Here is a 165,902-nt window from a genome sequence, read left to right as displayed (position 1 = left end):
TCCCCACCCCCGAGGACTTCGCCAACGTCCCCGGACTCGGCGTCCAGGGCATCGTCGACGGCCACGCCGTCCTCGTCGGCCGCGAACAACTCCTCACCCAGTGGGAGATCCACCTCCCCGCGGAACTCGCCCGACTCAAGGCAGCCGCCGAGGCCGCCGGCCGGACCGCCATCACCGTCGCCTGGGACGGCGAGGCACGAGCCGTCCTGGAGGTCGCCGACAAGATCAAGGACACCAGCGCCGAGGCCATCGAGCGGCTGCGGGGCCTGGGGCTGACCCCGATCCTGCTGACCGGTGACAACCGGGCGGTGGCCGAGTCGGTCGCGGCCGAGGTCGGGATCGAGAAGGTGTACGCGGAGGTCATGCCGGAGGACAAGGTCGACGTCGTCAAGAAGCTCCAGGCCGAGGGGCGTTCGGTCGCCATGGTCGGGGACGGGGTCAACGACGCCGCCGCCCTCGCCCAGGCCGATCTGGGCCTCGCGATGGGGACGGGTACGGACGCCGCGATCGAGGCGGGCGACCTGACGCTGGTCCGCGGTGACCTGCGGTCCGCCGCCGACGCCATCCGGCTGTCGCGCCGGACGCTCGGCACCATCCGCACCAACCTGTTCTGGGCCTTCGCCTACAACGTGGCCGCGCTGCCGCTCGCGGCGGCCGGGCTGCTCAACCCGATGATCGCGGGCGCCGCGATGGCGTTCTCCTCGGTCTTCGTGGTCGGCAACTCGCTGCGGCTGCGGGGGTTCAAGGCGGCGGCCGGGAGGAGCTGACGGCCTCGGCGCACGTCGGCGGGACGGCACCCCTCAGGGCGCCGTCCCGCCGACGTGCGCCGCACCCCTCAGGGCCCGTCCGGCCGAGCGCGACCGGACGGGCCCTCGTCGTCGGGCGGCGGACCCGGCAGCGACACCCGGACGGTGAGCCCTCCCCCGGGGTTGGGGGTCAGCGCCAGGTCCGCGTGGTGGGCGCGGACGATGCTGGCGACGATCGCCAGCCCGAGGCCGTGACCGCGCCGCCCCGGGTCCGGCCCGACCACCCGCCCGCCGCCCCGCAGGAACGGTTCGGTGAGCCGGTCGACCGTCCCGGCCACCAGCGGTCCGGCGTTGGCGACGGTCAGGAGGGCGTGGCCGGGACGCGCCGGGTCGGGGCCGGTGGTCAGGGTGAGCGTTCCGTCCGTGGGCAGGTTGTGCCGTACGGCGTTGTGGAGCAGGTTCACGACGAGCTGACGCAGCAGGACGTCGTTGCCGGTGGCCGGGGCCGGGCGGATGTCGGTGGTCACGGTGACGCCCCGCGCCCCCGCCTCCTCGCGGACGGCGTCGACGGCTCCCCGGGCGGTGTCGGCGAGGTCGAGGCGCCGGGTGGCGGGCGGGGTGTGGTCGAGCGCGGAGAGTTCCAGCAGGGCGTCGGTGATCTCGATGCCGCGCCGGTTGGTCTCGCTGAGCCGGGAGACGAGCTGCCGGTAGTCCTGGCCGTCGGGGTCGGCCGCGGCCACGTCGAGCATGGTGCGGCTGACGGCGAGCGGGGTGCGCAGCTCGTGCGAGGCGTTGGCGGCGAAACGCTGCTGGGCCTCGAAGGACCTCTGGAGGCGGGCGAGCATGTCGTCGAAGGTGTCGGAGAGTTCGGTGAACTCGTCGCGCGGGCCGGTGAGTCCGATGCGGTGGTCCAGGGAGCCGTCGGCGGCCCGCCCGGCCGCTCGGGTGATCTCCTGGAGGGGGCGCAGGACGCGGCCCGCGATGATCCACCCGCCGCCGAGCCCGAGCAGCGCCAGGAGCAGCAGGGTGACGCCGGCGGCCACGAACAGGGCCTGAAGGATGTCCGGCCGGGCGGCCAGGGCCGCGGCCTGCGGGTTCACCGCGGTCAGCGGGTAGTTGGGCAGGAAGCGCATGGCCAGGTAGACCACGATCAGGCTGAGTGCCCCCGAGCCGAGGACGAACAGCGCGTAGGTCAGGGTGAGTTTCATCCGGGCGGTCAGCCGCCGCGGCCGCGCGGTCCGCGACGCGCCCCGCTCCGTCTCCCCGGATTCCTGGCCGGGTGCCGTGCGGCGGTTCACCCGGCGGACCCGGTCGGCCCGTCGATGCGGTAGCCGACGCCCGGCACGGTCTGGATGGCGGAGGGTTCGCCGAGCCGTTTGCGGAGGGTGGAGATGGTGATGCGGACGGCGTTGGTGAACGGGTCGGCGTTCTCGTCCCAGGCCCGCTCCAGCAGCGTCTCCGCGCTGACGACGCCGCCGCGCGCGGCCATCAGGACCTCCAGGACGGCGAACTGCTTCCGGGTGAGCGCCACGTACCGGCCGTCGCGGAAGACCTCGCGCCGGAACGGGTCCAGCCGGATTCCGGCGCACTCGATGACCGGGGGCGTACTGTCCTTGGGCCGGCGGGCCAGTGAGCGCAGCCGTACGACCAGCTCCTTCAGGTCGAAGGGCTTCGTCAGGTAGTCGTCGGCACCGATCTCGAAACCGGTGACCTTCTGGTCGAGGAGCCCCGCCGCGGTCAGCATGAGCACCCGGCAGCCCAGCCGCCGTTCCACGATGGCCCGGCACACGTCGTCGCCGTGCGTCCCCGGGACGTCGCGGTCGAGTACGACGACGTCGTACTCGTTCACTTCCAGGCGCTCCAGGGCGGCGTCGCCGTCCCCGGCGATGTCGGAGGCGATGGCTTCGAGCCTCAGACCCGCCTGCACCGCCTCGGCGAGATACAGCTCGTCCTCGACAATCAGCACCCGCATACGGCCTCTCCTGCTCTGCTTCGCACCCGGACCTCCCACATGAACCATGCCGGGCCCATCGAAAACGTAGCGCTCCGGACCTATCGAAAACGTATGGGGAAATCGAGACGGCCCCACAACACGGTCCGCTCTTCACTCGGTGCATCGGCCCGCGGCACCCGCCGCCCGCCCCGACCGAGATTTCCGGAGGCCACCATGCACGACGACCCGGCAGCGAGCCCTTCCGCCCCGGCGGCGCGCCGCTTCCCCGTCCGGACGGCGGCAGGGGTGTGCGCGGTCGGGGTGCTGGCGCTCGCGGCGGCATGCGGCACCGCGGCCCGGAGCGAACCGGCCGCCCGCGCCGCCGCGGCGGCGGACCGGGGGCCGAGCGGCCCGGCGACGGCAGGGGCCTCACCGCGGAGCACCGACGGCGGCGACACCCCCCGGGAACGTGACCTCACCCCCTTCGACACCCGGTCCCCGGCCATCGACCGGCTGGACGAGAACCTGCTGGAGGCCGTACGGAAGGCGGCCCGGGACGCCCGCGAGGACGGCATCGAATTCCGGGTCACCTCGGGATGGCGCAGCAGGGAGCACCAGCAGCGCCTGCTGGACGAGGCCATCCAGAGGTACGGGAGCGAGAAGAAGGCGCGGCAGTTCGTGAACACCCCGGAGAAGTCGACCCACGTGTCCGGGAAGGCCGTCGACATCGGCCCCACCGACGCCGACGACTGGCTCATCCGCAACGGCGCCGACTACGGCCTGTGCCAGGTCTACAACAACGAGATGTGGCATTTCGAGCTGCTGACCAGCCCTGGCGGCCGCTGCCCGACGCCGCGGACCGACGCCGCCGGCTGACCGGTGCGGCGTCGCTCCCTGCCCCCGGGCTTCCGATCATCCGCGCTTCCGCGCCTCCTAGCTTCCGAAGGACATGTCATGGCCGATCTGCGCGAGGACCCCTATCCGGATGTGTACATCGGAGGCGGATTCTCCGACCCCGCCGGCCTCTCCGGTGCCACCGACCTCTCCGGCCTCTCTGGTCCCACCGACCTCTCCGATCTCTCCGGGCCGATGGCCGACCCCGTGCACGCACCGGACCTGCACGCCCCGGACCGGCCGGGGCCGGACCGGCCGGAGCGGCTCCCGCGCCGGTACGGCCCGGTGTTCCGTACGGGCCGGACCACGAGCGCCGTCGCGGCGGGGGCGGCGCTCCTGATGGTCGGCCACCCGCTCGTGCCCAACCGGCCGGGCAACCTCGGCAGCCTGCTCGAAACCCTGCTGCCCTGGACCGGCCTGGTCGTCCCGGCGCTGCTCCTGACCGCTCTCTTCCGCAGGTCGGTAACGGCCGTCGTCGCCGCGCTTCTGCTCGGGGCCGTGTGGGTCGGCGTGTTCGGACCCCTGCTCCTCGGCGGGGGGAGCGGGGGAAAACCGGACCTGACCGTGGTCACGCACAACGTCGGCGCCATCAATCCCGACCCCACCGCGACCGCCCGTGCGCTGCTGGCCGCCGACCCCGACCTGGTCGCCCTGGAGGAGATCACCGACGACGCGCTGCCCGCGTACCGCGAGGTACTGGACCGCCGGCTCCCGCACTCCGTACGCATCGGCACCGTCGCCCTGTGGAGCCGCTACCCCCTCGCCGAATCCCGCCGTATCACCATCGACCCCGGTTGGAGCCGCTCCCTGCGCGCCCGGGTCGAGGCGCCGAACGGCCCGCTCGCCGTCTACGTGGTCCACCTGCCCTCGGTACGCGTCGGCGCCGCCGGCTTCACGATCGGGCGGCGCGACGCGGCCCTCACCGCCCTCGACCGCACGCTCGACGACGAGCGGCAGAGGAAGGTCCTCCTGCTGGGCGACCTCAACGGCGCCACCACCGACCGCCGCCTCGCCCCGTTGATGTCCCGGCTGACCTCGGTCGAGGACGAGGCGGGCAGCGGTTTCGGCTTCAGCTGGCCCGCGGCCTTCCCGATCGCCCGGGTCGACCACATCCTCGTCCGGGACGTCACCCCCACCGACGCCTGGACCCTCCCCGCCACCGGCAGCGACCACCGTCCCGTCGCCGCCGCGCTCAGGACGTAGCGCGGGGCGAGCCCTTAGGGTCGGTGCCATGACCGACAGCTCCCGTGCGAACGGTGCCCCCGGCGCGGGGCGCGACGACTCCCTCCGTGAGCGCTGGCGGACGGCGCTCGTCGGTGCGCGGGGCGGCGCCCCCGGCCCCGACCCGGCCCCGTACGCCGACAACCTGCTGGCCCGCTGGGCCGAGCCACAGCGGAAGTACCACACCACCGCACACCTGGTCGCCGTGCTCGGCCACATCGACACACTCGTCCCGTACGCGGCCGACGTGGACGCGGTGCGCCTCGCCGCCTGGTTCCACGACGCGGTCTACCGGCCCGACCGGTCCGAGAACGAGGAGCGCAGCGCCGCGCTGGCCGAGCGCGCCCTCCCCGAGGCCGGAGTGCCGGACGGGGTCACGGCCGAGGTCGCCCGTCTCGTCCGGCTGACCGTCACCCACGACCCGGCGGACGGCGACGCGAACGGGGAGGTGCTCTGCGACTCGGACCTGGCGGTGCTCGCGGCGGGCCCGGAGGAGTACGCGGCGTACGCGGCCCGGGTGCGCGAGGAGTACGGCTTCGTGCCCGACGAGGCGTTCCGGGAGGGGCGGGCGGCGGTGCTCCGCCAACTGCTCGGGCTGCCAAGGCTGTTCCGTACGCCCTACGGGGCGGAGCACTGGGAGCCCCGGGCGCGGCGGAACCTGCTGACCGAGCTGGAGCTGCTGAACGGCTGAGCCCCTTCGCCCGCCTGCCGGCAACGGGGCCGGGCGACCGGAAGGTGACAACTACGTAAATCCGACAAGCGCCGGGAATCTGACGGCGCCGGACACGGTTGTCTGCTGGCATGCCCGACTCTGCCGCTCGACGCTCCCGCATGCCCCTGGCCGTCTACATCCTGGGACTCTCGGTCTTCGCCCTGGGGACCAGTGAGTTCATGCTCTCCGGTCTGCTGCCGCCCATCGCCGACGACATGAACGTGTCCATCCCGCGCGCCGGACTCCTCATATCCGCCTTCGCGATCGGCATGGTGATCGGTGCCCCGCTGCTCGCCGTCGCCACGCTCCGGCTGCCCCGCCGGACCACCCTGATCACCCTGATCACCGTCTTCGGGCTCGGCCAGGTGGCGGGCGCGCTGGCCCCGACGTACGAGGTGCTGTTCGCGTCCCGGGTGGTGAGCGCGTTCGCCTGCGCCGGGTTCTGGGCGGTGGGCGCGGCGGTCGCCATCGCGATGGTGCCGGTGAACGCGCGGGCCCGCGCGATGGCCGTGATGATCGGCGGTCTGTCGATCGCCAATGTGCTCGGTGTGCCGCTGGGCGCGTTCCTCGGGGAGAACCTCGGCTGGCGGTCGGCGTTCTGGGCGGTCGGCGCGGCCTCCGCGGTGGCACTGGTCGGGGTGGCGACGCTGATCCCGCGCATCCCGCTGCCGGAGCAGAAGCCCCGGCTGAAGCGGGAGATGGCCATCTACCGGGACCGGCAGGTGTGGCTGGCGATCGTGATCACGGCGCTCGCCGCAGGCGGTGTCTTCTGCGCGTTCAGCTATCTGGCCCCGCTGCTGACGGACGTCGCCGGGCTGGACTCGGGCTGGGTGCCGACCGTGCTCGCGCTCTTCGGGGTCGGCGCGCTGATCGGTACGACGATCGGCGGCCGGGTCGCGGACGCGCATCTCTTCGGGGTGCTGATGAGCGGGATCGCCGCCTCGACGGTCTTCCTGGTCGCGCTGGCGCTGTTCGCGTCGAGCCCGGTCGCGGCGGTCGTGCTCGCGTTCCTGCTGGGAGTCTCGGCGTTCTACACGGCCCCGGCGCTGAACGCCCGGATGTTCAACGTCGCGGGCGCCGCCCCGACGCTGGCGGGGGCGACGACGACCGCCGCCTTCAACCTGGGCAACACGGGCGGCCCCTGGCTGGGCGGTGCGGTGATCGACGCCGACTTCGGCTTCACGTCGACGGCGTGGGCGGGGGGCGCGATGACGGTGGTGGCGCTGGTGGCCGTGGTGATCGCGCTGCGGCTCCAGGGCGGCGGCCGCTCGCGCCGGGTGACGGGGGCTCCGGCCGCGGCGTCGGAGCCGGTGGAGGCGGCCGCGGAGGTACGCCCCTGATCCCGCACCCCTCGCACGCGCGCCGGTGCACGCCGCGTACATCACGTGCGCCGCGCACCGCGTACGCCGGTCCCCGGATTCCGCCGTCAGGCGCCGGGGGCCGGTCGTCGTTTGGGGCGGCGCAGCCCCGCCTCCGTGATCCGGCGGACCAGCTCCTTCGAGCCGATCTGCCGGGCCCCGGCCCGTACCGCGTCCTCGTAATGGGACTCCGGTACGTCGTAGTGGTCCCGGTCGAAGGCCCGGGGCGGGCAGCCGATGGACGCCGCGAAGGCGTGCAGCTCCTCGAAGGACACGTCGCTGACCAGATGCGACCAGAACCGGCCGTGCCCCGGCCACTGCGGCGGGTCGATGTACAGGGTCACCGGCGCGGTATCCCGGCCAGCGAACCGACCGGCGCCACCGCCACCGCGGCCTTGGCGCACACCCAGTGCGGGTCCGGTCCCAGCTCGGGTTCGACGTCGAGGGCGTGCGGGTCGCCCGCGTCGCAGACCGGGCAGAGCGGCCAGCGTCCGTACCGTTCGAGCAGGGCGTCCTGCACGTCCTGGGCGACCAGCCCGACCACGAACTCGACGCCCTCCGGCCACTGCTCGACCCACCAGCGGCGGTGCGTCACCGCGTCCTCGACCAGCGAGACGATCCCGGCCTCGGCGACGCCCCCGGCGGCGAGATCGGCCATGACCAGCGCACGGGCCGTGTGCAGGGCCTGTTCCAAGGGATTCATCTCCATGGCCCCATTGTCTCCCGGCCGTGCGGCCCGGCCCGCCGGGCACGAACCCGCGCGCGGCCGGGAACGCCCGGCACCCGCCCCTCAGGACCGCCGGACGGCCGGGAACGGTCCGCCCGAACGGCCGGAAGCAGACAGACCGGCGACCGGCCGAAGGAAGAGGGACCAAGGGAGGGGTTGACGGCCAACCGGGTTGAAAATATCTTTCAAATGTGACCCATGACCTGAAGGAAAGTTTCAGCGCCGAGTCCCCGCCCGCCCCGGCGGCCCTCGCGGCCAAGGTACGTACGCTCGCGCCGTCCATGACCCGTTCGATGCAGCGCGTCGCCGAGGCCGTAGCCGGGGATCCGGCCGGCTGCGCCGCCCTCACGGTCACCGGTCTCGCCGAGCTCACCGGCACCAGCGAGGCCACCGTGGTCCGCACCGCCCGTCTCCTCGGCTACCCCGGCTACCGCGACCTGCGCCTGGCCCTCGCCGGGCTCGCCGCGCACCAGCAGTCCGGCCGGGCCCCCTCCGTCACCGCCGACATAGCGGTCGACGACCCGATCGCGGACGTGGTCGCCAAGCTGGCCTACGACGAACAGCAGACCCTCGCCGACACGGCCGCCGGGCTCGACACGGTGCAGCTCGGCGCCGCCGTGGCCGCCGCCGCCACCGCCCGCCGCATCGACATCTACGGGGTCGGCGCCTCCTCGCTCGTCGGCCAGGACCTGGCGCAGAAGCTCGCCCGGATCGGCCTCATCGCGCACGCGCACACGGACCCGCACCTCGCGGTGACCAACGCCGTCCAGCTGCGCTCGGGCGACGTGGCGATAGCGATCACGCACTCCGGCTCCACGGGCGACGTGATCGAGCCGCTGCGGGTCGCCTTCGACCGGGGTGCGACGACCGTCGCGATCACCGGCCGCCCCGACGGCCCGGTCACGCAGTACGCCGACCACGTACTGACCACGTCCACCGCCCGGGAGAGCGAACTGCGCCCTGCGGCCATGTCGAGCCGCACGAGCCAGCTCCTCGTGGTCGACTGCCTGTTCATAGGTGTCGCGCAGCGCACCTACGAAACGGCCGCACCGGCCCTCGCCGCCTCCTACGAAGCACTCGCCCACCGCCACACCCCGCGCCCCCGCTGACCGGGCCCGCCCCGACGGACCGGGGCACCCGCAGAGCCGTACGGACCAGAACCGCACCCCGCGCTTCCGCCCCACGCACTCCCGAACCGCACGCAACCGAACCGCTCGCACCCGATCGAGACGAAGACCGAGAAAGCTGAGCCGCCCCCCATGACCTCCACCACTTCCCCCGACGCCGCCGGCGGATACGGCGAGCTGCGCGCCGAGCTGGCGACGCTCACCACCGAGGCGTTCCGGCCGGAGCTCGCCGAGATCGACCGCCTCGGCACGCTCGACATCGCCCGCATCATGAACGGCGAGGACCAGTCCGTACCGACCGCCGTCGCCGCCCGGCTCCCCGAGATAGCCGCCGCCATCGACGGCACCGCGGCGCGCATGGCCCGCGGCGGCCGGCTGATCTACGCGGGCGCGGGTACCGCCGGCCGGCTCGGCGTGCTCGACGCCAGCGAATGCCCGCCCACCTTCAACACCGACCCGTCCGAGGTCATCGGGCTGATCGCGGGCGGCCCCGGCGCCATGGTCAAGGCCGTCGAGGGCGCCGAGGACAGCAAGGAGCTGGCCGCCGCCGACCTCGACGCGCTGCACCTCACCGCCGACGACACCGTGGTCGGCATCTCCGCCTCCGGCCGCACGCCGTATGCGATCGGCGCCGTCGAGCACGCCCGCGCCAGGGGCGCCCTGACGATCGGTCTGTCCTGCAACGCGGACTCCGCGCTGGGCGCCGCGGCGGAGCACGGCATCGAGGTCGTCGTGGGCCCGGAGCTGCTCACCGGCTCCACCCGGCTCAAGGCGGGCACGGCCCAGAAGCTCGTCCTCAACATGATCTCGACGATCACGATGATCCGGCTCGGCAAGACGTACGGGAACCTGATGGTCGACGTCCGCGCCTCCAACGAGAAGCTGCGCGCCCGCTCCCGCCGGATCGTCTCGCTCGCCACCGGGGCCTCCGACGCCGAGATCGAGGCCGCCCTGGCCGCGACCGACGGCGAGGTGAAGAACGCCATCCTCACCATCCTCGGTCAGGTCGACGGGGAGACCGCCGCCACGCTGCTGGCCGCGTCCGACGGCCACCTCCGCGCCGCCCTCGCCGCCACGACCGACACCGACTGACCCGACCGCCCCACCCGCACCACTTCCCCCCTCGTGTCACCCGCCCCCCTCCGCATCACCCGCACTGCCCGCACCACCCGCACCCCCCACAGCAAGGCCCCCGCACCATGGCACCAGAAGACAAGAACCGCGCCACCGCCGCCGCGATCCTCCCGCTCGTCGGCGGCGCCGCGAACGTCGACTCCGTCGCCCACTGCATGACCCGGCTCCGGCTGGGTCTGCACGACCGCTCGCTCGTCGACGACGAAGCCCTGAAGGCGGTCCCCGCCGTCATGGGCGTGGTCGAGGACGACACGTACCAGATCGTCCTCGGCCCGGGGACCGTCGCCCGAGTCACCCCGGAGTTCGAACGGCTCATCGAGGAGGCTCGGGCGACGGAGCCCGGCGCACACCCCACTCCGGAAGGCGCCCCCGGAGCCACCGCCGGAACCACCGACCCCGCGTCGGCCCCCTCCGGACCCGACGCCTCCGCGGCCGGGCTGGCCGCGCAGGGAGCCGCGATGAAGGCGGCGCGGAAGGCGAAGAACGCCACCCCGTTCAAGCTGTTCCTGCGCCGGATCGCCAACATCTTCGTCCCGCTGATCCCCGCGCTCATCGGCTGCGGCATCATCGCCGGCCTCAACGGACTGCTGGTGAACCTGGGCCGGCTGCCCTCCGTCACCCCCGCGCTGGCCGCGATGGCCTCCGGCTTCATGGCGCTGATCGCCGTGTTCGTCGGCTTCAACACGGCGAAGGAGTTCGGCGGAACGCCGATCCTGGGCGGCGCGGTCGCCGCGATCATCGTCTTCCCCGGCGTCGCGAACATCGAGGCGTTCGGCCAGAAGCTCTCCCCGGGACAGGGCGGTGTGCTGGGCGCGCTCGGCGCGGCGGTGCTCGCGGTGTACGTGGAGAAGTGGTGCCGCCGCTGGGTCCCGGAGGCGCTGGACGTCCTGGTCACCCCGACCCTGACGGTCCTGGTCTCCGGCCTGGTGACGATCTTCGGCCTGATGTACCTGGCCGGTGAGGTCTCCACCGCCATCGGCACCTTCGCCGACTGGCTGCTCTCCCACGGCGGCGCGGGCGCGGGGTTCGTCCTCGGCGGCCTCTTCCTGCCCCTGGTGATGCTGGGCCTGCACCAGGCGCTGATCCCGATCCACACCACCCTCATCGAGCAGCAGGGCTACACCGTGCTGCTCCCGATCCTCGCGATGGCGGGCGCCGGCCAGGTCGGCGCGGCCGTCGCGGTCTACTTCCGCCTTCCCCGCAACGGGTCGATCCGCCGCACCATCAAGTCCGCACTGCCGGCCGGTCTGCTCGGCGTCGGTGAACCGCTGATCTACGGCGTCAGCCTCCCGCTCGGCCGTCCGTTCGTCACGGCATGCGTGGGCGGCGCGTTCGGCGGCGGCTTCGTCGGTCTGTTCAACCAGCTCGGCGACAAGGTCGGTTCCACGGCCATCGGCCCGTCCGGCTGGGCGCTCTTCCCGCTCCTCGACGGCAACCACGGCCTGGGCACCACCGCCGCGATCTACGCGGGCGGCCTGCTGGCCGGCTACCTCACCGGCTTCCTCGCGACGTACTTCTTCGGCTTCGGCAAGGACCTGCTGGCGGAGTTCGACGTCGCACAGGAACCGGCCCCCGCCCCGTCCCCGTCCCCGAACCCGGCCACGGGGACGAGCACAGACCCCCGGGGCAACGGCCCCGACTCCCCGACGAAGGAACCCGCCGGAGTCTGACCCACCACCGACCCCACGAAGCACCGGCCCCATTAGCCACCGGGCCACCGGGCCCCACGACTACGGGCGGCCGGGCGGGTGGGCGGCCGGGCGGGCGGGGAGCGTCGACGGGAACGGCGTAACGGCGCTGGTCCGTCTCGTCACCGCTCCCGTTCCCGTCGACGCCCCACGCCCGCGTGGTCAACGCGGCAAACCCGGCACCCTCACGGCAGCCTCCCCTCCCGGTTGACCTCCCGGACCCTGGCCCGCAGGACCTCCCGCAACGGCGCCGGGCGCACCGAATCCGGCGGGCACTCCCACTCCGGCCCGCCGCCGGGCGCCCGCAACTGCACGTACGGACCGATCGTCCCCATCACGCGCCCCACCCGGCCGTCCCGGATGTCCACCGCGAACGACCCCGGCTCGGGCGCCCCCGGCTCGCGGTCCTCACTCCGCATGACCGGCCGACCTCTGCGCCTCCAGCACCGTGCTCAGCCGCAGCGCCGTATCGAGGTTGCACCGCCCCAGGTCCACCAGCGGCGCCGACGAGTCGTCCGCCGCACACGACACCGGGTCGATCCGCAGCGACGGCAGAGTGATCCCGACGTTCGAGAACCCCTCCTTCAACCGCGTCACCGCGTCCTCCGCAGCCCGCACTCTGCCCTCCGCCGCCCCGCGCCGTTCCTTGATCGTCATGAGCCATTCCTTTCCACGCTGAGTAACGAAAATGCACACCCAGCGTGTCCAACGCGCCGCACGCCCGGAAGAGGCGCAGAACCCGCAACCGCACATCTGTCACAGGGAGTTGTCATGCTGCGCCCAAGCGATTCACTCCTCCGGAGTGCGGCGCACCAACGAACGCGGACGCACCGCCCAACACTCCCCGTAGCCCCCGAACCTCCACAGAGCCCCCACCACCACCCTCTTCCCACACCACTCCCGCCCTCTCATTGAGCGGCGTCACCATCGCCTGCCCGGAGAACGGGGAACAAAGACCGAAATCCCTCGATTGAGTGGAGGTTTCAGGCCATACATGTGGTTTGGACGATGAATACCCTCTCCGGACGCAATCATGCGGCGGTGATCTCAACATTCCGGACGGCCCACCGTCCCCGTCCCCGCCCCGCGTCGCTGCGCACGGCCGGACTCGGCGCACTCGCCGTACTGACCCTGCTCCCGGCGATCCCGGCGGCGGCCGCCGCCCCCGCACAGGCCCCGGCCGCCCACTCCGCCGCCCGCCTCCTGCCCCGTGCCGTCACCCCCGCCGAGGCCAGGACCTCCGCGCACCTCGCGTCGCTGCGGAACAACCCGGCGCGGCTGAAGACCTTCTTCAAGGCCCTGCCCAAGGGCGGCGACCTGCACAACCACCTCTCGGGTGCGGTCACCACCGAATACCTGATCAAGCTCGCGGCCGAGGACGGGCTCTGCATCGACGCGACGATGACGGCCGTGGCGCCGCCGTGCGGTCCGGGCACCCGCCCCGCGGCCGACGCGCAGCGCGACGCCGCGTTCCGCCGGCAGATCGTCCGGGCCTGGTCGATGCAGGACTTCCCGCCCAACGAGCTCGGGCACGACCACTTCTTCGACACGTTCGGCAAGTTCTCCATGGCCACCTGGTACACCAGGGGGAAGATGCTCGCCAACGTGGCCAACACCGTGGCCGAGCAGAACCAGTTCTACCTGGAAACCCTGGTCACCCCCGCTTCGGACAGCAGCAAGGCGCTCGCCGACAAGGTCGGTTACGACTCCGACCTCGCCGCCCTGCACCGCAAGCTGCTGGCCGGCGGACAGCTCGACCGGGTGGTGGACGAGGCGGTCAAGGAGGCCGACGACACCGACGTGCAGTTCCGGGCGACCGCGCACTGCGACACCGCGCGCCCCGACCCGGGCTGCCGGCTCCCGGTCCGCTGGATCTCCCAGGTGTCCCGGGGCAGCTCCCCGGTCCGGGTGTTCACGCAGATGGCGGTCGGCATGCGGCTGGCCGAGCGCGACCCGAGGTTCGTCGCGGTCAACCTCGTACAGCCCGAGGACGGCGCCACCGCGCTGGCCGACTACAGCCTCCAGATGCGGATGCTGAAGTACCTGCGCGGCCAGTACCCGGGCTCCCACCTCACCCTGCACGCCGGTGAGCTGGCACCCGGCCTGGTCAAGCCCAAGGACCTGACCTTCCACATCCGCGAGGCCGTACTCGTCGCGGGCACCGAGCGCGTCGGACACGGCGTCGACCTGGTCCACGAGGACGACTGGCGGCAGCTGGCCCGGACGATGGCCCGGCGCGACGTGGCCGTGGAGGTGCCGTTCTCCAGCAACAAGCAGATCCTCGGCATCGCCGGCGACGACCACCCGTTCAACGCGTACCGCCGCTACGGCGTCCCGATCGTGCTGGCCACCGACGACCCGGGCGTCTCCCGGATCGACATCAGCCACGAGTTCCAGTACGCCTCCAGCACCTACGACCTCGGCTACGTCGAGCTGAAGGACCTGGCCCGCGCCTCGCTGGAGTACGCCTTCCGCGAGGGCCGCAGCCTGTGGGCCCGGAACACCGCCCCGTCCGCCTACCGCCCGGTCGCCGCCTGTCTGGCCGACCGGCTGGGCAGCGACCGCCCGAGCCCGCGCTGCGCCCGCTACCTCGCCGCCAACCCGAAGGCGGCGACCGAGTGGCGCCAGGAGGCGGCCTTCGCCGTCTTCGAGCGCAACAACGCCTGACCGGCGGCCGCTCGTTCCCTCCGGGCCCGGGACTTTCCGTTCCGGGCCCGGTCACGTCGCATCCACCCGGTGCGCCGTTACGGAGTCGGCGCCCCCGGCGCCTCCTCCGCCCCCTCCGCCTCACCTGGTGGCGCCGCCCAGAGGTGGCCGAGCGTGCCGAGCACCAGACGGCAGACCTCGTCCGGCTCCGCACCGGCCAGCGGCTCGCGCGCGACCACCGTCCGCATCAGACCGATGCCCAGCAGCCAGGCCATCGCGAGATCCGCCCGCAGCACCGCGTCGGGGGCATCGGAGAGCCCGGCCAGCGCCTTCTGGTACTCCTCCCCCAGCTCCCGCAGCGTCCCGGCCGACTCACCACCGCGCCCCGTCGAACGCAGATAGACCTCCAGGGAGCGGTCCTCCGTCCCCTCCGCGCTGCGGGTCAGCATCGATCGCAGAGCGGCCTCGAACAGTTCCTCCGGCGGCGTCGCCCGCACCTGTTCCAGACCGCCCTGCGCCATGACCTCCGTGAGCAAACCTCGTTTCGAGCCGAAATAGCGGAACAACAATGCCTGGTTGGCCCCGGCCCGTGCCGCGATGCTCCGGACCGTCGCCCCCTCGTAGCCCCGCTCCGCGAACAGGTCACGGGCCGCCTCCAACAGCCGCCGACGAGTGGCCGCCGCGTCCCTGCGGCGCTCTTCGGGCGGCGGAACGGAACCGGGTTCCATGGCGCTCTCCTCTCGAACGGCCCGTCAGGATAACGGCCGTAAAGCATCGTTGACCGCCGGAGACAGAGGCTCCTACCGTTGTAAGCAGCTGCTTACATCCGGGAGGACGCAGTGACCACCGCTGACATCTCACCCCTCGCCTATCCCTTCAACACCCCCGACGGGCTCCAGCTCGCCGACGCCTACGAACGCGTACGCGAACAGCCCGGCCTGTTAAGGGTCCAGATGCCCTACGGCGAGCCGGCCTGGCTCGTCACCCGCTACGCCGACGCCCGACTGGTCCTGGGCGACCAGCGCTTCAGCCGGGCCGCTGCCGCCTCGCACGACGAGCCCCGGCAGTCCGAAGGAAAACGGGACGGCGGCATCCTCGGCATGGACCCGCCCGACCACACCCGGCTGCGCTCCCTCGTCGCCAAGGCGTTCACCGTCCGCCAGGTCGAGAAGCTGCGCCCCCAGGTCCGCGAGCTGACCGGGGAACTCCTGGACGCGATGGAGGCGACCGGGGCCCCCGCCGACCTGGTCGATCTCTTCGCCCTGCCGCTACCGGTCGCCGTGATCTGCCGCATGCTGGGCGTGCCCACCGAGGACCGGCCACTCTTCCGCAAGTGGAGCGACGACGCACTGTCGACCAGCTCCCTGACGGCCGAGGAGTTCGAGGCGAGCCGCGAGGAACTGCGGGCCTACATGGCCGGGTTGATCGAGCAGCACCGCCAAGCCCCGCAGGACGACCTGATGACGGCGCTCATCGAGGCCCGCGACGGCGGCGACCGGCTCTCCGAACTCGAACTCGTCGATCTGTGCGTGGGCATCCTGGTCGCCGGGCACGAGACCACCGCGTCCCAGATCCCCAACTTCGTCCTCACCCTCCTGGACCACCCCGACCAGCTCGCCCGCCTCAGGGCCGAGCCCTCGCTCGTCCCGAACGCGGTGGAGGAACTGCTCCGCTTCGTCCCCCTGGGCAGCGGAGCCGGGCAGGCCCGGTACGCCACCGAGGACATCGAGGTCGGCGGCACGCTCGTCCGCGCGGGCAGCCCGGTCCTGGTCGCCGTCGGCGCCGCCAACCGCGACGCCCTCCGGTTCTCCGCCCCGGGCGTCCTCGACATCGCCCGCGAGGGCAACCAGCACCTCGGGTTCGGCCACGGAGTCCACCACTGCCTGGGCGCCCCACTGGCCCGGCTGGAGCTCCAGGAGGCGCTGTCCGCCCTCATCACCCGCTTCCCCGGACTGCGCCTGGCGGCCGACGTCACCTGGAAGTCCGAGATGCTGGTGCGCGGCCCACGCGTCATGCCGGTGGAATGGTGACCGCCATGACCTGGAACGTACGCGTCGACCCCCAGCTCTGCCAGGGCTCCGGCATGTGCGCCGGCACGGTCCCCGAGGTGTTCGAACTCGACGGCGAGCGCGCCCGCGCACGGACCGACGAGATCGAGCCGGACGAACGGGTGCTGGACGCCTCCGACATCTGCCCCGCCCTGGCCATCACGGTGCACGACGGAACCACCGTCATCGGCCCCCACCGCGACTAGGGCGTGTTTTGAAAGTAGCGTCGTCTGCCCGGAGGGCAGGCCCGGGGGTGTCCGGTGCGTGCGATCGCAAGGCGGAGGGTCGCCCCGATACTGGACGTATCGGGGTGATCCCGACAACGCGGCGAGCGTGCGTGCCGGGCGCCTCCGGGCAGACGGGACTTTCGAAACACGCCCTAGAACACCCCACCCGCACCAGGCCGGATCGGGGATCAGGGTCCGCCACGCGAGCCGCGAGCCCGCCCCGGTCCGTCCCGACCCGGTCCGAACCATCCCGCCCAGGCCCCTCCCGATCCGATCCGATCCGATCGGGGCAGCCCGCCTTGGCCGACCCGGTGTGCCGGAGCCCACCCCCCTCCGGCACACCGGGCCCGTCAGTCCCGCCCGATCAGCTCGGGGTCCACCCGTCTTCCGACCAGCGGCAGAGCGCCGATCGCGGCGACCACCACAACGCCGGCGGCCGAGAACAGCAACAGCGGGACCCCCGCCCCGTCCCAGAACACCGCACCGCCCCCGGTGATCAGGTAACCGGACTCGGTGAGCTTCCCCGCCACCAATGCGAGCAGCAGCCCCACCGCCAACGGCGAAACCACCTGGACGCACTGCACCACACGCAGCGTCCGGGGCCGCGCCCCAAGCAGGGACAACGCCGTGACCTGCGCTCTTCGTTCCACGGCCCGATCGGTCACCGACACCAGGTAGGCCGCGACACCGATCACCAGCCCCAGCACCATCCCTGCCCCCAACAGCGCCTTGACGACAGCGATCTGTTGCATCCCCTCGACGTTCGTCCCCACCAGGTCGACGGCGGCGGTCGGCGCGAGGGCACCGATCCCGTCCAGCACACCCCGCACGACCGCTGGATCCGGCCCGCTCGTCAGGAGGAGTGTGGCGTTGCCCGGCCGGGCCTTCTTCGGCACCATCGAAGGCGGGACCAGGATGTCCGAGTCCACCGCTGACAAGTCATGTGCGCGGAAGCGGACCTCCCTCTGCGGGACCGTCACCTCCACGGTCGTGCGGCGGGATCCCTGCCAGAACCGGAAGGGGAACACCTCACCGATCCGCTCCGGGCCGGAGGGCACCCGCTCGTCGGTGAGCCGCATGACCTTCCCGTCCACGCACCCGGTGGTGGCGGTCACCATTCTGGCCAGCTGCGCGCACGTCGCCACCGTGGCTGAGATCTCCGGGGGCGGCTCGTCCAGGTTCCCGTCAAACCAGGACCGCTGCTCGGTGACGCTCCCCTTCACCCCCGGCAGCAGCGTCAGCGCCGTCACGTCGGCCGCGCCGATGCCGTCGAGTGGGATGCGGTAGTCCTGCTGGACGGTGTTCGGGCGGGACACCTGGTCCAACTCGACCAGCACACCCTGCGCCAGGGACGCGGCGAAAACCAGCAGCACCAGGCCCGACGCGACCCTGAGCGCGCTGCCCGGCTCGACCTCGTTCCGCCGCATGGCCAGCCCGAGCGGCAGGGACGACGTGGCCCCCGCCACCCGCCGCGACAGTCGGTGACTGAGCACCGGCAGGGTGAGCACCAGGCCGATGCCGACCATCACCACCGCGGTGGGCATCAGCAGCGAGGACAGCGCGGTGTCGCGCGGTGGCCGGTCCAGCACGCCGAGCACGCAGTAGCCGACGACGATCCCCATGCCCGCAACCAGCAGCAACACGCCCCAGGCACGGGGCGTTCCGGCCACCCCGCTCCGCCGCACGGCCAGGGGGTTCGCCGCCGCCTTCGCGGCCCCGGCCCTCGCCGCGAACCAGGCCAGCACCGGAGCCCCGACCAGGCACACGGCCACCGTGGTCACCGTGAGATCACCGTCGCCCACGTACCACTTCAGGCCGGGCAGCCCGATACGGGCGGTGATCTGGTTGACCAGCCAGTACTCGGCAAGCCCGAGAACCGCGCCGAACAGTGCGGCGACGACCGTTTCTGCGGCGTTGACCCGCCCAACGCCCTTGACGCTCAGCCCGAGCAGTCTCAGCGCCGCGAGCCGGCGGAGTCGGGTGGCCGCGGAGAGCCTGGCGCACACCGAGAGGAAGACGGCCAGAGGCAGGAGCACCACGCCCGCCAGCGTGAACCGGAGGATGTCGAGTGTGGACGGCTCCACGGCCGGGCTGGGCGCCCACCGCACCCCGAACCCCGCCACCGGCGAGCCGCCGTGGAGCTGATCGGGGCGCATGCCGATGTACGCGTAGAGCTCATCGGGGTGGGCCAGTCCGGCAGGGCCGATCAGGCCACGCTCCCGGCCCGGCAGCAGCTTTCCCACCCCGGGCTCCGCACCCAGGAGATCATGGAGCCGGGGCGACACGAACACCTCGCCCGGATTCGGCAGCCCGGGAATCCCCGGCGGCGGGTCGGGCACCTTCTCGCCCCGGGCGACGAACACCCGGCCCAATGGCCGTGAACCATAGGCATCGGCAGTGGCCAGCAGACGGGTGGCACCGGCCGCTGAGGAGTGCGGGCCTCGCGGCTCCCGCGCCGCGACCCGGCCGTCCCGTGCGTCGAGAACGGCGGGAATGGTGAGGACCGCGGCAAGACAGCACACGCCGATCGAGCCACCCACCACCATCAGCAGGAACCGAACCCGATTTTCGCGCTCGGACCCGAGCAACAGCCTGAACCCCAGCAGGATTTCCCTCACACCGGCATCTGCGCGCCGAGCACACCGTCCGTCATCACGTACCGGCTGTCGGCCCGGCCCGCCACCGCCGGATCATGGGTGACAAGCACCACCGCCGTCCCCTGCGACCGGGCGAGTGTCAGAAACTCGTCCAGCACCGCCGCCGCGTTGACACTGTCCAGCGACCCGGTCGGCTCATCGGCGAAGACGACGGCCGGGCGATGGACCAATGCTCTCGCCACTGCCACCCGTTGGCTCTGTCCACCGGACACCTCTGAGGGCCTGCGCTGCCTCAGGTCGCCCAGCCCCAGCCTCCCGAGCACCTCACCGGCCGCCGCATGCGCCCGCACCTTGCGCTGCCCCGCGAGACGCAGGGGAAGCGCGGTGTTCTCCTCGATGGTCAGCTCCGGCAACAATTCGCCGTACTGGAAGACGAACCCGAAGCGGTCCCGCCGGAGCGCGCTCAGTTCCGCGTCCCCGAACTCGCCCAGCGACCGTCCCTCGAAACGCACGACTCCCCGACCGACCGGCAGAACCCCCGCGAGGCAGTACAACAAGGACGACTTCCCCGAGCCACTCTGCCCGGTGACGGCCACGACCTCCCCCCGTCCGACAGAGAGCCAAGCATCCCTGACCGCGACCGTGCTCCCGTACGAGAGCTCAACACCCCTGGCCGACAGGACCTCGACCTCACTTACCTGGCCCACGGGAACCTCCTCGAAGAGCGGCCCGGGCGCTACCGCCCGGGCCGGGCGGTAGCTACTTGTTCTTGTAGTGCATGGTGCGCGAGCAGTTGTCCGGGCGCAGGGATCCACGGTCACGACAAGCGCGGATGTGGGCCGTACTGGTGTACCGAGCCGCCCCGTCGTAGACCGTCTTGTGGAGGTGGACCGTCTTCTTCTGCTGCCCGTTGAAGCGGTTCCAGCTGTACCCCTCGACTCGCACCTGGACGTACACGTTGTTGCCGTCACCCGGAGACACATCCGCGAGGTCGCCCTGCCATTCGAACCCTCCGTGATTCCGCCCCGCAGGATTGAACCGGTACTGCCCCTTGGAAAGCTTCACTCCCCCGCTCTCCAGGTCAGGGACCCGCTGCCATCCGGCAGCCATGGCGACCCCGGCCCCACCGAAGAACAATCCGGCGGCGAGCACCGCGCTTGCCGCCGCTTTCGACTTCCTCATCCCACGCCTCCCATCGACCGACCCACCACCAGGCGGACGCGGGTGATTACACACTGTAGCCAGCCACCACCTGCAGAGCCATTACGCTCAGTAACGTTCACCGCATCGAGTGATTCGCGAGACACGAGAGCGCGGGCACAGAACCGCGAGCCGCCTCGGCGCCCACCGAACTCCCTTGACCCCAAGCGCGGTTGAGCTTCTACGGTCGGTCCCACTGGCCACATCGACCAGGTCACACCGACCCGAGCAACGGTGGAGGAAGCAGTCATGGACTACTCGCACAACGACGCCGATCTGATCAAGCAGCCGATCGGCTACTGGAGTTGGGCCGCCTACAACGCCGTCGTCTCCCGGACCCGGGCCGCGCTCGAAGGGATCGGCACCAGCCAGCCGCAGTGGTGGGTTCTCGCACAGGTCGCACAGGCCGCACGGACCGCACAGGCCGGGCACGCCGAGGGCGGCAGGGATCGGGGCGAGGTGTCCCGGCTCCTGCGGAACTACCTCGACACCGGCCCGGAGGCCATGGAGGCGGAGATCGACCGGACCATTTCCCAGGGCTGGATCACCGAGGACGCCGAAGGGCGCCTCGTCATCACGGCCGAGGGCCGGGCGTTCCACGAGAAGGCCGCCGCCCTCCAGGCGGAGCTGTGGGCGGAGCGGCACGCCGGTATCTCCGACGAGGAGTACCTGACCACGCTCAAGGTGCTCCAGCGGTTCATCCACAACACGGGCGGGACCGCCTGGCACCACTGAGGCGGGTGGCGGGCGGGGCAGTGGGATGTGTCCGAAAGTGGCTCCCACCTGGGGGTGGTTTGGCCGGGCATCTCCCGCTGGACGGCTTCGGCACGTGCTCCCCTGGGCGCGCATCGTTATCAACCGTCCCAAAGGGGAACGCCACCCATGCCCGAGCCGTCCCGCGAGCAGATCGTCTCCGCGCTCCACGAAAGGCCCGCCATCGCGCTGGCGCCCGGTACCCGGCTGGACGCCGAGCGGCCCGGCTCGCTTCCGGTGTCGCCCAGCGCCGTATGGGATCTGCCGGGCGGCACCGCCTGGGTGTACCGGGGCGAGGGGAACCCCGGTCTCGTACGGCCCGTGATCCTGGCCGACGGTTTCGGGACGGGCCCCAGCGAGCTGGAGTCCTCCTGGCAGATCCTGGAGTTCGGCGACTTTCCCCTCATCAGCGAGCTGCGCCGCCGTGGCCGTGACGTCATCCTGCTCGGCCACCACGACCGCGGGGCGTCGATTCTGGACAACTCACGCACCGCACGCGCCGCGATCACCCGTGCCCTGATGGAACGGCAGGGCGGCACCCCGCTGGTCGTCGGCGGGTTCAGCACGGGCGGGCTGGTCACCCGTCACGCGCTGGCCCGGATGGAGTTCGAGGGCCTCGACCACGGTACGGAGCTGTACTTCTCGTACGACAGCCCGCACCGGGGCGCCTGGATCCCGGTCGCGCTCCAGGCGTTCGCGCACTACGTCAGGGATCTCGACGGCCGGTTCTCCGACCAGATCAACAGCCCGGCCACCCGGGAACTGCTGTGGCGGCACATCGGTACGTGGAACGGCACCCCGGACCGGGACGGGGCGCGCGCCGCGTTCCTCGCCGAGATGGCGGCCGTCGGTGAGTGGCCGCGCCGTCCCCGGCTGATCGGGGTCGCCAACGGCACGGCCGACGGGGTCGGCACCGACGTACGGGCGGGTGAACTGGCCCTGGAGGGCACGGGCGGATCGGTCGTCGGCACCCGTCTCCACACCCAGGCGCCCGGCCCCGACGAATCCGTGGCGAAGCTCCGGGTGGTGGCCCCGAAGACCCACGAGGTACGGACCACGGGGCTCCCCTCGATCGACGGCGCCCCCGGCGGCTCGCTGGAGGGCTTCGGCATCCTCGCCGACGGGCTCAACGCCCTGCACCCCGATCTCGGTCTCACGACCGCCGTGCGCATCCGGTCGCACTGCTTCGTGCCGTCCGTCAGCGCGGTGGACATCGGCGAGCTGGACACGGACGACGAGTTGTACAAGGACATCTCCGCGCTTCCGGCCGGGACCGGCGGGCTGGACGCCTACCGGCTCGCCTCCCGGAACGAACCGCACGCGCTCGTCACCGGAGAGCTCTGCACCTGGCTCCTCAGCCACCTTCCGTAGCGAAAGCCACCTTCCGCAGCGAGGCCCCCTCCCGCAGCGAAGCCGCCCTCCGTATCGAAGAAAGCCGGCTTCCACGGGGAAAGCCGGCTTCCCGACGGAGCGCGGAACGGCGTTGGCCCCCGGGACCAGAAGGTCCCGGGGGCCAACGCCCGCAGAGCTCGGAAGCCGTGCGGAAGGAACTACCGATCCGTCAGGATCAGAAGTCCATGTCACCGCCCGGCATGCCGCCCGGAGCGGCCGCGGCGGCCTTCTCCGGCTTGTCGGCGATGACGGCCTCGGTGGTGAGGAACAGCGCGGCGATGGACGCGGCGTTCTGCAGGGCGGAGCGCGTGACCTTCGCCGGGTCGAGGATGCCCTCGGCGATCATGTCGACGTACTCGCCGGTGGCGGCGTTCAGACCGTGGCCGACGGCCAGGTTGCGCACCTTCTCGACGACGACGCCGCCCTCAAGACCACCGTTGACGGCGATCTGCTTGAGCGGGGCCTCCAGGGCGAGCTTCACGGCGTTGGCGCCGGTCGCCTCGTCACCCGAGAGCTCCAGCTTCTCGAAGACGGCCGAGGCCTGGAGCAGAGCCACGCCACCACCGGCGACGATGCCCTCCTCGACGGCGGCCTTGGCGTTGCGCACCGCGTCCTCGATGCGGTGCTTGCGCTCCTTCAGCTCGACCTCGGTCGCGGCACCGGCCTTGATGACGGCCACGCCGCCGGCCAGCTTCGCGAGGCGCTCCTGGAGCTTCTCGCGGTCGTAGTCCGAGTCGGAGTTCTCGATCTCGGCGCGGATCTGGTTGACGCGGCCCTGGACCTGGTCGCTGTCACCGGCACCGTCGACGATCGTCGTCTCGTCCTTGGTGATGACGACCTTGCGGGCGCGGCCGAGCAGGTCGAGACCGGCGTTCTCCAGCTTGAGGCCGACCTCCTCGGAGATGACCTGGCCACCGGTGAGGATGGCGATGTCGCCGAGCATGGCCTTGCGGCGGTCGCCGAAGCCCGGGGCCTTGACGGCGACGGACTTGAAGGTGCCACGGATCTTGTTGACGACCAGGGTCGACAGGGCCTCGCCCTCGACGTCCTCGGCGATGATCAGCAGCGGCTTGCCGGACTGCATGACCTTCTCCAGCAGCGGAAGGAGGTCCTTCACGTTGCTGATCTTCGAGTTGACGATCAGGATGTACGGGTCGTCGAGCGACGCCTCCATACGCTCCATGTCGGTGGCGAAGTACGCCGAGATGTAGCCCTTGTCGAAGCGCATACCCTCGGTGAGCTCCAGCTCCAGACCGAAGGTCTGGGACTCCTCGACGGTGATGACGCCTTCCTTGCCGACCTTGTCCATGGCCTCGGCGATGAGCTCGCCGATCTGGGTGTCGGCGGCGGAGATGGAGGCCGTCGAAGCGATCTGCTCCTTGGTCTCCACGTCCTTGGCCTGCTCCAGGAGGGCGGCGGAGACGGCCTCGACGGCCTTCTCGATGCCCCGCTTGAGCGCCATCGGGTTGGCACCCGCAGCGACGTTGCGCAGACCCTCGCGGACGAGCGCCTGGGCGAGAACGGTGGCGGTGGTCGTACCGTCGCCGGCGACGTCGTCCGTCTTCTTGGCGACCTCCTTGACCAGCTCCGCACCGATCTTCTCGTACGGGTCCTCCAGCTCGATCTCCTTGGCGATGGAGACACCATCGTTGGTGATCGTGGGGGCGCCCCACTTCTTCTCAAGGACGACGTTGCGACCCTTGGGGCCAAGGGTGACCTTGACGGCGTCGGCGAGCTGGTTCATGCCGCGCTCGAGACCGCGCCGGGCCTCCTCGTCGAACGCGATGATCTTGGCCATGTGAAGTGGTCCTCCCGGACAGGGGTGGATTTCTCCGGACCGGATGGCGCCCGCGACGGACGGCCTGCGCACCCGGTGGTTCCTTGCCCCACCGGGCTGCGGGCCTCACCGGCCCGGTCCAAGTTCTGTCACTCTCACCTGGAGAGTGCTAACGCCAATGATTAGCACTCGACCCCCGAGAGTGCAAGCGTCCCCCTCGGGATGTGGACAGTGCGCCGGGCGCGTGGCGGACGGTGCGCCGGGCGCGTCGGGGGGGGCGGGCGGGGCGCGAGGTCCGCGCGCCGGGCGCGTCCGGGACGCACTGAGGGCCCGTACCTCATGGGTACGGGCCCTCAGTGCGTGAGTGGCGTCGTTGGCCGACCGCTCGAACTCAGCCGACGGCGAGCTTGACCATGTCTGCCTGCGGCCCCTTCTGGCCCTGCGAGATCTCGAACTCGACTCGCTGACCCTCTTCAAGGGTGCGGTATCCGTCCATCTGGATCGCGCTGTAGTGGACGAAAACATCCGCACCACCGTCGACCGCGATGAAGCCGTACCCCTTCTCCGCGTTGAACCACTTGACGGTGCCCTGAGCCATGCCTAACTCCCCTATTACTGGCCCTTGCGCAGGTCCGCACTTCGCGGACCCGGGTCAGAACTCCCCCTCCGACAGGTAGAGGGCGTGTGCGCCGGAACGCGTCGACCGCGGCTGAATGTATCTGTCCAACTGCCCTCTGCAACAGGTCAATCGGACGAGAATTCTGGGCAGCGCTGAACACCCGGATATGCGCGATTCAGAGGATTCCCGGGCAACTCGGGCCGGGCAAAGGTGACTTATGCCGCAAGCGGAACACACACTTTGGCTGCATCTTGTCGGGGCCGGGCGCATTCTCATACGCGGTTGGCGCGAGCAGCTGGGGGGACTTCCCCTACTCTACCGCGCTCAACCATGCAGAATTGCCCCCTCCGTTTGAATCCGGAGAGGGCAATTCGACAACGCGGGCGACAGTCCCGGCCGATCGGCGCGGCATCAAGAACACCAGGACATCGCGACATCAGGCATCAGGGCGTCAGGACATCGGAACGGCGTCAGGACATCGTGATGTCAGGGAGTCGGGCCTCAGCAGCCGCCGGCCACCGCCGGGATGATCGAAATGCCGGCGCCGTCCGGCGTCGCGGTGTTCAGGCCGTCCTCGAAGCGGACGTCGTCGTCGTTGACGTACACGTTCACGAAGCGGCGCAGCTTGCCCTGGTCGTCCAGGACGCGGGCGGCGATGCCCGGGTGGTTCTGCTCCAGGGACGCGATGACCTGGGAGAGGGTCGAGCCCTCGGCCGGAACCTCGGCCTGGCCGCCGGTGTAGGTGCGGAGGATGGTGGGGATACGGACCTTGACGCTCATGGGTGTGTCCTTCCTGGAGGCTCGGTTGATCAGCTGGTGGCGAGGCCGGCGGCGCGGAACGCCTCCAGGCTGGGGCGGATCGTCGCGGTCGCCTGAGAGGTCTCGGCCACCGCGTCGAGGGTCTTGAGTCCGTCGCCCGTGTTGAGGACGACCGTGGTCAGCGCGGGATCGATCAGACCGGCCTCGATGAGCTTCTTCGTCACGCCGACCGTCACCCCGCCCGCCGTCTCCGCGAAGATCCCCTCGGTGCGGGCCAGCAGCTTGATCGCGTCGACGACCTGCTCGTCGTTCACGTCCTCGACCGCGCCGCCGGTGCGGCGGGCGATGTCCAGGACGTACGGGCCGTCGGCCGGGTTGCCGATCGCGAGCGACTTGGCGATCGTGTTCGGCTTCTGCGGCCGGACGACGTCGTGACCGCCCTTGTACGCCACCGAGACCGGCGAGCACCCCTCGGCCTGGGCGCCGAAGAGCTTGTACGGCTTGTCCTCGACCAGACCGAGCTTGATCAGCTCCTGGAGCCCCTTGTCGATCTTGGTGAACTGGGAGCCGGAGGCGATCGGGATGACCAGCTGGTCCGGGAGCCGCCAGCCGAGCTGCTCGCAGATCTCGTACGCCAGGGTCTTGGAGCCCTCGCCGTAGTACGGGCGCAGGTTGACGTTGACGAAGCCCCAGCCCTCGCCGAGCGGGTCGCCGATCAGCTCGGAGCAGAAGCGGTTGACGTCGTCGTACGTGCCCTCGATGCCGACCAGCTCACCGCCGTACACCGCGGCCATGACGACCTTGCCCTGCTCCAGGTCGTGCGGGATGAAGACGCAGGAGCGGAAGCCGGCGCGGGCGGCGGCGGCGCCCACCGCACCGGCGAGGTTGCCGGTGGAGGAGCAGGACAGGGTGGTGAAGCCGAAGGCGCGGGCGGCCTCGATGGCCTGGGCGACGACGCGGTCCTTGAAGGAGTGCGTGGGGTTGCCGGAGTCGTCCTTGACGAACAGCTTGCCGGGCTCGACGCCCAGCTCACGGGCGAGGTTGTCGGCCTGGACGAGCTTGGTCCAGCCGGGGTTCAGGTTGGGCTTCTCGGCGACGTCCGCGGGGACCGGCAGCAGCGGGGCGTAGCGCCAGATGTTCGCCGGTCCGGCCTCGATGCGCTTCCTCAGCTCCTCGGGGGAACCGGTCGGCAGTTCGTACGCGACTTCGAGCGGGCCGAAACAGGAGGCACAGGCGAAAATGGGGCCGAGCTCGAAACGCTCGCCGCACTCGCGACAGGAAAGGCCGGAAGCGGGTCCGAGATCGACGGACGCGGCGGATTCGGTGGTGTCGACGGAAGCGTCGGTGCTTACTGCAGCGGTCTGCGCAGCCATGATGGCGAGGCCCTTTCTCCTCATCTTCCCCGCGGCGCGTTTCGCCACGAGACGGAATTGGCACCTTCCTCACCGGACCGCACGGTCGGTGGGGGGGTTGCCGGGACTTCAACGGGCCGTTCCCTCAGTCCCTCTGGATGAGCGCTGTGGCACCGGATCTTCGATCCGGGCATTTTTCGGCGGACGGACCCCGGCATGCGATGGTCGTCCGCGTTGTTCAAGACTGTAACCGAAGCCGCGGGCTGTTGAGATAGTCGTCCGACCCGCGAGATGGATCACACAACAGGGAGTACCGACCGTGCTGGAAGAGGTCGAGCACTGGCTGACCAGGCGTTCCTGGTCGGCCGCCGACCGCCCGCTGGACCGCCTCCTGGCCGCTCGGGCCGCGGCCGGGGAGGCGGGGCGCGGGAGTGTCAGCGTCGTGCTGCCCGCGCTGAACGAGGAGGCGACGGTCGGCGAGATCGTCGCGACGATCCGGCGTGAGCTGATGGAGAAGGTCCGGCTGGTCGACGAGCTGGTGGTGATCGATTCCGGTTCCACGGACGCCACCGCCCGGGTGGCCCGGGAGGCCGGTGCGCGGGTGGTGCACCGCGACGCGATACTCCCCCGGATACCGGCCGTGCCCGGCAAGGGCGAGGTGCTGTGGCGGTCGCTCCTGGTGACCGGCGGGGACATCGTGTGCTTCGTCGACGCCGACCTGAAGGACTTCTCGGCCGACTTCGTCTCCGGCATCGTCGGCCCCTTGCTGACCGATCCGGACGTCCAGTTCGTCAAGGCGATGTACGACCGCCCGCTCGGCGACACCACGGGGCAGGGCGGCCGGGTGACCGAGCTGGTCGCGCGCCCGCTGCTCAATCTGCACTGGCCCCGGCTGGCCGGATTCGTACAGCCGTTGGGGGGCGAGTACGCCGTGCGCCGCTCGCTGCTGGAACGGCTGCCGTTCCCGGTCGGCTACGGGGTGGAGCTCGGGCTGCTGGTCGACGCGCTGCACACGGTCGGGCTGGACGCGCTGGCCCAGGTCGACGTCGGGGTGCGCAAGCACCGGCACCAGGACGGACAGGCGCTCGGCCGGATGGCCGCTGCCATCTACCGCACGGCCCAGCTCCGGCTCTCCCGCGGGCACTTGGTGCGTCCGGCGCTCACCCAGTTCGAGCGCGGGGCGAACGGCTTCGTGCCCCGCACCCATGCGGTGGACACCGAGGAGCGGCCTCCGATGTGCGGGATCGAGGAGTACCTGGCCCGCCGGGCGGCCTGATTTCGCACGTTTGGGCGGTTCGCGATCGGGCTAGATTCCGCAACATGGTCTCCGCGCGCGATTCCCGTCCCACCGCCCGGCCCGACGACGCCCCGGCCGACGGTCCCCCGACCGGTGCCCGGGTGCTCGTCGCGTCCAACCGCGGCCCGGTCTCGTACACCCGGGAGCACGACGGCTCGCTCGCCGCGAGACGGGGCGGCGGCGGGCTGGTGTCCGGGCTGAGCGCCGTCGACGACAAGCTGTGGGTGTGCGCGGCGCTGGGCGACGGGGACCGGGAGGCGGTCCGGCGCGGGGTCGGCGAGCCGGGTGTCCGGATGCTCGACATCGACGCGGTCACCTACGCCGACGCGTACAACGGCATCGCCAACTCGGTGCTCTGGTTCATCCACCACCTGCTGTACCAGACCCCGACGGAGCCGGTCTTCGACCGGGAGTTCCGGCACCAGTGGGCATCGTTCGAGCGGTACAACCGGGCCTTCGCCGAGGCGCTCGCCGAGGAGGCCGGGCAGGGCGCCGACGTGCTGGTGCAGGACTACCACCTGGCGCTGGTGCCGGGCATGCTCCGCGCACTCCGCCCCGATCTGCGCATCGGCCACTTCTCGCACACGCCGTGGGCGCCGGTCGACTACTTCCGGCTGCTCCCCGACGACATCGCCGAGCAGTTGCTGCGCGGCATCCTGGGCGCGGACCGGGCGGCGTTCCTGACCCGGCGCTGGGCGGACGCGTTCACCGACTGCTGCAACCGGATCCTGGGCGGCACCGGGGAGACCCGGATCGGTGTGCACGGGCTCGGCGCGGACGGGGACTTCCTGCGCCGCCGGGCCCACGAGGCGGACGTGGACGAGCGGCTGGCCGCGTTGCGCGAGCAGGTCGGCCCGGACCGGAGGACGATCGTGCGGGTGGACCGGACCGAGCTGTCCAAGAACATCGTGCGCGGCCTGCTCGCGTACCGGGAACTCCTGGCCGAGCGGCCCCAGTGGCGCGAACGCGTCGTCCACATCGCCTTCGCCTACCCCTCCCGGCAGGACCTGCTGGTGTACCAGGACTACACGGCCGAGGTGCGCCGGGTCGCCGACGACATCAACATGAAGTTCGGCACGGCCGGCTGGACGCCGGTGGTGCTGCACGTCGAGGACGACTTCGCCCGCTCGCTGGCCGCGTACCGGCTGGCGGACGTGGCGCTCGTGAACCCGATCCGCGACGGCATGAACCTGGTCGCCAAGGAGATCCCGGTCGTCTCCGACCACGGCTGCGCGCTGGTCCTGTCCCGGGAGGCGGGGGCGTACGAGGAGCTGGGCGGCGACGCGGTCGTGGTGAATCCGTACGACGTGTCGGCGACGGCGACGGCGCTGCACGAGGCGCTGACGATGGCCGAGGACGAGCGGGCGGCGCGCACCGAGCGCCTGGCCGCTGCGGCGGTCGCGCTGCCGCCGCAGCAGTGGTTCCTCGACCAGTTGGACGCGCTGCGGCGGGATTAGGGGGTGTCTGATAAATGAGTGCGGGTGAAGGAGCGGGGTCCGGTGCGTGCGATCGCAAGGCGCCGGGGCGTCCGCGGATGGGGTCTCCCCTGCTCGAACGGAGTTGAGAGCTCGGGGAAGGAGCCACGTGGGCGGTTCGGCAACGCCGCGAGCAGTGGGGTGTCCCCTGCTCGAGCGAAGCCGAGAGCTTGGGGATGTGCCGGACCCCGCGACGCCGCAGGCATGTGTCAGACACCCCTAGGGCGTCTCCCGGGGGTTGTTGGTCGTTCCGATGGTTTCGGCCAGTCGGGCGAGGAAGGCGACGACGCCCGCGGGGCCGTCCAGGCGCAGGTCGGCGCGGTCGGAGAGTTCGGTGACCTCCGCGCTGCCGCTGCAGATCAGAAGTCCGGGTACGGCGTCGGGGCCGTCGGCGCGGAGCTTCTCCACCGCGGCGTAGGCGGCGAGGTCGCCGAGGTCGTCGCCCGCGAAGAGCACGGAGCGGGCGCCGGTCTCCCGGAGGTATTCGGTGAGGGCCACGCCCTTGTCCACGCCGGGCGGGCGCAGTTCCAGGACCAGACGGCCGGGCTCGACGACCAGTCCGTGCCGGGCGGCCAGCTCGCCCAGGGGCCCGCGCAGGGCTTCGAACGCGCTCTGCGGGTCGGTGGCGCGGCGGGTGTGGACGGCGATGGCCCGGCCCTTCTCCTCGGTCCAGGTGCCGTGCCAGGAGCCGGAGCGGTCCAGGACGCCGGGGAGTTCGGCGCGGACGGCGGCGATGCCGGGGTGCGGGGCGGGGGCGTGGACGGTGCCGGTGACGGCGTCCCAGCGCTCGGCGCCGTAATGGCCGAGGACGACGAGGTGGTCGAGGCCGGGGACCCCGGCGAAGCCGCCGTGCCGCACCGCGACGCCGGCCGGGCGGCCGGTGATCACGGCGACGGAGCCCACCTTCGGGGCGAGCGCGGCGAGGGCCGGTACGGCGCCGGGGTGAGCGCGGGCCTGCTCCGGGTCCGGGACGATGTCGGCGAGGGTGCCGTCGAAGTCGAGCGCGATCACGGCACGGTCGGGGCGGGCGAGGATCGCGGCGAGGGCCTCTCGGCCGGCCCCGGTGGTCGGGACCGGGAGCCCGGCGGGCGTCCCGTCCGGGGCGGGGGTGGGTGCTTCCGGGTTGCTGCCCATGGGGCGAGCCTATAGCCGGGGAACGGGGTGGGGGCGGCGGTCGGCCAAGGACCTTCCCGGGCGGGGGCCGATGCCTGGCGGGGGCCGGGGCGTGTTCCTGGGCGCGCCCGTTCCTCTATGTGAAGACCGTGCCCGGTGCTCAGCGGCGGGCGCGGCGGGCGTCGCGGATCCGGCGGAGGCGGTTGACGGTGACCGGGTCCTCCGCCAGGGCGCGGCGGTCGTCGAGGAGGGCGTTGAGCAGTTGGTAGTAGCGGGTGGGCGAGATGCCGAGCTGCTCGCGGATCGCCCGCTCCTTCGCCCCGGGGCCGGACCACGACTGCCGTTCGACGGCCAGCACGGCGCGGTCGCGCTCGGAGAGGGCGTCGGGGGTGTCGGGCCCGGGGTCGGAGGTGGTCATATCAGCCAACCTATCCCCCGTCCGGCGGGCCGCCACCGGTGCCGGTCCCCGCTGCTTCCCGCGCTCCGCCGCGGCCGCGTCCCGGGCGACCAGGCCCAGTGTCTTCTCCGGGCTGCCGCCCGGCTCGACGGCCCGGCCCATGTTCTCCTTGAGCGAGGCGCTGGTCCGGGCCCAGGAGGTCTTGCCGTACGGGTAGAACTGCGAGTCCGGCAGCGCGGCCAGGAACTTCCGCAGCGACGCGTACTTCGGGTCGGCCTCCATGGCCGCCGAGGCACTGTCGGTGACCGGGAGCATGTCGTACTCGTCGGCGAAGGCGATGACGTTCTTGTCGGTGAACAGGTAGTCGAAGAACTTGCCCAGCTGCACGCGGTGGCCGTTCTGCTTGAAGCCCATGATCCAGTCGGCCACGCCCAGCGAGCTCCGCCCGGGGCCGTCCCGTCCGGGCATCGGCACCATGCCGACCGACACACCCTTGCGCGCGGCCTCCTGCATCAGCGTCGGGTGGCCGTTCAGCATGCCGACCCGGCCCTCGGTGAAGGCGGCGAACGCCTTGCGCCGGTCGAGTTTCCCGGGGGCCTGCGGGCCGACGAGCCCGGGGTCGACGAGGTTGGTCTTCAGCCATTCGAACGTCGTCACGTTCTCGGTGGAGTCGAGGTCGTACGAGCCGCTGTCGTCGGTGTAGCCGCCGTCCCCGCCGAGCAGCCACATCATGGTCTCGGCCTGGGCCTCCTCCTGCCCGAGCGGCAGGGCGAAGGGGTACGTCACGCCGCGCTGCTTGAGCGCCGCCGCGTCGGCGCGGATGTCGTCCCAGGTCCGGGGGGCGGCGAGGCCCGCCTGGGCGAAGAGCTTCTTGTTGTAGAAGAGCAGCCGGGTGCTGGCGACGAACGGCAGTCCGTACTGGGTGCGGGTGACGCTGCCCGCGTCGGCGAGCGGCGGAAGGAAGTTGGCCTGGGTACGTATGGACAGCATCTGGTCGGCCCGGTAGAGCTTGCCGGCCGCGGCGTAGTCGGCGTAGGAGGCGACCTGGGCGATGTCGGGGGCCTGCCCCTTCTTCACCATCTCGGCGACCTCGCGGTCGATGTCGTCCCAGGAGCGGATGCTGACGTCGACCTTGATGCCGGGGTGGGTGGACTCGAAGCCCTCGACGACCTTGTCCCAGTACTTCTGGGAGCTGTTGGCCGGGCCGGTCCCGTAGTCGGCCGCGACGAGTCTGAGGGTGACGTCTTCCGAGTCCCCGTCACCGCCCCCGCAGCCGGCCAGCGCCGCCGTCATGCCCAGTGCGGTGACGACCGCCGTCAGTACCCGATAGCGCAGTTGCACAGCCCCGACCGTCCTCGTCCATCGCGTTGTCGGCACCGGCCGTGCCGGTGCCGGGGTCCTTGGATGAGGAGCGATCCTGCACCAGGCGATCATGAAGGTCTACACCTTCGGCGGTCTCGCTTTCGCAACGCGACCGGTACGTCACCAGGTGCCGCCGCCGGAAGGGGGCGCCCGCCTTGACCGTGATTTTGTATGCATCCGCAACAAAACGGGTTAGTGGACTAGACCTTTTTCGATCCTCGGGCGAAACTGTTTCCCGTGAAACACGTCATCGCCCTCGATGTGGGCGGCACCGGAATGAAGGCCGCACTGGTCGGGGCCGACGGCGCGCTGCTGCACGAAGCGCGACGGGCGACCGGCCGCGAGCGCGGCGCCGACGCGGTCGTGGAGTCGATTCTCGGCTTCGCCGCCGACCTTCGGGCGTACGGCGAGGAGCACTTCGGCGAGAGCGCCGTGGCGGCCGGGGTGGCCGTTCCCGGCATCGTCGACGCCGCGAACGGGATCGCGGTCTACGCCGCCAACCTGGGCTGGCGCGACGTCCCCCTGCGCAGCCTGCTCGGCGAGCGGCTCGGCGGCGTTCCCGTGGCGCTCGGCCACGACGTACGCACCGGAGGGCTGGCCGAGGGCCGGATCGGCGCGGGCCGGGATGCCGACCGCTTCCTCTTCGTCCCGCTGGGCACCGGCATCGCCGGGGCCATCGGCATCGCCGGCACGATCGAGGCGGGCGCGCACGGATACGCGGGCGAGATCGGGCACATCGTGGTCCGCCCGGACGGCCCCGACTGCGGCTGCGGCCAGCGCGGCTGCCTGGAGACCCTGGCCTCGGCCGCCGCCGTGAGCCGCGCCTGGGCCGCCGCCTCCGGCGACCCCGAGGCGGACGCGGCGGACTGCGCCAAGGCCGTCGAGTCCGGCGACCCGGCGGCAGTGGAGGTCTGGCGGAACGCGGTGGACGCGCTCGCCGCCGGGCTGGTCACCGCGCTGACCCTGCTCGACCCGCGCACGCTCATCATCGGTGGCGGTCTCGCCGAGGCCGGGGAAACCTTGTTCACACCACTCCGTGCGGCCGTCGAGGAACGGGTCACGTTCCAGAAGCTGCCCCACATCGTCCCGGCAGCCCTCGGGGACACCGCCGGATGCCTGGGCGCGGGGCTGCTCGCCTGGGATCTTCTCTCCACGGAGGTATCCGCCTGATGGCCGGACGCGCAGACAGCACGGTTCTCGCAGGTGCCCGGGTGGTCCTTCCCACCGGGACCGTCGAGAACGGCCGGGTGATCGTCGAACGCACCCGGATCGCGGGCAGCGCGGCGCAGGACGCCCGGACCCTCGACCTGAGCGGCCACTGGCTGGTGCCCGGCTTCGTCGACATGCACAACCACGGCGGTGGCGGCGCGTCCTTCACCTCCGGCACCGTGGACGAGGTCCTCACCGGCATCCGCACCCACCGGGAGCACGGCACCACCACCCTGGTCGCCTCCACGGTCACCGGCGAGATGGACTTCCTCGCCCACCGGGCCGGTGTCCTCTCCGAGCTGGTGGAACAGGGCGACCTGGCCGGCATCCACTTCGAGGGACCGTTCATCTCGCCCTGCCGCAAGGGCGCGCACAGCGAGAACCTGCTGCGCCACCCGGACCCGGCCGAGGTCCGCAAGCTGATGGACGCGGCGCGCGGCACGGCGAAGATGTTCACCCTCGCCACCGAACTGCCGGGCGGCATCGACTCGGTGCGGCTGCTCGCCGAGCACGGCGTGATCGCCGCGATCGGCCACACCGACGCCACGTACGAGCAGACCGTCGAGGCGATCGACGCGGGCGCCACCGTCGCCACCCACCTCTACAACGCGATGCCGCCGCTCGCCCACCGCGAGCCCGGCCCGATCGCGGCGCTGCTGGAGGACGAGCGGATCACCGTCGAGCTGATCAACGACGGTACGCATCTGCACCCCGCCGCCCTGGAGCTGGCCTACCACCACGCGGGTGCCCACCGCGTCGCGCTGATCACCGACGCGATGGACGCGGCCGGCTTCGGCGACGGCCACTACCAGCTCGGCCCGCTCGCGGTCGAGGTCAAGGACGGCGTCGCCCGGCTGGTCGAGGGCAACTCGATCGCGGGCTCCACGCTCACCCTGGACACCGCGTTCCACCGGGCCGTCACCATCGACCGGATCCCGGTCGGGGACGTCGTGCAGTCCATCTCCGCCAACCCGGCCCGGCTGCTCGGCGTGTACGACCGGGTCGGCTCGCTGGAGCCGGGCAAGGACGCCGACCTGGTGGTGCTGGACGAGGACTTCGTCCTCCGGGGCGTCATGCGCAAGGGCGAGTGGATCAAAGAGCCCGAAATCGCCTGATACCGCGCATTGTTGACGGCGCGTCGAATACGTAACAAAGAGGCGGCGGTTGGTCCGGAGGTCTGGGCCGATCGCCGCCTCTTTGACATGATCGCCTGGAAAACAGCCGGTGAATCGGTCGACGAAGGCGCGCTCCACCCCGGTTCCGCGCTTCGGAGCAGGGTGGGAGGAAGGCGGTCGCGGTGATCCTGACGGTCACACTGAACACGGCGCTCGATCTGACGTACAGCGTGCCCGCGCTCGTCCCGCACACCAGCCACCGCGTCCGCGAGACGTCCGAGCGGCCCGGCGGCAAAGGGCTCAACGTGGCCCGGGTCCTCTCCGCGCTCGGCCACGACACCGTGGTCACCGGCTTCGCCGGCGGCCCCACCGGCGCCCTCCTGCGCGAGCTGCTCGCCACCGCGACCCCCTCGGCCGCCGGCCCGGTCACCGACGCCCTGGTCGACAGCGCTCCGGTCACCGACGCCCCGGTCGACAGCACCCCGGTCACCGACGCCCTGATCACCGTCGCCGGGAACACCCGCCGCACCATCGCCGTGGCCGACCGGGCCACCGGCGACACCACCCAGCTCAACGAACCCGGCCCGCAGATAGCCGCCGACGAATGGGCCGCCCTGCTGAGCCGGTACGAGGAACTGCTCCCCGGGGCCGACGCCGTCGCGCTCTGCGGCAGCCTGCCGCCGGGCATCCACGTCAGCGCGTACGCCGAACTCGTCCGGGCCGCCCGCGCCGCGAAGGTCCCCGTCCTCCTCGACACCAGCGGCGAACCGCTGCGCCGCGGCATCGCCGCCCGTCCCGACCTGATCAAGCCGAACACCGAGGAGCTGGCCCAGCTCACCGGCGCACAGGAACCGGCCCGCGCCACCCGCGACGCCCGGCGGCGCGGCGCGCACGGCGTCATCGCCTCGCTCGGCCCGGACGGGCTGCTCGCGCTCGTCCCCGAGGGCAGTTGGCGGGCCCGGCCGCCCGCCCCCGTCCGGGGCAATCCGACCGGCGCGGGCGACTCCGCGGTGGCCGGGCTGCTGTCCGGGCTCGTCGAGGGGCTGAGCTGGCCGGACCGGCTGCGGCGGGCGGTGGCACTGTCGACGGCGACCGTGCTCTCCCCCACGGCCGGTGACTTCGACCGCGCGGCGTACGAGGAACTGCTGCCGCGCGTCGTCGTCGAGGAACACGCACCGGCGGCCTGAGGGGCCGCGCCGTACCGGACCCCGCCCGCTCGCGGTCCGGAGGAAGCAACAAGAGGTCCGCAATGCCGCTCGTCAGCACCGGTGAACTCGTCTCCGCCGCCCAGGCCCGGGGACGCGGAATCGCCGCCTTCAACGTCATCACCCTGGAGCACGCGGAGGCCATCGCCGCCGGGGCGGAGCGCGCCGGGGCGCCCGCGATCCTCCAGATATCCGAGAACGCCGTGAAGTTCCACGGCGGACGGCTCTCCGGCATCGCCGCCGCGGCCGCCGCCGTCGCCCGCACGTCGAGCGCCCCGCTCGCCCTCCACCTCGACCACGTCGAGTCCGTGGAGCTGCTCCACCAGGCGCACACGGAGGGCTTCGGCTCCGTCATGTTCGACGCGTCCCGGCTGCCGTACGAGGAGAACGTGCGGGCCACGGCCGAGGCGGTGGCCTGGGGCCACGAACGCGGCATCTGGATCGAGGCCGAGCTGGGCAAGGTCGGCGGCAAGGAGGGCGAGGCCCCCCTCGACGCCCACGCCCCCGGCGTCCGCACGGACCCGGACGAGGCCGCCGCGTACGTCCGCGCGACCGGGGTGGACGCGCTGGCCGTGGCGGTCGGCTCCTCGCACGCCATGACCGAGCGCACCGCCGCCCTGGACCACGAGCTGATCGGGCGGCTGCGCGCGGCCGTCCCGGTGCCGCTGGTGCTGCACGGCTCCAGCGGCGTCCCGGACGCGGAGATCCGCCGGGCGGTCACCTCGTCCGGCATGGTCAAGATCAACGTGGGCACCGCCCTGAACACCGCGTTCACCGGAGCGGTCCGCGCGTACCTGGCCGAGCACACCACCGGCGTCGACCCGCGCAAGTACCTCGCCCCGGGCCGCGAGGCGATGACCGGCACGGTGGCCGGGTTCCTGGCCCTGATGGGCTGATCGCTGCGCGGTACGCGAGAACGGTCCGGCCCCGCGCCCGAGGGCGTGGAGAACCGGACCGTTCTGCGTGCGGATCGGATCAGCGCTTCACATGACCGGCCTTGAGCGACAGCTGGTCGAGGTTGGCGTCGCACTGGTCGCCGTCGTTGCAGGAGATCATCAGCGTGTTCGGGCCCTTCTTGAGCTCGACCCAGGCGAACGTGGTCGTCCAGCCCTTCTCCAGGTCTCCCTCGGACGCCTTGGCGTAGTTGTTCATGTTGATGCCGCGCGGGGCCTCGGAGTTGACCGTCAGGGACGTCTTGGCGTCCTTGCCCGGCACCCCGTACGTCACGAAGAGCGTGTACGGGCCGTCCTCCGGGATGTCGACCGCCCAGGTCGCGGACCGGCCTACCTCGTTGAGGTTGATGTACTGACCGTTGGCGCTCTTGGCGCCCTTGGTGCTGTTGTCCAGCGTCGCCGAACCGCCGAGCTTCAGCGAGGCCGCGTCCTGCTTGGGCAGCTCGACCGGGGCATCTGAGCTGGCGGACTCCTCGGGCTTCGGGGACTCCTCGACCTGGCCGCCGGGGGCGGCGGAGGAGGTCGCCTCGCTCTTCTTGTCGTCCTTCTTGTTCTTCTCCGAGATCAGTGCGGCGCCGATCCCGATGAGGACGACCAGAACCACCGCGACCGCGCCGATCAGCAGGCCCTTGGTGTTCGGCCCGCCCCTGCCCGGGGTCTCGGGGCCGCCGGGACGGCCCTGGCCGCCCTGCGGCGGGGCTCCGGGGTACGTCTCGGGGGCCGCGTACTGGGCGTTCGGCTGGCCGTACGGCTGCTGCTGGCCGTACTGGCGCTCGCCGACGGCACGCACCTGGTTGTACGACGTCCGGGGCACTCCGCGCTGCGGTGCCACCGGCGGGTAGCCGTAGCCGCCCTGCCGGGGCGGCTGGGCGCCCGATGCCTGTCCGTCCTCGTACAGGTAGCCGAACGGATCGTCGTCCTCGGGCGTGTTTGCGCCGTTGTTCCCGGCCGTCATCCCTGGGTCACTCCTCACCATCTCGCCAGCCGTCGCCGAATAGTGCCAGCCGTGGCCGACCGGCCGAGCCTACCCCGAACGGCTCAGGCCAAGAATCGCCGTCCAGCGCGGCCGCGTCCCGGCCGGGGCGGCGGCGCGGCCCCGGAGCGGCCGCCCCGTTAACCTCAGCCGGCTCTGCGGTGAACCTTTGAGCGGGACCGCTTCTCCACGTACATCCGCTGGTCGGCGGAGCGCAGGACTTCCTCGGCGGTCATCCCGCAGGCGGCCCAGCCTATGCCGAAGCTCGCCCCGACCCGGACCGCCCGGCCGTCCACCCGGATGGGCGGGATGATGGCGTTCCGCAGCCGGACGGCGAGGTCCGCGGCGTCCGCCTCGCCCAGCCCGTCGGCGAGGACCACGAACTCGTCACCGCCGAGCCGGGCCACGGTGTCGCCGTCGCGGACGCCGGTGGTGAGCCGGCGGGCGACCTCGATCAGCACGGCGTCGCCGGTGTGGTGGCCGAAGCGGTCGTTGATCGACTTGAAGCCGTCGAGGTCGCAGAAGAGGACCGCCAGCCCCTTCGCCCCGTCGTCGTGCCCGGTGTCGGGCGCCACGACGTGCACATGGTGGTCGTACGGGCCGCCGGGGGCCTGGTCCACCTCGTAGCCGCGCCCCGCCCGGTCGTCGGGGTCGCGGTGGGCCGCGTCCGGCGACTCCAGCGCCCCGGCGGCGCCCGGGCGCTCGCAGAGCCGGGCGCCCAGCCGGGAACGCAGCTCGGCGCTGTTGGGCAGACCGGTGAGGGCGTCGTGCGAGGCGCGGTGCGCGAGATGCAGCTCGTGGCGCTTGCGCTCCTCTATGTCCTCGACGTGGGTGAGCAGGAAGCGGGGGCCGTCCGTCGTGTCGGCGACCACGGAGTTGCGCAGCGAGACCCAGAGATACGTTCCGTCCCGCCGTCCGAGCCGCAGCTCGGCCCTGCCCCCCTCGGCGGAGGTCCGCAGCAGGGTGCCGATGTCCTCGGGGTGGACCAGGTCGGCGAAGGAGTAGCGGCGCAGCGCCGAGGCGGGGCGGCCGAGCAGCCGGCACAGCGCGTCGTTGGTGCGCAGCAGCCGACCGTGCTGGTCGCCGCCCATCTCCGCGATGGCCATGCCGCTGGGCGCGTACTCGAAGGCCTGGCGGAAGGACTCCTCGCTGGCCCGCAGCGCCTGCTGTTCCCGTTCGAGGCGGACCAGGGCCCGCTGCATGTTTGCTCTGAGCCGGGCGTTGCCGATCGCAATGGCGGCCTGCGAGGCGTACATCTGGAGTGCTTCGCGGCCCCAGGCACCGGGGCGGCGGCCGTTGCGCGGCCGGTCCACGGATATGACGCCCAGCAGATCGGGGTCGCCGCCGGTCGTGTACATCGGGGCGTAGAGGCGGTCCTGGGGGTGCCACTCGTCCTCGAAGCGGGGGTCGGGCCCGTCGGTGTGCCACTGGGGAACGTCGTCGTCGAGGAGGACCCAGCCGTCGGTGTGCGGTATGAAGCGGAGCCCGTCCCACGCCTGCCCCATCATCAGCCGGCGCTCCCAGGAGGCACGTGAGCCGACCCGGCCGGTGATCAGGGCCTCCGCCGCGCTGTTCCCGGCGAAGGCGGCGACGACGAGGTCACCGTCGGCGCGGACCAGATTCACACAGGCCAGCTCGTAGCCGAGACCGGTGACGATTCCGTCGGCCACGGTCTGCAGCGTGTCGGCCAGGCTCCGCGCCGTGTTGAGATCGGCCACGGCCTGGTGCAGCTGCCGCATCGTCGCAAGGCGGACGTACGGCTCCGACTCGGCCTCCATCGTTCGCACTCCCCGAGACCTCGACAGCACTCCAGGTTTCATATCGACGTACTAACCGCAGTGTCATCGCAACTGAATCACAGTGAGCTGTGCCATCGGTACACAGGGTCAACGAAAAACGCACTCTGTGACTCAAGTCACAAGAGATGGTAAAGAATCGGGGGTGGTGGGTGAATTCGCCCCGTTCTTTTGCCGAACGCAAATCCGGACGTTGCAACGACGGCACGGGGGCGTCCGCGGCGGGCGGGGCGACCGTCCGGGATGCACGGGGACGGCTGGTCCTAGGACCAGGCTGGTCCCATGGCCCGATGCGGAGGCTCTCGCTCCGCGGCTAGCGTGCCGGTGTGTCCCAGACGATGACCTCCACCCCGCGTCCCCGGCCCGTCCCCCATGCTGAGGGGGTGAGCAACGATGAGTTCCGTGCCGCCCTCGCCCGGCTGGCCGCCGGCGTCGTGCTGGTCACCGCCCAGGAGCCGCCGCTGGACGAGGACGGACGCGGCGAGGACGCCGGGATGACGGCGACCGCCTTCATGTCGGTCTCACTGGACCCGCCGCTGGTGATGGTCAGCCTGCGCAACGGTTCCCGGATGGACGACCTGCTGGACGAGCAGCCGCTGTGGGCGGTGTCCGTGCTCGCCGAGGACCAGCGGCACATCGCCGGGCGGTTCTCGATGAAGGGCCGGATCAGCGACCGGCTGCTGTTCGAGGAGCTCGACTGCGCCCGGGGGCCGATCACCTCGGCGCCCCTGATCGACGGTGCGCTGGCCACGCTGGAGTGCCGGACCGAACAGCGGGTGGTGGCCGGTGATCACACGCTGGTGATCGGCCGGGTGCTGGGCGCGAAGCTGCCCTCCGGGGGCGGCGGGGCGCCGCTGATGTACTTCCGGGGGCAGTACCGGCACCTGAAGTAGGGGGTCGCCCCGGTCACGCGGCGGCGGACCGCCCCGGTCATGGAGGAGAGGGGCGTCCCGTCACCAGTCGCGGCCGGAGCGGCCGCGCTTGGTCTCGCCGCGCTGCTTCTTCTCGCGGAGCCGGCGTTCGTTGATCCCCCGGGGGATACGGGTCTTGCGGCGCGGGCGGGGCGGCGGGGCCGTCGCCTCGGCGAGCAGGGAGGCCAGCCGGACGAGCGCCGTCTCGCGGTTGCGCCACTGGGAGCGGTGCTCGGAGGCCCGTACCGCGATCACCCCGCCCACCAGTCGGCCCTCCAGCCGCTGGAGCGCCCGCTCCTTCCACACCTCGGGGAGCGCTTCGGTCGCCGCGAGGTCAAAGCGGAGCTCGACCTGGGAGTCGCTGGTGTTGACGTGCTGGCCGCCGGGCCCGGAGGACCTGGAGAAACGCCACATGAGCTCGGCCTCCGGCAGGGAGACCGAACCGCGGATGACATAGGGCCCGGACATGACACCCATGGTCCCCGCTCCACGGCGGGTTCGTCACCTTCTTTTCCCCAGGAGGTGGCACGTCCGGCCGGGGATTTCGGTAAAGAAAGCAAAGGGATCAGGAACCTCCTGGTCCCTTGCCCGCGTTATGGCCTGTGACGGTAGCTTCGTGACGGCACGAAGCCCGCGAGTGATGATGAAAGGGACTCCCCATGGCTGTAAGCCTGTCCAAGGGCGGCAACGTCTCCCTCACCAAGGAGGCCCCCGGCCTGACGGCCGTCACGGTCGGCCTCGGCTGGGACGTCCGCACCACCACCGGTACCGACTTCGACCTCGACGCCTCGGCCATCGCGGTCGACGCCTCCGGGAAGGTCGTCTCCGACGGCCACTTCGTCTTCTTCAACAACAAGTCGACGCCGGACCAGACCATCGTCCACACCGGTGACAACGTCACCGGCCAGGGCGAGGGCGACGACGAGCAGATCAACGTCAACCTGGCGGGCCTGCCGGCCGAGGTCGACAAGATCGTGTTCCCGGTCTCGATCTACGACGCCGAGAACCGCAGCCAGAACTTCGGCCAGGTGCGCAACGCGTTCATCCGCATCATCAACCAGGCCGGCGGCGTCGAGATCGCCCGCTACGACCTGAGCGAGGACGCCGCCACCGAGACCGCCATGGTCTTCGGCGAGCTGTACCGCAACGGTGCGGAGTGGAAGTTCCGCGCCGTCGGTCAGGGCTACGCCTCCGGCCTGCGCGGCATCGCGCAGGACTTCGGCGTCAACATCTGAGCCCACCTGCCTGAGCTCCGGCGTACGACGCCCTGACCCGGGCGTGTCTGCTCCGCACGAGCCCCCGGCCGCTGCCCGCGGCCGGGGGCTCGTGCGTGTCCGCGCCTGCCCGCAGGTGTCCGTACTCGACCGCAGGTGTCTGTGCTCGACCGGGGCCGGCCGGAGCCGCCGCTATTCCTGGCCGAGTATGGCCAACTCCCGCCGATTAACGAACACTTGTGTATTCCATTCGGACAAGAAGTAGTCAAATAAATGTGAGGTATTTGTTGGCACACGGTCAATGCCGCTCATTCGGTGGCACGCTCTCGGCTCGTAACCCCCCACGGAACGAGCATCGGAGAGCGCATGACCCTCCACAAGCACACCCGTCGCGCCGCAGCCCTGGCCGCCGTGGCCGCGATGGTCGTCGTCGGCGTACAGACCGGCGCGGCAACGGCCGCCCCCACCACCTCCGGTGACGGCCCCTCGGTCACCCGCAGCGCCGTCCCGTTCAGCGCGAACACGGCCGCGAAGCGGACCGCCGCCATCATGTCCGCGCAGAGCGACGCCGCCTCGACCGCCGACTCGCTCGGGCTCGGCGGCAAGGAGAAGCTGGTCGCCCGCGATGTGATCAAGGACGCGGACGGCACCGTCCACACCCGTTACGAGCGCACCTACGACGGTCTGCCGGTGCTCGGCGGCGACCTCGTCACCCACACCGCCGCCAACGGCAAGCTCAAGGGCGTCACCAAGGCGACCAAAGCCCGGATATCGGTGGCCTCCACCACCCCGAAGATCAAGACCGCGGCGGCCGCCCGCACGGTGATCTGGGCCAACTCCGGCAAGCCGGTCCTCGCCCTGGAGACCGTGAAGACCGGGGTGCAGAAGGACGGCACGCCGAGCCGGGTGCACACCATCACCGACGCCACCACCGGCAAGGTCCTCCGCAGCTACGAGGCGGTCGAGACCGGGGTCGGCCACAGCCAGTACAGCGGTGACGTGGAGCTGTCGACCACGCAGAACGGCTCCAGCTACGAGCTGACCGACAACGACCGCGGCGGCCACAAGACGTACGACCTGAACCAGGGCGAGAGCGGCACCGGCTCCCTGGTCACCAACACCACCGACACCTGGGGCGACGGCACCGGCGACGACCGCCGGACCGCCGCCGCCGACGCCGCCTACGGCGCCGCGCAGACCTGGGACTTCTACAAGTCGGCGTTCGGCCGCGACGGCATCGCCGGTGACGGCAAGGCCGCCTACTCCCGGGTCCACTACGGCGACTCCTACGTCAACGCCTTCTGGGACGACAGCTGCTTCTGCATGACGTACGGCGACGGCGCCGACAACAAGAGCGCGCTGACCGCCCTCGACGTCGCGGGCCACGAGATGAGCCACGGCCTGACCTCGTCCACCGCCAACCTGGACTACTACGGCGAGTCCGGCGGCCTCAACGAGGCGACCAGCGACATCCTCGGCACCTCCGTGGAGTTCGCCGCCGACAACAGCACCGACGTCGGCGACTACCTCATCGGCGAGAAGATCGACATCAACGGCGACGGCACCCCGCTGCGCTACATGGACGAGCCGAGCAAGGACGGCGGCTCGGCCGACTACTGGGACAGCAACGTCGGCGACCTCGACGTGCACTACTCCTCCGGCGTCGCCAACCACTTCTTCTACCTGCTGTCCGAGGGCAGCGGCGCGAAGACCATCAACGGCGTCGACTACGACTCGCCGACCGCCGACGGCTCCACGGTCACCGGCATCGGCCGGGACAAGGCCGTCCAGATCTGGTACAAGGCGCTCTCCGAGTACATGACCTCCTCCACCGACTACGCGGGCGCCCGTGAGGCGACCAAGGAGGCGGCGACCGACCTGTACGGGGCGGACAGCGAGGAGCTGGCGGCCGTGGAAGCGGCCTGGGACGGCGTCAACGTGAAGTAGTACCGCGCACCGGCCAGCGGTGACGGGAGCCGGTCAGCCCTGCGGGGCGGGCCGGCTCCTGCCGTACAGCCAGGTCTTCCACAGCGCGCTCAGGTCGCGGCCGGTCGCCCTCTCCACGTAGGCGGTGAAGTCGGCGGTCGACGCGTTGCCGTGCCGGTGGGCGCCGGTCCAGCCCTTGAGCAGGGCGAAGAACCGGGTGTCGTCGCCCACCGCCCTGCGGATCTCGTGGACGACCATCGCCCCGCGCCCGTACACCGGGGGCTCAAGGATGTCCGCGGCGGTCGGCGGATCGGCGGGCGGGAAGGCCCAGTTGACGTCCTTCCGGAACGCGGCGTCGAAGCTGTCCCCGACCGGGACGCCCTCCTTGTCGGCCGCCCACAGCCATTCCGCGTAGGTGGCGAACCCCTCGTTGAGCCAGGTGTCCCGCCAGCTCGCGGGGGTGACGGAGTCGCCGAACCACTGGTGGGCCATCTCGTGGACCAGCAGCCGGGGGCTTGGCGGCCCCGGGAAGAAGGGCCGGTTCTGGGTCTCCAGCGCGTAACCGGCGTCCCCGGTGCGGCCGACGATCGCACCGGTGGAGGCGAACGGGTACGGGCCGAAACGGCGCGCCGCCCACGCCACGATCTCCGGTACCCGGGCGAGGACCGGCGCGCTGTCCGCCGCCACTGTCCGGTCCGCCGCGGTGAACACCTCGATGCCGCCCGCCTCCTTCGACTTCTTCGTGTCCTTCGTCTCGAAGTGGCCGACGGCGGCGGTCGCCAGATAGCTCGCCATCGGCTCGCCGACGTGCCAGCGGTAGGTGGTCCGGCCCGCCGAGGTGACGGAGGGCGCCGGTTCTCCGTTGGAGACCGCCGTCAGCCCCTTCGGGACGGTGACCGCGATGTCGTACGACGCCTTGTCGCTCGGGTGGTCGTTGCCGGGGAACCAGGTCATCGACCCGGCCGGTTCGCCGAGCGCGACCGCCCCGTCCGCCGTCCACAGCCAGCCCTCCCGGGAGCCGTCCGGGTCGGTGAGGGGGCGCGGCGAGCCCGCGTAGCGGATCACCGTGCGGAAGGTGTGCCCCGCGCTCAGCCGGACCCCGGCGTCCGGTCGCAGCGTCAGCTTCTGCCCCGCCCGGCTGACGGCGGCGGGTCGGCCGTCGACCGTCGCGGACTCCACGGTGAGCCCGAGGAGGTCGAGGTGGAAGGCGCTGAGGTCCCGGGTGGCGCGGGCCGTGAGGGTGGCCGTGCCGCGCAGCCGGTGGGCGGCCGGGTCGACGTCGAGCGCGAGGTCGTAGTGGGTGACGTCGTAGCCGCCGTTGCCGAGCCTCGGGAAGAACGGATCGCCCACCCCGGCGGCACCCGGCCGGCCCTCGACACCCCCGGAGCAGCCGGTGCTCGTCACCAGCACCAGCAGGGCGAGGGTGACGGGCACAGTGCGGCGTACCGGTGTTCGGTGGTTCACCCCCGCGATCCTAGGGGCTGGTTACGGCTTTTCAGTGGTAATGCCCGGTGACCGGCCCGGCGGTTCAGAGGACGGCGATCCCGAGCGGGCGGGCGCCGGCGGCGATCTCGAACGGGCGCTCGCGGCCCGTGAGGTCGACAACGGTGATGGCGTCGCGGTAGCCGTCACGGGTGAAGCCGCCGGTGACGTACGCCGTGCGACTGTCGTCGGTGACCGTGACGTCCTCGTGCGGTCCGGGCAGCGGTACGACGCGTTCGGTGCCGTCGGGGGCGCGGACGGTCAGCGAGGGGCCCCGGTCGCCGGAGACGATCGGGCCGGTGCCGACGACGAGCAGGGTGCCGTCCGGGGCGAGCGTCGCGCCGTGCTGGTGGGTGTCGGCGGTCATCCGCTGGATGGCGGAGCGCCCGGTGCGCGGGTCGAGGACGACCAGCCGTTCACCCTCGAAGGGCAGCAGCAGCCTGCCGTCCGAGGGGCGCACGACGGCGTAGTGCGGCTTCAGCCAGGAGCCGAGGCCGCCCTCGGTCCCGTACGGGGCGACCTCGAAGCGCCGGGTCCGGCGGGTCTCCGGGTCGACCGCGGTGACGTCGAAGGAGTCGTGGCCGGTGGCGTACACCTCGGTGCCGTCGGGCGCGACGTCCACGTCGAAGGGGCGGCGGCCGACCGGGACCGTGCCGGTGACCTCGCGGGCGGCGGTGTCGATGATCTCCAGTACGCCCGTGCGGCCGGGCACGTTGACGCCGACGTAGACCCGCGACCCGTCGGGGGAGAGCGCGATGCCCATGCCGCCGCCCCGGTACTCGCCGGTGGTGACGGGCCCGGTCCGCGTCCGGTACGGGATCCGGGCGAGGCGGGTGCGCTTCTCGGTGTCGACGACCGCGACGCCCTCGGCCGTCGCCACCCAGGCCAGCCCGTCCTCGCCGACGACCAGCCCGTACGGGGCGGTGCCGACCTCGACGGAGCCGAGGGTGTGGCGGCGGTGCGCCGGGGCCGGGTCGACGAAGGTCACGGTGGTGGAGCCGAAGTCCGCGACGAGCAGGGTGCCGTGCGGGGTGGCCTCCCGCGCCGGAAGCCCCGGGGCGCTCCCCGGCGCACTTTCCGGCGCACTCTCCGGCGTACGGGACGTCTCCGGCGTACCGCCCGCGCAGCCCGCCAGGGCCGCCGCCGCGAGGAGCGCGACCAGGGCGTGGCGCGCCTTCACCGGGCGCCCCGCAGCAGGGCGGCGATCTCCGCGAAGCCGCGGCGCTCCGCGTGCTCCAGGGCGCTCGTCCCCTCGGCGTCCGGCAGACCGGCATCGGCACCGGCGGCCAGCAGCAGCTCGACGATCTCCTGGTGGGCCCGGCCGCCGTCGCCGAGGATCACCGCTTCCAGCAGGGCCGTCCAGCCGAGCCGGTTGACGTGGTCGACGTCGATGTCGGTGAGCCGCAGCAGCTCCCGCACGTACGCGGCGTGGCCCCGCTCGCTCGCCGGGATGAGCGCGATGCCGCCGAACCGGTTGCGGAGCGTCAGGTCGGGACCGGCCGGCAAAAGGACGTGCAGCATCCGGACGCTGCCGGTCACCCCGGTCGCCAGCCAGGGGCTCTCCTCGCGCGTGTCCTGCGCGTCGGGGTCCGCACCCGCCGCGACCAGCAGCCGGGCCGCCTCGACATGGTCGCCGTGGACCGCGAGGAGCAGCGGGGTGCGCAGCTCCTCGTCGCGGCAGTCGACGCGGGCGCCGCCCTCGATCGCGGCCCGCACCCGGTCGGGGTGACCGGTGCGCGCGGCGTCGAGCAGTTCCTGATCGAGGGCGTTCATCTCCGTGTCTCTCCTGTCGGTCCTGTCGGTCCTGTCGGTCCCGTTGGACCTGTCGCTCCGTCTGTCCGGCGGTTACTTGCCCAGCGCGGCGACGCCGGCCTGGGCGAACTTCTCGTCGAGGTCGCCGGAGGGGGCTCCGGCGACGCCGATGGCGGCGATCGGGGCGCCCTTGGCGGTGACCGGTGCACCGCCGGCGAGGAAGAGGGTGCCGGGGATGTCCTTGAGGGTGGGGGCGTTGGCCAGGCGCTTGGCGAGCTCGGAGGTGGGGGCGTTCCAGGAGACGGCGGTGTAGGCCTTCTTCACGGCCGACTCGTAGGCCTGGGGACCGGCACCGTCGCCGCGCAGGGTGAGGATCGTGTTCCCGTTGCGGTCGACGACGGCGACCGAGACCCGCTGGTTCTCCTTCTTCGCCGCGTCCAGCGTCGCCTGCGCGGCCTTCGTCGCCGCCTCCAGCGTCAGGTGCGTGCTCCGCTGGAGGTTGCCGTTCGCCGCGTCGGCGGTGACGGCGGCGGGGGCGGCGGCCGGGGCGGAGGCACTGGCGGAGGCGGCCCCGACCGTACCGGCGACGACGGCGGCGGCGACGACACCGGTCAGGACACGGGCGCGCAGCGACAGCTTCTTCATGGTGAACGACTCCTCGGATTCGGCCAGCGGGTCCGGCTCTGTCCTCCATGCTCCGGCCGCCCCCGGTCCCGTACGGTCGACGGACCGGCTCGACGCCGCGCCCGGGACGGTCGACGGCCCCATCGGCCGAACGGTTGATGCGGGGGCGCCGGACCGGGGTGACCATGGCGGTATCCGTGCAGATCACGACCGTACCCAGGTGGGTCGGCCGGAGCCCTGCCCCGGGGAGCGAGAGGTACGAGGTGAAGCACCGGTCCAGCCCATCGGCATCCGGCACCGGCGCGGGACGGGCCGCGGACGGCGTTCACTCCACGACCGGTACGGAAACGGCCGCCGGTGCGGGGCGGGGAACGTCTGCCGGTGCGGGGCGGGGAGCGGCTGCCGGGGCGGCACAGGGCTACGATCCGGGCGCCCGGTGGCTCACACTCCTCATGCACGCCGCGTTCTTCCTGCTGCTCGGCGCCTCGCTCACCCGCTTCCTGCTGCGCCACCCCGGCGAGGCCCGCACCCCGTGGATCATCGCGCTCTCCCTCGCGCTCGCCGTGCTGTACGTGCTCGGGCCGGTGCTCGGAACGCGTCCGACGCCGCGATCGCTGGTGTGGCTGGGTGTGCTGGTCGCCGTGTGGATGGTGGTGGTCGTCCTCGCGCCGAGCTTCGCGTGGTGCGCGGTGCCGCTCTTCTTCACCGGGCTGCGCATCCTGCCGCCGCGCGCCGCGCTCGCGCTCGTCGTGCTGCTCACCCTGTTCGTCGTCGCGGCGCAGCTGCGCCTGGCCCAGGGGTTCGACCCGAACCTGGTCCTGGCACCGCCCGCCGTGGCGGTGATCGCGACGGCCGTCTTCGTCCACATGCGGCGCCAGGCCGAGTACCAGCGCGAGCTCTCCGAACGGCAGCGGGAACTCATCGACGACCTGCTGCGCACCCGCCGCGAGCTGGCCGCCACCGAGCGCCGCGAGGGCACCCTCGCGGAGCGGCAGCGGCTCTCGATGGAGATCCACGACACCCTGGCCCAGGGGCTGTCCAGCCAGCAGATGCTGCTCCAGGCCGCCGACCGCACCTGGGACGCCGACCCGGCGACCGCCCGCCGTCACGTCCGTACGGCCACCGGCATCGCGGAGCGCAATCTCGCCGAGGCCCGCCGCTTCGTCCACGACCTGGCCCCCACCGATCTCGCGGAGGGCGGCGGGCTGGAGGCGGCCCTGCACGCGCTGGCCGCCCGGGAGACGGCACAGGCGCAGGGGCGGCTCACCGTCCGCTGCCACGTGGAGGGCGAGCGGCACTCCCCGCTGCCCGACCGGACGCAGTCCGCCCTGCTCCGGATCGCGCAGGGGGCGCTCGCCAACGTGAAGGAGCACGCGCACGCCACGGAGGCCGCGCTGACCCTGACCCACCTCGACGACCGGGTCGTCCTCGACATCGCCGACAACGGGCGGGGCTTCACCCCCACCGGGGCCACCCGGACCCCCGGCAGCGTGCGCGGTCACGGGCTGCCCGCGATCCGGGCCCGGCTGGGCCAGCTCGGCGGCACGCTGACCGTCGAGTCGGTGCCGGGCGAGGGTACGGTGCTCTCCGCCGCCATTCCGCTCGCCCCCGTCACCCCGCCCACCGCCGCGAAGGATCCCCGATGACCGCGACGCCGCCCGTACGCATCCTGCTCTGCGACGACCACGTCGTCGTCCGCGCCGGACTGCTCGCCCTCCTCGGCAGCGAACCGGACATCGAGGTCGTCGGCGAGGCCGGCAGCGGCGAGGAGGCCGTCGCCCTGGCCGCCAAGCTCACCCCGGACGTCGTCCTGATGGACCTCCAGCTCGGCGCGGGCATCGACGGCGTCGAGGCCACCCGCCGGATCTCCTCCACCGGCGTCCACGTCCTGGTCCTCACCACGTACGACACCGACGCCGACATCACCCGGGCCATCGAGGCGGGCGCCACCGGCTATCTGCTGAAGGCCGAGCGCCCCGAGGAGCTCTTCGCCGCGATCCGCTCCGCCGCCCAGGGCCGTACGACGCTCTCCCCGCCGGTGGCGAGCCGGGTCATGGCCCGGATGCGCAAGCCGCTGCCCACCCTCACCGATCGCGAGCTGGACATCCTGGCCCAGCTCTCCCAGGGCCTGGGCAACCGCGAGATCGCCCGGGCCCTGTTCATCAGCGAAGCCACGGTCAAGACCCACCTGGGCCGGATCTACGACAAGCTCGGCGTCGACACCCGCGCGGGCGCCGTCGCCGTCGCCAAGGAGCAGCGCCTGCTGCCGTGATCCCCCGTGATCCTGGTCGTCAGCCCTGATCAGCCCCGGTCTGCTCCGGTCAGCCCTGGTCGAAGAGGTCGTCGGTCGTCTTCACCGTGAACGCCCGGTCGACCCAGAGATCGAGCGTGGGCAGGTCCCGGCACGCGCCGATGCGCTCCCGGTCGGCCTCGCTCACGGCCACGCCCCGACGGTCCAGCATCCGCAGCACGCTCAGGGAACGCTCCTTCGCGATGCCTTCCTCGCGCCCTTCGTCGCGGAAGCTCTCGGCGACGATCCCGCGGAAGTGGCTGAGGCTCGTGCTCATCAAATTCCTCCAGATCTCGCGGGCCTGGGTGTCTCCCAACCCCGCCTCGGTGAATTCGGCGAAGATCGCCGCGGCATCGGCGTCCGTGGCTCCGTCGCACTCTGCTGGAAGATCCGATGCCCTGCTTCATGGACGAGCCGAGCACGCGCAAAGAAATGCGTCCGCCATACGACAGAACCGGAATTCCCCGACCGGTCACCGGATCGAGCGCATCGACCGCCCCGGCGTTGACGGTGCTCCCGGCATGACACCATCGAGACGTGCTCGACATCGGCTACTCCCTCTCCCGGCGCTTCCCCGACCCGCCGCAGACCGACTACCGCCGCGCGGACGTCCACGCGCTGCGGCACGACCTGTTCTGCGGTGACGTCTACCTTGCGGACACCAAGGAGGACCGGGAGCTGTCCACAGCCTGGGGATGGGTGCCGGTGCTCGACTTCGCGTGGGCGCTGTGCGACATCGTCGAGCGGATCGACCAGGACCCGCGGGGCAGCCGCTCGCACCGGCGGCAGCACGCCGAGCTGGACTTCACCGAGTCGTCCGACCTGATGTTCTTCGAGCGCCGCTTCGGCTGGGTCGACATCGAGGCGGACTGGATGCCCGGCGACGAGCCCCCGCTCACCTTCGGTCACTCGCTGCTGCGCCGCGAGGCCCGCGACTTCCTGCACGACCTGATCGCCGACCTCTGCGACCTGCACGAAGGGCTCGCCGACAACCCCGTCATCTGGGACCTCCAGGCCCGCTTCCCCCGTATCTGATCCGAGCGCCTCTACGCCTCCACCCGCACCCCGATCTGCGCCGCGAACGCGGGGGCCAGCTCCATCAGCTGCACCGGGCTGATCACCGCGCCCGCCAGCCGGTCCACCCCGCGCGCGATGTCCAGCTCCGCGGCCGCCCGCAGATCCACCGCCTCCATCCGCGCGGAGCTGAAGTCGGCCCGTCTCAGCACACAGTCACGGAACTCCACCCGGACCAGCCGCGCGCCCCCGAAATCCGGCTCGGAGAGCACACAGCCCTCGAACACGACGTCCGTGAGCCGGGCCTCGCGCAGATTCAGGTAGTCGATCTTCCCGCCGCGCACCAGGACCCGCTCCAGCACCGCACCGTGCAGCTGCACCCCGCCCAGCCGGGCGTCCACCACCTCCACGTCGCGCAGCGAGGCCCCCGCGAGATCGGTGCCCACGCCCCGTACCCCGGTCAGCACCGAGTCGATGAACCGGGCCCTGGCCAGCCCCGTACGGTCCAGTGCGCAGCCGTCCAGGGCGCAGTCCATGAACCGGGCGCCCCGGCCCGACCCGTCCGAGAGGTCCGTCGCCGCGAACCGCACGCCGTCGTAGTCACCGTCCGGCTCCAGCCCCGCGCCGTCGTACGGAACGAGCGGCGGCAGCCGCACCTCCGGCCGCCGTGCCGCCGCGATGGTCCGCTTCGCCGTCTTCCCGCTGCTCCGTGCCATGCCCCCATCCTGGCGCACCCCACCGACAACGCCCCCAGAGCTATCGCCCGCCCAGCTCCGCCAGGGCCGCGTCCGTCATCCGGTACACCGTCCACCCGTCCTGCGGCCGTGCGCCCAGCGACTCGTAGAAGGCGATGGACGGGGCGTTCCAGTCCAGCACCGACCACTCCAGGCGCTGGTAGCCGCGCTCCACGCAGATCCGTGCCAGCTCGGTCAGCAGCGCCTTCCCGTGGCCGCCGCCGCGCCGCTCCGGGCGCACGTACAGGTCCTCCAGGTAGATGCCGTGCACCCCGCGCCAGGTGGAGAAGTTCAGGAACCACAGCGCGAAGCCGACCGGCTCGCCGTCCTCCGCCTCGGCGATGTGCGCGTACGCGGCGGGCCGGTCACCGAACAGCGCCTCGTGCAGCTGCTCCTCGGTGGCCCGCGCCTCGTGCGGGGCCTTCTCGTACTCGGCCAGCTCACGGATCATCGTGTGGATGGCGGGGACATCTGCGGGAACAGCGGTACGGATCATGGGGGCAGGGTAAGCGGACGACCGCCACCCGCTTCCTCCGCCCCCGTCCCCCGGGATGTCGGTCACGCCGCCGGTCCCGGGACCGTGCGTCAATCGGATATGACCCCGAGCAGCCCCGCACCGCCCACCCGGCGCCGCTCCACCGCCGGCCGGTGGCTCCGCAGCACCGGCTCCTGGATCCGCAGCGCGCCCGGCACCTACGTCTGGCTGGCCGCGCTCTTCGTCACCACGGTCCTCGTCCACTTCATGTCACCGGACTTCGAGGAGGACTTCCTGCGGCAGCGCTCCACCAACATCCACGAGCTGAGCCACGACCCGGTCCGCGTCCTGTTCACCAGCGCCCTCTGGATCGACGGCGGCCACTGGCTGCCGTACGCCTTCCTCTACACCGTCTTCCACGCGACCGCCGAACGCTGGCTCGGCACCCTGCGCTGGTTCGCCGTCGTCGTCCTCGCGCATGTGCTCGCCACGCTCGCCAGCGAGGGGGTGCTGGCCTGGGGGATCCGGCACGGGCAGGTGGTGCCGTCCGCCGCCGACACCCTGGACGTCGGGGTCAGCTACGCGCTCGCGGGGGTGGTCGCCGTCCTCACGTACCGCGTCCCGGCGCCCTGGCGGTACGTGTACGCCTTCGCCGTCCTCGTCTTCTACGGCGTCCCGCTCATCACCAGCCGGACCTTCACCGACCTCGGCCACTTCTGCGCCGCGCTCATCGGCCTCGCCTGCTACCCGCTCACCCGCTCCGGCAGGGGACGAAACCCCTCCGCGCGCAGTAACGTCCCGCCCGAGAGCCACGAGGGCTCCCTACCGGACAGAGCAGGGTCAACATGAGCACCGTCAGCACCGTAAACGGCGGCATATCGTTCTGGTACGCGGACCAGGGCGTCCCCCTCGGCCGGGAACCCCTGCCCGGCGACACCACCGCGGACGTCTGCATCGTCGGCGGCGGATACACCGGGCTGTGGACGGCCTACTACCTCAAGAAGGCCGTCCCCTTCCTCAACATCACCGTCCTCGAAGCCAAGTTCTGCGGCTACGGCGCCTCCGGGCGCAACGGCGGCTGGCTGTACAACGGCATCGCGGGCCGCGACCGCTACGCGAAGCTGCACGGCCACGAGGCCGCCGTCCGCCTCCAGCAGGCGATGAACGAGACGGTCGACGAGGTCGTACGGGTCGCCGCCGAGGAGGGCATCGACGCCGACATCCACCAGGGCGGGGTCCTGGAGGTCGCCTACACCCCGGCCCAGCTGGCCCGGCTCAAGGACTTCCACTCCGTGGAGATCGCCTTCGGCGAGACGGACCGGGTGCTGCGCGGGGCCCGGGAGACCTGCGAACGTGTCAACGTGGCCGGGGCGGTCGGCTCCACCTGGACCCCGCACGGTGCCCGGCTGCACCCGGTCAAGCTGGTCCAGGGGCTCGCCGCCACCGTCGAGGCGCTCGGCGTCACCGTCCACGAGTCGACCCCGGTCACCGAGATCACCCCCAAGCACGCCCGCACCCCGTACGGCACCGTCCGCGCCCCGTACATCCTGCGCTGCACCGAGGGGTTCACCGCGAACCTCAAGGGCCAGCGGCGCACCTGGCTGCCCATGAACTCCTCGATGATCGCCACCGAGCCGCTGCCCCGATCGGTCTGGGACACCATCGGTTGGGAGGGCCGCGAGACCCTCGGCGACATGGCGCACGCCTACATGTACGCCCAGCGCACCGCCGACGACCGGATCGCCCTCGGCGGCCGGGGCGTGCCCTACCGCTACGGCTCCGGCACCGACAACGACGGCCGCACCCAGCCCGCCACCATCGAGGCGCTCCGCGACATCCTCGTCCGCTTCTTCCCCGCCGCCGCGGGCGCCCGCATCGACCACGCCTGGTCGGGGGTGCTCGGCGTCCCGCGCGACTGGTGCGCCACCGTCACCCTGGACCGTTCCACCGGGCTCGGCTGGGCGGGCGGTTACGTCGGCTCCGGCGTCGCCACCACCAACCTCGCCGCCCGCACCCTGCGCGACCTGGTCCAGCAGGACTCCGGCCAGTCCGGCCCCACCGAGCTGACCGCCCTCCCCTGGGTCGGCCACAAGGTCCGCCGCTGGGAGCCGGAGCCCTTCCGGTGGATCGGCGTGCACGGCATGTACGCCGCCTACCGCGCCGCCGACCGCCGCGAACTGGCCTCGCCGAGGGCCGGTACGGACCCGGTCGCGAAGTTCGCGGACCGGCTGGCCGGCCGGCACTGACCGCACACGCGGAGGCACCCGCCACCTGGGTGGTGGCGGGTGCCCGCGGTCCGGCGGATCAGGAGAGGCAGTAACTCTTCTGGTGGCAGGGCTTCGGTTTCGGCTTGCAGTCCTTGCCGTGGCACGGCTTGGGCTTGCACTCCTTGCCCTCGCACGGCTTCTTCTGGACGTTGATGCGGGCCTGGTCCGTGTTGGACACCACGGTGCCGTTCCGTGCCGAGGCCACCGCGGTGTTGACCACCTCGCCGCGTACCGCGTCCGCCCGGGTGACGGTGTACGTACCGGTGCAGGTCGTGGAGGCGCCGGGGGCGAGCGTGGTCGCCTCGCAGGTCACCCCGGTCACCCGGTCGTCACTGACCGAGACACCGGTCAGTTCCTGGTTTCCGGTGTTGGTGACGGTGTAGGTGTACGTCACCTCGTCGCCCATCTTGTAGGTGCGCGAGGTGTCCACCTTCTTCGTCAGGTGCAGCGAGAGCACGGCCTCCTGCTCGGTGCGCACGGTGGCGTCGTCGGGCTCCGACTGCACCTCGGTGCGGCCGAACTGCCCGCTTGCGTCGGCCACGTTGACGATCTGCCCGCGTTCCGCGTCCGCCCGGGTGACGGTGTACGTACCGGTGCAGGTCGTGGAGGCGCCGGGGGCGAGCGTGGTCGCCTCGCAGGTCACGTCCGGCACGAGGTCGTCGGTGACCGCGATGTTGGTCAGCGGCACATTGCTGGTGTTGGTGACGGTGTACGTGTACGTCACGTGGTCGCCCGGCCGGTAGACCCGGCTGTCGTCGACCGACTTGGTGAGCCCCAGGGTCAGTTCGGAGGCGACCAGCACGGTGGCCTGGTCCGGCTCCGACTCCACGGCGGTGCCGTCGGAGCGGCCGTGCGCGGTGGCGGTGTTGGTGACCGACTCGGCGGCCGCGTCGGCGTCGGTGATCCGGTAGGTGCCGGTGCAGGTGGTGCTGTCACCGGGCTGTCCGGCCGGGGCGAGCGTGGTCGTCCCGCAGGTCACCCCGGTCACCCGGTCGTCGCTGACGGAGACGCCGGTCAGTTCCGTCGGGCCGGTGTTGGTGACGGTGTACGTGTAGGTCACCTCGTCGCCGACCTCGTACACCCGGGTGTCGTCGACCGACTTCTCCAGCCGGATGCCGGGGCCCCTCTGCACCGGCAGGGTGACCTCGTCCGGGGGTGACACGACGGGGGTGTCGTCGGCCCGGCCGTGCGCGGTCGCCCGGTTGGTGACCTCTCCGGCCGCGGCGTCCGCGGCGGTGACGGTGTACGTGCCGGTGCAGGTCATCGACGCGCCCACGGCGAGCGTGGTCCGCGGACAGCTGATCCCGGTGACCCGGTCGTCGGCCACGGTCACATCGGTCAGCGGCACCCCGCCGCTGTTGGTGACCACGTACTCGTACGGCACCTCCGTACCGGGGGTCAGCGGCAGTTCCAGCGGCGGGTCCTGGGAGACCTGCTTGACCAGGTTGAGCTGGGGCAGCGGCGCGGCCGAGTGGACACTGACGTTCCGGATGAGGTGGACGTCGGTGAAGGCACCGGTCGACGCGGCGAAGCCGAACTTGTAGGTGCTGGGCACCGGCTGGGGCGCCGGGGTGGAGAGCACCTGGCGGCTGCCGTTGCCGTCGTGGAAGTCGATCGCGACGGTGACGACCGGGTTCGGCGCCGGGGAGATCTCGACGGTCACCGTGCGGCGGGACGGCTCCAGCAGGGCCTCGGCCTCCTGCGGGGTGACGCCCGCCGGGAGCGTGGTCGTCGGGCCCTGGAGGCGGCCCGGCAGGGTGGAGGGCCAGGGGCCGGTGGTGGAGAAGTTGCTGGTCGTGGCGTCCAGGAAGCAGTAGCCCTCGGTGCCGTTGCCCGGCCCGCGCAGGGTCACCATGTTCTCGCCGGGCGCCGGGATGTAGAAGGCGGTGCCGGACGGGGAGCGGTTGGCGCAGCCGGTGCCCCGGCGTTCCCAGTCGCCGAAGTAGTTGCCGAGCACGTCGAGGCCGACCCCGAGGTAGCCGTGGTTGACGCCCGGCAGGAAGGGCTGGGACGGGTCGTTGTCGGGCAGCTTCTGCGCGTAGCCGAGGCTGCCGCCGAAGGCCCCGGGAGCGGTCAGCGAGGCGGCGCCGTCGATGAGGAAGAACGAGATGCCGTCGGCCGGGGGGTTGGTGGTGGCGCCGTACTGCCACTGGTCGAAGCTGGTGACCAGGCCCTGGTTGGCGGGGAGCGCGTGGTTGTAGAGCACCGCGGCGGACTGGTCCTGGGAGGCGTCGGTCAGCCGGAGGTAGCCGTGCGGGGCAGCGTTGTCCGGCGGTACGGGACCGGTGGCACCGGCCGGGCAGCCGGTGAGCGGGTGGGTACCGGGGCCGGGGGCCGGGGCCTCGGGGGCGCCGGTCAGGCAGGCGGGCCCGAATCCCTCGAACTCCGGGTCCGCGGTGGCCCCGGTGAAGGTCTCGTTCACCAGGGGTACGCCCGAGGGCTGGGCCGTGGCCGACTGCGCGGGCAGCCCCAGACCGGCCGCCACCATCCCGAGCACACCGAGCCCGCCCACGGCCCAGCGTCCCAGCCTGCTCTGCCCCCGACCACGGCCACGGCCTCTGGTCCGGGATCCGAAATGTCTCAGCCTCATGCCGGGCAAGGTAGGGATTCGCCCCGGCCGCCGAAGGTGGCTCGCCCCGCGGACGCCGCCGACCATTCCACCGGCGTACGCAACCGGGTGGCGGCCCTCGTCCGGTCGTGGTAGGCGCGAACAGCCTCCCGGATTGAACGCGCATTCAGTACCCGGCACATTGACAGGCCGGGCCCACGCTCTCGATACTGACCCTTCATTCAGTAAGGAGTCCGTGCCGTGCCCGCACCCGCCCCGTCCGGTCCCCCCGCCCCCACCACCCCGATCACCGGCGGGGAAGCCCTGGTCAGAGCGCTCGCCGCGCACGGCGTGACCCGGATCTTCGGCATCCCCGGCACGCACAACCTGGAGATCTACCGGCATCTGGCCACCCATCGGATCGAGCACATCAACCCCCGCCACGAACAGGGCGCGGGGTACGCGGCCGACGCGTACGCCCGGACCAGCGGGCGGCCCGGGGTGGCGCTCACCACCACCGGCCCGGCCCTGCTGAACATCGCGGCCGCCGTCGGCCAGGCGTACTCCGACAGCGTCCCGCTGCTCGTGGTCTCCCCCGGCATGCCGCTGCGCCACCCCCGGCAGTCCACCGGGCTGCTGCACGAGACCCGCAGCCAGACCGAGGCGCTGCGGGGCGTCGCCGCCGTCAGCCACCGGGTCTCCTCCGTCGAGGAGATCGGCGTGGCCGTGGCCCGCGCCTTCACCCTCTTCCGGACGCGACGCCCCCGGCCGGTGCACATCGAGGTCCCGCTGGACCTGCTCACCGCCGCCGAACCGGCCGGGCCGGTGCGCACCGCCCCGCCGGTGCCGCCCGTCGCGGCGGACCCCCGCGCGGTCACGGAGGCCGCCGGGGCGCTGTGGGCGGCCGACCGGCCCGGGATCGTGCTGGGCGGCGGGGCGCGCGGGGCCGCCGCCGAGTGCCTGCGCCTGGCCGAGCTGCTGGACGCCCCCGTGGTGACCTCGGCCAACGGCAAGGGCATCGTCCCCGAGAGCCATCCGCTCGCGCTCGGCGTCTCGCTGCACAGCCCGGCCGTCCAGCGCTGGCTCTCGGAGCGGGACGTGGTGCTCGCCGTCGGCACGGAGCTCGCCGAGTCCGACCTGTGGACGTCGCCGCCCGCGCTCGGCGGCACGCTGGTACGGGTCGACCTCGACCCGGCGCAGATGTACGCGGGGCTCCCCGCCGGCATCCCGCTGGTGGGCGACGCCCGCCCCACCCTGGACGCCCTCCTCGCCGCCCTGCCCGCGCTGCCCGCGCCTCCCGGAAGGACCGGGGCACACCGCACCGTCGCCGCCCTGCGCGCCGAACGGGACGCCGGAACAAGGGAGTTGGACGGCCACCTGCTGCCGTACCTGGCCGCGATGCGGTCCGTGCTCCCCGCCGACACGGTCCTGACCTCCGACAGCGCCCAGTGCTGCTACAACGGCGCGCTCCCGCACCTGCCGGTCGGCCCCGAGGGCCGCTACCTCCACCCGACGGGCTTCGGCACGCTCGGCTACGCGCTGCCCGCCGCGATCGGCGCGAAGGCGGCCGACCCGGACCGGCCGGTGGTCGCGCTCAGCGGCGACGGCGGCCTCCAGTTCTCCGTGCAGGAACTGGCCACCGCCGTACAGCTGGGCCTCCCGCTGCCCGTCGTGGTCTTCGACAATGGCGGCTACGGCGAGATCCGCGACGAGATGGCGGCCCGCGGCGACCACCCCACCGCCGTCGACCTCCCGCCCGTCGACCTGCCCGCGCTGGCCCGCGCCTACGGCGGCCACGGCATACGGGCCGACTCCCCCGAGGCGCTCGCCGAGGCGCTGCGCCACGCCCTGGACACCCAGGGCCCCACCCTCATCACCGTCCCCGAGGAGCCCTCCCGATGACCCCGTCCACCGCCAACGCCCCGCTGGTCTCCCTCACCTGGACCGACCAGGAGACCGGGCACCGGGGGCACCTGGTCATCGACCGCCTGGTGCGCGGCGTCTCCAGCGGCGGCCTGCGGATGCGGCCCGGCTGCACGCTGGAGGAGGTCGCCGGACTGGCCCGCGGCATGACGATGAAGGAGCTGCTGCACTACGACCCGGCCGCCCGCTACATCCCGCTGGGCGGCGCCAAGGGCGGCATCGACTGCGACCCGCGCGACCCCGCCGCGTACGGCGTCCTGGTCCGCTACCTGCGCGCGGTCCGCCCGTACGTCGAGCACTTCTGGACCACCGGCGAGGATCTCGGCCTCACCCAGGACCTGGTGGACCGGGCCGCCGCCGAGGCGGGTCTGGTCTCCTCCGTCCAGGCGGTCTACCCGCTCCTGGACGACGAGGAGGCGGCCCGGCGGCGCCTCGCCGACGCCTTCACCATCGAGGTGGACGGCATCGGGCTGGACGAGCTGGTGGGCGGCTGCGGGGTCGCCGAGTCGGTGCTCACGGCGCTGGACCGGACGGGCGTCCCGTACTCCGGCACCCGCGTCGCGGTGCAGGGGCTCGGGACCATGGGCGGCGCCACCGCCCGCTTCCTGGCCCGCGCCGGGCTGCGCGTCGTCGCCGTCGCCGACATCAAGGGCACCGTCGCCAACCCGGACGGCCTGGACGTCGAGGCACTGCTCGCCGCCCGCGACGGACACGGCACGGTGGACCGGGCCGCGCTCCGCCCCGGGGACCGCGAACTGCCCCCCGACGCCTGGCTGACCGCCGACGCCGACGTCCTGGTCCCGGCCGCCGTCAGCTACGCCGTCGACACCGCCAACCAGGCCGGGATCACCGCCCGCTGGATCGTGGAGGCGGCCAACATGCCGGTGCTGCCCGAGGCCGAGGCGCTGCTCGCCGCGCGCGGCATCACCGTCCTGCCGGACGTCGTCGTCAACTCCGGTACGAACGCCTGGTGGTGGTGGACGCTCTTCGGCGACATAGGCGCCGACGCCGACGAGGCGTTCGCGTACGTCCGCCGGTCGATGCGCACCCTGGTCGACCGGATGCTCACCCGCGCCGAGGCCGAGGGCACCACGCCCCGGGCCGCCGCCCACGCCCTGGCCGCCGACCGGTTGCCGGCCGTCACGGAACGCTTCGGCAGCTACCGCTGACCCCGGAACGACCCGACCCGACCTGACCCGACGCAGCCGCATTGAGTGTGCGGAAGGGCCCAGGTCAGCCGGGGCGCGGTCCCGGGATGCGGACTCCGGCGGCCCGGAGCCTGGCCTCGACGAGCGCGGCCAGCCGGGCCGCCCCCGGGGCCTCCTCGCCGTACCGGGCGACCATCTCGTACCGGGTCGCGGCCTCGGTACGGGCCTGGAGGCCGGTCACGATCTCCAACTGCTCGGGGTGGGCGAGGTAGTGGTCGGCCAGCGCGACGGCCACCTCCTCGACCCGGGGATCGTCTGGCGACCAGCCGACGGACTCGGCGGCCCGCTTGCTCAACTCGACGAACGCGGGATTCCCCAGGGCGCGTTCGACGCGGGCCAGATGCTCGTCGAACCCCTCGGGCACCAGCGCCCTCGCCAGCACCAGCCCCTCCCGGGCCGCCGCGGCCTCCTCCTCGCCGAAGCCAAGATCGGACATCCGCTCCAACAGCGCCACCGCCCGCTCGGGCAGCAGCGCCCGGTCGCCGTCGGCGAGCCGACTCAACGTGTCCCGCCGCGCGATCAACTCATTTATCTTCTCGGTCAGTTGGCGTTCCACATCCATGAGCGCGGCGGCGAACCGGTCGGCGTCGGCGTCGAGCAGCTCCCCCACCTCGGCCAGCGGCACCCCGGCGGCGGCCAGGGTCCGGGCCTGCACCAGCCGCAGCAACTCGGCGGACCCGTAACGCCGGTAGCCGGAGCCGTCGCGCTCGGGCTCCTTCACCAGGCCGAGCTTGTGGTAGTGCCGCACCGTCTTCACCGTGACGCCGACGAACTCCGCCGCCTGCCCGATCGTGACCCCGTTGTTCATCCGTCCAGCCTGCCTCGTACCCGGACCCGGCCACGCCGGGATCGGCGCGGCTCCGGTCCGCTTTCTACGCGACGCCCCCGCCGAAGGGAACTGCGCCACCCCTGCGTTCACGCCTCCGGGCGCCCGGCGGCACCGGTCCGCCCGGCGCCGAACACCGCGTCGACGAGCCGCTGCGTCGCCCGCTGGAAGGGCAGGGCCAGGGAGAGCGTCGCGTCGTCCACGTAGTTGAGCGTGCCGGTCAGGGTGGTGGTGCCGTCCGGGGTGGCGTACATCAGCGCCGCGTGTCCGGCGGCACCGCCGTTGTGGGTGATGACGGTGGAGCCGTCGCCGAGGTCCTGCACGAAGACCCCGAGTCCGTAACCCATCCCGGGGGCGGGCGTGGGGCGCGGCGCGCACATCTCGGCCAGCAGCTCCGCGGGCAGGAGCCTGCCGGTCACCAGCGCGTGGAGGAACGTCTCCAGGTCCCGGGAGGTCGAGATCATGTCGCCGCCGCTGGAGATCCAGGAGGGGTTGAGGCGGGTGACGTCGACCGTGTGCTCCACGCCGTCCTCCTCGTACCGGTAGTAGGCGTGGGCGTGCGGTTCGGCGATGTCCGGCTCGGTGCTGGGGGCCGTGGTGCCGGACAGGCCGAGCGGTTCCGTGATCAGCCGCCGCATCTCCTCGGCGACCGGGCGGCCGGTGACCTTCTCGATCAGCAGCCGGGCCAGCACGTAGTTGGTGTTGGAGTAGCTCCACCCCTCGCCCGGCTCGAACCGCGCCGGCTTCGACAGGGCGAGGCGCACCAGGTCCTGCGGCGGGTACGTGGTGAAGCGGTTGTCCACCCACTCCTTGCCGGCGGTGGTGGCGGGGATGCCAGGAACGACGGTGCCGTCCTCGTAGTACTCGCCGGTGAAGTTGAAGATCCCGCTGGTGTGCTGCAACAGCATCCGCACCGTGACCCTCGGGTCCACGTCGAACTCCGGCAGCCGCCCGGCGACCGGGTCGTCCAGCCCGATCCGGCCCTCCGCGACGAGCGCCAGCACCAGGGCGGCGGTGAACGTCTTGGTGTTGCTGCCGATCCGCACGTACCCGTCGACCGGCGGCTTCTCGTCCCCGCCCAACCGGCCCACTCCGGCACTGCCGACCCACTCGCCCCGCGCGTCACGCACCCGCAGCGTGATCCCGGTGATCCCGGACTCGACGATCCCGTCCAGGATCTCCTGAAGCTCCGGACGGCACCGATTCGACAGGCTGTTGGACATCGCGACCACTCCCTCGTACGTATCCGCCGCGTCCCTCGCGGCTTCCGGTACGAGAAGCGTCCGCCCTGACCTCGGGTCAACCTCAACAGTGATCCAGGTCACTCCCCCGTGCGGTCCGTTGTCGGACCCCGCTGTTACGTTGGCGCCGGAACCCCGCCCCGGCCCCGGAGAGAGCGCATGTACGACGAACGGCTCGCCGCCTTCTCCCGCGACCGACTGGACGGCCGCCCGGTCCCGGACGACCTGCGTGTGCTGCTGATCGCGCAGTGGGAGGGCCGCACCGGCCTCGCCCGCCTTCTCGGCCTCGAATTCTTCGAGCCGGGCGAGGTCCACCCACTCCTGGACACCAGCTACCTGACCCCGCAGGAACTCGCGGACCCGGAGCTGCGGGCCGTCAACGCCGCCGCCGCCGAGATGGCCGGACACGTGAAGCTCGTGGCGAAGGGCGGAAAGGGCTGGCTCGGCTACTGGCTCCATCCCGGCGAGCCCGCGGACCGTCCCTGGCGCCTCGTGGAGCTGGACACCGAGTTCAGCTTCTGGAGACCGGTCGGCCGCACCCTGGCCGAGGGTGCCGCCGCCGACCGGGCCGCCTACCAGGACGAGCCCGACGAGCGCATCGCCTTCGCGCGACTCGCGGCCGACCTCACCGCACTGGGTCTCCCCCTGAGCACCCGGGACTACGACGCCCTGGACGACACCGAGTACGTGGTCGACCCGGGACGCCTCATGGAGGAGCTGACCGAGGCCGCACGCGAGAAGCACGGCCTCGACTGAGCGGAGAAGGAACGCACCGGCCCCGGCCGGACAGGGAACAACTCAGCAGGGAGTTCGCTGCGGGTCAATACGGCTGCGTCCCGCCCCGGACGGCGGTTCGGCGGAACAACGCGGTCCACAGGAACGGCACGCCGAAGAGCGGTGACTCGGCCGACTCCTCGCGCATCCGGCGCAGTTCGAGCTCCTCCAGGCCGGAGAAGATCCGGCGCAGCGCCTCGGGCGAGTAGGCGAGGCCGCCGTGCAGTCGGCGTTCGCGGTAGAAGTCGGCGTCGGGGAGTTCCGATCCCATTCCCCCGTCACCGGCGGCGAAGCAGCTCAGGACGAAATGGCCGCCGGGGGCCAGGACGCGGTCGAGGAGGTGGAGGTAGCTGATGCGGCGGTGCGGGGGCAGGTGGTGGAAGCACCCCGAGTCGACGACCAGGTCGTACGGGCCGTCCAGCACGTCGGCGGGGAGGGTGAAGGCGTTGCCACAGAGGAAGCGGATGTCGGCCCCGGCCTCCCGGGCCCGGTCCTTCGCCCAGGCGACGGCCACCGGGGAGAGGTCGACCGCGTCCACCTCGAAGCCGTTCGAGGCGAGGTACAGGGCGTTGCGGCCCGGCCCGCACCCCAGGTCGAGGGCGCGGCCGGGAGCGAGCAGGCCCCGATCCACATGGGCGGCCAGATTCTCGTCCGGCTTCGGTACGAAGAACGGGACCGGGCCGGACCGGTCGGCGTAGAAGCGGTCCCAGAAGTCCTTGCCGTCACCGGTCGCCAGACGACCGGCCCCGGGGTCGGGGCAAGTTTCGGTCTCGGCTTCGGCTTCGGCTTCGGCTTCGGCTTCGGCTTCGGCTTCGAACACTCCGTCCAGGAGCGTGAGAACGTCCTCGACGGTGGGTACGGTCCGGTCCATCCGGCCCCCCTTTCGACCGAGGCCAATTCTAGGAACGACCGAGCCAAAAGTGCAGGTCACAAGGTGTTACACCGAGCCCCACCGGGCTGCCGCACGCCACGGAGGAGCCCGCGCGGGGCAGCGGCGGCCCAGGGCTCCGGGACGCGTCCCCCATCGGTCCGGAGCACCTCGCCAGGGCCGGGAAGGCCCCGTTCACGGCCGCGCCCGGACGACTGTTTCGACGAGTTTCCCGTACGACCGGGCCAGCCACCGTTGCCGTGCCAACGTCCCTGCGAACGGCCGGGGTTGGCCCACGGTCTGCCCGTTCCGTCCTTTCGTCCCGCCGGTTCCTGCGGCAGAGTCGCGTTCCGAGGCGGTGCAAGCGATCTCGTGCGAATGGATTCCTCCATGCGGTACACCCCGAAGTCCCGCCGGAACGACGGCGCCGGCCCCCATTCCAGCCCCGGCCCCGGCCGCGACCACGAACGCACCGGTCCGGAGGGCACCGTTCGCGCCCCCGCCACGCTCCCGGCCGCCCCGGTCTCCGCCCCGCCCGGCTCCCTGGACGCCCTGCAACGTACGTACGGAAACGCAGCCGTCGCCCGCATGATCGAGGGCGAGCGGAACCGGGCGGACGCCGACCAGGGACACGATGCCGTCCACGAGGCAGTGAGAACGGCCGGGCGTGGCGGCACCCGGCTGCCGGGCGGCATGCGGGCGACCATGGAGCGGGCCTTCGGTGCCGATCTCGGCCACCTCAGGGTCTCGGTCGACGCGCGGACCACCGCGGCCATCGACGCGAAGGCGTACACCGTCGGTGACAACATCGTCGTGCAGAACGCGAGCGTCCTGCGCGACGTGGGGACGATGGCCCACGAGATCCACCACACCACGCAGCGCGGCGCACCCGCCGGGCTCAGCGACCCGGGCGACCGGTGGGAGCGCGAGGCCGCCGAGGTCGGTGACCGCGTCGCTCGCGGCGGGAGCGCCCACCCCCACGCCACGACCGGCGGCGAGGACCGCGGGAACGGCGCCGGCCACCGGGACGCGGTCCAGCGCCGCGTCGGCTTCGAGTTCGAGTCGCAGTGGCGCATGCGCGACCACAACGACCTGACCCAGGCGGACGAAGAGAACTACCAGAACGAGATCGTGGAGCGCGAGGCCGTCCGGCACGCGCAGATCATGGTGACGCTCGCCGGAAAGTCGGCCGACGCGAAACGCCTTCTGGACGAGACCGAACAGAGCGCGTCCGAGGCGGATCTGATGCGCAGGTGGCTCACCCCGGCACCCCCGGACCGCCCCTACGAACGCCGGCTCACCGACGAGGGCGCGGCGCGGCTCCGACAACTGCGGCAGGAGGCCCCCGACACGTACGAGCGGCTCATGGCGGACGGCGAGACCGCGCTGCTCAGGAACAACGCGATCCGGGAGACCCCCATACCCGGCCGGGACGTCCCCAAGATGGGTGTGGTCGGCGGCGGCACGAAATACCAGCTCACCTCGGACGTCAGCCCCACGGGCGGCTCGGCCCTGGAATGGGTGACCGATCCGCTGGACAGCAAGGACGAGGTCGTCGAGGTGATGAACACGATCACCAAGGTCTCCAGGGCCCTGGACGCCAGGCAGGCGGAGACGTCCTTCCCGCTCGACGGCATCCGGGTGGCGGGCTTCGAAGCGCAGTCCGGGATCATGGTGTTCCCGCTGCGCGGCCCCCTCCTCTACGAACCGCAGACGACCGGCGGCTTCAAGCTCGATCAGCTGCCCCGGTTCCTGGAGTACCTGGAGGTGCCGGAGAAGCCGTCCAACCCCTTCAAGCTCCCGGCCCACCGGCAGCGCAAGCAGGCCGGCGAGGACCTGCACCGGACCGCCCTCACCAAGGTCACCAAGATCCGTCTGGCGGCCGAGGAGCTGGCCAAGGGACTCCCCAGGGAGAGCATCGGGGACGCCTCGACGGACGGCCTGGTCGGCCTGGTCTCCCTGATCGGCAGCTACCTCCATTACGGCGCCAAGCTGGAGGAGAACCCCAACTCGAAGTCGATCGCGGGCGGACTGATGTCCCGCACCTCCTTCGCCCACAACTTCGCGCTGCTGCCCGGCCCGCTCCAGGCGTACTTCCGCGAGGACCCGAGCAGGTTCGCCACGTTCGCCCTCAGGGCGGTCGGATTCCCCGAGGACGGGAGCGCCCAGCTGTACGCCAAGCCCGTCGCGCGCGGGGACGCCGGCGACCGCGAGACGAAGCAGATCACGCTGACCCGGGCCGAATGGCTGAAGGGCATCCCGGCCGGCAAGGACCTGCTGCGGAACTTCGAGCACCTGAACGACGAGGAGAAGGGGCAGGTCGGCGACCGCGAGGAGGAGTGGGACTACGTCCACCCGTCGCTCGGCAAGCTGGGCACGGTGGAGGACCAGGTGGGCAGGCCGGGCGAACAGGAACTCGCCCTGGTCGCCGAACTGCGCCGCATGAAACAGGACATCCCCACCGCCGCCATCAAGCCCTTCGCCCTCGCCGCCTTCGGCCTGGTCCAGCGCCTGAACGAGCGGAAGACCCTCAAGTACAAGAAGAAGTAGGCCCGCGACCTCACGGGCCCCTCCTCCCGCCCACCTCCTTCTTCGCCCCGGTTCCGGGCCTGTTCGCCGCCCGGGGTCAGCGGCACAGTGCCGTGTCGACGGCGGCCTCCACGTGCCGGGAGGCCGCGCCCGTCGGGGTGGTGGTCACCGCGACGTTGGCGGCGCGTCCGTCCTCCGTGACGCCTCCTCGTGTCCGGTACCCGAGGGCGGTTCCACCGTGGCCCCAGTAGACGCCGCCGCACGACAGCGGCGTACTGGTCAGGCCCAGTCCGTAGCGGACGCCGGGGCCGCGGTCCTCCGCGGGGACGGTGGTGCGCATCTCGGCGAGCTGGGCCGGGGGCAGGAGCTTGCCGCCGAGGAGGGCGGCGAAGAAGCGGTTGAGGTCGCTGTTGGTGGAGACCACCGCACCCGCGGCCCAGGCCATGGACATGTCCATGGTGGTGTAGTCGACCAGGGGCCCGTCGTCCGTTTCCCGTTCGTAGCCCTTGGGGTGGGGCTCGTGGACGGTCGTTTCTCCGGGGGTGGGGAAGTAGGTGTGGCGCAGCCCGATGCGGTCGATGACGCGTCGCCCGATCTCCTCGCCCACGGGGCGGCCGGTGACCTTCTGGACGATCAGGCCCGCGACCAGGTAGTTCGTGTTGCTGTACTCCCACTTCTCCCCCGGCGCGAAGTGCGCCTTCCGCGCGAGCGCACCGTCGAGGAGCTCTCGCGGCTCGAAGTACCGGTACCGGACGGCGGGGAAGTCCTCGAAGACGGGGGCCGCCATGTATTCGGGGATTCCGCTGGTGTGCTGGAGGAGTTGGCGGACCGTGATGTGGCGGCCGTCGATCCCGTCACCGCGCAGCAGGCCGGGCAGGTAGGTGTCGACGGGGGCGTCCAGGGCGACCTTCTTCTCGGCCACCAACTGCAGCACCACCACCGCCGTGAACGCCTTGGTGTTGCTGCCCGCCCGCACCTGCCCGTCCTTCGGCACCTTCGCCCCGGTCTTCAGATCACCGACACCCGCCGTATAGACGCGCGTCCGGCCCTCCCGGTCCGTGACGGTGGCCAGCGCGGCAGGCGCCCGGTCCTCGCGCACCAACGTGTCCAGGCTCTTCTGAACCGTGTCCGGCCTGGCGGCGGACGCCGCAGACGGGAACAGCGCACCGGCGGCCATGACCGCCCCGGTCAGCACCGACATCGCCAGCAAGACTCTGCGCCGACCACCCGGCTTGAGCGTGGGACGGGACCTCGGCGAGACACATGCATCCATGGGGCAACTCCTGTGGTGACGGTGAAGAGCGATCGAAGAGAGGGGCTGCGCGCCTCGGCGCGGCACGCCGGGGCGCCGGTCGCCGCCCCGCCCCCGCTCCTACGGCCGTGAACAGACGCGGGAGCAGGAGCGGAAGCGGCGGTCGTCCCGTTTGGTCCGGTGGAGGCGTCAGCGGCACAGGGCCGTTTCGACGGCGGTCTGCGCCTGCTGTGTGGTGGCTTCGTCGGCCGGAATGGAGGTCAGTGCGATGTTGACCGCACGGCCGTCCTCCCTGACGCCTCCCAAGGTGAAGTAACCCGGGATGGTTCCGCCATGACCCCAGTAGACGCCGCCGCACGACAACGGTGTGCTGGTCAGGCCCAGCCCGTAGCGGACGCCCTGACCGGCCCCCTCCGTGGGAACGGTGGTGCGCATCTCGGCGAGCTGGGCCTGAGGCAGGAGCTTGCCGCCGAGGAGGGCGGTGTAGAAGCGGTTGAGGTCGCTGTTGGTGGAGACCACCGCACCCGCGGCCCAGCCCCACGACGGGTCGAGCTCGGTGTACTCGCGCCAGGGTGACTCGGCCGCGTCCCGGTGGTAGCCCTTGGGGTGGGGCTCGCGAATGGTCATGTCTCCGGGGGCGGGGAAGTAGGTGTGGCGCAGCCCGATGCGGTCGACGATCCGCCGGCCGATCTCCTCGCCCAGCGGGCGGCCGGTGACCTTCTGGACGATCAGGCCCGCGACCAGGTAGTTCGTGTTGCTGTACTCCCACTTCTCCCCCGGCGCGAAGTGGGCCTTCCGCGCGAGGGCGGCGTCGAGGAGCTCTCGCGGCTCGTAGTACCTCTGCGGGTTCTCAAGGATCGCCCGCTGGTCCACGTAGTCGGGGATTCCGCTGGTGTGCTGGAGGAGTTGGCGGACCGTGATGTGGCGGCCATCGATCCCGTCACCGCGCAACAGACCGGGCAGGTACGTGTCGACGGGGGCGTTCAGGGCGACCTTCTTCTCGGCCACCAACTGCAGCACCACCACCGCCGTGAACGCCTTGGTGTTGCTGCCCGCCCGCACCTGCCCGTCCTTCGGCACCTTCGCCCCGGTCTTCAGGTCCCCGACACCCGCCGTGTAGACGCGCGTCCGACCCTCGCGGTCCGTGACGGTGGCCAGCGCGGCAGGCGCCCGGTCCTCGCGCACCAACGTGTCCAAGCTCCTCTGGACCGTGTCCGGCCTGGCGGCGGACGCCGCCGACGGGGACAGCGCACCGGCGGCCATGACCGCCCCGGTAAGCACCGTCACGGCCATCAGGACCTTGCGCCGACCACCCCGCGAGAGCCCGGGACGGAACTTCGGCGAGACCGGCGAGACCGGCGATACATGTGCGTACATGGAACTACTCCTGTCGGTAGGGGAACAGCGTCAGTGGGTCGGGAAGAGGTGGTCGTGGTGCGACGGGCCTGCCGGTGACTCGTCCTGGCGGCCCTGGTGGCGGCCCTGGTGGCTTCCCTTGGGGCGTCCCGGGCGGACGGGCCACCACGTGGCCCGGCCCAGGAGCGCGACGAGCGCGGGTACCAGCACGATCGAGACGACGAAGGCGGAGAGCATGATGCCGAGCGCCGTCGCGAAGCCGATCTGCTGCGTGCCGGGGTCGGAGTTGGCGCCGAGGCTCCCGAAGGACGCGGCGAGGACGACACCGGCCGTGGCGACGGCGGGAGCGGTGTGGCGCACGGCGCGGGCGACGGCGGCGCGGGCAGGCCCCGGCCGGTCCATCTCCTCGCGGATGCGGTCGCTGATCAGGATGTTGTAGTCGGTGCCGAGCGCGACGACGAAGAGGAACAGCACCAGCGGCAGGATGAAGCCGACCCCCGGCCGGTCGAGGAGGTGCTGGAAGAACAGGGCCGACGCGCCGAGGGTGGCGGCGAAGCCGAGGCCCACGGCGACCATGAGCACGGCCGGGGCGAGCAGGCTGCGCAGCAGGACGATCAGGATGAGCGCGATCAGCGCGGCGGCGACCGGGAACACGGTCCTCAGGTCGTGGCCGACTGCGGTGGAGATGTCCGCGAAGACCGCGGCGGTACCGCCCACATGGGCCTGCGCGCCGGGAGGTGTGTGGTCGGCGACGGTGGCGCGGATGGGACCGGACACGAGGTCGCGGGCCCGTTGGCTCCGGGTGTCGACGGTGAGGTGGACGTCGATACGGGCCGCGGTGCGGTCCTTGGTGAAGACGGTCTCGCCGACCCGGCCGACGCCGTCGACCCCGGCCAGGGCCTCGGGCAGCGCGGCGATTCCCCGGTCGGTCAGCGTGGTGCCGTCCTTCGCGGTGACGTAGACCGTGGCCGGATCGGACACACCGGCGGGCAGGGAGCGGGCGATCTCGGCGGCGGTGACGGCCGCCGGGGTGTCCTGGCCGCCGGATGGCTGGCCGAAGTCCATCCGCATGCCGACGAGTCCGGTGGCCAGCGCGCCGAGCAGGGCGACGGAGGCGACGATCAGCGTGAGCGGGCGGCGGGCGACCAGATCGCCGATGCTCGCGGCCTTGCCGGTGCGCGGCTCCCGCCCGAGCGAGCGGGACGGCCAGAACATCGCGCGTCCGGTGGCCGCGAGCAGCGCGGGCATCAGGGTGAGGCCGGCGAGGAGCATGACGAGTACCGAGACGGCGATGGCCGGGCCGAGCACCCGGAACTGCCCGAAGGTCGCGATGCCGAGCGTGGCGAAGGCGGCGACGATGGTGAGCGCCGCAGAGGTGATCGCCGTGCCGACCCGGGCGCTCACCTCCGCGGCGACGGCACGGGCCGACACGTCGGGGCGGGCCCGGAGCTGTTCCCGGAAGCGGAAGAGCAGGAACAGGAAGTAGTCGACGCCGATGCCGATCAGGACGACGCCGATCATGCGCGGGGTGGACGGGTCGAGGTCGATGCCGGCGAGCATCGAGGTGCCCACGACCACACCTCCCGCCGCGCCCGCGACGACGGCGACCGCGATCAGGGGGACGAAGGCGGCCAGCGCGCTGCGGAACACCAGGATGTGGATCAGGACGATCAGACCGAGCATGAGGGCGCCGACGACCGTCGCGGTGGTCTCCTCCGCCTCGGCCGTGTCGACGAGGTCGGCCAGGCCGCCGGTGAATCCGGTGCGCATCCCGGCATCGGAGAACTCGTCCTTCGTCCCGTCCCGGAAGGCCCGGTAGAGGTCGTGCAGGCCGGGGTCCGTGCTGTTGCCCGTGAGCTGCGCGGAGAGCAGCTCGAAGCCGCGGTCCGGCGCGACCATGGCGGGAGCGACCTTCGGGGTCTGGGAGTAGTCCTCGTACATGAACGAGGGCGTGTCGTCCTCCGGCTTGGGCATCTCGACGTGCCGGCGGCCCAGCTCCTCGGCGACCTCGCCGATGCGCCGCTGGTCGGCCCGGGTGAGGGGCTTGCCGTCCTGCCTGCCGACGAGCACGGTGACCGTGTTGGCGTCGGACTTCACCCCGAACTTCTCCTCGGCGACCTTCAGCGCGGCCGCCGAGTCGTACTGCGCGGGCAGGAAGTCCCCGTTCCCGGTCCGTGTGACCTTGAAGACCAGCGCCTGGGCGAGCAGGGTGAGGAAGATGCCCACCACCGCCCAGAGGGCGATGACCTTCCACGGGTTGCGGGTGGAGAACCCGGTCAGGGCGCGGATCACGGTGTTCTCCAACGGTGGGTGGGATGCGGCGTTTTCGGCACAGGAAAAGCTCATCACCGCGGAACGCGCGGATCGTCCGAGTACGGGACGAGAAGCGGCCTGGGAGCGTGGGCCGGGGATGGCCGCCGACCAGGACCCTGGTCCCAGGCCGAGGGTCGGCCCGGGGGCCCGGGAGGTGCCCGGATCCCGGTGCGAGACTGGATCGCGGGCGGCAGGCGTGCCGCACCGGTGGCGGCTGGTGAGTACGGCCCGGTCAGGAGAGAAGAGAACCGTGATGGTGACGAAGCGCCCCGACCCCGGCGCCCCGGGGATCCCGGCGGGCGGCGAGGCGCTGCCGTGGACGCGCGACGACGCCCTGGTCATGACCGGTGTGGCGGCCGTGGACCTGATCGGCTTCACCCTCAGCAGCCAGTCCGAGCAGGGCGACGTGCCGGTGGCCGGCTGTTTCCTCGTGGTGGTGGCCGCGCTGCCGCTGCTCGTCCGGCGCCGGACGCCGGTCCTGTCGTTCGCGGCCGTTCTGCTGCTGGGGCTGGTCCTGCACCTGAACGTGCCGATGAGCCAGCACTTCAACGCCGCGGTGGTCGTCGCGCTCTACACGGTCATCCGGTCCCGGCGCACGGCCGTGGCGGTCGCGGCGTCGCTGGCGGCCGTGACGATGTCACTGGTGGACACGGCGTCGTGGCCGCGGCCACCGGTCGTGGACATCGTGGGCACCGTCTCCGCCGCGGCGGTCGTGGCGATCGCCGCGACCGTGATGAACCACTGGCAGCGGGACATCGAGGCCAGACGCCGACTCCTCGCGGACCAGGCGGTGGCGGCCGAACGACGGCGTATCGCACGGGAGTTGCACGACATCGTGGCGCACCACATCACCACCATGCAGCTGATGTCCGGGGGCGCCCGGGCCAACCTCGCCCGTGACCCGGAGGTGGCCCGGGAGGCGCTGGTCACGCTGGAGGCGTCCGGCCGGGTGGCCCTGCGCGAGATGCGGCAGCTGCTCGACGTGCTCCGGGCCGGGGACGAATGGGAGAGCGAACCGACCGCCCCGCAGCCGGGCGTCGGCGACCTGGAGCGGCTCGTCGCCGAATCGTGCCGGGCCGGGCTCCCCGCCTCGCTCGACGTACGGGGCGAGGAGCGTGCGCTGCCGCCGAGCGTGGGCCTGAGCCTGTTCCGGATCGTCCAGGAAGCGCTCACCAACGCCCGCAAGTACGCCGGAGACGCGCGGGCCCACGTACGGCTGGCGTACGCGCCGGACGGGGTGACCGTGGAGGTCTCCGACGACGGACCGGGCACCGGCCCCGCAGGACCGGGCAACGGATCGGGGCCCGGCTACGGTCTGGTCGGGATGCGCGAACGGGCCGTGCTGCACGGCGGCACCCTGGAGGCCGGACCGCTGGACGGGGGCGGGTTCCGGGTGTCGGCCCGGCTGCCCCTGCGGGCCGACGCGGGAGCACTGCGGTGACCGGGACGACGACGCGCGAGCCGGCCATCAGGGTCCTGATCGCGGACGACCAGCCGCTGGTACGCCGCGGGCTGGCGCTGATCCTCGGCCCCGACCCGGCCTTCGACGTGGTGGGCGAGGCCGCGGACGGCGAGGAGGCGGTCGCCCTCGCACACCGGCTGCGGCCCGACATCGTCGTGATGGACATCCGCATGCCGGTGCTCGACGGCGTCGCCGCGACGGGCCGGCTCGCCCGGGAACTGCCCGGCTGCCGCGTCCTGGCGCTGAGCACCTTCGACCTGGACGAACACGTGGTGGCCGCCCTGCGCGCGGGCGCCTGCGGATTCCTGCCGAAGGACACCTCGCCCGAGGAACTGGTGGCCGCGATCCACGTGGTCCACACCGGCGAGGCGGCCGTCGCCCCCCGGCTCCTGACCCGGCTGATCGCCACCTACGTCACGGCCCCGCCGCGCCCCGCACCCCCCGTCACCGCCGACACCGGCGACCTCACCCCGCGCGAGGCCGAGGTGTGGCGCCTGATGGCCACCGGCCTCGACAACGCGGAGATCGCGCGGACCATGCGCGTCAGCACGTCGACCGTGAAGAACCACATCACCGCCGTCTTCGGGAAACTGGGCGTCCGCGACCGCGCCCAGGCCGTGATCGCCGCGTACGAGACCGGACTGATTCAGGCGGGCCGATCGGACTAGGGGGTACTGACCCTTGAGGTTGCGGGCTGTCAGCTCGTCGCGCCTTGTTCCGAGCGGGCCAGAGCGAGCCCTTCGAGGCGCTCAATACCCTGGTTGAGTTCGCCGAGCAGGGTCACGAAGTCGCGCGTTCGCTGCTCCGTCCACCCCGTCGCCCCGATCAGGCGCGCTACCCCTTCGAGGCCGATCGCCCGGTCGGCCCGGAGCCGTTCCAGCCCCAGGGCGGTGGGTCGGTACTTGCGCGCCATTCCACCGTCGGGGTCGGGGATGCGTTCCACCAGATCCTTGCGGAGCATCGCACTGACCTGGCGGTTGATGGTGGAGATGCCCACCTGGAACGTGTGGGCCAGCTGCTTGAGCGTAAGCGGCTCGCCGGCCTCCAGGCGCGTGAGCAGCACGTAGGCGGAGCGGTCCAGGCTCTGGCCGGAGCGTGGGCCGCGTGAGGCGACGAAGTGGCGGGACAGCAGCGTCAGCTCCCGCTCGAAGTCATTGAGCCGGTGCTCTCGTTCGTCCATGCCTCTGCCCCTCCTGTCAGCGCGTCCCCCCATCATCGCGCACGTCGCCGCCCCACCCTCCGAGGCCCCGACGCTCCGATGCCCCGACGCCCCAACGCCCCAATCTTGTGCATGATGCAATTGATGTGCATGATGAACTACCGTTGCACGATGCACATTTGGTCGAGGGCCGCTCTGCCCCCACACGCATGAGCACAGCTCTCGCCTCCCCCACGAGTAACGGAGTAACGCGTGAGCGCAGACCCTTCCGCAGGACCGTCCGCCATCACCTATCCGACCGAGCGATCGTGCCCGTTCAGCCCGCCCGCCGAGTTCGCCGGACTCCGCGCGGTTCCCGGGCTGCCGCGGGTCAAGGCGCTGGAGGGCGCCGAGCCCAGGCTGATCACCCGCTACGAGGACGCCAAGGAGGTCCTGTCGAGCCAGGGCATCTCCGCCAGGCTCGACAACCCGGCCTTCCCCCTCTTCAGCCCCGGCGACGTCCAGCAGCGCGACGACAAGTCGGAGAGCCTGATCCGCACCGACGACCCCGACCACCTGGTACAACGACGCCGACTGGCGCGGCACTTCACGGTCAAGCGGGTCAACGCCCTGCGCGCCGACATCCAGCGGATCGTCGATGACGCCGTCGACGATCTGCTGGCTTCCGACTCACCCGCCGACCTGATCGAGCTGGTGGCCCAGCCCATCCCGTCGCGGGTCATCTGCCTGCTGCTGGGCGTGCCGTACTCCGACCACGCCTTCTTCCGGAACGCCGCCTCCCGTGCGCTCGCCGGCAACGCGGACCCGAGCGAGGTGCGCGTCGCCCTGGGCGAGCTGGCAAAGTACCTGGACGCACTGGTGGGCGAGCGGCTCCGCACCGGCGACGGCGACGACGTGCTGGCGCAGTTGGCCCGTGACCTGGTGGTACCCGGCACCATCGCCCGGGCCGAACTCGTCACCATCGGGATGACGTTGCTCGTCGCGGGCTTCGAGACCACCGGCAACATGATCGGCCTGGGCACCGCACTGTTCCTGCGCCACCCCGACCAGCGCGACCTGTTCCTCGCCGGTGACGAGGCGGCACAGGCCGAGGCGATCGAAGAAATGCTGCGCTACCTCTCGGTCGCGCAGCACCCCCGGCAGTTCGCCGTCACGGAGGACATGACGGTCGGCGGCTGTCCCGTCCGCGCCGGGGAAGGGGTGCTGATCTCCCTGCCCTCGGCCAACCGGGACGCGGCGGCCTTCGACGACCCCGACGTGTTCGACGTGCGGCGCCCCGCCCGCGGGCACCTCGCGTTCAGCCACGGCACCCACCAGTGCCTCGGTCAGGCGCTGGCCCGCCTGGAGCTGCTGCTGACCTTCCGCACCCTGTTCGCACGGGTGCCCACGCTGCGTGCGGCCGACGCGGCCCGGCCGTACGACATCAAGCAGCACAGCCGTGTCCACGGCCTCAACTCGTTCCCCGTCGCCTGGTAGGAGACCCCACACATGAAGATCACCGTTGACGAAGGCAAGTGCGTCGGAGCGGGCCAGTGCGTCCTGATCGCCCCGGACGTGTTCGACCAGCGCGACGAGGACGGTGTCGCCGTCCTCCTTTCCGAGGAGACGCCGGAGCGGGAACGCCCCCGTGTCGAGGAGGCGGCCCGGGTGTGCCCCGCCGCGGCCATTCTGTGGGACGGTCGGTGAGCCGCAGCATCCTCGTCGTCGGAACGGGCGCAGCCGGCCTGACCGTGGCCGAGGAACTGCGTCGCCTGGGCTACGACGACGCCCTCACCCTCGTCGGCGGGGAGGACCACCCGCCGTACGACCGACCGCCGTTGTCCAAGCGCTTCCTCAAGGGCGAGGCGGGACCCGAGCAGCTGTGGCTGGCGGGCCCCGACGCACTGGAGCGGCTCGACGCCTCCGAGTACCGGGGGCGGCGGGCCGTCGCCGCCGACCTCGCGGCACGCGTCGTCACCCTGGACGACGGGACGGCCCTGCCGTACACGGACCTGGTCGTCGCCACCGGCGTCGCTCCCCGCACCCTGCCCGGGACCGCCGGACTCCCGGGCGCCGTGACCCTCAAGACCGTCGAGGACGCGGCAACCCTGGCCGGGCGGCTGCGCCCGGGACAGCGGCTGGTCGTGGTGGGCGGCGGGTTCCTCGGGACCGAGACGGCGTGGACGGCGCTGTCCCTGGGGTGCGAGGTCACCTTGGTCACCCCGGCCTCCACCGTTCTGCCGGGACTCGGCCCCCACGTGGGCGCCCTCGCAGGGGAACGGCTCACCGCAGCAGGTGCCACCGTCCTCACCGGGGCGACCGTCGAGAAGATCCACCAAGGCGGCCGACTCCCCCGGGACGAGGGCCTGGAAGTACTCCTGGACGACGGCACCCGCCTCACCGCCGGGACCGTGCTCACGGCGATCGGCTCGGCCCCGGACGTGGACTGGCTCACCCGTACGGAGCTCGACCTGTCCGACGGCGTCCGCTGCGACGCCGTCGGCCGGGCGGCCCCGGGCGTCCACGCATGCGGCGACGTCGCGGCCTGGTACCACCCGCGAAGCGGCCGGCACCTGCGCCTCGAACACCGGATGCACGCCGGGGACCAGGCCCGCGTCGTCGCCGCCGATCTGCTGGGCCAACGGCGCGACCTGGAATGGGTGCCCTACTTCTGGACGGACCAGGGGCCCCACAAGATCGCCGTACACGGGCTGATCGCGCCCGGGGCGGAGTACGAGCCGCACGAGGCCGACCCGGAGGACGATCGGTTCACCGGGGTCTACCGGACGCACGGACGCGTGTGCGCCGTCCTCGGCTGGAACGCCCCGCGCCAGGTCCTCCGCCTCCGCCGCGAGCTGCTCACCACCCCGGGACCGACCGAGGCCCTCCCCCCGACGGCCCCGAAACCCGCATGAGTGCCCGAAGCCCCTCCTGATGGGCAGGCCCCACGCCTGCTCGACCCCGTCCACCGGATCACTGATCGCCTACGACCCTTGACCGGGACATCGGACTACTCGTCCGGCACACCGCGAAGCGGCCCGGGGCGCGGGCTCCCTCAGGGGGCGTCGTCCCGGGCGGCATGGGCCTCGGTGAGTCTGTCGACCGCGGTGTCGAGCGCCTCGGGCGGGAGGGTGAAGGGAATTCGCAGGTAGCGGTCCAGGGCTCCGTCCGGGGAGAAGTGGAAGCCGGGTGTGAGGGCCAGGCCGTGCCTGGCGGCCAGGTCGGTCAGGCGTCGTGAATCGGTGTCGAGGAGTTCGAGCCACAGGGACAGTCCGCCTTGCGGTACCCGGAAGCGGCACCACGGCAGGGCCGACAGCCGCGCGGCGAGGTGGTCCCGCTGGTGGGCCAGTTGTACACGCCGGCGGTCGAGGACCGCCTGTCTGCGTTCCATCAGGCGGGCGGCGACGAGCCGGTCGACGGGCGAGGGGGCGAGGGCGGCGGCAAGCGGAAGCGCCGCCAGTCGGCGGACGACGTCCGGGTGTGCGCGGATCCAGCCCACACGCAGGCCCGGCCACAGGGACTTGCTCAGGGATCCCACGTACACGATGTGCCGGTCACCCGCGCGTGCCGCGAAGCGGGGCGGCGGGGCGGCTGCCGCTGCCCCGCGCAGGTCGAGATCGCGCATGGTCTCGTCGAAGACGACCAGGGTGTCGTGGGAGGACAGCCGCCGCCCGAGTTCGGCGCGGTCGCCCTCGTCCATCAGCAGGCCGGTGGGGTTGTGGAAGTCCGTGACCAGGTAGGTCAGGGACGGCCGGGCCGTCGCGAGGGTACGGTCCAGCGCGGGGAGGTCCCAGCCGGTGGGGGTGAGGGGCTGGGAGACCAGCTCGGCACCCGCGCCGCGGAAGAGGGCGAGCGCCCCCGGGTAGGTGGGCGAGTCCAGGACGACCCGGCTCCTGGACCGCAGGTATGCCGCGCTGAGCAGACTCAGCGCGGCATCGGCGCCGCTGGTCAGCAGAAGGTGTCCCGCGTCGGTCGTGAGCCCCTGGGCGTTGTAGAGGTCGGCGACGCCCGTGTGCAGCGCCGACGGCCGGCGGGCCCCGGCGGCGTCCCCGAGCAGCGCGGCGGGCAGCGTGTCGGTCGCTTCCCGCACGGCTTGGAGCAGTTCGTCGAAGGGTGCCGCGGGTTCCGCGACGGTCAGATCCAGCGGCGCCCCGTTCCTGCCCGCCTCACCCCGGTCGCTGGCCCACGGCGAAAGGCGGTCGTGCAGCCGGGGCGGCAGGGAGACGGTGCTGCCGGAGCCGGTCCGGGTGACGATCAGCCGCTCGGCGCGCAGGATCCGGTAGCTCGCCGCCACGGTGCCCCGCGCGAGGCCGAGCTCGTCGGCGAGGAGGCGCTCGGCAGGAAGCTGTGCGTCGAGCGGGAGCCGGCCGTCGTAGACGGCCTTCTCCACGGCATCGGCCAGCCTGCGCGCCAGCGTGCCCTCACCGTCGCGCCACTCGCCGAGCATCCGGGGGAACCGTGACGCGGGGATGCGCCGCACTACTCGATCCACATAGGCCACGTTACGCGGATTGGACCACGACAGCGGGGTCGGTGCCGCTTAGCGTCGAGACGTACCCCCGCTCCCGCACCGCCTGGAAGCCTCATGCCCCTGCACTACCGCCATGTCGACGTGTTCGCCGACAAGGCCTACACCGGCAACTCCCTCGCCGTCTTTCCCGACAGCTCAAGCCTGTCCACCGGGCAGATGCTCACAATCACGCAGGAGCTCCGCCACTTCGAGGCGATCTTCCTGAGCGGCACGGAAGGAAGTCATCGCGTCACCGCACGGGTCTTCGATCTCTTCGAGGAACTCGACTTCGCCGGACACCCGGTCCTGGGCGCGGCCGCGGTCCTGCACGAACGAGACGGCGCCCCCGGCCCCCGGCGCTGGACGTTCCACCTCTCCGGCAGGACCGTCGAGGTGTCCACCCGGCGCACCGCCGACGGCTACCGCGCGGACCTCGACCAGGGAGCACCGGAGTTCCTCGCGACCGTACCGACGCAGGACAGGGCGGGGATCGCGGCGGCACTGAACCTGCCCGTCCGGGCACTGGCCGATCTTCCCCTTGAGGTCGTCTCCACCGGCCTGCGCTACCTCGTCGTGCCGGTCGTGTCGGGGCTGCCGGAGGCGAGGATCGTCCCTGGCGACTTCGCCGAGTTGGTCGGGCGGTACGGCGCGCAGTTCGCCTACGTCCTCGACGTCCAGGCGCTGGAAGGCCGCCACTGGAACAACGACGGCGTTCTGGAAGACGTGGCGACCGGCAGCGCGGCCGGCTGTGTCGGCGCGTACCTGGCGCGGCACCGCGTCGTCCCCGCCGAGAAGGAGTTCGTCCTGCGGCAGGGGCGCTTCACCGGCCGCCCGAGCCGACTCTCCGTCCTGCCCCAAGGCCGTCCCGACGCGCTGCGCAACGTCCGGGTCGGCGGCGCTGTGAGCCTGGTGGCCCGCGGAACGCTGGACACGCTGCCCGAGTGAGGACCCCTCTCATGCCCGGTTTCCCCCACTACACGCCCGACCGGATCCGCGCGGTCGTGGGTCTCGCCGACCTCGTGGAACCCGTCGCCGACGCCTTCACCGCGTTCAGCACCATCGAAGACGCTCGGGCACCCGTCATGGTGCTGCCCGTGGCACAAGGCGGGGACTCCCACGTCAAGGCCACCTACCTGCCCGGGGGCCGTCACTTCCTTGTCAAGGTCGCCAACTGGTTCCCGGGCAACCGGGCGCGCGGCATGACCGAAGGCGGCGGGTTCGTCGCGCTCTTCGACGCGTCGACCGGCGCCGTCAGGGCCGTGCTGGAGGACGAGCACCACCTCTCCGACCTCCGCACGGCCGCCGCCGGAGCCGTCTGCGCCCGCGCGCTGTCCCGCCCGGACGCAACCCGCGCGATCGTCCTGGGCACCGGCAGACAGGCCGAACTCCAGGCCCGCGCCCTCACCCTCGTACGCCCGGTCCGCCGGCTCCGGGTCTGGGGCCGCGACCACCGCCGGGCGCTCGCCCTCGCCGACCGCCTCGGCCAGGATCTGCCCCACGTCGACGTGACCGCGACCGCCGATCCGGAGCGGGCCGTGCGCCACTCCGACATCGTCGTCACCGCGACCGCCAGCCCCACCCCCGTCCTGTTCGGCTCCTGGCTCCGGCCCGGTCAGCACATCACCGCCCTCGGCGCCGACGACCCGACCAAGCGTGAACTCGACGGAGCCTGTCTGAACCGCGCCACCCGGGTCATCGTCGACAGCAGGGACCTCGCTCTCCGCCACGGGGACATCCACGCGGCCCTCGCCCGCGGAGAGATCACGCGGGACCGCGTGGACGGCGAGATCGGCGAGGTCCTGGCCGGCCGGGCCCCCGGACGACGTACACCGGACGACATCACGGTCGCCAAGCTCATCGGCATCGGCCCCCAGGACCTCGCCGCCGCGGAGACGGTCCTCACCCTGCTGGAAAGGACCGGCGGATGATCTCCCCGCGGCGCCCCGTTCGCGCACGCGTCGCGACCCGCGCGGACATCGACGCGGTCGCGCACATACTGACCACCGCCTTCTTCCACGACCGGCACCGCAGCAAGGGACTCGGTACGGCCCTGCTGACCAGGATTCCCGCCCGTGTCGACGTCCTCGGCCGCCCCGTGCCGGGCCCGCTCAGCGTGAGTGTGTCCTCCTCCTTCTTCCACGCAGTCACCCGGACACTCGACCGGCAGGGGGCCGCGTGAGGCCCCGCCCCGGTGTGGACATCCCGGACCACCGCGGCCGGACAGGGCTCGACCGTGCCGGGCGCGATCTCGTGGCGGCGGGGTGGCGGAGGAAGGGGAGGGCATCGAGGTCCTCGAACTGCCCCGAGCTCCGTCAGCCCTGGCCACGGTGCAGATCGAAGCGGTCCAGGTCCATCACCTTCGTCCAGGCGGAGGCGAAGTCCTCCACGAACTTGTCCTCCCCGTCCTCGCTGGCGTAGATCTCGGCGAGTGCGCGCAGTTCGGCGTTGGAACCGAAGACGAGATCGGTGCGGCTGCCCGTCCAGCGCAGCTGGCCGCTCGTGGTGACACGCCCTTCGAAGAGGTTCTCGTCGTGAGCCGCTGGCTCCCAACTGATGTTCTCGTCGAGGATGTTGACGTAGTAGTCGTTGGTGAGGCGGCCGGGAGTCCTGGTGAGGACACCGAGTGCGGTGTTCTGGTAGGTGGCACCGAGCACGCGCAGGCCTCCGAGGAGAGCGGTCATCTCCTGAGGACTCAGGCCGAGCAGGTCGGCCTGGTCGACGAGACGGTACTCGGAGGGAAGGCTGTCGCCCTTGCCGAGATAGTTGCGGAACCCGTCGGCAACCGGCTCCAGAGGGGCGAAGCCGTCCACATCGGTGTGCTCCTGCGCGGCATCCACCCGCCCGGGAGTGAAGGCGACATCGAGCCGGTGGCCGGCGTCGGCAGCGGCCCTCTCGACGGCTGCGGTGCCGGCGAGGACGATGAGGTCGGCCATCGAAACGCCCCGGCCTTCGGGGCGTGACGCGTTGAACGCCGCACGGACATCCTCCAGCCGGCTGAGAATGGTGCTCAGCCGGTAGGGCTCATTGACATCCCAGCCGCTCTGGGGTTCGAGGCGGATACGGGCGCCGTTGGCGCCTCCGCGCTTGTCGCTGCGGCGGAACGTGGAGGCCGATGCCCAGGCGACCCACACCAGATCAGCGATGGTGAGACCAGCGTCGAGAACCCTGGACTTCAACAGGTCCACATCTGCCCGGTCGAGAGGAGCGTGGGTCGGTTCCGGCAGCGGGTCCTGCCAGATCAGCTGCTCGGCCGGAACCTCGGGCCCGAGGTAGCGGGTGACCGGACCCATGTCGCGGTGCGTCAGCTTGTACCACGCGCGGGCGAAGGCGTCGGCGAAGGCGTCGGGATCCCCGAGGAAGCGGCGACAGATCCGAGCGTAGTCGGGGTCGACCCGCAACGCGATGTCGGTGGTCAGCATGGCCGGGGTACGACGTTTCGCCGGGTCGTGCGGATCGGGCACGCTGCCTTCACCTGCGCCGTTCTTGGGCCGCCACTGGTACGCGCCTCCGGGGCTCTTCGTCAGCTCCCATTCGTAGCCGAGGAGGATCTCGAAGTACCGGTTGTCCCAGGTGGTGGGGGTGTCGGTCCAGATCACCTCAAGACCGCTGGTGATGGTGTCGTTGCCCTTGCCGGTCCCGAACGAGTTCTTCCATCCCAGCCCACGCTGTTCGAGCGGCGCGGCCTCGGGCTCGGGGCCCAGCCTGTCGGAACCGGCGGCGCCGTGGGTCTTGCCGAAGGTGTGGCCACCGGCGCACAGCGCGACGGTTTCCTCGTCGTTCATCGCCATGCGGTCGAAGGTCTCACGGATGTCGGTGGCGGACGCCATAGGATCCGGATTGCCCTTGGGGCCCTCGGGATTGACGTAGATCAGGCCCATCGTGTCCGCCGCGAGCGGGACTCGCAGTTCGCCCTCGTCCGTGTGCCGCGCGTCGGTCAGCCACACCGTCTCGGGTCCCCAGTACACCGCCTCGTCGGGTCCCCAGACCTCCTCGCGCCCGCCCCCGAAGCCAAAGGTCTTGAAGCCCATGGACTCCAGGGCGACGTTGCCGGCGAGAACCATCAGGTCGGCCCAGGACAGCGCCCGCCCGTACTTCTTCTTCACCGGCCACAGCAGTCGGCGGGCCTTGTCGAGGTTGACGTTGTCCGGCCAACTGTTGACGGGGGCGAAACGCTGGAGGCCCGCGCCGTTGCCGCCCCGGCCGTCACACACGCGGTAGGTGCCGGACAAGTGCCACGCCATGCGGATGATGAACGGACCGTAATGGCCGAAATCGGCCGGCCACCAGTCCTGGGACGTCGTCAGGACCTCTGTGATGTCCCGCTTCACAGCAGGCAGGTCCAGCGCACTGAACGCGTCGGCGTAGTCGAAGTCGTCACCGTTGGGGTTGCAGCCGGTACCCGCGTGCCGCCGCAGGACGTCCAGGTTGAGGCGGTTCGGCCACCACTGGCGGATACCGTCGCCCTTCATCGGATCGGCGGCAGCGCCCTGAACAGGGCAGCCTTCGGCGGCCGGGTTCGTGTTCGCGGGCAGAGCGTTGGTCTCGGGGGTCGGGTGCTCTTCCGGCATGGCCGAGCCTTTCTACGTCACAAGGGATGGCGCCCGCATACGGAACGCATACGGCACGGACGACCGCGCCCGTGCGGGAATGGTCGGGTGGGTGGTGGCCCCGGGGCCACCACCCACCCGACTTCGAACAGTCCGCACCGCGGCCGTCGCCGGCAGCGGGCACGGAGGTCACCGGTTGAGGAACTCCAGCAGGTCCTTGTTGAAGCGTTCCTTGTCACCCGGCACCAGGGCGATGCCGTGCGAGCCGCCCTCGTAGACCTTCAGCTCGGCGTCCGCGATGAGCTCGGCGGACTTACGGCCGGTGGCGTCGATCGGCACCACCTGGTCGTCGTCGCCGTGCACGATCAGGGTGGGGACGTCGAACTTCTTGAGGTCCTCGTGGAAGTCGGTGGCGGCGAAGGCGTCCACGCAATCGACACCGCCTTCGATGGTCTGCGCCATGGCCATGTACCAGAAGGCGTCCTTGTTGCCCTGGGTGACCTTGTTGCCCTCGCGGTTGGCACCGAAGAAGCCGACCGCCGTGTCCTTCCAGAACTGCGAGCGCTCCTTGAGGATGCCGGCCTTGATGTCGTCGAAGACTTCCTGCGGGACACCCTCCGGGTTGTCGGGGCCCTTCAGCATCAACGGCGGGACGGCGGAGAGCAGGACGGCGGAGCGGATCCTGCCGGTGCCGTGGCGGCCGATGTAGCGGGCGAGTTCGCCGCCGCCCATCGAATGCGCCACGAGTGTCACGTCCTGCAGGTCGAGGCTGCTGAGCAGGTCGTTCAGGTCGTCGGCGAAGGTGTCGAAGTCGTAGCCTCCGTACACCGGCGTCGAACGGCCGTGACCGCGGCGGTCGTGCGCGATACCTCGGTAGCCGGCGTCGGCGACGGCCTTCAGTTGGTCCTGCCACGCGTCACCGTTGAGCGGCCAGCCGTGGATGAAGACCACGGGTCGGCCACGACCCCAGTCCTTGTAGAAGATCTCGGTTCCGTCTCGCGTCGTACAGATCGGCATTGCGGGTCCGTCCTTCCCTGCGGCAGGGGACATCGCTGTCCTCCCGAGGATCACCCGGTCACGCGTCGGCCGCCACTCGAAATGTCACGCAGTGTGACGTCTTGGAGGTCGGGCGGGCCTGGCGGGCCCGCCCGACGGGGGGACGGTGAAGGCGGGACGGGTGGGTGTGGTGTGGGTCAGGTGTGTCGGCGTCGGCGTCGGCGTGCGGGGCCGATCAGCAGAGCGGAGCCCGCGGTCGCGCAGGCGAGTGCGGTCAGGGCGAGCGGGCCGCTGTTCGCGGTGCCGGTGTGGCTGAGTTCGCCGCCCCCGCCATGGCCGCCGCCATGGCCGCCGCCGTGGCCCCCGCCGTGGTCGCCGCCCGGAGGCTTCGTGTGGCCGGGGCCGGGCCAGGTGTGTGTCGGGTGGGGTGAGGGTGAGCTGCCGTGTGAGGTGTTGGTGAGGGTGCAGGTGACGTCGTCACCGGCGGTGAGCGTCACCTTCCCGTCGGCAGCGTCGACGTCCTGTCCTTCGGTGTCCGTGCAGGTCCAGCCGGCCGCCTGGTATCCCGCGGGGCCGTTCGACTCGCCGAGGGCGTACGTTCCGGGCGGCACCGGAACGTGGGTGACGTCGGTGCTGCCACTCGTTCCGGAGAGGTTCTTCGGGCCGTCCGCGGTCAGGGTCCAGTCTCCGGGCTCCGCCGACGCGCCGTGCTTGTTGACGACATGCTTGACCAGGGTCAGCCAGGTGTCGTCCTTGTGTTCGCAGGTCACGGTGTTGCGCACGGTGAAGGTGTTCTCCGCCCGGGTCAGCCGTGCCTCGTAGGGGAGCACCTCGTCGGCGGGATCACCGTTGGCCGAGGTGATCCTGCGGCTGTCCAGGGTGCAGGTGTCGGGGACGGTCGTGGTCTCGGCGATCGTGGCGGCGTCACCGAGGAGGTAGCCGCCGCGCGGTACTCCCCACTCCTGGGGCGTGGCGGCCGCGGAGCCGGGTCCGGTCAGGGTGAGGTTGGCGTCGAAGCCGGGCGGCCGGTTGGCGTGCGGGTAGGTCTTTCCGTCGATGCGCCATTCCTTCTCGACGGTGATCTCGGCTTCCGCTTCCTCCCGCGGCCGGTTGTACACGGTGCAACTGATGGCGGAGAGGCGGGGGACATCCACGCCGAACGCCGGGTTCTGCGCCGTTCCGGAGTTGGTGACCGGCACCGGGGTGTCGGTGTCGAGATCGGTGCAGACGGCGTTGAGCCCGCCCTGCGTCACCAGGTCGTAGCCCGGTTGCTGGGCCTCGGCCACGGTGATGTCGGCGGATTCGGTACCGGCCGGATAGGTGGGTTCGAACGCGACGGCACCGGTGTTGTCCGCGGAGGTCTCCTGTGTGTCGGGCAGCCCGCCGATGCCGGGGGTGGTGGTCGTCGCGTTGAACGTCCAGCCCTCGCCCGCGGGAGTGGCCCCGGTGACGTCCTCGCCGGTGTTGTCCGCGGGCACGATCTGCTTGACCACGGAGAGCGTCCCGGCGCAGTTGCTGAGCGCGAGATCGGTCAGGGCCGCTCCGGCCCCCGCGAAGTCGGCGGTCTGGTAGTAGTCGGCGGTACGCGTGTTGGTGCCGTCGAACGCCTCCGTACCGGAGATGGCTCGGAGGTTCAGGCCGGACACCCCCTCGACGCCCCGGCCGACGCCCACGGCGATGACGCGCGAACCCTTCGCCTTGACCGCGTTGGCCGAGAAGATCCCGCCTTCGACATCGGCGAAGTGGGTGTGCGAACCGTCGCCCATGCGGGGGTTGTTCCAGTACGTCGGGTTCCCGTCGGTGAGGACGACGACCGCGTCGTAGTGCGGTTCGGCCTTGGCGACCGCGTACAGCCCCTGGTCCCAGTTGGTGCCTGAGCCCAGGGTCCAGTCCGCGTAGAGGGCCTTGAAGGCGTCCGCGCCGGTCTGCGTCGACAGCGGCATCAGCCCGGGGTGGTTGCTGGTCCCGGTGCTGGGCGAGCCGCGGTCGAAGGAGAACAGCGCGGCCCGGGAGGGGGTGCCGGCCAGCGCGTCGACGAATCCGTTCGCCGCCGCCTTCAGCGCGGGCAGCGAACTTCCCACGGACGCCGAGAGGTCCAGGACCAGTGCGACGTTCAGGCCGCAGCTCTCCGGCAGGTCGGGGTTGTTCCGGGACTGCTGCCAGATGCCGCCGGAAGCGACGTACGGGCTGGCCGCGTAGTCGGTGCTGAACATGAAGTCGCGGGTCGAGGAGTACGTCCGCCCGCTCTCCAGCGCCGGTGTCAGGAACCGGTACGGGGACCGCACCGACCCCGACCCGCTCCCGGCACCGGTCCGCAGAGCGGTATTGGTGTACCACCCGGGCGGCACACCGTCCTCGGGCTGGCCGACGTAGTAGCGGGCGCCCTCGTTGGCTCCGCCCGGGCCGGTGTCCGGCACGACGAAGCTGCAGTCCCCGTCACCGTCCGAGGTGCACCGCGCCCAGTCCGCGTCGAGGGGCGTCGTGGTGTCCTGCGAGGAGTACAGGGCGAGCCGCACCCCGGCCAACGGCCCGACCGTCGAGTCCGTGACCCGGTCGCCTCCCGTCCTCACCGTGACCACGGAGCTGTCGGGCGTCGGCGGCGGGACCGTCATCGGAGCCGCTCCCAGCAAGGACACGAGCGCGACCGCACCTGCCAGCGCACGGCCCACGCTTCGGACCCGGCCCCGACGCCATCCCGGTGCAGCCGGCACGCTGCTCGGCATACGCATGGATTCCCCTTCGAGCGAAATACGGAGAACCCAGACAAGCAGTTACTACAACCAAATTTTTACCATTAGTGCACATAGGGGCGTGTCCGCCAGTGCGGTTCCCCCCACATGGAGGGAGTGACGGACTAGACGGTCAGGTTGGGTCGACATCCGGTTCGTCGCGGACGTGTCCGACCTCACGGCCCCCGGAGCGGCGGCGGCCGGTGAGACGGAGGAGCCGCAGCATGGCAGGTGTGCTGGTGTCGGAGCCCGGCAGCGGCCGGACGCGATCCGTTCGCTGTCGCCCGCGCAGTGCCGGCGACAGCGAACGGAGTGCACGTCGACGAACCGGGCTTCTGTTCATCGGGGAACCTGTCGAAGTGCCGGTGGCGGTCCGTGGAGATCCTCACCCGGCCCGGTTCAAGGCCGTGCGCCGACCGTTGCCCGACGGCGCGAAGACCGCGGTGGACAACGCTCAGCAGTGGGACTGGACCGCGACTGCTCCCGGGGTCTCGCCCAGGCTTCCCTACCCGGTCGCCGGAAGGTGGGGCGCCGCTACCGTGGTTGCCCGAGAAGTGAAGGGCTCCCGGCCTCGCGGGCCTCCAACCGTCCTGCCCTCACTACTTACCGCGTGCCGCTCCCTGCGGGAGCGGGTGCAGGGCGTCGTGCAGCGCGCCGACAGTCTCCGCGATCGCGTTCTTGTACGAACGCGTTTCCCGGAGGCCGTTGAGCATCATGAAGTCATGAGGGACTTCGGGGTAGTGAGTGCTGGTGACCGGGACGCCGGCGGTCCGGAGTTTGGCGACGTAGGCATTGGCCGCGTCGAGCAGCACGTCGGAGTCGGTGATGACCAACGCCGGCGGCAGGCCACGCAGTTGCTCCGTGCTGGCACGCAGCGGGGAAGCGGTCGGCTGAGTGCGCGTGCGCTTGTCCGGGGCGTAGGAGTCCCAGAACCACTCCATGCCGGGGCGGGTGAGCCAGCAGGACTCCGCGAAGCGCTTGTAGGAAGCGGTGCCGAACTCGGCGTCGGTCACGGGGTACAGCAGCGTCTGCTGGACGAAGCGCGGCCCGCCTCGCTGCTTGGCCAGCATGGTGACCGCGGCGGTCATGTCGCCGCCGACCGAGTCACCGGCGATGGCGAGCCGGGAGGAATCGACGTTGATCTCGCGGCCGTTCTTGGCGACCCAGTTGGCAGCGGTGTACGCCTGCTCGATGGGGACCGGGTACTTCGCCTCGGGCGAGGGGGTGTAGTTGACGAAGACCACAGTGGCGCGGGCGCCGTTCGCTATCTCGCGGACCAGCCTGTCGTGGGTCTTCGCGTTGCCGAGGACCCAGCCGCCGCCGTGGATGAACACGATCCCCGGGAGCGGGCCGGTGACCCCGGCGGGCCGGACGATCCTGATGGACACAGGTCCGGTCGGGCCTCCGGGCACAGTCCGTTCGCTGATCTCGGCGGCTGGCGCGGGCACGGGTCCGGCCTGAAGGTCGTCGAGGACCTTGCGGGCCGCCTGCGGCGTGAGTGTGTTGATCGGGGGGCCGCCCTTGGCGGCCAGGTCGTTCAGGAACTCCTGCGCCTTCGGCTCGAGCTTGACGGGAGGAACTCCACAGGGTGTGTTCTTCACGGTGGCCGCGACGCCTTCGGCGGCGGTCGCGGGGAGGGGTGCTTCGCTTCGTGCTCCGGTGGTACCGCAGGCACTGAGGGCCCCGGCAACGGTGACCAGCACTGCGGTGGCGCACAGGTGTTTGCGCCGACCGTGAGTACGTGAAATTGCGTTCATTACCTCTCGTTTCGCCAGAAGGTTCCCCCTGGGCTGAGCCTGCCCGGGGCCCAGTCGACGAGCACCCCGGAATACGCCGGTGGAGTTGGTCCCCGTGGAGGAAACGGACGCCGCCCACTGCGCAGGTCGTCCGCGGGGTTCGGGATCGCGAGCGCGGGCGCGCAAATGGGCACGACACCGAGAACGGGATCCCTCGCGGGGCCGGCCGCGCGAAGCACTCGCCGGGGTGGACAAATCGGGAGCAACGACCCGGGGGCGACCCCCACGGCCGCCCCCGGGTCGCGGTTCGAAGCGGATACGCCCGTGGAGGTCCCGCTACGGAAAACAGAAAGACCCAGATCAGAGGGTTTCTGTCCTGGGTCTTCGCAGAGCCCCCTGTCGGATTCGAACCGACGACCTACGCATTACAAGTTGTCCGATCTTGTTCTGGGGGCGTCCACGGGCATTCGCAGCAAGCCTTGCGCGCCTGGTCAGAGGCTTTGCCGGACTGTCCTGGACAGGGGGGAACCACCCCGGAATCACCGCCGACTGAGACTGCAACTGAGACTGGGGTGCCTGCTGCACCCTTTCGGAAGAGAGGTTCACATGGCCGAGCCACCCGTTTCGCCCCCCGGATACGCTGGCTATCACCAGCCGACGATCCGGGAGTGTGCGCCGAGGATGGGACCCAAGACACAGAGGGTCTACGAGACGATCCGCTCGTGGATCGAGTCCGGGCGCTACGGCCCCGGCGACAAACTGCCCTCGGAGCGGGCGCTGAGCGCCGAGCTGGAGATCGGCCGCACCGCGCTTCGTCAGGTGCTCGCCCGTCTATCGAACGAGCACTTCATCAAGGCTCACGACCGCAGCTCGTACCGCGTCCTCGGCGGCGAGAGTGCCCCGACGCCAGCAGAGATGGACCCGTGGAGGATCCATGGGTCCCGTCACGTCTACGAGAACCGATGGGTGAACCTGGATCTGGTTGACGTTGAGCCGCCGGGTGTCGACCGCTTTGAGCATCACGTCGTCCGCCTTTTCCGCGTAGCCGTGACTGCAGTGGTCGACGACCGGGACCGCGTGCTCATGCTCTGGCGCTACCGCTTCGTGCCGGAGCAGTGGGGGTGGGAGCTGCCCGGCGGAATTGTGGATGCGGGAGAGGACGCCGCCACCACTGCTGCTCGCGAGACCGAGGAGGAGACGGGTTGGCGTCCTGGTCCTGTCGAGCACGTCGTCACCTACCAACCGATGATCGGCATGGTCGATTCGCCGCACGAGATCTTCGTGGCCCGGGGCGCCGAGAAAGTCGGCGAGCCGACCGACGCTGAGGAGGCAGGCGAGATCGCCTGGATCTCTCTCGACGACATCCCACGGCTCATGTCCGAAGGCAAGCTCATGGGCTCGGGCACGCTCGTGGCCCTGCTCCACATCCTGGCGTCCCGAGCTAGAGGCGACCGGTAAGAAGGTCAACGCGCCGGCGATGCCGCACGGAGCCCGTGCGGCCCGCCAGCAACCTGGCCTTCTGGAGATGAGACCGCGCGTCGTCCACCTCTCCCCGGGCCAGGTGCGCCTGGGTGAGGTCGCAGTGCAGCCCGGACTGCGCACGCACGAAGGATCCATCGGCGCTGTCGAGCGACGCGTACAGCTCCTCCATCGCTGAGGCGTCGCCGAGCTTGGCCAGGACGTTCCCTCTCCATCTCGCCAAGTGGCTGGCGTTGAGGAAGATGCTCAGCATGTCAGCGTCGCGCATCTCGCCGTCATCGGGGAGAAGGGTGGTAGCGCGTTCAAGCGCCGACCGTGCCGCCGACTCCATCTCAGGCCCAGCAGCAGCACACAGCTCGGCTTCGGCGGCCGCGAGCCACGCCCGCAGCCGGGGGGACTGGCGCTCGGACTGCGCGCGCTGCGCGTCTCGCACCAGTTCGACTGCGAGCCGAGGGCGGCCAGCATCCGCGAGGACATATGCCTGCTCGCCCATGGCATGTGCCAGATAGAGCGGGGATTCCGCGTCCTGGGCAGCCTTCTTGGCAAGCTCGTACCTTCGCCATGCCCTATCCACGGCGCCAGCATCCAGGGCCTGCCACGCGGCGAGGGTAGATGCCCCCGCGAGAGCGGTCGCAATGGGCCGTCTCGTTCCTGGCAGCACGGCAAACGTCAACGCCTCCTCCATCGCCGCCAGGTGGCCGTTCATTTGGTCGACCAGGCCAGTCGCGCCCATCTGCCGGTCCATAGTCCGGAGTAGCTCGGTCTGGGCCAGGAACGACGGGACCATGGACTCGCTCAGGCTGCCCGCTGCATCGATCCGGCTCAGCAGGTCCGCGTATCCATCCACCTGTGGCTCGGGCGCATCGGTATCGCCCCGCAGCTCGGCGTCCGTGGCGCCGAGGAGCGGCCGGAGGATCCCGGCGTATCGGTCCGTGATGGTGCGTCGGCCATTCTCCCACTCCGACACGTAGGTCTTGAGGCTGGCCGCCGAGGCGATGTCGAGCAGTCGTTGGTCCGCGAACCGCTGCATCTCGTGAACCAGTCGATCCTGCGACCAACCTCTCGCAGCCCTGACTGCCCTTAGCCCCTTAGTCACGCCGCCTCCCATAAAGGCCCAGGTGAGAGCTGGTTAACACCGTTGAGGTTAACCCCAGTTGGCTACCGACACACCCCGTTCCGGCCTTTCCCTGGAGATGCACACCGACACGCAATCCGGAGTAGGGGTTGCATCTGGTGCGCACCAGATGGCACTCTGTTGGTGCGCACCAGATGGGCCACAAAAGCCCGGACGGCGTGTGTTCACGGCACAACCCAGGAGCCCCGCGTTGGTCGGGGGGAGGCGACCCGGCGCCTTGTCATTCACCGGAGGGTTCGAGACCGAAAGGTCACGTCTCCATACACCTTCGCCGGGGGGTTCACGCCCCCCGTAAGGAGACATCTGCTTCACCGCTTCACCGCCCCGATGGTCGTAGGCCGGGTTCGACTCCCGGTCGGGGCACTCCACCTCTGCCGCATCTCGGCAGGGCTGCCACCTGCTGTTTCTCCTACATCAGGGAGTCACCATGACCGCCGCCGACCGCACCTCGATCAACCTCGACTCTGCGCTCTCCTACGCCGCCGCCGACCTGGCCCGCACCGACACCAAGGCCGCGAGCCTTCTGACCCTGGACGGCCTCCTGGTCGCCGCCCTCAGCCTCGGCGCGACCGACCTCCACGGCCTGGCCCTGGTCCTGGCCGTCGCCGGGGTCGTCGCCCTGGTCGCCGGGGTGGTCCTCGCGATCCTGGTGATCAAGCCGCGACTTCAGGGCACGGGCACCGCCGACCGGGCGTCGTACGTCTACTTCGCCGGCGCGGACCCGGCCGCGATCGCGGAGGCCATGGCCTCCGACCGGCGCCCCGCCCGCCTCCAGGCCCTGAGCCGGATCGCGCTCCGCAAGATGCGGATGCTCGGCCTCGCGTGCACCACGTCGCTCGTCGCCACGGTCGCCATCGCCGCCGCCCTCCTGACCCGCTGACCCACCCTCATCCGGCGGGCGCCGGTTGGTGCCCGCCCCCACCACCTGGGAGTCGTCATGACCGAGATCACCACCGCCTGGCCCGAGAGCGTCATCGCCCGCTACCTCACCGTCGGCGGCGCCACCGTCGACATCACCCACGACACCCTCTACCTCTACGACACCGAGCCGAACGTATCGACGGCCCAGTGCGGAGGCTGCAAGGCGTACAGCAACGAGGAGTGGGGCCCCCACGCTTACCGCTACGACAACGGCAGCAGCGGGGCCGACAGCGACGCCCGCCAGTGGGCGCAGGCGCACGCCGAGACCTGCCGGGCCATGCCGAAGCCCACCGTCTGACCCGCACACCGCCCCGGACTCGGCGTGAGGCTGCCGGATCGGATCCGGCCCGGGGCACGAGTCGCCCGCAGCAGCGAGCGGCCAGGCGAGAGGAACCGCTGTGCAGAGTTACGAGAACCTCCGCGACGAGATTGCCGCCGAGCGGGCGGCCGAGGAAAGGGCGGCCCAGGCCGCGTGGGAGGCCGCGCACGGGCCCATCGACCACCAGGAGCTCGTCTACGGCTGTCACGGCAGCCACGGCAACCGCCACTAGCCCGCAGCACCCGCCCCGAAACGGCGAGCGGCCCCCAGGGTGCCACCTGGGGACCGCGACGGGCCGTCTGACTGTCTAAGGAGAGAACAACCCATGGAAACCATCGCTCCCCCGCCGGCGGCCGTTACGGCCGCCCTGCCCGACACCGGGCCGAGCCCGGCCGACCTGGACGCGATCGAGCTGGAACTCCCGCTGATCCTGGCCGAGGTCGAGCTGCTGGACGTACAGATCATGGTCATGGACCGGGCCCCGTCCGAGCTGGACGAGCGCCGTATCCGCCGCGCCCGCCGCAAGGTCATGGCGGCCCGCCGGGACCTGACCAACCGCACCGACCTGCTGGGCGGTGCGGCATGAACCTGATCCTCTTCTGGTTGCTGTCGCTGGTGTGCATCGGGGTGGAGGTGCTGGGGCTGGTCATCGGCCGCCAGGACGTCCACTACGCCGGGGCCCTCGCGACGGCCGGTGTCGTCGCCGTGCACCTCATCCTGACCCGGGCGGAGGGCCGCCATGAGTGACCTCCCCAGCCTTGACGCCCCGGTCCGGGAGCTGCTGGCCGCCGTGGTCGCCGCGCTCGACCTGCCGCTCCCGTCCGTCGACCCGGCGGCCGAGCGGGCCCACCACCACCTTCTCGAAGTGCGGGCCCTGGAAGTGCGCGTCGTGCTCGACGTGCTGACCCGCGTGAAGCCCTACCCGGGCGTCGTCGAGAACAGCACGTCGGACATCCTGCGCCGGGTCGAGCGCACCCCGGTCGACTACGCCCCGTTCGTGTTTCACGAGGAGGGGGCGTCATGACGTCGTGGAAGACCACCGCCCCGGCCGTCGCGATGACGGCGGTGTCGATGATGCTGACGCTGGCCGTGGTGATGCTGTGGCTGGGCCCGGTGATGCCGTGGCCGGTCGCACTGGTCGTCGGTCTCGGGATCGACGGCGGGTGGCTGGCCACCCTCGCCTACGACCGCCGCCTTGCCGCCCAGGGCGACCACTCCACCCCGGTGACCGTGATCGGCTGGCTTTTCGGGCTGGTCGCCACCGGCGTCCTGGTCGCGCACGCCCTGACCGCCGACACCTCCACCGGCGCGTGGCTGGCCGTGGCCTGGCTCCCCATCGCAGCCAAGGCGTTGTGGCTGGTTCACGGGTTGTGGGAGCGGACCGCGCTCACCACTGGGGCCCTGACTCAGATCCGGGGCATCCAGCAGGAGGCCCGTGACGACGCGGCCGTGGCCCGTGCCCGGCTGCGGGCCCAGGCGGGCACCGAGGAGACACGGCTGACGGCCGTGACCGAGGCCGGGGCACGCGTCGCACGCGTCCAGGCCGAGACCGCCCGGACCCTGTCCGACGCCTGGTCGACCCTGGAAACGGCACGCGGCGGCGAGGGCACCAGCCGGGCCCTGACCTGCGTGACTGCCCCCGTCACACCCGACGTCACACCCGGCACGACCCCCCGGTGGGAACTCCCCGTCTGGGGCCCCTCCGAACCGGTCCAGGGCCGGGCCCTGGAGTCCGGGCCCGCGCTCACCGACGACGCCCTGGACGCGCTCGTCGACGAGATCCGCCTCTCCGCCGACCCCGCCCTGTCCTACCGCGAGGTCGCGCTCCGCTTCCGCGCCGCCGGGCACTCCGCCTCGGAGACCCGGCTCCGCGCCTCCTGGAAACGCGTCGCCTGATGGCCGCGCTGCCCACCTACCGGTGGCGCCTGGCCCCCGAGGGCTACGCGACCCGCCGGCAGCTCCGCTCGATGGGACTGCGGCCCGGCGGACAGGACGTCGCCGCCCAGCTCGAACGCCCCCGCCGACGACGGCCGCCCCTGGTCGCCTACCTCTACCGCGTCGACCACGCCGTGCCGGTCCGGCCCATGACCCCGGCACGCCGGGCGGCCCTCGCCAAGGCCATGACCGCCCGCCGCACCTGCCCCACCTGCCACCGCGACGCCGGGTACTGCATCCCCCGCTCGCTCGGCATGTGCGTGACCTGCGCCTACCCCGAAGAACAGCGCACCACCTGACACCCGACCCACCTGAAAAGGACGCCACATCATGCGGATCCGCATCGGCAACATGACCATCGACACCACCGACAACGACGACACCGGAAACGCGGGCCAGAACGCCGCGCAGATCGAGGGCGGCGTCATCACCGGCGGCCACTTCGGCGGCGAGAACCACGGCATCGTCGGCGGCACCTTCCACGGCACCATCACCGGCCTCGACGACGACCGGTAGACGGCCCCACCCCTCAGCCCCGCACCGCCACACCACACCACACCGAGGAGAACCCATGTTCGGCAGGAAGACCGACCGGGAATGCGCCGCGATCGCCGTCGCCGCCGCGATCGTCGCCCCCGGCGAGCAGACGAAGGACCAGCTCAAGCGGACCCTCACCCGCGACGAGATGGAGCGGGCCAGGGACTACATCGCGTCCGGCAAGCCCATCGGCCGCCGCTGACCCCACCCCGCACACCGCCCCGGACCCGGCGTGAGGCTGCCGGATCGAATCCGGCCCGGGGCACTCCCCCCACCACCAGCACTGCCGACGCCAGTCGGCGGATCACCCCTGCCCTCTGACCGGAGGAGATCCCCGTGACCACCCACCTCCCCGAGCCCGTCCGGGTCGTCCGTCTCCCGGACGGCACCCACGTCTACGCCGACCACCTGCCCGCACCGCAGGCGCCCCCGCCGCAGGTCGTGCAGCACATCCACCAGGCCCCGCCCGACCGCACCGTCCAGCGCGTCGCGCTCGGCTCCGGCGTCGGCGCCGGAGCCGTCGCGGCCGGCGTCTACTTCGGGCCGCTGCTGGTCGGCGCCCTGACCGCCATCGCCGCCAACCTCGCGATCCTCGCCGTCCTCGCCGTGGTCCTGACCTGGGGCGTCGTCACCGTCGTCCGCTCCGTCGGCGGCCCCGACGGACAGGCCGCCGCCAAGTCCCTCTCCAGGAAGAGCCGCTGACGGCCCCCTGTCCGCCCGGTCTTGTACCGGGCGGGCGGAGGACCGGACAGCCCGGCCCACCCCGCGAGGAGGACACCGTGGAGAGCTACACCCGAGCCGAGAAGCGCGAGCGTGCCCGCCTGTTCCGCAAGGGCTTCCGGCAGGCCCTCGCCGACTGCGTCGACCCGAAGGTCGAGAAGGCGATCGACCGGATCGACCAGCGGGCCGCCGAGCGCGGCGCCCAGGAACTGCGGGCGCTGCACAAGGTGCAGGCCGACGCCCGCCAGACCCTCGCCAACGCCAAGGCCACCGAACGCACCGCCGCCCGCACCGACCGGGCCACCGCCCGTGAGGCCCGTAAGCAGGCCGAGGACGCCGTGCGCCGCGCCGAGCGGGCCGTGGCCCGTGCGGAGCGCTGAGCACATGTCCTGCGTGTCGGGGCGGTCGTACCCGGCCAAGGACACCGGCCGCCCCGACACCAACCCCTCGGCCCATCGAGCAGAAGGAAGTACCAGCATGACGGACACCGCCGCTCCTCACCTGCGCCCGGTCCCCGACCTCGACGACGAGAACGAGGCCGCGCCGCCGGTCCTGGTCGACAACCCCGCGCTGCCCGACCCGAAGGTCAAGACGGAGAAGCGCAAGCCGGTCCTGGCCGGGTGGCTCACCAACAGGCGGGACTTCGCGGCCACCACCAAGCACGCCGGGGCGAATCTGGGCTACAGCGCCCTGTTTCACGGCCTGCGGCTGCCGGTGTATGCCGGACGCCTCTCGCTGATGTCCCCGCGGGGCGCGTGCCGGTTCATCGCCTCCACCAACCGGTGGGTGTGGGACCGGGAAGCCGCCCCGCTGCGAGCAGCCGCCGTGCGTGCCGAGGACGCCGAGGAGTACATGCGGCTGGCCCGGCTGAGGTCCGGCAGGATCCGGCTGCGCGGCCTGGTCGTTCTGGTCGCAGCCGTCTTCGGCCTCGGCTTCGCGCTCTGGCTCTACGTCATGGCGCCCATATTCCTCTACGCGTTCGCTGCCGGCGGGGTGCTGCTGCTGGGCATGGCCGGGCAGCAGCCCGACGCACCGGTCGTCGGCCCCGCCGTGCTGAAGACCGAGGTGCAGAAGCTGACCGGCAGCATTGTGCTGCGTGGTCTCGACTCGATCGGGAACGCGAAGATCTCCGCCGGGATCAAGAAGGGCGGGGACATGAACGGGTTGCGGTTCGTCTCGGAGATCGTGCGTGACGGGCCCGGTTACCGCGCCGACCTGGACCTTCCGTACGGGGTGACGCCCGAGGACATCATGGAGTCCCGCAAGCCCCTGGCATCGGGGCTGCGGCGCAAGGTCGGCTGCGTGTGGCCCTCCCCCGACCCGACCGAGCACGAGGGCCGCCTGGTGCTGTGGGTCGGGGACAAGCCGATGAACGAGACCACCAAACCGGCCTGGCCGCTGCTCAAGTCGGGGACGGTGGACCTGTTCAAGCCGGTCGTGTTCGGCAACGACCAGCGGATGCGGGACGTGTCCGTCACGCTCATGTTCGCCGCCGTCGTCGTCGGCTCGATCCCCCGCATGGGCAAGACGTTCCTCATGCGGCTCTTCCTCCTCATCGCCGCCCTCGACCCCCGTTCCGAGCTGCACGCGTTCGACTTCAAGGGCACCGGCGACTTCGGCGCCCTGGAACCGGTCTGCCACCGCTACCGGGCCGGTGAGGAGGACGACGACATCGAGTACGTCCTGGACGCGCTGCGGGAGCTGAAGGAAGAACTGCGGCGGCGGGCCAAGGTCATCAAGTCCCTGCCGCGCTCCCGCTGCCCGGAGTCGAAGGTCACCCCCGAACTGGCCAGCGACAAGAGCCTGAAGCTCCACCCGATCGTGGTCGGGTTCGACGAGTGCCAGGTGCCCTTCGAGCACGAGGAGCACGGCAAGGAGATCGAGGCGATCTGCACCGACCTCGTGAAGCGGGGCCCGGCGCTGGGCATCGTGACCCTGTTCGGCACCCAGCGCCCCGACGCGAAGTCTCTGCCCACCGGCATCAGCGCCAACGCCGTCCTGCGGTTCTGCCTGAAGGTCATGGCCCAGCCCGCCAACGACATGGTGCTGGGCACGTCGATGTACAAGGCCGGATACCGGGCCACGATGTTCTCCCGCTCCGACCGGGGCATCTGCTGGATGGCCGGTGAGGGCGACGACCCCCGCATCGTCGCCTCCGCGTTCGTCGATGCCGTCGCCGCCGAGCAGATCGCCGCACGGGCCCGCACCGCACGCGAGGAGTACGGCAACGTCACCGGCCACGCCATCGGCAAGGGCCCGGACAAGACCGGCCACACCGACGTCCTCGCCGACGTCCTCGCGGTCATCGCCCCGACCGAAAAGGCGGTGTGGTGCGAGCGCATCGCCGCCCGCCTGGCCGACGCCCACCCCGACACCTACACCGGGTGGAAGGGCGAGAACGTCACCACCGCACTCAAGCCCCACGGCATCAAGGCCGGACAGGTCTGGGGCCAGACCGACACCGGCGAGGGCAAGAACCGGCGCGGCATCGACCGGGCCGACATCACCGCTGCCATCACCCGCCGTGACCAGAACAAGGCCGCAGCCTGACCGCGCACCCCTGCTAGACCTAGCGGCCCCCACTGCTAGGTCTAGCACCCCCGCTAGCAACCAAAAGCCGCCCTGGCCTGCGCACTAGCGCCTAGCGGCCCACCTGCGAAAACCCCGGAAAACCGCCTCCTGAAGCGAAAGGACCCCTCCATGGGTCTCGCTAGCCTCCTACTCCTGCTCGCCATCGCCGGTTACGCAGCGTTGTGCATGGTCAAGCCGTTCGGCCCGTGCCGCAAGTGCCGGGGCACCGGCCAGACCGACACCCGTAAAGGCTCCGAGACATGCCGCCGCTGCCACGGAACCCGCCACCGGCTCCGCGTCGGCCGCCGCATCCACAACCACGCCGAACGCATCCACACCACCGGCACCCGCCCCGCACCCACACACGACCGAAACCCCGGCCCCGACCACTTCCACCACTGACCGAGAGGAACTCCGGTGACCACCGAACGCTTCGAAACCCTGCGCTACACCGCCGACGTGATCGCCATCAGCGACGGCCGCGTCCTGCTCATCGAACGCGGCTGGGCCCCCTACGAAGGACACTGGGCCCTGCCCGGCGGCCACGTCGACCCCGGCGAGACCAGCCGCGCCGCCGCCGCCCGCGAGCTGGCCGAGGAAACCGGCGTCCAGGTCGACGCCGCCGACCTCATCCAGGTCGGCGTCTGGGACCAGCCCGGCCGCGACCCCCGAGGCCGCTACATCACCGCCGCCTACCTGGCCACCATCCCCGCCGACACCCCGGCCGTCGCCGGGGACGACGCCCGCGCCGCCCGCTGGTGGCCGCTCGACGCGCTGCCGCCGCTCGCGTTCGACCACGCCGACATCCTCCGCACCGCCACCCACACCCGGTAGCTACGCCGACGGCGGCCCCCGTCTCGCCAAAGCCTGGGGCCGCCGTCGTCTACCAGCACTTCTCACAGAACTGGAGATACCCAGCATGACTCAACCTGTCCCGATCCGGCGAGAGGGCCACCGGCCGCGTCTCCTGGATCTGTTCTCCTGCGCCGGCGGCGCGGCCATGGGCTACCACCGGGCCGGGTTCGAGGTGACCGGCGTGGACATCGTCGAGCAGCCGAACTACCCGTTCGCCCACCACGTCGCCGACGCCGTTGAGTTCGCCGCCGAGCACGCGGCGGAGTACGACTTCATCCACGCCTCCCCGCCCTGCCAGACCCACAGCGCCCTCACCAAGGGCACCAACAAGGGGCGCGAGTACCCCGACTTCCTCGGCCCGATCCGAGACGTCCTCACCCGGTCCGGCCGGCCGTTCGTCATCGAGAACGTGGCCGGGGCCCCGCTCCGCCGCGACCTCGTCCTCTGCGGCGAGATGTTCGGTCTCGGTGTCATCCGCCACCGGGTCTTCGAGGTGCACGGCCTCACCCTCCCGCAGCCGGCGCACCTCCCGCACCGGGGCCGCGTCGCCGGAATGCGACACGGCCAGTGGTTCACCGGCCCGTACTACGCCGTCTACGGCGAGGGCGGTGGGAAGGGCACGGTCGCCCAGTGGCAGCAGGCCATGGGCATCACCTGGACCAGCGTGCGCCGCGAGATCGCCGAGGCCATCCGCCCGGCCTACACCCACTGGATCGGCACCCACGCCCGGCACAGCCTCCGCGCCAAGGCGGTGACCGCATGAACACCCACCATGGGACCGCCCTCGAACTGGCGGCGACGGGTGTGCCCGTGCTGCCGCTGCGGGCGGGCAAGCGCCCGGTCGGCAACTGCCCCGCCTGCACGGACAACGCGTGCGGCGGCCGGCCGAACATGAAAACCCCCGGCCCGTGCGCCTGCCCGCGCCCGTGCCACGGCTGGGCCGCCGCCACCACCGACCCCGCCGTACTCCGGTCCCCCGCATGGGCCGGGGTATGGCGGCAGGCCCACGCGGTCGCCTACCACCCCGGCGGGGCCGGGGTCACCGTCGTCGACCTCGACGACGCCGACGCCATCGCCTGGGCCCGCCGGGCGCTGCCCCCGACCCGGACCGTGCCCACCACCCGGGGGGAGCACTGGATCTACCTGGGCGCGATGCAGTCCTCGAACAAGGTCCGCCCCAGCGTCGACGTCAAGTCCGAGATGTCCTACGCCCGGTGGCTCGGGCCCGGCACCGGGACGATGACCCGTCTGCCGGACACCGTGCGCGCGCTGGTCGTGAAGAAGCCGCCGGCCGTCCGGCCTGTGCCCGTCGCGGTGCCGGGTCTGGGCGGGGGCGGGGAGTGCCGTCACCGCACACCCGCCTACCTGGAGCGCGGAATCGCCATGGCCGAGCAGCGCATCGCCGAGGCGAAGAGCGCGGTCCACGCGACCGTGTACCGGACGTTCCTCGCGGTGCTGTCCGCGCACGGCCGGTGCGGCTGCCTCACCGACACGCACATGCAGCGGCTGTTCGCCGCCGCGCAGGCCAAGGGCGAAGGGCCCCGGCACTGCGCGGACGCCTGGTCCAACGCCCGCACCGCGCTGGGGATGTGACCTGTGTCCGACGACGAGAAGACCCCGGCCCGTGAGGTCATCACCGATTACGCGCAGGCGCACTTCCGGTACTTCCGCACGACCGAGGGCACCGTCTATGCCCAGCGGATCGGCCACCCTGTGGCCCGCCCGATCCGCTCCCAGGGCACCACGGGCAGCCACCGGCAGGAGCTTATGGTCGACCTCTTCAAGGACGGGGTCGGCGTCTTCAACGGCACGTCGATGAAGGAGGCGTTGGACTTGATCGAAGCGCTCGCGCTCAGCCAGGACGTGCAGCCCACCCACATCCGGGTCGCTCCCGGGTTCGACGGGGCGACCTGGCTCGACCTGGGCCGCGACGACGGGCAGTCCGTCCGCATCCACCCCACCGGCTGGGACATCCGCGTCCCCGACCCGCGCGAGGTGTGCTGGCGCCGCACCCAGCTCACCGGCGAACTCCCCATGCCCGCCCGCGACACGAACGCCAAGGGCATCGACCTCCTCCTGCGGCTGACGAACTTCACCGGCGCCGAATCCGAAAGCCTGGCGCTCGCCTGGCTCGTCGGCTGTCTGGCGCCGGGCATCCCGGTCCCCGCGCCGTTCCTCACCGGCCCCCAGGGCGCCGGGAAGTCGACGGCGGGCCGGATGCTCGTACGGATCATCGAGGGCATGACCGGGGACCTGCGCCGGGCCCCGAAGGACGAGGAGAGCCTGATCACGGCCGTCGCCGCCGGATGGGTCACCGCCCTGGACAACCTGAGCCACCTGGCCCCGGACCTGTCCGACCTGATGTGCTGCATCGTCACCGGCGCCGAGTCCATCAAAAGGGCCCTGTTCAGCGACGGCGACGTCTACCGCTCCCGCTACCGCCGCCCCCTGCTCCTGACCGGCATCGACGTCGGCGTCATCCGCCCCGACCTCGCCGAACGCCTCCTCCCGCTACGCCTGGAACGGCCCAAGGTGCGGAGGACCGAAGCCGAGCTGTGGGCGGAGTTCGAGGAGGCCCTGCCCGTCATCCTCGGCTCCCTCCTCGACCTCACGGTCGCGGTCCGCGCGGCCGAGGCGGAAACGCCCACGGACCTGCGGATGGCAGACTTCGCGCACCTGTGCGCGCAGCTCGACACCGCGCAGGGCTTCCGGACCCTGGCCGCGTACCGGGCCAGCCTGGACGACCTCAACGACGACGTCATCGAGGGCGACTTGATGGCACAGACCGTCCTCAAGCACGCCGCCACCCTCGACCCGGGCGCGGAGCAGCGCATGACGTCCTCGGAATGGCTGCACGCCCTCACCACCCTCTACAGCGGCGACGAACTCCGCGCACTGCCCAAAGGGTGGCCGACCACCGGCAAAGTCCTCTCCGACCGGCTCAAGCGCCTCCAGCCCACCCTTGCCGCGCGAGGGGTCCTCATCGACTGGGGCCGCACCCGAGAGGGCCGCTACGTCGAAATGACCCGCCAACCGGTCCCGCCGCCCCACGAGCAGCCCCCGCTGCTCTGACCGGCGCAGCCGACAAGCAAGAGGAGCACGCCCCCTGCCGTGTCGCCCGGGCGTGCTCCTCTTGCAGTTCGGCGGCTTGCCGCCCAAAGGACGCGCCGCTTCGCGGCTCCGCATTCACGCCTTTCAGGCACGTACCACAACAGAAACCACCCCTTCTTTTTTCTTAAGAAGGGAAGCTCTGCGTCACAGCGTCACCAGACGGCCCGAACCACCCCCTGACCAGCCGCAACAGGCGTGACGCAGAGGGCCAATCCTGCGTCACCTCTGCGTCACCTGCGTCACAGCCCGCGTCACCATGACGGACGCCTGCGTCACGGATGACGCACTCCGGCACCTCTGCGTCACACCAAAACCCCAGCTCAGAGGGCATACGTGACGCTCGTGACGCCGTGACGCAGAAAATCCCAGCTCGGACACACGCGCCCACCCCCGCGCCTCCGGAGGACCGCCAGCATGAGCATCACCGCACCCGCCGACCGCTTGCTCTACCGCCCGGAAGAAGCCGCCGAAGTGCTCAGCATCGGCCGCTCCACGCTCTACGAGCTGATGACCGCCGGGCTCCTGGAGTACGTAAAACTCGGCCGCTGTCGGCGCATCCGCCGCAGCGCGCTGGAGCAGTACGTCGACGGCCTGATCCCCGAGTCCCACTGACCCACCTGAACAACCGTGAGGCGCCGCCGGGCATCCGGCGGCGCCTCACGCGTGGAGGAAACTTGAGCCCCCGCAAGGCGAACATGGAGTCGTCCGTCTACCTCGGCTCGGACGGCTGGTGGCACGGCCGGGTGACCGTAGGCGTCAAGGCCGACGGAAGCCCCGACCGACGGCACCGCATGGCGAGAAGCGAGCCGGAAGTACGCCGCAAGATGAAAGAGTTGGAGAAGCTCCGAGACGAAGGGCGCGCGCCGAAAGCTGGTCGCAAGCCCACCGTCGCTCAGTGGATGACCACCTACCTGGACACCATTGCCAGCCTGAAACTGAAGCCCCGTTCGCTCGATGACTACTGGTCGAAGACACGGAACGACATCGTTCCCGGCGTCGGCCAGCACCGGCTCGACAAGCTCGCCCCGGAGCACTTGGAGCGGATGTACGCCGACATGCTGCGGGCCGGACACGCGCCGTCGCACGTTCTCAAGGTTCACCGCATCCTGTCGCGCGCTCTGAAAATCGCGCACCGGCGCCGCTTGATCACCGAGAACGTTGCCACGCTCGTTGACCCGCCGACTGCGGACGAGACCGAGGCGAATCCATTCACCCAGGAGGAAGCGAAGGCGTTCCTCGAAGCTGCTGCCAAGCGACCCACCTTCATGCGTTGGATCGTCGGTGTCGGCATGGGCTTCCGTCAGGGCGAGACGCTCGGATTGCGCTGGCCGTACGTGGACCTGGAGGCAGAGCTGTTTCGCCCGGAGTGGCAGCTCCAGCGCCTCACCTGGCGCCACGGATGCGATGACCCGCACGCTTGTGGAGCACGCCTTCATCGGTTCGATCCGTGTGGGCCGGACTGCTCCTCGCACGGGGGTTACAAGCGAGGCTGCCCGAAGCCGTGCCTGAAGGACTGCGCGAAGCACGCAAGCGCCTGCCCGGAACGCAAGGAGGGCGGTCTCGTCTTCACGCGCCCCAAGACCAAGAAGAGCCGGAACGCCGTACCGATCCCGCCCGTCTTCATTTCGTTCCTCAGCGACCACAAGGCCCAGCAGGATGAGCTGCGGGCTGCGGCCGGCGACCTGTGGCAGGAGCATAAGGTCGTGTTCTCGCGTCCGGACGGCCGCCCGCTGGACCCGCGCCAGGACTACGAGGAGTTCAAGGAACTGCTCGCCGAGGCCGGAATCGACGACCGTCGCCTGTACGACGGAAGCCGCCACACGGCCGGCACGATCCTGAACGAGCTGGGGGTCGACATGCCCACGATCATGGAGATCCTGCGGCACACCCAGATCAGTCAGACCCGCCGCTACGTGAAGGGCCGATCACACCTGTCGAAGGACGCGATGCGGCGTATGGGCGAGTTCTTCGTACCGCCGCCACAGGCCCCGGCCGAAGCCCCAACTGAGACTAGAACTGAGACTACGGACACCCGCGCGGCTCGTTCCCGCCGACGCCGTCGCGTCCGCTGACATGGAAAACCCCAGCTCGGAGACGATCCGGGCTGGGGTTCGCGCGGAGCCCCCTGTCGGATTCGAACCGACGACCTACGCATTACAAGTGCGTTGCTCTGGCCAGCTGAGCTAAGGAGGCATGCCGGAGCAGTCTAACCAACGTCACACCCCTCGCGGTCCGGAAATTTCGCGGACCTCGAACTACTGACAGATTCCACATGTCCAGGTAGCGTCGCTGAAGGTTCACTCAAGTGGACCAGACCACTCCCGTCACTCGGATCGTCCGGCACGTTCCTGCCGGTGGAGGAGAAGATCAGCATGGCCAGCGTTACGTTCGACAAGGCGTCCCGCATCTACCCCGGCTCCACGAAGCCGGCCGTGGACCAGCTGGAGATCGACATCGCGGACGGCGAGTTCCTCGTCCTCGTCGGTCCTTCCGGTTGCGGCAAGTCGACCTCCCTGCGCATGCTCGCGGGTCTCGAGGACGTCAACGGCGGCGCGATCCGCATCGGTGACCGCGACGTCACGCACCTGCCGCCGAAGGACCGGGACATCGCCATGGTGTTCCAGAACTACGCGCTGTACCCGCACATGACCGTCGCGGACAACATGGGCTTCGCACTCAAGATCGCCGGTGTCAACAAGACCGAGATCCGGGCGAAGGTCGAAGAGGCCGCCAAGATGCTGGACCTCACCGAGTACCTCGACCGCAAGCCGAAGGCGCTCTCCGGTGGTCAGCGCCAGCGTGTGGCGATGGGCCGTGCCATCGTGCGTGAGCCGCAGGTCTTCCTCATGGACGAGCCGCTGTCGAACCTCGACGCCAAGCTCCGCGTCTCCACCCGTACGCAGATCGCCTCGCTCCAGCGCCGTCTGGGCATCACGACCGTGTACGTCACCCACGACCAGGTCGAGGCCCTCACCATGGGCGACCGGGTCGCGGTCCTCAAGGACGGTCTGCTCCAGCAGGTCGACTCGCCGCGCAACATGTACGACAAGCCCGCCAACCTCTTCGTGGCCGGCTTCATCGGCTCCCCGGCGATGAACCTGATCGAGGTCCCGATCACCGACGGTGGCGTGAAGTTCGGCAACAGCGTCGTCCCGGTCTCCCGCGAGGCGCTCTCCGCCGCCGCCGACAAGGGCGACACGACCGTCACGGTCGGCATCCGCCCCGAGCACTTCGACATCGTCGAGCACGGCGGCGCCGCCGCGAAGGCCCTGTCCAAGGACAGCTCGGACGCCCCGGCCGGCCTCGCCGTCTCGGTCAACGTCGTCGAGGAGCTCGGCGCCGACGGCTTCGTCTACGGCTCCGCCCAGGTCGGCGGCGAGGACAAGGACCTGGTCGTCCGCGTCGGCGGCCGCGCCGTCCCGGAGAAGGGCACCAAGCTGCACGTCGTGCCGCGCCCGGACGAGCTGCACGTCTTCTCGACCTCCACGGGTGCCCGTCTCACCGACTGACGCCCGCGCATCACGCGCCCAACGGCCCTGAACAGCCGTGAACGGCCCTGAAACACCCGGCATATCGGGTGCTTCAGGGCCGTTCGTCAATGCGCAATTCGAAAAGTCCCCTCGAACCATCCCTCGCAAGAGTGACGGAATGTTGTCACGGCATTACCGGCCGCTACGCTCGCTGCGTGACCCACACTGCGCGCCGCATCGGCCGATCCCTTGCCTTCGTACTGCCCGTCGTGATGGTCCTCTCCGGGACTCTCGCTGTCACCAGCGTGCCGTGGGCAGCCCACAACTCCGAGCCGCAGGTCCTCGCCGCGGCGACGCACGACATCTCCGCTCGCCCCGCCACGCGCACCCCGCAGGACGCCCTGCGCGACCGGCTGCTCGTGGAGCTCCGGGAGAAGGACCCGGGCGTCGCCCTCACCGACCTCCAGCGCTCCGTCGAGGGCCGCCCCTCCCTCGCCCGGCACTGCATGTCGATCGCCCGGGCGCTGGGCCGCGCGGCCGTCGAGAAGTACGGCCCGACCCGCGCCCACCGCTTCTCCCGCCCCGTCTGCGACACGTCCTTCGCCTCGGGCGTCGCCCGGTTCAGCTGAACCGCCCGCGCCGGGCACCGCGTGCCGGGCACCGCATAGGGTGCCTGGCATGCATACGTATCCGACGCAGGCCGTGGTTCTGGCGGGAGGCCAGGGATCACGGCTGCGCCCGTACACCGATGACCGCCCCAAGCCGATGGTCGAGATCCCGGGCACCGGGACGCCGATCATCGGCCATCAGCTTTCCTGGCTGGCCGCCGAGGGCGTGACCGACGTCGTGGTGTCGTGCGGGCATCTGGCCGAGGTACTGCAGGAGTGGCTGGACTCGGCGGTGCTGCCGCTGCGCGTGACGACCGTCGTGGAGTCCGAGCCGCTGGGGCGCGGCGGCGGCCTGAAGTACGCGGCCGCCCGGCTCCCCGACCCCGAGCAGCCCTGGTACGCCACCAACGGCGACATCTGGACGCGCTTCTCCCTGCGCGAGATGGCCGCGTTCCACGCCGAACGCGATGCGACCGCCACCCTGGCCCTGGCCCGTCCCCGCATCCCCTGGGGCGCCGTCGAGACGGACGCGTTCGGGCACATCACCGACTTCATCGAGTCGCCGCCGTCCCCGTATCTGATCAATGCCGGGGTGTACGTCTTCTCCCCCGCCTTCACGGGGCTGCTGCCCGACCGGGGCGACCACGAGCGGACCACCTTCCCCCGGCTGGCCCGGGAACGCCGGCTGGCCGGCTACCCGCTGCCGCACGGCGCGTACTGGCGGGCCATCGACACCGCGAAGGACCTCACCGAGGCCGCCAAGGAGCTCGACGAGCGGTAGGAGTGGGAGCAGGACGGGCCCGCGCGACGGACGCCCGCAGCGGACGGAGGGGCGGTCACCGGTACGGAAACCGGTGACCGCCCCTCCGTCGCAGGAACTCCGTCGCAGGAACCCCCGTCAGGAACCTCCGTGGCAGGAACCTCCGGCGCCGGAACCTCCGTCGCTCAGCCGAGCAGGCCGCCGATCGGGTTCTGCCCGGCGCCGGACGAGGCGCCGTCGTCCGTACCGCCGCCGTTGTCGGAGCCGCCCGTGGAGCCGCCGCCCGTGCCGGTGGAGCCGGCGGACGTCGGGCCGGAGCTGCTGGCGGACGGGGGCTGCTGCGGGGTCGTCTGCTGCGGGGCCTGCTGCCCGGTGCCCTGGGTCTCGCTGGGCCGGCCGGCACCAGCCACCTGGCCCGCCGTCCCCTGCGTGGTGCCCGCGGTCGGGGTGGGCGGTGCGGTGGGCGCCACGGCGGCGCCGCTGCGGGACGGGGCGGGGCTGCGCTGCTCCGGGCTCTGCGACGTTCCGCCCGTACGGGACTCCTCCGGCAGCGGGACGCCGGGGAGCTGGTTGGTCGGGTCGCCGTTCGGGCCGGGCACCGTGACCACCCCGGAGGAGCGGACCGCGCCCCCGAGCACCGAACCCACCAGCAGCGTCAGGCCCACGACCAGCGCGGCGCAGAGCGCGCCCCGGCGGAGCACCCGGCGGCGCAGGTCCCAGATGGCCGAGCGCGGGCCGAGCCTGCGCCATGCCTCACCGGCGAGCCGCCCGTCGATCGAGTAGACCGGCGCCCCCGCGATGATCAGTGGGCTCCACGCGGCGAGGTAGATGATGTCCGGCGCGTCGTAGGCGGCGACGGTGCGCCAGCTCACCGTGAGCAGCAGGGCGGCCGACAGCAGCGCGCCGACCGCCGCGGCGACCCGCTGCCAGAGGCCGAGAACGGTGAGGACGCCGACGACGACCTGGAGGAAGGCGACGCTGAGCCCGGCGCCGACGGGGTGTGCGAGCGCGAAGTCGCGCAGCGGCTCGGCCTGCGCCCAGGGGTGCAGCGCGGTCAGCCACTTGACCATGGAGCCGCGCTCGCCGCCGTCGAAGAAGACGGGGTCGCAGAGCTTGCCCATGCCCGCGTAGATCGAGATGAAGCCGAGGAAGACCCGCAGGGGCAGCAGGACGACGCCGAGGTTCATCCGGCGGCCGGGGAAGTACGCGTTGCGCACCGAGTCGGCGCTCTCGCGCCCCTCGCGGGCCTCGGCCGTCTCCTCCGCGCCGTCCGCCCCGTCGTCGGGGAAGTCGTCGCCGTAGGCGTCGTAGCTGCCGGGCGGGAACGGGCCGTCGTCGGTGTCGTAGGCGCCGACCGCGCGGCGCATCGGCGGCAGCAGCGGCCCGCCGCCGTAGCCGCCCGGCTGGTGCGGGGCGGTGACGACGGGGGTGGGCTGGGTCTCTTCGAGGAGGTCGATGAGGCGGGTGCCGGCCGTGGCGGGCCCGCCGTCGCCGTCGGCGGGCGTCGCGTAGGGGTCGTACCCGGTGGCGGGGCGGCCCACGGCGGTGTTCCGCACGGCCTGGAGGAGTCCGCTGGCCCCGGCGTCGCCGGGCTCGGACCTGCCGCTCCACACGACGGGCGCGCGTCGGCCGCGGGCCGCTCCTGCACCGCTCATGGCGGGAATCCTGGGGGCGCCGGCCGGGGCCAGACCGCGCAGCCGCGGGCGCTGGCCGGGGGCGAGCCGCACCCGGAAGCTGGCGTGGTTGACGATGACCTGCGCAGGATCGCAGTCCACCTTGGCCATACTCAGGGCGGGTTGGTCGTCGAACCGAGGCGTTCTGGTGTCCACACTCATCTAACCGAGTGATGTGTGGTTAGGACACTGCCTTGACGGCCCCGATGTGTCCGAGGCCCGTCAATGGGGTCGGGTACGGGGGCGGACCTGCCGGGCCGCCCCCGTACCGCCGGGTCTCAGCCCCGGCGGCGGGCGACCTCGTACAGCACGATCCCGGCCGCGACACCGGCGTTCAGCGACTCGGCGCCGCCCGGCATCGAGATGCGGACCCGGTAGTCGCAGGTCTCGCCGACCAGGCGGCCCAGGCCCTTGCCCTCACTGCCGATGACGATGACGACCGGGCCGTCCAGGGCCTCCAGGTCCTCCACCGTGTGCTCGCCGTCGGCGGCGAGGCCGACGACGGTGAGACCGGCCTTCTGGTAGCCCTCCAGGGCGCGGGTCAGGTTGGTCACCCGGGCGACCGGCGTACGGGCCGCCGTGCCGGCCGAGGACTTCCAGGCGCCGGCCGTCATCCCGGCCGCGCGCCGCTCGGGGACGACCACGCCGTGGCCGCCGAAGGCGGAGACGGAGCGGACGATCGCGCCGAGGTTGCGCGGGTCGGTGACCCCGTCGAGGGCGACGATCAGGGGGTCGTCGCCCTCGTCGTACGCGGCGGCGGTGAGGTCCTCGGGGTGCGCGTACTCGTACGGCGGGACCTGGAGGACGAGGCCCTGGTGGTTCAGGCCCTTGGTCATCCGGTCCAGCTCGGCGCGCGGGGCCTCCATCAGGTTGATGTTGCCGCGGTCGCCGGCGAGCTGGAGGGCCTCGCGGACCCGCTCGTCGTTGTCGATGTACTGCTGGACGTACAGGGTGGTGGCCGGGACGCCGTCGCGCAGGGCCTCGTAGACCGGGTTGCGGCCGACGACCATCTCGGAGGAGCCCTTGACGCCGCCGCGGCGCGGGGCGGGGCGGCGGGTCGCGGCCTGCTTGGCCTGGGCGTTGGCGATGCGGTTCTTCACGTGCCCCTTGCGGGCGGAGGCGGGCGGCGTCGGGCCCTTGCCCTCCAGGCCACGGCGTCGCTGGCCACCGCTGCCGACCTGCGCGCCCTTCTTGTTGGACGTGCGGCGGTTCCTGCGCTGGCTGTTCCCGGCCATGACCTACCTGTTTCGTTTGCTGCTCAGAGATGCGCGTCGGACGTGCCTGTCGGACGCGCGCGTGTTGGACGTGTGTACGTAAATGAAGTGTGCCGCCCGGGAGGCCGGACGGCACACTCGGGGCCTACGAGCGTGGGCCGAGGGTCCAGCGGGGTCCGGACGGGCTGTCCTCGATGACGAGCCCGGACTGGCCCAGCTGGTCGCGGATGGCGTCGGCCGCGGGCCAGTCCTTGCGCTCCCGGGCCGCCTGCCGCTGGTCCAGGACCAGGCGGACGAGCGTGTCGACGATCCCGTGCAGGTCGTCGCCGCGGTCGTCGCCGCCGGCCCAGTGGTCGTCGAGCGGGTCGAGGCCGAGGACGCCGAGCATCGCCCGGACCTCCGCGAGCCGGGCGACCGCGCTCTCCTTGTCGTCGGCGGCCAGCGCGGAGTTGCCCTGCCGGACCGTGGTGTGGACGATCGCGAGCGCCTGCGGGACGCCCAGGTCGTCGTCCATCGCCTCGGCGAAGGCGGGCGGCACCTCGGTGGCGGGGGCGACCTGCTCGCCCGCCTTCTCGGTGACGCGCTGGACGAAGCCCTCGATCCGCGCGAACGCGGACTCGGCCTCGCGCAGGGCCTCCTCGCTGTACTCGATCATCGACCGGTAGTGCGGGGTACCGAGGTAGTAGCGGAGCACGATCGGGCGCCACGCCTTGACCATCTCGCTGACCAGGACCGAGTTGCCCAGCGACTTCGACATCTTCTCGCCGGACATGGTGACCCAGCCGTTGTGCACCCAGTACTTGGCGAACTCGTCGCCGTACGCCTTGGCCTGGGCGATCTCGTTCTCGTGGTGCGGGAAGATCAGGTCGATGCCGCCGCCGTGGATGTCGAAGGCGGTGCCGAGGTACTTGTGCGCCATGGCGGAGCACTCCAGGTGCCAGCCGGGGCGGCCGCGGCCCCACGGGGTCTCCCAGCTGGGCTCGCCCGGCTTGACCGCCTTCCACATGGCGAAGTCGCGCTGGTCGCGCTTGCCGGTCTCGCCGTCGCCGGAGGGCTGGCGCAGGTCGTCGAGATCCTGGTTGGAGAGCTCCAGGTAGCCGGGGAAGGAGCGCACGTCGAAGTAGACGTTGCCGTCCGCCTCGTAGGCGTGACCGCGCTCGATCAGGCCCCTCATCATCTCGATCATCTCGGGCACGTGGCCGGTCGCACGCGGTTCGTAGGTGGGCGGGAGGCAGCCGAGCGCGTCGTAGCCGGCGTTGAACGCCCGCTCGTTCTCGTAGCCGATGGCCCACCACGGGCGGCCCTGCTCGGCCGACTTCGCGATGATCTTGTCGTCGATGTCGGTGACGTTCCGGATGAACGTGACGTCGTAGCCGCGGTATTCGAACCAGCGGCGCATGATGTCGAAGTTCAGCCCGGACCGGATGTGCCCGATGTGCGGAGCGGCCTGGACGGTCGCGCCACAGAGGTAGATCGAGACACAGCCCGCGGTGAGCGGGACGAAGTCACGGATCTGCCGGGCGCTGGTGTCGTACAGGCGAAGAGTCACGCCTCCAGGGTAGTGGGCGCGCACCAGTGCCCCGCGACCTCTTGGCACATCGCGGGGCGGACTTCGTGGCGCGGCGGCGGTTCAGACCCGGCCGACGACCTTCCTCGGCGTGATCCGGACGACGACCCGCTCCCCGTCGTCGACGGAGGACGGGTTGAACTCGGCGTACTTCTTGCCGGTGTACTTCAGGGACAGCTCGTCGATCAGCTCCTGGCCGCCCTCGGTGGTCAGCTCGGCGGTGCCGCGGATCTCGGCGTAGGTGTACGGGGCGGCGAACGGCTGCACGACCACGGAGACCCGCGGGTCCCGGCGCAGGTTCCGCTCCTTGCGGCGGCCGGCCGTCGTCGAGATCAGCACGTCGTCGCCGTCCCGCTTGACCCAGACCGGGGAGAGCTGGGGGCTGCCGTCGGGCTGGATGGTGGCGACGGTGACGAAGACGGGGCTGTCGAGGAGTTCCTTGAGTCCTGCGGAGAGTGCGGCGGTCATGGCGTACGTCCTCCCTGAGACGATCGGTGCTTCCTGCTCTGGTACCGCAAACCCCGGCTCAACCGCTCCGATTCCCCTTTTCCCGGCCATTCACCGGAAGGGTGGACGCCAGCACGGCACCGGTCAGCGGTACGGCGGCGAGGACCGCCCAGCGGAGGGGGCCGGGCGCCTGGAGCAGCGCCCCGGTGGCGGCGCTGCCGAGGAGCACGGCGATCCCGGAGACGGACGAGAGCGCCCCGGTGGCCAGCCCGAGCCGCCGGTCGTCGACCAGGTCCGGTACGAGCCCGCGCGCGGCCGGGACCAGCACCATCTGGCCGAGGGTGAGCAGGACGACGAGGACGGCACCGGGCAGCAGCCCGCCGGGCCCGGCGGGGGCGAGCGGAACGGCGGCGAACCCGGCGGCCACGACGAGCAGCCCCGTGACGAGCGCGGTGCGCGGGGCGGTCCGGCGGGCGGCGAAGCGGGTGAGCGGCAGTTGGGCGCAGACGACCAGCAGCGAGGAGAGCGCGAACAGCCAGCCGAGCGCGGACTGCGTCCCGGTGGCCTCCTCCACCTCGGCGGGCAGCGCGAGATAGAGCTGGTTGTACGCGATCAGGTAGCCGCTGTACGCGAGGCAGAGCACCAGGAAGGGGCGGTTGCCGAACACCTCGCGCACGGAGTGCCGGGGGTGGGCCGTACGGGTGACGGGGGCGCGGCGGGGCATCAGCCGGGCGTGTCCGGCGAGGACCGCGACGAAGACCAGCGCGCCCGTGAGGCAGGTGGCCCGGAAGCCGTCGTCGAGGAGCAGGAGCAGGGAGCCGAGCAGCGGTCCGACGAAGGCCCCGGCCTGTCCGGCGGCGGAGAAGACGGCGAGGACCTGGGCGCGCGGGGTGCCGGTGGCCCGTTCGTGGCGGACGGCCTCGCGGGCGGTCTCGGACTCGACGGCGGGCGAGAACAGCGCGGCGGCGAAGCCGATCAGGACCACCGCGGCGATGACCGTCGCGGTCGATCCGGCGACGGCCAGCCAGCCGAATCCGGCGATCCGCAGGGCGCAGCCGGCGAGGACGACGGGCCGGGGCCCGTACCGGTCGGTGAGGGCGCCGCCGACGACGAAGAGGCCCTGCTGGCTGAAGGTGCGCAGGCCGAGGACGAGGCCGACGAGCCAGCCGGCCATGCCGAGACCGGTGCCGAGGTGTCCGGCGAGGTAGGGCAGTACGGCGTAGAAGCCGATGTTGAAGGCGAACTGGGTGGTGGTGAGGAGGCGGAGGTAGGGGGTGGTGGTCCGTACGGGGGTCCCGACCGCCTCCGTTCCGGGGGCCGTCATGGCGCCTTCGTCCGGCCGCGGACCGCCGTCGCGGTGAGGACGGTCAGGGCGCCGAGGACGGCCAGGGCGGCGGCCGGGGCCAGTACGGGCCAGGGGGCGCGTTCGGCGTACGGCAGGTTCTCCGCGAGCATCCGGCCCCACTCCGGCGCCGGGGGCTGCGCGCCCAGGCCGAGGAAGCCGAGCGAGGCCAGCGCCAGGGCGATGGCCGGTACGCGCAGCACGGCGTGGCGCAGGACCGGGGGCAGCACGGCGGGCAGCAGGTGGCGCCGGGCCACGTGCCAGGGGCCGGCGCCCGCCGCGCGGGCCGCCGCGATGTGCGGGGCCGCCTTCTCCTGGGTGTACAGGGCGGTGGTGTGGGCGGCGAGCGGGGCCCAGGCGACGGCCGCCACGGCGAGGGCGGCGCCCCACGGGCCGGGGCCCGCGATGCCCGCGACGACCAGGCCGGAGAGGATCGCGGGCAGGGCGTTGGCGCTCTCGGTGAGCGCGCCGGCCCGCACCGCGCCGAGGGCCAGCCCGGCCAGCAGGGTCGCGGCGGAGACGGCGAGCGCGGTGAGGACGGTGCGGGCGGCGCCGTGGCCGAGGCGGGCCAGCACGTCGCGGCCGAGCTGGTCGGTACCCAGGGGGTGGGCGGCGGACGGGGCGGCGAGCCGGGCGGCGGCGTCGACGTGCAGCGGGTCGCGCAGCAGCCCGGCGACGGTGACCGCGACGAGGAGCGCGGCGAGCAGGACGGCCCCGGCGGTGAGCAGCCGCCGGGCGGGCAGCACCGGGGGGACCAGCGCGGGGAGCGCCCCGTCGCGCAGGGCGGGGCCGAGCAGGGTGCGGGCGGCGAGCCGGGTGACGGCGCCGGCGAGGACGCCGAGGAGCAGCAGGACCAGTACGCAGGACTGGAGGACCGGCAGGTCCTGGGCGAGGGCCGCGGCCAGCGCCGTACCGCCGAGGCCGGGCACGGCGTACAGGGTCTCGACGGCGACGGCGCCGCCGGTGAGTCCGACGACGACCAGGCCGAGCTGGGGCAGCAGTCCGGGCAAAATGCGGCGCAGGGCGTGCCGGGCGACGCGGCGGCCGGGCAGTCCGCCCGCGGCGGCCGCCCGCGCCCACGGTTCGGCGAAGGCGGCGGGCAGCGCGTCGTCGAGCAGCCGGCCGAGCAGCGCGCCCGCCGGTACGCCCATGGCGAGCGCGGGCAGCACCGCCTGGGCGGGGCTCCCCCAGCCGAGCGCGGGCAGCCAGCCGAGCCGTACGGCGACGACGGCGGCCAGCACGGCGGCGAGCAGGAACTCCGGCAGCGCGGCGAGGACGGCGGCGAGCGCCCCGGCCCGCGCGGTGACGATCCGCCGCCGCGCCCCGCGCCGCAGGGTGCCCACGCAGAGGGCGGCGGCCAGCGCCAGGGCGACGGCGAGCGAGAGGCCCATCAGGGTGAGCGAGACGCCGAGCGCGGACCGGACGTCGGGGGCGACCGGCTGCCCGGAGACCCAGGAGGTGCCGAGGTCGCCGTGGAGCAGCCCGGCCAGCCAGCGGCCGAGGACGGTGAGCGGGCCGCCGTCGAGTCCGGTCTCGGCGCGGATCGCGTCGAGGGTCTCGGGGGTGGGCGGCCGGTCGGCGTACCGGGCGTGCAGGATCGTGAGCGCCGGGTCGGTCCGGGTCAGCCGGGGCAGCAGCCCGATGACGGCGACGACCGCGAGGAGGGTGCCCAGCCGCCCCGCCAGGTGCTTCACCCGGTCACCCGACGCGGGTGTCGGCGGTGATCAGGGTCCGTTCCATCGGGTCGAGCGAGACGCCGTGGACGCGGCTCTCGTCGTAGCCCTGGACGAAGCGTTCGTGGAGCAGCGGGACGAGGGCGTCGGTGCCGAGGACACCGGCCTCGGCGGCCATCTCGGCGCGGTGGCGGGCGGCGGTGTCGGCGAGGGCTCCGGCCTTGTCCACGGCGGCGTCGACGCGCTTGTCGCAGAGCTGGGAGATGTTGAAGCTGCCGTCGCAGGTGAAGTCGGAAGCGAGGTAGGAGACCGGGTCGGCGGTGTCCAGGAGGGTGTTGCGGGCCTGGATGAACGCGTCGAACTTCCCGCCCAGCGCGTCGGCCTCCAGCTGGGCGTAGTCCCGGACGACCTGCTTGACGGTGAAGCCGCGAGCGGTGAGCTGCTGCTGGACGACGGTGGCGACCTCGGGCAGTTCGGGCCGGTTGGTGTACGTGGCGAGGACGATCTCCCCCGTCTTCGCGACCTGTTCCTTGCTCGCGGCCTTCGCCCGGTGGGTGGGGGCGGTCCGGTCGGCGGCGGCCCAGGGGACGCCGGGGCCGAGGAGGCCCTTGGCGGTGTCGGCGCGGCCCTCGTAGACGCCCTTGACCAGGGCGGCGGAGTCGATCGCCTCGCGGGCGGCGGCGCGCATCGCCGGGTCGGCGAAGACCCCGCGCCGGGTGTTGAGGGAGAGGCCGTTGGTGCGGGCGGAGGGGAATTCGTGGACCAGCCCGTCGCCGAGGAGGGGCGCCTGGGAGAGCGGTACGTACTCGGCGACGTCGGCGGCCCCGGTGCGCAGGGCGTTGGCGCGGGCGGTGCCGTCGGCGACGAACTTCACGTCGACTCCGGGTGCCTTGGCCTTGCCGCCCCAGTAGCCGTCGTTGCGGCCGAGGGTGGCGCTGACGGCGCCGTTGACCTTGGTGAGGGTGAAGGGGCCGGTGGCGTGCCCGGCGGGGTCCACCTTGCCGCCGGTGTACGCGGCGCCGGAGAGGATCGTGAGGGAGGGGTTGGCCAGGCGCTGGGGCAGCAGCGGGTCGGGGGCCGCGGTGGTGATCCGTACGGTTTTCGTGTCCGGGGTGGCGACGGTGAGGCGGGTGTCGCTGAGGACGCGCGGCTTGGGGGACGCCTTCTCGGCGGCGCGCAGCGAGCGGGCGACGGCGGCCGCGTCCAGCTTCGTGCCGTCCTGGAAGCGGGCCTCGCGCAGGGTGAAGGTCCAGGTGCGGTCGTTCTCGCGCTTCCAGGAGGTGGCGAGGGCGGGCTTGGGCGCGCCGTCGGCGTCCAGTGCGGTGAGGCCCTCGATCACGGCGAGCCGGCTGAGGGTGACCGCGTCGTCGCCGTAGGGGGACATGGCCTGGGCGGGCGGGAAGGCCATGACGACCCGGAGCCGTTGCGCACCGCCGCCCGAGCTGCCGGAACCGTCGGATCCGTTCGAGGACGAACAGGCGGTGGCCAGCGGGACGAGGAGGGCGGCGGCGAGGAGCGCCGCGGGCAGCGCGGGGCGACGGCTTCGGGGCAGGGACATGAAAGCGACCTTATAGAAAATGATTGTCATTTAAAAGATGGCGGCGTTACCGGACCGGGGCGGCGGACACCGGAGCCGTCACCGGCATCGGCAGTTCGAAGTGGACGATGCCCTGCCCGCCGCCCGGGAACACGCGCTCGTCGCAGACCTCCTCGGCCAGCGAACGCCAGAACGGCTCCGCGCCGGGCACCGCCGGATCGGTGTGCAGGTAGATCGCCTCGTACCCGCCCGCCCGCGCGGCGAAGTCGCACAGCTCGCGCACCAGCCGCCGGGCCAGCCCGTGCCTGCGGTGGCCGGGGGCGACGTAGATCCGGCAGAGCTGGGCGGTGGTGCCGGACGGGAAGCGGTCCGCGACCCACTGCGGATTGGGCGGCGCCTGCGGGCCCCGGTCGCGCACCGCACCGGTGGCGACGATCTCCCCGCCGTGCTCGACGACCAGCAGGGTGCACCGCTCCGGCCGGAGATAGGCGGCCTCGGGGTCGATGATGTCGGCGTGCCAGCGCGGCACGTAGCCGGACTTCAGATCGCGGTAGACGGTGTCCAGCATCACGGCCCGCGCCCCGCCGAGATCGGCCGGGGTGGCGGTGCGCAGGACGTATCCGTCGGCCTCGGGCGCCGCCGGCGCCTGGGTCATGGTGCTCATCGGCGGCTCACCGTTCTCCTGCCTCTACGACACATCGCTTGCCGTACCAGCGTACGTGCAAGCGATGTGCAACAAGAGGCGCGGTCCGGCGTACCGCCAGGTCAGGGCCGCGCCACCGGTCAGGCGGTGCGGTAGACCAACGCGGTCGCGATGCCCGCGAGCCCCTCGCCCCGACCGGTGAAGCCCAGCCCGTCCGAGGTGGCGGCGGAGAGCGAGACGGGCGCGCCCACGGCGGCCGAGAGCACCCGCTGCGCCTCCTCGCGCCGCTTGCCGATCTTCGGCCGTACGCCGACGACCTGGACGGCCACGTTGCCGATCTCGAAGCCCTCGGCCCGCACGATCCGGGCCGCCTCGGTGAGCAGGGTCACCCCGGCCGCGCCGGACCACTCGGGGCGGCCGGTCCCGAAGTGCTGCCCGAGGTCACCGAGCCCGGCGGCCGAGAACAGCGCGTTGCACGCGGCATGGGCCACGACGTCGGCGTCCGAGTGCCCGGCGAGACCGGGCCCCTCGCCGTCCCAGCGCAGCCCCGCGCACCACAGCTCGCGCCCCTCCTCGAAGGCGTGGATGTCGCTGCCGATCCCCACCAGCGGGATCACCGGCCCGGTCCGCCCCAAGGGGGAAACCGTTTCCTCGGAATCCGTCGACCTCTCAGAAGCCATCGTTCGCCCTCCTGCGTGCGAGTACCGCCTCGGCCAGCACCAGATCGAGCGGCCGGGTCACCTTGAACGCCTCTTCGTGCCCGGGGACGACCACGACGGGCGCCCCGGTCCGCTCCACCATGCCCGCGTCGTCCGTCGCACCCTCGCCGCTGAGCGCGACGGTCTCGTGCGCGCGGACGAGCGTGTCCCGGTCGAAGCCCTGCGGGGTCTGCACCGCGCGCAGCCTGGCCCGTACCGGCGTGCCGAGCACCGGCTCCGGCTCCCCCGGCGCCCCTGGCTCGACCTCCTTGACGGTGTCGGCCAGCGGCAGCGCCGGTACGACGGCGGGCGCCCCGCCCCGCACCGCCTCGACCACCGCGTCGACCGTGTCGACCGGCACCAGCGGGCGGGCGGCGTCGTGGACCAGGACGACGGAGACGTCCTCGGGCAACGCTTCGATGCCGAGCCGCACCGACTCCTGCCGGGTGGCGCCGCCGGGCACGACCAGGTAGTCGGTGCGCTCGGGCAGGGCGTGCTCGTCGAGGAGGTTCTTGACCTCGGGGGCGCCCTCCGGCGGCGCCACGACGACGACCAGGGAGACGGCGCGGGAGGCCGCCATGGCCCGGACCGCGTGGATGAGCATGGGCGTACCGCCCAGCGCGCGGAGCGCCTTGGGGGCGCCCGGACCGAGCCGCACCCCGCGGCCGGCCGCGGGAATCACGGCGGCGGTGCGGGACGGACGCGATTGATCAGACATCGGTTGCACTCCGAAGCTTCGGCATGTTTGTTTCCACGGCCGACATGGGTATGGCCAGAAACGAGCCGGGCGCCCAGTCCCGACTCGGCCGGACCCTTTCCGTGACGCCCGGCCGATTCGGACCAGCCGCCCCGGCGGCTCGGGGTCGACCGCACAAGATCGCGAGCAAGGTATCGGGGCTCTCACCGATGAAGCCAACGCATCGGTGAGTCCAGATACATTTCAGCCAGGCTGCATTGAAATCAAGACACTCGCAGTCTGGAAATAGCCATGTCATAGACATGCCGCAGTGCCCGGCGACATACCGTGCATACGGCTGTCAGCGGGCACTGCGGCACATTGATGGGGACACCGACCGATCGCCACCGGCACGGTCAATCGCGTCGACGATGCCGACTCGGCTTCGAACAACGCGCCCCGACCGGTTCCGGTTCAGTACGGCCGGTTCATTCCGATCGACTCAGCCCGATCGGGCTCGGTCCGATCGGCTCAGGATGCGAGGACCTCGTCGAGCAGGGCCTCGGCCTTGTCTTCGTTGGTGTTCTCCGCGAGGGCGAGCTCACTCACCAGGATCTGGCGGGCCTTGGCGAGCATCCGCTTCTCACCTGCGGAAAGTCCGCGCTCGCGCTCGCGACGCCACAGGTCGCGGACCACTTCGGCGACCTTGATGACATCGCCGGAGGCGAGCTTCTCGAGATTTGCCTTGTAGCGCCGGGACCAGTTCGTCGGCTCTTCGGCGTACGGCGCGCGCAGCACCTCGAAGACCCGGTCCAGCCCCTCCTGCCCGACTACGTCGCGCACACCCACGAACTCCGCATTGTCCGCCGGCACACGAACCGTCAAGTCGCCCTGGGCGACCTTGAGCACCAAGTAGGTCTTGTCCACGCCTTTGATCTGGCGAGTTTCGATAGCCTCGATCAGCGCGGCCCCGTGATGGGGATAGACCACGGTGTCGCCAACCTTGAACGTCATGTGACAGGTACCCCTTCCGTGGCTATCAATCGTAACACGAGAACGGCTTCTCCTGAATGGCGTTTTCGCAGGTCAGGGCATATCTCGGGGCTTGACAACAGCAACGGGCACGTGCTGCGGAAGGCTTACGGAGGGCGGTATTCGCAGGTCGGAGCGGTTGTGCGGGCAAGGTGAAACACACACGTCCCACACATCCGTACCACCCGACGAAGGTGACGAACATCCCGTTTTGCCGGATTCTGGATGCCGGACTTTCCCTACTCCGTTCGGAGATCGATCACCCATCCGAGCGTAAGCCGAGGTAAGTGGTGTTGATCAATGGAATTGGCTGTCGGCGCGGCATGATCGCTTATGCACTCGGAATGCGCCACGCTCCATGAATTGATCACCGGCGATATGTGAACAGCACGTGTCGACGCGTGTCGGCCCGTTTCGGAGCGGCCCGGAGGACACCCGTCCGTACCTCTTCGTCCGTGCGGCGCGACCCTCGGTGATCCGAACGGAAGACCGGGGACACCGTCTTTGGGGCGGGTCGGGTGCGGGGGCGGCGGGGCGGCTCGGTAGCCTAAGGCCGCTGACACACCCTTAGGACGGCTTTACGTGGCCGTCCTCCCCCGTCCGCCGCCCGAACGTTCAAGGAGTTGCCGCCGCCGTGAGCCGCAGCCTTCGACACGGCGCTCTCGCCGCCACTGCCATCGTGTTCTCGATCGCCTCGCTCGCCGCGTGCGGCGCGGGCAATGACGCAGCGACGCTGCAGGTCAAGCCGGACAATGCCGCCACCACCATCGGCGACATCAGCGTCCAGAACGTGAACGTCATCACCCAGCCCCGGCTCACCGCCGAGGGCCCGGCCGTCATCGCCGCGACGCTGTTCAACGACGGCACCAAGGCGCAGACCCTGAAGTCCGTGGCCGTCCAGGGCGGGGGCGCCCCGGTGCAGCTGCACCCCGCCAAGGGCGAGAGCCGGATCGTGATCCCGGCCGGCGGCCAGGTGACGCTGGGCGGCGCGAACAACGCCGCCGCCGTGATCGAGGGCGGCTCGGAGGCCGCCAAGGCGGGCGGCGTGCAGCGCGTCGTCTTCACCTTCAGCTCGACCGGCGAGGTCCCGATCGACGCCCTCGTCGTGCCCGCGGAGAGCTACTTCAAGGATTCCGGCCCGAGCACCCTGCCCGTGCCGCCGTCGAAGACCCCCGCGTCGCCGACCGGCTCCGCCACCGGCAAGCCCGCCCAGGGCGCGTCCGGCGACGCCGTGCCGGACGCCCCGAGCGACTCCACGTCCGCCTCGGCCGACTCGCACTGACCGTACGCCGCACGGCGGGGCCACGACCCCGCGCGCATACGTGAACGGCGGAGGGCGCCCTCCCTTTCGGGGGGGCGCCCTCCGCCGTTTCCGTGCGCCTCCGTACGCCGGTGACGGCCTACGGCTCGAACTTGTAGCCCAGGCCCCGCACCGTCACCAGGAAGCGGGGGGCGCCCGGGTCGGGCTCGATCTTGGCGCGCAGCCGCTTGACGTGGACGTCGAGGGTCTTGGTGTCGCCGACGTAGTCCGCGCCCCACACCCGGTCGATCAGCTGCATGCGGGTCAGGACCCGGCCCGCGTTGCGCAGCAGCATCTCCAGGAGGTCGAACTCCTTGAGCGGCAGATCGACCTTGCCGCCGGCGACCGTCACGACGTGGCGGTCCACGTCCATCCGGACCGGGCCCGCCTCCAGGGCCGCGGGGGTGACCTCCTCCGGCTCGCCGCGGCGGCGGAGCACCGCGCGGATGCGGGCGACCAGCTCCCGCGAGGAGAACGGCTTGGTCACGTAGTCGTCGGCTCCTATTTCCAGGCCGACGACCTTGTCGATCTCGCTGTCCTTCGCCGTGACCATGATCACCGGCACGTTGGACCTGCTGCGCAGCTGACGGCAGACCTCGGTGCCGGGCAGGCCCGGCAGCATCAGGTCGAGCAGGACGAGGTCGGCGCCGTTGCGCTCGAACTCGTCAAGCCCGTCCGGGCCGGTGGCCGCGATGGCGACCTCGAAGCCCTCCTTGCGGAGCATGTAGGACAGGGCGTCGCTGAAGGATTCCTCATCCTCGACGACGAGCACTCGGGTCACGGAAGGACCTCCGGGGCTGGGATTGGTTCAAGGGTGTCGGAGTGGGCGGGTCCCTCGGGACCCTCGTCGTCGTTGACGGTGCGCGGCCCGGCCGGACCGCGGTCGCGCTCCCGTACGGAGCCCGCTTCGGGCAGCCGCAGGGTGAAGGTGGAGCCCTGGCCCTCCGAGCTCCAGACCGTGACCTCCCCGCCGTGCGAGGCGGCCACGTGCTTCACGATGGCGAGGCCGAGGCCGGTGCCACCGGTGGCCCGTGAGCGGGCCGGGTCGACGCGGTAGAACCGTTCGAAGACCCGCTCGCGGTCCTTCTCCGAGATGCCTATGCCCTGGTCGGTCACGGCGATCTCGATCTGGTCCCCGCCGGGTACGGACACCCGCCGGGCGGCGATGCCCACCCGGGTACGGGCGGGGCTGTAGTTGACGGCGTTCTCGACGAGGTTGCCGAGGGCCGCGGCGAGCTGTCCGCGGTTGCCCCAGATGTGGAGCTCCGCGGTGCCGCCGGCCGCCATGGTGATCTGCTTGGAGCCGGCCTGCTGGCGGCAGCGGTCGATGGCCTCGGCCACCAGCTCGTCCACCCGGACCGGCTCGGCGTCCTCCAGCGGGTCGTCGTTCTGCACCCGCGAGAGGTCGATGATCTCCTGTACGAGGTTGGTCAGCCGGGTCGCCTCGACCTGCATCCGGCCGGCGAAGCGCTCCACCGCCTCCGGGTCGTCGCTGGCGTCCATCACGGCCTCGGAGAGCAGCGAGAGCGCTCCCACCGGGGTCTTCAGCTCATGGCTGACGTTGGCGACGAAGTCGCGTCGTACCGCTTCTATCCGGCGGGCCTCGGTGAGGTCCTCGACCAGGAGGAGCACCAGGCGGGAGCCGAGCGGGGCGACCCGGGCGGAGACCGCGAGGGCCTCGCCCCGGCCGGTCCCGCGCCGGGGCAGGTCCAGCTCGACCTGGCGTATCTCGCCGTCCCTGCGGGTGTCCCGGGCCATGTTGAGCATCGGTTCCACCGCGAGCCGACCGCCCCGTACCAGCCCCAGCGCGTAGGCGGCGGAGCTGGCCTTGACCACGCTGTCGCTCTCGTCGAGCACCACCGCCGACGAGCTGAGCACGGACAGGACCGTGTCCACTCCGGGCGGCAGGGGGGCGTTGCTGTCGGGCCGCATGGAGGTCCGCGTCGGCTTCTTCTGGTCGCGCTCGCTCCAGCGGAACGCGAGCATGGCGATCACACCGGTGCCCGCACCGCCGATCGCCGCAGCTGCGGCGACCGCCGCGTTCACGTCCATACGTCAAGGTTATGCGGGTACCGGAGGACTCTCCCAGCCATCCGAGTGCCTGTCCGAACACTCGTCGCCCAGAGTTCACCGAGGGGCAAGGGCTGGTTCACTTGGGCGGCCGGAGCCCGACGCGTAGGCGCCCCAAGGTGGCAGCGTGGGGTTCGAAGCTGGCCCCGGCCTTACGAAGAGGACTGGAGAGGGACTTCCATGCGTGACGCGTACCACGAGGAACTCGACTCGATCGGCGAAGGGCTGGTCGAGATGGCCCGGCTCGTCGGGTCGGCGATCGGCCGGGCGACAACCTCCATGCTCGACGCCGATCTCAAGCTCGCGGAGAGCGTGATCGCCGCCGACCAGAAGGTCGACGACCTTCAGCACGACCTGGAGGCGCGGGCCATCGCCCTGCTCGCCCGTCAGCAGCCCGTCGCGACGGACCTGCGCATAGTGGTCACCTCCCTGCGGATGAGCGCCGACCTGGAGCGCTCGGGCGACCTCGCCCAGCACGTCGCCAAGCTGGCCCGGCTGCGCTTCCCGGCGTCGGCGGTCCCGCACGACCTGCACGCCACCATCCTGGAGATGGGCCAGCTGGCGCAGCGCCTGATGGCCAAGGCCGCCGAGGTCATCATCACCAAGGACGTCGACCTGGCCCTCCAGCTGGAGCAGGACGACGACGAGATGGACCTGCTGCACCGCACGCTCTTCCAGCACCTGATGGACGACCGCTGGAAGCACGGCATCGAGACCGCCGTGGACGTGACGCTGCTCGGCCGCTACTACGAGCGCTTCGCGGACCACGCGGTGTCGGTGGCGAAGCGGGTGGTGTACCTGGTGACGGGCGAGCACGCGGACGAGATCCAGCAGCAGGCGGCGGTGGAGGGCGCCTGACACGGGTACCCCGGGGGCGTACGGGACGGCCGGGACGGTACCGGGGCGTGCGGGACAGTACTGGGGGCGCGTAAGAGAGCGTGCGCGGGGCGCATGGGCGGTCCTGCGCGAATGCGCCGTTGATGCGCCCGCCGGTGCGGGCATCCAATGGGGTGGGGCTGCGCGCCTTGCCCGTACGCCCCGGCCGTACGCGCGTCGTCATGGCGTACGGCCCTGTCGTACGCCTTGAGGAGGATCCATGGCCGATTCCCCCGTCACCGACCCCCAGCAGGACGTGCCCGCCGAGGCGGTCCGCCTGCCCCTGCTCGGCGCCTGTGGCTGCGGCTCCGGCTGCGGCTGCGGCTGCCAGTCGGGCGCCCCGTGCCAGTGCGGTGGCTGCTGCGGCTGACCGTCCGTCGTGCCACCGGGCGCGCCCCGCGCGAAGCTTTCGCGCGGGGCGCCGCCGTGTTCCGGTGCCGTGTTTCCGTGTCGGGCCGGGGTGCTGAGGGCGTGGTGCTCCGTCCTGGTGTTCCGGTCCGGCGCCCCGTCCCGTTCCGGGTGCGGGTGCTCAGGCCGTCCGCTCGGCGGGGGCACCGGCACCGGCGTCGACGCTGCCCTCTTCCGCGACCGGGCCCGGCCGGCCCCCGGCCGCCGCCACCGCGTCCGACGCCGGAAGGTTCCGCATCAGCAGCCCGTACCCCAGCGCGGCCACCGTCCCCAGCACGGCGCACGTCCCCCACAGCCACTTCGGGCCGAACCGGTCGATCACCACGCCCGACATCAGCGGGGCGATCAGCGCCGCCACGGCCCACGACATCGTGTACATGCCCTGGTAGCGGCCCCGGCCCCGGGCGGGCGACAACCGGACGACCAGGCTGCTCTGGATCGGCGAGTTGACGATCTCGGCGACCGTCCAGACGCAGATGGTCAGCGCGTAGGCCCCGACCGAACCGGCGAACGCGGTCAGCCCGAACCCGTACCCCGCCAGCAATGACGAGACGACCAGCAGCCGGCGCGGATCGCGGTGCTCGATGAAGCGCGTGACGGGGATCTGGAGCACCACGATCAGCACCCCGTTGACGGCGACGGCGGTGCCGAAGTCGGAGCTGGAGAACCCGTCCGACCCCATGGCCACCGGCAGCCCCACGTACCCCTGCTGGAAGATCAGGGCGATGACGAAGGAGAGGCCGACCACGCTCATGAACCGGCCGTCGCGCAACACGGTGGAGAGCCGGACCTCCTCCTCCACCACACCGCCCCCGCCTGCCGGGCCGACCGCCGCGGCCTTCTCCGGCCGGGTCTCTGGCACCTTCAGGAAGACGACGACGGCGCAGGCCAGCGTCATCACGGCCTCGCCGAGGAACCCGGCGAGATAGCTGTACTCGGCGACGAACCCGGCGCCGGCCGAGGAGACCGCGAAGCCGAGGTTGATGGCCCAGTAATTCAGCGAGAAGGCCCGGACCCGGTCCTCGGGCCGGACGATGTCGGCCATCATCGCCTGCACGGCCGGCCGCGAGGCGTTGCTCGCCATGCCGACGACGAAGGCGACGCCCGCGATCGCCACCGGGTGGACCATGAAGCCGAGCACCGCCACCGACAGGGCCGTCGACGTCTGCGCGATCAGCATCGTGGGGCGGCGCCCGAGCCGGTCGGTCATCACCCCGGCCCCGAGCGAGGAGACGACCCCGCCGAGCCCGTGCAACGCGGCGACCAGCCCGGCGTACGAGGCCGAGTACCCCCGGTCCAGGGTCAGGTAGAGCGCCATGAACGTGGCGACGAAGGCACCGAGGCGGTTGACCAGTGTGCTGGTCCACAGCCACCAGAACTGGCTGGGCAGACCGGACACGGATGCGCGGGCGGCCCGTCTGAGACCGGCGACGGACATGCGGAATCCCCCGGGGACGTAGATGACGTGGATACGGAACGGAAGCCGCTGGGTAAGCGGCCCGGCCGTTGTCCACACATTACGAATCCGGAATTCCGGTCCGCCAGTCGTTTGACGCCCGCCGTCAATCGACCGCTCGACCGGCCCGGCCCCGGCCCCGTCCGGAGGTGTCCGCCCTGTCCGCCCTATGACCGCCCGCGCGGGGTTCGTACGGGTTCGATTACGCTCGGCCCCATGGCCGACGCACCGTACAAGCTGATCCTCCTCCGCCACGGCGAGAGCGAATGGAACGCGAAGAACCTGTTCACCGGCTGGGTGGACGTCAACCTCACCGAGAAGGGCGAGAAGGAGGCGGTCCGCGGCGGTGAGCTGCTGAAGGACGCCGGTCTGCTCCCCGACGTGCTGCACACCTCCCTCCAGAAGCGCGCCATCCGCACCGCGCAGCTCGCGCTGGAGTCCGCGGACCGCCACTGGATCCCCGTCCACCGCTCCTGGCGGCTGAACGAGCGCCACTACGGCGCCCTCCAGGGCAAGGACAAGGCCCAGACGCTGGCCGAGTTCGGCGAGGAGCAGTTCATGCTCTGGCGCCGCTCGTACGACACCCCGCCGCCCGCCCTGGAGGACGGCACCGAGTTCTCGCAGAGCGACGACCCGCGCTACGCGACGATCCCGCCGGAGCTGCGCCCGCGCACCGAGTGCCTCAAGGACGTCGTCGTCCGCATGCTGCCGTACTGGTACGACGGCATCGTCCCGGACCTCCTCGCCGGCCGCACGGTCCTGGTCGCCGCCCACGGCAACAGCCTCCGCGCCCTGGTCAAGCACCTCGACGGCATCTCCGACGCCGACATCGCGGGCCTGAACATCCCGACCGGCATCCCGCTCGCCTACGAGCTGGACGCCGACTTCCGCCCCCTGAAGCCGGGCGGCACCTACCTCGACCCGGACGCGGCGAAGGCCGCCATCGAGGCCGTGAAGAACCAGGGCAAGAAGTAACGCATTCCGCGATCACGCCTCCCCCCTGTGCGTACGGTACGGGCGGGAGGCGTATTCGTGCGCTCGACGGGCTGCCAGGTCCGTCAGGGGAGGGGAACGATGGAGGCCGAGGTCAGGACGCGCGTTTCCGCGTACGCGATAGCCGTGCGGGACGACCGCATGCTGGTGGCCCGGCTGTCGGAGGCGTCACCGGTCTTCGCACCGGGGCTGTGGCATCTGCCCGGCGGAGGGATCGACCCGGGTGAGCAGCCGGCCGAGACGCTGGCGCGCGAACTGCTGGAGGAGACGGGCCTCGAACTGACGAAGGCCCACCTGCTCGACGCACGGACGTACCCGGCCCGGCGGAATGGCGTGGACTGGAGCCTGACGGCCCTCTTCTACGCCGTCTCCCTCAAGGACGGGGAGCCGACGGTCACCGAGGTCGACGGCTCCACCGAGGCGGCCATGTGGGTCCCGCTCACCGACCTGGGGCCCGGCACCGTGTCTCCCCCGACGGTCGACGCCCTGGGCATGCTGGACCGGGCCGAGTCGGCTCTCACACAGGCCCGTTGACGGACCCGACTTGGGCGGTGCCTGCCGGACCTCAGCTGATGGCATGGCTGCGCCACACCACCACCGCCGTGCTGCAACGACCACCAGAACCCGCCTTTCCGGCCCGGAGAGGGCTCTTCTCGTACCGTCCCGCGGTGCGCACGGGTGCGGGGTGCGCTTCTGGGCTTCCGGTCCGGGAGGCGTCGTGAACGGCCGGGAGTGGGACGACGACAGTGACTACGAGGAGGCCGTGGCGCGGGCCAGGACGGCGACGCGGGTCGGCTTGTCCGCGATCGCGGGAGTGATGGGCGTATTGATCCTGGCTGTCGCCGCCCTGCTCGTGGGCGGACTGCTCTTCGGGCTCGGCGTTTCGTACGCCGACGCATGGTTGTGACGTAGCCTCAGGTCGCGCCAACTTCCGTCGTACGCACGTTATGTCACGGATTGCCGAAGGTGTTCGTACCCGTTTCCGGCGGTCCGTGCGTAGGGCGTCGGCGGCGGCGCTAAGGTCTTCGTCACACTGCTGGCACGTGTTCGGAAGGTTGCCGTCCGGAACGCGGCCGGGTGGCGTCCCGGGGGCGTTTCCGGGGCGTACGGGGAGAGCGACGAGAGCGGGGAGCAATCATGGGCGAGCCCCTGAAGACCTTCGTCGGTGGTGCCGAGGTCGACGTGCCCAACAGCATTCCGGCCATCCGGGCCACGCTGCCGGAGGAGAGACGCGAGGAGTTCGACCGCGCCATCAACGAGGCGGGGGTCCACGAGATCCAGGCGGTGATGCGGCACTGGATGCTGGAGGCCGTGCCCGACCCCGAGGCCGAGCGGATTCTGGACCGGCTGGCGCAGGACGAGGCCGAGAGGCGGAGCGTCGCTTGAGCTTCCGCATCTCCTACGCGCCGCCCGCCGACGACTCGCTGGCCAAGATGCGCGACGGCGAGACCTTCCGGGCCGAAATGGCCCGCACGCTCGGCCTCGACCCGTACGGGCACGGCTCGTCGGCGGTGAAGAGCGAACGCGACCGCCGCGAGGCGACGGTCGCGGGGGCGATCGTGCTCTATTACGTCTCCGGATCGGTGCTGACCGTCACCGTCGTGCGGCTCGTCCCGCTGCCCTGAACCGCCCGCGCCCGGATCACGCACCGGGAATCGCCTGCCGGGGCTACGAGCCGCCCGGTTCGCGTCCCGAGGCTACGAGCCGCCCGGTTCGCGCTCCGGGGCTACGAGCCGGCCGGGACCTCGATGATGTCGCCCTTCTTGTCCACGGTGTGGGTCCGCCAGTAGATGTCCCACTTGTCGTCCACGTGCTTCGGCACCTTGCCCTCCGGGTAGCGGACGTATCCCTTCGGCGGGTCCTCGCCGTTGGGCTGGCAGGCCGATCCGGTGCCCCCGACCGTCATGACCGGGTACTCCCCGCCGCCGCAGGTCGCGTCCTGCATCGAGCAGCCCGTGGCGAGCGCCGCCACCGCCGCCGCCGCGAGGGCGAGGGCCACCGCCGCCCTGTTCCGGCCCCGCCCGTCGCGCGTGGAGTCCGTCCGGCCGTTCCGACTGGTCCCGTACATGGTCCTGCTCCTTCTGCTCGCTGGTGCCCCCAGCCTGCCCGGCGCAGAAACCGTCGATCGTGAGTACGAGTACTCACACCCCGGGGCGCCACGTACTTGTCCGTCCGTACGTACGTGGCGCCCCGTCGCACACCAGGGTCAGGCGAGCTTCGCGGCCTGGGCCTCGACCACCGCGGCCGGCAGTTCGAAGTCCCCGCCCTCGCCGGCCGCCGCCAGGTTCATCGAGGAGAACGAGGCGAACGTGGCGCCCTGACGCACCACCACCAGCTTCATCCGGGTCTTCTCGCCGTCCTGCTGCACCTCGATGGTCCAGGCGGCGGCCTCCTCGCCGCCCTTGACCTTCTCCTCGGTGATCCCGGCGACCTTCTGCTTCTCGCCGGCCGCGGTGTACTCGAAGCCACCCGCGCACTCGGTGGCGGCGGTGCGCATCGAGGCGACCGACTCCTGCGCGCCCTTGCCGTCGTACGAGCCGAGGGCGAGCTGCGTGGTCGTGATGTCGAAGGCGGCCTTGAACGCCTTCTCGACGTCCGCGTCGTCCTGGTTCTTCAGGTCGGCCTTCTTCGGCTTGCTGACGACCGTGCGCTTGGTGAACGCCGCCGGCTCACCGACCTGCGAGCCCATCAGCGCGTGGACCAGCGGGGTGCAGGCCTCCTTCTCGACCTTGATCTGGTCGACCGGAAGGGTGTCCTTGGCCGCGGTCTTGCTGATCTCGTGGTCCTTGACGTCGCCCTGGGCCAGCGCGACCTTCTCCAGCTCGGCGGCGCTCAGCGCCTTCGCGGCGGGCGCGGCCGCCGCGGACTCCTTGCCCTTGGCGCCCTTGTCCCCGGCGTCCGGGTCGGACGCGGAGTCCGAACCGCCGCACGCGGTGACGAGCAGAGCCAGGGACGCCGCGGTGGCGGCAACAGCGGTACGACGTATGGCGATGGAGCGCATGGTCTGGTCTGATCCGTCTCTATGGGTCGAGTGTTCGATCTTGATCACTCTAGAAGCGGAAAATGACCTGATGACCCGTCAAATCGGGCGCAGGGGGCGATCGTGACGTCCCCGTGATCATCCTGTGAAGGCGGCCGCGCGCGGTGGGGCACGGCCGCCGGGAACTCAGTCGGCCGCACCGTCCGGCTGCCGGGTCAGCCGGTCGAACGCGTCCAGGTTCCGGGTGGACTCGCCGCGCGAGACGCGCCAGGCGTACTCCTTGCGGATGGCGCTCGCGAACCCCAGCTCCAGCAGGGTGTTGAAGGACCCGTCGGCCGCTTCGAGGACCACGCCGAGCAGCCGGTCCAGCTCCTGCGGGGTGACCACGGAGAGCGGCAGCCTGCCGACGAGGTAGATGTCGCCGAGCTGGTCGATCGCGTAACTCACGCCGAAGAGACGGAGGTTGCGCTCCAGCAGCCAGCGGTGGACGGCCGCGTCGTTCTCGTCGGGGTGGCGGACGACGAAGGCGTTGAGGGAGAGCGAGTGCGTGCCGACGCGGAGCGAACAGGTGGTGGACAGCTTGCGCGTGCCGGGCAGCTTGACGACGTAGTCGCCGGGCGCGGGGCTCTCCCATTCGAGCCCGGCGTCCTCCAGGGTCGCTTCGACGACCCGCACGGCCCGCTCCGTCGTCACGGCTCCGCCGGTCAAGTCCTCGGGTACGTCAGCCATGGTGCGAGCGTACGCGACGGCGGTGGCCCTGCATCGCGGCCGTGTACACCTCGGCGGTCGCGGCGGCGGCGGTGTCCCAGCCGAAGCCCCGGGCGTGCGCGGCAGCCGCCGCGCCCATCCGGGTGACCAGCTCCGGCGAGGCGAACCGGGCCAGCTCGCGCGCGTACGCCGCCGGGTCGTGCCCGGGTATCAGGAAGCCGCTCACCCCGTCCCGCACGGCCACCGGGAGACCGCCCACGGCCGCCGCGACGACCGGGGTGCCCGCCGCCTGCGCCTCGATGGCGACCAGGCCGAAGGACTCGCTGTGCGAGGGCATGACCAGCACGGACGCGGCCCGGAACCAGTCGGCGAGCTGCTCCTGCCCGACCGGCGGCTGGAACCGTACGACGTCGGCGATGCCCAGCAGCGCCGCCAGCTTCTGCAGCCCCTCCGGCTTGGCGAGCCCGCTGCCGCTCGGGCCGCCGACGATCGGCACGACCAGCCGGCCGCGCAGCGCGGGCTCCCGGTCCAGCAGCACCGCCACCGCCCGCAGCAGCACGTCGGGCGCCTTCAGCGGCTGGATCCGGCCCGCGAAGAGCGGGATCAGGGCGTCCTGCGGCAGCCCGAGCCGGGCCCGCGCGGCGGCCCGGCCGTCGGCGGGGCGGAAGCGGTCGAGATTGACGCCGGGGTGGACGACGGCGACGGACGCGGGATCGGCGTCGTAGAAGCGGACGAGCTCGTCGGCCTCCTCCGCGGTGTTGGCGATCAGCCGGTCCGCCGCGTCCACGATCTGGGTCTCGCCGATCACCCGGGCGGGCGGCTCGGGGGTGTCGCCCTCGGCCAGCGCGGCGTTCTTGACCTTCGCCATGGTGTGCATGGCGTGGACGAGCGGGACGCCCCAGCGCTGGGCGGCGAGCCAGCCGACGTGGCCGGAGAGCCAGTAGTGGGAGTGGACCAGGTCGTAGTACCCGGGGCGCTGGCCGGCCCACGCCTGCATCACGCCGTGCGTGAAGGCGCAGAGCTGGGCGGGCAGCTCCTCCTTGGCCAGGCCCTCGTACGGCCCCGCGTCGACATGGCGGACCAGGACGCCGGGGGCCAGCTCGACCTCCGGGGGCAGCCCGCCGGTCGTGGACCGGGTGAAGATCTCGACCTCGACGCCGATCGCGGCGAGCCGTCTGGCCAGCTCGACGATGTAGACGTTCATCCCGCCCGCGTCGCCGGTGCCCGGCTGATGGAGCGGTGAGGTGTGCACGGAGAGCATCGCGATGCGGCGGGGCCTGCGGTGGCCGCCGGGGAACCTGAGGCGCGGCGCCGCGCGGCCACCGCCGCGCCGGGAGACGTACTGACTCACGTCGTCCGGTCCTCCTCATCCAGGGCATGACTGCGGAGGGACCCGAGCCCCGCCAGGGGCTGGAACATCGGAACGCCCTCTTTCATTTCCGCTTTACCAAATCATTACGGTGCAGCAGGCGCACTTCGGGCGCGCGGCCGGCGCGTAACCGACGCGCCATCCGCGCCTTCCCCGGACCGCCCTCCCCCGACCTCCCTCCTCGGCCCTCCCGCCCGAGCCCCCGTCTCCTCGGCGCGCCCCGCAGGATCGTTACGCTCGGTGTCATGCGCCCCATCGGCACCGCGACCCGCGGGACCACCAACCCGAACCGGCTCCGCCGCATGGACCGCTGGATCGCCGCCACCCACGGCCCGGCCCTGCGCCGCGCCGACCACCCCGTCGCCGTCGACCTCGGCTACGGCGCCGCCCCGTGGACCGCCGTCGAACTGCTGCACCGGCTCCGCACCGCCGAGCCGCGCACCGCCGTGGCCGGGATCGAGATCGATCCGGAGCGGGTCGCGGCCGCGAAGCCGTACGAGTGCGAGGGCCTGACCTTTCTGCACGGCGGCTTCGAGATCCCGCTCCCCGAGCGCCCCGACCTCATCCGCGCGGCGAACGTGTTGCGCCAGTACGAGGAGGGCGAGGTGGCCGCGGTCTGGCGGCGGCTGTGCGCCCGTCTGGCACCGGGCGGGCTGCTGGTGGAGGGCACCTGCGACGAGATCGGGCGGCGGCACGTGTGGGTGGCGCTCGGCCCGGAGGGGCCGCGCACCGTGACGTTCGCGGCCCGGCTCGCTTCCCTGGACCGCCCCTCCGACCTGGCGGAACGCCTCCCCAAGGCGCTGATCCACCGCAATGTGCCCGGCGAACCGGTCCACGCCTTCCTGCGGGACTTCGACCGGGCGTGGGCTGCGGCGGCCCCGTACGCCTCCCTGGGTGCGCGGCAGCGCTGGATCACGGCGGTGCGCTCGCTGTCGGGCGACTGGCCGCTGGCCGACGGGGTACGGCGGTGGCGGCAGGGCGAGGTGACCGTGGAGTGGGCTGCCCTCCGGCCCAACCCGTAACGCCTGTCGGCCCGCCTGCGGCGCCGGCCGACTCGTAACGCCTGTCGGCCCGCGGCACCTGTCCGCCCGTAGCACCTTTCGGTGAACGCGCCCGCCGGGGGAACGGGATCGGCGCTCCGATCGTCCAGAGAGAGAGGAGCGGGGGAAGCGGGGGCGCCACCGGGGATATATGGCCGTCAGGACAGCTGTCGTGCGCCCCTGTTGCTTTTCGGTACGGCATGGCACGATCTCGACATCGGCGAAAAGTTACTGACGGTAAATCAGGTTTTATTCGGAGGGGTGTCCCGTGAACCGACGTCACTGTGCCTCAGCCGCGATCACTCTGGTCTGCGCGCTGTCCGTGCTCATCACGCCGGTCCAGGCCCTCGCCGCGCCCACACCGCCGTCCGCCGGCGCCAAGGCGCCGAAGAAGACCCTCGAAGAGGTGCGCGAGGAGATCGACGACCTCTACCGCAAGGCCGGGGCGGCCACCGACGCGTACAACCTCGCCGAGGAACGGGCCGACAAGCAGTCCACCGAGATCGTGAAGCTGGCGCGCGCCATCGTCGTCGGCCAGGCGAAGATCACCGAACTCAAGGCCCAGGCGGGCGCCCAGGCCCGCGAGCAGTACCGCACCGGAGGGCTGCCGCCCGGCGCGCAGCTGATGCTCAGCGACGACCCGCAGCTCTTCCTGGACGGCGTGAGCCGGGTCCGGGAGGGCCAGCAGGCCGCCCAGGGCGTGCTCGGCGAACTGACCAGGACGCAGCAGGACCTGGAGACGTACACCAAGGACGCGAGCATCAACTGGAAGAAGCTCGAAGCCGGCCGGGTCAAGCAGGCCAAGGCCAAGAAGCGGATCAACGCCCAGATCGCCGCGGCGAAGAAGCTGGAGTCCCGTCTGAAGAAGGAGGAGCGGGCCCGCCTGCTCAAGCTGGAGGAGGAGGCCGCCTACCAGCAGCAGACGGCCTGGCTCAGCTCCGGCGCCCTGAAGGACATCAACCGCGAGGCGAGCGCCGCCGGCAAGAGAGCGGTGGCGTTCGCGACCGCCCAGATAGGCAAGCCGTACGTGTGGGGGGCCGAGGGCCCCGGATCGTACGACTGCTCCGGGCTCACGTCCCAGGCCTGGGCGGCGGCCGGCCGGCCGATCCCGCGCACCTCCCAGGAGCAGTGGCGGCTGCTGCCGCGCATCGCCATCAAGGACATGCGTCCCGGCGACCTGATCATCTACCACTCCGACGCCAGCCATGTGGGCATGTACGTCGGCGACGGCGCGATCGTGCACGCCCCCCGCCCGGGGCGCAACGTGACGCTGGCGGGTGCGGGCTCGATGCAGATACTCGGCGTCGTACGCCCGGACAAGTAGGCGGTACGGGGCCAGGAGCGGTGGGGGTCGACAGCGGTACGAGATCGGCCGGTACCCGGGCCGGGGGCGCCCGCGCCGGGCGCCATTCGGGCCGACTGAAGAGCCGACCGTGCCGTGCGGCACGGAGGGCGCCATGCACCAAGCGCCACGTGCCGTGCGCCCGAGCCGATCAGAGGCCGGTTTCATCCGGTTCGTCGGGTTTCTCCTGCTCGATGGTCCGGCCGGTCGCCGGGCTCGGGATGGCCGTCCCGTCCGCCGCTCGGGCACCACTCGGGCACCGCCGGTGCCCCGGAACGCCCTCCGGCCGTTCCGCGTGACCTTTGTCATGCCCGGGCGGCAGCCTGATTACCGGTTCGGCGCGCCGGATCCGTGACCTGACGCGGCTTATGCCGGTGCATATGCCCGAGGCGGGGCCCGGGACGCCATTCCGTTCACCCGGCACGGACCGCTATCGTCCCCGTCTGGCAGTTCGTCGATCGTCGTTCCGCCGTGCCCTCGGGGGGAGGGAAGGAAAACCGAGCCGATGCCCGTATCCGTACCGCAGCAGGACACCGACACCGCTGCGGAGGCCTCCCACGACGCCGTCCTCACCCTCCTGGTGATCGAGGACGACCCGGCGGGCACCTTCACCGTCCCCGAGCTTCCGGCCGTGGCCGGAACGAGGGTGCGCGTCCGCACCGCCCGCAACCTGACCGAGGCGGGCCGGCTCCTCACCGACGACGTCGACTGCATACTGCTGGACCTCGCCCTGCCCGCCGGAAGCGAGACCCGGACCGCCAAGAGCCGCGACACGACGGACGCGGGAACGGAAACGGCGCCGGAGGCGGTGCCGGAAGCGGACCACCGGCTCGCCGTCCTCGAGTACGTGGTGCGGATCGCCCCGCGCCACGCCGTCCTCGCCCTCACCGCCGAGAACGACACCGAGCTGGCCGCCGCGGCCGTACGGGTCGGCGCCCAGGACTACCTCTGCCGCGAGGAGCTGGACGGGCGGCTGCTCAGCCGCGCCATCCGCTACGCCGTCGAGCGCAAGCGCGCCGACGTCGCCCAGCGCAGGCTCACCGAATCGACGCTGCGCGCCCAGGAGAACGCCCGCCTGGAACGCGGCCTGCTGCCCACCCCGCTGCTCGACGGCTCCGATCTGCGCTTCGCGGCCCGCTACCGCCCCGGCCGCAGCCGCGCCCTGCTCGGCGGGGACTTCTACGACACCGTCCGCACCCCGGACGGCACCGTCCACGTGATGATCGGCGACGTCTGCGGCCACGGCCCCGACGAGGCGGCGCTGGGCGTGGAACTGCGCATCGCATGGCGGGCGTTGACCCTGGCTGGACTCTGCGGCGACGAACTGCTCACCACCCTTCAACAGGTCCTGGAGCACGAGCGGGAGAGCGAGGAGATCTTCGCGACGCTCTGCACCGTCGACATCGCCCCCGACGGCCGCCACGCCGGACTCTGCCTGGCCGGTCACCCGGCCCCCCTGCTCGCCCGGCACGGGCAGACCGCGCAACTCCTCCCGTACGAGGACGGCGGCCCGGCCCTGGGGCTGCTCCCGCACGCCCGCTGGCCCCGCCGTCAGGTGGAGCTGGGCAGCGGCTGGAGTCTGATGCTGTACACGGACGGGCTGATCGAGGGGCGAGTCGGGTCGGACGGGGCCCAGCGGCTGGGCCAGGACGGCATGGTCGAGATGATCAACCAGCAGCTGGCGGACGGGCTGACCGGCGAGGACCTCCTGGAGGCCGCGGTCGCCCGGGTCCGGGAGCTGAACGGCGGGGAGCTGACCGACGACGTCGCGGTCCTCCTGCTCGGCCACGACCTGGAGAACGCGCACCGCCCGGCCGCCGTCGCCCCGTGACCGGGGCGGTTCGGCGACCGGGCGGGGCCCGAGGTCTGCTGCTGCGGCCGCCCGCTCAGCGACCGCCGTTGTACGGGCCGTACGGGCCGTCGCTGCTGGAACCGCCGCCCCGGCCGCGCCCGCCCGTGACCGCCTGGAGCGCGGGCCGCACGTCCACCAGGAAGACGATGGAGGCGACCAGCCCCGCGAGCTGGAGGAAGAGCATCGGCACGAAGAGGTTCACGGCGACGGTGATGCCGAGGATGACCAGCCAGAACGACTTCTTCTGCTTGTCCGCCGCACGGTAGGCGTCCTCCCGCGCCATCGACGCCATGATCAGCGCGACCACGGCAAGCACCAGCATGAGCAGGAAGAGCAGCCCGACGAATGTGCTGAATCCGGTGAGCAACATGGTGTGTACCGCCTAGTGAGTGGATGAGCGCCTCAACGCCAAGGTACCCGGGACAGCGGGCCGGACACCCGGTTGGATTCCCGGGCCGTCGTCCGCCGCCCGTCGCGGCCGTGCCGAGTGCCTGCCCGCTACTTCTCCTTCGCGCTCGGCGGAGTGGCCTTCTTCGCGGCGGGCTTGCGCGCGGGCGCCTTCCTGGCGGGCGCGGCGGGCTTGGGCCCGGCCTTCGCCTCGGGAGCCGGCTTGGCGGCGGGCGCGGGCTTGGCGGCGGGCGCCGGGCCGGGCTTCGCGGTGCCCGTCCGGGTGCCGGACTCCTTGCGCGGCTCGACGACGACGGCGATCTCGACGGCCTCCTCGGCCACCTCGCCGCGCCAGTGCCGTACGGTCCGCTCGCCGCGCTCGGCGACCTTCTCGTACGTCTCCCGGGCCCGCACCGCGTACTCCGCGGCTACGCCCAGACTCCGCAGCGCGAGGTCCTGCGCGTTCTCCCCGAGCTTGCGCAGGTCGCTGTCGAAGGCGCCGATCACCTCGTTGACCTTGGCCTGCACGGTGGCCTGAGCCTCCTTGGCCTGCGTGGTCACCTTCTCCTGCACGACCTTGGGGTCGGTGTTGCGTACGGCCTCGATGCGCTCGGGCGCCTCGGCACGCAGCTGGTCGAGCAGCGCCGGGACCTTGCGCGCCTGCTCGACGGCGAGATCGGCCGTACCGGCGGCGAAATAGAGGGGGGTCGGGTCGGTGAGGGTCTTGCGCAGGTCATCGGTGATGGCCATGACTGTGGTCCTCCCGGATCATCGGGCTCGGTGCGAGGGTTCTCAGAAGTTCAGAGACTTTGGAGTTCTGGGCTTCTGGAGTTCTGTGGCTATGGAGTTCTGGAGTCGGGGGAATCGAAGGGCGCCGAGGATGCGTCGGCCGGGCCGAACGACACCCGCGGCACCACCCGGCTACGAGGGCTCTGCAGGCCCCGCGGCCGCTTCGGCACCGGCGTCCGGTCCCGGCTCGTCGTCGGTCCGGGGACCGGACTCGAAACCGTTCTCCCTGCGGAAGGAGTCATAGATCTGCAGCAGAACGCTCTTCTGCCGCTCGTTTATCGACGGATCGGCGAGAATCACCGCCCGCGTCTCCAGCTCCTCCCGCTCCCGCTCGTCCAGAATCCCGGCCCGTACGTAAAGGGTCTCGGCGGAGATCCGCAGCGCCTTGGCGACCTGCTGCAGCACCTCGGCGCTCGGCTTGCGCAGCCCGCGCTCGATCTGGCTGAGGTAGGGATTGGACACCCCGGCGGCGTCGGCGAGCTGCCGCAACGACAGCTGCGCGTTGCGCCGCTGCTCGCGCAGGTACTCCCCGAGATTGCCGACGTTGAGTGATGCCATGTCCCGATGGTGCACCCCTCTTGCTAACTATTGCAAGCAGACGCTTGCAAAAGTGCGCCACACCACTCCCCCGGCCGATCGCACCGGAGCGCGCGTTCCGGAACACGCGTTCCTGACCGCTCCCCCTCTCGGGCTGGGGTGCCTGCCGACGGCCGACGCGCCTTGCGGGAGCGGGCGCTCGTGATAGGGAGTACAGATGCTAGGTCGACTCCCGCTCGGTCAGCAGCTCGATGGCTTGCGGTCCGTGCTCTCCCGCAACGAGGTGCTGGCCAGGGCAGCGACGCTGGAACTGCCCGGCTGGTACGTGACGGCGGGCTGCCTGTTCCAGACGGTGTGGAACGTGGTCACCGACAGGCCCCCGACCAGCGGCATCAAGGACTACGACCTCTTCTACTTCGACGGCACCGACCTGTCCTGGGAGGCGGAGGACGCCGTGATCAAGGCAGGGCAGGAGCTGTTCGCCGGGCTGCCGGCCGAGGTGGAGATCCGCAACGAGGCCCGTGTGCACCTCTGGTACGAGCAGAAGTTCGGCGTGCCCTGTCCGCCGTACGAGTCCACCGAGGCGGCGATCGACTCGTTCGCCGCGACGACGTGCTGTCTGGGGGTGCGGCTGGACCTCAACGGTGAGTGGCGCGTCTATGCGCCCCACGGGCTCTCCGACGTGTTCAACCTCGTGGTCCGGCCCAACCCGGTCCTTGCCCCGCAGGAGGTCTATGAGGCCAAGGCGGCGCGCTGGAAGGGCGAGTGGCCGGAGCTCACCGTCCTGCCGTGGCCGAACTGACACGCAGGGGGCGTCGGAGGTGGGCGCTGGGAGCGCGGTCGGAAGTCGGGCCGAGCATTGGCTCGTTGTCGCGCCGGGGGAGGAGCGCTGGGGCGTCGGTGATGTCGTCAACCTGGCCGCCGGTTGCGTCACCGTGTTGACCGGTGACGGTGACTTCGCGGCCGCCCGCCTTCCGTCTCGTCGGGCCCTGCCCCGGCGTAACGGGGGCCCGAGAGCGCCGAGTTCCGGGCGAGGGTCATGGCGGGCCTCTGACCTGCCATAACGGATCGGGGCGGCTGCGACGCAACCATTGGCGGGGGACTTCCTCCCCATCGGCGACTTCTGCCGTAAACGAAGGTCTTCCGGGGCATTCCACCTTCGGCCTCCGCGTGAAGCGGCGGTCGAAGTTCCATCGGACGCGGGCTTGTTGGAGGCCCTGCGCGGCCGTTCAGTGAAAGGCGGAAACCGTGAGCATGACCCAGACCGGCAAGCTCCAGTTGAGCTCGTCCAGTGCCGTGGCGTTGAAGGGCGGAGACACCTCGACCTTCACCCAGGTCACCTTCCCCTCGCCCTTTCCGAGCGGCTCGACGGTCATCGTCGTTCCGTTCGTGCAGACCTTCGCGGGCCCGGACACGCCGGGCCTGCGGATCGCCGATGTCACCCTCACCGGCTTCAAGATCCGCATGAACGAGCTGGCGGGCAGCGGCAAGGCGCTCTCGGACGGAACACACACGTCCGAGACGGTCGGTTGGATCGCCAGCACCGTCTGAGCGACCGACGCCGCTGACGCTGCGGCCCCTTCCGCCCGCCGCGCTTCCCCGGGGCCGAAGTCGTGAGGCCCGTCGCTGCGGGGCGGTGCGGCAGCGTGGGCGGTGCGCGGCCTCCCGAAGGGCCGCCGCGCACCGCCCGAAGCCGCCTTCAGCCAACAGCGGCCGATGACAAGCCTGATCGACTCCCGCCACTGACGGACAGCCCGACAGGACGGCGGCACCGTCGGGCTCCAGCCGGTGGGCATGCCCGGACCGGGGCGCGTCCACCGGTCGCGGGGTTCTCCATCCGATCGAGTGCGGTGGGCCGCCCTTCCGTTTCGGTGGGTGTACGCCTGTCCATGATCCGCCTGGCGCCCGGCGGGCGTCCCAGTCGCCCGGACGCGGAGGAAGTCCTGGTCGGCCGGCCCTCAGAAGGAACGGAGCGGTTCATGACCACCGAAGGCGGAGCACCTCTCGCATCGGTCACCGAGGCGACCCTCGCGGACATCGCGTCCCACGGCATCTGGCGTGGCGCGAGTCTCGACATCAACCCGTCGGTGCTCGCCGTCGCGCGCGCCCTGCTCGCGGCCCTCCAGGGCACGGCCCCGGCCGGAACGCTCCCCGAGGAGCTGCAGAAGCTGGTGGCGCAGGTCCTGCGGAACGCCGGGGTCACCTTCCCGCGCATCGCCGTGACGGACGACATCGGCCTCTCCGCGTTCGCGATCAAGCAGAAGACCTCGGAGCCGCGCCCGGTCGTGATCGTGCCCGCCGGCTGGAACCCGTACGGCTGGATGCCGTTCATGGTCGGCTACCTCTCCCTGGCGGCGCGCGGCTACCACGTGCTGGCGTACACGCCCCGCGGCTTCGGCGAGACGGGCGGGCCGTTCACGTCCGACGGGTTCATCGGCGTCGCCGGGCCGGACGACTGGGCGGACGGGTCGAAGGTGATCGACCACGCGGAGGAGCTGTTCACGCCGAGCAAGGTCGGGTTCATGGGCCTGTCCTACGGCTCCGGGATCAGCCAACTCGTCGCCGCCCACGACGAGAAGAACCGGGTCGCCGTCGTGGCCGCCCTGAGCACCTGGGGCAACCTGGCCACCAGCCTCTACGACAACGGCACCCGGCACGAGAAGGCCGTCGAGCTGCTGATCGGCTTCACCGGGGCCAAGGAAGGCGAGGAGAAGGAGAAGTTCGACGACGCGACATGGCGCGTCCTCCAGAACTTCCAGAACGGGGAGAACATGGAGGAGGTGGTGGAGTGGGGCACCGTGCGGTCCCCGGAGACCTACGTGGAGGCCACCAACGCCCGGTCCATTCCGACCTTCTACTCGAACACCTGGCACGAGAGCCTGTTCCCCGCCGGTGAGGCGATCGCGACCTTCGAGAAGCTCACCGTTCCCAAGCACCTGAACCTGTGGATCGGCGACCACGGCGCCCCGGAGGGCGTCGGCATCACCGGCTTCCCGAGCGGCACCCCGTTCTGGGGCTACCTCAAGCCGATGACGGAGGCGTACGCCTGGCTCGACCACTACCTGCTCGGGAAGAGCGGCGACGTGCCGGACTGGCCGGTGGTCCGCAGCCAGGTCATGTTCACCTACACGACCAGGCCGAACGGCATCGGCGGTGGCGACCGGATCGAGAAGGAGGCCGAACGCGAGTCGTTCTCCTCCTGGTCCGAGGCCACCACCGGCACCGAGACCTGGTACCTGAGCGGCGCCGACGGGGACGACGGGGCCTCCCTGTCCGACAAACCGTCCTCGGGCTGGAGCCGGGAGTTCACCGCCGGGCACGAGACCACCGCGACCGCCATGGACGACATCATGGAGACCGGGCAGAAGGAGTGGTTCGGCAACCCCAAGCCCTACGAACCGGCCGGCTTCGAGCCGGAGCGGCTCCTGGTCTGGTCCACGGAGGAGTTGGTGGGCGGACGCCGCATCCGGGGCGCCGCCGGGCTCCGGCTGACCGTCCGCGTCGAGGAGGGCGACGCCGCGACCCTGGTCGCCTACCTCTTCGACGTGGACCCGGACGGGAACACCCGGATCATCACCCACGAGCCGCTCACCATCACGGGTCTGACCCCCGGCACGGACCAGAACGTCGACTGGACGCTCCAACCCGCCGCCTACGACCTCGCCGACGGCCACCGCCTCGCCCTGGTCGTCAACAGCCGGGACCGGCTCTACTCCTTCACCGGTACGGAGGGCTCCACCACCACCATCACTTCCCCGACCGGCCAGGAAGCCGCCCTGGAACTGCCGCTCGGCTGACGGCACCCCGGCCCCGGCCGGGCACCGAAGGGCCATGGACGACGTGGGGGTCGGCGGGGAGCGGAACAGCACCTTGCTCCCGGGCCGGCCCCCTCCCGCCATCGCGGGCGGCCGCGGCGATCCGGTCAGGCGCGGCGTCCGGCCGCCTTCGCCTCGCCGTGGGCCCAGCCCGCGACGACCGCGCCCACCACCGCGGCGAGCACGTAGACGGTGAGACAGGCCGCGAATCCGCCCGGCAGCCGGCCGAGCAGACCTGTGTTGTCGTGGTCGACGAGCAGACGGATCGCGCCCTGCGCCCCGAGGACGAGGAGAACCGCGCCAAGGCCCTGAAAGATGTCGTACTTCATCGCGGCGCCTTCCGATCTTCAGAACTGCTGCTGCCCTGCGAAGTGCCACGCCAGAAGGGTTCCGAGGCAGCCGACGGAACCAGAACCATTGCAATGCACTTGCATTGTAATAGGATGGCGGTCTCGTTCGCAATGCGTTCGCATGGCGAACGGGGGAGAGGGAGGGACGGAGACGCCGTGCCGAAGATCGTGGATCACGAACAGCGCAGGAGGCGCCTGGTCGAGGCCGTCTGGGCGCTGGCGGTCCGGGGCGGGATCGAGCAGGTGACGCTCCGCAAGGTGGCCGAGGAGGCGGGCGTCTCCATGGGGCAGGTGCAGCACTACTACACGTCGATGCAGGCCCTGGTCCGCGACGCGCTCGAACGGGCCGTCCAGGCCGTGAACGCGAACATCGAGCACGCGGTCGCGGCGGCGGACGCGACGAGCCCGGAAGCCGTGCTCCGGGCCTGCCTCCATGCCCTGATCGGCCCCGACGAGGAGAGCACGCGACTCATGCGGTTCTCCCTGGCGGTGGCGGGCCGGGCCGTCTCCGACCCGACGATGGCCAGGGTCCTGGCTCCGGGCGACGACGAGCTGCTCTCCTTCACGGCCGGGCTCATCACCGCGGCCCGGCAGGAGCGGGGCGACGAGCCCCGCGGGGACGAGCGGACGGAAGCCGACATCTGCTGGTCGCTCGCGACCGGTCTCGGCGTGGACGTCGCCCTCGGGTACCGCTCGTCCGATGCCGCCGGGGACGTCCTCGGCCACCACATCGACCGGCTCCTGGAATCGCGGTAGCGCGCGTCGGCGGCCGGCTCGGCGACGCCTTCCCGGCAGTCGGCCCACCAGGGCGCGGCGCCCAGGCGGGGCCCGTACGTGTTGCGGGACGGAACGGAGCGGGGTCAGTCCCCGGTGGCCGCCCGCCGCAGCTGGGTGGCGGTTCCCTGCCGGTCGATCTGGATCCAGTACTCGACGATGAGCCCGTCCTCGACGCGGTAGACCGCGCTGGTCATCGTCGTGATCCGCGCGCCGGTCGGCGCATGGCCGCCCACCGGGCCGACGTGGCGCCCGTCCTGCGATCCACCGGGCGTAGACCCGGTCCCCTTCGGCGATGAGCTCGTCCACGGTCAGCGTGAAGGGGCCGTACGCGTCGAGCATCTCCTGGACGTGCTCGGTGTACTGCCGCGGCGTCCGCTCCACGACCTCCGGCGCCTCGGAGGCGACCTGGTGGGCCCGGACCAGGCCGGCCATGAAGTGCCCGGCCCGCTCGGGGTGCAGCCCCGAGCGCACCTGGAGGAGGAACTGGCGGACGGTGTCCTTGGCATTGTTCATGGGGACAAGTCTGGCATCCCGCGCATACACTCCCTGATCCGCATATCCCGGGCCTCCGAACTTGCCCTGGGGACCCCCGCGTTGGAGGCTGAGGCATGCGTGATCAGCCGACCTTCGTCCTTGTCCACGGAGCCTTCGCGAACTCGTTCTCGTTCGCGCCCCTCCAGGCCGAACTGGCCCTGCTCGGGCACCGTTCGGCCGCCGTCGACCTTCCGGGGCACGGATTCGGGGCGACCTTCCCCGTGGCCTACCAGGCGCCCCAGGACCTCGCCGCGCTCGCCTCGGAACCGGGGAGCATCAGAGGGGTCACCCTCGCCGACAACGCCGCCCGCGTGATCGAGACCCTCGAACGGGCCCGGCGGAACGGGCCCACCGTCCTCGTCTCCCACAGCAGGGGCGGCATCACCGCCACCGCCGTCGCCAACGCCCGGCCCGACCTGGTCGACCGGATCGTCTACGTCGCCTCCTGGTGCCCCGTCGAACTGGACGTGGCGGGCTACTACACCCAGCCGGAGATGGCGACCGTCGACCCGGCCGCCTTCCTCCCCGCCATCGTCGGGAACCCGGCCGAACTCGGCCTGCTGCGGACCAACTTCCGCACCGCCGACCCGGCGGCGCTCGCCGCGTTCAAGCGGGCCTTCGCCGCCGATCTGACCGATGACGAGTTCCGGACCCTTCTGAACACCTTCCAGCCCGACGAGAACCTCGACGCCGGTACGCCCGCCGACCGGGCCCGGGCCGAGACCTGGGGGCGGATCCCCCGGACCTATGTGCGGCTGGCCGCCGACGCCGGCGTTCCGCCCGCCGTCCAGGACCGCATGATCCGCGAGGCCGACGCGCTCACCCCCGACAACCCCTTCGACGTGCGGACGCTCGAAGGGAGCCACCTGCGCTGGCTCGTCCACCCGAAGCCCGCCGCCGAACTGCTCGCGGGCCTCGCGGACTCCCCGGGGCTCACGGCGGGCTGACCGGTTCGGCGCGCTGACCGGTACGCCGCGCAGGGCGGGCGGCGCGGCTCACGCGGCGGACGGTCCGGCGGTCTCCCAGACGAATCCGTCCGGGTCGGTGAACGGGGCGCCGGTCGAGCCGCCGAGGGCGATGCGGTGCGAGCCGGTGCCCTCGGCGGGGACGCCCAGGTCCTTGGCCAGACCGCCACGCTTGTACAGGGCCAGCTTGACCGGGTCGGAGTCCTCGGCGGCGAACTCCGCGTACTTGCCGCCGAAGCTCTTGGCCACCGTCAGGCCCAGGTCGGCGTAGAACCGGCGGCTCGCCCTGACGTCCTCGACGCCGAGCAGGAGGACGAGCTCGTCGATCCGGCGGGTGGCCGGGCCGGTGTCCTTCTTCGCCGAGGTCGCGATCTTCCAGATCGTGCCGTCCGGGGCGCGCACGACACCGCCGTAGCCCCACATCGACTTCGTGGCGGGCTTCAGCACCGTGGCCCCCGCGTCCACCGCGTCGGCGACGAATCCGTCGACGGTGGCCGGGCCGGACACCGTGAGGGCCAGGGTGAAGCCGCGGAACCCGGTGGAGTCCGGATCGGACGTGCCGGATGTACCGGACGCGCCGGACGCCCGCAGCCGGATCCGCGACTCCACGCCGAAGGCGGTGTAGAAGCGGCGGGCGGCCTCGGGGTCGGCCACCTCAAGAGTGACGGAGGTGACGGACGTGACGGACGCGGGGAAAGTGGTGGTTGCCATGGATCCCACGTTAGGGAGGACCGGGTGGCGGGGGCTTCTCGATTCCTGATCGGTTCTCCCTCCGGCCCGGTCCGGGGGCCGAACTCCGCCGGTCCCCCCGCCCTCGGCCTGTCAGGATGGCCGTATGGCGGACACAGGGAAGTCGACCGTGGGGACCATGGCGGTGCGCCGCCTCGATCTGGGCTACTTCGTCCGGCCCGCCGAGGAGGTCGGCGGCCCGCAGCCCAGGGTCGAGCCCGTCCTCGCCTACCTGGTGCGCCACGAGCGCGGACTGCTCCTCTTCGACACCGGCATCGGCGACGCGGACCCCGGGACCGAGGCGCACTACCGGCCCCGGCGGCGGCCCCTGCGGGACGCGCTCGCGGCGGCCGGGGCCGACCCGGCGGACATCTCCCTGGTCGTCAACTGCCACCTGCACTTCGACCACTGCGGCGGCAACCCCCTGCTGGCCGGCCGCACCGTCCTGGTCCAGGACGTCGAGCTGGCCGCCGCCCGCCGGGGCGGCCACACCTTCGAGGAGCTGGTCGACTTCCCCGGCGCGCGGTACGAGGAGCTCTCCGGCGAGGCGGAGGTCTGGCCCGGGGTCCACATCGTCCCGACGCCCGGACACACCGAGGGGCATCAGTCGCTGGTCCTGCGCCGGAACGACGGCACCGTGGTCCTCGCCGGTCAGGCGCACGACTTCGCCTCCGAGTTCGCCTCCGGCCAACTGGCCCGGCGGGCCGCCCTCCAGGACGTGCCCCCGCCGCTCCCCCCGTACCCGCCCTGGCTGGACCGGCTCGCCGACTTCGACCCGCGGCGGGTGCTGTTCGCCCACGACTGCTCGGTCTGGGAACCCGCGGAAGGGCAGCCCGACGAAGGCCCGTACGGCGCGCCCCCGGCATGGATGTGAGGCCGCTGGTTGACCTTGCCCCTGGGGGAGCCCGCAGCATCGGTGGGGCCGGGCGCCGCGCCCGGCGCGAGGAGGGACCGGCATGGGCCTGTTGACCATCGGGGTGTTCGCGAAGGCGTCCCGGCTGTCGCCGAAGGCCCTGCGGCTCTACGACGAACTCGGACTGCTGACCCCCGCCCGGGTCGACCCCGTGACCGGCTACCGCCACTACGCGCCCGAGCAGTTGGAGCAGGCCCGGCTGGTCGCCTGGCTGCGGCGGATCGGGATGCCGCTGGCCCGGATCCGGCGGGTCTGCGCGCTGGAGCCGGAACCAGCCGCCCAGGAGATCCGCTCGTTCTGGGCCGGCGTCGAGGCCGACACCGCCGCACGGCGCGATCTGGCCGCCTTCCTCGTCGACCATCTGTCACGGAAGGACCCCGCCATGACCGCGACCACCGCACCGCTGGAGATCCGTTACGCCGCCCTCTCCGACACCGGGCTCGTCCGCGAGCACAACCAGGACACCGCGTACGCCGGTTCCCGGCTGCTCGCCGTCGCCGACGGCTTCGGCGGTACGGGAGCCCCCGCGAGCGCCGCCGCCGTCGACGCGCTCAGGCGGCTCGAAACCGGCGGCGTCCCGGCGGGCGGCCTGCTCGACGCCCTTCAGGACGCGGTCGAGCAGGCCGCGCGGGCCGTACAGGACGTCACCGGAACCGGTACGGGCCCGGACGCGGACACCGCCTCCGGGGCGGAGGCCGGGACCGGGACCGGCGCCGGGACCACGCTCACCGCGATGCTCTGGACCGGATCGCAGCTCGCCCTCGTCCACATCGGCGACTCCCGCGCCTACCTCCTGCGCGACGACGAGCTGTTCCGGATCACCGACGACCACACCCTGGTGCAGTCCCTCGTCGACGAGGGCCGCCTCACCCCGGAGGAGGCCGCCTCCTCCCCGCAGCGCTCGCTGCTCCGGCGCGCCCTGGGCCGGGGCGCCGACGACACCCCCGATCTGCGCCTCCAGGACGCCCGCCCCGGCGACCGGTACCTGCTCTGCTCGGACGGCCTGTCCACCGTCGTACCGTCCGACGCGATCCACCGGACCCTCGCCGGTACGCCGGAGCCGGAACGGGCCGTCCGCGCGCTCGTCGGCCTCGCCAACGCATCCGGCGGGCCCGACAACGTGAGCTGCGTGGTCGCCGACGTCGTGGGCTGACCGGCCCGCGCCACGAACCCGTACGGGGCCGGACCCGGACCGGCCCGGCCCCGTACGCAAACGGAGGCGACGATTCGGCCCGGGTGAGCGATGCTGCACCCCATGATCGCCTCGCAGAACGACCTGAACCCCGACCCCGCTCCCGTACCCGCGCCCTCGGCCGGCCCCGGCGTCTTCGCGCTGGGCGGCACCGTCACCGTCCCCCGGCTCGGCTTCGGCGCCATGCAGCTTCCGGGACGGTGGAGCGGCCCGGCGGGCGACACCGAGAAGGCCCTGGCCGTGACGCGGCGCGCGGTGGAGCTCGGGGTGCGGTACATCGACACCGCCGCCTTCTACTTCTCCCCCACCCACCGGGCCAACGACCTGCTGCGCGAGGCGCTGTTCCCGTACGCCCCGGACCTCGTCATCGCCACCAAGGTCGGCCCGCTGCGGGACGAGACCGGCGAGATGTACGCCGAGGCCCGCCCCGACCAGCTCCGCGCGGAGGTGGAGCGGAACCTGGAGGACCTGCGGGTCGACACCCTCGACCTGGTCCATCTGCGGGTGGGCCGGCTGGGCGCGGGGCTCGACGACCCGCTCGGCGAGCGGTTCGAGGTGCTGGCCGCCCTGCGCGAGGAGGGGCTGATCCGGCAGCTCGGCGTCAGCAATGTGACGGCCGACCAGCTCGCCGAGGCCCGGTCCATCGCCCCGGTCGTCGCCGTGCAGAACCGGTTCGGCGTACTCGACCAGTCCGATTCCGGGCTCGTCGACATCTGCGCGGACGCCGGGATCGCCTACATGCCGTTCTTCGCGCTCGGCGGCGGGCACACCCCGCTCGACAGCGAGGGCGTACGGACGGTGGCCGCCCGGCACGGCGCCACGGAGCACCAGGTCGCCCTCGCCTGGGGCCTCGCCCGCTCCCCCTCGATCGTCCAGATCCCCGGCACCGCCTCGCTCGCGCACCTGGAGCAGAACATGGCCGCCGGACGGCTGGCCCTCGACGCGGAGGACCTGGCCCTGCTCGGCCGCCGCGGCTGAATCACGACAGCACCGCACGGCCGGGGCTCCGGGTCCGCGCCCGGAGCCTCGGCCGTGTCCGTGAAAGGCCCTGGGGCGTGTTTCGAAAGTAGCGTCGTCTGCCCGGAGGGCAGGCCCGGGGGTGTCCGGTGCGTGCGATCGCAAGGCGGAGGGTCACCCCGATACTGGATGTATCGGGGTGATCCCGACAACGCGGCGAGCGTGCGTGCCGGGCGCCCCCGGGCAGACGGGACTTTCGAAACACGCCCTAGGATCCGCCCATGGCTATCGACCCCGGATACACCTGCTCCCGCTGCGGCGAACACCACGCGGAACTCCCGATGGGGTACTCGACCATGGCGCCCGACGTCTGGGACGCGAGCCTGGAGAGCGACCCCGACAGCATGCTCTCCTCCGACCAGTGCATCGTCAGACACGAGCACTACTTCATCAAGGGCCTGATCGAGATACCCGTCTCCGGCAGCCCGGAGCCGTTCTCCTGGGGCGTGTGGGTCTCGCTCAGCCGGGAGAACTTCGGCCGCGCCCTCGACCGCTGGCAGACCCCCGGCCGTGAGTCGGAGCCGCCGTACTTCGGCTGGCTGAGCACCGAGCTGGGGCTGTACTCGCCCCGCACCACCAACCTGAAGACCAATGCCCACACCCGCGCGATCGGTCTGCGTCCCCGCATCGAGCTGGAGCCCACCGACCACCCGCTCGCCGTGGAACAGCGCACCGGCATCACCCTCGACCGGGTCCGGGAGATCGCCGAGGCCGTACTCCACGGCGACGACGGCACGACCGGCTGAGCCAAGGCCCATGTGACTCGCTGAAAGGCGGGGCGGTCAGCCGTCAGCCGCACTCGCCCAGCCCGTCCCGCAGCTGTGCGAAGGCCAGCGCGGCCGCCTCGACCGCCTCCCCGTACACCCGGTCCGCCCGCTCCCCCGCGTCCATCCGCCGCCAGTTCTCCAGGGCCAGCACCCGCAGGACGGCGACGATCTGGCCGGCCGCCAGCCGGTCCCGCATCCGGCCGCCCAGCGCGGCGGCGAGCGCCGCCTCCGAGCGGCTCCGGTAGGCGGACATCCCGGCCGCCAGGGACGGCGCCGCGTACAGCATCCGCTGGTACGCCAGCACCTCCGGTACGTCGCAGAGCCCGGTCACCGGGTCGCGCCGGTCCAGGCCGTCCAGGAAGTTGCGGTGCAGGGCGTCGAGCGGGGACTCCGTGCCGGAGCGCCCGGCGACCACCCGGGCCGACTCGTCCTCGTGGTCGGCGAACCGGTGCAGGGCCAGGTCCTCCTTGGCCGGGAAGTACCGGAAGAGCGTCGGCTTGGAGATGCCCGCCGCGGCCGCCACCTCCGCCACCGAGACCTGGTCGAATCCCCGCTCCAGGAAGAGCGCGATCGCGGCGTCGGAGACCGCCTGGTACGTCAGCCGCTTCTTCCGCTCCCGCAGCCCCAGCCGCTCGTCCCCGAACCGCCCGGCACCCGCGCCCCCGGCCACGTCACCGCCCCTGCTCCCGCCGTCCACGTCCATGGCCCCGAAGCGTACGCGGGACGACACGGGACGGTCCCCGGGCCGGTCAGAACATGTCCGGGCACCAGGCGCGTCGGGCCGCCCGGAACATCCCCTCGGCGACCGCCACCGCGCCCTGCCGCCGCTCCTCGATCCGCCCCAGCGCGGCCAGCCGGACGGGGGACTCGTCGCCGAGGTAGAGGGTGCCCAGTTCCCGCACGTCCAGCGCGAGGTCGGCGTCGTCGGTGGTGGGGGTGCAGGCCGCGGCGCCGGAGGCGGTGGCTTCGAGCCGGTAGCGCCCGCCGGCCAGGCCCGCCGCGTCGTGGATGTCGAGGACGAGCGTGCCGGGCACCGCGTAGCTGCGGGCCTCCAGGGCGGCGACGACGTCCAGCACCCGCACCCACAGGTAGTCGGCCTGGGTCACCACCCGGGCCGCGCGCGGGTCCGGCAGGAGGAGCGGCACCAGGTCGTCGGGGGCCCGGTTGCCGGTCCGGACCTTGGTGATCCAGTCGACCGAGCAGAGGTAGTGCCACAGCGCTCGCTCGGCGGCCGGGGTGGTGGCGATCAGGCTCGACACCGTGGCGGTGTTCAGTGGCTGCTTGGCCTCGCTCCAACGGGAGTCGGCACGGTAGACGAGCAGGCCGTCGGGCTCGCCGTCCGCGTCGCTGTGGAGCACGTAGAAGGGCTCCTTCCAGGCGAAGGGGCCGGCCACGTTCTCGCCGGTGTTCACCTCCCACCAGCGGGCGTCCCGGTCGATCACCCCGTGCTGCCGGGCGCGCAGCCGGTCGTGGACCGCCGGGCCGAGCTTGCGGACGGTCGCTCCGTCGACCAGGTCGATCCGGCCGTCCCCGGGTCCGGCGGGGACCGGCCGGTGCGGGTCGAGGCCGCTCCTCGGCACGTCGATCTCCCAGTCGGTCGTCCAGACCGCCGGGCCGAAGCCGAACCGCCCGTAGATCGGGTACTCGGCGGCGACCAGCGTGGCGACCACCTCGCCGCGCTCCTTGGCGTCGGCCAGGTCCGCGTCCATCATCCGGTGGAGCAGGCCGCGCCGCCGGTGGGTGGGCGAGACCGTGACGTTGGAGATCGCGTCGGCCCGCACCACCCCGCCGCCGACGACCGTCAGCTCCTGCGCGAAGGAGCGGTACGTGGCCACGCACCGCCCGCCGTCGAACGCCCCCCGCGTGCGGTCGAGGTCGGTGTACGGAAGCCGTTTGCGGGCCTCCTCCGCCGCCTCCTCGGCCGTGGTCGGGCGCAGGAACCCGGCGTGCTTGGCGCGGGTCCAGTCGGGGAGTTCGGCAGCGGTGATGGTACGGACGTCAAGGGCCATGCGCGCCACGCTAGGTGCCCCGGCCCGCACTGTCGCCCCGTTTTCCCCCAGCCACCGGAATCGACCGGAAGCCGCTGGTCAGCAGCGGGCCGGCGGCGGGTCAGAAGGCCGCCCGGACCTCGCCGACCTCCCGGTCGCCGCCCATCAGCGGGGCGCGGCCGATCCGGTCGACCACCGGCGCGTCGACGCCGAGCAGCCGCAGCGCGCGGGACAGCACCGGGCCCAGCACCCGGATCGCTCCGTCGTCCACCTTGAAGGCCAGCGCCCGGCCGTCCGCCAGCGCCACCGCCTGCACCGCCTCGGCCCCCATCTTGGAGAGTGTGCCGGGCACCTCCCGCATCAGCCAGGTGTCGGGGCGGCGCGTCCCGGCCACGTACTCGGGGTGGGCGCGCATCGCGTCGCCGACCCGGCGCTCCGGCGTCCCGGGCTCCGCGAGCACGAACGTACGGAAGGCCCGCGCCAGGCCCACCAGGCTGATCGCCATCAGCGGCGCCCCGCACCCGTCCGTGCCGACCGCCGTGACCGGCTCGCCGGCCGCCTCCTCGACGCCCCGGTGGACGAGCTGCTGGAGGGGGTGGGCCGGGTCGAGGTAGCCCGCCCGGTCCCAGCCGTTGAGCGCGCAGGCCGCGAGCATCGCCGCGTGCTTGCCGGAGCAGTTCATCGTGATCGGCGCGCGGACGTGGCCCGCGGCGAGGTACGCCTCCGCCTCCACCGGGTCCAGCGGCAGGTCCGGCGGCGTCCGAAGGTCCTCGGGCGTCAGTCCGTGCTCAGCGAGCATCGTGCGGACGAGCTCCAGGTGGAAGGGTTCGCCGGAGTGGCTCGCGGCGGCCAGGGCGAGCCGCTCCCCGGACAGGTCGAGCCCGGCCCGCAGCACGGCCGCGGCCTGCATCGGCTTGTTGGCGGACCGGGGGAAGACCGGCGCCGTCGGGTCGCCCAGCGACCACTCCACGCTGCCGTCGGCGGCCAGGACGACCAGGGAGCCCCGGTGGTGGCCCTCCACGAAGCCGGACCGTACGACCTCGGCCAGGACGGGGAGCTCCGGGGACACGGGAGGTATGGCGGCGGGGGCGGCGGCGCTGGAGGACATGGATGGACCTTCCGGGGACTGGCGTACCCGCCCCCGGAAGGATCGCTTCAGGCGAGCAGGTCGTCTACTTGGGCTTCCCCGTCACGGTACCTGCGGGCGATCTCCGCGCTGCAATCGTCGGCGGTGCGCTGGAGGTGGTGGCGGCGGCGGGAGACCTGCTGCTCGTAGCGGACCAGGCGCCCCATCGCGGTGTGCAGCTCCTCGTCCGTACGGGCGTCGAGGTCGGAGAGTTCGACCTCGGCGAGCGTCTCGGCGGCCAGCCGGCGGTACTCGTCGCTGCGCGGCGTGGTGAGCGTGACGTGCCGGGCGGAGGAGCGGTGGCGGGACGGGGTGTCGGCGAGGATCTCCGAGAGCCGGTCGACCACCGGCGCCTCCGGACCCAGCCGCCGGGCCAGCTCGGCGCGGAGGATGTCGATCCGGCCCTGGACGAGCCGGCGGACATAGCTGAGGTCGGCCTCGTCGCGCTGCGAGTCGCGGCGGAGCGTGCGCAGTTCCGGCAGCCGCAGCGCGCCCAGGGGCGGGGTGGTGTCCATGTGCGGGGAGCCCGGTTCGGCCCGCGCGTCCCCGGAATCGTGGCCGGTACGCTGCACGGGTGGGCGCATGGTGCTGGTGCTGGCACCGGCGCCGGTGGGCGTGACCGGCACGGCGCCGGGGGACTGCCCGGTTCCATAGGTACTCATGCTTGTGTCCATCCCCTCGACCGGTGCGTCGGCGCACCGCCTCCGAGCATGGTGCCACCTGGCCGGGTCCCATGTGGATGCTCTGTACCCGTTCAGCCCAAGATAGGTTGGTCTGTATGCGTGCAGTGGTACAGAGGGTGGACGGCGCGAGCGTCACGGTCGCCGACGGTACGGACGGGGTGGACGGCCCCCGGGTGGTCGGCGAGATCGTCGGCGAGGGGCTGTGTGTGCTGGTGGGGGTCACCCACGAGGACACCCCGGAGAAGGCGGCCCAGCTCGCCCGGAAGCTCTGGTCGCTCCGGATCCTGGAGGGCGAGAAGTCCTGCTCCGATGTGAATGCACCGCTTCTGGTGATCTCTCAGTTCACCCTCTACGGGGACGCCCGCAAGGGCCGCAGGCCCACCTGGAACGCGGCGGCGCCCGGCGAGACCGCCGAGCCGCTCGTCGACGAGGTGGTGAAGCAACTGCGGGCGCTGGGCGCGCGGGTGGAGACGGGCCGGTTCGGGGCGAGCATGCGGGTCTCGCTCACCAACAACGGCCCGTTCACCGTCCTCGTGGAGATCTGACCGGGGCCTGGACCATTGCCCGGTCCGGAGCCGGAGCCGGGTCCGGGTCGGCCTGTCGGCCTACGGCTCGACGACCGTTTCCTGGGCGGCGGCGGTGTCCCCGGCGAGCAGCGGGGCGTCCACCGCGACGTTCCGCTTGACCAGGGCCAGCGCGATCGGCCCCAGCTCGTGGTGGCGGGCGGACGTGGTGACGAAGCCGAGCTGGCGCCCCTCGGCGCCGTCCGCCGCGAGCCGGACCGGGGTGCCGTGCCCGGGCAGCACGACCTCGCTGCCGTCGAGGTGCAGGAAGACCAGCCGACGCGGCGGCTTGCCCAGGTTCTGCACCCGGGCCACCGTCTCCTGGCCCCGGTAGCAGCCCTTCTGGAGGTGGACGGCGGTGCCGATCCAGCCCAGCTCGTGCGGGATGGTGCGGTGGTCGGTCTCGAAGCCGAGCCGGGGCCGGTGCGCCTCCACGCGCAGCGCCTCGTAGGCCAGGACCCCGGCCACCGGGCCGTTCTCCGCCGCGTACGCCGCCAGGTCCATGCGGGGCAGGAAGAGGTCGCGGCCGTACGCCGTCTCCCGTACCGGCACGCCGTCCGGGGCCTTCGCGATGGAGCCGGCCGGCAGGTGCACCACGGCGACGTCCTCGGTGCGGTCGGCGACCTCGACCCGGTAGAAGAACTTCATCGACTCCAGGTAGGCGACCAGCTCGCCCTGGGTGCCCGGCTCGGCGTGCATCCACACGGTCTCGCCGTCGTCGACGAGGTAGAGGGCGTGCTCGATGTGCCCGTTGGCGCTGAGGATCAGGGCCTCGGTGGCCTGGCCCGGGGCGAGGTCGCTGACGTGCTGGGTGAGCAGCAGGTGCAGCCAGGACAGCCGGTCGCTGCCGCTGACGGTGATGACGGCGCGGTGCGACAGATCGACCAGGCCGGAACCGTCGGCGAGGGCACGCTGCTCGCGGAACAGGTCGCCGTAGTGGGCCGCGACGCCTTCGTCGCGGCCTTCGGCGGGGACGGCGCCGGGCAGGGACAGCAGGGGGCTCTTCATGCGACCAGCGTACGACGCGGTGCGCCGGGGCCCTCCGGGGTACGCGGGAGGGTCACGGGCGCCGGGACGCGGGGTCCTGCGCCGACCCGACCTGCTCTCCCGCCCCGCCCTGCTTCGCCGCGCATCCGGCGCAGCGGCCGAAGATCGCGAAGTGCTTCATGTCGGTCTCGAACCCGAAGTCGGCGCGGAGCCGGGCGGTGAAGTCGGCGACCACGCCGAGATCCGCCTCGATGACGTCCGAGCAGTCCCGGCAGACCAGGTGGATGTGGTGGTGCCGGTCGGCCAGGTGGTAGGTGGGCGCCCCGTGCCCGAGGTGGGCGTGGCTGACCAGACCCAGCTCCTCCAGGAGCTCGAGGGTCCGGTAGACGGTGGAGATGTTCACCCCGGAGGCGGTCCTGCGCACTTCGGAGAGGATGTCGTCGGGGGTCGCGTGCTCCAGCGCGTCGACGGCTTCCAGGACCAGCTGCCGCTGCGGCGTCAGCCGATAGCCGCGCTGCCGGAGATCGGTCTTCCAGTCGGTGCTCACCACAGGCCCAGTGTAGGACCGGACCCGCACCCCTCCGCCGCGCTTGCGGGAAGAATGCGCACGGCCGTACGGATTCTCGTGGCCCGTACGGCCCGTGTGCCCGTGCGGGCTACTTGAAGAAGGCGATGCCGTCGTCCGGCAGGTCGCCGAGGTTCTTCGCCATCGCCTCGACCTCTTCGGGGGTGACGACCTTCTTCAGGTGCGCCGACATGTACGGGCGGAGCTCCACCTCGGGGGTGGCCTTCTCGCCGACCCACATCAGGTCGCTCTTCACGTAGCCGTACAGCCGCTTGCCACCGCTGTACGGGCCGGAGGCGGCGGTGCGCGCGACCGCGTCGGTGACCAGGTCGATCTGGGGCTTCTTGTCGGCCAGCTCCCCGTACCAGATCTCGATGACGCCCTGGTCGCGGACCATGACGACCTCGACCTTGCGGTCCTTGTCGATGCGCCAGTAGCCGGACTCGGTCTCCAGCGGCCTGACCTTCTTGCCCTCGGAGTCGAGCACCCAGCTGCGCGAGACGTACTCCAGGAAGTCCCGGCCGTCGTGGCTGAAGGTGACTTCCTGGCCGAAGTTGCACTGCTCGGCGCCGGGGAAGTCGGAGACTCCCGCGCCCGCCCAGTTGCCGAGGAGGAAGGCCAGCGGGACGAGGTCCGGGTGCAGGTCGGACGGGATCTCGATCATGAACGGCTCAGGCGATCTGTGAGGTGGGGGCGAGGATGGGTGCGACGTCGGACGTGACACATCGGGTGCGAGGTGTCACGACGCCGCGGGGGGGTACCCGTGGTGGCCGGGCGGGCCCGGGGGGTCAGCGCTGGCCCTGGTACAGCTTCTTCACGCTCAGGCCGACGAAGGCGAGAACGCCGACGCAGACCAGGACCAGCAGGGCGGAGAAGAATGCCTCAAGCACGGGAACTCCTTGCAACGAGCGTTATGGCAGCAGTACGGGCCGGGCCCCAGCCTAATGGGTTGGGGCCCGGCCCGCCGGTCCGGGGCCGCTGCCCGGGGGACGGGACCGGACGGCGGCCGGGACCGGTCAGCCCAGCAGCTGGGCCTGGAGGATCATCGTCTGGTGGAACGGGACGGCCGGGGTGGTCTCCTTGCCGGTGCCCTCGCGGGACTGGACGACGAGGGCGAGGGTGTCCCCGCCGACCAGGTACCCGTGGCGCACCCGTGCCTCGCCGTACGGCTTCTCCTCGTCGAACACGTAGGGCGCGACGCCCTCCACCTTTCCGCCGCCGTTCCACTCCTCGTCGAGGACCGAGTCGGACACCCCGGTCAGCGGGGTCTCCACACCGCTCTCGGTGATCAGGTCCAGGAAGCCCTGGGCGAAGGCCGTCGAGTTGAACCGGACGAGGTAGATCCGGGTCGACGTGCCGTCCGGCATGGTCCAGCCGCGGGCGACGGCGTGACGCGGCGCCGCGTCCCTGAGCGCCGCCCGGAGCTTGGAACGCCCCTTCTTCTCGTACGCGGAGAGGTACGTGTCCGTGCTCACCCAGCCGCCGTCGAGTTTCTTGTCGACGGTTGCTCCGGCCGGGGCGGGCAGCAGCAGGCGCCGCAGGTCGGCGTGGTGGACCTCGCCGGGGTTGCCCTCGCTGTACGGGCGGGGCGCGCCGTCCGGGAGCGCGGGCAGGCTCAGCTCGGGGTAGTCCCAGCGGCCGTCGCTCTCGGTGGCCAGGCCGGGTACGTCGGTTCGGTCCATCGAGGCGATGCCGTACGCCGTACCGACGCCGAGCCCGACGAAGACCGCGGCGACGACGGTGTACCGGGCGACGGCCCGCAGGATCCGCCGGGGCGGCTTCGGCGCCGACGGATCCTGCGGGCCGGCGGCCTCGGCGGTGTCGGCACTCCCGGCGGCGACGGCCGGATCGGCGGCCGCGACCGGCTCGGCCTGTGCGGCGGGCTCCGGGGCCGGGTCCGGTACGGGGTCGGCGGGCGTGCGGGTCGACTGCTCGGTCATACGTACTCCCCCGGGGACGTGAGGTGGTCGATCTGGTCCTTCAGGAGGTCGGCGACGGCCGTCCGGTCGAACGGCTTGGTCCCGGACGCCCTGAAGGTGATGCTCATCTCGCCGTCGTACGCGAAGCAGTCCATCGACGCGATGTCCTCGCCACTCTCCTTGCGGGGGGTGAAGCACGTGGCCTTCTTGGCGTGCTCCTTGATCTTCGGCCCCTCGCGGAAGAGGTCGAGGGCCCCCATGAGGCCCGTCCGGAAGCCGTAGAGGTCCCGGACCACCTTCCGGTTCTTCACCCGCGTGATCTCCGTGCTGATCATCAGGGTGTTGCCCTCGTCGACATAGGTGCGGACGGCGATGCCCTCGATGTGGAGCTTGTCGATCCGCTCCTCGTAGGCGCGGCGCTCCTTGCCCGCGAGGCCCCTGGCGCCCTGCTTCATGGCGGCGGCGGCGCGCTTTCCGCTCAGCTCGCCGTCGTTGCCGAGGTCCCGCTGGTCGGGGCCGAGCCGGTAGCCGGACGGGACCGGCAGCAGCAGCTTGCTGAGCTCGGTGGAGACCCGGCCCCGGGCCGCGTCACCAGCGGGGTCCTTGCCCGGCTTCTGCGCGGGCTCCGCCCAGAGGCGGGTCGGGGTGCTCCGGTCGGCGCCGTCCACGGTGAACTTGACGTACGCGGCGGAGAGCACGACCCCGGCGAGGGCGGTCGCGACAGGGAGCCAGACGAAGGCGGCCCGGCGGAACCGGCCGGGGCGGGCGCAGGTCTCGGCGGACGGGGTCCCGGTGTCCGGGGCGGAGGTGGCGGTGCTCTCCTCGGGCGCGGCCGCCTGCGGGGTCACGTCGTTCACAGGCGCTCCAGCTGTCGTTCGGCCAGCGTCCGGATGTCCTTCTTGCTGATCGGCACGGTGTCGTAGAGGTGGATGTCGGCCATGATGTCGCCCCGGTACATGGTCGCCCTGGCGTGGTAGAGGGGCATGTAACCGGGTTTCCGCTCGACCCCGTAGAGGTAGTAGCGGCCGATGCCGCTGCCCTTGATCGCGTCGCCCTCGTTGCCCGCGCCGATCTCGCTCCCGGACATGTACGCGAGCTGGTCCTCGGCGAACTCCCGGGCCGCCTGCACGGACGACGGGCGGAACTGCACGAGCTGGACCGTGGCGTTGGCGTACTGCCCGCGCTTCCAGGCGGCGGCCGCGACGCGGCGCACGTCGCTCTCCAGGAGGTACTCGTACATGCCGCCCTCGTCCTTGTAGGAACGGGCGTAGATGTCCGGGCTCGCCCAGCCGTCGACGATGCCCAGCTCCAGCGGGTCGTCGCTCCAGCCCGCGGGCCGGTTGATGAGCAGCTTGCGCAGGTCGCCGTCCGTCTTCGCCCGGCGGTCCTGGGACACGGGCAGCGGGTCGGGGGCCTTGCCCGGGGGCAGCGCCTTCGCCGGGTACGCCAGTCCGGGCTGGGACAGGGCGGGCAGCGGGGTCGGGGCGCGGCGGTCCTGGATCTCGTAGCCCGCGGCGGTGCCGACCCCGATGCCGAGCACCGCGGCGACGGCGACGAGCAGCGCCGTACGCCCGCGCGGGCGCTTCATGACAGGGGCGGCGGGCTCGGCGGATGCGGCCGGTTCGGCGGGTGCGGCGGGCGGCTCCGGAAGTTCGGCCCGCTCCGGCCGCTCGGACTGCTCGAACTGCTCGGACTGCTCGTCAGAAATGGTGTCTTTTGGTTCCAATGGAGGTCCCCCCACGAGACCTGAGGCGCGAGTTCCGTTACCCGCGCATCCACCTGACCTTCACCGTGTGAAGAAGGTTGCCCGCCCGCCGATTACAGTTCGGCATATGTCGAAGAAGCTCGTGATCAAGGTGACCGCAGGTGCCGACTCCGCCGAGCGGTGCTCGCAGGCGTTCACGGTGGCCGCGGTCGCCGTCGCCAGCGGGGTGGAGGTCTCGCTCTGGCTGACCGGGGAGTCGTCCTGGTTCGCCCTGCCGGGGCGCGCCGCCGAATTCGAGCTGCCGCACGCCGCGCCGCTGCCGGACCTGATCGAGTCGATCCAGGCGGGTGGCCGGATCACCCTGTGCACGCAGTGCGCGGCCCGGCGCGACATCACCGAGCAGGACGTGCTGCAGGGGGTGCGGATCGCCGGGGCGCAGGTCTTCGTCAGCGAGATCATGGCCGACGGCGTCCAGGCGCTCGTCTACTGACACCGGCACCCGTCACCGGCCCGGCCGCCCGGGTCAGTGGCGCTTCTTGCCGTCGAGTTCGTCCCACCACTCGTCGGACTGCGGGTCGCCGGACGGGTCGTCCCACCAACGGTCGTCCGGCCCGCGCCGGTTGGCGACCATCGCCGCCACCGGCGGGATGACCATCGCGACGACGCACATCACGATGGCGGCGGGCATCGACCACAGCCGGACGAACGACCAGGCGGACACGAAGAGGACGATGCAGACGCCCATCATCAGGAAATAGCCGCGACGGCGTCGCGCGTACATGCTTCCAGAGTAGGCCCGGCCGCCCCCGGTGGCAGTGCGCCGGGGGCGGTGCGTGCAGCGCGAGGGGCCGTACCCCGGATCAGGAAGGCGTCCAACCCCCTGGGGTACGGCCCCTCGGCCGTTCATGGCCCGTACGGAACGGTGTCCGTACGGGGCGGTGTCCGTACTAGACGGCGATGGCCACCTCGGAGAGGCCGCCGGTCTGCGCGACCACGGTGCGGTCGGCGCTGCCGCCGGGGACCAGGGCGCGTACCGTCCAGGTGCCCTCGGCCGCGTAGAAACGGAACTGTCCGGTGGCCGAGGTCGGGACCTCGGCGGTGAACTCGCCGGTCGAGTCGAGCAGGCGCACGTAGCCGGTGACGGGCTCGCCGTCGCGGGTCACGCTGCCCTGGATGGTGGTCTCACCGGGCTTGATGGTCGAGGCGTCGGGGCCGCCGGCCTTCGCTCCACACATGGGATTTTCGTCCTTCGGGTCGGGGTTCGTGCTGGTCCGGGTCGCGCGGAGTTACTTGTTGGCGCCGAGCTCGATCGGCACGCCGACGAGCGAGCCGTACTCGGTCCACGAACCGTCGTAGTTCTTGACGTTCTCCTGGCCGAGCAGCTCGTGCAGGACGAACCAGGTGAGCGCGGAGCGCTCGCCGATCCGGCAGTACGCGATGGTGTCCTTCGCGAGGTCGACCTGCTCGGACTCGTAGAGCGCCTTGAGCTCCTCGTCCGACTTGAAGGTGCCGTCGTCGTTGGCGTTCTTCGACCACGGGATGTTGCGGGCGCTCGGCACGTGGCCGGGGCGCTGGGACTGCTCCTGCGGGAGGTGCGCCGGGGCGAGGAGCTTGCCGCTGAACTCGTCGGGCGACCGGACGTCGACCAGGTTCTTGTTGCCGATCGCGTTCACGACGTCGTCGCGGTAGGCGCGGATCGACTCGTCCTGCGGCTGGGCCTTGTACTGGGTGGCCGGGCGGGACGGGATCTGGTCGCCGTCGACCAGGTCGCGGGAGTCGAGCTCCCACTTCTTGCGGCCGCCGTCGAGCAGCCGGACGTCCTGGTGGCCGTAGAGCTTGAAGTACCAGAACGCGTAGGACGCGAACCAGTTGTTGTTGCCGCCGTACAGCACGACCGTGGTGTCGTTGGCGATGCCCTTCTCCGACAGCAGCTTCTCGAAGCCGGCCTGGTCGATGAAGTCGCGGCGGACCGGGTCCTGGAGGTCCTTGGTCCAGTCGATCCGGATCGCGTTCTTGATGTGGTTCTTCTCGTAGGCCGAGGTGTCCTCGTCGACCTCGACGAGGGCGACCTGCGGGTCGTCGAGGTGGGCCTCGACCCAGTCGGCGTCTACCAGGACGTCACTGCGGCTCATGCTGTTCTCCTCCGGGGCAGTCTGCGGCGAGATGATGCGGGACGGTGCGGGGTGCGGGTGCGATGCCGGGCACGGCCGTGCGGCGTGCGGCGCCCGTGCGACGGCGATCGGAAAGGGGCCCCGACTTCGGTCGGAAGGGCCGGGAGCGCGGGGTGCCGGAGCGCCCGCTCAGACAGTGCGACAGAGCATGGCGGCGACGCGGCACAGGTCCACTGCCCGCCGCTTCGTGAGATCCGCCCGGCCCCGCTGAGGGAGCCCGCCAATAGAGCACTGCATGGAACCGATCGTAGGGAGGTCCGGGCGGCCATGTCACCGCCGTATCGAATCCTGATACACGATCGTCCGCATCGCGGGACGCGAAAGGGCCCGACGCCCCTCACGGAGCGGCCGGGCGACGCCTCTGCGGGGCGGCCATCTACGGACCGGACGCGCGCGTCTCACTATGTGGTGCGAGGGGGTGGTGGACGGCGCGCGGCCCGGACGGGCGCGATCCGCCCGCGAGCGGTGGGCGGGTTCAGCCCGCGAGCCGTACCTCGGTGCCGGTCACCGAGATCTCCAGGCCGTCCGCCGTGGGCTGGATCCGCTGGAGCTTCAGGCCGCTGGGCAGGCCGCCGACCCCCCGGTCGAAGTCGGTCTTGCCGCGCACCAGCCCCTCCAGCCCGGGGATGCCCTCGCCCGGCACCTTGTCGGCGCGGACCCGGACGGTGTCGCCGTCGACCAGCGTGACACTGGAGAGCACGCTGCGCGAGAGCGGGCGGCCGAGGATGTCGACCGTTCCGGTGACCTTCACCTTGCCGTTGCCGCCGTACTCGACGACGACCCCGTCGCTGGCGGCCTTGGTGAGGTCCTCGTAGGAGACGACGGCGGTGCCGGTGGCGCGGGTGGCGGTGGCGGCGGTGTAGTTGTCGGTCAGCCGCACGTCGTGCAGGGCCGCCTCCATCCGGCTGATCCGCAGGCGGCGGCCGTTGGCGTCGGTCTCGATGCCGGTGATCCGCACGTCGACCTCGTCGAAGCGGCTGTCGGCGGCCTGGGTGAGGAAGGGGAAGCCCTTGATGGAGACGTCCGCCGAGCCGATCGTGGCCCCGGTGATCTTGATCCGTCCGGCGGCCTCCGACTCCGCGAAGTACACCGCCGCCCGGTCGGCGGCGACGAAGACGCCCCCCAGGATCACCACGACGACCAGCAGTATTCGCAGTGCGCGCATGCCCGCTCTCTCCCCCACCCGCAGTCCGGCCCGGCCCGGAGACGCCCACGCCGTCCACAGGTTGTGCACGGCTCGTGCGTGGCGCCCCAGAAGATCGACGAGCATAGACCCCCGCCCGGTTCCCTGGACGGGAAACCGGGCGGGGCGACGGAGGCGGGAGCGGGTCGGCCGTTACGCGACCAGGCGGCCGATCAGGTAGACGGCGGGCGCCGCGGCGGTGAGCGGCAGGGCCACCCCGGCGGTCATGTGGACGAAGCGCGACGGGTAGTCGTAGCTCGCCACCCGCAGCCCGATCAGCGCGCAGCCGCCCGCCACCAGGCCGATCAGCACGCCCTTGGTACCCAGGTCGGTGAGGGCGCCGCCCGCGGCACCACCGGCCGCCGCGACGAGCAGCGCGGCCACGACGGAGACCGGACCCGGCAACGGCAGCGCACGGACCAGCGCCGCGACCGCGACCGCGACCGCACCGGCCACCACCGCGTCCGGGACCGCCGCGATATGGCCGCCGGCCAGGACCGTCAGGGCCGCCGAGGCGAGGGTGGCCATCAGCCCCTGCATCCGCTCGTCGGCGCTCGCCCGGCTGCGCAGTTGGAGGACCAGGGTGAGCAGCACCCAGACGCCGAGGGTGCCCAGAAGGGCGGCCGGGCCGTTCTCCCGGCCCGCGGCGAGCAGCGCCACGTCGGCGACGAGGCCGCCCGCGAAGGCGAGCGCGATGCCCTGCCGGGCCGGCCACATGCCGTTGAGCCGGAACCATCCGGCGGCGGTCAGCGCCTGGAGCAGCACCAGCGGCACGACCAGGGCGTACGAGCCGATCGCGGCGCCCAGGGCGATCAGCAGCCCGAGCGCGGCGGTGATCGCGGCGGGCTGTATCCCCGGCGCGATGATCGGCGAGCGGCCCTCGGCGCGGGCCCGCTGGGCGTCGGTGATCCGGCTGTTGCCCACGGTGGTGGGCGCGCTGTACCCGTCCGCGTCGAGCGCGGGGGCGGGAGCGGGACCGGCGTCGGCGGACCCGGTGGCGGGCCCGGCGACCGGCTGCGCGACCGGCACCTCGGGCGGCAGCGGGTACGAGCCCGAGGCTCCTTGGGGCGGCACCGGCGGCAGGTAGGCGGTCTCGGCGGCGTCCGGGGCGGGCTGCGGGTGCTGGGCCTGCGGTGCCTGGTGCGCCTGAGGATGCTGCTGATGGTGCGGGTGCTGGGCCTGGTGGGCCTGGTGGGCCTGGTGGGCTTGCGGGTCCGGCTGGGGCTGCTGCGGGTACGGGGACTGCTGCGCGGGCTGGACCGGCTGGAGGTACTGGGTCGGCTCGGCGTGCTGCGGGGGCGCGGCGGCCGGCTGGGGGCGCTGGATGACCGGCTGGTACTGGGTGTCCCAGGTCTGCCCCTCCCAGGTCTGCGCGACGGCGGGGTCCGGGGCGGCCTGGGCGGTGGCCGGTTCCTGCGGGTACCCGCCCGGCCAGGACTGCCCCTGCCCCTGCCCCTGGGCCTGGGCCTGGGCCTGGGCCTGGGCCTGCTGCTGCCCCTGCGGGGCGGTTCCGTACGCGTCAGACCCGTACGACTGACCGCCGTAGGACTGACCGCCGTACGACTGGTCCCCGTACGGCTGACCGAGCGGCTGGCCGGCATGCGGCTGACCGCCGTACGACTGGTCGCCGTGCGGCTGACCGGCATGCGGCTGCTGCGTGCCGTACGCCGGGTCGTGGCCGGGAGCGGAACCGGGACCGGGGCCGGGGCCTGGACCGGGGCCGGGGCCGGGAGTGTGCCCGTAGCCGGGGTCCTGGCCGTAGGGGTGCTGCTGATCGTTGCTGCTCATGTTCTGCGGTTCATCCTCCTGCGAACGGCGGGAGCACCTCGACCGTGCCGCCCTCGGCAAGGCGTACGGTCTCATGGCCACGGGTGCCCACGGGGTCACCGTCGATGAGGAACGAGCACCGCTGAAGCACTCGGGTGAGCTCTCCGGGGTGCCGTTGACGCACCGTGTCGAGCGCCTCGGCCAGGGTCCGAGCCGTGCACGGCTCCTCCGCGATTCCGGCCGCGGCCTTGGCGGCGGCCCAGTAGCGGATCGTCACCGTGGACATGGCACCGCTCCTCTCGTCTCGTGCCGTCCCGTCTCCGGTCGGCTGTCCATCATGGGTCACGCCGTGACCGCCCAGTCGGCGATCCGGGTGAGCAGGTTCTCGTCCGCGGCGTTCTCGGCGTGGCCCATGCCGGGTTCCAGCCAGAGTTCGGCGGCCTCGCCCGCCGCGGCGGCCAGCGAGCGCGGGTGGTCCAGCGGGAAGTACGCGTCGCGGTCGCCGTGCACGATCAGCAGCGGCGCCGGGGCGATCAGCCGGGCGGCCTCGACCGGGGGCATCGGCACCGGGTCCCACGGCCCCCGGGCTATCCGGGTGCGCAGACCGTACCGGCCGGCCAGCCGGCCCGTCGGGCGGGTGACCAGCCAGTGCACCCGGCGCATCGGCGCCGTACCCCGGTAGAACCAGCGCGCCGGGGCGCTCACCGCCACCACCGCGTCCGCGCCCTCCGCCGGCCGCCCCGCGTAGAGCGCACCGTGGCGCAGCACCACCGAGCCGCCCATCGAGAAGCCCACCGTCACCACCCGGCGGTGCCCGAGCGACCGGGCCCACGCCACCGCCGCCGCCAGGTCCCGCACCTCGCGGTCGCCGACCGTGGACCGCCCGCCGGACCGGCCGTGCCCCCGGAACGAGAAGGTCACCACGGCCGCCGCCCGCCCCGCGAACACCCCGGCCGCCCGCCGCACCGCGGGCCGGTCCACCGATCCGGTGAACCCGTGCGCGACCACGATCACAGTCCCGGCGCCCGCCCCGTCCGCAGTACCGTCGAAGGATGCCCCCGGCTCGTACATCGCCTCGATCCGCACCCCGTCGTCGGTGCGCAGAAGCGTCCGCAGAGCGGCCCTCGGCGCCGTACGCGCGGTGGCGTCCGGGGCCGTACGCGGGAGAGCGGGCGTGATCGAGGGAACAGAAGAACGCCCGATCGACCCCTCGGACACAGAAGTCATGTGGGCTATTGTGCTGGGAAGAGGATCCGGGCAAAGCAGCCCCCGGGTCCTTTTGTGCGTTCCGGACGTTGTTACGGCGACGTTTCCACAAACTCAGCATCCATCGGAACCCGCACGACGAACCGTACGAAGAAGTGCCGCATACTCCCCCGGGTCCGGCCCGGGAGTGCCCCTCTCGCAGGGAACGAGGAGGACCGACGTCATGGGCGAGCGAACCGCACACCATCATCGACCGACGCCCCGGGCAGGTGGGCGTCGATGAGTTCACTGCTGCTTCTCACCAACGCGCTCCAACCGTCGACGGAGGTGCTCCCCGCGCTCGGCCTGCTGCTGCACAGCGTGCGGGTGGCGCCCGCCGAGGGCCCCGCGCTCGTCGACACCCCCGGTGCCGACGTCATCCTGATAGACGGCCGCCGCGACCTCCCCCAGGTGCGTTCGCTCTGCCAGTTGCTGCGGTCCACCGGGCCGGGCTGCCCGCTGGTCCTCGTGGTGACGGAGGGCGGGCTCGCCGCCGTCACCGCCGACTGGGGCATCGACGACGTGCTGCTGGACACGGCGGGACCGGCCGAGGTCGAGGCCCGGCTGCGGCTGGCCACCGGGCGACAGCAGCTCGCCTCCGACGACTCCCCGATGGAGATCCGCAACGGGGACCTCTCGGTCGACGAGGCCACGTACAGCGCGAAGCTGAAGGGGCGGGTCCTGGACCTGACCTTCAAGGAGTTCGAACTGCTCAAGTACCTGGCACAGCACCCGGGCCGGGTCTTCACCCGCGCGCAACTGCTCCAGGAGGTCTGGGGCTACGACTACTTCGGCGGCACGCGCACCGTCGACGTCCACGTACGGCGGCTGCGGGCCAAGCTCGGCCCGGAGCACGAGTCGCTGATCGGGACGGTCCGCAACGTGGGCTACCGCTTCGTGGTGCCCGAGAAGGCGGAGCGCACCGCCGAGGAGGCCAAGGGCAGGGGCAGGGCCGCCCCGGCGCGGGACTCCGGGGCGGCGACCCCTTCGGAGGTGGCCCGTTCGGAGCAGCCGGTCGGTGCCGGGGCGCGGGAAGAAGCCCCGGTCCGCCCTGCCGGACGGTAGGTATATCCGCGTAGACTGCCGCGCGTGGCCAAGGTGACGCGGGACGATGTGGCGAGACTGGCGGGGACGTCGACCGCGGTCGTCAGCTACGTCATCAACAACGGACCGAGGCCGGTCGCCCCGGCCACGCGCGAGCGGGTGCTCGCCGCCATCAAGGAGCTGGGTTACCGGCCGGACCGGGTCGCCCAGGCGATGGCCTCGCGGCGCACCGACCTAATAGGGATGATCGTGCCGGACGCCCGGCAGCCGTTCTTCGCGGAGATGGCGCACGCGGTCGAACAGGCCGCCGCCGAGCGCGGGAAGATGGTGCTGGTCGGCAACTCCGACTACCGCGACGAACGCGAGGTCCACTATTTGCGGGCCTTCCTCGGCATGCGGGTCTCCGGCCTGATCCTG

The 165,902-nt window shown here is 72.0% G+C and carries 169 protein-coding genes, 2 tRNA genes, 1 pseudogene and 1 riboswitch (1 of these 173 only partly in view); of the genes and pseudogenes, 87 read left to right on the top strand and 85 right to left on the bottom strand.

Annotation, left to right across the window (positions count from 1 at the left end; translation table 11 throughout):
* Nucleotides 1-767, top strand: a 767-nt coding sequence (locus ACWC97_RS25585) for an HAD-IC family P-type ATPase (RefSeq protein ID WP_450651779.1), incomplete at its 5' end; no start/stop codon positions are given.
* 68 nt (nucleotides 768-835) lie between these two features.
* On the opposite strand, the gene ACWC97_RS25580 is transcribed toward ACWC97_RS25585, so the two are convergent.
* Together ACWC97_RS25580 and ACWC97_RS25575 are read right to left on the bottom strand one after the other, a co-directional pair.
* Nucleotides 836-2,044 carry a sensor histidine kinase gene (locus ACWC97_RS25580; protein WP_352280070.1) on the bottom strand — a complete coding sequence of 403 codons (1,209 nt, stop codon included), beginning with the start codon at nucleotides 2,042-2,044 and terminating at the stop codon, nucleotides 836-838.
* On the bottom strand, nucleotides 2,041-2,718 hold the full coding sequence (locus tag ACWC97_RS25575; protein ID WP_352280069.1) for a response regulator transcription factor: 678 nt from the start codon (nucleotides 2,716-2,718) through the stop codon (nucleotides 2,041-2,043). Before ACWC97_RS25575 ends, ACWC97_RS25580 begins: the two co-directional genes overlap by 4 nt.
* 195 nt (nucleotides 2,719-2,913) lie before the next feature.
* On the opposite strand from ACWC97_RS25575, the gene ACWC97_RS25570 reads away from it, so the two are divergent.
* From ACWC97_RS25570 to ACWC97_RS25555, 4 genes are all read left to right on the top strand, one after another.
* Nucleotides 2,914-3,555 carry a M15 family metallopeptidase gene (locus ACWC97_RS25570; protein WP_352280068.1) on the top strand — a complete coding sequence of 214 codons (642 nt, stop codon included), beginning with the start codon at nucleotides 2,914-2,916 and terminating at the stop codon, nucleotides 3,553-3,555.
* Nucleotides 3,556-3,768: 213 nt separating this feature from the next.
* Nucleotides 3,769-4,776, top strand: coding sequence for an endonuclease/exonuclease/phosphatase family protein (locus ACWC97_RS25565; RefSeq protein ID WP_450651793.1), 1,008 nt, complete (start codon nucleotides 3,769-3,771; stop codon nucleotides 4,774-4,776).
* A 28-nt stretch (nucleotides 4,777-4,804) separates the two neighbouring features.
* Nucleotides 4,805-5,485 (top strand): HD domain-containing protein, encoded by a 681-nt coding sequence (locus tag ACWC97_RS25560; protein WP_450651776.1) that lies wholly within the window; start codon nucleotides 4,805-4,807, stop codon nucleotides 5,483-5,485.
* Nucleotides 5,486-5,625: 140 nt separating this feature from the next.
* Complete coding sequence (locus tag ACWC97_RS25555; RefSeq protein ID WP_450651775.1) at nucleotides 5,626-6,846, top strand: Cmx/CmrA family chloramphenicol efflux MFS transporter; 1,221 nt, start codon at nucleotides 5,626-5,628, stop codon at nucleotides 6,844-6,846.
* Between the two features lie 86 nt (nucleotides 6,847-6,932).
* Here ACWC97_RS25555 and ACWC97_RS25550 read toward each other — a convergent pair whose 3' ends face one another.
* Together ACWC97_RS25550 and ACWC97_RS25545 are read right to left on the bottom strand one after the other, a co-directional pair.
* Entirely contained in the window at nucleotides 6,933-7,208 is a 276-nt protein-coding gene (locus ACWC97_RS25550; protein WP_352280065.1) for a DUF4031 domain-containing protein, read from the bottom strand.
* The gene (locus ACWC97_RS25545; protein ID WP_352280064.1) at nucleotides 7,205-7,573 is read right to left on the bottom strand and encodes a hypothetical protein; all 369 of its coding nucleotides are present in this window, start codon (nucleotides 7,571-7,573) and stop codon (nucleotides 7,205-7,207) included. Before ACWC97_RS25545 ends, ACWC97_RS25550 begins: the two co-directional genes overlap by 4 nt.
* Before the next feature lie 209 nt (nucleotides 7,574-7,782).
* On the opposite strand from ACWC97_RS25545, the gene ACWC97_RS25540 reads away from it, so the two are divergent.
* The 3 genes from ACWC97_RS25540 (at nucleotide 7,783) to ACWC97_RS25530 (ending at nucleotide 11,522) form a co-directional block, all read left to right on the top strand.
* On the top strand, nucleotides 7,783-8,700 hold the full coding sequence (locus tag ACWC97_RS25540; protein WP_366298363.1) for a MurR/RpiR family transcriptional regulator: 918 nt from the start codon (nucleotides 7,783-7,785) through the stop codon (nucleotides 8,698-8,700).
* A 150-nt stretch (nucleotides 8,701-8,850) separates the two neighbouring features.
* Complete coding sequence (murQ, locus tag ACWC97_RS25535; RefSeq protein ID WP_352280062.1) at nucleotides 8,851-9,810, top strand: N-acetylmuramic acid 6-phosphate etherase; 960 nt, start codon at nucleotides 8,851-8,853, stop codon at nucleotides 9,808-9,810.
* Between the two features lie 107 nt (nucleotides 9,811-9,917).
* Nucleotides 9,918-11,522: a PTS transporter subunit EIIC gene (locus ACWC97_RS25530; protein WP_450651772.1), complete on the top strand. Its 1,605-nt coding sequence runs from the start codon at nucleotides 9,918-9,920 to the stop codon at nucleotides 11,520-11,522.
* A 203-nt stretch (nucleotides 11,523-11,725) separates the two neighbouring features.
* Here the strand turns inward: ACWC97_RS25530 and ACWC97_RS25525 are convergent, their stop codons facing one another.
* Both ACWC97_RS25525 and ACWC97_RS25520 read right to left on the bottom strand, forming a co-directional pair.
* Nucleotides 11,726-11,959, bottom strand: a complete 234-nt coding sequence (locus ACWC97_RS25525) for a hypothetical protein (RefSeq protein ID WP_352280060.1) — start codon at nucleotides 11,957-11,959, stop codon at nucleotides 11,726-11,728.
* Nucleotides 11,949-12,197, bottom strand: coding sequence for a hypothetical protein (locus ACWC97_RS25520; RefSeq protein WP_352280059.1), 249 nt, complete (start codon nucleotides 12,195-12,197; stop codon nucleotides 11,949-11,951). Before ACWC97_RS25520 ends, ACWC97_RS25525 begins: the two co-directional genes overlap by 11 nt.
* A 384-nt stretch (nucleotides 12,198-12,581) precedes the next feature.
* Here ACWC97_RS25520 and ACWC97_RS25515 point away from each other — a divergent pair, with 384 nt between their 5' ends.
* On the top strand, nucleotides 12,582-14,207 hold the full coding sequence (locus ACWC97_RS25515) for an adenosine deaminase family protein (protein WP_450651770.1): 1,626 nt from the start codon (nucleotides 12,582-12,584) through the stop codon (nucleotides 14,205-14,207).
* A gap of 77 nt (nucleotides 14,208-14,284) precedes the next feature.
* Here the strand turns inward: ACWC97_RS25515 and ACWC97_RS25510 are convergent, their stop codons facing one another.
* Nucleotides 14,285-14,914 (bottom strand): TetR/AcrR family transcriptional regulator, encoded by a 630-nt coding sequence (locus ACWC97_RS25510; RefSeq protein ID WP_352280057.1) that lies wholly within the window; start codon nucleotides 14,912-14,914, stop codon nucleotides 14,285-14,287.
* Nucleotides 14,915-15,025: 111 nt separating this feature from the next.
* On the opposite strand from ACWC97_RS25510, the gene ACWC97_RS25505 reads away from it, so the two are divergent.
* Both ACWC97_RS25505 and ACWC97_RS25500 read left to right on the top strand, forming a co-directional pair.
* Complete coding sequence (locus ACWC97_RS25505; protein ID WP_352280056.1) at nucleotides 15,026-16,216, top strand: cytochrome P450; 1,191 nt, start codon at nucleotides 15,026-15,028, stop codon at nucleotides 16,214-16,216.
* 5 nt (nucleotides 16,217-16,221) lie between these two features.
* On the top strand, nucleotides 16,222-16,440 hold the full coding sequence (locus ACWC97_RS25500; RefSeq protein WP_352280055.1) for a ferredoxin: 219 nt from the start codon (nucleotides 16,222-16,224) through the stop codon (nucleotides 16,438-16,440).
* A 371-nt stretch (nucleotides 16,441-16,811) separates the two neighbouring features.
* On the opposite strand, the gene ACWC97_RS25495 is transcribed toward ACWC97_RS25500, so the two are convergent.
* The 3 genes from ACWC97_RS25495 to ACWC97_RS25485 all read right to left on the bottom strand — a co-directional run bounded on the left by ACWC97_RS25495 (nucleotide 16,812) and on the right by ACWC97_RS25485 (nucleotide 20,240).
* Nucleotides 16,812-19,007 (bottom strand): ABC transporter permease, encoded by a 2,196-nt coding sequence (locus ACWC97_RS25495; protein ID WP_450651767.1) that lies wholly within the window; start codon nucleotides 19,005-19,007, stop codon nucleotides 16,812-16,814.
* A 68-nt stretch (nucleotides 19,008-19,075) separates the two neighbouring features.
* Nucleotides 19,076-19,765, bottom strand: a complete 690-nt coding sequence (locus ACWC97_RS25490) for an ABC transporter ATP-binding protein (RefSeq protein ID WP_352280053.1) — start codon at nucleotides 19,763-19,765, stop codon at nucleotides 19,076-19,078.
* A 52-nt stretch (nucleotides 19,766-19,817) separates the two neighbouring features.
* Nucleotides 19,818-20,240 carry a hypothetical protein gene (locus ACWC97_RS25485; RefSeq protein ID WP_352280052.1) on the bottom strand — a complete coding sequence of 141 codons (423 nt, stop codon included), beginning with the start codon at nucleotides 20,238-20,240 and terminating at the stop codon, nucleotides 19,818-19,820.
* 267 nt (nucleotides 20,241-20,507) lie between these two features.
* Here ACWC97_RS25485 and ACWC97_RS25480 point away from each other — a divergent pair, with 267 nt between their 5' ends.
* Together ACWC97_RS25480 and ACWC97_RS25475 are read left to right on the top strand one after the other, a co-directional pair.
* Nucleotides 20,508-20,993, top strand: coding sequence for a MarR family winged helix-turn-helix transcriptional regulator (locus tag ACWC97_RS25480; protein ID WP_450651764.1), 486 nt, complete (start codon nucleotides 20,508-20,510; stop codon nucleotides 20,991-20,993).
* Between the two features lie 147 nt (nucleotides 20,994-21,140).
* Nucleotides 21,141-22,382 (top strand): esterase/lipase family protein, encoded by a 1,242-nt coding sequence (locus ACWC97_RS25475; RefSeq protein ID WP_450651762.1) that lies wholly within the window; start codon nucleotides 21,141-21,143, stop codon nucleotides 22,380-22,382.
* A 196-nt stretch (nucleotides 22,383-22,578) separates the two neighbouring features.
* On the opposite strand, the gene groL is transcribed toward ACWC97_RS25475, so the two are convergent.
* The 4 genes from groL to thrC all read right to left on the bottom strand — a co-directional run bounded on the left by groL (nucleotide 22,579) and on the right by thrC (nucleotide 26,931).
* Entirely contained in the window at nucleotides 22,579-24,201 is a 1,623-nt protein-coding gene (groL, locus tag ACWC97_RS25470; RefSeq protein ID WP_352280049.1) for a chaperonin GroEL, read from the bottom strand.
* A 370-nt stretch (nucleotides 24,202-24,571) separates the two neighbouring features.
* Nucleotides 24,572-24,778: a cold-shock protein gene (locus ACWC97_RS25465; RefSeq protein WP_003967346.1), complete on the bottom strand. Its 207-nt coding sequence runs from the start codon at nucleotides 24,776-24,778 to the stop codon at nucleotides 24,572-24,574.
* Between the two features lie 522 nt (nucleotides 24,779-25,300).
* Entirely contained in the window at nucleotides 25,301-25,579 is a 279-nt protein-coding gene (locus ACWC97_RS25460) for a ubiquitin-like small modifier protein 1 (protein ID WP_352280048.1), read from the bottom strand.
* 29 nt (nucleotides 25,580-25,608) lie between these two features.
* A complete protein-coding gene (gene thrC / locus ACWC97_RS25455; RefSeq protein ID WP_352280047.1) occupies nucleotides 25,609-26,931 on the bottom strand; it encodes a threonine synthase in 1,323 nt (440 codons plus the stop codon).
* A gap of 17 nt (nucleotides 26,932-26,948) precedes the next feature.
* A riboswitch (SAM riboswitch) is annotated at nucleotides 26,949-27,075 on the bottom strand.
* 154 nt (nucleotides 27,076-27,229) lie between these two features.
* Here thrC and ACWC97_RS25450 point away from each other — a divergent pair.
* Complete coding sequence (locus ACWC97_RS25450; protein ID WP_450651759.1) at nucleotides 27,230-28,186, top strand: glucosyl-3-phosphoglycerate synthase; 957 nt, start codon at nucleotides 27,230-27,232, stop codon at nucleotides 28,184-28,186.
* Nucleotides 28,187-28,230: 44 nt separating this feature from the next.
* A complete protein-coding gene (locus ACWC97_RS25445; RefSeq protein WP_450651758.1) occupies nucleotides 28,231-29,664 on the top strand; it encodes an alpha,alpha-trehalose-phosphate synthase (UDP-forming) in 1,434 nt (477 codons plus the stop codon).
* A 237-nt stretch (nucleotides 29,665-29,901) separates the two neighbouring features.
* Here ACWC97_RS25445 and otsB read toward each other — a convergent pair whose 3' ends face one another.
* The 3 genes and pseudogenes from otsB to ACWC97_RS25430 all read right to left on the bottom strand — a co-directional run.
* A complete protein-coding gene (gene otsB / locus ACWC97_RS25440; RefSeq protein ID WP_450651756.1) occupies nucleotides 29,902-30,816 on the bottom strand; it encodes a trehalose-phosphatase in 915 nt (304 codons plus the stop codon).
* A gap of 139 nt (nucleotides 30,817-30,955) precedes the next feature.
* Complete coding sequence (locus tag ACWC97_RS25435; RefSeq protein ID WP_352280043.1) at nucleotides 30,956-31,213, bottom strand: DUF3263 domain-containing protein; 258 nt, start codon at nucleotides 31,211-31,213, stop codon at nucleotides 30,956-30,958.
* Nucleotides 31,214-31,276: 63 nt separating this feature from the next.
* Nucleotides 31,277-32,485 (bottom strand): annotated as a pseudogene (locus ACWC97_RS25430) (ABC transporter substrate-binding protein); the annotation flags it as partial.
* Nucleotides 32,486-32,791: 306 nt separating this feature from the next.
* On the opposite strand from ACWC97_RS25430, the gene ACWC97_RS25425 reads away from it, so the two are divergent.
* The 4 genes from ACWC97_RS25425 (at nucleotide 32,792) to ACWC97_RS25410 (ending at nucleotide 36,979) form a co-directional block, all read left to right on the top strand.
* Nucleotides 32,792-33,724 carry an ROK family protein gene (locus tag ACWC97_RS25425; protein ID WP_352280042.1) on the top strand — a complete coding sequence of 311 codons (933 nt, stop codon included), beginning with the start codon at nucleotides 32,792-32,794 and terminating at the stop codon, nucleotides 33,722-33,724.
* Complete coding sequence (nagA, locus tag ACWC97_RS25420; RefSeq protein ID WP_450651754.1) at nucleotides 33,724-34,878, top strand: N-acetylglucosamine-6-phosphate deacetylase; 1,155 nt, start codon at nucleotides 33,724-33,726, stop codon at nucleotides 34,876-34,878. Before ACWC97_RS25425 ends, nagA begins: the two co-directional genes overlap by 1 nt.
* A gap of 182 nt (nucleotides 34,879-35,060) precedes the next feature.
* Complete coding sequence (locus tag ACWC97_RS25415; protein ID WP_352280040.1) at nucleotides 35,061-36,065, top strand: 1-phosphofructokinase family hexose kinase; 1,005 nt, start codon at nucleotides 35,061-35,063, stop codon at nucleotides 36,063-36,065.
* A 62-nt stretch (nucleotides 36,066-36,127) separates the two neighbouring features.
* A complete protein-coding gene (locus ACWC97_RS25410) occupies nucleotides 36,128-36,979 on the top strand; it encodes a class II fructose-bisphosphate aldolase (protein WP_352280039.1) in 852 nt (283 codons plus the stop codon).
* Between the two features lie 79 nt (nucleotides 36,980-37,058).
* On the opposite strand, the gene ACWC97_RS25405 is transcribed toward ACWC97_RS25410, so the two are convergent.
* Together ACWC97_RS25405 and cdgB are read right to left on the bottom strand one after the other, a co-directional pair.
* Nucleotides 37,059-37,991 (bottom strand): carbohydrate-binding protein, encoded by a 933-nt coding sequence (locus ACWC97_RS25405; RefSeq protein WP_450651752.1) that lies wholly within the window; start codon nucleotides 37,989-37,991, stop codon nucleotides 37,059-37,061.
* A 164-nt stretch (nucleotides 37,992-38,155) separates the two neighbouring features.
* Nucleotides 38,156-39,787 carry a diguanylate cyclase CdgB gene (cdgB, locus tag ACWC97_RS25400; RefSeq protein ID WP_450651750.1) on the bottom strand — a complete coding sequence of 544 codons (1,632 nt, stop codon included), beginning with the start codon at nucleotides 39,785-39,787 and terminating at the stop codon, nucleotides 38,156-38,158.
* A gap of 401 nt (nucleotides 39,788-40,188) precedes the next feature.
* Between cdgB and ACWC97_RS25395 the strand changes: the two genes are divergently transcribed.
* The gene (locus tag ACWC97_RS25395) at nucleotides 40,189-40,698 is read left to right on the top strand and encodes a flavin reductase family protein (RefSeq protein WP_352280036.1); all 510 of its coding nucleotides are present in this window, start codon (nucleotides 40,189-40,191) and stop codon (nucleotides 40,696-40,698) included.
* A gap of 60 nt (nucleotides 40,699-40,758) precedes the next feature.
* Here ACWC97_RS25395 and arfB read toward each other — a convergent pair whose 3' ends face one another.
* Entirely contained in the window at nucleotides 40,759-41,193 is a 435-nt protein-coding gene (arfB, locus tag ACWC97_RS25390; RefSeq protein ID WP_352280035.1) for an alternative ribosome rescue aminoacyl-tRNA hydrolase ArfB, read from the bottom strand.
* A 182-nt stretch (nucleotides 41,194-41,375) separates the two neighbouring features.
* Here arfB and ACWC97_RS25385 point away from each other — a divergent pair, with 182 nt between their 5' ends.
* Together ACWC97_RS25385 and ACWC97_RS25380 are read left to right on the top strand one after the other, a co-directional pair.
* Nucleotides 41,376-41,951, top strand: a complete 576-nt coding sequence (locus ACWC97_RS25385; RefSeq protein WP_352280034.1) for a TerD family protein — start codon at nucleotides 41,376-41,378, stop codon at nucleotides 41,949-41,951.
* 345 nt (nucleotides 41,952-42,296) lie between these two features.
* Entirely contained in the window at nucleotides 42,297-43,877 is a 1,581-nt protein-coding gene (locus tag ACWC97_RS25380; RefSeq protein ID WP_352280033.1) for a M4 family metallopeptidase, read from the top strand.
* 33 nt (nucleotides 43,878-43,910) lie between these two features.
* Here ACWC97_RS25380 and ACWC97_RS25375 read toward each other — a convergent pair whose 3' ends face one another.
* The 4 genes from ACWC97_RS25375 to ACWC97_RS25360 form a co-directional block, all read right to left on the bottom strand.
* Nucleotides 43,911-45,320 (bottom strand): M1 family metallopeptidase, encoded by a 1,410-nt coding sequence (locus ACWC97_RS25375; protein WP_450651747.1) that lies wholly within the window; start codon nucleotides 45,318-45,320, stop codon nucleotides 43,911-43,913.
* 64 nt (nucleotides 45,321-45,384) lie between these two features.
* Nucleotides 45,385-46,518 carry a hypothetical protein gene (locus tag ACWC97_RS25370; protein ID WP_450651745.1) on the bottom strand — a complete coding sequence of 378 codons (1,134 nt, stop codon included), beginning with the start codon at nucleotides 46,516-46,518 and terminating at the stop codon, nucleotides 45,385-45,387.
* Nucleotides 46,515-47,111 carry an ankyrin repeat domain-containing protein gene (locus ACWC97_RS25365; RefSeq protein ID WP_352280030.1) on the bottom strand — a complete coding sequence of 199 codons (597 nt, stop codon included), beginning with the start codon at nucleotides 47,109-47,111 and terminating at the stop codon, nucleotides 46,515-46,517. The genes ACWC97_RS25370 and ACWC97_RS25365 overlap by 4 nt, the downstream gene beginning before the upstream one ends.
* A gap of 72 nt (nucleotides 47,112-47,183) precedes the next feature.
* Nucleotides 47,184-47,735: a GlcG/HbpS family heme-binding protein gene (locus ACWC97_RS25360; RefSeq protein WP_352280029.1), complete on the bottom strand. Its 552-nt coding sequence runs from the start codon at nucleotides 47,733-47,735 to the stop codon at nucleotides 47,184-47,186.
* Nucleotides 47,736-47,899: 164 nt separating this feature from the next.
* On the opposite strand from ACWC97_RS25360, the gene ACWC97_RS25355 reads away from it, so the two are divergent.
* A complete protein-coding gene (locus ACWC97_RS25355; RefSeq protein ID WP_450651742.1) occupies nucleotides 47,900-49,360 on the top strand; it encodes a sensor histidine kinase in 1,461 nt (486 codons plus the stop codon).
* Complete coding sequence (locus ACWC97_RS25350; RefSeq protein ID WP_352280027.1) at nucleotides 49,357-49,986, top strand: response regulator transcription factor; 630 nt, start codon at nucleotides 49,357-49,359, stop codon at nucleotides 49,984-49,986. Before ACWC97_RS25355 ends, ACWC97_RS25350 begins: the two co-directional genes overlap by 4 nt.
* Nucleotides 49,987-50,035: 49 nt before the next feature.
* Here the strand turns inward: ACWC97_RS25350 and ACWC97_RS25345 are convergent, their stop codons facing one another.
* The gene (locus ACWC97_RS25345) at nucleotides 50,036-50,281 is read right to left on the bottom strand and encodes a hypothetical protein (RefSeq protein ID WP_450651740.1); all 246 of its coding nucleotides are present in this window, start codon (nucleotides 50,279-50,281) and stop codon (nucleotides 50,036-50,038) included.
* 260 nt (nucleotides 50,282-50,541) lie between these two features.
* Between ACWC97_RS25345 and ACWC97_RS25340 the strand changes: the two genes are divergently transcribed.
* Nucleotides 50,542-51,039: a hypothetical protein gene (locus tag ACWC97_RS25340; protein ID WP_352280025.1), complete on the top strand. Its 498-nt coding sequence runs from the start codon at nucleotides 50,542-50,544 to the stop codon at nucleotides 51,037-51,039.
* 11 nt (nucleotides 51,040-51,050) lie between these two features.
* Here the strand turns inward: ACWC97_RS25340 and ACWC97_RS25335 are convergent, their stop codons facing one another.
* Nucleotides 51,051-51,734, bottom strand: coding sequence for a pentapeptide repeat-containing protein (locus tag ACWC97_RS25335; RefSeq protein ID WP_392278427.1), 684 nt, complete (start codon nucleotides 51,732-51,734; stop codon nucleotides 51,051-51,053).
* Nucleotides 51,735-51,774: 40 nt separating this feature from the next.
* Nucleotides 51,775-52,248 carry a GNAT family N-acetyltransferase gene (locus tag ACWC97_RS25330; RefSeq protein WP_352280023.1) on the bottom strand — a complete coding sequence of 158 codons (474 nt, stop codon included), beginning with the start codon at nucleotides 52,246-52,248 and terminating at the stop codon, nucleotides 51,775-51,777.
* 99 nt (nucleotides 52,249-52,347) lie between these two features.
* Between ACWC97_RS25330 and ACWC97_RS25325 the strand changes: the two genes are divergently transcribed.
* Both ACWC97_RS25325 and ACWC97_RS25320 read left to right on the top strand, forming a co-directional pair.
* On the top strand, nucleotides 52,348-53,076 hold the full coding sequence (locus ACWC97_RS25325; protein ID WP_352280022.1) for a rhomboid-like protein: 729 nt from the start codon (nucleotides 52,348-52,350) through the stop codon (nucleotides 53,074-53,076).
* Entirely contained in the window at nucleotides 53,073-54,473 is a 1,401-nt protein-coding gene (locus ACWC97_RS25320) for an NAD(P)/FAD-dependent oxidoreductase (protein WP_352280021.1), read from the top strand. Before ACWC97_RS25325 ends, ACWC97_RS25320 begins: the two co-directional genes overlap by 4 nt.
* Nucleotides 54,474-54,531: 58 nt before the next feature.
* On the opposite strand, the gene ACWC97_RS25315 is transcribed toward ACWC97_RS25320, so the two are convergent.
* Nucleotides 54,532-57,006: a DUF7507 domain-containing protein gene (locus tag ACWC97_RS25315; protein ID WP_450651737.1), complete on the bottom strand. Its 2,475-nt coding sequence runs from the start codon at nucleotides 57,004-57,006 to the stop codon at nucleotides 54,532-54,534.
* A 297-nt stretch (nucleotides 57,007-57,303) separates the two neighbouring features.
* Between ACWC97_RS25315 and ACWC97_RS25310 the strand changes: the two genes are divergently transcribed.
* Nucleotides 57,304-58,944: a 5-guanidino-2-oxopentanoate decarboxylase gene (locus ACWC97_RS25310; RefSeq protein WP_450651735.1), complete on the top strand. Its 1,641-nt coding sequence runs from the start codon at nucleotides 57,304-57,306 to the stop codon at nucleotides 58,942-58,944.
* The gene (locus tag ACWC97_RS25305; RefSeq protein WP_450651733.1) at nucleotides 58,941-60,134 is read left to right on the top strand and encodes a Glu/Leu/Phe/Val dehydrogenase dimerization domain-containing protein; all 1,194 of its coding nucleotides are present in this window, start codon (nucleotides 58,941-58,943) and stop codon (nucleotides 60,132-60,134) included. Before ACWC97_RS25310 ends, ACWC97_RS25305 begins: the two co-directional genes overlap by 4 nt.
* Before the next feature lie 64 nt (nucleotides 60,135-60,198).
* Here the strand turns inward: ACWC97_RS25305 and ACWC97_RS25300 are convergent, their stop codons facing one another.
* On the bottom strand, nucleotides 60,199-60,981 hold the full coding sequence (locus ACWC97_RS25300; protein WP_450651731.1) for a MerR family transcriptional regulator: 783 nt from the start codon (nucleotides 60,979-60,981) through the stop codon (nucleotides 60,199-60,201).
* A 107-nt stretch (nucleotides 60,982-61,088) separates the two neighbouring features.
* Complete coding sequence (locus ACWC97_RS25295; RefSeq protein WP_450651729.1) at nucleotides 61,089-62,222, bottom strand: serine hydrolase domain-containing protein; 1,134 nt, start codon at nucleotides 62,220-62,222, stop codon at nucleotides 61,089-61,091.
* A gap of 177 nt (nucleotides 62,223-62,399) precedes the next feature.
* On the opposite strand from ACWC97_RS25295, the gene ACWC97_RS25290 reads away from it, so the two are divergent.
* Nucleotides 62,400-62,996, top strand: coding sequence for a hypothetical protein (locus ACWC97_RS25290; RefSeq protein WP_450651727.1), 597 nt, complete (start codon nucleotides 62,400-62,402; stop codon nucleotides 62,994-62,996).
* Between the two features lie 64 nt (nucleotides 62,997-63,060).
* Here ACWC97_RS25290 and ACWC97_RS25285 read toward each other — a convergent pair whose 3' ends face one another.
* Nucleotides 63,061-63,885: a class I SAM-dependent methyltransferase gene (locus ACWC97_RS25285; RefSeq protein ID WP_450651725.1), complete on the bottom strand. Its 825-nt coding sequence runs from the start codon at nucleotides 63,883-63,885 to the stop codon at nucleotides 63,061-63,063.
* A 387-nt stretch (nucleotides 63,886-64,272) separates the two neighbouring features.
* Here ACWC97_RS25285 and ACWC97_RS25280 point away from each other — a divergent pair, with 387 nt between their 5' ends.
* A complete protein-coding gene (locus ACWC97_RS25280) occupies nucleotides 64,273-66,432 on the top strand; it encodes an eCIS core domain-containing protein (RefSeq protein WP_450651723.1) in 2,160 nt (719 codons plus the stop codon).
* A gap of 76 nt (nucleotides 66,433-66,508) precedes the next feature.
* Here ACWC97_RS25280 and ACWC97_RS25275 read toward each other — a convergent pair whose 3' ends face one another.
* From ACWC97_RS25275 to ACWC97_RS25265, 3 genes are all read right to left on the bottom strand, one after another.
* Nucleotides 66,509-67,612, bottom strand: coding sequence for a serine hydrolase domain-containing protein (locus tag ACWC97_RS25275; RefSeq protein ID WP_450651721.1), 1,104 nt, complete (start codon nucleotides 67,610-67,612; stop codon nucleotides 66,509-66,511).
* 240 nt (nucleotides 67,613-67,852) lie between these two features.
* The gene (locus ACWC97_RS25270) at nucleotides 67,853-68,956 is read right to left on the bottom strand and encodes a serine hydrolase domain-containing protein (protein ID WP_450651791.1); all 1,104 of its coding nucleotides are present in this window, start codon (nucleotides 68,954-68,956) and stop codon (nucleotides 67,853-67,855) included.
* A 114-nt stretch (nucleotides 68,957-69,070) separates the two neighbouring features.
* On the bottom strand, nucleotides 69,071-71,311 hold the full coding sequence (locus ACWC97_RS25265) for an MMPL family transporter (RefSeq protein ID WP_450651719.1): 2,241 nt from the start codon (nucleotides 71,309-71,311) through the stop codon (nucleotides 69,071-69,073).
* Between the two features lie 274 nt (nucleotides 71,312-71,585).
* On the opposite strand from ACWC97_RS25265, the gene ACWC97_RS25260 reads away from it, so the two are divergent.
* Nucleotides 71,586-72,773: a sensor histidine kinase gene (locus ACWC97_RS25260; protein WP_450651717.1), complete on the top strand. Its 1,188-nt coding sequence runs from the start codon at nucleotides 71,586-71,588 to the stop codon at nucleotides 72,771-72,773.
* A complete protein-coding gene (locus ACWC97_RS25255) occupies nucleotides 72,770-73,462 on the top strand; it encodes a response regulator transcription factor (protein ID WP_352280006.1) in 693 nt (230 codons plus the stop codon). The genes ACWC97_RS25260 and ACWC97_RS25255 overlap by 4 nt, the downstream gene beginning before the upstream one ends.
* 29 nt (nucleotides 73,463-73,491) lie before the next feature.
* Here the strand turns inward: ACWC97_RS25255 and ACWC97_RS25250 are convergent, their stop codons facing one another.
* Complete coding sequence (locus ACWC97_RS25250) at nucleotides 73,492-73,974, bottom strand: MarR family winged helix-turn-helix transcriptional regulator (RefSeq protein ID WP_352280005.1); 483 nt, start codon at nucleotides 73,972-73,974, stop codon at nucleotides 73,492-73,494.
* A gap of 231 nt (nucleotides 73,975-74,205) precedes the next feature.
* Here ACWC97_RS25250 and ACWC97_RS25245 point away from each other — a divergent pair, with 231 nt between their 5' ends.
* From ACWC97_RS25245 to ACWC97_RS25235, 3 genes are read left to right on the top strand one after another with little or no spacing between them, the layout of a single operon-like run.
* Nucleotides 74,206-75,429, top strand: coding sequence for a cytochrome P450 (locus ACWC97_RS25245; RefSeq protein ID WP_450651714.1), 1,224 nt, complete (start codon nucleotides 74,206-74,208; stop codon nucleotides 75,427-75,429).
* 12 nt (nucleotides 75,430-75,441) lie between these two features.
* Nucleotides 75,442-75,639 (top strand): ferredoxin, encoded by a 198-nt coding sequence (locus ACWC97_RS25240; protein WP_352280003.1) that lies wholly within the window; start codon nucleotides 75,442-75,444, stop codon nucleotides 75,637-75,639.
* Nucleotides 75,636-76,847 (top strand): NAD(P)/FAD-dependent oxidoreductase, encoded by a 1,212-nt coding sequence (locus ACWC97_RS25235; protein WP_450651712.1) that lies wholly within the window; start codon nucleotides 75,636-75,638, stop codon nucleotides 76,845-76,847. The genes ACWC97_RS25240 and ACWC97_RS25235 overlap by 4 nt, the downstream gene beginning before the upstream one ends.
* A 140-nt stretch (nucleotides 76,848-76,987) precedes the next feature.
* On the opposite strand, the gene ACWC97_RS25230 is transcribed toward ACWC97_RS25235, so the two are convergent.
* A complete protein-coding gene (locus tag ACWC97_RS25230; RefSeq protein WP_450651710.1) occupies nucleotides 76,988-78,424 on the bottom strand; it encodes an aminotransferase-like domain-containing protein in 1,437 nt (478 codons plus the stop codon).
* A gap of 93 nt (nucleotides 78,425-78,517) precedes the next feature.
* On the opposite strand from ACWC97_RS25230, the gene ACWC97_RS25225 reads away from it, so the two are divergent.
* From ACWC97_RS25225 to ACWC97_RS25215, 3 genes are read left to right on the top strand one after another with little or no spacing between them, the layout of a single operon-like run.
* Nucleotides 78,518-79,387, top strand: a complete 870-nt coding sequence (locus tag ACWC97_RS25225; protein ID WP_450651708.1) for a PhzF family phenazine biosynthesis protein — start codon at nucleotides 78,518-78,520, stop codon at nucleotides 79,385-79,387.
* Nucleotides 79,388-79,398: 11 nt separating this feature from the next.
* Nucleotides 79,399-80,370: an ornithine cyclodeaminase family protein gene (locus tag ACWC97_RS25220; RefSeq protein WP_450651706.1), complete on the top strand. Its 972-nt coding sequence runs from the start codon at nucleotides 79,399-79,401 to the stop codon at nucleotides 80,368-80,370.
* Nucleotides 80,367-80,621: a hypothetical protein gene (locus ACWC97_RS25215; protein ID WP_450651704.1), complete on the top strand. Its 255-nt coding sequence runs from the start codon at nucleotides 80,367-80,369 to the stop codon at nucleotides 80,619-80,621. Before ACWC97_RS25220 ends, ACWC97_RS25215 begins: the two co-directional genes overlap by 4 nt.
* Nucleotides 80,622-80,754: 133 nt before the next feature.
* Here ACWC97_RS25215 and katG read toward each other — a convergent pair whose 3' ends face one another.
* From katG to ACWC97_RS25190, 5 genes are all read right to left on the bottom strand, one after another.
* Nucleotides 80,755-83,010 carry a catalase/peroxidase HPI gene (katG, locus tag ACWC97_RS25210; protein ID WP_450651702.1) on the bottom strand — a complete coding sequence of 752 codons (2,256 nt, stop codon included), beginning with the start codon at nucleotides 83,008-83,010 and terminating at the stop codon, nucleotides 80,755-80,757.
* 168 nt (nucleotides 83,011-83,178) lie between these two features.
* Complete coding sequence (locus tag ACWC97_RS25205; protein ID WP_352279048.1) at nucleotides 83,179-84,006, bottom strand: alpha/beta fold hydrolase; 828 nt, start codon at nucleotides 84,004-84,006, stop codon at nucleotides 83,179-83,181.
* A gap of 176 nt (nucleotides 84,007-84,182) precedes the next feature.
* Entirely contained in the window at nucleotides 84,183-86,597 is a 2,415-nt protein-coding gene (locus ACWC97_RS25200) for a prealbumin-like fold domain-containing protein (protein ID WP_352279046.1), read from the bottom strand.
* Nucleotides 86,598-87,313: 716 nt separating this feature from the next.
* A complete protein-coding gene (locus tag ACWC97_RS25195) occupies nucleotides 87,314-88,315 on the bottom strand; it encodes an alpha/beta hydrolase (RefSeq protein ID WP_450651700.1) in 1,002 nt (333 codons plus the stop codon).
* 525 nt (nucleotides 88,316-88,840) lie between these two features.
* Nucleotides 88,841-88,905 (bottom strand) — tRNA-Ser (locus ACWC97_RS25190).
* A gap of 226 nt (nucleotides 88,906-89,131) precedes the next feature.
* On the opposite strand from ACWC97_RS25190, the gene ACWC97_RS25185 reads away from it, so the two are divergent.
* Nucleotides 89,132-89,908 carry an NUDIX domain-containing protein gene (locus tag ACWC97_RS25185; RefSeq protein WP_450651789.1) on the top strand — a complete coding sequence of 259 codons (777 nt, stop codon included), beginning with the start codon at nucleotides 89,132-89,134 and terminating at the stop codon, nucleotides 89,906-89,908.
* Here the strand turns inward: ACWC97_RS25185 and ACWC97_RS25180 are convergent.
* On the bottom strand, nucleotides 89,892-91,025 hold the full coding sequence (locus ACWC97_RS25180) for an XRE family transcriptional regulator (protein ID WP_450651698.1): 1,134 nt from the start codon (nucleotides 91,023-91,025) through the stop codon (nucleotides 89,892-89,894). The two genes, ACWC97_RS25185 and ACWC97_RS25180, sit on opposite strands and share 17 nt — an antisense overlap.
* 466 nt (nucleotides 91,026-91,491) lie before the next feature.
* Here ACWC97_RS25180 and ACWC97_RS25175 point away from each other — a divergent pair, with 466 nt between their 5' ends.
* From ACWC97_RS25175 to ACWC97_RS25080, 20 genes are all read left to right on the top strand, one after another.
* Nucleotides 91,492-91,944, top strand: coding sequence for a Pycsar system effector family protein (locus tag ACWC97_RS25175; protein WP_450651696.1), 453 nt, complete (start codon nucleotides 91,492-91,494; stop codon nucleotides 91,942-91,944).
* 57 nt (nucleotides 91,945-92,001) lie between these two features.
* Entirely contained in the window at nucleotides 92,002-92,283 is a 282-nt protein-coding gene (locus ACWC97_RS25170; protein WP_450651694.1) for a hypothetical protein, read from the top strand.
* A gap of 100 nt (nucleotides 92,284-92,383) precedes the next feature.
* A complete protein-coding gene (locus tag ACWC97_RS25165; RefSeq protein WP_450651692.1) occupies nucleotides 92,384-92,536 on the top strand; it encodes a hypothetical protein in 153 nt (50 codons plus the stop codon).
* Nucleotides 92,537-92,629: 93 nt separating this feature from the next.
* Nucleotides 92,630-92,890, top strand: coding sequence for a DUF6284 family protein (locus ACWC97_RS25160; protein ID WP_450651690.1), 261 nt, complete (start codon nucleotides 92,630-92,632; stop codon nucleotides 92,888-92,890).
* Nucleotides 92,887-93,051: a hypothetical protein gene (locus ACWC97_RS25155; protein WP_450651688.1), complete on the top strand. Its 165-nt coding sequence runs from the start codon at nucleotides 92,887-92,889 to the stop codon at nucleotides 93,049-93,051. The genes ACWC97_RS25160 and ACWC97_RS25155 overlap by 4 nt, the downstream gene beginning before the upstream one ends.
* Nucleotides 93,044-93,328 carry a hypothetical protein gene (locus ACWC97_RS25150; protein ID WP_450651686.1) on the top strand — a complete coding sequence of 95 codons (285 nt, stop codon included), beginning with the start codon at nucleotides 93,044-93,046 and terminating at the stop codon, nucleotides 93,326-93,328. Before ACWC97_RS25155 ends, ACWC97_RS25150 begins: the two co-directional genes overlap by 8 nt.
* The gene (locus ACWC97_RS25145) at nucleotides 93,325-94,200 is read left to right on the top strand and encodes a protein spdB (RefSeq protein WP_450651684.1); all 876 of its coding nucleotides are present in this window, start codon (nucleotides 93,325-93,327) and stop codon (nucleotides 94,198-94,200) included. Before ACWC97_RS25150 ends, ACWC97_RS25145 begins: the two co-directional genes overlap by 4 nt.
* A complete protein-coding gene (locus ACWC97_RS25140; protein ID WP_450651682.1) occupies nucleotides 94,200-94,538 on the top strand; it encodes an RRQRL motif-containing zinc-binding protein in 339 nt (112 codons plus the stop codon). The genes ACWC97_RS25145 and ACWC97_RS25140 overlap by 1 nt, the downstream gene beginning before the upstream one ends.
* Nucleotides 94,539-94,569: 31 nt before the next feature.
* Nucleotides 94,570-94,755 carry a hypothetical protein gene (locus ACWC97_RS25135; RefSeq protein WP_450651680.1) on the top strand — a complete coding sequence of 62 codons (186 nt, stop codon included), beginning with the start codon at nucleotides 94,570-94,572 and terminating at the stop codon, nucleotides 94,753-94,755.
* Between the two features lie 55 nt (nucleotides 94,756-94,810).
* The gene (locus tag ACWC97_RS25130) at nucleotides 94,811-94,978 is read left to right on the top strand and encodes a hypothetical protein (RefSeq protein ID WP_450651678.1); all 168 of its coding nucleotides are present in this window, start codon (nucleotides 94,811-94,813) and stop codon (nucleotides 94,976-94,978) included.
* Between the two features lie 134 nt (nucleotides 94,979-95,112).
* Nucleotides 95,113-95,478 (top strand): DUF6251 family protein, encoded by a 366-nt coding sequence (locus tag ACWC97_RS25125; protein WP_450651676.1) that lies wholly within the window; start codon nucleotides 95,113-95,115, stop codon nucleotides 95,476-95,478.
* 77 nt (nucleotides 95,479-95,555) lie between these two features.
* Nucleotides 95,556-95,876, top strand: coding sequence for a hypothetical protein (locus ACWC97_RS25120; protein WP_450651674.1), 321 nt, complete (start codon nucleotides 95,556-95,558; stop codon nucleotides 95,874-95,876).
* A 97-nt stretch (nucleotides 95,877-95,973) separates the two neighbouring features.
* Nucleotides 95,974-98,046 (top strand): cell division protein FtsK, encoded by a 2,073-nt coding sequence (locus ACWC97_RS25115; RefSeq protein ID WP_450651672.1) that lies wholly within the window; start codon nucleotides 95,974-95,976, stop codon nucleotides 98,044-98,046.
* A 150-nt stretch (nucleotides 98,047-98,196) separates the two neighbouring features.
* Nucleotides 98,197-98,469: a hypothetical protein gene (locus ACWC97_RS25110; protein ID WP_450651670.1), complete on the top strand. Its 273-nt coding sequence runs from the start codon at nucleotides 98,197-98,199 to the stop codon at nucleotides 98,467-98,469.
* Between the two features lie 15 nt (nucleotides 98,470-98,484).
* Nucleotides 98,485-98,901, top strand: coding sequence for an NUDIX domain-containing protein (locus tag ACWC97_RS25105; protein ID WP_450651668.1), 417 nt, complete (start codon nucleotides 98,485-98,487; stop codon nucleotides 98,899-98,901).
* Nucleotides 98,902-98,986: 85 nt separating this feature from the next.
* Nucleotides 98,987-99,685 carry a DNA cytosine methyltransferase gene (locus ACWC97_RS25100; RefSeq protein ID WP_450651666.1) on the top strand — a complete coding sequence of 233 codons (699 nt, stop codon included), beginning with the start codon at nucleotides 98,987-98,989 and terminating at the stop codon, nucleotides 99,683-99,685.
* Nucleotides 99,682-100,515 carry a bifunctional DNA primase/polymerase gene (locus ACWC97_RS25095; protein WP_450651664.1) on the top strand — a complete coding sequence of 278 codons (834 nt, stop codon included), beginning with the start codon at nucleotides 99,682-99,684 and terminating at the stop codon, nucleotides 100,513-100,515. Before ACWC97_RS25100 ends, ACWC97_RS25095 begins: the two co-directional genes overlap by 4 nt.
* A 3-nt stretch (nucleotides 100,516-100,518) precedes the next feature.
* A complete protein-coding gene (locus tag ACWC97_RS25090) occupies nucleotides 100,519-101,994 on the top strand; it encodes an ATP-binding protein (protein ID WP_450651662.1) in 1,476 nt (491 codons plus the stop codon).
* A 453-nt stretch (nucleotides 101,995-102,447) separates the two neighbouring features.
* Nucleotides 102,448-102,645 carry a helix-turn-helix domain-containing protein gene (locus tag ACWC97_RS25085; protein WP_450651660.1) on the top strand — a complete coding sequence of 66 codons (198 nt, stop codon included), beginning with the start codon at nucleotides 102,448-102,450 and terminating at the stop codon, nucleotides 102,643-102,645.
* Nucleotides 102,646-102,707: 62 nt separating this feature from the next.
* Entirely contained in the window at nucleotides 102,708-104,105 is a 1,398-nt protein-coding gene (locus tag ACWC97_RS25080; RefSeq protein WP_450651658.1) for a tyrosine-type recombinase/integrase, read from the top strand.
* A 47-nt stretch (nucleotides 104,106-104,152) separates the two neighbouring features.
* Here the strand turns inward: ACWC97_RS25080 and ACWC97_RS25075 are convergent.
* Nucleotides 104,153-104,226: transfer RNA gene (locus ACWC97_RS25075), tRNA-Thr, on the bottom strand.
* Between the two features lie 179 nt (nucleotides 104,227-104,405).
* On the opposite strand from ACWC97_RS25075, the gene ACWC97_RS25070 reads away from it, so the two are divergent.
* From ACWC97_RS25070 to ACWC97_RS25060, 3 genes are all read left to right on the top strand, one after another.
* Entirely contained in the window at nucleotides 104,406-105,542 is a 1,137-nt protein-coding gene (locus tag ACWC97_RS25070) for an ABC transporter ATP-binding protein (RefSeq protein ID WP_352279043.1), read from the top strand.
* Between the two features lie 176 nt (nucleotides 105,543-105,718).
* Complete coding sequence (locus tag ACWC97_RS25065) at nucleotides 105,719-106,132, top strand: hypothetical protein (protein WP_352279042.1); 414 nt, start codon at nucleotides 105,719-105,721, stop codon at nucleotides 106,130-106,132.
* 49 nt (nucleotides 106,133-106,181) lie between these two features.
* A complete protein-coding gene (locus ACWC97_RS25060; protein WP_352279040.1) occupies nucleotides 106,182-106,892 on the top strand; it encodes a nucleotidyltransferase family protein in 711 nt (236 codons plus the stop codon).
* Nucleotides 106,893-107,056: 164 nt separating this feature from the next.
* Here the strand turns inward: ACWC97_RS25060 and ACWC97_RS25055 are convergent, their stop codons facing one another.
* The 11 genes from ACWC97_RS25055 to ACWC97_RS25005 all read right to left on the bottom strand — a co-directional run bounded on the left by ACWC97_RS25055 (nucleotide 107,057) and on the right by ACWC97_RS25005 (nucleotide 119,355).
* Nucleotides 107,057-108,655: a DoxX family membrane protein gene (locus ACWC97_RS25055; RefSeq protein ID WP_450651787.1), complete on the bottom strand. Its 1,599-nt coding sequence runs from the start codon at nucleotides 108,653-108,655 to the stop codon at nucleotides 107,057-107,059.
* A gap of 167 nt (nucleotides 108,656-108,822) precedes the next feature.
* Nucleotides 108,823-109,779, bottom strand: a complete 957-nt coding sequence (rlmB, locus tag ACWC97_RS25050; protein WP_450651657.1) for a 23S rRNA (guanosine(2251)-2'-O)-methyltransferase RlmB — start codon at nucleotides 109,777-109,779, stop codon at nucleotides 108,823-108,825.
* A 124-nt stretch (nucleotides 109,780-109,903) separates the two neighbouring features.
* Nucleotides 109,904-111,307, bottom strand: coding sequence for a cysteine--tRNA ligase (gene cysS, locus ACWC97_RS25045; protein WP_352279037.1), 1,404 nt, complete (start codon nucleotides 111,305-111,307; stop codon nucleotides 109,904-109,906).
* Nucleotides 111,308-111,388: 81 nt separating this feature from the next.
* Nucleotides 111,389-111,793 carry a PPOX class F420-dependent oxidoreductase gene (locus tag ACWC97_RS25040; RefSeq protein ID WP_450651655.1) on the bottom strand — a complete coding sequence of 135 codons (405 nt, stop codon included), beginning with the start codon at nucleotides 111,791-111,793 and terminating at the stop codon, nucleotides 111,389-111,391.
* Between the two features lie 58 nt (nucleotides 111,794-111,851).
* Nucleotides 111,852-113,096: an MDR family MFS transporter gene (locus tag ACWC97_RS25035; protein ID WP_450651653.1), complete on the bottom strand. Its 1,245-nt coding sequence runs from the start codon at nucleotides 113,094-113,096 to the stop codon at nucleotides 111,852-111,854.
* Nucleotides 113,093-114,808 (bottom strand): ABC transporter permease subunit, encoded by a 1,716-nt coding sequence (locus ACWC97_RS25030; RefSeq protein WP_450651651.1) that lies wholly within the window; start codon nucleotides 114,806-114,808, stop codon nucleotides 113,093-113,095. Before ACWC97_RS25030 ends, ACWC97_RS25035 begins: the two co-directional genes overlap by 4 nt.
* Nucleotides 114,809-114,812: 4 nt before the next feature.
* On the bottom strand, nucleotides 114,813-116,345 hold the full coding sequence (locus tag ACWC97_RS25025; protein WP_450651649.1) for an ABC transporter substrate-binding protein: 1,533 nt from the start codon (nucleotides 116,343-116,345) through the stop codon (nucleotides 114,813-114,815).
* 46 nt (nucleotides 116,346-116,391) lie between these two features.
* Entirely contained in the window at nucleotides 116,392-116,988 is a 597-nt protein-coding gene (locus tag ACWC97_RS25020; RefSeq protein ID WP_352279030.1) for a GNAT family N-acetyltransferase, read from the bottom strand.
* Between the two features lie 119 nt (nucleotides 116,989-117,107).
* Nucleotides 117,108-117,647, bottom strand: a complete 540-nt coding sequence (ispF, locus tag ACWC97_RS25015; protein WP_450651647.1) for a 2-C-methyl-D-erythritol 2,4-cyclodiphosphate synthase — start codon at nucleotides 117,645-117,647, stop codon at nucleotides 117,108-117,110.
* Nucleotides 117,637-118,383 (bottom strand): 2-C-methyl-D-erythritol 4-phosphate cytidylyltransferase, encoded by a 747-nt coding sequence (gene ispD, locus ACWC97_RS25010; RefSeq protein ID WP_352279027.1) that lies wholly within the window; start codon nucleotides 118,381-118,383, stop codon nucleotides 117,637-117,639. Before ispD ends, ispF begins: the two co-directional genes overlap by 11 nt.
* Before the next feature lie 489 nt (nucleotides 118,384-118,872).
* A complete protein-coding gene (locus ACWC97_RS25005) occupies nucleotides 118,873-119,355 on the bottom strand; it encodes a CarD family transcriptional regulator (protein WP_006380568.1) in 483 nt (160 codons plus the stop codon).
* 652 nt (nucleotides 119,356-120,007) lie between these two features.
* Between ACWC97_RS25005 and ACWC97_RS25000 the strand changes: the two genes are divergently transcribed.
* Nucleotides 120,008-120,655, top strand: a complete 648-nt coding sequence (locus tag ACWC97_RS25000; RefSeq protein ID WP_352279025.1) for a copper chaperone PCu(A)C — start codon at nucleotides 120,008-120,010, stop codon at nucleotides 120,653-120,655.
* A 118-nt stretch (nucleotides 120,656-120,773) separates the two neighbouring features.
* Here ACWC97_RS25000 and ACWC97_RS24995 read toward each other — a convergent pair whose 3' ends face one another.
* Nucleotides 120,774-121,454 carry a response regulator transcription factor gene (locus ACWC97_RS24995; RefSeq protein WP_072487966.1) on the bottom strand — a complete coding sequence of 227 codons (681 nt, stop codon included), beginning with the start codon at nucleotides 121,452-121,454 and terminating at the stop codon, nucleotides 120,774-120,776.
* Nucleotides 121,451-122,725, bottom strand: a complete 1,275-nt coding sequence (locus ACWC97_RS24990; protein ID WP_352279024.1) for a sensor histidine kinase — start codon at nucleotides 122,723-122,725, stop codon at nucleotides 121,451-121,453. The genes ACWC97_RS24995 and ACWC97_RS24990 overlap by 4 nt, the downstream gene beginning before the upstream one ends.
* Nucleotides 122,726-122,923: 198 nt before the next feature.
* Here ACWC97_RS24990 and phoU point away from each other — a divergent pair, with 198 nt between their 5' ends.
* Nucleotides 122,924-123,601: a phosphate signaling complex protein PhoU gene (gene phoU, locus ACWC97_RS24985; protein ID WP_352279022.1), complete on the top strand. Its 678-nt coding sequence runs from the start codon at nucleotides 122,924-122,926 to the stop codon at nucleotides 123,599-123,601.
* A 238-nt stretch (nucleotides 123,602-123,839) separates the two neighbouring features.
* Entirely contained in the window at nucleotides 123,840-123,989 is a 150-nt protein-coding gene (locus ACWC97_RS24980; RefSeq protein ID WP_352279020.1) for a hypothetical protein, read from the top strand.
* Nucleotides 123,990-124,148: 159 nt separating this feature from the next.
* On the opposite strand, the gene ACWC97_RS24975 is transcribed toward ACWC97_RS24980, so the two are convergent.
* Nucleotides 124,149-125,465, bottom strand: a complete 1,317-nt coding sequence (locus ACWC97_RS24975; protein ID WP_352279019.1) for an MDR family MFS transporter — start codon at nucleotides 125,463-125,465, stop codon at nucleotides 124,149-124,151.
* A gap of 234 nt (nucleotides 125,466-125,699) precedes the next feature.
* Between ACWC97_RS24975 and ACWC97_RS24970 the strand changes: the two genes are divergently transcribed.
* The 5 genes from ACWC97_RS24970 to ACWC97_RS24950 all read left to right on the top strand — a co-directional run bounded on the left by ACWC97_RS24970 (nucleotide 125,700) and on the right by ACWC97_RS24950 (nucleotide 128,101).
* The gene (locus tag ACWC97_RS24970; RefSeq protein WP_352279017.1) at nucleotides 125,700-126,458 is read left to right on the top strand and encodes a phosphoglyceromutase; all 759 of its coding nucleotides are present in this window, start codon (nucleotides 125,700-125,702) and stop codon (nucleotides 126,456-126,458) included.
* Between the two features lie 99 nt (nucleotides 126,459-126,557).
* A complete protein-coding gene (locus ACWC97_RS24965) occupies nucleotides 126,558-127,010 on the top strand; it encodes an NUDIX domain-containing protein (protein ID WP_352279015.1) in 453 nt (150 codons plus the stop codon).
* Between the two features lie 184 nt (nucleotides 127,011-127,194).
* On the top strand, nucleotides 127,195-127,383 hold the full coding sequence (locus ACWC97_RS24960) for a hypothetical protein (protein WP_352279013.1): 189 nt from the start codon (nucleotides 127,195-127,197) through the stop codon (nucleotides 127,381-127,383).
* Nucleotides 127,384-127,613: 230 nt separating this feature from the next.
* Nucleotides 127,614-127,862: a hypothetical protein gene (locus tag ACWC97_RS24955; protein WP_266416166.1), complete on the top strand. Its 249-nt coding sequence runs from the start codon at nucleotides 127,614-127,616 to the stop codon at nucleotides 127,860-127,862.
* On the top strand, nucleotides 127,859-128,101 hold the full coding sequence (locus ACWC97_RS24950) for a hypothetical protein (RefSeq protein ID WP_352279011.1): 243 nt from the start codon (nucleotides 127,859-127,861) through the stop codon (nucleotides 128,099-128,101). The genes ACWC97_RS24955 and ACWC97_RS24950 overlap by 4 nt, the downstream gene beginning before the upstream one ends.
* 101 nt (nucleotides 128,102-128,202) lie before the next feature.
* Here ACWC97_RS24950 and ACWC97_RS24945 read toward each other — a convergent pair whose 3' ends face one another.
* From ACWC97_RS24945 to mshA, 4 genes are all read right to left on the bottom strand, one after another.
* On the bottom strand, nucleotides 128,203-128,544 hold the full coding sequence (locus ACWC97_RS24945; protein ID WP_450651643.1) for an SCO0607 family lipoprotein: 342 nt from the start codon (nucleotides 128,542-128,544) through the stop codon (nucleotides 128,203-128,205).
* A gap of 138 nt (nucleotides 128,545-128,682) precedes the next feature.
* Entirely contained in the window at nucleotides 128,683-129,477 is a 795-nt protein-coding gene (locus ACWC97_RS24940) for a hypothetical protein (RefSeq protein ID WP_450651641.1), read from the bottom strand.
* Nucleotides 129,478-129,642: 165 nt separating this feature from the next.
* Nucleotides 129,643-130,185 carry a YbjN domain-containing protein gene (locus tag ACWC97_RS24935; protein WP_450651639.1) on the bottom strand — a complete coding sequence of 181 codons (543 nt, stop codon included), beginning with the start codon at nucleotides 130,183-130,185 and terminating at the stop codon, nucleotides 129,643-129,645.
* Entirely contained in the window at nucleotides 130,178-131,515 is a 1,338-nt protein-coding gene (gene mshA / locus ACWC97_RS24930) for a D-inositol-3-phosphate glycosyltransferase (protein WP_352279005.1), read from the bottom strand. The genes ACWC97_RS24935 and mshA overlap by 8 nt, the downstream gene beginning before the upstream one ends.
* A 263-nt stretch (nucleotides 131,516-131,778) precedes the next feature.
* On the opposite strand from mshA, the gene ACWC97_RS24925 reads away from it, so the two are divergent.
* The 3 genes from ACWC97_RS24925 to ACWC97_RS24915 all read left to right on the top strand — a co-directional run bounded on the left by ACWC97_RS24925 (nucleotide 131,779) and on the right by ACWC97_RS24915 (nucleotide 135,746).
* Entirely contained in the window at nucleotides 131,779-132,555 is a 777-nt protein-coding gene (locus tag ACWC97_RS24925; RefSeq protein WP_352279004.1) for a class I SAM-dependent methyltransferase, read from the top strand.
* A gap of 286 nt (nucleotides 132,556-132,841) precedes the next feature.
* A complete protein-coding gene (locus ACWC97_RS24920) occupies nucleotides 132,842-133,897 on the top strand; it encodes a C40 family peptidase (protein WP_352279002.1) in 1,056 nt (351 codons plus the stop codon).
* Between the two features lie 523 nt (nucleotides 133,898-134,420).
* Nucleotides 134,421-135,746, top strand: coding sequence for a PP2C family protein-serine/threonine phosphatase (locus ACWC97_RS24915; RefSeq protein WP_450651637.1), 1,326 nt, complete (start codon nucleotides 134,421-134,423; stop codon nucleotides 135,744-135,746).
* A 55-nt stretch (nucleotides 135,747-135,801) separates the two neighbouring features.
* Here the strand turns inward: ACWC97_RS24915 and ACWC97_RS24910 are convergent, their stop codons facing one another.
* The 3 genes from ACWC97_RS24910 to ACWC97_RS24900 all read right to left on the bottom strand — a co-directional run bounded on the left by ACWC97_RS24910 (nucleotide 135,802) and on the right by ACWC97_RS24900 (nucleotide 137,501).
* Entirely contained in the window at nucleotides 135,802-136,137 is a 336-nt protein-coding gene (locus ACWC97_RS24910) for a DUF2516 family protein (RefSeq protein ID WP_352278999.1), read from the bottom strand.
* Nucleotides 136,138-136,265: 128 nt separating this feature from the next.
* Nucleotides 136,266-136,904 carry a hypothetical protein gene (locus ACWC97_RS24905; RefSeq protein ID WP_450651636.1) on the bottom strand — a complete coding sequence of 213 codons (639 nt, stop codon included), beginning with the start codon at nucleotides 136,902-136,904 and terminating at the stop codon, nucleotides 136,266-136,268.
* A gap of 171 nt (nucleotides 136,905-137,075) precedes the next feature.
* Nucleotides 137,076-137,501, bottom strand: a complete 426-nt coding sequence (locus ACWC97_RS24900) for a helix-turn-helix domain-containing protein (protein ID WP_352278995.1) — start codon at nucleotides 137,499-137,501, stop codon at nucleotides 137,076-137,078.
* Nucleotides 137,502-137,697: 196 nt separating this feature from the next.
* Here ACWC97_RS24900 and ACWC97_RS24895 point away from each other — a divergent pair, with 196 nt between their 5' ends.
* The 3 genes from ACWC97_RS24895 to ACWC97_RS24885 all read left to right on the top strand — a co-directional run bounded on the left by ACWC97_RS24895 (nucleotide 137,698) and on the right by ACWC97_RS24885 (nucleotide 141,277).
* Nucleotides 137,698-138,282, top strand: coding sequence for a nucleotidyltransferase family protein (locus ACWC97_RS24895; protein WP_450651634.1), 585 nt, complete (start codon nucleotides 137,698-137,700; stop codon nucleotides 138,280-138,282).
* 452 nt (nucleotides 138,283-138,734) lie between these two features.
* Nucleotides 138,735-139,031 (top strand): hypothetical protein, encoded by a 297-nt coding sequence (locus ACWC97_RS24890; RefSeq protein WP_352279055.1) that lies wholly within the window; start codon nucleotides 138,735-138,737, stop codon nucleotides 139,029-139,031.
* A gap of 428 nt (nucleotides 139,032-139,459) precedes the next feature.
* Nucleotides 139,460-141,277, top strand: a complete 1,818-nt coding sequence (locus ACWC97_RS24885; RefSeq protein ID WP_450651632.1) for a CocE/NonD family hydrolase — start codon at nucleotides 139,460-139,462, stop codon at nucleotides 141,275-141,277.
* Between the two features lie 125 nt (nucleotides 141,278-141,402).
* On the opposite strand, the gene ACWC97_RS24880 is transcribed toward ACWC97_RS24885, so the two are convergent.
* The gene (locus ACWC97_RS24880; RefSeq protein ID WP_352278991.1) at nucleotides 141,403-141,624 is read right to left on the bottom strand and encodes a hypothetical protein; all 222 of its coding nucleotides are present in this window, start codon (nucleotides 141,622-141,624) and stop codon (nucleotides 141,403-141,405) included.
* Between the two features lie 177 nt (nucleotides 141,625-141,801).
* Here ACWC97_RS24880 and ACWC97_RS24875 point away from each other — a divergent pair, with 177 nt between their 5' ends.
* The gene (locus ACWC97_RS24875; protein WP_450651630.1) at nucleotides 141,802-142,401 is read left to right on the top strand and encodes a TetR/AcrR family transcriptional regulator; all 600 of its coding nucleotides are present in this window, start codon (nucleotides 141,802-141,804) and stop codon (nucleotides 142,399-142,401) included.
* 104 nt (nucleotides 142,402-142,505) lie between these two features.
* Here ACWC97_RS24875 and ACWC97_RS24870 read toward each other — a convergent pair whose 3' ends face one another.
* Nucleotides 142,506-142,655, bottom strand: coding sequence for an ester cyclase (locus ACWC97_RS24870; RefSeq protein WP_450651628.1), 150 nt, complete (start codon nucleotides 142,653-142,655; stop codon nucleotides 142,506-142,508).
* A gap of 375 nt (nucleotides 142,656-143,030) precedes the next feature.
* Here ACWC97_RS24870 and ACWC97_RS24865 point away from each other — a divergent pair, with 375 nt between their 5' ends.
* Nucleotides 143,031-143,903, top strand: a complete 873-nt coding sequence (locus ACWC97_RS24865) for an alpha/beta fold hydrolase (RefSeq protein WP_352278987.1) — start codon at nucleotides 143,031-143,033, stop codon at nucleotides 143,901-143,903.
* Nucleotides 143,904-143,951: 48 nt separating this feature from the next.
* Here ACWC97_RS24865 and ACWC97_RS24860 read toward each other — a convergent pair whose 3' ends face one another.
* Nucleotides 143,952-144,632, bottom strand: a complete 681-nt coding sequence (locus ACWC97_RS24860) for a glyoxalase (protein ID WP_352278985.1) — start codon at nucleotides 144,630-144,632, stop codon at nucleotides 143,952-143,954.
* Between the two features lie 157 nt (nucleotides 144,633-144,789).
* On the opposite strand from ACWC97_RS24860, the gene ACWC97_RS24855 reads away from it, so the two are divergent.
* The 4 genes from ACWC97_RS24855 to ACWC97_RS24840 all read left to right on the top strand — a co-directional run bounded on the left by ACWC97_RS24855 (nucleotide 144,790) and on the right by ACWC97_RS24840 (nucleotide 148,518).
* The gene (locus tag ACWC97_RS24855; RefSeq protein WP_450651785.1) at nucleotides 144,790-145,524 is read left to right on the top strand and encodes an MBL fold metallo-hydrolase; all 735 of its coding nucleotides are present in this window, start codon (nucleotides 144,790-144,792) and stop codon (nucleotides 145,522-145,524) included.
* Nucleotides 145,525-145,606: 82 nt separating this feature from the next.
* Nucleotides 145,607-146,716, top strand: coding sequence for a MerR family transcriptional regulator (locus tag ACWC97_RS24850; protein WP_450651626.1), 1,110 nt, complete (start codon nucleotides 145,607-145,609; stop codon nucleotides 146,714-146,716).
* A gap of 102 nt (nucleotides 146,717-146,818) precedes the next feature.
* Entirely contained in the window at nucleotides 146,819-147,733 is a 915-nt protein-coding gene (locus ACWC97_RS24845; protein WP_352278981.1) for an oxidoreductase, read from the top strand.
* A 260-nt stretch (nucleotides 147,734-147,993) separates the two neighbouring features.
* Nucleotides 147,994-148,518: a DUF2199 domain-containing protein gene (locus ACWC97_RS24840; RefSeq protein WP_352278979.1), complete on the top strand. Its 525-nt coding sequence runs from the start codon at nucleotides 147,994-147,996 to the stop codon at nucleotides 148,516-148,518.
* 43 nt (nucleotides 148,519-148,561) lie between these two features.
* Here the strand turns inward: ACWC97_RS24840 and ACWC97_RS24835 are convergent, their stop codons facing one another.
* From ACWC97_RS24835 to ACWC97_RS24820, 4 genes are all read right to left on the bottom strand, one after another.
* Complete coding sequence (locus ACWC97_RS24835) at nucleotides 148,562-149,242, bottom strand: TetR family transcriptional regulator (protein ID WP_450651624.1); 681 nt, start codon at nucleotides 149,240-149,242, stop codon at nucleotides 148,562-148,564.
* Between the two features lie 46 nt (nucleotides 149,243-149,288).
* Nucleotides 149,289-150,548: a GNAT family N-acetyltransferase gene (locus ACWC97_RS24830; protein ID WP_450651623.1), complete on the bottom strand. Its 1,260-nt coding sequence runs from the start codon at nucleotides 150,546-150,548 to the stop codon at nucleotides 149,289-149,291.
* 100 nt (nucleotides 150,549-150,648) lie between these two features.
* A complete protein-coding gene (locus tag ACWC97_RS24825) occupies nucleotides 150,649-151,635 on the bottom strand; it encodes an asparaginase (protein ID WP_352278974.1) in 987 nt (328 codons plus the stop codon).
* 47 nt (nucleotides 151,636-151,682) lie between these two features.
* Nucleotides 151,683-152,315 carry an RsiG family protein gene (locus ACWC97_RS24820; protein ID WP_352278972.1) on the bottom strand — a complete coding sequence of 211 codons (633 nt, stop codon included), beginning with the start codon at nucleotides 152,313-152,315 and terminating at the stop codon, nucleotides 151,683-151,685.
* A gap of 116 nt (nucleotides 152,316-152,431) precedes the next feature.
* Between ACWC97_RS24820 and dtd the strand changes: the two genes are divergently transcribed.
* Entirely contained in the window at nucleotides 152,432-152,881 is a 450-nt protein-coding gene (dtd, locus tag ACWC97_RS24815) for a D-aminoacyl-tRNA deacylase (RefSeq protein ID WP_352278970.1), read from the top strand.
* Between the two features lie 60 nt (nucleotides 152,882-152,941).
* On the opposite strand, the gene ygfZ is transcribed toward dtd, so the two are convergent.
* The 6 genes from ygfZ to ACWC97_RS24785 all read right to left on the bottom strand — a co-directional run bounded on the left by ygfZ (nucleotide 152,942) and on the right by ACWC97_RS24785 (nucleotide 158,096).
* Complete coding sequence (gene ygfZ, locus ACWC97_RS24810) at nucleotides 152,942-153,907, bottom strand: CAF17-like 4Fe-4S cluster assembly/insertion protein YgfZ (RefSeq protein WP_385215507.1); 966 nt, start codon at nucleotides 153,905-153,907, stop codon at nucleotides 152,942-152,944.
* A 52-nt stretch (nucleotides 153,908-153,959) separates the two neighbouring features.
* A complete protein-coding gene (locus ACWC97_RS24805; RefSeq protein ID WP_450651620.1) occupies nucleotides 153,960-154,436 on the bottom strand; it encodes a Fur family transcriptional regulator in 477 nt (158 codons plus the stop codon).
* 106 nt (nucleotides 154,437-154,542) lie between these two features.
* The gene (locus tag ACWC97_RS24800; protein WP_352278966.1) at nucleotides 154,543-155,115 is read right to left on the bottom strand and encodes an FABP family protein; all 573 of its coding nucleotides are present in this window, start codon (nucleotides 155,113-155,115) and stop codon (nucleotides 154,543-154,545) included.
* A 352-nt stretch (nucleotides 155,116-155,467) separates the two neighbouring features.
* Nucleotides 155,468-156,391: a hypothetical protein gene (locus ACWC97_RS24795; protein ID WP_352278964.1), complete on the bottom strand. Its 924-nt coding sequence runs from the start codon at nucleotides 156,389-156,391 to the stop codon at nucleotides 155,468-155,470.
* Nucleotides 156,388-157,227, bottom strand: coding sequence for a hypothetical protein (locus ACWC97_RS24790; RefSeq protein WP_450651618.1), 840 nt, complete (start codon nucleotides 157,225-157,227; stop codon nucleotides 156,388-156,390). Before ACWC97_RS24790 ends, ACWC97_RS24795 begins: the two co-directional genes overlap by 4 nt.
* On the bottom strand, nucleotides 157,224-158,096 hold the full coding sequence (locus ACWC97_RS24785; RefSeq protein ID WP_450651616.1) for a hypothetical protein: 873 nt from the start codon (nucleotides 158,094-158,096) through the stop codon (nucleotides 157,224-157,226). The genes ACWC97_RS24790 and ACWC97_RS24785 overlap by 4 nt, the downstream gene beginning before the upstream one ends.
* Nucleotides 158,097-158,202: 106 nt before the next feature.
* Between ACWC97_RS24785 and ACWC97_RS24780 the strand changes: the two genes are divergently transcribed.
* Nucleotides 158,203-158,565 carry a DsrE family protein gene (locus ACWC97_RS24780; RefSeq protein ID WP_450651614.1) on the top strand — a complete coding sequence of 121 codons (363 nt, stop codon included), beginning with the start codon at nucleotides 158,203-158,205 and terminating at the stop codon, nucleotides 158,563-158,565.
* Nucleotides 158,566-158,598: 33 nt separating this feature from the next.
* Here ACWC97_RS24780 and ACWC97_RS24775 read toward each other — a convergent pair whose 3' ends face one another.
* From ACWC97_RS24775 to ACWC97_RS24740, 8 genes are all read right to left on the bottom strand, one after another.
* Nucleotides 158,599-158,856, bottom strand: coding sequence for a DUF3099 domain-containing protein (locus ACWC97_RS24775; RefSeq protein ID WP_352278957.1), 258 nt, complete (start codon nucleotides 158,854-158,856; stop codon nucleotides 158,599-158,601).
* Nucleotides 158,857-159,022: 166 nt separating this feature from the next.
* Nucleotides 159,023-159,310 carry a DUF1416 domain-containing protein gene (locus ACWC97_RS24770; RefSeq protein WP_030925040.1) on the bottom strand — a complete coding sequence of 96 codons (288 nt, stop codon included), beginning with the start codon at nucleotides 159,308-159,310 and terminating at the stop codon, nucleotides 159,023-159,025.
* 51 nt (nucleotides 159,311-159,361) lie between these two features.
* Nucleotides 159,362-160,207, bottom strand: coding sequence for a sulfurtransferase (locus tag ACWC97_RS24765; RefSeq protein ID WP_352278956.1), 846 nt, complete (start codon nucleotides 160,205-160,207; stop codon nucleotides 159,362-159,364).
* A 168-nt stretch (nucleotides 160,208-160,375) separates the two neighbouring features.
* Complete coding sequence (locus tag ACWC97_RS24760; RefSeq protein ID WP_350983699.1) at nucleotides 160,376-160,483, bottom strand: putative leader peptide; 108 nt, start codon at nucleotides 160,481-160,483, stop codon at nucleotides 160,376-160,378.
* Between the two features lie 238 nt (nucleotides 160,484-160,721).
* On the bottom strand, nucleotides 160,722-161,411 hold the full coding sequence (locus ACWC97_RS24755) for an LmeA family phospholipid-binding protein (RefSeq protein ID WP_450651612.1): 690 nt from the start codon (nucleotides 161,409-161,411) through the stop codon (nucleotides 160,722-160,724).
* Between the two features lie 171 nt (nucleotides 161,412-161,582).
* Nucleotides 161,583-163,217 carry a hypothetical protein gene (locus ACWC97_RS24750; protein ID WP_450651610.1) on the bottom strand — a complete coding sequence of 545 codons (1,635 nt, stop codon included), beginning with the start codon at nucleotides 163,215-163,217 and terminating at the stop codon, nucleotides 161,583-161,585.
* Between the two features lie 10 nt (nucleotides 163,218-163,227).
* A complete protein-coding gene (locus tag ACWC97_RS24745) occupies nucleotides 163,228-163,482 on the bottom strand; it encodes a MoaD/ThiS family protein (protein WP_352278951.1) in 255 nt (84 codons plus the stop codon).
* 56 nt (nucleotides 163,483-163,538) lie between these two features.
* Nucleotides 163,539-164,423 carry an alpha/beta hydrolase gene (locus ACWC97_RS24740; RefSeq protein WP_450651608.1) on the bottom strand — a complete coding sequence of 295 codons (885 nt, stop codon included), beginning with the start codon at nucleotides 164,421-164,423 and terminating at the stop codon, nucleotides 163,539-163,541.
* A 258-nt stretch (nucleotides 164,424-164,681) separates the two neighbouring features.
* Between ACWC97_RS24740 and ACWC97_RS24735 the strand changes: the two genes are divergently transcribed.
* Together ACWC97_RS24735 and ACWC97_RS24730 are read left to right on the top strand one after the other, a co-directional pair.
* Nucleotides 164,682-165,506 (top strand): winged helix-turn-helix transcriptional regulator, encoded by an 825-nt coding sequence (locus ACWC97_RS24735; RefSeq protein ID WP_352278949.1) that lies wholly within the window; start codon nucleotides 164,682-164,684, stop codon nucleotides 165,504-165,506.
* 24 nt (nucleotides 165,507-165,530) lie between these two features.
* Nucleotides 165,531-165,902, top strand: the 5' portion of a protein-coding gene (locus ACWC97_RS24730) for a LacI family DNA-binding transcriptional regulator (protein WP_352278947.1). 672 nt of this gene lie beyond the right edge of the window; only the first 372 of its 1,044 coding nucleotides appear in the window; the start codon lies at nucleotides 165,531-165,533; its stop codon lies off the right edge, out of view.

It is taken from the genome of Streptomyces sp. NPDC001108 (genome assembly GCF_053598535.1).
This window is presented reverse-complemented; position numbering and strand designations above follow the sequence as displayed.

Bases quoted from the DNA above. Each gene is read 5' to 3' on its own strand.
- ACWC97_RS25575 (WP_352280069.1), bottom strand. From the start codon at position 2,718: ATGCGGGTGCTGATTGTCGAGGACGAGCTGTATCTCGCCGAGGCGGTG.
- ACWC97_RS25570 (WP_352280068.1), top strand. From the start codon at position 2,914: ATGCACGACGACCCGGCAGCGAGCCCTTCCGCCCCGGCGGCGCGCCGC.
- ACWC97_RS25565 (WP_450651793.1), top strand. From the start codon at position 3,769: ATGGCCGACCCCGTGCACGCACCGGACCTGCACGCCCCGGACCGGCCG.
- ACWC97_RS25560 (WP_450651776.1), top strand. From the start codon at position 4,805: ATGACCGACAGCTCCCGTGCGAACGGTGCCCCCGGCGCGGGGCGCGAC.
- ACWC97_RS25555 (WP_450651775.1), top strand. From the start codon at position 5,626: ATGCCCCTGGCCGTCTACATCCTGGGACTCTCGGTCTTCGCCCTGGGG.
- ACWC97_RS25545 (WP_352280064.1), bottom strand. From the start codon at position 7,573: ATGGAGATGAATCCCTTGGAACAGGCCCTGCACACGGCCCGTGCGCTG.
- murQ (WP_352280062.1), top strand. From the start codon at position 8,851: ATGACCTCCACCACTTCCCCCGACGCCGCCGGCGGATACGGCGAGCTG.
- ACWC97_RS25530 (WP_450651772.1), top strand. From the start codon at position 9,918: ATGGCACCAGAAGACAAGAACCGCGCCACCGCCGCCGCGATCCTCCCG.
- ACWC97_RS25525 (WP_352280060.1), bottom strand. From the start codon at position 11,959: ATGCGGAGTGAGGACCGCGAGCCGGGGGCGCCCGAGCCGGGGTCGTTC.
- ACWC97_RS25520 (WP_352280059.1), bottom strand. From the start codon at position 12,197: ATGACGATCAAGGAACGGCGCGGGGCGGCGGAGGGCAGAGTGCGGGCT.
- ACWC97_RS25510 (WP_352280057.1), bottom strand. From the start codon at position 14,914: ATGGAACCCGGTTCCGTTCCGCCGCCCGAAGAGCGCCGCAGGGACGCG.
- ACWC97_RS25500 (WP_352280055.1), top strand. From the start codon at position 16,222: ATGACCTGGAACGTACGCGTCGACCCCCAGCTCTGCCAGGGCTCCGGC.
- ACWC97_RS25495 (WP_450651767.1), bottom strand. From the start codon at position 19,007: ATGGTGGTGGGTGGCTCGATCGGCGTGTGCTGTCTTGCCGCGGTCCTC.
- ACWC97_RS25485 (WP_352280052.1), bottom strand. From the start codon at position 20,240: ATGAGGAAGTCGAAAGCGGCGGCAAGCGCGGTGCTCGCCGCCGGATTG.
- ACWC97_RS25480 (WP_450651764.1), top strand. From the start codon at position 20,508: ATGGACTACTCGCACAACGACGCCGATCTGATCAAGCAGCCGATCGGC.
- ACWC97_RS25475 (WP_450651762.1), top strand. From the start codon at position 21,141: ATGCCCGAGCCGTCCCGCGAGCAGATCGTCTCCGCGCTCCACGAAAGG.
- groL (WP_352280049.1), bottom strand. From the start codon at position 24,201: ATGGCCAAGATCATCGCGTTCGACGAGGAGGCCCGGCGCGGTCTCGAG.
- ACWC97_RS25465 (WP_003967346.1), bottom strand. From the start codon at position 24,778: ATGGCTCAGGGCACCGTCAAGTGGTTCAACGCGGAGAAGGGGTACGGC.
- ACWC97_RS25460 (WP_352280048.1), bottom strand. From the start codon at position 25,579: ATGAGCGTCAAGGTCCGTATCCCCACCATCCTCCGCACCTACACCGGC.
- thrC (WP_352280047.1), bottom strand. From the start codon at position 26,931: ATGGCTGCGCAGACCGCTGCAGTAAGCACCGACGCTTCCGTCGACACC.
- ACWC97_RS25445 (WP_450651758.1), top strand. From the start codon at position 28,231: ATGGTCTCCGCGCGCGATTCCCGTCCCACCGCCCGGCCCGACGACGCC.
- otsB (WP_450651756.1), bottom strand. From the start codon at position 30,816: ATGGGCAGCAACCCGGAAGCACCCACCCCCGCCCCGGACGGGACGCCC.
- ACWC97_RS25435 (WP_352280043.1), bottom strand. From the start codon at position 31,213: ATGACCACCTCCGACCCCGGGCCCGACACCCCCGACGCCCTCTCCGAG.
- nagA (WP_450651754.1), top strand. From the start codon at position 33,724: ATGGCCGGACGCGCAGACAGCACGGTTCTCGCAGGTGCCCGGGTGGTC.
- ACWC97_RS25410 (WP_352280039.1), top strand. From the start codon at position 36,128: ATGCCGCTCGTCAGCACCGGTGAACTCGTCTCCGCCGCCCAGGCCCGG.
- ACWC97_RS25405 (WP_450651752.1), bottom strand. From the start codon at position 37,991: ATGACGGCCGGGAACAACGGCGCAAACACGCCCGAGGACGACGATCCG.
- cdgB (WP_450651750.1), bottom strand. From the start codon at position 39,787: ATGGAGGCCGAGTCGGAGCCGTACGTCCGCCTTGCGACGATGCGGCAG.
- arfB (WP_352280035.1), bottom strand. From the start codon at position 41,193: ATGGGTGTCATGTCCGGGCCCTATGTCATCCGCGGTTCGGTCTCCCTG.
- ACWC97_RS25385 (WP_352280034.1), top strand. From the start codon at position 41,376: ATGGCTGTAAGCCTGTCCAAGGGCGGCAACGTCTCCCTCACCAAGGAG.
- ACWC97_RS25380 (WP_352280033.1), top strand. From the start codon at position 42,297: ATGACCCTCCACAAGCACACCCGTCGCGCCGCAGCCCTGGCCGCCGTG.
- ACWC97_RS25365 (WP_352280030.1), bottom strand. From the start codon at position 47,111: ATGAACGCCCTCGATCAGGAACTGCTCGACGCCGCGCGCACCGGTCAC.
- ACWC97_RS25360 (WP_352280029.1), bottom strand. From the start codon at position 47,735: ATGAAGAAGCTGTCGCTGCGCGCCCGTGTCCTGACCGGTGTCGTCGCC.
- ACWC97_RS25355 (WP_450651742.1), top strand. From the start codon at position 47,900: ATGGCGGTATCCGTGCAGATCACGACCGTACCCAGGTGGGTCGGCCGG.
- ACWC97_RS25350 (WP_352280027.1), top strand. From the start codon at position 49,357: ATGACCGCGACGCCGCCCGTACGCATCCTGCTCTGCGACGACCACGTC.
- ACWC97_RS25345 (WP_450651740.1), bottom strand. From the start codon at position 50,281: ATGAGCACGAGCCTCAGCCACTTCCGCGGGATCGTCGCCGAGAGCTTC.
- ACWC97_RS25335 (WP_392278427.1), bottom strand. From the start codon at position 51,734: ATGGCACGGAGCAGCGGGAAGACGGCGAAGCGGACCATCGCGGCGGCA.
- ACWC97_RS25330 (WP_352280023.1), bottom strand. From the start codon at position 52,248: ATGATCCGTACCGCTGTTCCCGCAGATGTCCCCGCCATCCACACGATG.
- ACWC97_RS25325 (WP_352280022.1), top strand. From the start codon at position 52,348: ATGACCCCGAGCAGCCCCGCACCGCCCACCCGGCGCCGCTCCACCGCC.
- ACWC97_RS25320 (WP_352280021.1), top strand. From the start codon at position 53,073: ATGAGCACCGTCAGCACCGTAAACGGCGGCATATCGTTCTGGTACGCG.
- ACWC97_RS25305 (WP_450651733.1), top strand. From the start codon at position 58,941: ATGACCCCGTCCACCGCCAACGCCCCGCTGGTCTCCCTCACCTGGACC.
- ACWC97_RS25300 (WP_450651731.1), bottom strand. From the start codon at position 60,981: ATGAACAACGGGGTCACGATCGGGCAGGCGGCGGAGTTCGTCGGCGTC.
- ACWC97_RS25295 (WP_450651729.1), bottom strand. From the start codon at position 62,222: ATGTCCAACAGCCTGTCGAATCGGTGCCGTCCGGAGCTTCAGGAGATC.
- ACWC97_RS25290 (WP_450651727.1), top strand. From the start codon at position 62,400: ATGTACGACGAACGGCTCGCCGCCTTCTCCCGCGACCGACTGGACGGC.
- ACWC97_RS25285 (WP_450651725.1), bottom strand. From the start codon at position 63,885: ATGGACCGGACCGTACCCACCGTCGAGGACGTTCTCACGCTCCTGGAC.
- ACWC97_RS25280 (WP_450651723.1), top strand. From the start codon at position 64,273: ATGCGGTACACCCCGAAGTCCCGCCGGAACGACGGCGCCGGCCCCCAT.
- ACWC97_RS25275 (WP_450651721.1), bottom strand. From the start codon at position 67,612: ATGTCGGTGCTGACCGGGGCGGTCATGGCCGCCGGTGCGCTGTTCCCG.
- ACWC97_RS25270 (WP_450651791.1), bottom strand. From the start codon at position 68,956: ATGGCCGTGACGGTGCTTACCGGGGCGGTCATGGCCGCCGGTGCGCTG.
- ACWC97_RS25260 (WP_450651717.1), top strand. From the start codon at position 71,586: ATGGTGACGAAGCGCCCCGACCCCGGCGCCCCGGGGATCCCGGCGGGC.
- ACWC97_RS25250 (WP_352280005.1), bottom strand. From the start codon at position 73,974: ATGGACGAACGAGAGCACCGGCTCAATGACTTCGAGCGGGAGCTGACG.
- ACWC97_RS25240 (WP_352280003.1), top strand. From the start codon at position 75,442: ATGAAGATCACCGTTGACGAAGGCAAGTGCGTCGGAGCGGGCCAGTGC.
- ACWC97_RS25225 (WP_450651708.1), top strand. From the start codon at position 78,518: ATGCCCCTGCACTACCGCCATGTCGACGTGTTCGCCGACAAGGCCTAC.
- ACWC97_RS25220 (WP_450651706.1), top strand. From the start codon at position 79,399: ATGCCCGGTTTCCCCCACTACACGCCCGACCGGATCCGCGCGGTCGTG.
- ACWC97_RS25215 (WP_450651704.1), top strand. From the start codon at position 80,367: ATGATCTCCCCGCGGCGCCCCGTTCGCGCACGCGTCGCGACCCGCGCG.
- katG (WP_450651702.1), bottom strand. From the start codon at position 83,010: ATGCCGGAAGAGCACCCGACCCCCGAGACCAACGCTCTGCCCGCGAAC.
- ACWC97_RS25205 (WP_352279048.1), bottom strand. From the start codon at position 84,006: ATGCCGATCTGTACGACGCGAGACGGAACCGAGATCTTCTACAAGGAC.
- ACWC97_RS25200 (WP_352279046.1), bottom strand. From the start codon at position 86,597: ATGACGGTCCCGCCGCCGACGCCCGACAGCTCCGTGGTCACGGTGAGG.
- ACWC97_RS25185 (WP_450651789.1), top strand. From the start codon at position 89,132: ATGGGACCCAAGACACAGAGGGTCTACGAGACGATCCGCTCGTGGATC.
- ACWC97_RS25175 (WP_450651696.1), top strand. From the start codon at position 91,492: ATGACCGCCGCCGACCGCACCTCGATCAACCTCGACTCTGCGCTCTCC.
- ACWC97_RS25170 (WP_450651694.1), top strand. From the start codon at position 92,002: ATGACCGAGATCACCACCGCCTGGCCCGAGAGCGTCATCGCCCGCTAC.
- ACWC97_RS25160 (WP_450651690.1), top strand. From the start codon at position 92,630: ATGGAAACCATCGCTCCCCCGCCGGCGGCCGTTACGGCCGCCCTGCCC.
- ACWC97_RS25155 (WP_450651688.1), top strand. From the start codon at position 92,887: ATGAACCTGATCCTCTTCTGGTTGCTGTCGCTGGTGTGCATCGGGGTG.
- ACWC97_RS25150 (WP_450651686.1), top strand. From the start codon at position 93,044: ATGAGTGACCTCCCCAGCCTTGACGCCCCGGTCCGGGAGCTGCTGGCC.
- ACWC97_RS25145 (WP_450651684.1), top strand. From the start codon at position 93,325: ATGACGTCGTGGAAGACCACCGCCCCGGCCGTCGCGATGACGGCGGTG.
- ACWC97_RS25140 (WP_450651682.1), top strand. From the start codon at position 94,200: ATGGCCGCGCTGCCCACCTACCGGTGGCGCCTGGCCCCCGAGGGCTAC.
- ACWC97_RS25135 (WP_450651680.1), top strand. From the start codon at position 94,570: ATGCGGATCCGCATCGGCAACATGACCATCGACACCACCGACAACGAC.
- ACWC97_RS25130 (WP_450651678.1), top strand. From the start codon at position 94,811: ATGTTCGGCAGGAAGACCGACCGGGAATGCGCCGCGATCGCCGTCGCC.
- ACWC97_RS25115 (WP_450651672.1), top strand. From the start codon at position 95,974: ATGACGGACACCGCCGCTCCTCACCTGCGCCCGGTCCCCGACCTCGAC.
- ACWC97_RS25110 (WP_450651670.1), top strand. From the start codon at position 98,197: ATGGGTCTCGCTAGCCTCCTACTCCTGCTCGCCATCGCCGGTTACGCA.
- ACWC97_RS25100 (WP_450651666.1), top strand. From the start codon at position 98,987: ATGACTCAACCTGTCCCGATCCGGCGAGAGGGCCACCGGCCGCGTCTC.
- ACWC97_RS25095 (WP_450651664.1), top strand. From the start codon at position 99,682: ATGAACACCCACCATGGGACCGCCCTCGAACTGGCGGCGACGGGTGTG.
- ACWC97_RS25085 (WP_450651660.1), top strand. From the start codon at position 102,448: ATGAGCATCACCGCACCCGCCGACCGCTTGCTCTACCGCCCGGAAGAA.
- ACWC97_RS25070 (WP_352279043.1), top strand. From the start codon at position 104,406: ATGGCCAGCGTTACGTTCGACAAGGCGTCCCGCATCTACCCCGGCTCC.
- ACWC97_RS25060 (WP_352279040.1), top strand. From the start codon at position 106,182: ATGCATACGTATCCGACGCAGGCCGTGGTTCTGGCGGGAGGCCAGGGA.
- ACWC97_RS25055 (WP_450651787.1), bottom strand. From the start codon at position 108,655: ATGGCCAAGGTGGACTGCGATCCTGCGCAGGTCATCGTCAACCACGCC.
- rlmB (WP_450651657.1), bottom strand. From the start codon at position 109,779: ATGGCCGGGAACAGCCAGCGCAGGAACCGCCGCACGTCCAACAAGAAG.
- ACWC97_RS25040 (WP_450651655.1), bottom strand. From the start codon at position 111,793: ATGACCGCCGCACTCTCCGCAGGACTCAAGGAACTCCTCGACAGCCCC.
- ACWC97_RS25035 (WP_450651653.1), bottom strand. From the start codon at position 113,096: ATGACGGCCCCCGGAACGGAGGCGGTCGGGACCCCCGTACGGACCACC.
- ACWC97_RS25025 (WP_450651649.1), bottom strand. From the start codon at position 116,345: ATGTCCCTGCCCCGAAGCCGTCGCCCCGCGCTGCCCGCGGCGCTCCTC.
- ACWC97_RS25020 (WP_352279030.1), bottom strand. From the start codon at position 116,988: ATGAGCACCATGACCCAGGCGCCGGCGGCGCCCGAGGCCGACGGATAC.
- ispF (WP_450651647.1), bottom strand. From the start codon at position 117,647: ATGGCTTCTGAGAGGTCGACGGATTCCGAGGAAACGGTTTCCCCCTTG.
- ispD (WP_352279027.1), bottom strand. From the start codon at position 118,383: ATGTCTGATCAATCGCGTCCGTCCCGCACCGCCGCCGTGATTCCCGCG.
- ACWC97_RS25005 (WP_006380568.1), bottom strand. From the start codon at position 119,355: ATGACGTTCAAGGTTGGCGACACCGTGGTCTATCCCCATCACGGGGCC.
- ACWC97_RS24990 (WP_352279024.1), bottom strand. From the start codon at position 122,725: ATGGACGTGAACGCGGCGGTCGCCGCAGCTGCGGCGATCGGCGGTGCG.
- phoU (WP_352279022.1), top strand. From the start codon at position 122,924: ATGCGTGACGCGTACCACGAGGAACTCGACTCGATCGGCGAAGGGCTG.
- ACWC97_RS24980 (WP_352279020.1), top strand. From the start codon at position 123,840: ATGGCCGATTCCCCCGTCACCGACCCCCAGCAGGACGTGCCCGCCGAG.
- ACWC97_RS24975 (WP_352279019.1), bottom strand. From the start codon at position 125,465: ATGTCCGTCGCCGGTCTCAGACGGGCCGCCCGCGCATCCGTGTCCGGT.
- ACWC97_RS24970 (WP_352279017.1), top strand. From the start codon at position 125,700: ATGGCCGACGCACCGTACAAGCTGATCCTCCTCCGCCACGGCGAGAGC.
- ACWC97_RS24965 (WP_352279015.1), top strand. From the start codon at position 126,558: ATGGAGGCCGAGGTCAGGACGCGCGTTTCCGCGTACGCGATAGCCGTG.
- ACWC97_RS24955 (WP_266416166.1), top strand. From the start codon at position 127,614: ATGGGCGAGCCCCTGAAGACCTTCGTCGGTGGTGCCGAGGTCGACGTG.
- ACWC97_RS24945 (WP_450651643.1), bottom strand. From the start codon at position 128,544: ATGTACGGGACCAGTCGGAACGGCCGGACGGACTCCACGCGCGACGGG.
- ACWC97_RS24940 (WP_450651641.1), bottom strand. From the start codon at position 129,477: ATGCGCTCCATCGCCATACGTCGTACCGCTGTTGCCGCCACCGCGGCG.
- ACWC97_RS24935 (WP_450651639.1), bottom strand. From the start codon at position 130,185: ATGGCTGACGTACCCGAGGACTTGACCGGCGGAGCCGTGACGACGGAG.
- ACWC97_RS24925 (WP_352279004.1), top strand. From the start codon at position 131,779: ATGCGCCCCATCGGCACCGCGACCCGCGGGACCACCAACCCGAACCGG.
- ACWC97_RS24915 (WP_450651637.1), top strand. From the start codon at position 134,421: ATGCCCGTATCCGTACCGCAGCAGGACACCGACACCGCTGCGGAGGCC.
- ACWC97_RS24910 (WP_352278999.1), bottom strand. From the start codon at position 136,137: ATGTTGCTCACCGGATTCAGCACATTCGTCGGGCTGCTCTTCCTGCTC.
- ACWC97_RS24905 (WP_450651636.1), bottom strand. From the start codon at position 136,904: ATGGCCATCACCGATGACCTGCGCAAGACCCTCACCGACCCGACCCCC.
- ACWC97_RS24900 (WP_352278995.1), bottom strand. From the start codon at position 137,501: ATGGCATCACTCAACGTCGGCAATCTCGGGGAGTACCTGCGCGAGCAG.
- ACWC97_RS24895 (WP_450651634.1), top strand. From the start codon at position 137,698: ATGCTAGGTCGACTCCCGCTCGGTCAGCAGCTCGATGGCTTGCGGTCC.
- ACWC97_RS24890 (WP_352279055.1), top strand. From the start codon at position 138,735: ATGACCCAGACCGGCAAGCTCCAGTTGAGCTCGTCCAGTGCCGTGGCG.
- ACWC97_RS24885 (WP_450651632.1), top strand. From the start codon at position 139,460: ATGACCACCGAAGGCGGAGCACCTCTCGCATCGGTCACCGAGGCGACC.
- ACWC97_RS24880 (WP_352278991.1), bottom strand. From the start codon at position 141,624: ATGAAGTACGACATCTTTCAGGGCCTTGGCGCGGTTCTCCTCGTCCTC.
- ACWC97_RS24865 (WP_352278987.1), top strand. From the start codon at position 143,031: ATGCGTGATCAGCCGACCTTCGTCCTTGTCCACGGAGCCTTCGCGAAC.
- ACWC97_RS24860 (WP_352278985.1), bottom strand. From the start codon at position 144,632: ATGGCAACCACCACTTTCCCCGCGTCCGTCACGTCCGTCACCTCCGTC.
- ACWC97_RS24855 (WP_450651785.1), top strand. From the start codon at position 144,790: ATGGCGGTGCGCCGCCTCGATCTGGGCTACTTCGTCCGGCCCGCCGAG.
- ACWC97_RS24850 (WP_450651626.1), top strand. From the start codon at position 145,607: ATGGGCCTGTTGACCATCGGGGTGTTCGCGAAGGCGTCCCGGCTGTCG.
- ACWC97_RS24845 (WP_352278981.1), top strand. From the start codon at position 146,819: ATGATCGCCTCGCAGAACGACCTGAACCCCGACCCCGCTCCCGTACCC.
- ACWC97_RS24840 (WP_352278979.1), top strand. From the start codon at position 147,994: ATGGCTATCGACCCCGGATACACCTGCTCCCGCTGCGGCGAACACCAC.
- ACWC97_RS24835 (WP_450651624.1), bottom strand. From the start codon at position 149,242: ATGGACGTGGACGGCGGGAGCAGGGGCGGTGACGTGGCCGGGGGCGCG.
- ACWC97_RS24830 (WP_450651623.1), bottom strand. From the start codon at position 150,548: ATGGCCCTTGACGTCCGTACCATCACCGCTGCCGAACTCCCCGACTGG.
- ACWC97_RS24825 (WP_352278974.1), bottom strand. From the start codon at position 151,635: ATGTCCTCCAGCGCCGCCGCCCCCGCCGCCATACCTCCCGTGTCCCCG.
- ACWC97_RS24820 (WP_352278972.1), bottom strand. From the start codon at position 152,315: ATGAGTACCTATGGAACCGGGCAGTCCCCCGGCGCCGTGCCGGTCACG.
- dtd (WP_352278970.1), top strand. From the start codon at position 152,432: ATGCGTGCAGTGGTACAGAGGGTGGACGGCGCGAGCGTCACGGTCGCC.
- ygfZ (WP_385215507.1), bottom strand. From the start codon at position 153,907: ATGAAGAGCCCCCTGCTGTCCCTGCCCGGCGCCGTCCCCGCCGAAGGC.
- ACWC97_RS24800 (WP_352278966.1), bottom strand. From the start codon at position 155,115: ATGATCGAGATCCCGTCCGACCTGCACCCGGACCTCGTCCCGCTGGCC.
- ACWC97_RS24795 (WP_352278964.1), bottom strand. From the start codon at position 156,391: ATGACCGAGCAGTCGACCCGCACGCCCGCCGACCCCGTACCGGACCCG.
- ACWC97_RS24780 (WP_450651614.1), top strand. From the start codon at position 158,203: ATGTCGAAGAAGCTCGTGATCAAGGTGACCGCAGGTGCCGACTCCGCC.
- ACWC97_RS24775 (WP_352278957.1), bottom strand. From the start codon at position 158,856: ATGTACGCGCGACGCCGTCGCGGCTATTTCCTGATGATGGGCGTCTGC.
- ACWC97_RS24770 (WP_030925040.1), bottom strand. From the start codon at position 159,310: ATGTGTGGAGCGAAGGCCGGCGGCCCCGACGCCTCGACCATCAAGCCC.
- ACWC97_RS24765 (WP_352278956.1), bottom strand. From the start codon at position 160,207: ATGAGCCGCAGTGACGTCCTGGTAGACGCCGACTGGGTCGAGGCCCAC.
- ACWC97_RS24760 (WP_350983699.1), bottom strand. From the start codon at position 160,483: ATGCAGTGCTCTATTGGCGGGCTCCCTCAGCGGGGCCGGGCGGATCTC.
- ACWC97_RS24755 (WP_450651612.1), bottom strand. From the start codon at position 161,411: ATGCGCGCACTGCGAATACTGCTGGTCGTCGTGGTGATCCTGGGGGGC.
- ACWC97_RS24750 (WP_450651610.1), bottom strand. From the start codon at position 163,217: ATGAGCAGCAACGATCAGCAGCACCCCTACGGCCAGGACCCCGGCTAC.
- ACWC97_RS24745 (WP_352278951.1), bottom strand. From the start codon at position 163,482: ATGTCCACGGTGACGATCCGCTACTGGGCCGCCGCCAAGGCCGCGGCC.
- ACWC97_RS24740 (WP_450651608.1), bottom strand. From the start codon at position 164,423: ATGACTTCTGTGTCCGAGGGGTCGATCGGGCGTTCTTCTGTTCCCTCG.
- ACWC97_RS24735 (WP_352278949.1), top strand. From the start codon at position 164,682: ATGAGTTCACTGCTGCTTCTCACCAACGCGCTCCAACCGTCGACGGAG.